Origin of the sequence: Streptomyces sp. BBFR2, from assembly GCF_044497305.1 — a bacterium.
Taxonomy (GTDB): domain Bacteria; phylum Actinomycetota; class Actinomycetes; order Streptomycetales; family Streptomycetaceae; genus Streptomyces.
Map to the genome: position 1 here is coordinate 6,952,746 of NZ_CP172415.1, position 208,546 is coordinate 7,161,291.

Below are 208,546 nucleotides of genomic sequence, written 5' to 3' on the forward strand. Positions count from 1 at the left end.
CCCGCCCTGCTGATCGTCGCGCTGACCATGGGCAGCAACCTGCTCTTCGACGCGGCACTCCACAAGCCCGGCCGGCGCCGGGGAGAGAGGAAACCACGGCCGTGACCGACCGGAACGAGACGACTGCGCCGACGGGCGCCGGCACCGGCACCGAGCCGGCCTGCGCCGCGGAGATCCGGGACCTGCGCGTGGAGATCGACGGCCGGGTGATCGTGGACGGCGTGCGGCTGCGGGCGCTGCCCGGCAAGGTGACGGCGCTCGTCGGGGCCTCCGGCAGCGGTAAGACCACCACGGGCCTCGCCCTGCTCGGCGCGTACCCGCCGGGTGCCCGGGTCTCCGGCGACGTCCGCGTGGCCGGCGGCGGCCCGGTCGGCCACGTGCCCCAGCATCCGGCGTCCGTCCTCAACCCCGCCCGCCGGATCTCGGCGCTGCTGAACGACATCGCCCGCACCCAGGTGCGCGACCTGCCCCGCGACCGGCGCCGGGCGGCGGCGCGCGCACGCGTCCTGCGGGCGCTGTCGGATGCCCAGCTTCCGGACGCCGAGGCCCTGTTGGCGCGCTATCCGCACCAGTTGTCCGGCGGCCAGCAGCAGCGCGTCGTCCTCGCGCAGGCGCTGCTGCTCGGCGCCCGCGTCGTCGTCGCCGACGAGCCCACCACCGGCCAGGACGCGCTGACCAGGAACCGCATCGTCGAGGAGCTGGCGGCGCTGGCGGCACGCGGTATCGCGGTCGTGCTGCTCAGCCATGATCTCGACGTGGTGCACGCACTCGCCGACGAGGTCCTCGTCCTGCGGGCGGGCCGGGTCGTGGAATCGGGCCCGGTCCGGCGCCTGTGGCACACACCGCGCCACGAAGGGACCCGGCACCTGCTCGATGCCCGGTCGTCACCCACCGGCCACCGGCCTTTGCCCGGCACCGGGCGGGCCGTGCTGGAGGTACGCGATCTCACCGCGCGCCACCGCGACGGTGCCACCGTGGCGCTACGCGTTCCCGAACTCGCCCTGCGCCCCGGGGAGTCACTGGCGGTCGTCGGCCGCTCGGGCTCGGGGAAGACCACTCTCGCCCGCTGCCTGGCCGGGCTCCACCGTGACCACGACGGCCAGGTCCGTCTCGGCGGAGCCCCGCTGCCGCGCAGCGTACGGCACCGCGGCCGCGCGGAGCTGGCGGCCGTGCAGTACGTCTTCCAGGACGCGCGGGCCGCCTTCGACGAGCACCGCCCCGTCCTCGACCAGGTCGCCCGCACCGCGGTACGCCTGCGCGGCGCCGATCGTCCGGCGGCCGTCCGGGAAGCGCTGACCACGCTGATCAGCTTCGGCCTCCGGCCCGCAACGGCCCACCGCCTCCCCGCGGAACTCTCCGGCGGCGAACTCCAGCGGGCGGCCCTGGCCCGCGCCCTGCTGGCCCGGCCCCGGGTCCTGATCTGCGACGAGATCACCTCCGGCCTCGATGCGGTCACGCGCCGCGGCATCCTCGACGCCCTCACGGATCTGCTCCGCGAGCGTCCGGAGATGTGCCTGATGCTGATCACCCACGACCTGGAGACCGCACGCCTGGCCCACCGCATCGCCGTACTCGACGCGGGCGAACTGCTCGAACAGGGCCCGGCCGACCGGATACTGACCGAGCCGCGGCACCCGTTCACCGTCTCACTCATGGAGACGACGGCACGCCTGGCGGCGGAGCCGGCCTCACCGGGAGCCCGCTGAAGCCACCGCCGGGCACCGCGCACCGAAATCGTCGGCCGTCATGCCGGGCGCCGCTTCCCTTCCGGCATCGGCCGGGGGCCCGGGGCACGCGGCCCAGGCCATGCGCCGGGCCCGGGCCGCGCGTGTGCTGCGGAACGGGAGACCGAGAGGGCGGACGCGTCACTGCGGAGCGGGGTGACGCCGCCGCAGGACGATCCGGCCGGCCCCGCCGGCGCCCCAGGGGAAGCGCACGGACTCCGGAGAAGCTGCCCCGGGGCGGGCCGTCACCCGCCCGCCCTGCGTACCGCCGCTCCGTTCCACCCGTGGAACCACTCCGCGAGATCCTCGGCACGCCGCGTGACCTGCTCCTCGTCCTTGCCCGTCAGGACGGCGCGGACGGCGGTGAACGCGACCGGCCGGCCGGTGCGCGCGCCTCGGGTGCGGCGGGCGCGCTCCGCGCTCACCACCCCTTCCCGGGCGAGGATGTCGTCCGTGGCCGGTGCCTCGTCGACGATGCCGGGCGGCGCGGAGAGCAGGACGTAGCCGAACGCCTCGGAACGGGCGGCCGGCGCGGCCGCGGGGCCCGGGAGACCGAGGAGTGCCGCCGCCCACTGCGCGTGCAGGTCCACGCCCAGCTTGCGGTGGACGGCCTCGTCGATCCGGCCGCCCGCGACCCGTCCCGCGCACTCGCCGAAGACCAGCTCACCGTCGGGCCGGCGGAACGCCTCCAGGTGGAAGACGCCCTCGCGGTGCCCGAGGGCGGTCACCGCCCGCGCGGCCAGCGCCCGGCCGTCGCGGTACAGCGCCGGGTCGCGGCCGGGGTCGGCGACCACCGAGCCCATGGGCGCGCCGTCGCGCGTGTCGAGCACGTTCCGCAGATAGCGGGAGACGGCGAGCGCCGTCACCTCCCCGGCGCGCACCACGCCGTCGAGATGGACCTCGGACCCGGACACGAACTCCTCGACCTGCCACGGGCCGTCGCACGCCGCCCGGTACGTCCAGGTGCGGGCGTGCGCGGCCGAGCGCAGCAGATCCGCCCCCGTACCGGCGTCGCCGTTCAGCGGCTTGACGACGACCGGGAAGCGCAGCTCCGTCAGCGGGACCTCGGCGGACGCGGCGACGACGGCGGAGCGCGCCGTCGCCACGCCCGCCGCGCGGACCAGACGCTTCTGGACGTCCTTGTCCCGCAGCGCGAGCGCCGTCTCCACCGGCAGCGACGCGGCGCCGCCCAACTGTGCCAGGACGGCGGCGGTGACCACCGCCGACTCGTGCGCGGCGGCCACGGCGGCGAAGCCGCGCGGCCGGCGGCCGGACCGGGCGAGACCGGCGAGGACGGCCTCCGCGTCCGCCGGATCCGCGACCACCACCGTCTCCCCGGCGGCCCTCGCGGACGGCGCCTCGGACGGTGCCACCGCGCACACCACCCGGGAGCCGGCCGCCGCGAGCGCCGCCGCGGCACGCCCGCCGTTCCAGCCCAGCAGCAGCACCGGGCTGCCCGCGAGGCCGTCAGGCGGCGCCATGCCGGGCCTCCACCGCCGCCTCGTACGCCCGCAGCAGCTCCTCGCTGACGAAGTCCCGTACGTGGTAGTGGAACGGGTCGCCGATGCGTACCCCGTCGATCCGCAGGCGCAGACCGTCGTCGAAGGCGTGGTGGACGTAGGGGCGCCACTCGCGGGCCGACTCCGGTACCCCGACCCAGCCCTGGACGCACGCCTTCATGTGGACGAAGCGCGGTGTGCCGGGACGGGGGCCGGCCGCCGCGGACTCCAGACCGTTGTCCCGCAGGGCCAGCAGCAGCGCGGAGTCGGACGAGAAGGGCACGTCGGGCCGGCCGAAGTGCCGCTCGCAGGTGCCCTCCCAGTCCTTCAGATAGCCCGACATGGTGGCGAAGAGCCGCTCGGCGACCGGCCCGCGGCGGAAGTAGAAGAACCCGTTGTGCAGGTCGGGCAGGCCGACCCGGTACAGCTCCTTGCGCAGCGGATTGTTCACGACCACGTCGCCCCGGTACGTGACGGCGGTGCCGCCGACGACGTCCGCCTGCGCCATCACGTCCCACCAGGACGAGACGTCGTCGAAGAAGAGGGTGTCCGCGTCCACCGTGACGCTCTCCTCGTACGGGCTCAGGTCGTACATCCGCACGTAGTTGTCGACCCGCCACGACCGGTCGACGAACGCGGGCCGTTCGTCCGGGATGGCGATGACGTGGTCGAAGGCGTCCCGGTAGCGCGCCGGGAAGGGCTGCGACTCGGGCACGATGACGCTCAGCCCGCGCACGGCGGACTGCGTCAGCCGCAGCGACAGCGCCAGGCAGTACGCCATCCGCAGATAGTCGGCGCCGTCATGGTTGAAGGCGTGGGTGAGGTAGCCGCGGCGGGGGCGGGGTGAGGTCATGTCAACTCCTTGCGGGAGGGGAGGGGGTGGCCGGTGCCGAGAACGACGGCGCGGGCCCGGCGCGCGGTCTCCGGACGCAGCCCGTGGCCGTGCAGCAACCGGCCGACGGAGCCGTACTCGCGCTCCAGACCGGACAGGAGCGCCCAGATGACGGACGCGGGGGCCGCGGTGCGGGCGGCCAGTTCGCGCCCGCCGAGGCCGCGCGCCCACGGCAGTGCCCGCACCGTGTCCGGGTCCCGGCGGAACAGCCGGCCGGTCAGCGCGTGATCACGGGCCAGATCCGCCCGGCGCACCCCCAGCGCGCGCAGTGTCAGCGCGCACACCACGGAGGTGCGGTCCTTCCCGGCGGAGCAGCACACCATGAGCGGCAGACGCTCCGGCGCGGCGAGGACGCCGACCAGCTCCGCGGCGACGGGTGCGGCCAGCCGCGCCACCTGCCGGTAGTACGCCAGGTACTGGGAGGGCTGCGGCGCGCCGCCGGTCCTGAGCACCGCACGGTCGGCGACCAGCGGCCGGGACAGCACGGTCACCCCGGGGTACGGGGCCGCCGCGTCCACCTCGCCGTGGTCGCGCAGATCGACGACGAGCCGCAGACCGGTGCGGTCGGCCAGCGGACCGACGGCGGGACCGGCCCCCCGGTACAGCAGACCGGGCCGGACGCGGCGCCCGGTGCCGTCGCGCAGGCCCGCCAGGTCCCGGGCGTTGGGCGCGCCGGGCACCACGCGGGTGCCCGGCGCGGCGGAGCGGGTGCCGGTCACGCTCACCCCTCCGTGATGTCGGCGCCCAGCCCCACGAGCTGGGCGGTCAGGTCGGCGTAGCCCCGCGCCAGGTGGCCCATGCCTTCCAGGCGGGTGGTGCCCGGCACGTGCAGCGCGGCCAGCAGCAGGACGGCCGCCGCCCGCAGGTCCCCGGCGACCAGGCGGCGGCCGGGCACCGCCGCGGTCCAGGGGCCGTGGACGGACACCGTGGCGTCGCGGATGTCCAGCTTCACGCCCAGCTCGGTGAGCTGTTCCGCGTAGCCGAACCGGCTGGTCCACACCGTGTCCTGGATGCGGGACGTCCCTTCGGCGAGTGAGGCCAGCAGGGCGAGGAAGGGCTGACTGTCGCTGAACACCCCGCCGGCGGTGACCAGGACGTCCACCGGCGCCGGCGGTGTGGTGACCGGCCCCGCGGTCAGCGTGTCCGGGCCGGTCTCCAGCGGTACGCCCAGCTCGCGCAGGACCGCCAGCTCCGGCGCGAGGGCGCGGGCCGCCCGGTCCATCCCGGCGCCGGTGACCGTCAGGCCCTCCGGGCACAGCACGGACGCGCAGCACCAGGTGACCACCTCGATGAGGTCCGGGGGAAGGACGGTCCGGGACGCACCCGCCGGCCGGTCGGGCACACCGTGCACCACGAGCCGTCCCGGCGCCGGGGTCTCGATGTCCACGCCCGCCTGGCGCAGCAGCGGCACCATGTCGAGGACGTCGGGCTTGGCGTAGACGTGGTCGAGGACGCTGGTGCCGCGCGCCACGGCCGCGGCCAGCAGCGCCACCTTGGTCGCCCCGGAGTGGTACGGGCCGCTGCCCCGCGACGTCCAGTAGTCGGCGAGGTCGAGGGCGCAGGCGCGTAATCCGTCGGCCCGGACGGTGAAACCGCCGTCGTCGTACGTCCGGCCTCGGGCGCCGAACCTTTCGAGCACATCGACGTAGTGGGAGACCGGGCGCCTGCCCTGGGCCTCGCCGCCGATACGGCAGCCGCCGGTACCGGGCATGGTGACGGAACCGAAGCGGGCCAGCAGCATGGGCGCGAGGTAGACCGAGCCGTGGATGGACGCGCTCAGCTCCGGGTCCGGCGCCGCGGTGTCGATGCCGGACGGGTCCAGCGTCAGCTCCGTGCCGGACAGGCGGGCCTCGCCGCCGAGCTGCTCCACCAGCGCGGCGAGGGTGCCGGTCTCGGCTATCGCCGGGCAGTTGGCGATCCGCGCGGTGCCCTGCCCCAGGCACGCCGCGGCCACGGTGGTGACCAGGGAGTGCTTGAAACCGGACGTGGTCACCGTCCCGTGCAGGGGGTTTCCGCCGCGCACCGTCAGCCGGTCGGGGGCCGGGGGCCGGGGCACGGTGGGCCGGTCGTGGGTGTTCTTCATCGGTGCTCCGTCTCGTGCAGGGCCCGGACCAGGTCTTCGACATCGGGCTCGTTGATGGTGAGGTCGACGATGCGGGCCTGTTTCGTGATCTCCACGATCAGTTGGTCCGGCGGCAGGGAGCGGCTGGTGAAGGCCAGCCACTGGCGGGGGCCTTCGACCTTGCTGACCCGGGCGCCGGGGACCCGCAGTGGGGGTTGCTCGTCGGCGAGGTCGACCACGAGGGTGCGCTCCAGGCCGTGTGCCACGAACAGTCGGGTGATGGAGTCGTCGCAGATCAGCCTGCCTTGGGAGAGCAGCAGCAGCCGCGAGCACATGCGTTCCAGGTCCGCCATGTCGTGGGTGGTGAGCAGGACGGTGACGCCCTGCTCGCGGTTGAGGGTGATGAGGAAGTCGCGGATGCGCTGTTTGGCGATGACGTCCAGGCCGATCGTGGGCTCGTCGAGGAAGAGCACGTCGGGGGAGTGGAGCACGGAGGCGGCCAGCTCGCCCCGGATCCGCTGGCCGAGGCTGAGCTGCCGCACCGGGACGGGAAGCAGCGCGGTGAGGTCCAGCACGTCGACGAGTTCGTCGAGCCGCTGCCGGTACGCGGCCGGGCCGACCCGGTAGATGTACCGCAGTTGCTCGAAGGAGTCCCGCAGCGGCAGGTCCCACCAGAGCTGGATCCGCTGGGCGGACATGGTCCCGATGCGGTGGGCGGTCCGCGACCGCTGCCCGAACGGATCGTGTCCCAGCACCCTGACCTGCCCGCCGGTCGGCGCCAGCACACCGGTCAGCAGCTTGATCGAGGTGGACTTGCCCGCGCCGTTGGCCCCCAGGTAGCCGACGAACTCCCCGGCGGGGACGGTGAAGCTGAGGTCGTCGACGGCGGTCACCTCCGTCCGCGTCCGGCGGAACCGGCCGGCCTTGCGGCGCGCGGTGAACGTACGGGTGACGTGACGCATCGCGATGGCGTCGCTCACTCAGCCTCCTGTGCTTCGGTAGCGCCGGACGGACATCCGCCACACGGCGGCCGCGGCGCCCGCGGCCAGCAGCGCGACCACGGGCGAGGCCAGCCGGACGGCGACGGGCAGCCCCGCCGCCTCCGGCTTGCCGAGCACCCAGCCCACGGGCAGGTACGAGACGAACCCGATCGGGACGACGAACAGGACGAAGGACCGCAGCCACGCCGCGTAGATGTCCAGCGGGTACTGGATGAGGAAGCTCGCGCCCGCGGTGAAGACGCCGAGGAGGTCGTCGGCGCCGGTCACCCAGAACGACGCGGAGGCGGCCGCGGTCCACAGCGCCCCCATGATCACCGCCCCGCAGATCACCGCCGACACCAGGACCACCAGCCGCTCCGCCGTCCACAGCGAGCCGGGGAAGCGGGTCATCACCACCACGAGCACCAGCGCGGCCTGGAGCAGCCGACCCGCGCGGCGCAGCAGGAAATCCGAGGTCAGCAGGTGCACGAAGGTCGGTCCCGGCCGGATGATCAGCGTGTCGAACGAGCCGTCGCGGACCATCACCGGCAGCCGGTCCAGGCTGCCCAGCGCGAGGTCGCACAGGGCGTAGGACAGCGACGAGACGGCGTACAGCAGCAGCACCTCGGGGGCCGTCCAGCCGCCCAGCCGGGAGATGTTGCCGAAGAGGATGACGATCGTGGCGCAATCCAGCGCGGTGAAGGCGAAATTGCCCGCCAGGGACAGCGCGAAGCTGGTCCGGTACTGCATCTGCGCGCGCACCTGTACGCGCGTCAGCCGGAGGAGGAGCCCGAGAGTGAACACCGGTCAGCCGCCCTGGACGACGACGCGGCGGCGGGCGACCGTGAGCAGCCACCGGCCGGCCACCCAGAGCAGCAGCGCCCACAGCGCCTGCACGGCGAGTGCGGAGGCGGCCCGCGCCCCCGCCGCACGGCCGGTGAAGATGTCCACGGGCACCTGCACGATCGAGGGGAACGGGGTCGCCGCGGCCACCGTCTGCAGCCACGGGGGGAAGAAGCCGGTCGGCATGACGAAGCCCGACAGCAGGTTGACCAGGATCACCGCGATCAGTGCCACTCCCCGGTAGTCCAGCAGCCAGAACGCGGACAGGCTGTAGAGGAAGCGGAAGAGCGTGCTCACCACGGCCGCCAGCACCACACTGACGGCGAACGCCAGCCACGCCGGCGCGTCGCCCGGACCGGTCAGCCCGAAGAACACCCAGCCGACGGCGAGCGGCGGGATCCCGCGGTACAGCAGGTGGTACCAGGCCCGGCCGAGATCCGCGGCCAGGTACGCCGACTGGAGGTTCACCGGCCGGACCAGGTCCGCGACGATCTGCCCGGTGCGCACCCGCGTGGCCAGATCGGCGTCGCCGTAGATCCGTACGACGGCCATCAGCCCCTGCACCAGCCATACGTAGGTGAGGGCCTGGGCCAGGTGGTAGCCGCCGACCACCCGGGGGCCGGTGTAGACGCCCTCCATGATCGCCGAACGCAGGACGCCGAACAGCACGGTGGTGCCGAGGCCCACCAGCGACGCCTTGGCGTAGACGGCGTAGCGCCGGTAGCCGTAGCGGGCCAGGACGGCGTGCGCGCGCAGCCGCGCGGCGGGGTCAGCCGTATATGCGCTCATAGGCCCTGACGGTGGCTCGGCGGAAATACTGATGGATCTCGTTGCGCGTGGCGCGGCCCGCGACGATCGCCTCGACGCTCTCGCCCGCGGTCCGCCGCGCGCCGCACGGCCCCAGCTCCTCGGCCGGGTCGAAGAGCCGCCCCGCGTGGGCGGCGAACTCCGTGTTGCCGCGCAGCCAGCGTTCGAGCGGCTTGTGCTCGTTGGTCGTCGGGACGGGGGTGCGGGCGGGGGCGAGCAGCGGCTGCTTGCGCTCCAGGAGGGTGTCGTAGAAGCGGTTGCCGACCCGCCAGGCGTTGGGCAGGTCCAGCGCGGACTCGAAGACGTCGAGGTCCTCGAAGACCGAGTGGTGGGGGACGCGGCCGTAGGTGTGGAACAGCCCGCACTGCTTCACGGACATGCTCATGCTGGAGAAGTTGAAGCCGCGCCGCCGCTGCACACCGCAGCCGCCCAGGCCGGACAGCTCCTCGGTGATGTCCGCGACGACCGCTTCGGCGGCCGCCTCCGGCGCCGCCTCCTTGGCGAGTTCGGCGAAGAGGGATTCCGCGATCTCACGGTCGCCCTGCGGCCCGTCCTCGGGCTGATGCCCCTTGTCGCTGAAGAGATGGTCACCGAGCCGCCCCGACAGCAGCGCCCCGGCACCCGCGACGAGCGGGCCGCGGCCCGGCAGGTACTTGCACCACTCCAGATCGGCCAGCGGCCTCCGGTGCGCCGACTCCTCGAAGTACCGCGGCAGTTCGCGGGCGGGGCCGGTGAAGCCGAGCGGTACGCCGAGGATCCGCGCGACCTCACCGGCGGCGCGCGCCGCGCTGCTGTCCCGCTCCCCGAAGAAGTAGCCGGTCAGCTCCATCCCGGCGGCGGCGCACGCGGCGCCCGTGACACGGGAGTCGTGGCCCCCGCTGACACCGAGCAGCGCGGGCGCCCCCGGAGCCGTGGATGCCGCGATCCGCCGCCCCGCCCGCCCGATCAGCTCCCAGCACCTCTCCACCGCCTCGTCCATGTCCCGGGCCCGCGGCGAGAAGCGGTAGCGCCAGCTACGGCCCCGGCGCACCGCGCCGTCACCGAACGCCAGCAGCGCGCCGGGCGGCGCCCGCCGGACGCCGCGGGCGAAGGTCCGGCCGTTCACCGTTGCCCCGAGCGCCCGGAACGCGTCCGCCGTCCGGGTGTCCAACCGCCGTGCCCGCTGCGGCAGATGGCCCAGCAGCGCGGCGAAGTCGTTGCCGACGGCGAAGCCGCGCACCGCGTGATCCGGGCCGTCGATCCAGGTGTAGAGGTCGCTCACGCCCAGGTGGTCGTTGAACGCCAGCAGCCGCGTCCCGCCGGGTCCGGCGCTCAGGTAGGCACCGGCGAAGCTTCCCCTGACCCGGGACCAGTCACCGTCCGGACCCGCGCCGCCGGGGCGCCGCAGCCGGTGCAGCAGCTCCTCCGGCGTGCTCCCGCCGTCCGCGTGCAGCACCCCGTCGAGGACGAGGAGATCGTGGCCGTGGCGGCCGAGCACGCGCACCCCGCCGTCCGTCACCAGCCGCAGGCCCCGCAGGCCCCGCGTCTCGGCCGTCCCGTCACCGACCACCAGGAACATCGCACCCCCCGACCCCGCCCGGCCGCGCCGCCCCGTGCTCGGGCAGCGCCGCCACGAACGCCGCCACCTGGGCCGGGGTGCGCAGCCGCACCACCGTCCCGCCGAAGCGGCTCAGCATCCGCCGCTCCTGCTCCCGGCGGACCCGGAAGTCGAGCAGCACCTTCACCACCGGGTGGCGGCGGCTCAGCAGGCCCCGCCACGTCTCGCGGTTGCCCGCCCACAGCGTCCGGCGCGCCAGCAGCCGGTGTGCGGTACGCCGCACCACCCGCCCGAGCACCACGGGACGGCTGAGCTCCAGCCAGATCGCGGTGTCCGCGCGCTCCCACAGCCCCGGCAGCACCTCCGGGTACGCCGTCGAGTCGGTCACCCACCCGTCCGCCGCGGTGAGCGCGGCGACATCGGCGGCGAAGGCCGGCCGCACGCTCCACCGGGGGCCGTGCCGTACCGCGTCCAGTTCGACGTGGCGCAGGCCCAGGCGCCGGGCGACGGCCCCGGCCAGCGTCGACTTGCCCGCCCCGCAGATCCCCACGATCAGGAGGTTGCGCATCTCAGCGCCGCCCCGCTTCCGCCGCGGCGGGGTGCGCGAAGTGCACCAGCAGCGTCTTCCTGGCGTGCCGGCCGGACCCGGTGACCGGCGGCACCGCGTGCCACGCCCGGTCCGTCCGGACCATCAGCACCGAGTTCCCGGCGTACGGGAACACCTCGTCGCTCCAGTCGTCCATATCGGCCGACCGCAGCACCCGCAGCGCGCCGGACCACTCCGGCCGCCAGGTCTCGTTGAGGTAGAAGAGCTGGGTGACGACCTTGTCGGGGCGGTCGACGTGCGGTTCGATCCAGCAGTTCTCCGCGTACCGCACCAGCCGGATGTCCAGTGCGGTGCCCGTGAGATCGGCGCCCGATCCGGCGGCGACCGCCGCCCGGTAGGCGGGCCCCGTCAGCTCGTCGAGCAACCGCCGCCAGCGCGGGGTCAGCCGCGCCACGTTCGCCGCGTCCGGCACCCCGTCCTTGACGAGCTGGTAGTTGTACGTCCGGTAGCGCTTGCGGTCCGGTCCGCCGTTCTCCCGCACGTCGTACCGGAACCCCTCGGCGGGGAACTCCGCCACCAGCGCGTCCTGCTCCCCGCCGAAGACGTCGCGCAGCACGGCGTACGGATACGGGTGCGCGGCCAGCGGGGCGGAGCCGATCGCCGCCAGGTCGATCAGGGACATCTCAACTCCTCGTCCGCGCGGGAAGACCGGCCAGGACGTCCGTGACCCGGGCCACGGCGGACCGGCTCGGGGTGGCGACGCGCAGCCCGCCGGAGAACCCGGGCTCGCCGTTGAGCAGCCGGGTACGGATCCCGGCGTCGAGCAGCGCGGTGTACACCCGCCCGGCCTCCTCGGGCTCCGCGTCGAAGGCCACGAAATTCGCCGCGGTGGGCCGCGCCGACCAGCCCGGCAGCGTCCGCTCCACGGCCGCGGCCAGCTCGGCCCGCGCGGTCCGTACCTCCGCCCGCGCCGCGCGGAACACCGCGGGCTCGGCGAGCGCGCGCTCCAGCAGCGCCAGGCCGACGTGCGACAGCGGGCCGTCGGGCGACCAGCGGGCCAGGTAGTCGATCATCGACTCCTCGCCCAGCACCGCACCGAGCCGCGCACCGGCGAGGCCGTGGCTCTTGGAGAAGCTGTTGATCCGCAGCGCGTTGTCCCACTCCGGCAGCGCCCGGACGGTGGCCTCCCCGCCCTCGGCGTAGGCGAGGTAGCAGGTGTCGACGACCACGACGCTGCCGTGCCCGTGGGCCGCCGCCACGGCCCGCTCCAGCTCACCGGCCGTGTACAGGTGACCGGTGATGCTGTCGGGCTGGGTGAGCACCAGCACCCCCGGGGCCCCGGCCAGCAGCCGTTCGACCAGCGGCGCCACGCCCTGCGGCGCCCGGTGCGGCAGATCGACGCCGTCGAGACGGAAGCCGAACCGCGTGGCGCAGGTGGTCCAGCCGTCGAAGTGCGGCCGGGCCACGACGAGGCGTCCGGACGGCGCGGCCAGCGCCTCCGCGACCAACTGGACGGCGTGATCGGAGCCCGGTGTCAGCAGCACCCGCCCCGGATCCTGGCCGAAGTGCGCGGCGACGGCGTCGGTGGCCGGCCCGGCCAGCGGGTACTCGACGACGGCGCCGGGACGGAGCCGGCCCAGCGCGTCGGCGTGCCACCGCTCCACGTCCGGATGGAGCAACTCACAGCTCTTCAGGTTGAGTTGACCCGGCACATGGCGGCGGCGGCGCGGCTGGAGCTGCCACATGGCGTCCGCCGTCGGGAACCACTCCCGCACCCGGCGCGGCGGCGCGCCCGTCACGACCGGGCCCCCGTCGCCGTCCCGTCCCGCTGCGGTACGGCCTCGCCCACGCGGGTGGTGCGCCGCTCGTGGCCGAAGACGATGTCGTAGGCGCGCCGCCGCTCCTCGGCGCCGGGCAGCGCGCCCTCGGGCAGGATCTGCCGGTTGTGCAGCGAGATGGCGTCCGGCGTCATGTCCGGGTGCAGCAGCTCGTGCGGGCTGTACATCGTCGGCCGCACCCGGCCGCCCAGCGCCCGCACCCGGGCGATGGCCGCCTCCGCGTCCTCGGCCGTGGTCCCCGGGAGCCCGACGATCACGAAGCAGTTCAGCTCCACACCGGAGCTCTCGCACCACCGCGCGAGCTGTTCGAGGGTGTCCTCGCCCTTGCGCTTGAGCCGGGGCAGCGCCGCGTGCCCGGACTCCGCGAGCGTCTCCACACCCACGCTGACCCGCACACATCCGCTGCGGCCCATCAGCGTCAGCAGCTCCTCGTCCAGGTGGTGCACGGTGGTCGCGCACTTCCACGGATACCGCGCGCCGCGTGCGATCAGCTCCTCGCACAGTTGGACCGTCCAGGCGCGGTTGAGGGTGAACGTCGGCGCGTAGAAGGCGACGTACTCGAAGGGGAGCGCCGCGAAGGACTCCTCGATGTAGCGCACCACCCGCGCCACGGACGCGCGCCGGTCCGGTTTGCCGAAGACGACGGGGACCTCGCAGTACGCGCAGCCGACCGGGCAGCCCCGCGCGGCCGGTACGACCAGCTCCCGGCGGCCGGGGATGCCGCAGAACTTGTTCTGGTCGTCCCGGTACAGCCAGTCGTAGGCGTGGTACGGGATCTCCGAGACGTCGGGCATGACCCAGTCCGCGTCGGACAGCACCTCCCCGCGCGTGGCGGGCTCGTGCCACTCCCCGTCCGTACGCAGCCAGACCCCGGGCACACCGCCGGGCTCCACCCGGCCCGCGTGCACGGCGCGGGCGTACGCGCCGATCGCCGGTTCGTAGTCGCCAGGGCCGACGATCGCGTCCACGTCGAAGCGGGTGAACAGCTCCGGCCGCATCCCGCTGAGCCGGCCGAACGTCACCACCCGCGCCGACGGCGCCAGATGGCGGGCGTAGGAGAGGAAGCGGGTCAGCCCGTCCACCCCGTCGAGGTCGTTGGCGACCGCCACGAGGTCGTAGCCGCCCTGGTGCAGCCGGTCGCCGACCTCCTTCCACGTCAGGGACTCGACGGAGGCGTCGAGGGTGTCGACCTGGGCGATCTGCGGCAGGCGGCGCAGATAACCGGCCACGCTGTACAGCAGGTTGTGGTGGCCGGCGTTGAAGTAGCTGAGGATCTGGGGCGGCCAGATCACGAGGACGCGCAGGGGAGTCATGGCCGTCAGTCCCTTGAGGTCGCGGTCGGTCGGGGGTGCGGTGCGGCGGCGTGGCCGCCGAGGGTGCGCAGCGCGGTGTGTACGGCCCGCGCCACCGCGGACAGTTCTTCGTCGGTGATGCCGGGGAACAGCGGCAGGGACAGGCACTGCCCCGCCAGCTCCTCGCTGACGGGCAGCCCGTCCGGCGCGGCCGGGAAGCCGCGGAACGGCTCCATGGTGTGTACCGCCCGCGGGTAGTGGATCCGCGCGTCGACGCCGTGGCGGGCGAGTTCGGCGCGGAGGGCGTCGCGTTCCGGATGGCGCACCACGTACAGGTGGTGGGCGTGCCCGGCGTCCGGGGCGGGCAGCGTGAGGCCGGTGCCGTCGAGGAGACGCCGGTAGGTGTCCGCGGCCCGACGCCGCTGCGCGGCCCACACGTCGGCGTGGCCCAGCTTCGCGTCGAGCACCGCGGCCTGGAGGGTGTCCAGCCGCCAGTTGTGGCCGACCGCGACGACCTCGTCGCCCTCCCGGCCGTGGTCGCACAGGGCCCTCGCCCGCCGGGCGAGGGCCGCGTCGTCGGTGACCAGCGCACCCGCGTCCCCGAAGGCACCGAGGTTCTTCGACGGGTAGAAGCTGAAACAGCTCACGGTCGCGTACGCGGCGACCGGGCGGCCGCCGTGGGTCGCGCCGTGCGCGTGGGCGGCGTCGGCGACGACCGGGATGCCGTGCTCGGCGCCGATCGCCGCCAGCTCGCGCGGCGCGGCGGGGCGGCCGTACAGGTGCACCGGGACGATCGCCCGGGTCCGCGGCGTCAGCGCCGCCCGCACCTGGTCCGGGCGGGCGGTGAGGGTCACCGGGTCGATGTCCACGAACACCGGACGCGCACCGGTGTGCACGATTGCCGCGGCGGTGGCGACGAAGGTGGACGAGACCGTCACGACCTCGTCCCCCGGGCCGCAGCCGACGGCGGTCAGCGCGCACTGCAGCGCGCTGGCGCCGGAGGACGTACCGACGCAGTGTGCGGCGCCGCTGTACGCGGCGAACCGCCGCTCGAAGGCGCTCAGCGCGCTTCCGTGGATGAAGGCCCCCTCGGCGATGACGCCGTCGAGGGCGGCGCGGATCGCCCCCGCGGGGGTGCTGCGTGCCAAGTCGTTGAAGGGGACCCTGCCGCCGGCCGGCGTCCTGGTCGTCGTCACGTGCTGCTCCTCCGCTCGCCGCCGCTCCGGCGGCTCAGGGGTAGATGTACGGGTCGGACCGGTCGGACCGCCGGATCAGCGAGCGGGTCCGCCGGGACCGCACGAATCTCCCGATGCGCTCGGCCCCCTTGCGGTCGTGGCGGCGCAGCGCCCGGGTGCCCCCGGCCACCGGCAGACCGGCCGCCGTGAGCGCCGGATGGCCGGTGCTCTCCAGGCCCGTGAGGTCGAGGTGGCCGGCCAGGGACTCCGCCCAGAGCCGGTGCCCGGTCTCGTTGGGGTGCTGGACGCTCAGCGCGTGGGGTCTGCGGCGCAGGAACTCCGCCATCGTCGGCTCGGCCGGACCGGGGCGGAAGAAGAGCGCGCCGGAGACCGCCTCGCGTACACAGGTGTCCGCCAGATGCGCGGGCAGACCGGGCACGGAGATGCCGTCGAAGAAGACGTGCCGGACGCCGTGCTGCTCCAGGAAGGCGTGCAGGGAGGCCACCTGTGTGGCGTAGCGCTGCTCCGCCTCGTCCTGGGAGACCGCCGTCCTCCGGTACGCCGTCACCAGCCGGTCCAGCGGCCGGATGTCGTACGCGTGGTGCGGGACGATCTGCCGGTACTCACCCGCGACGTGGAACTCGCGGCGGGCGGGGTGGCTCCACCCCACGGCGACGAGCAGCGCCTGCGGCGGCAGGCCCTGCCGCAGCCAGCGCGCGACGAAGGCGATCGTGGTGCGCAGGACGCGGTCGTTGGAGCCGCTGGGCATCGCGTCGTTGTACACGCCGTCCGCGTCGAGCAGGGCGTGGAGCCTTCCGGGCCAGCTATACCGCCACCGGTACTCGTGGTCGGTGCAGACACCCGTGGCGGGGTCGTCGGCCAGCTCCGACCCGTAGGTCATGGAGCAGCCGTTGGCGTAGACGTACACTCCTCCACCGCCTTTCCGCGGGCGTCAGAAAACCGGAACCTGGTACTTCCTGGCGAAGTCCTGGGCGTCCTGCCAGGTGTTGACCAGGGGTTGGCCCCTGATGTTGAGGCTGGTGTTGAGGAGCATCGGGCAGCCGGTGCGCTCGTGGAAGCGCGAGATGACCTCGTGCAGCAGGGGGTTCTGCTCGCGGCGCAGCGTCTGCACGCGGCTGGTGCCGTCCACATGGCAGACGGCCGGATAGGCGTCCGGCTCCCGGCAGGCCACCACGTACTGCATGTACGGGGCCTCCCGTACGGGCATGTCGAAGAGCTTGTCGGCGTACTCGGCCAGGACGACCGGCGCGAACGGCCGGTAGCGCTGGCGCTTCTTGATGGCGTTGACCCGGTCCTTGGTGCCGGGATCCCGCGGATCGGCGAGCAGGCTGCGGTTGCCCAGCGCCCTCGGGCCGTACTCCGCCCGGCCGTTGGCCAGCCCGGCGACGGAGTTGTCGAGCAGTGTGTCCACGAGGGCGGCGGGGTCGGTCCGGCGCCGGATGTCGTGGCCGAGGTAGGGGCCCTCCCAGGGGAGGAACCGGCGGGTGTGGGCGGCCAGGGCGCCGAGCGCCGAGCCGGCGTCACCGGGGTTGGGCGGGATCCAGATGCCGTCGAAGAGATCCGCCCCGGCGAGCTTGCCGTTGAAGAGGCAGTTCAGAGCGACGCCGCCGGTGTAGACGAGGTTCTTGGACGGCACCGTGCGGGCGACCCAGGTGAAGAGCCGGGTCAAGAACGCCTCCAGCACCGCCTGGGCGCTGCTCGCCAGGTCGGGCCCCTCGGTGATCTCCGGATGCCACCGCGGGCCGAGTCCCCGGTGCAGGCTGCGCCGCAGGGCGAAGTCGGGGGCCTCCCGGTCGGCGAGCAGTTCCCGCTCCAGGAGCGCGCGGTGGCGGGGCGAGCCGTAGCCCGCCATGCCCATGAGAATGTATTCCTCTTCGTTCGGCTTGAGACCGACGCGCTGGGTGACGGCGGAATAGAAGAGGCCGAGACTGTGCGGATAACGCACGGAGTGCACTTTGCGCAGCCGCCGCCCGCGGGCGTGCCAGACGGTTAAGGTGTCCCACTCGCCGATGGCGTCGACCACGACCACCGCGGCCTCACGGAAGGGCGAGGTGAAATACGCGCCCGCGGCGTGCGATTGATGGTGGGATACGAAGTGGATGGGCTTGCCGCGGAGTGCGGGAAAACGCTGAAGATAACGTCTGGGTCCGGTGCGCGCGGCAGCGGAGAGATTCCCCGCCCGTAACTGGCGCATTCTTTTGAGAAGCGGGTGTTCGTAGTAGACGATTCCCTCGACCTCGTCGACGTCCCGTAAGGCGTCGTCGATCAGCGCGCCGTTGAGGTGAGGGTCGTTCTTCTTCCTGCTGTACCTCTCGCTGTGCGAGGCGAAAACGATCCGGCCGTTGCTCAGAACGGCCAGCCCCGCATCGTGCGCAAGACAACTGACACCGACAAGAGCCACCCCGCACCTCCCCTTCGCCGGACGGTGTCTCCCCTCCCTCTGCGTCCCGGCCGTCTACGCGGTCATGGACAGGTCGGCGGAGCGCGACATCAGTCAGCCTACGTACCGAAGGGTGAGCCGCACAGATCATTTTTGGACGCCGGAAGTGAGCGGTCCACCTGGTACGAACGTACCGGACGAACCGCTCCTGTCGTAGAAGAAACAGCAGGTCACACGCGGTGAGGGCGTCTACCGGGACGTACTCGGGCCGTTGCCGAGGGCTTCAGCGAGGATGGCCGCGATGAAAGCGGACTTGCCGGCGCCGTAGGCGGACCGGTCGCCGCGGTACCGCTCCGCGAGGTCGCGCTTGAGGGCGTCGTAGCGCCGTGCCGACTCCGGGTCGGCGCGCAGGAAGTCGCGGAAGGCGAGGTGCCGGGCGAGTTCCGCGCCGTCCGCGGCGCAGACGTAGAGATGGTGCGCGGGCGCCCCCCGCGGAGTGGTGAAGGCTTCCCGCCCGGGGATACCGCAATCGCCCTCGTGCGTATATCCCAAAGGCCGTAGCGCCGCGATGACCGCCGGCAGGTCCGCCCGGTCCCCGATGACGACGTCCAGGTCCACGATCGGCTTCGCCGAGAGGCCGGGAACCGCCGTGCTGCCGACGTGTTCGACCCGCAGTGCCAGTGCCCCGAGTTCCCGTCGGATCGTCTCGGAAAGCCGCGCGAAAATCAGCGGCCATTGCGGGTCGTACGCCACGATCTGTACCGGCTCGGACATGCGGTGCTCTCCTCGGCGATTCCACCCCGCTTTCGACGGGGATTTTCTGTTGGCTGGTATGGGACTTGTGCCGCTTCGGAGGCGGGAGTTTACACTCGTCCATCGAAATCGTCCGAATGAGGGCCGTCCGCCGGATAACGCGGAACGGCCCTTGGCACGGGGAAGTGAACGCCCCCTTCTCGTGCGGACGCCACGGGAAGACGGCGCGACGTGCTTTCGGCGGACCGCCCCGGACGGGGCCGGGCGCCGCCCCGCCGCGGAGACCGCTTCACGAGTGATTCGAAAGGAGCACCGTGCAGCAAGACCGCGTCGCGGTGGTCGGCGGAGGCATATTCGGCGCGACGGCGGCGGTGGAGCTCGCCCGGCGGGGCCACTCCGTCGTGCTCTTCGAACGCAGCGACACGCTGCTGTCGTCGGCGAGCCGCGCCAACCAGCGCCGTCTGCACCGCGGTTACCACTATCCGCGCGGTATGGACACCGTCGAGGCGGTGTTACGGGCCTTCGGTGCCTTCCAGGCCGAGTACGGCGCGGCCCTCCACCACGGCTCCGCGCACTACGTGGCCCTCTCCCGCCGCGACAGTCTGGTGACGGCGGAGCGCTACCTCGCCTTCTGCGACAGCGTCGGCCTGCCGTACCGCGAGGAGTACCCGCCGTTCCTGCGCAAGTCCTCGGTCGAGGTGTCGCTGCGCATCGCGGAGGCCCATATCGACATCGCCGGACTGCGCCGGCTGTGCGCCGCCAAGCTCGCCGCCGAGGGCGTCGAGGTGCGGCTGCGGACCCGGGCGGACCGCGGCCTCCTGCGCGGCTTCGACCACGTCGTGCTCGCCACCTACTCCTCCCTCAACGACCTCCACCCCGGACCGCTCTCGACCGCGCCGCGGTACCAGTTCGAGGTCTGCGAGAAGCCGCTGGTCGCGCTCCCCGACATGTACCTCGGCCACAGCCTCGTCGTCATGGACGGCCCCTTCATGTGCCTGGACCAGGTCGCCGGTGCCCGCCACTTCCTCCTCGGCAACGTCGACCACGCCATCCACGCCACCACCGTCGGCCGCCACCCGCTCATCCCGGCGCCGCTCATGCGGTACGTCGACGCCGGGCTGATCCGCCGGCCCCGGGTGACCCGCTTCCCCGCCTTCCAGCACTTCGCCCACGAATTCGTGACCGGCTTCGACGAGGCCCGCCACCTCGGCTCCTACTTCACCGTGCGCGCCGTACTGCCGCACGTCGAGACCACCGACGACCGCCCGACACTGGTGCGCCGCCTGGACGACCGCACGGTCGCCCTCTTCGGCGGCAAGATCGCCACCTGCGTGGACTCGGCCCACCAGGTCGCCGCCCTGCTGAGCCAGGACCCGGCCCCGCCCCTGCCGCCCGAGCGCGAACAGCCCGCCGCTCCGGCCCCGCTGGCGTTCCCGCGCCCCTGAGCCCGGCCCCGGGGCGGCGGCGCCGACGGGCCGCGCCGCTCCCGCCCCGGGCCCCGGAGGCCACGGGTCCGCCGCCTGACCGCCGGACGCGCCGGAACCGGCTACTTGGTGAAGTCGAAGCGAAGGTGGTCGTCATCCAGGTACTTGATGCCGACCACACAGCCCCGCTGCACCTTCGACGAGTAGAAGGCGGGAATGGTCTCCTTGCCTTCCACCTGCCTGGTCGCGCCGTTCTCCTGCCAGGAGAGCCGGAACCGGATGGTGGAGGACCCGCCGTCGTTCGAGCTGAGATACCGGACCTCCTCCACCAGGGCCTGGATCTCCCGCCCCTGCGCCTCGATCCTCCGGTCGTGGATGAAGAGACGGACGATATGGGCGATGGCGCCCACGGTGATGACAACGGAAAGAGCGACGACGAACGTGATCATGGAAGTGCCCCTCGCGCGGGTATGGCCGAGCTGATCGCCGACGCAACGCCGGACGGCCTCACCCTCACACGCCCGATACGGAAAGACCGCACGTCAGAGCAGTTTTACGTAGTCGAATCCGTAGTTCCACGGATGTGCGGAGCCGCCCGGACCGGCAGGCTCCGCTGTCATGGGTCTGTTCAGTTCTCTCCGTGACATGTTCTCCGGCGCCACCACGTACAACGTCCTGGAAGGCGCCCCCGCGCTCACCCCCGGGCAGGACCGCGGCCTGGCCCTCGGCGCCATGTACGCGGTCGAGGGACATCTGCCGGTCAACGCCCTCACCATGGAGGCCGACGCGCGCACCGCGGCGAGGCTGGCGAAGGGATCGTGGGACACCGTCGACGCGGAGTCGGCGCGCGCCACCTACCGCTACCTCCTCGGCGGCGGGCACGACGTCGCGTACCGGATACTGCTGCCCTACCTGGAGGCGTACCTGGCGGTGGCCCCCACCCGCAAGCGCGCGGTGCTCAAGGAGCCGCACGAGCGCGCCCTGCGCGAACTGCCCGAACTCGCCCTGCGCCACGACCTCGACCCGGCGCGGCTGCGCAACCAGTTCATCAACGGCGCCTACTACTACGGCAACCTCGTCACCTACGGCAGCCCCGACCCGCTGCCGCGCAGCATCGTCGCGTGGGACGCCGCCCGCGTCGCTCACGTCAGCCGGATCTTCTCGGACGCGGGGTTCGTCGAGCCGGACGAGGCGTGGGCGGCGATGGAACAGGCGGTGGACCTCGCCCGGTCCGCGTACCACTCCTGGGAGGAGTACGAGTCGGCGTTCCGCACCGGGCGGCTGTTCTGGCAGTTGGGCGACAAGCGCTTCGACCAGACCAAGGCCGCGGACGACGTGGAGAAGTTCGAACGGGCGGGCAGGGAGCTGCTGACCGACGACGGCAGCCCCTGGAAGCGACTGGCCTGGTAGCCCTGGCCCCTCTGTCCCCTCTGCCGAAAGATCCCGCACGCTGTCATGTTCCGGCTCCACACCTTCCCCCTCGATCCGTGCGGACCCGTCGATCCGCGCGGACCCGTCGGTCTGCTCGCACGTCACCCGGTACCCCGGCGCCAAGGCCCGCCCGCGCGGGCTGCCGCGGAGCGCCGTCGGCACCGTCACCGACCGGGCCCTTCGCCCGTCCGGCAGCGACCCGGCACCGGCCGGGCGCCGGCCCGCGCCCGGCTCACCGAGCTGCTGCGCGACACCCCCGGCCCGGTGCAGACGCTCGCGGGGCTCGCCGAGGAGCGCGCCGCGGCGGCCGGGGCCGCCCGGCAGGCCCTGAGTGAGGAGTCCGACCGGTGAGCGCCAACGGCCTGCGTGTGATCGACGACCGATTCGAGTTGGTGCAACGGCTCGGGGGCGGCGGCATGGGCACCGTGTGGCGCGCCCGCGACCTGGCGCTCCACCGCGACGTCGCCCTCAAGGAGGTCCGCCCGCAGGGCGCCGACGAGGACGCGGAGAGCGTACGCACCCTGCGCGCCCGCGTCCTGCGCGAGGCCCGCGCCCTGGCCCGCGTCGACCACCCGAACGTGGTCACCATCCATCACATCGTCGACGGCGGGTCCGGCACCTACCCGTGGCTGGTGATGGAACTGGTCACCGGCGGCTCCCTCCAGGACCGCCTCGACCGCGGCCCGATGACGCCCACGGACGCGGCCCGCCTCGGCCGCGATCTGCTCGCCGCCCTCGTCGCCGCGCACGCGCACGGCGTCGAGCACCGCGACGTGAAACCCGCGAACGTCCTCCTGCGCCCCGACGGCCGCCCCGTCCTCACCGACTTCGGCATCGCCGCCCTCCAGGAGTCCACACGCCTGACGGCCACCGGCTCGATCATCGGGTCGCCGGACTACATGTCGCCCGAGCGGGTCCGCGGCGAGGACGGCGGACCGCCCGCCGACCTGTGGTCACTCGGCATGCTCCTGTACGTCGCCGTGGAGGGCCACCACCCGCTGCGCCGGGGGAGCACCCTCGCCACGCTCGCCGCCGTGCTCCACGACGAGGTGCCCGAACCCCGGCGCGCGGGGCCGCTGGCCGGCATCCTCATGTCGCTGCTCGTGCACGATCCGGCGGCGCGACCCGACGCGGCGGCCCTGGACCGGCGGCTCGCCCACGCGGCGGGGGAGCCGATCGGCCCCGGCAGCCCGTCGGCGGCTCCCGCACCGGGCCTCGCGGACCGCGTTCCCCCCGCCGCGCCGGCCGACGCCACGTCCTTCCGGATCGCCCCGCCCGAGCCCGTGGACGAACCCGGGGCGGCGCGGGTGCGGATCCGCGTCGGCACGCCGTACCAGCCCTCCCGCGGGCGGGCGGTCGCCGCCGCCATCGGCGTCGTCAGCGTCCTCCTCTCCATCGGCGCGCCCCTCTTCTTCCTGGTGCGCTCGGCGCTCCACGACGCGCAGGGCGACACGGCGGAGCGGACCCCGGCCACCGCCGCACCCACGCCGGGCGCCGACGCCACCGGCGCCCCGGAGCACAAGAACCTGTTGACGCCGGACGGCATCCGCACGGCCATCGCCGAACTGAAACCGGTGATGGGCACGTCGAAGGCCACCAGCTTCGTCGTGTACCCGGATTCGGTCTCCGCGCAGGCCCTCGTCAAGGGCAGCACCAAGCGCTACGACCGGTACGCCTACCGGGGCGGCGACGCCGCCGTACGCGACGGTGCGGGCGGCACCGTCATGACGGGGACCGTCGCCACCGACCTCGAAAGCATCGACTGGGACGCCGTGCCGAAGCTCCTGAAGCGGGCCGAGGCCGAACTCGGCGTCGCCGAACCCACCAACCGCTACCTCGTACTGAACCCGCGGTCGACCCTCCTCCACACCGGCCCCGGCATCAGCGTGTACCTGTCCGACGACTACGGCTCCGCCTACCTGAAGGCGGACGCGGACGGGAAGGTCATCGAGGTCAGCCCTCAGGAGCACTGATCCGCGCCATGAGCGCGACGAGCGCCGCCCGGGACCCGATCCCGGTCTTGCGGTAGACGCGGGCCACATGGCTCTCGACGGTCCGCGTACTGAGATGCAGCTTCTCGGCGACGGCCTGGTTGCTCAGCCCCGCCGCGACCAGGCCGGCGACCTCGCGCTCCCGACGGGACAACTCGCCCAGCACGTCCGGGACGCCGGGCTCGGCCGGGCGCAGCCGGTCGGCGAGGGCGAGCAGCAGCACCGCCCCGCCGTCGGCGGCGATCCGGTGCCCGCGCCGCCACAGAGCCGCCGCCCCCGCGTCGTCCCCGGCCGCCTTCGCGTACGGAACGGCCAGCAGCGCACTGTGCGCCTCGCGCAGCCCGGCGCCGGAGCGGGCGCTCTCCTCGGCCGCCCCGATGAACGCCCGGGCGGCGGCGGCCGGCCGGCCCCGCCGGGCCTCGACCATGCCGAGGGCCCGCAACGCGGCCCCGGTCTGCGTCGGCACGCCGAGCCGCCGCGCCTCGGCGGACGCCAGGCCCGCCCAGTACTCGGCGTCGGCGACATCACCCGTCTCCAGCGCCGAACCGGCCAGCAGCTCAAGGAAGTTGGGCCGTACCGAGGGCTGTACCCGCGGCAGGTCCCGCCCGCCGCCCGCGCTCAGCAGCACATCCCGCACCCGGTGCGGATCGCCCGCGCCCTGAACGGCGTACGCGACCAGGCAGCGCGCCAGCGTCGCCCACCAGCCCTCGACCGCGCCCACCGCGGCGACCGCCTCCTCGGCCTCGGCGAGCACCTCCGGGTCACCCGGCGGCCGTGCCTGCAGCAGGACCGTGGCGCGCATCGCGAGGCTGAAGCCGAGCCGTTCACCGCCGCCCAGGGTGCGGGCCACGGCGACGGACTCGTCGGCGAGCCGCAGCGCCTCGGTCACCCGCCCCTGCTGGCAATGGGCGTACGCGGCACACAGATTGAGCTGGGACAGGGTGAAGGGCCGCCCGCTGCGCCGCGCGATCTCGGTGCCCCGCTCGGTGTGCCGCAACGCGTCCGCGTACCGGTCGAGGAACACCTCGCTCCACGCCAGCCGGACCATCGGCTCGCCGAGTCCGACCAGATGGGCGTCCGGGAGCACGTCGGTCAGAGCCGCCCCCGCGTCGGCGTACCGCCGCGCCGCGTCCGTCTCCCCCTCGTACGCCTCGCCCAGCGCGGCGAGCGTCAGCGCTTCGGCCTCACCGAGTTCGTCGCCGCGCACCCGGGTCGCGGCGAGGGTACGCGCCAACTCCTCGCGCACGAGGGGGAACCGGGTGGCGAACAGGGAGTGGTTGCCCCATTCGACGACCAGGGCGTCGCGCTGCGGGGGAGGGGGCCCCGGGCGGCGGTCGAGTTCACGGCGCAGCAGCGCGTCGGCCTCCGGGTAGCGGTACAGGTGCCGTTCCATGAACGCGCACAACAGCACGGCGGCGGTGCGCAGTTCGTCGTCGCCACCGGAGCCCGGCGGCCGGAGGGCGATCAGCTCGTGCAGCAGATCACGGCTCTCCTTCACGGCTCCGGCGGCGCCGAGGGCCCGGGCTCGCAGCAGCATCAACTCGCGGCGCGTATCGAGGTGGTGGGGCAGATGCCCGGGCAGCAGCCGCAACGCGGTGGCGAGCCGCCGGGCCGTGGCCGCGGGATCGGTGACGGCGCTCTGCACGGCGGCCTCCACCAGGACGGCACCCGCCTCCGGCTCCCACCGGGTCAGCGTCCGCTCGATGTGATCGGCGCGCACCGAGGCCGGGGCGCCGGCCTCGGCCAGCGCTTCGGCGGCGCGCCGGTGCAGCTCGCGGCGCCGCCACGGGTCGAGCCCATCGAGGACGAGCCGGGCGAAGACCGGATGGCGGGCCGCGAGGCCGTGCCCGTCCGCGCCCGGCCGCACCAGATCACGCGCCACGACCGCACGCAGCGCCGCGACGAGACCGGGCCCGTCGGTCTCGGTGAGCGTCGCGGCGAGTTCGGTGGTGGCCTGCGCGCCGAGCACACAGACGGCCTCGACGACCTGCCGTTCCAGGGGCGTGAGCGGCGCCAGCTCGTCCAGCACCACGGACAGGGCCGAGAGGGCGGCGCCGTCACCGGGCCCCGCCCCGGCCAGCGCCCGCAGGTACAGCGGATTGCCGCCGCTGTCCGCGTACGCCGCTTCGGTGCCGGGCGGGAACTCCTCCGGCCCCGGAGGGCCCACGTCGAGCCGGACCACGGCGCCCATGTCGGCGCCCCGGGCGAGAGCGGCGGACAGCCCCGGCGGTGACTGGCGGACCCGCCGCGCGGCGACGATCAGTACGGGCGCCGCCACGGGGTGCGCCACCAGATGGTCGAGGAGGCGCACCGTCGGGGCGTCGGCCCAGTGCAGATCGTCCAGGGCGAGCACGAGCCCGGGCGGCGGTGTCCGCGCGAGAGCCCGCGCGACGTCCCGGGGGGAGTGACCTGCGGTGAACGCGGCCAGTGCCGGGAGCGCCCTCGCCTCTTCCTCGCCGAGGTCGGTGAGCGCGTCGGTGAACGGCTGGAGCGGGCTGCTCCGCTCGGCCTCCGTGGCGCGGCCGCGCAGTACGACGTGGCCGCGTCGCCGTGCCCGTTGCGCGAACCGGCCCAGCAGGCGGCTCTTGCCGATGCCCGGCTCGCCGGTCAGATCAACGACCGTCAGCCCGGGCTCGCCGTCGAGCAGCGCGTCGAGCGTCGCCAACTCCGGTGCCCGGCCGACGAAGGGGGCGAGATCCGCGCGCTCCACCGGAGCCTCCCAGTCTCTTCCGTACCGATGACGAGCCCGGTACCGGAGAGCGGAAGTCCTGTGCTGCGGAGTCTCATCAGATGCTGTGGATCCGGATCAGGCTACATGTCATGCCCCTGCTGCCGTTGCGGGCACCGGCCCCTCGCCACCGCTCCCCGTCGCGCGGTCGGCGAGGGCCTCACCGGCCGGTCGGCCGACCGGCTCGCCGACCGGTCGTCGGACCGGTGACCGTCCGCTGCTCACGCCCACCGGTCGGGAGACATGGGCGACGGGTTCCCGCCCGCGTCCGGAACGCCGCCTGCCGCGGCCCGTCGTCCGGTGGGCGCGGAACCGAGCGGTGTCACTTGGTCGCGCCCTGCGCGAAGCCGTTGTAGATGTAGCGCTGAAGAAAGAGGAACACGAGGAGGGTCGGGACGATCACCAGGATGGTGCCGGCCGAGATGCTCTCCCAGTGCGCCCCGAAGGGCCCCTTGAAGCGGAACAGCGCGGTGGAGATCGTGCCCAGGTCCTTCGACGGCATGTAGAGGAAGGGGATGTAGAAGTCGTTGTAGACGGTGATGCCTTTGATGATGACGACCGTGGCGACGGCAGGCTTCAGCAGCGGCAGGATGATCTTCCGGTAGATGGTGAACGCGTTCGCTCCGTCCAGGCGCGCGGCCTCGTCGAGGGAGACGGGGATCCCGCGGATGAACTGGAGGAAGATGTAGATCGAGACGATATCCGTCCCCATGTAGAGCAGGACCGGCGCCCAGAGGCTGTTGAACAGGCCGAAGCTGTTGACCACTTGGAAGGTGGCGACCTGGGTGGTCACCCCGGGGACCAGGGTGGCGATCAGGAACAGCGCCATGACCGGCTTCTTCGCCGGGAAGTCGAAGCGGTCGATGGCGTACGCGGTCATGGAACCGATGACGACCGTGCCGGTGATGGAGAACAGCAGGATGATGCCGGTGTTGATGAAGGCGGACAGCATCTCGCCGTCGGTGAACGCCGTGACGTAGTTGCCGAAGTTGAGCCAGTTGCCCGGCGGCGACAGGGCCCCGCCGCCGGCCACCTCGCCGGACGTCTTCAGCGAGGTGAGGAAGACGACGACGAGCGGGATCAGGACGACCAGCGACGCGAGCACCAAGGAGAGGTACGTCAGCGCGGGAGCGAGCCGGCGGCGGTGTGCGGGCGGAGGCGTGGTCATACGAGGTCCACCTTCTCGTCGGGCACCAGGCGGCGCTGGATCCAGGTGATCAGCAGAATGATCAGCAGCAGGATGACCGCGCCGGCCGATGCCAGACCTGTCTTGTTGAACTGGAAGGCGAGCTTGACCGTCTGGATGACGAAGGTCGTCGTGCCGGTCGCACCGCCGGTCATGATGTACGGGATCTCGAACACCGACAGGGAGCCGGAGATCGCCAGGATGACGCTCAGACCGACCACCGGCCGGATGCTCGGGGCGATGATGTGCCGGAACTGCTGCAGGCGCGTGGCCCCGTCCAACTGGGCCGCCTCGTACAGCTCGGCCGGGATCGACTGGATCGCGCCGAGGAAGAGCACGAAGTTGAGGCCGGTGAAGCGCCAGACGGAGACACCGGCCAGCGAGGTGTTCGCCGAAGCGGGATCGCCCAGCCAGGCGTGGCCGGAGCCGGCGCCGAACCACGACAGCACCGAGTCGAGCGTGCCGCCGTCCTGGAAGAAGTACAGGAAGACGAAGCCGATCGCCACGCCGTTGATCAAGTAGGGGAAGAACAGGATCCCCTTGAACAGATTGCGGAAGCGCAGGTCGAAGCTGAGCACGGTCGCGAAGTACAGGGCCACCACGATCTGCACGGCGGAGGCGGCGAGGTAGAAGAAGCTGACGAAGAACACCCGGAACAGCTCGGGGCGGGTGAAGAACTGCCGGTAGTTGTCGAAGCCGGTGAAGTTCCGGTCGGGGCTGACGCCGTCCCAGTCGGTGAAGCTGTAGTAGATGATGTTCCCCACCGGCACGTAGGTGAACGTGACCAGCAGGATCAGGGGGACGGCGAGGAAGAGCCACGGCGTGATGCGGCGGAGCACACTGCCGTGCGGCGCGGGGCGACGCGCCTTCCCCGGGGGCCGGGCGGCGGTGCGCGGCACCTTCGTGGGTGCCGTCCGGGTCGTCTCAGACATGTCGGGCCTTTCGGTGTCCGCCGGTCCGCGACCGGCGGTCGGTCCCGTCCGCCGGTCCGGGCGGGGCCGGTGACGGTGGGGGCGGGGTCAGGAACCGACGGTGGCGGCTGCCTCGTTCCACCGCTTGTCGAGGTCGGCGAAGAAGTCCGCGCTGCTGCCCCGCTGCACGCCGCGCGCGGTGTCGATGAGCTTCTGGCGGTAGTCCGGCTTGTTGAGGCCGATCTCGGCCGCGTTGTCGATGGTGTTCACCACGCCGGTCCGGGCCTCGGAGCGCTCCACGAACGTGACATCGTTGTCAACGAAGCTCTTGAGGGTGTCGGGCATGGGGGAGGAACGCAGTGCGGAGACCGTGCCCTCCTTCGCCGCGAAGCCGGACTTCTCGGTGAACCAGTCGATCCAGGCCCGCGCTGCGGCCTTGTGGCCGGAGTGGATGTTGACCGCCTGCTGGTAGTCGGAGGTGAGGACGGCGCAGTGCTTGCCGTTCTTACGCGCCGGGAAGGGCATGAAGCCGATGTCGTCGGGGTCGGCGCCGGCCTTGGTCGCCGCGGCCCGCATCTGGGTGATGGCCCATGAGCCCGACTGCATGGTGGCCACCTTGCCCTGGGCGAACATGTCCTTGGACGTCTCCCAGTTCGTGGTGTTGGGGTCCTTCTCGGACAGGCCGCCCGCGACGATGTCGTACAGGAGCGAGTCGACCGTGCGGAGATCGCTGCCCGGCCTCCACGGGGACACGGGCCCGGCGAGCTTGTCGTTGGCCTTGGCGTCGCAGGTGGGCGAGCCGATGTTGTTGCTCCACCCGGTCAGCGGCCAGCCGTCCTTGAAATTCGTGTAGTACGGCATCGAGTCCGTCTTGGCCTTGATCGCCTTCAGGTCGCCGACGAACTCCTGCGGCGAGGTGGGCCAGTCGGTGATACCGGCGCTCTTCCAGACCGCCTTGTTGTAGAGGAAGCCATAGGTCGTACCGAAGGTGCTGATGCCGTAGACCTTGCCGCTGACCTCGGCCTTGTCGCTGAAGCGGTACTTGCCGCCCAGCTCCCCGGCGCTGCCCAGGGGGGCGAAGAACTTCGGGTAGTCGTTCTTGGCGACGGAGGTCGGGATCATCAGGACGTCGCCGTAGTCCTCGGTGTTCATCCGGATCTTGACCTCTTGCTCGTAGCCGGTGAGGGCCTCGAACGTCACCTTCACCTTGGGGTAGATCTTGCGGAACTCGGCGGCGTACTTGTCCATCGTCCCGTCCTGGACGAGGTCGGTGCGTTGGGTCAGGACCTTGATGGTGCCCGAGGCGTCTGCGGGGTCGGCCGGTGCCTTCGCCGTCTCGCCGGACACCGCGCCCTGGCCGCTGCACCCCGCGACGGCCATGATCGCGGCGGACAGCAGCACCCCCGTGAGCATCCTCTTCTTCCTCATGTGCCCAGCTCCTTCAGGATCGCGGCTCAACTCTGCAGGTGGAACGGCACTATGTCAGGCTCGTGTTAACCGGTAAAGCTGAGGTTTCGAGCGCGATACCCAATTGTTACCTGGACGCAGGCGAGATGGGCTTTACGTGCGAAGGCCGGGAGAGATCGGTTCTTTCTCAGAACTAGACCGGTTTATGGACACGGGTTCTTCAGCAGGCTAGGTTGACCGCCGTTGTCCGTCCACCTGCCTGAACCAGGCGATTTGGAGCCGCACGATGAAGGACGTCACCCCGCTGACCGAGGGCTGGAGCCTGAGCCACGGAGACGACATGCTGGAGGCCACGGTGCCCGGCTGCGTCCACACCGATCTGCTGGCCGCCGGAGTCATCCCCGATCCCTTCCTGAACCAGAACGAGGCCGACGTCGCCTGGGTCGGCCGCCGCGCCTGGACCTACGTCCGCGACCTCGGACACGAAAGCAGGCACGAGCGCACCGACCTGGTTTTCGACGGCCTGGACACGGCCGCGTACATCACTCTGGGGGGCCGCCCGGTCGGGACCACCCGCAACATGCACCGCGGCTACCGGTTCGACGTCACGGGCCGGACCGGGCAGTTGGAGGTCCGCTTCGCCTCCGCCTACGACGAGGCCGCGGCCGTCCGCGCCGTCACGGGGGACCGGCCCAACGTCTATCCCGAACCCTCGCAGTACATCCGCAAGATGGCCTGCAACTTCGGCTGGGACTGGGGGCCGACGCTGGTGACCGCGGGCATCTGGCGGCCGGTACGGCTGGAGCACTGGTCCACCGCCCGCATCGCCCACGTCCGCCCGCTGGTCACCGTGGACGAGGGCACCGGCCGGGTCGAGGTGCGGCTGGAGATCGAACGCACCGCTCAGGGGCGGGGGCGCACGCTGCGCGCCGAGGCCCGGGTGGCCGGCGCCCGCGCCGAAGCCGTCCTGACCGGCGACGAGGCGGTGCTGCGTCTGGAGGTGGCACAGCCGCGCCTGTGGTGGCCCCGCGGTTACGGCGACCAGCCCCTCCACGACCTTCAGGTCACCCTGCACGACGACAGCGGCCTGCTCGACACCTGGCACCGGCGGATCGGCTTCCGGACCGTGACGCTGGACCGCTCGGCCGACGAGCACGGCACCGGCTTCACCCTCGTGGTCAACGGCGAGCGGATCTTCGCCCGCGGCGTGAACTGGATCCCCGACGACGCCTTCCTCCCCCGGATCACACCCGAGCGCTACCGCACCCGCCTCACCCAGGCGGCCGACGCGGGCATCGACCTCGTCCGGGTATGGGGCGGCGGCATCTACGAGGACCACGCCTTCTACGACGCCTGCGACGAACTCGGCCTGATGGTGTGGCAGGACTTCCTCTTCGCCTGCGCCGCCTACCCGGAGGAACAGCCGCTGCGCGGCGAGATCGAGGCCGAGGCCCGCGACAACGTCGTCCGGCTGATGCCGCACCCCTCCCTGGTGCTGTGGAACGGCAACAACGAGAACCTGTGGGGCTTCAGGGACTGGGACTGGGAGGCCCCGCTCGCCGGGGACTCCTGGGGCGAGGGCTACTACCTCGGCCTGCTGCCCCGCGTCGTCGCCGAACTCGACCCGACCCGCCCCTACACCGCGGGCAGCCCCTGGTCCGGGTCCTGGGAGCACCACCCCAACGATCCGGCCCACGGCACCCATCACTCCTGGGAGGTGTGGAACCGGCAGGACTACGCCGAGTACCGGGCGAGCGTGCCCCGGTTCGTCTCCGAGTTCGGCTGGCAGGCGCCGCCCGCCCTCGCCACCCTGCGCCGCGCGCTGCCCGGCGAGGCGCTCGCTCCGGACTCCCCGGGCATGCTGCACCACCAGAAGGCCGAGGACGGCAACGGCAAGCTGAACCGCGGCGTCGCCCGCCACTTCGACCCGCCCGCCGGCGACTTCGACCGCTGGCACTACCTGACCCAGTTGGTGCAGGCCCGGGCGATCGCGGCGGGCATCGAGCACTGGCGGTCGCACTGGCCGGTGTGCGCGGGCACCATCGTCTGGCAGCTCAACGACTGCTGGCCCGTCACGTCCTGGTCCGCCGTCGACGGTGACGGCCGCCTCAAGCCCCTCTACCACGAGCTGCGCCGGGTGTACGCCGACCGGCTCCTCACCCTGCAGCCCGGCGACGGCGGTCTCGTGCTCGCCGCGGTCAACCAGTCCGCGGAGCCCTGGCGGACGCCGGTGACGCTGCGGCGGATGCGGGCGGACGGGACCACCGTCGGTAAGACCGTTGCCGAGATCATCGCGGAGCCCCGTGCCGTCACCCGGATCGCGGTGCCCGGCAACCTCGTACCGGACACCCGGTCCGTGACGGACTTCCTGGTGGCCGACGCCGCCGCACAAGGGGAGGGCGAGGACCTGCGCGCCCTGCACTTCCCCGTCCCCGACAAGGACTTCGCCTACCCGCGGCCTCGCTACGACGTCAGCCTGGAACCGGAGTCCGGCCAGGGAGATAGAGTCGACGTCGTGGTGAGTGCCCATACTCTCGTGCGAGACCTCCTGCTCCAGCCCGACCGGCTCGGCCCGGCCGCCGTCTGCGACAGCGGACCGCGGACCCTGCTGCCCGGCGAACGGGTACGCATCCGTGTGCGGGGCTGCGGCGCCGTCACCGCGGCCGATGTCACGGCCGCGCTGTTCTGTGTGGAACCGGTGTGAGCGCTTCCACGGAGCGCGTCACCATCAAGGACGTCGCGGCGCGGGCCGGGGTGTCCAAGGGGGCGGTGTCGCTCGCCTTCAACCACAAGCCGGGCGTCTCCGAGGCCACCCGGGAACGCATCTTCGCGGCCGCCCGTGAGCTGGGCTGGGCTCCGAGCGCCACCGCCCGGAGCCTGTCCAGTCAGCGGGTCGACATCATCGGGCTGGCCCTGTGCCGGCCCGCCCGGTTGCTCGGCCTGGAGCCGTTCTACATGGACTTCATCTCCGGCATCGAGAGCGTCCTCGTCGAGCGGTCCTGCTCGCTGCTGCTGCGCCTGGTACGCGATCTCGACGAGGAGACCGCGGTCCACAAGGAGTGGTGGCGCGGCCGGATGGTCGCCGGAGCGATCCTGGTGGACTTCCGAGAGGACGACCCCCGGGTTTCCTCCCTGCCGCCTCTCGGCATGCCCGCGGTCGCCGTGGGCCATCCCTCCCTGACCGGGCCGTTCCCCGCCGTGTGGACGGACGACGCGTCCGCGGCCGCCGAGGCCGTCCGCTACCTGGCGGCGCTCGGCCACCGGCGCATCGCCCGCGTGGGCGGCCCGGCCGACCTCGGACACAGCGCCATCCGGGCCCGTGCCTTCGCCGCCACGACCCGGGAGTTGGGCCTGGAGGAGGCGCGTCAGATCGCGACCGGCTTCGACGAGAAGGAGGGCGCCCGTGCCACCCGCAGCCTCCTGCTCACCGCCGACCGGCCCACTGCGATCGTCTACGACAACGACATCATGGCGGTCGCCGGGGCGGGCGTCGCGGCGGAGATGGGGTTCACCGTCCCCGACGACCTGTCGCTGCTGGCCTGGGACGACTCCCAGTTGTGCCAGATCACGCACCCGGCCATGTCGGCGATGAGCCACGACGTGCACCATTTCGGTGCCGAGGTGGCACGTGTGCTCTTCGATGTGATCAACGGTTCGTCCACCGCCGGTCATCAGGCGCCGACGCCGTCGCTGATCCCGCGCGGTTCCACCGCTCCGGCACCGGGAACCCGGTCCCCGTGAACCGCGAAGGGCCGCGTCCGGTGCGGACGCGGCCCTCCGGTATCCCGCCGGGCACTGCGGACGGCGTCGCCCGTGCCGGGTCGGGGTGCCCGGTCACTGATGCGGTAGCTGACCGCCCACCTTCCGGAGGCCGGAGCCGAAGACGCCCGCTTCCTCGGCCGTCCGCTGGATGCCGTCGGGGCCGGAGAAGATGCGCCGGCCCCATGCGGTGAGCTGTGCGGCGTTGAAGCCGGTGGCCATGTCCAGGTACTCGACACCGCCGCCGTTGCCGCTCCACGACCAGCCGAGGTACCCGACCCCGAGCTTCTGGGCGGTGGCCATGATGGCGTCCTCGTCCGGATTACCGTCCGAGTGCATGTCGCCGAATTCCCCGACGGTGATGGGGAGATGCTGGGAAGTGAACCGGTTCAGGTAGTTCTTCACCTTGTCGGCCGTGTTGAACACGCCGTACATGTGGACGGAGAACATCGTGTTCTTCGCGGGATCCGAGTCGAATACCTCCGCGGCGTGGTCTCGCATGGTGAAAGACCAGTCCTGTCCCCAGTTGGGGGCGTCGACCATGAGTGTGTGGTCGAACCCGGCCGCTCGCATACGGCCGATCGCCTTCTCGGTGTCGGCGGTCCACGGCGTGGCTCCGGAAGCACCGTTGCCGTACGGCTCGTTGCCGATGTTCAGGATGACGTACTTCTCCTGACCCCGCACCGCGTCCGCGACGCTGATCCAGTAGTCGACGGCGCGGGAGAGGGGGACGGCTCCTTCCTGTTCGCCGTAGCCGGTGGTGTCGTGCGCCTCCAGGACGCAGATGAGCCGGTTCTGCTTGCACTGCGTGACGACGGCCGCGACGTCGGCGGTGTCGTTCTTGGTCCAGCGGTCGCCCGTGCCGAGCACCACGCGCACCGAGTTGGCGCCCAGCTTCTTGATGTCCTTCAGGGCTTGCGTGGTCCTGGTGGGGTGCCAGGCGTGGGCGTGATTGACGCCGCGCAGGACGAAGTCCGAACCGTTCGCGTCCAGAAGCCGTCCGTCGGCGATGTGGAAGCCCGGTGTGGCCCGTGCCTCCGTCCGCGCCCCGGCCTGGGCGGGTGTCCCGGCCTGGGCGGTCGACGGTGCTGCCAGGACCGCGGAGGCGAGGACCGTGGAGGCCAGGGCCAGCAACGTTCCCGCCGCGGTGGTCAGTTTCTTCCTCATACTGCTCCCGAGGTGGTGGCTCGTGCGGCCGGATTCCGGGCGAAGGCCCGGGCGGCACGGCACGGCCGGTCATTGTGGGGGGTTGTGCCCGGCTCGCCCGGTCCGGGTGTGAACCGGAAAGGGCGGAGTTCCGGGCCGGTGCGGCATCCGTCGCCCGGAATTTCGAGGCGGCTCACGCCGGGCGACAGGACACCGGGTCGCCGATGAAGGAGGCTGCTTGACGCCCTCGCATCGAGAAAGAGGGTGAAGAAGCGCCCTTCGGCCGGCGGCTGACAGAGAGGCTAGGACCGGACTTCCGTAGGGACAACAGTTTGCACGAAACCGGTTAAGTTTAGTTGTGGTTCAGTTGTCCTCCCGGTGCGGTGGTGGCCCGGAAAAGCGTCCCCGTGCCCACGACGGTGACCTCCTCCCCGGCCGGTACGTAGACGGACCCGCCCGCCGTGAGCACGACCTCGTCCGGGGTGGCGGTGAGGCGGACCGTGCCCTCGGTGCACAGCAGGATCTGCGGCCGCGGCCCGGACAGGACACGGACGCCGTCCCCCGCCCGCCTCACGAGACGGGACAGCCGGAAGTCGTCGACGGGTGCCGGGTACACCTCTTCGCCGTCCGCCGTGCGCACCGGACGCACCACCGGCGTCGGGGAGGCGGCGAAGCGGACGGTGCGCAGCAGTTCGGGCACGTCCACATGCTTGTCGGTCAGGCCGCAGCGCAGGACGTTGTCCGAGGCGGCCATGATCTCCACCCCCAGCCCCCGTACGTAGGCGTGTGGTACGCCCGCCCCGAGGTACAGGGCCTCACCGGGAGTCAGCCGGACGTACCGCACCAGCAGGGTGGCCGGGACGCCGGGATCGCCGGGCCAGGCCCGGGCGACCTTGTCGTACCGGGCGAACTCCTCCCGCAGCGGGCCGTTCCGCCCGGCGGCGGCCGACAACGCCTCCCCGAACTCGGCGAGCCGGCCCGGGGAGAAGGAGAGGAACGCGGAGAACGCCTCCCGCAGCGCCGGTTCCGCCCGGGCCGAGCGAAGCGTGCGGATGTACGGGTCCAGCCAGTCCAGGTCCAGGGCGGCCAGCAGACCGGCGCTCTCGTGCGGGGGCCGGAAACCGCACAGGCCCTCGAACGAGGTGAGGGCGACGATCATCTCCGGCTTGTGCTGAGGGTCCCGGTAGGTACGGTGCGGGGCATCGAGGGGGATTCCTCGGGCGTTCTCCCGCGCGTATCCGGCGGCCGCCCCGGCCGGGTCCGGGTGCACCTGGAGGGAGAGCGGGGCGTCGGCCGCCAGCAGCTTGACGAGGAAGGGCAGCCGCGGCCCGAAGCGCCGCACGACCGCGTCACCCAGCTCGCCGTGCGGATCCTCCTCGATGATCCGGTCCAGCCCTCGCAGACGCCCGCCGCGCTCCACCCGGGAGGGGGCGCCGGGATGCGCGCCCATCCACAGCTCCGCCTGCGGAGAGCCGTCCGGGGCGGTGCCCAGCAGAGCGGGCAGCGCGGTGGGCGAGCCCCAGGGGTAGGCGCGAACGGTGTTGACGAGACGGTCCATACGAACCTGTTCCTTTCGGACTGCCGACCCGGTGCCGGGCCGGGCGGCGGGCTGCGGTAGCACCGCCCGGCAGCCGGAGGCCGCGCGGCGGGGAAGGGGAGGGGAGAGCTGCACCGGCACCGCGCGGGCGCGGCCGGTCGCTCACCTGGGGGCGATGCCCTCGTGCAGAAGGACGTGCGTCCCGGTGCCGGCCGCCGCGCCGCCGGAGGAGGCCCGCGGCACGGCCGGTGCGGTATCGGCGGCCATGTCCGCCGTCTCCTCCGGTCCCGCCGCGGCCGAAGCCGAGGCGGCGACGGCCGCGGCGCCGATCAGCCCGGCATCCAGGGCCAGGGCGGCCGGTACGACCGGGATGCCGCGCGTGAAGTCGAGTGCCGCGTAGTCGGCCAGATGGCGGCGCAAGGGGGCGAACAGGGTGTCTCCGGCCTGGGCCACCCCTCCGCCGATGACGACGAGGTCGAGTTCGACCAGAGCGGCCGTCGCGGCGATCGCAGCCGCCAGGGCCTGCGCGGCGCGGTCGTACACGGACCGGGCGATCGGGTCGCCCGCCCGCGCCGTGGCGGCGACGCCCGCGGCGGTCGCGGCGACACCCGGTGGCGGGGCCCAGCCCGCCGCCAGGGCGTGCGCGGCGATCGCCGTCCCGCTCGCCATCCCCTCCAGGCAGCCCCGCGCACCGCACGGGCACGCGGGCCCGTCCAGATGGACGGAGATGTGCCCGATGTGGCCCGCGTTCCCTGAGCGCCCGGTGTGCAGGCGCCCACCGAGGACCAGACCGGCGCCGATACCCGTGGAGACCACCATGCACAGCGCGTTGTGCGCGCCCCGGGCGGCTCCCAGCCAGTGCTCGGCCGCTGCCATGGCGACGGCGTCCCCGACCAGCACGGGGTCCGCGTGGGCGGGCACCCGCGGGTGCGAGCGGACCCGCTCGATCAGCGGGAAGCCGCGCCAGCCCGGGATGTTGACGGGGCTCACCGTCCCGGCGGACCTGTCCACCGGACCCGCGCTCGCGACGCCCAGGCGCGCCAGGTCCTGCCAGGCGGAGTGGCCGGAGAGCGCGTCCAGTACGGCCGTCGCGGCGCCCATCAGCACTTCGGCGGGTTCGCGGGCGGGGGTGGGCCGCTCCGCCCGTACGAGCACCCGCCCCCGCGGATCCACGAGTGCTCCGGCGATCTTCGTGCCACCGATGTCGAGTGCTCCGTACACGGCCATCAGGTCGGTCCTTCCCTGCGAACGGCGGACTGCGGGACTCGGCAGCCCTCGGGGACGGAACTCTGCAGAGTTGATGACAACGTTGTCCAGTCGCCCCGGCCTGTTTAGCCCAGGTTTAGTAAAATCATCGCCCCAGCCCCGCGCTGCTCCGCCGAGTTACTGTACATAACCGGTTTAGTTCTCGACCATTCTGGCTGTACCGTCAGCGACAGGACACGGATATCTCGTGAGCGATTTTCCTTCCTTCCCGCCCGATTTCGTCCTCGGTGCGGCTACTTCCGCTTTCCAGATCGAGGGCGCGGTCTACGAGGACGGCCGCGGCCCTTCCGTCTGGGACACGTTCGCACGCCGCCCCGGGGCGGTCCTCGGGGGCGCCACCGGTGACGTGGCGTGCGATCACTACCACCGATTCCGCGAGGACACCGCCCTGCTGAAGGGGCTCGGGGTGCGGTCCTACCGCTTCTCCATCAGTTGGCCTCGGGTGCAGCCCACGGGTTCCGGCCCGGTCAACGTGGCGGGGCTCGACTTCTACGAGCGCCTGGTCGACGGCCTGCTGGAAGCCGGCATCGAACCCGCGGTGACGCTCTACCACTGGGATCTGCCGCAAGCGCTGGAGGAGCGGGGCGGCTGGCGCAACCGCGACACCGCCCACCGGTTCGCCGACTACGCGCGGTTGGTGGCCGATGTGCTGGCCGACCGGGTGCCCCGGTGGATCACCCTCAACGAGCCGTGGTGCAGCGCCTTCCTGGGATACGCCGAGGGTCAGCACGCTCCGGGCGCCCGCGAAGGCACACCGGCCCTCGCCGCCGCTCATCATCTTCTCGTCGGCCACGGACTGTCCGTGCCGGTGCTGCGGGAGGCGGGCGCCCGCGAGGTCGGGATCACGCTCAACCTCGACCACGTCACCCCTGCCACGGACAGCCCCGAAGACGCGGCCGCGGCGCTGCGGGCCGAGACCCAGCGCAACCTGATGTGGACCGAGCCGCTGCTCAAGGCGCGCTACGCGGCGGGCGAGGACGACACCTGGGAAGACCTGATACGGCACCAGTCGTTCCGCGGCCCGGGGGACCTCGACGTCATCGCCGCGCCGCTGGACTTCCTCGGCATCAACTTCTACACGCCGTCGGTCGTCCGGAACGCGCCGTACCGGGACCCGGACCCGCTCTCGCGCACCGCGGACGACAACCGCTTCACGGGAGTCGGCATCCCGGAAGTCAGGCACACGGCCATGGGCTGGCCGGTCGTCCCGCACACCCTGCGCGACCTGCTCGTCGGTCTGCGCGAGCGCTACGGGGACGCCCTGCCGCCGGTGTACATCACGGAGAACGGCTCCGCCGAGGACGACGTACCGGCCCCCGGCGGAGCCGTCCATGACGGCGGCAGGATCTCCTATCTGGACGGCCATCTCCGGTCCCTCGCGGCCGCGATCGCCGATGGGGTCGACGTGCGTGGCTACTACGTCTGGTCGCTCCTGGACAACTTCGAGTGGGCCTACGGGTACAGCAAGCGGTTCGGTCTCGTGTACGTGGACTACGCCACCCAGCGTCGTACCCCGAAGGACAGCTACCACTGGTACCGGGCCTTGATCGCTGGGCAGGGGCAGGGGCAGGGGGAGCCGCGCGGCGGCGGCCGGACATGACCTCCTGTGCGAGACCGGCGCGGTGTGCCTCCGCGGCGTAGAACTCCTCGCCGGTCAGGCCGCCTCTGTGGATGGCGTGCCCCGCCTGCCTGCCGCGGGAGGCGGACGGGGCGGGGCCGGCGCCGGGCCCCGGACGGCGGGTGGGACAGACCATGGCGGACACCGGATCGCGCCGATCCTGACGGTCCGTCACCAGCGGGGCGCGTGGCCTCCCCTTCGGCTTGCTCGATGAGGTCGCCGCGATCGGGGCGGGGCCGGGCGAGGCGAACGCGGGCAGGGAGCCGATGGCCCGCCCTCCGGAGTGCGTGGCGCTCCTGAAGGAGACAGGAAGGGGCCTTGACCTGCGGTTTTCATGCAAGCTGAGGTGTGACGGAAGGCCCTAGAGCTTGGCTCCGGCCGCGCGTACTTCGGCGAGCGCTTGCCGCGCCAGCGGGCCGAAGTCCTCGCTGTTGCCGGTGTCGATCCACCGGTCGTAGGCGATCTCCCAGACGAGCGTGCCCAGTTTCACCGCCACGCGCGCGGTCAGGCCCGGGACTCCGCGGCGGTCGAGGGCCTCGATCATCGAGGCGGTGAGGTCGATCCTCTTCAGAGCTTCGCGTTCACGCAGTTCCGCGTGGGCGTTCAGCACGGCCTGGCGCCGGCGGCTGAACTCGCGGCGTTCGGCGGTGAAGAACGTCCGGCCGAGCGCGTCGAGGGCGTCCGCCACCGCGTCGAGCGGCCCGGCCGACGGCGGCGCCGAGGCGATCCCTTCGGCGAGCAGGCCGGTCACCGCGCCCCTGCCGAAGAGCACCTCGCGCTTGTCCGGGAAGTACCGGAAGAACGTGCTCTTGGTGAGCCCCGCGCGCTCCGCGATCTCGATCACGGTCGTGTTCTCGTAGCCGTGCTCCTCGAAGAGGTCGAGGGCGGCGGCGGCGAGCCGTCCTGGTGCATCGGGTTGCCAGCGAGCCATGGGAGCAGTGTACGGGACTTGGTCCCATTACTGGTGTACGGTCGATGAGACCAAGTCCCATCACTGGCCAGGAGAGGTCACCGATGAGTAAAGCTGTCCGCTACCGGCGATTCGGCGGTCCCGAAGTACTTGAACTGCAGGAGATACCCGAGCCGCACGCCGCACCGGACGAGGTTCGCGTCCGGGTCACGGCCGCCGGGCTGAACCCGATGGATTGGCAGATCACCACACGGCCCGACATGGCGGCGCGGTTCGGCATCACCCTGCCGGCCGGGTTCGGCAGCGACTTCGCCGGAGTGGTGGACGAAGTGGGCGCCGAAGCCCGGGGGTTCGCGGCCGGTGACCGGGTGTACGGGGCGGCGATCGGCCGGTCCGTCGCCGAATTCGTACTGGTTAAGACACCCACGGCACACCTGTGGCCCACCCCGGCAGGCGTCGGCGACGAGGTGGCGGCCACCCTTCCGGTGGCCGGTCTGACGGCCTCCGCCGCGCTCGCCGCGATCGGGCTCCGCGCCGGGGACACCGTCCTGATCGGCGGAGCGGCGGGTGGTGTGGGCGTCTTCGCCGTGCAGTTGGCGAAGCTCGCGGGTGCCCGGGTGCTCGGCACCGCCTCCGCGCGCACGTCCCAATTCCTGCGCGGGCTCGGCGCCGAACCCGTGGCGTACGGCCCTGGCCTGGCGGACCGGGTACGGGCCCTGGTGCCCGAGGGGATCACCGCCGCGACCGATCTGTTCGGAAGGGAGGCGGCCGAGACCGCGCTTGAGCTCGGCGTGGCACCCGAGCGGGTCTCCGTCGTGGCCGACGGCCCCGCCCCGCCACCCGGTGTGCGCAGGGCGGGCGCCCTCGACGCGGGTCCGGGCACCCTGGAACGGATCGCCGACGCGATCCATTCCGGCGAGATCACGGTGCCGATCGCGGCGACCTTCCCGGTCGAGCGGATTCGCGAGGCCGTGACGGTGCAGGCCGAGAGGCATGTTCACGGAAAGATCGTGGTCGCACTGTGAACCGGCACAAGAGGGACTCGACCTGACCGGCGCGGACATGCCGAACCGCTACCGTGCCGGTGCGTCAGCCAGAGCCGATGCGCCATGATCCGCTCCAGCCACCGCCAGGCGGTGCAGCAAGGGCTGGGCTTCATGAAGGTCATGCCATTTCGCGACCGGAATGAGCCCGCCTACCCCCAGCGTATTCAATGCCGCCGAACGGATATGTTCCACTGGAGTCCACCCACGGTTACGCAATCGTGAGCTCGCGGCCCCGAGCAGATAAGCCACATTCCAAAGCTCACGTACCGCGGAAAGGTCGATGAGCCTCTGGAGACGCTGGAGCGTGGGGTCGCACGCGGACCACTCGTGCCAACCGGCGTCGACCTGGGCGGCGTCCACACCGAATACGCCTTCCGCGTCCCGCCAATGCCGTCGTCGCCAAACTGGGCGGTCGGCAGATTCGGTGTCAAGTAAAAGGGCGTAGGCTGTTCCTTCTCGATAGTAGGGAACGGCGTCGAATCCGGTGAGGACTCCGGAACCCGGGCGGTCAGAGTTGCTGTGCCTACACGCGGACCGCCATCTCTCGGAAGAGTTTCCGGCGATACTTTCTCTTCCCTCATGCTCGATCAAGTTGGGGATTGCCAAGAGGACGGGGACGTGATGCCGTTGCAGGTAATCCAGCATCACCGCATCATCCTCGCGACGCGTGGAAACGAGAGGACTTGCCTCTTCGGAGAATCGGGCTGCGTGCTCCACAGGCAACATCAGAGCAAGAGTTGGCGTATAGATTTCATCTATTGCTGACACCCACCCGGCGCCGGCCAGCGCCCCCATACGGACGGCCGCGCCGTCGGGCGCGTCCCAATTCGTATAGAACGCCACGGCCGATCGAGGAAATCTCACGGCTGCCGAGCGCGCGACGGACAGCAGGTCGGTCGATGGCGCGATGTCATCCTGGAGTACCAGGTGATGAGTTGCGCCTTCTTCATACGCCGCCCATGCTTCGACGCTGGTACGCAGAGGGCTGGGCGCCCCACCGGGCTCCGGATCCATCACCACCTTGATGTCGCCGTCAAGGAGGCCAACGAGATTGCTCGCCATCGCAGAACGGGCCGGGTGAGTCATGATGGCTACGCTCAGGAGAACCTTTGTCACTGTTCAGCCTCGACAATCGAGAGGAGTGCGGTCATCGGGCAGAGTTCCAGAGTTCATCTATGAGAACGCGGAATCCGATCGGACAACGTGACGATGGGCCCCTCTCGTCAGTCTTCATGAGTGAAGCCACAGTGGAGACCGGAAAAGCAGAGACCGGCGCCGAGTAATCGTCAATCCTGTTGATCAGTGGAGTGATTGAGCCTCGGTTGTTCATGATCCGCCGTCAGTTGGTAGACGGAGGCTCATGGACGATCGAGGCATACATGACGCGAACCTAGAGCAGCACGCGCCAAGCGACCTCGTACCCCAGTATCTGGCCCCACCGTTCCGTATCCACCGGCCTCAGGCCGAGCGCGGGGAGCTGACTCCTGTACGAGAGGACCGCACTTCGCTTACGCTCTTGGCTTTCCCTGTCCAAGGGGAAAACTTTCCGCTCGGCGCAGATCTCGTCAATCCCCTGAGAGGTCAGTTCAGCGTTGAGCCAAGAGTCGACGTCGAGGTATTCAGAACAAGGCTCTCCCGTTACCCAACTGGGCCATCCGTACGCCAGGGTGTACGGAATATCGGCATAGAAGTACAGCTCGGGAGCCCGGTCTCCCGCAGCGCGGCACGCCGCGAGCGTAGCTTCCCGGAGCGCGATGTGATCGGTGTGTCCGCCGATGGCCGCCGGAGCCCATACCTCCGACGCGTTACCCACCCAAGGCGAGACGAGAGCCTCAAGGCGGCCGAGGTCCACTTCGGAGGCCGACCGGTATTGCTCCTCCAGCTCGTCCAGATACCGAATGGAACAGCCGAGGCCGTTCATCGCCTCCGAATCCTCGGCCACCCTTTCCTCATGACGTGACGCGGCCGATTTGGCACGTGTCAACGCATCCCAGAAAGTCTCCCCTTGGCCATCGGAAGGTGCCCCGCTGAAGACGGTCACCACCGTGCTGCCCGGACGGATCGCCTGCAGTGCGGCAGATAAAGCAGCATCATCGAAGTGGGGCGATAGTATGAGTTGAGCTCCTTCTCTCACCACTGCCGATTCCATTCTTTTGCTCCGAGAACACGCCTTGCCTTCATTCATGGCAACGATCGTGAATGCATCACTCATGCACGTCAAGAGCCCCAAGAGGCCTTGGCAGCAGCTTTCGATGAAAATAACCCCTTGGTGTCCCCCTTGACATCCCTTGGGTCGTGTCCTATGCGGCGAGGTTCTGTTGGCCTCATCATGGGCGGGGTACGTGGAGTCGAATTGTTCCGGACGGATTGCGGGAGATCGCGAAACCGCTGATCCCGCCGTCCGGAACGCGGCCGCAGGGCGGCGGTACGCCTGCCCGCCGACACGGTGCACGACGTCCCTCACCTGCGCAGATGGTCACGCGGCAGCGCAGCGGCGTCCGCGTCGCACACAAGGGCATCCACTCCAGCGAACGGCTCGGCCACCGGAGATGGGGCACCGAACGCACCAAGCCCTGACTGACCGGATACCGTCGGCTCAACCACCGCTACGAACGCCACCCCTCAACTGCCTGACCTTTTTCGGCCTCGCCGCAGCCCTGTGCCGGTGCAAGCGGTTCGCCCGCCTCACCGCATAGGACACGGTCCAAACCTTCTCGCCCTGCCGTCCGCAGCGGATTGTGCATACCTGGCCTGCCGTCCCCGGCGCGGATACGCTCCCGCAGACCGCCGTGCAGCCTATGGAGAAAGCATGCAGATGAAGGTGAGTGTCGTCATCCCGTCGTGCAGCGGGAGGAAAAACCTGTGGGCCTGCTTACCGCCCCTGAATCACCAGATCCTGGACAGCAGCCATGAAGCCGAGAACGTCACCGACGAGAGGCCCGACGACGAGAAGCAATCGGCGGCGCAGGAATTCGCCCTGACTTATCCGCCCACTTCACGTACCCATGTTTCCGGTCGGGCGTCCGCGCGGATCGCCGCCGTTTCGGCGGCCGTCCCTGGCTTTCCGAGGCATGCGGCGTCCGCGGGCCTGCCCGTCATCGACCGGACGGGCGCCACCGCTCCCGCCGCCGCAGCCCGCCGCACGGAGCCGGACGGCGAACCAGTGTCTTTTCCCAGCCCGTTGGCAGCCGAGTCCGGCCGGGCCCCGGCCGCTTGTTCGCTCACTCCTGGATTCAGTGATGCCGCATGCCGACACTGATCAGAGCGGAGGGGCTGACTAAGTACTACCGCCGCCCGCGCCGCCACGACGGCGCGCTCGGCGGTCTGCGGACCCTGATCACCCGGCAGTACGACGAGGTCCGTGCCGTCGACGGCATCGACTTCAGCGTGTCGGACGGCGAGCTTGTCGGATATCTGGGTCCCAACGGCGCGGGGAAGAGCACGACCATCAAGATGATGACCGGGGTGCTCGTCCCCACCAGCGGCCTGCTGGAGGTCGACGGCACCGCCCCTTGGCGGGACCGGGAGAGGAACGCGATGCGCATCGGGGTCGTGTTCGGCCAGCGCAGCCAGCTCTGGTGGGACCTGCCGTTGGTGGACTCCTTCACCCTGCTGGGAAAGATGTACCGCATGTCCGCGGCGGCCTACCGCCGCAGACTGGACGGGTTCATCGAACTGCTCGACCTGGGCCCGTTCCTCGACCGGCCGGTCCGCCAGCTCAGCCTGGGCCAGCGCATGCGCGGCGACCTGGCCGCCGCCATGCTGCACGAACCGCCCCTCCTCTACCTGGACGAACCGACCATCGGGCTGGACGCCGTGGCACGGGACCGGATGCGCGACTTCATCGCCGAGATGAACCGGGAGACCGGCACCACCATCGTCCTCACCACACACGACCTCGTGGATGTGGAGGCCCTGTGCACCCGCGTCGTCTTCATCGATCAGGGACGGATCCTCTACGACGGCGGCGTCGTGGAGCTGAAGGCCGCGTACGCGCCATACCGCACCCTGGTCGTGCAGCTCGCCCCGGGCGTTTCAGCGGCCCGGGGCGCCGAATTGCTCGGGCCCGAATTCCCCGGCGACGTGATCGCGGACGAGGGGCCGACGCTGAGAATACGTTTCGAAGCGCACCGGATCTCGGCCCAGGAGATCATCGCGGCGGTGACCGGCCGCTGCCCCGTGACCGACCTCTCGATCGTGGAACCCGAGCTCGAGGACGTCATGCGCACCCTGTACGGCAACCGCACGGCCGCCGTATGAACGCCGTCCAGGCCACGCGCTGTGCCGGCCCGTTGCGCAACATGCCCGCCTACCTGCAGATCGTCCGCGGCCGGCTGCGCATAGCGGTGACCTACCGTCAGAACGCGCTCTTCATGCTGGCCGTCGTCATCGTCCAGATCTTCATCCTCCGCAAGGTGTGGACCGCCTTGTACGGCGAGGCGGGAGTGGTCAACGGGGTCGCGCTGGCGGACGTCCTGGTGTACCTGACGATCGCCAACCTCCAGAACTGGGCGATGCAGGACTTCGCCGTCGGTTCCCACCTGTATGCGCTGGTCAGGGAAGGGCGGATCGTCTTCGACATTCTGCGGCCCGCCGGCTTCGTGCCGCAGATGCTGGCCCACCTGGTGGGGGGAGCCCTGGCCATGGTGCTGTTCGCCGTAGCGGCGCTTCCCCTCGTCGCGCTCGTCGGGACGCTCGGGCCGCCCGCCTCGCCGGCGGCCTTCGGCTACTGGCTGATCAGTCTCCTGTGCGCGTTCGGCATCTCGATGCTGCTCAACCTGATCGTCAGCCTCAGCGCCTTCTGGACGACCGAGATCGGTGCCTTCAGCATGCTCGTCACCCTCATCAGCCAGTTCCTGGCCGGTGCGCTCATCCCGCTGTACTTCTTCCCGGACGCGCTGCGGACGGTCGCCGAACTCCTGCCCTTCCAGGCGACCACGTTCACCCCCGTCGCCCTCTACGGAGGGCAGTTGGCGGGCGGCGAAGCGGTCCAGGCGATCGGGGTCCAGCTTCTGTGGATCGTCCTGCTGGCGGGCGCCGCCCGGCTGATCTGGTCGCGGGCGCTCCACCGCATCGTGGTCCAGGGAGGATGACGGCTGTGGGAAGTATGCGCGTCACCTTCTCGCTCTACCGGGCCGCGGTGCGGGGCGAGATGCAGTACCGGCTGAACTTCGTCATGCTGTGCGCGCTGGGCCTGGTGTACCAGGGCAGCGGCATCGCTTTCGTGTGGGTCGTGCTGCGGACCTTCGACACCATCGCCGGCTGGAACTTCGGAGAGCTGGCCTTTCTCTACTCGCTGCGTCTGATGGCGCACGCCGCATGGGTCGTCCCCTTCCACCAGCTCGAATTCATGGACACCACGATCCGCGAAGGCCGGTTCGACCGTTATCTGGTGCGGCCGCTGAACCCGTTCCTCCAGATCATCACCAGCCGGTTCCAGATGAATGTGATCGGTGACGTGATGGCCGCGGTCATCCTGTTCACGATCGCCGTGAACCTGGTCGACATCGACTTCTCGCCGCTCAGCGTCGGGTACCTGGTGCTCGCGGTCATCGGGGGCGCGCTCGCCGAAGGCGCGGCCGCGGTCGTGGTCTCGTCCCTGAGCTTCCGTTTCGTGCAGACGTGGGCGGCCGGCCAACTCATCGACAACATCTACCTGATGTTCGGCTCCTACCCGACGCGCGTCTTCGGCGGTGTGCTGACGTGGGGCCTCACCTGGGTGCTGCCCGTGGCCGTCGTCGCCTACATCCCGTCTAGCGTCCTCCTGGGCAAGACCGGCTCACTTCACATCCCGGCCCCCTTGGCTGTCGCCGCGCCGCTCATCGGTGTGCTGTGGTTCGCTGCCGCGTACAAGTGGTGGCGTCGGCAGATGCGCGGCTACCAGAGCGTCGGCGCCTGAACCGGGAGACTGCGGGGGCGGGCCCGTCACACATGGCGTTGCTGCCGGGCTCCGCCCCTGTGGTGAATCTGCCGGGGAGATCCGCGCCGGACCAGGGCATGGCGTCCGGCGCGGGCCGGAGAAAGGACACCCTCCAGCACCTACGTGCGGCCTGTTGTCAGACCTAAGGTGTCAGTCCTCCGCGTTATCAAGCCGGTCGGCGAGCTGTTGCCATGCGGCCGCGCATTCCCGTGCCGCGTCGGCCACCCCCTTGACGCAGTGCCGGGGGATGGCCTCAATTATCTTGTCCCACGTATCAGCGTTGATCGCGTTCAGGCTCAGGCTGCGGAGCAGAAACCTTCCTACCTCTGTCGATCGTATGGAGGGGTCGCTTTTGAGCTGCACCCAGGTCGTGCCTCCGCCGACAACCGGAATCGATGAAATGGTCTTCGAGAGGGGCCTGGAGAACCTTCCCCTGATCCCGGCCATGCCGAGCGAATCGGCGCCGGTGGGAACTGCCTCCAGAAGAGGGCTCTGTCCCTTCTGCAGGCTGTTGCGGACCTTCCGCGCGGTGTTGGGGGAGATGCCTGCGGCTTTCGCGATTTCGCGCAGTGAAGCGTCCGGGTGGGCGGTTATGGTCTGACTCGCCCGTAGTCGCCCGTCGTTAAGGTTCACCGGGCGACACTTCCCGTCCTTGCCTATCCGATGTTTTCGCTTTTCGGACTCGCTTGATGTTTGGCTGCGCAGCTTGGCGACCGTCTTGTCGGACAGGCTGGCGACCTCTGCGATGGCCCGGTTCGACCACTCCGGATGCATTTTGATTATTTGTGATGCGGCGAGGCGTCGGTCTGCCAACTGCAGAGGTAATCCATGCGCGGTGTTCATCTTTATTGCCAGTAAGTACGCTTCGTCGTGACTGCCCTCGAAAAGCCGGGCCTGGATTCTTTGCATCCCTTTGAGGATGGCCACCTGTACTCGGTGCATCCCGTCGATCACGCGCATGGAAGAATGGTGCACCAGGATCGGGGGGAGCGTGGCGTCCGTTTCTTTGAGGATATGGACATGGGATGAAGAGATGCCTTTTGAGCGAGGAGATTCGGCGAGGACCAATTCGGCGACCGGAAGCTCCACCACGGGCGCATCCCCATCGGCCGAAAATCGCCGCAACATGATTTCGGTATCTTGCCCGTTTGGTCCGATTTCACGCATATCCATGACGTAACTCCCTCTAGGGCGTCCGCCGGTGACCATCACCGCAAATCCGTGTGCTTTTCTTTCGGTGTATCATGCACGCGAGTTGGATCTATGGGAAGGTGTCGTCCGGACACCCGGTCAGCCCCCTTCCGCTTGCCATATTTTTGCGGTCCAGCGGTCGGCGTGTATACCCCGGAACGCGTATCTCCCTGGTGGATGGCACGCTGTTCGCGGCCCGAGCCAGGACTCGGGCCGCGGCGCTGCGCGAGACGGGGCGAACCGCGCGGGCCGTCCTGCCGCTGCCGGGCGGTCACCGGTCCTCGTGTAACGCTCGCCGGCCGATGCGGAGGGGCTTGCGAGGAGCTGGGGCGAGGGAGCACTCGATGCGGTGCCCAAGGTGCGCACAACGGGCAATTTCGCTATAAGCCCTGTTGGTGCTGTTCAAAGATGCCATGGGGGCCGGTCGTGCAATCGCGGAAAATCCGCAGATGCACATGCCACGCTGGTATGTCGGCACGCCGTCCCACGGCCCACCGTGATCTTCCCGCTTCCTTGCCGGCCGGCCGGCAGGCCGCGGCCACCCGTCCGTAAAGGATCTTGCGCGGGCCCTCTTGGGACGAGGCGAGTCGCAGCCCGACGAGATGAAGGCGCGATGGGTTTCGGTTCGGCGTTCCGGGCCGAAGCTGAAGCCGAAGCGGAGCAGGACGAGGGTCTGCTCTGGACGGCCCCGCAGCTCATCCGCGATGATCCACGGCAACGCCCCTGTACCGACCGTCGCGACAATCTCGGCAACCAGTGCCGGTCCCCTTTCGCATTAAGGAAAGCGGCCGGACCTTGTCATCGCCGGTGACGTTCCGCAGGGTCTGTACGGTGAGAATGCGCAGGAAATGCATCGCCGCCACTGCTCGTTTTCCGGGATGGGGAAGCTCTGGCCGGTGATATGGCGATGACGTGACGTCGGTGTCTTCGATCCGGGTCACATCCCGGACGTGTTCACCGGGGCGTGACATCGCCTTCCTTTTATGAGTGCCATGTATCTACGCTTGAGGGCCAAACGCTGAAAAGAGAGGGGAACGGAGTGGAATCCACTAAGAAACCGTCTACATCGGCGATCAAGATACAGCCGCACGAAGCCGAAGAGCTATGGGCGGCGATCGGCAAGATGGTGGGCAACAGGGATCTTGAAACATTGACCCCGGACGAATTCGTCGATCTGGCGCTTGCCGCGAACTCGCTCCTGCCGGCCTATCTGCGCCGCCACGTCATCGAATACCGGCGTTACGCGCCGGAGGGGGACGTGATCCTCCTGCGCGGACTTCTGCCGGACAGCGCGGAGCTTCCCGCGACGGCGCCGGCCCCGTACGCGCCGCCGCCCCCCGGCCCCGCACAGCGCGCCTCGCTGCTGCTCGCCTCCGTGACGGTCATGCTCGGGGAGCCCTTCAACTACGCGAGCCTCTACCACGGCCGCATCGTCCAGAACATGGTGCCGGTGCGGAAGATGGAGTTCACCCAGACCAGCCAGAGCAGCACCGGCATGCTCGACTGGCACTGCGAGGACAGCTTCCGCGAGGACCGCTGCGACTACGCCGGCCTGCTGTGCCTGCGGGGCGATCCCTCCGGAGCGTCCAAGTACTCGCAGGCGAAGGACGTCGATCTCCCGCCCGACCGGATCGCGGTTCTCCGCCAGCCGCGCTATCACGTCCGGCCGGACCCCGCGCACGTGCTGCCGGACGATGTGCCGATGCGCCCCCTCGCGATCCTGTCGGGATCGGAGTCCTCGCCGGAGATCGCCTACGACACGCACCACCTGGAACCCCTCGACAAGGCCGACACCGAGGCGGCGGACGCGTTGCGCGAACTCGGTGTGGCGCTGGACAAGGCCGCCATCTCCCACGTGATGGAGAAGGGCGATCTGCTGATCTTCGACAACAAGCGGGTCGTCCACGCCCGCACGCCGTTCGCCGCGCGCTTCGACGGAACGGACCGCTGGCTGATGCGGACGATGATCTGCGGATCCGCCCTGACGTTCCGCCGCTGGGGCACGCGCGTACCGGAGTAGCCGAGAAAGCCAGAACAGCCGACGAGGGCACAGGAGGACACACACATGGCAGCGCTGCCCGGCACACAGTCGACAGCAGACCTCAGCATCAACCACGCGACGGCACAGGAGCACCGCTCGACGGCGGTGAACTCCTGGGACGAATTCAGTCCGCTCCGGGAGATCGTCGTCGGTGACGCCACGCGCGCGGGAGTTCCGGCGCAGACCGATCTCTCGGCCTGGCTCAACGACTATCCCGAGCTGTCACCTGCCGAACGGGAGCAGGTCGGTGGGCAGTTCCCGAAGCGGGTGATCGAGGAGACGAACGAGGACCTGGCCGATCTCGTCACGACACTGCGCGAGATGGGCGTGGTGGTGCACCAGCCGCCCGCCTCCGATCACGAGCAGGAGTTCGGCGGCCCCGGCTGGCGTACTCGTGGCCGTCACTCGTACTGCCCGCGAGACCTCGCCCTGGTCGTCGGATCGACGATCATCGAGACGCCGAGCCCGTCGCGCGGCCGGTACTTCGAGCTGTCGAACCTGCGGGAGCTGTTCCAGGACTACCTGGTGCGCGGTGCGCACTGGCTGGGCGCGCCGCGGCCGCAGCTCCGGGACGAGCTGTTCCTCACCGACAAGGAGGGCAACCCGACGCTGGGGGAGGCGGAGCCGGCGTTCGAGGCGGCGAACGTCCTGCGCCTCGGCCGTGACGTCTTCTACCAGGTCTCCCGCAGCGGCAACGAGATCGGCCTGCGCTGGTTGCAGTCGACGCTGGGGCTGCTGGGCGACATCCGGGTCCATCCGCTCCGCGACCTGTACCAGGGCACGCACATCGACAGCACGATCTGCTTCCTGCGGCCGGGGCTGGTGCTGCTCAACCCCTCGCGGGTGACGCCGGACACCATTCCGGAGCCGCTGCGGGGATGGGACGTGATCTGGTGCCCGCCGATCAACGAGCCCGTGGCGCCGCTGCTCCCGCGCACGCTGAGCACCCCCTGGGTGGGGATGAACCTGCTGATGGTCAGTCCGGAGATGGCCATCGTCGATGGCAATCAGCCGGAGCTGATCCGGTTGCTGGAGTCCAAGGGCATCACGGTCGTGCCGCGCCGGCTGCGCCATTCACGGGTGCTCGGCGGCGGATTCCACTGCGTCACGTTGGACACGGTGCGCGAGGGCGGGCCCGAACGGTATCTGGACTGACCCGAGGAGTAGGTGATTTCAGTGACTGCTGGACCTTCGAACCGCCGGCCGCTGCTCAGCCTGGCGGACCTCGGCGCGGAAGACATCACGGACCTCGGCGACATCGCGTTCCGCTACGGACGGACGCCCGACGCCTTCGCGGGCCGACTGGCCGGGACGAGGGTGGGCCTGGTGTTCACCGCGCCGTCCACCAGGACCCGGACGTCGTTCTGGAGCGCGGCGCGGACCCTGGGCTGCGACGTGCTGCACATGGGCGCGGCCGATCTGCAGATCTCCACGGGTGAGACGTGGGGCGACACCGGCGCGATGCTGGCGAACTACCTCGATGCCGTGGTCGCCCGGACCAACGGCCCGCAGCGCGACCTGGCCGAGCTGGCGGTGCACGTACCGGCGACGATCGACGCCCTGACCCACGAGGAACACCCCACCCAGGCGATCGCCGACCTCTGCGCGATGCGTGAGCACTTCGGCGACGTGGAGAATCTGCGCCTGGCCTATCTCGGCGAGGTGAACAACACGGCCCGGTCCCTGGCCATGCTCGTCTGCAAGCTGCCGTTCCGCGGCCTCGACGTCTACAGCCCGCACGGCTCGGGCTTCTCGGCGAAGGAGATCGAGTCGCTGAACGCCCTCCGTGGCGAGGACGTCGTCCGGCAACACCACGACATGCCTGCCGCACCGGACCCGGTCGACGCGGTCTACACCACGCGGTGGCAGTCGATGAGCGCGGCCCGTCACGATGCGGACTGGCTCTCCCGTTTCGCGGACTTCGTCGTCACGAAGGACCTGATGAGGCGCTTCAGCGGACCGGCTGAGGCGGTGTTCATGCACGACCTGCCCGCGGTCCGGGACCAGGAGGTGATGTCCGACGTCCTGGACGGCAACAGCGTGACGTCGCTCGTGCAGCGGCAGGCCCACCACAAGGCGTCCGCCGCCGCGGCGGCGTTGCTGTGGACGGCGGGCTTCTCGTCATGAGCACCGCGGAGCGGCTCGACTCCGAGGTGCGCAGTTACAGCCGGCGGTGGCCGGTGGTGTTCGGCCGGGCGGCGGGAAGCCGGCTCCACGGGGCGGACGGCACGCCCTACCTGGATTTCTTCGCCGGGGCCGGAGCCCTCAACTACGGACACAACAACCCCGTTCTCAAGCGGGCACTCGTCGACTACCTGGAACGCGACGGGGTCACGCACGCCCTGGACATGTGGACGGTGGCGCGCGGGGAGCTGCTGGAGACGCTGGAGGAGAAGATCCTCGCCCCGCGCGGGCTGGACTACAAGGTCGTCTTTCCCGGCCCCGCCGGGACGAACGCGGTGGAAGCGGCGCTGAAGCTGGCGCGGAAGGCCACCGGACGGAAGTGGGTGGCCCACTTCGGCAACGCGTTCCACGGCATGACCCTGGGAGCCCTCTCGGTGAACGGCAATCCGGCGACCCGCCGCAGCGCCGGGACCGCGCTTCCGGACCGCGCGGAACTTCCCTACGACGACCACCACACCGGCGTCGCGGACATCGAGAGTCAACTGGCGGCCTCCGCCGGCGGCCTCACCGGGACCGCCGCCGTCATCGTGGAGACCGTGCAGGGCGAAGGCGGGATCAACGTCGCCCGCGCCGAGTGGCTGCGGAATCTCGCCGCCGTGTGCCGGAGCCACGGCGTACTCCTCGTCGTCGACGACATCCAGATGGGCTGCGGTCGCGTCGGTTCCTTCTTCAGCTTCGAGGACGCCGGGATCGAGCCGGACATCGTCTGCCTGTCGAAGAGCATCAGCGGCTACGGGCTGCCGATGGCGCTCACCTTGATCCGGCCCGCGCTGGATGTGTGGGGGCCGGGGGAACACAACGGCACCTACCGCGGGTTCAGCCTGGCGTTCGTCACCGCCGCCGAGGCGATGCGCGTCTACTGGAGCGATGACCGGTTGGAGAAGTCCACCAGGGTCAAGGGAGAACGCGTCGCCGCAGGGCTGGCGCAGATCGTGGCCTCCTACCCCGGGGAGGGGCTGACGGCCCGCGGGCGTGGCCTCGCCCTGGGCCTGCGGACCGCCGCCGGAGAGATGGCCGACCGGATCAGCGCGGCGGCGTTCGACCGCGGTCTGCTGGTGGAGACCTGCGGCCCGTCCGGTGAGGTCGTGAAACTCCTGCCGCCGCTCACCGTCTCCACCGGCGACATCGACCACGCCCTGGAAATCCTCGACGCATCCGTGAAGTCGGCTCTCGCCACACTCGTCTGAGCGGATGGCACCGGCACCGGCACCGGAAAAGGGGAGAGAAAGAGCCGGACGACGAAGACATTCCTGGTGCCGATACCCGTGAAAGGGGCGGGTCGCGGGACACACAGGAAATCTTTCCTCCCCCCACGAGCATCTCCGGAAGGGCGGGACACGCCGCTGATCTCCCGCTTCCACGGCGGCCACCCCACCGAAGGACTTCCCGCTTATGACGAATTCCCGGGCGTCCTGACCGGGAGGGATATGAAGGAATCGATATCTCAAGGTCACATACGCGCGTCACACCGTGCCGGAGGTGGCGCAACGGCCCACGCGTGAAGCGCGGGACCGCGATGCCGTAGACATCTCGAATTCAAGGAGAGAAGGGCCATGGCGCAACACGAGGGACGTGTAGTGGTCACGGGCGGCGGCGGCTTCTTGGGCTCGCACCTGTGCGAGCGGCTCCTACGCGAGGGCTCTGCGGTGGTGTGCGTCGACGACTTCAGCACCGGCGCCGTACGCAATGTCGAACCGCTGGCCCGCCACCGTGACTTCCAACTGCTGGAGGCCGATGTGTCGGCCGGGCTGGAGATCGGGGGCGAGGTGGACGCGGTGCTCCACCTCGCTTCCCCCGCGTCCCCTGCCGCCTATCTGCGACGTCCGCTGGAGACGATGCGTGCCGGGTCCCTCGGGACCCAACACGCCCTGGAGCTGGCCTGCCGCAAGGACGCCCGCTTCCTGCTCGCGTCCACCAGTGAGGTCTACGGCGACCCCCGGGTCCACCCCCAGCCGGAAAGCTACTGGGGCCATGTGAATCCGGTGGGCCCGCGCGCCGTCTACGACGAGGCCAAGCGCTTCAGCGAGGCGCTGACCGTCGCCTACCGGGACGCACGGGGAGTGGACGCCCGTATCGCCCGGATCTTCAACACGTTCGGGCCGCACATGCGCGCCGACGACGGCCGGATGATCCCCAACTTCATCCGCCAGGCCATCGCCGGCGAGCCCTTGACGGTGACCGGGGACGGAAGCCAGACCCGCTCCCTGTGCTATGTGAGCGACACCGTGGAAGGGCTTCTCCGGCTCCTGCGGGCGCGCGACGAGAAGGGGCCGGTGAATATCGGCGGGACGGACGAGATGACGGTGCTCGCCATCGCCGAGATGATCCGCGGGCTCGTCGGCTCCTCCTCGGCCGTCGAATTCGTGGCCCGTCCCCAGGACGACCCGGCCGTACGGAAACCGGACATCAGCAAGGCCGAACGGGCCCTCGGCTGGCGGGCGGTGGTTAGCTTGGAAGCCGGGATCAAGAAGACCATCGACTGGTTCCTGAAGGACAGCCTCCTGAGCCCGCTCGGCCGTTGACCCCTCCCCGCGCCCCCGATGGAGTGAGTACACCGTGACTTCGCAACCAGTCGGCACCGACGCCGAGTTCACAGTCGGCACCGACGCCGAGTTCGCAGTCGGGACAGGCGTCTCCCGCCGCGGCCACCGGGCCGGCGCGACGCGGCTCCAGGCATCCCCGGCCCGCTCCTCACCGGACGCGCGGCCACGGACCGGCCGCGAAACGCCCGTCGTGGCCGCCCCGCCCGGCGGCACGGTCACCGTTGAGGCGTGCGCGCGGCAGGGAGCCCGATACGTCCGAGGGCCGCTGGTCGGGTGACGGCACAGCTCCGGCTCTTGATGGATGTCCGGCCGTTGGGGGAGTCGCCCGCGTTCCGCCGGTTCTGGCTGGGCAGCGGCCTGTCGGCGATCGGCGCGCAGATGACGGTGTTCGCGGTCGCGTTGCAGGTCTACACGATCACCCGGTCGTCGCTGGCGGTCGGCGGTGTGGGCCTGGCCGCCGGAGTCTCGACGGTCGTGTCCGGGCTGCTGGGCGGCCCGCTCGTGGACGCGGTCGACCGGCGCAGGCTCGTGCTGCTGACCACCGGACTGCTCGCCGTGGTGTCGGCGGCCCTGGCGGCGCAGGCGTTCACCGGGCTCCGTCAGGTGGGACTGCTGTACGCGCTGGTCGTGATCCAGTCCGTGATCGCGTCGGTGGACGGCACGGCCCGCCGGACGTTCGTGCCCCGGCTGCTGCCGCCGGAGTCGCTGCCCGCGGGGGCCGCGCTCACCATGCTGACGTTCCACGGCAGTTTGATCATCGGCCCGTCCGTGGCGGGACTGGTCACCGCCGGGTGGGGGCTGCGCGGCTGTTACCTGGTGGATCTGGTGGGCTTCGGCGCGGCCCTCTACGGCGTCCATCGGCTGCCGCCGATGCGTCCGGAGGGCACGCCGGCCCGTCCCGGACTGCGGTCGCTGGTGGCGGGACTGCGATTCGTCAAAGGCGACCGTGTGATCGGTGGGGCGTTCCTCGCGGATATGAACGTGATGGTGCTCGGCATGCCTGCCGCGCTGTTCCCGGCGATCAACGCGATGCACTTCGGCGGCGACCCCAAAACGCTCGGCCTGCTCAACGCGGCGCCGGCCGTCGGTGGTGTGGTCGGGTCGGTGCTGTCCGGCCCGGTCCGGCGCGTGACCCGGCAGGGCCTGGCGCTGCTCGTCGCCGGCGCGGGGTGGGGGCTCGGCCTGGTCGGGTTCGGGCTGGCCGGGAACTTGGCGGCGGCCCTGGGGGCTCTGGCGTTCGCCGGCGCGGCCGATGCGATCGGTGTGGTGTTCCGTAGCGCGATGGTGCAGGCCACGACGCCGGACGAGTTCCGGGGCCGGGTCGCCTCGGTCGAGATGACGATCGGCGCGGGCGGCGGGCAACTGGGGAACTTCCGGGCCGGTGCCGTCGGGTCACTGATCAGCCCGTCGGCGAGCGTGCTCATCGGCGGGGCGAGTGTGATCGGCTGCGCCGTCCTCATCGGACTCGCCGTCCCCGCGCTGACCCGCTTCCGGGCCGGGAGATGAACCGGACGGCGAAGCCGCGGGTCCGTGCCCGGGGGAGTGGGCGGTCATCGTGTCCCCGTCGTGTTCGACGGCGGGGACACGATGAGTGACGAGGCCGGGGCCGTACTCCGGACCGCGGTGACTCAGCCCAGCGCGTTCATCAGGCCGGTCACGTAGGTGTCCAGCCGCCGTTCCAGGATGCTCGTCGTGAGGTCCGTCCTCCCCGCCTCCTGCCACGCCTTCGCCCACAGCGCCACTTCTTCGGAGCACGCCATCGCATCCCGCACCAGCCAGTACAGCCGCTCGTTCCGCGCCGCGGCCAGCGACCCGCCCGCCTTCTCGTACGTCTGCGCGAACCACAGGCCCCACGACGGGTCGTGCAGCAGCGCGAGGTTGGTGCAGCAGTGGGCGACATCGAGGTCCGCGGGGCCCCACGAGGGCTGTGCCCAGTCGACGACGCCGGTGATCCGGGTGCGTGCCGGGTCCGAGGGCGCCACGTCGAACAGCACATTGCCGGGCTGGAAGTCCCGGTGCAGGAACCGCCCTTCGTAGGACGGTGCGGGCTCGCGGATCACATCGATCGCCCCGGCCCACGCCGTCGCGTCGCCGCCCTCCGGAATCACGACGGACTCGGCCGTCGTCAACGTCCGGAATTCCTGCGGGCGTTCGGCGGGACGCAGCGCGTGGATGGCCACGAGCTGACGGGCCAGCAGCGGAACACGCGCCTCGGCTCCCTCGTCGTCGAGGACCGACCGGCCCGCCAGATGCGTCATCAGCAGTGAGGGGTACTCGCACTGCGCGGCGGTCGGGTCGACCGCGACCAGCCCGGGGGCGAGCACATCGGTCTCCGTGAGCAGCGTCAGGGCGCCGGCCTCCCTGTTCAGCCAGTCCTTGGCATTCTCCAGGTAGTACGGGTCGACGAAACTCCGCAGCACCAGATGACGGGTGACTCCGTCCCGTGTGCCGATGGTGAGCTTCCGCATTTCGGCGGTCATACCGCCGTGCAATGTCTCGACTCCGACGACCCGTTCGCCGACATCCAGGTACTGGTTCACCCAGGCCAGGGTCATCGGTCGGACAGTCGTCTCCTCATCACAGTTAGTCACCGCACCATGTGATCACGTGCACGGGGGCAGGGGCAAACATCGTCCTGGCGACCAACTCCCCTTCCCGTAGGCGGTGTTCAAGTGGGTGCCGAGAGCGGAAATGGCCAACCGTCACCCGCTCGGACAACGGATGGCCGGTATCACCCTCAACGCCCCGGCCTCTGCCCCGAGTGCCACCGGCTACCTGAACTCGCCTTCCTCGCAAGCCATTTGAAAACTCCTCTGCTACGGTGCCGTGGAGAACCTCGGACCGACCCGTAGAAATGCAACTCGAAGCACGAAAACGTGGACGGAGGCCATCATGGCGCGTTGGGGGAATATCTTTATCGCGGCGACGGCTGTGGATTTGCCGCCCGCCACCTCGGTTTCAGAGGCTGTAGCGGACGGAATTTACCCGTCGAAACTCGCGGAACGCACAGAACAGCGCACCGTCACAGTCGCCCCGGAGGACGAACCTCCGGGCGCGTTCGCCGCCCGCGCGGCGCGATCGGCCCTCGCCGACGCGGGATACGGTTTCGACGATGTCGGGCTATTCGTTCACACATCCGTCCTGGATCCGTCCCCTCGTATGTCGAACCCCGCGTTGTGGCTCGAACGGGAACTCGGTGAGGGGTCCTTCCGGGACGTGGCACAACTGATGAACGGGTGCGATGGAGTGGTGAACGGCATTCGCTGGGCTGCTGCTCACCTCACCTGCGATGCCGACCAGCCGGCCGCGCTGATCACTGCCGCCGAAAGCTGGCAGCCGAAGGAGGTCATCGATCGGTGGACCGTCGACCCGGACGTGCCTTTCGGGGATGGCGGAGCGGCGCTGGTGATATCCAGGGAGCGCGGATTCGCGCGTCTGCTCGCGGCGGTGACGTACACGCAGCCGAAGCTCGAAGGGGTTCACCGCGGGCCCCGTGTGTTCGGGCACGGGGTCAGTCTTCCGGTAAGCCTTTCGGAGCGCTCCCGTGCCTTTTATTCGACGTCCGGCATACCCCGTGAAGAAGCCTGGAAAATGCGCGGGAACGGAACGGGTATCGTCATTGACCGAGTGTTGGCCGAAGCCGGCATCGAACGTGAACAAGTGGCTCGCATCGTACTGCCCTTCAAGGGGCGCCAGGCGATGGAGGAAGAATATCTTCCGTACATCGGGAACATTGAGCGCGCGCGATCCAGCGAGGCCCGAGGACGCGAGATCGGCCATCTGGGCGGGGCGGACCCGATAGCGTCCCTTCATTTCGCGATCGAATCCGGTGAGCTTTCCGCGGGCGATATCGCCATCGTCTACAGCGAGGGTGTGGGGATCGTCCAGTCCGCCGTACTCATAGAGGTGGTCTGACGTGGCCATGACCGGCGCAGGCGGGAACGTGCGCATAGGGAAGGCCACGAGGGAAGGCACCATCGTCCCCAGTGGGGACGCGGTCGCCGTCCATGTACAGAAGGACGGCACCACCGCCGCGGCCTTGGTCGACGGCACCGGGCACAGCCGCCGTGTCGTGTCCGTCGCGCAACTGCTCGCCACGGTCATCGCCCGTACCGCCGCTCGCCGGGGAGCGCTCGCCGGTCTTCTCACCGGCACCGAATTGGTGGCCGATCCGGGCTCGGGCGAAGAGCCTGAGCCGGACGCCGTCGCGGTGATCGCGACGGCGCGAGCCGAGACGGACCAGATCCGCATCGCGTGGGTCGGCGACTGCCGTGCCTACGCCCTGGAGGACGGGCAACTCCGGCCTCTGACCGCCGATCACAATCTCGCGGAGCAGTTGGCCGCGTGCGGGTACGAGGGCGAGATACCGGGCCTGGCCGCCAAGTGGGTACGCACGACGGTGAGAACCGCCGCCGTCGCCACGGTCGCGGAGGCGTGGACCGATTGCCCTCTGGTGGTGCTCACGTCGGACGGAGTCCACGACCAGGTGCCGCATGGCGCGATGGAGGCGCTGGCCCTCACGTACGAGGGCGAGCCGCAGGCTCTCGCGGAGGCCCTGGTGGCCGCCGCTGGAATCGGGGCCGATGGTGCCAGGGACGACGCCACCGCCATCGTGATCCGCCGCACCTGACGCAGACGCCTCCCGAAGCCGTCGGAGACGGCAGCAGGTTGATGATGCGCCGTGCCGCCGACTCGATCGGCACACCCCCGCACCGGGGCAGTCCCCGCACGAAACGTTCTCCGCACCCGCGCCCTCGACGCGACGTGCCTGCCGTCCGTCAGATGCGCCGCCCAGGGCACGGTCGGGCCTCGTGCGTGCGGATCCCCTGGTGGCTCGTCCTCGTTCGTTCGTTTCAAGGAGTGTGTATGGCCCCCACGATCGCCCATGAGGAAGACCGGAACCTGTGGTGCTCGGTGTACACCACTGCCGACGGCTGGAGTGAGCGCGGGAGGTTCGCCGACCACCGGAGCGCGGCCACACCGGCTCTCGCCCTGGACGGCGACACCCTGGTCTGTATCCACCGCGGGGCTCGCCGCGGGGTGCGGGAGGGCACCCCGCTTCGCTGGACGTCCTACACCCCGGTGGACGTCAAGGGGCTGCTGGCCAAGGTCGACGAGGTGAAGGGCCGCTACCGCGAGGACTTGGCGGACGCGGACCGGGCAGCCCTCGACGCCGACCTGGCCGAAGCCACCGCCGCGGTCGACGAGGCCACCCGGTGGACTCCCGACTCCTACCTCGGCAACGGCAACCTCGCCTTCCACACACCAACCATCGCCGCGTACGAGGGCACCGTCCACTCGGTGTACTACCGCTTCTGGGACGGTGGCCGGGAAGGGCTCGGCGCGACGTACCGACCGGCGGGCGGCACATGGACAGAGGCGAGGGAGTGCGGCGGCGCCCCGGGGATCCGGCCGGGCCGCTGGCCGGGCCTGGCCGTCTACAGAAACCGGCTCCACCTGGTCTACGCCGGCGACAGGACCGGCGAGGAACCCGAGGGCTGGGAAGGCGGGGCCGTTCAGCACGCGATGCTCTCCGAGGACCACGAGTGGGTCCCCGTCCGGCAAGGGCCCGGCGGTGAGCAGCTTCAGGTGGTGAACACCGAGCAGCAGGAGGCCGCGAGGGCAGCCAATGTGCGGTCCCCGGGTAACTATGCCCTGACCGAGCACGACGGCCTTCTCCACCTGCTCTACTGCAGGGAGTACGACCTGCGCCTGTGGCACGCCACCTACGACGGCAACACGTGGAGCAAAGCCACAGCTCTGGACGGCCTCACCAGTCGCCGCGGCGCGTCCATCGCCTCCTACGACGGCAAGCTGCACGCCGTCTACCCCTCCCCGGACAGCGACCTGCTGCACCACGCCGTCTACCAGGACGGCAAGTGGAGCAAGAGCGAGGCCATCGCCGGCCACGAGAGCCGGCACACCCCCGCGCTGCTCACGTACACCGAGGCCGACGGCAGCCGGAATCTGATCCTGCTCCACCGCGGCGTCGACACCGACGTGCCCCCGCCGCCGAAGCCCTACGCCCCGCCGAAAGCCGGCCTCACCCTCCACGAGAGCGTGTCCAGCCCGAGGGCCGGGGACTACTCCCCGGCGGGCCTCACCTGGGCCGGCCACCGCATCACCCTGTACCGGGCCACGTCCGAGGCCGACGGCGGCCAGGGCATCGTCGCCCGCTGGACGGCCGACGCGCAGTACAAGCGGGGCCCCTTCTGGTACCACGACGGCGGCGCCATCACCGGTGAACTCCGGCTCCGCGACATCGGCGACACGGGAACCGGCATCCGGGGCACCCACAGCGTCCAGGGCGACTTCACCGGCGGCCGGTACGAGTCCACCGGCCTGTTCGAGAACCTTGCCCCCGGCACCTACGAGGTCGCTCTGGTCAACGCCCGCAGGACCGGCGGCTACTGGTCCGGCGCCGGCCCGGACGGAGCGGCCGGCCACACCGCCGCGATCGACCTCCACCCCGTCCGCGCGACCCTCACCATCCCCGCCTGAGCCGGTGGACAACGGCGCACCCGCCGCGGCCTCGGAATTTCTCGACGGAGCAGGAACTGTCCACTACGGTCACCACAATCCCTCTCCACTACGGTCACAACAATCCCGTTCTCAAGCGGACGTTCGCCGATCTCCCGAATCGCAACGGCGTGGTCGGCGAGATCAGTGCGACGGCATTCGAGCAACTCGCGACCGCAAAGCCAACATCGGACCTGAGGGGAACACGTGTCGAATGACGATGGCATCATAGTGCTGACCACCAGGGAAAAAGACTGGTGGTTGAGCCTGCAGGAAGTCGTCCCCGCCATTGAGCGCATCTGGGACGGCATCGGGCGGTCTGGGCAAAAGACCGTCAGCACGCTGTGCGTGCCCTTGCCGCCGGAGGTCGAGCAGCGCCTTCATGCGCGCGCTTCGCGGTTCGAGCGCATCGTCCTGACCACGGTGACGCCCGGAACCGTGAAGGCCGCACTCCTTCTGAGGTCGAAGATGGAGGTGCCCGCGCCGATGACGCTTTATATATTCGGCGACGGCACCGATGGCTTCGAAGCCTTTGGTGCCTTCGCCGACGTGCTCACCGAGAGAGACACCTTCGTCGTGACGTGCGAAGCGGAAGCGATCACGGTCCGTTCCTGCTTCCCGAAAGCCCAGATCGAACTGATCCCGTTTCCGCTCGTCGACCATTTCAAGGTGAACAGCGGAAAACAGCGTACGAAGACCGAGACCACGCGGTTGGCCTACGTCGGGCGCATCTCGGAGCAGAAGAACTTACACACCCTGCTGTTCGCCCTGTGGATGCTGCGCGCTTCGTACGCCGGGGCGCCGGCGGTCACATTGGATGTGTACGGCGGCGAAGACAATCTCGGCAGCCCCAACATGGGTCTCAATTATCCGGACTACGGCACATACCTACGAGGGCTCGCCGAGTCGTTGGGCTTGGCGGATGTGGTGACGTGGCACGGACTCAAACCTCGGGATTGGCTCTTCTACGACGTGCATCAAGAGCCTCATGTCCTCGTGTCGCCGACGGTGCACTCCGATGAGAACTTCGGCTCATCCGTGCTGGCGTCGCTGGTCAACGGCCGTCAGGTGGTGACGACAGCCTGGGGCGGTCACCACGCGTTCCAGGAGTGGTTCCCCCAGCAGTTGACGCTGGTACCCGTCCGCCGGTCCACCATGGGGCCGGTCGTGGACCCCGGCACGCTGGTGAAGGCCATCCTGGCGGGGACGGACAAGGCCTTGAGCGTGGTGGAGGAAGCCGCCCTCGACCGTGGACGGGCGGCGTTCTCGGAGGCCGCTGTGACCGCACGCACTGTGGAAATGCTCAGCCGGCCCGACCGCGCCCCCGAGCCGCTGAAGAAGTCGCCGGTCCAGCGGCAAATCGATGAGAACAGGGCCCGGTTCGGTGGCGCGCGCCAGATTTACGCGGACTACGAAGACCCCACCGCGCAGATCTTCTTCGAGGCTTACGGAATGGAGAAACCTCTCACCTTCGATGAGCGGTCCCGGTACGTCCTCCCGCCGTGGGTGAGCTGCTCCGGTCACCTCTTGCACATCGTCGACCCGCATCGCGGGAATCAGAGTTTCCACGTCGACGAGGGAATCTCCGAACTGCTGGATGTCGCGATGTGCCCTTCCATGAAAACGTGCCGGCTGCCGGAAAGTCTTGTCAGGAAACTGGTGGCTCAAGGGTATGCGTTTCCCCTTCCGCCGGAGGACTGAGCCGGCGGTAGGCGGTACGCCTTGCCGGTATGCGGGCACTGGGTTGTGACGTACCGGACGTGGTGGTGGCCGTGTCTCCTTCGGGGACCGGCCACCACCTGCTTCAGCCCCTCGTACGCGGGGACGTCGGCGGCCGGTACACCGATAAGAAAGCGGTGCGAAGTAAACATGGCGGACCGATAATAAATTCGGAACATGTTTGCTACGATCCAACAATGGTCGCTAAGAATCAGCGGGTTGAGGCGCAAGGATCCGAGTCCCCTCTGACAATCCAATACATCGAAGGTACTGGCTGGCGAACCGGAGTGCTGGTGGATGCGTCCCCCGGCACGGAAGTGGCACCGGCATTGATGCCGACCCACGGCGAGTACCCGATCTATGACACTGCACTGTACGACGCGATGATGGCCGACGCGGAACGCAATTGGAGATTCCGCGAAGCGCTGGAGAAGCACGCGCGCGACCGTATCGTCCTCGACATCGGTACGGGCCCGGAGCTTTTCTGGGCGAGAGAGGGCCTGCGGTCCGGTGCCCGTCAGGTATTCGCCATGGAGGCGATGGAGAGCTCGTTCCGAACCGCGTCGCAGACCTTGGCGGGCCTCGCCGACGGGCACCGGGCCACGTTGCTGCACGGCGAGTCGACCGCGCTCGAAATCGAGCCCAAGGCGGAAGTGTGCGTGGCGGAGATCCTCGGCTCCCTCCCCGGTGCCGAGGGCGCGGCAGCCGTTTTCGCCGATGCGAAGCGACGCCTTCTGACGCCGGACGCGGTCATCGTTCCGGACCTGTGCCTGACGCAGGCAGCGGCAGTCAACTTCACCGACCTGTTCGCAGGCCGCGCACCGGCTTTCTCGGACGCGGCGCTACCGCAGCTCCAGCGGCTCTTCGAGTGGAACGGTGGGCCGTTCGACGTCCGGCTGCGAGTCGTGAACCCGGCGCGGCAGGCCGTCATCTCGGACAGCGCGCCGGTGGAGCGGCTCGAATTCAACGGTGACCTCCAGGTGGAGCAGGACGCCGACGTTCGCCTCACCATGACGCGGCCGGGCACGGTGGACGGTGTGCTCACCTGGCTGGTGATGCGCTGCCTCCCCGATCAGGAGCCGCTCGACGCGATGCGGGGCAAGACCAACTGGGCGTCGATCTACCTGCCGTTGTTCGACAACGGCATTCCGGTCGAAGCGGGTGACGTCATGAACCTGACCTTCCGCACCGTCTTGAGCGAAGACGGCATCCACCCGGAATACGACCTCACAGGAGAGCTGCACACCGCTACCGGGGTCCATCGCGCACGCCACTTCTCCCCGTACCGGAGCAACGCCGCGCACCGTCATCCGGTCTACCGGTCGCTGTTCCCCGAGTAGATCCGGCGTCCGCGCACCAGCAGCAGGCCGGCCCCGCCCTCGGAGCGGGGCCGGCCCGCTGGTGTACCGGTCGCACCATGGCGGGTGCACCGCGCCCGCCTCCCGTGGCGCCGCATCAAGGGCGGATTCCGCGCACCGCCTGCGACAGCGCGTCAACGGTCACGCCCACGATGGCCCGGAGCTGCGCCGGGCTCGCTCCGGCCCTGCTCATGACGGCGAGCGACTGGTTCACGGCCGCCGTGTGGACGGCGAAGGTCTCGGCGTCCCGGTCGGTCAGCCGGCCGGCCTTCAGCGCGGTGCGCAGGCGCCGGAGCTGGAAGCCGAGCGCCTGCTCGGTGTGTGCTGCGACGCTCGGCTTCAGCACGGGAAGGGCGATGGCCGACTGGGCGATCAGGCATCCATCCGGTAGTCCGGGATCGGCGATGCGGTCGAGGGTGACGTCGAAGAACGCGCGGATCGCGGCAACGGGTTCCGAGGCCGCGCACGCCAGGGCGGCGTCGTACTTCTCGCCGTAGCGCGCGGCGTAGCGATCCAGGCAGCGCAGGAAGAGCTTGTCCTTGTTGCCGAAGGAGGAGTAGAGGGAGCTGCGGTTCAGGCCGGTCGCCCGGGACAGATCGTCCAGTGAGGTGTCGGCGTAGCCGTCGCGCCAGAACTGGAGCATCGCGGCGTCGAGCGCCGTGTCCATGTCGAACTGCTTCTTGCCTGCCACGCGGCACTTCCTTGTCGATGCGTCGATGGTCCGGACTGCGTCGCACGCCATTCTATCTTGAACCGATCGGTTCAAGATGTGTTAGCTTTCCGGCGTGGCCCTGGTCAGGCGTGCCGCGTACTCCGCGACCGTGCGAGAAACACACCGCGTGGTTTCGGCCACCGCCGTCGGCCGGTCCGCCCGCCCCACCGCACGCCCGACACCGACGGAGGACCCCCGTGACCGGCCCGGCAACCACCGCACCGCATGGCTTCGACAGCAACCCCATCCGCGACCTGCCCCTCCAGCACCTGGCCGGATTCACGCACCGCTGGGTCGACGCGGACGGTGTCCGCCTTCACGCCGTCGAAGGCGGACGACCGAACGGCCCCACCGTCGTCCTGCTCGCCGGATTCCCGCAGACCTGGTGGGCCTGGCGCAAGGTGATGCCCGGCCTCACCCACCGGTTCCGCGTCATCGCGATCGACCTGCCGGGCCAAGGTCACTCGGAGCGTCCGGAGCGCAGCTACGACACGCACACGGTCGCCACGCACGTGCACGCCGCCGTGCGGGCTCTCGGCGTGCCGGCCTACTCCCTGGTCGCCCACGACATCGGCGCCTGGGTCGCCTTCTCCCTCGCCCTCCATTTCGGAGACCACCTGCGCGGGGTCGCTCTGCTCGACGCCGGAATTCCCGGTATCACTCTCCCGGAGTCGATCCCCACCGACCCGGAACGCGCATGGAAAACCTGGCATTTCGCGTTCCACACCGTGCCCGACCTGCCCGAGACCCTGCTCGCCGGCCGCGAACGCGCGTACGTCGGCTGGTTCCTGAAGGCGAAGGCGCTGTCTCCCGGCACGTTCGACGACGCCGAACTCGACCACTACGCGGCGGCCGTCGCCGCCGACGGCGGTCTGCGTGCTTGCCTGGCGTACTACCGGGACGCCGCGGAGTCGGCGCGCAAGAACCGCGAGGCGCTCGCGCGGCGGCACCTGACCGTGCCCGTCCTCGGAATCTCCGGCAGCCACGGCTCCGTTCCGGACATGGCCGCCGCCATCGGCCCGTGGGCCGACAACACCACCGGAATCGTCGTGTCCGACGCCGGACACTTCATCCCCGACGAACAGCCCGGAGCGGTCGCCGCGGCGATCACCGACTTCATCACCGACGGCGCATGACACCCGTCGAACCCGGCCGACCGCGCCGCCCGAGTCACGCGGAATTCGGGCCGCGCGTCAGGCGGTCGCGCGGGCGTAGTGGCGCGAGAAGGCCGCCAGCGGTTCGTCCTCCGCGTTCCACGGCCAGGGCGTCGCCACGCCGCCGGTGGCGCGCAACGCGGTCGCGGCATCGCTCGGTCGCGTGGCCTTGATCAGCGCGTAGGCCAGCAGATTCAGATCGGCGAGCGCCTGCGCGTGGCGGAGGAATCCGGGGCTCGGCCAGTAGTGGGCCGCGCGGTCGAGCATGGCGACGGCGTCATGGCGGCGCCAGAACTCTCCGGCGCCGAGGGCGTTCACCCCGCCGGAAGCCATGGCGCGCTGGTGGCTGCGGACGAGCGCGGTGAGCTCCAGGCCGGCCGCGGGGCCGTTCGCCGGCATGGCGCGGACGCTGTCGAGCAGGTCGAGCACCTGGCCGCTGGAGCCGCACTCGTCGGGCGAGAGGTACCCCAGCGCCTGGAGGTGGGCCTCCCGGTTCCACGGGTCACGCACCTTGATCTCGCGCCAGACCGCCGACAGTTCGGTGGACGGGCGGCGCTCCAGGCGCAGTGTCGCCAGGTACACCGTCCAGGGCGTGGGGTCGGCGGGCAGCAGTTCGGCGGCGAGCAGGCAGGACTTCCGGGTCGCGCCGAGGTCGACCGTGGAACCCTCCTGCCCGGCCTGGAGCAGATCCGACCAGGCGTGCAGCAGTACGGCGGACTGGCTGTCCGGATTGCGTTCCCGCCAGATGCCGGGCAGCGCCCGCCCCGCGGATCCCGCGAGCACCCTCAGGCGGTGCGCCTTGCGGTCCCAGTCCGCACCCGCGTCGTCCAGGATGTCCGCCATCAAGGCCATGACCGGCGTGTCCAGGGAACCGCGGTCCCAGCACGACTCGACGCGCCGCCGGACCTGCCCCAGGGCGGCGTCGTCGAGTTCGGGTAGCAGGCGGGCGTGACTGCCTTTGCGGCGTTTGAATACGGGCATTTCCGCGATGGCCTTCCCGAGGAGATACGGGCGGGACGAAGTTCCGGCATCGTACGGGCGCGGGTGCGCTGCGCAATGGGGAGCCCGTAATCCGAGACGTGTTCGGTGCCCAGGTACGTGCGGGAGTCGCGGAATTAACCTTGAACGGCATGTTATTTGGGCTTTCATGCCTTTAATTAAGGCTTGCCGGTATTGCTCGGGATCGCACCGTCCAGAGCATCGCGCGGTCAAGGAAGGCGCTTCCCAAGCCGCCGGACCGTGGCAGCGCACGCGCACACGAAGCATGCGTACACGAACGCGTTCTGCCGAATCGTGGCCCCGGGACAGTCGTTGCACCGCGGCGTACGGCTCGTGGCCGCGCTTTCGGGCCCCGGGCAGCGGGGGCGAGCAGGCCGTGAGCGGGGCGAGCGGGCAGTGTGGCACGGAGGTCTTCCCCGCTCGTCGTCCCTTGCCCTGGGTGATCGGGCTGTTGCCGGCCGGGGCTCGGCCGGCCCGGCATTCAGCCGGGCCGACCCGCAGCCCCTCGACGCTCAGTTTGATCGCGTGCCGCTCGCGGGAGAACCGCCACGCGCCCCCGCTCTCACGCGGGCAAGGCCCGCGGGAAACGCCCGTGGGCGAGTCCTTCGGCCCCCGCTGTATTTCCGGCCGCACGCAGAGGGCTGAAGCCGAAGTCGCGCTGGAGCTGCTCCAGTTGTCTTTCCGCGGTGGCCTTCACCTTCCCCGGGACATCCCCGAGTTCTTCGATCAGGCCCTCGTATATCGGAGTGTTGCTCCCGCTCACGTGTCCCTCGCATCTGGCGTTGCGCGTGCAATTGTTCATCTACGACGATCCGCAGAACTCAGGAGTGTACGGGGTGCCGGCTGCCGGGGCTGTTCCCGGCAGGCGCTACGCATGCCGGGACGGCCGCCGCGAAGGGACGGCGCACGGCGCGCCGCCGAGGCGCCAGGGTGCCCGATTCCTCGTGTGGCCTGCTGGGTTCCCCGGTCCCCGGCGACGTGCGCTCATGAAAGCCGACGATGCGGAAGCAGGCAGGAGAAGGACGCGACCCGACGCCGGACGACGTGTGCGGACAGCTCGACGCGAACACCGCAGGGGGCGCCGATCGGCCCTTCCCAGCGCGGGGAGCCCGGCCGTCGGCGCACTGGCAAACGCCACCGGCGGACGCCGGGCGAGCGGCTCGGCGTCCACGGACCTCCCGCCCCGTTGACGGCGCCCGTCATCGCCGGCCGTGCCCCGCGCCGTGTGACCGTTCAGGCGCCGCGGCCCGTGAGCAGGTCGCGGGCGCGGTCGACGAGGCCGAGGCCGGGGGCGAGGAGCTTGTTGGCGGGCGGGGTGCTGGGGGCGCCGGGATGCGGCCGGGTGGGGGCGGTGCGCTTCGCCTCGCGGACCTTCTCGCCCAGGAGTTCGCGGATGTATGGGTGGGTGGCGTCCCGGAGCTGTACGAAGAGGTTGTCCTCCTCGTCGCGGACGTGGCCGGCGACCTCTGTCCGCAGGGTGGCGACGAGGCGGTCGAAGCCGTCGTCATCGGGTGCCTTGCCCTCCAGTGTCTTCAGCAGTTCCTCGACCCGGGCGTGGTCGGAGAGCTCCTTGTCCGCCAGCGCGTCGCCGCCGTCGACGTGTTCGCGTACCGCGGGGTAGAGGTACTCCTCCTCGGCCACGGAGTGGCGCACCAGCTCGATGGTGAGGGTGTCGACGAGTTGCCGACGGCGTTCGCTGCCGCTCGGTGCCGCGGTGAACCGGTCGAAGAGTTCGTCCACCTCGCGGTGGTCGACCGTCAGTTCCTCGATGACGTCTCCGCCGTGGGACACGGTCACCACTCCTTCGCTGCAGAGCGCGGTCGTATGCGCAGGCGCCGCGCGGGGCCGAAGCGGCGCGGTGCGATGCGATACGCGCGCGGTACGCGCCGGCGGTGCGTGCGGCGGCGCCCGGGTGAGCCCCGGCGCTCGCGTGCGGCTCCCGTGCGGGCGCGGGCCCCTCCTCCACTGTGCGGCATCCGGCGAGCAGCCGCGACGGGGACGGGAGCGGCCCGGCGTGCAGGGCGGAGGCACGAGATCAGCCCTCGGGCCGTGCCGGGCACCCGCCCCTCGCCCGCCGGCCCCCGCACCGCCCGAGGGAGCGGAGAGGCACGCCGCGGCACCGCGGGCCGGGCGGCCGCTCAGGGGCCGGACGCCGGGGTGAGGGCGCGGAGCCGGGCGTCCAGCTCCCGCTGGTAGAAGTCGATGAACCCCTCGGGGTCGGGGCCGGCGTTCTGCATGACCAGGTGGTCGAAGCCGGCGTCGACGAACGGCTGCGCGACCTCGGTGTACCGCTCCGGGGCGGTCCCGCACGCGAACACGGAACGGATGTCCTCCTGGCGGACGGTGGCCGTCGCGGCCTCGAAGTTGGCGGGGTTGGGCAGTTCGCTCATCACCTTCCAACCGGTCACCGCCCACCGTGACGTCTCCCACGCCGCCCGCGCGGCGGTGTCCTCATCCGCGGCCCACGCCACGGGCACCTCGCCGTAGCGCGGGCCGTCGCCCCCGGCGGCGCGGAAGGCGTCGACGATCTTCCCCTCGGGCTCCGTCGCGAACAGGCCGTCGCCCAGCTCGGCCGCGATACGGGCCGAGAGCGGGCCGCCCGCGGCCACCGCGACCGGCGGCGGCTCGGGCGGCAGGTCGAAGACCCGGGCGTCGTCCAGCCGGAGGTACCGGCCGTCGTACGAGCGGTATCCGCCGCGCCACAGCAGCCGGATGATCTCCAGCGCCTCCCGGAGCCGCGCGTGCCGCTCCGGTACGGAGTTGGGGAAGCCCTCGCCGGTGACATGTTCGTTGAGCCGCTCACCGGAGCCCACGCCGAGGGTGAAACGGCCGCCCGAGAGCAGCGCGAGCGTCGCGGCGGCCTGGGCGATGACCGCCGGGTGGTAGCGGACCGACGGGCAGGTCACACCGGTGGCCAGCCGGATCCGCCCGGTCTTCGCCGCGATCGTGCCCAGTACCGTCCAGACGAACGGCGAATGCCCCTGGACGTCCAGCCACGGGTGGTAGTGGTCGCTCATCTCCACGAAGTCGAACCCGGCCCGCTCCGCGAGCACCGCCTGCCGTACCAGCTCATCCGGCCCGTACGCCTCGGCGGCCAGTTTGTAGCCGATCCGCACCGTCCTCATCTCCCTTCCGTGCCGTCACGCCCGGGCCACACCGGTGTGGCCCGGCTGTTCGCCGCACCCGCGCGCCGTGACACCGGCCCGGCGTGCGGCCCCTCGCCCATGGATCTCAGGACCGTCCCGTACGGCCGCCCCGGCGGGCGAGGGCGTGCCCGGTCCGGCTCATCACCGCGGACGGTGACCAGGCGCGCAGCGCCGCGCGGGCGGCGTTGGCACCGGGCGCGCCGTGCACCCCGCCGCCCGGATGGGCACCGGCCGACGCCGGATACAGCCCCTTGACGGGCGTCTCCGGCCGTCCCGTGCCGGGCACCGGACGGAAGACGAGCTGCTGGTGCAGGGAGGCCGTACCACCGTTGATCGCCCCGCCGCGCAGATTCTCGTCCAGCGCCTCCAGGGCGGGCGGGGCCAGCACCCGGCGCGCGCGGACGCGGGCGCGGAATCCGGGGGCGTACCGCTCCACCTGGCGCTCCACCCGGTCCGCCATGATCTCCTGCTCCGCCCGGTCCCACGACCCCGTCAGTCCGTCGCCGCCCGCGTCGCCGCGCACCCGCTGGGGTACGTGGGTGTACGCCCAGGCGGATTCCGTACCCGCGGGGGAGCGGGTGACGTCGGCGGTGGTCATCTGCCCGAACAGGCGCCGCGGTCGCTGCGGACCGCGCCGCCCGGCTCCGGCTGTGCCTCCACTACCTCGACCGCCCACCCGTCGTCCGCCAGCAGATTCGCGGCCACCAGACCGTTGGGACCCGCGCCGATGACCACCGCGTCGGGCATCGCTGCTCCCTCCTCCGCACCCGGAGGCCGGCTCATCGCCCGTCGCCGTACCCGGCGGGCACCGCCATGCCTCCCGCCGCCGTCCCCCGATGACCGGTGGCGCCGGTCGCCGGCCGTCGTTCCAGCGTAGGGCGGACGGCCGGACACGGCCGCCCGGGACGGCGAAGGCCCCGCGCTCCCGCCGTGCACAGGAACTTCCGGCCCCTGGGCCGTACGTGGGATCCAGGGCGCCCCGCTCCCGCGCGGCCACCGGTCGCGCCACGCGGAGAGGCACGGCCGCGTGCCGTGTTTGTCGCCGCCCGGGCCGACGTTGCCTTCGGTGCCGGCCTTCGCCGCCGCGGCGTCCTGCACCGTTGCTCCCTTCTCGCCGCGGCGCATTTCGGGCTGCTGCGGATTCTTCGGCACGTGTGTCACCTCATCCAGGGGGGCGGGGCCGTGCGCGGGCGTGCCCGGCGCACGGCGGCATTTCGCGGTTCGGTCCTGTCCATGTGCGAGCGTCCTTCGGCGTTCTTGCGCCCGGCCTCTTCGTAGCTGGTCGCGGGCGGGGCCCTGCGGCCCTCGCGGGAGCGTGCGCCGCCGCGTTGCACGGCCGATTTCCGGTCGCGGGGGGAGGCTCTGCCCGCGGTCTTCGCCTCATCGGAGCGGGCCCGTTCCTTGTTGGCGTCCGCGCGGCACGACGTCCCCGGACCCACCGCCGTGAGGGACCAGGGGCGATCAGCTCCACGCGGGGGTACCGCCTGACGCCGCACGGTGCGGCGGGGGACGCCGGGCCCTGCGGCTCGCCTTGCCCGCCCGCGCCGCTCGGCCCCCGGGAGGACGCCCGGCATCGGCAGCGGCACGGACCGCACCCCGACGGAGTACCCCGCGGCGCGCTGACCGGGCCCGCGAGGTCCCGCGTGTGAGCCTGGGGCCGGGTTCCCGGGCGGTGAGAGGTGGTACGCGGTGGCCCGATGGCTGTGGGCAGGGGGCGAACTCCTCTGCTGGTGGGCGGCGTTGACGCTGGTGTGGAGCGTGCTGGTCGGGACCCTGGACACCCTGGAGTGGCTGGTCGGCGCCGGGGCCGGCGCGGTGGCGGCGGTCGCCGCCCGCGGAGCGCGGCGTGTGGCCGGTGGCCGGTGAACGGCTGGACCGGCGCGGCCACCGCACTGCTGCTCTGCGGCGTGGCACCGGCCGCGTGGGGAGCGACCACCGGCCGGGTCCGCCGCCGGGTCCCCGCGCAGAATCTGACCTGTACGTCGCTGTGTCTGGTCTTCCTCCTGCTCGCCCAGGGGTTCCGCCGCCCGGCCTACACCGATACGGCGCTGGTCCTCTCGGTACTGGGACCGGCCGGCACCCTGCTCTATGTCCGGCTGCTCGCCGACGAGTTGGCGGCCCACCCACCGCGCGCCCGGGCATTGCGTCCGGTGACGGCGGTGAGCTACCTGGCGGTGCCGGTGGCGCTGCTGCCCTTGTGCTTCGCCGCCGGACCCGGCCGGGCCATGGTCAAACTCCTGCTCATCGGCGCCTTGTTGCTGCTCGGTAGCTGGAGTGCGACCCGCGCGGTGTCCGCCCCCGGCACCACCGGCCACGCGCTCGGCGGCCCGGAAGAAGTCAGGGGCGGCGATGTCTGACGAAACCAGGGGCGACGATGTCTGACGAGTTCCCCCTGCTGCTCGGAGTGGTGCTGGTGACCGTGGCGGGAACCTGCACCGTCCTGGTCCGCGACCCGGTGCGGCAGTCCTTCACGATGTCGGTGTTCGGCCTGGCCCTCGCCACCTTGTTCCTGCTGCTCCAGGCACCGGACGTCGCCCTCTCCCAGCTCGCGGTCGGCTCCGCGCTGACACCGCTGATGGTGCTGCTGTCCGTGCGCAAGGTGCGCCGCCGGGGCCGCGGCGACCGCCGGGAGGAACGCCGGTGACCATGCGGATGCGCCTGTGGGTGCTGACCGTCGGCGGCCTGGGCACCGCCGTGCTGTACCTGCTGGCCTGCCGCGACCTGCCCGCCTTCGGCGGGGCGTGGCACCCCTACGGCGACCGGGCGGTGCGCGCCGCGCTCGCCCGCCACACCGCCAACACCGTCTCCGCCGTCAACTTCGACCAGCGGGCGCTGGACACCCTCGGCGAGGAATCCATCCTCTTCGGTTCCGTCCTGGGCACCGTCGTCCTGCTCCGGCAATCACGCGACGAGGACCGGCTGCCGCCGCAACCGGTCCGGGTGGCGCCACCGGTGCGCCGCTACGCCCTGCCGGCGCTGCCCGTCACCTTGCTGATCGGGCTGTACGTCATCGCGCACGGCCAGCTCAGCCCGGGCGGCGGCTTCCAGGGCGGTGTGGTGGTGGCGACCGCGCTCCACCTGCTCTACATCGCCGTGGACTACCGGGCGCTGGAGCGGATCCGCCCGATCGGGCTGTACGAGGTGGCGGACGCCGCGGGCGAGGCCGGCTACCTCCTGCTGGGTGCGGCCGGGCTGCTGACCGGCGCGGCGTTCCTGACGAACGTCCTGCCCTACGGGACCTTCACCACCCTCGCGTCCGGCGGCACCGTGCCGCTGCTCAACGCCGCCGTCGGCGTGGAGGTCGCGGCCGGTGTGGTGGTCCTGCTGGCCCGCTTCCTGGACCAGGCCGTGGAGATCGAGGACGAAGGCCCCGGCCCGGCCACGGAGGGCGGAGGATGAGCGTGCTGCCGTACGCGAGCGCGGGGTGGCTGTTCCTGGCCGGCTGTTACGGGCTGGCCACCAGCCGCAACCTCATCCACGCCGTGGGCTGTCTGTCGGTCTGCCAGGCATCGACGTACGTCCTGCTGCTCGCCCTCGGCTACCGCCGGGGCGGGACCGCCCCGGTCTTCGGCGACATCGCCCCCGGCTCGCGCCCGGTGGTCGACCCCGTGGTCCAGGCCCTCACCCTCACGGACATCGTCATCGGGGCGACGGTCACCGCACTGCTGCTCTCCCTGGTCGTGCAGATCGCCAAACGCCACGGGACGGTGGACCCCGACGAGCTGTCGGAGCTGCGGGGGTGACCGTCGCGCGGCTCCTGCCGCTGATCGTGGCAACTCCGCTGTTCGGCGCCGCGGTGCTGGCCGGAGCGACCCGCCGGTTGCCGAGGCCCGCCGCCGAACTGCTGGCCTGTCTGTTCGCGGCGGGAACCGCGACGCTCGCCCTGGGCGCGACGGCGGCCACCTCGCCGTCCGTCGAGCGGCCCGTCGAGTGGGTGGGGGGCTGGCGCCCGCACCACGGGCGGAGCGTCGGCATCGTCCTGGCCGGGGACCGCATCGGCCTCGGACTCGCCGCCCTGGTCTCGCTGCTGGTGCTGGCGTCCCTCGCCTACGCCTGGCGGTATTTCGACGAGCCGCCACGGAGCCGGGCGGGCTCCTTCCCGGCGCTGGTACTGCTCTTCCAGGCGGGTATGTGCGGCTTCGCCCTGACCGGCGACCTGTTCAACGCGTTCGTCTTCTTCGAGCTGATGAGCGTGGTCGCCTACGCGCTGACCGGCTACCGCGTCGAGGAGGCCCGCGCCGTCCACGGCGGCCTGGTGTTCGGCATCGTCAACTCCCTCGGCGCCTACGCCACGTTGTCGGGCATCGCCCTGCTCTACGCCCGCACCGGCGAACTGGGCCTCGCCCAGACCGGCCAGGCCCTCGCCGCCCGGGCCGGCGGGCGCCCGGACGCTCCGGTGATCGCCGCCTTCGTGCTCGTCGTCGCCGGACTGCTCGTCAAGGCCGCCGCGGTGCCGTTCCACTTCTGGCTCGCCGACGCGCACGCCGTGGCACCTACCCCCGTCTGCATACTGCTGTCCGGGGTGATGGTCGAGCTGGGCGTCTACGGAACGGCCCGGGTGTACTGGACGGTCTTCGCCGGCCCCGGCGGAATTCCGGCGCCCGACGCGCACCGCGTCCTGCTGACCCTGGGCGCGCTGACCGCCGTCGCGGGCTCGGTGATGTGCTGGCAGCAGCGGCACCTCAAGCGGCTGCTCGCCTACTCCACGGTCGCGCACACCGGACTGTTCCTGATCGGCCTGGCGCAGCTCGACGCGGCCGGCGTCGGGGGAGTGGCCCTGTACGTGTCGGCCCACGCCGGGGTCAAGGCGGCACTCTTCGCCTGCGTGGGCATCCTGCTGGACCGCTACGGCAGCGTCGACGAGCGGGAGCTGCACGGCCGCGGACGGGAACTGCCGGGCGTGGGGGCGATGTTCGGGCTCGGTGGCCTCGCCCTTGCCGGGCTGCCGCCGTTCGGTACCGCGCTGGGCAAGGCGGTCACCGAGGAGGCCGCGGGAGGCTGGGGGACCGCGCTGTCCCTGGTGGCGTCGGCGGTCACCGGCGGTGCGGTGCTCCGGGCCGGGGGCCGGGTGTTCCTCGGCCTCGGATCCCGCCCGCCGGACGCGCCGGAGGAGACGACCGGAGAGGCGGAGGAGCCGGAGACCCGGGGCGGCTTGCTGTCCCGCATCCCCGATTCGATGCTCGCGGTGCCCGCCCTCCTGCTGACCGACGCGCTGGCGGTCGGGCTGGTCCCCGGCCTGCGCACCGCGGTCGGGCACGCCGCCGACGCCTTCACCGACCACCCCGGCTACCTCGCCGCCGTCCTGTCCGGCCGGCAGCTACGGCCACCCGCCACCCCCGCGCCGCAGTGGACGGCGGCCGGCGTGCTGTGGGGTCTGCTGGGCGCCGCCCTGGCGCCGGCCCTCGCCGCGCTGGCCGTACGGCGCCCCGCCGCCGAACCGGCCCGCTGGTTCACCCCGCTGCGCCGACTGCACTCCGGCCACGTCGGCGACTACGTCGCCTGGTTCCTGGCGGGCGTCACCCTCCTGGGCGTGCTGGTGGCCGGGGCGTAGCGTCCGGGGCGCCGGCGGACAGGAGGGTGAGGCCGCCGGGAAGCGGGCCGGTGACGGTGACCGGCTGCGCCGTCCGGCTCGTACGGCGGGCGCACCGGCGCTCCGCGTTCGGGTCCTGATCGCGTCCGGTACCGCTGCCACTCCGCGTCGGCACCCTGCTGACCAGGTGATATACGCCGACGGGAGGAGGCCGTCCAAGATCGCCCGGTTGCGGCGCGCGCCCCCTGGGGCAACGCGGCACGTCCGTGTGTGAATACGGACCGTCAGGTATCGCCCGCTTCTCCTCACGGACCCGACGAAAGGGCAGAGGCATGCCTTCAGCCATGCGCAGGACAACTCCAGGGCTGCGGCGGCCGGCCGCCGCGGCCGTCGCGCTGGGGAGCTGTCTGGCGCTCGCCGTCCCGGCGGGGCCCGCCGTCGCGGCGCCCGCCGAGCCGGTGCCGACCGTCTTCTACGGCGACTCCTACACCGCCAACTTCGGCATCGCTCCCGTGGCTGACCTGGACAAACCCAGGGGCTGGTGCTTCCGGGCGACGGAGAACCATCCCGCCGTCGCCACCCGGCGTCTGGCGGACAAGGGCATCACGCTCGACGTCCGGTCGGACGTCTCCTGCGGAGGCGCGCTCATCGACAGCTTCTGGAAGGAGCAGCAACTGCCCTTCGGCGCCGGGACGGTCCCGGCGCAGCAGGACGCGCTCAAGGCCGACACCAGGCTGGTCGTCGGCGGCATGGGCGGCAACACGCTGGGCTTCACCGGCATCCTCAAGCAGTGCTCCGCCAAGCTCCGGGAGCCCTCTCTCCTGCCCGGAGAGCCGGTGGACCCGGACGAGCCGGCGGGCGAGTGCCGGAACTTCTTCGAATCGGGAGCCGGGAAGGCATGGCTGGACAACCGGTTCCAGAAGGTCGAGCGCGAACTGGACGAGATGCTCCGGCGCATGAGCCGTCTCTCCCCGGACGCCGAGCGCGTCCTGGTCGGCTACCCCAGGCTCGTGCCCCAGGACACCGCCAAGTGCCTGACCCCGGCCCCCGGCCAGACGGAACTGCCGCTCGCCGACACCCCCGAGGACGCGCTGCCGTTCCTGGACCAGGTCGAAAAGCGGCTGGACGGCATCATGAAGAAGGCCGCCGCGGACGACGGCGCCGACTTCGTGGACCTCTACGACCACACCGGGAACAACACGGCGTGCGACGGCGCCGACCGGGGCATCGGCGGCCTGCTGGAGAACTCCGAACTCGGCCTCCTCGGACAGCCGGTCCCGTGGTACGCCCACCCCAACGGAAGGGGTCGCGACATCCAGGCCGCGCGCGTGGCCGCCGAGATCGAGGCGGTCCTCAACCGCTGACGGACCGCACAGCCCCGCGCCCCGCGCGAACGAAGCCCCCGGATTCCCGTATGGACCCGGAATCCGTATGGACGAAGCCCCAGGGCCCGTCATCGACCCTGGGGCTTCGCGGCGCGGCGGACTCCGGGGCTCCTACCTCGACCAGGCCGTCACGTCGGCGGCCCCGCCGGGCCCCGCGGTGACGTCGCCGTGGTACGGGACGGTGTCCGGACCGCCAGTCATACGGGGCAGGTGTCCAGCATCTCGTCCAGCTTGTTCTTCTCCGCCTCGGTGATGTTGAGGGTGTAGACGTACTTCACGTGGGTCCAGGCCCGTGCGTAGGTGCACCAGTAGGAGTGCAGCGGCGGGGTCCACTGGTCGGGGGACTGATCGCCCTTCGACCGGTTGGACGATGCGGAGACGGCCACCAGTTGCGGGTCGACGAGGTCGTTGGCGAACTTCTTGCGCCGCGTGTTGTCCCACTCGTCCGCACCGGAGCGCCAGGCGTTGGCCAGGGGCACCATGTGGTCGATGTCGAGCTGGCGGGCGACGGTGACGTCCTTGCCGTCGTAGACACTGGTCCAGGCGCCGGAGACGGCGCGGCACCGGTCGTCCTGGACGACGTCGCGGCCGTCGCGCTGCAGCACGACTTCGCGGGTGTCGCAGGCGCCGTACTGGATGATCCAGTGCGGGAACTTCGCGCGCGAGTAGCCGTCCATCGAGTGCGGCGCGGCGACGTTCAGCTCGCCGAGTTCCTTCCGTACGACGTCGGCCGACGGCGGCTGAGGAAGGTCCCGGCGCGTGGGCGCGGCGCCGGGCGCGTGACGGGCGGCGTGCGAGGTGGCGGAAGCGGAGGCGGAAGCCGTGGTGACGGGAGCGAGCAGTACGGTCGCGGTGGCCGCGGCCAGGACAACCTTCACGTGGATCGGGCGCATGCGTTCATCCCTCTCGACCGGCAGTGATGCGGGCAGTCAAGAGAGATAGCGGTCGGCGCACACGTGTGGTGATGTCCCGGGGCGGCATCACCCGGATGGCGGTCGGAAGTTCACCGCAGAAACGACGCACCGCCGCCGCGGTCCGCGCGTTCGTACGAGCCCGGCCTCGCCGTGAAGCCTGCTCGGGGCGACACCCCGGGAGGCTTCACGCGACCGGCGCGGACGGGCCCCGGGCCGGCCGTGCCCGGAGGCGGGTAACCGCCCGCCGGCCGTTCGGAGTCGGCGCTGCCGCGTGCCCCGTCTCTTCTCCCGCCGAGGCGAAGGGGGCGCGGGAGGGAAATGCTCGGACGGTGACGTTCGTTCAGTGGCGTGCTGGTGGGGTTTTCGGGGCCGACGGCCTCCGCCGGGCGAGGTGGCAAGCGGCGAGGCCGGGCAGGAGGTGTGTCCTGCCCGGCCTCGCCGGTGTCCTGGGCCCCGCCGCTCCGGTGGGGGAGCGGCTGTCCCCGGGGTCCAGGCGGGCTGTGTGTTCCGCCGGGACGATCGGATGACCGGGTGGATCAGTAGGCGGAGTTGACGTTGTCCATCGAGCCGTAGCGGTCGGCGGCGTAGTTGGAGGCCGCGACGATGTTGGCGACGGGGTCGGTGAGCGAGTCCTTGGTGCCGTCGACGTGGTAGGTGTCGAAGGTCGGCTGGATCACCTGGAGCAGGCCCTTGGACGGGCTGCCGTTCTGGGCGTTGACGTCCCAGTTGTTCTGGGCCTGGGGGTTGCCGCCGGACTCGCGCATGATGTTCTTCTTGACGCCGTCGTAGGAGCCGGGGATGTTCTTGGCGTCCATGACGTCGAGCGCGGTGCGGATCCAGCCGTCGAGGTTGTCGCCGTGCTCCTTCTTGCCCTGCTCGACCAGCTTGGCGACCTGCTGGGCGTCCCCGCCCTGCGCGTCCGCCTGGTGCGCCACGGTGGCGGCGGAGACGGCGGCGGGGGTGTGGGCGGGGGCCGGGGCGGCGTGCGCCGGGGTCGGGGCCAGGGTGGCGGCGGCCGCGGCGGCGCCGACGGTGGCGAGACCGGCGATCGTGTACTTGCGGAAGCGGGTGGCGGTGGTGGCAGTCATGGGGGTACCTCTCCATTCGGGGGACATCTCGTGGGGAGGCCGACAGAGGGTCGGCGGCACGCACGCGGCGGTGCGTGCTCGACGCGGCTGTCGCGTCGTGGGGCCGGGTCAGGCACGGGCGGATCTCTCGTCCGCCCGGTCCGGCGCTCGGCTCCCCGGTACGTCCACCACGTTGCGAGACGCCTGCTGCCCGGCGCAAACATGTGACCTACGACCGCGAGTAGCAGGAGGCGGCGGACGGGACCGCGTGGGGCGCTCGTGGTGCCGGTGTCGGCTACTACCGGGCTTCCGGTGTGACGGGGGTCCCGTGCCTGTCCTCACACCTTCATGGCAATTCGGGCGATATCGGACTACGCGGGGTGACCGGGAATCCGGTCCCGGTTACCGTCCGGCCGGGGTGTCCGGGAGGTGGTGGGTGTCGCCCGGTCGCTTCGTCCGGCCGGTGGTGCCGGGGCAGGCGCCCATCATGATCCTCGCGCCGGGGGAGCCGGTAGCGGGACGGCGGCAGGCAGGTCTTGGGACTGCCGGTGGTGCCGGAGGTGCGCCGGAGTCGTCCCGACGGAGACTCCCATCGATACATGCCTGTCCGGATGGTCGCCCGGACTCCGGTCGGGCCGCGGGCGCGCCGCCGTGGCCGGGCGCCGGGCCGGACCGTGGCCAGGGCGGGAAAGGCCCCCTGGGGTGGCGGTGACCGGTGTGCCAGGGTGGGGCGTATGACGTGGAACGGTGACGAATACCAGGCCCGGTTCGATCGGATGGCTGCCGCGGGGGAGGACGTGCACGGTGAGGCCGTGTTCGTCCGGGCCTTCGCGCCGGCGAGCGTGCTCGACGCGGGGTGTGGCACGGGGCGGGTGGCGGTGGAGTTGGCCCGGCACGGGATCGAGGTGACGGGGGTGGACGCCGACGCCTCGATGCTCGACACCGCCCGGCGCCGGGCGGCGGAGGTCCACTGGCACCGCCAGGACCTGGTCGGTCTCGATCTGGGGCGGACCTTCGACGTCGTGGTGATGGCGGGCAACGTCCCGCTGTTCACCCCGCCCGGGACGGAGGCCGACCTGGTGGCCGGGGCGGCCCGGCACGTCCGGCCCGGCGGCCACCTCGTCGCCGGGTTCTCCCTGGACCGCGGTTACGGCCTCGGCGACTACGACGCGCACTGCCGCGCGGCGGGGCTCGCCCTGGAAGCCAGGTACGCGACGTGGTCGCGCGAGCCCTACGCCGACGGGCCGTACGCGGTTTCCGTGCACCGCAGGGCCTGACCGCCCGCGGCGCCGGCGGTCAGGGCAGCGCCCGCCGGAGGGCGTCGGCCAGTTGTTCCGGGCAGTCGCGCAGCAGGTTGTGTCCGGCGGCGAGCGCCGCGGTCATGTGCCCGCCCGTCGTCAGAGCCGACCACGCCGCGAGGTCCGCCGCCGTGACGGTGTGGTCCTCCGTACCCCGGGCGGTGAGGATCGGCGCCGCCAACGGCGTCCAGCGGGCCGCCCCGGTGAGGTACTCGTGCGTCGCCCGGTAGTCGGCGCGCAGCGCCGGGGCCACCATCTCCAGGACGTCGGGGGCTTCGAGCAGCTCGGCGGGCAGGTAGCCGTCGGCGACGACCTGGGCGAAGAACTCCTCGTCGGGCAGGTCCCAGCAGCCGGCGGCCGTGCGGACGGCCGTCCCCGGCGCCTGCTGTGCCGAGACCGCGAGCAGCGCGGGGCCCGTGGGCTCCAGGGCACGGGCCGTCTCGTACGCGAGGACCGAGCCCGACGAGTGGCCGTAGAGGATGATCTCGGCGCTGTCCGCGTGGGCACGGATGGCGGTGGCCAGCCGGGCGGCCAGCGCCGGGAGGTCGTCGAGCGGCGCCTCGTCGAGCAGCGCCTCCCGGCCGGGCAGGCGGACCGCCACCGGATGCGGGTCCGGTCCCAGGGCGCGGCCCAGCGCCAGCACCGCGGCGACGCCCGCGCCCGCGTGCGGGAAGAGGTACACCACCCGCCGCGGCCGCCCGGCGGGCACGAGGTCCACCAGCCACTCTCCGCTCATCGCGCCGCCTCCCGCGCCACCCGGTCCAGGGCCCCGGCGAGGTCCCGGAGGTGGTCGCAGGCGGCATCCAGCAGGCGCTCCGCCCGGTCCGTGTCGTCCGCGTGTGCCAGCCGCAGTCGCAACTCGTCTCCTTCCGTGTGGGCGCTGAACTCCCAGTGGAACGGCCGGGGGTTGTCCGGCCCCCGATCGCCCCGGTCCGGCAACGCCGCCTCCGTCAGACCCACGCCGCCCGCCGCGCCCGCGAAGAGCGAACCGAGGGCACCCAGGTAGTTGACGCTCAGCCACGGCCGGTCCGCGCCTGTGGGAGGGGCGGCACCGTGGCCGTCCCCGGCGGCGTCCACGCGGGCCGCCCGGGCGGCGTCGAGCACCGTACGCGGATCGGCGTCCGGCGCCGCGGCGATCCGCACGGGCGCCAGCGCCGTGAACCAGCCCACGGTCCGCGACAGGTCCGCGCCACCGGCCTTCTCCTCGTCCCGGCCGTGCAGTTCGGTCACGGCGCGGACCGTGCGGCAGCCCAGTTCGGCGGCGACCGCGGTGGCCGCGGCGGCCAGGACGGCGTCGGCCGGGTGCGCGCCGCGTGCCCGTACACCGCCGAGCAGCCGCCCGGTCACCGACGGGCCGAGCGCGCGCTCGGTGACGCGGGTGGCGCCCTCGTACGTCGTGGGCGGCTCCCCGGGCTCCTCGGACTCCTCGGGCTCCCCGGGTGGAGTGCCGGGGGAGCCGGCCTCCTCGGCCTCCTCGCCGCCGTGGCCTCGGAGGGACCGGGCCCACCGGTCGTAGGTGACGGGCACCGGGGGCAGCCGGACGGGTTCGCCCGCCGTGCCGTGGGCGCAGGCCGTGCGCAGGTCGTCCAGCAGCACGCCCCACGACAGCACGTCCACCACCAGGTGATGTGCCGTCAGGACCAGTAGCCGCCGCTCCGACCCGGCGCGGATCAGCGTGGCGCGCAGCAGCGGGCCCGCGGCGATGTCGAAGCCCCGCCGGGCCTGGCCGATCGCGGCTCGGACGGCCGCGTCGCCGTCGCCGTCGGCGTCCTCGACGGCCACGGTCTGCGCGGTCGGATCGATGACCTGCTCCCAGCTCGTCCCGCGGTGGCGGAAGCGGTGGCGCAGGACGGGATGGTGGTCGGCCACCGCCCGTACGGCGTCCGTCAGCACCTTCGCGGACAGCGCCGGCGGTACGGTCACCGCGACCGACTGGTTCCAGTGGCCCGCGTCCGGCAACGCCAGTGCGAAGAACCAGCGTTGCACCGGGGCGAGCGGGAGGGACCGGCGCCGGGCGAAACTGGCCCGGACCGTGGTCGCGGCGGCGGCCGAGGTGGTGACCGCGGCCAGCGACCGGACGGTCGGGTGGGTGAACAGGTGGCGTCGGGTGACCTGGAGGCCCGCCTCCGCGGCCTTGGTGGCGATGCGTACCGCCTGCACCGAGTCGCCGCCCAGCGCGTAGTAGTCGTCGTCCAAACCGACGTGCGCGACGCCCAGCACCTCGCGCCACACGCGCGCCAGCGCCGCCTCGACCTCGGTCAGCTCCTCGGCGGGCGCGAACGCCCGCGGGCCGGTCTCCGGCTCCGCCGGCGACGTCCGCCGGGCCTTGCCGTCCGGTGTACGGGGCAACGACACACCGCACAGCAGCCGTTCGGGCAGCAGATGCGCGGGCATCGCACCGAGCAGCAGCTCCCGCAGCGCGCTCTCGGACACGCTCCCGTCCGTCTCCACCACGGCGACGGGCCCCTCCGCCCCGTCCGTGACCACGGCCGCCCGTACGGCGGGGTGGTGCCGCAGTGCGCACTCGACCCGCGCCGGGGCCCGGTGGTAGCCGTCCTCGGAGCGGATCTGCGCGAGCCGGCCGAGGACGACCAGTCCGCCGTCCGGGAGGAGGAGACCGGCGTCCCCCGTGCGCCGCACGCGGACGCCGGGGTCCGACGGGTGCGGGAGCGCCGCGTCCGGCCCCGGGGGACCGAGCGGCGCCGCGCGCTCCCCGGTGGCGGCGCAGATCTCCCCGGGCACGCCCGCCGGGCAGGCGCGGCCCCACGGGTCCACCACGCACAGGGCCGTCCCGGGCGCGGGCCCGCCCACCGGCACGATGCCGTCGGCCGGCTCCGCGTCCCCGTCGCCCACCACCTCCTCCTCGGCCAGCACGAGCCCCCACTCGGCGCCGCCGTACGTGTGCACGAGGCGGCCGCCCGGGGCGTGGGACCGCCACCGCCGTACGAGGTCCGTGCCGAGAGGTTCGCCGCCGACCACCAGCTTCCGCACCGCGGGGGCGGTGGAGCCGTCGAGGCGGGAGACGAGGAGGGCCAGTTCGGTGGGGGTGAGCGTGGCCACGGCGGCCTCCCGGCCGCGCGCCAGCTCCGTCAGCCGGACGTCGGGCGCGAGGGGCACCGCGGCATGGCCCGCCGCGAGGGTGGTGAGAAGTTCGCACGCGAGCCGGTCGGCCGCCCCCTGGGTCAGGAGGACCTCGCCCCGTTCGTCGTCGCGCACCGCGCCGGCCAGCGCCCGGTGCCCGAGCACCACGGGGCGGCGGGGCCCGGTCGTGCCGCTGGTGCGGACCACCAGCGCGGGATCCGGCAGGCCGCCGTGGCGCCCGGCCGGTGGCGCGGACAGGACCTCGACGGACACCGCCGTGGCGTCCGGGGCGTCCGCGCACCCCGCCGCGTCCATCAGCAACGCGGCCCCCACCTCGGACAGTTCGGCGGGCTCGGCGCCGTCCTCGCCCGTGAGGGGCGCACAGACCAGCCCCGCGCGCAGCACGCCCAGGCACGCGGCGGCCAGATCGGCGGCCCGTCCGGTCCGTACGGCCACCACGGCGGGCGGCGCCGTCCCGGCGTGCGCGGCGAGCGTGGCCGCCACCCGGTCCGCGGCCCGGTCGAGCGCGCCGTAGGTCACCGTGCCGGTCCCGTCGACGACCGCCGGTGCCTCGGGCTCCGTCGCGGCCCATCGGCGCACCCGGTCGGCGACCGGCTCGCCCAAAGGCGCCGCGGCGGGCCCGGGCAGGGCGGGGGACGGGGGCGCGACGGTGCCCAACGCGGCGTCCGGCGCGGCGAGCAGGGTGTCCACGAGGTCCGTGAAGCGGTCCGCGAGACCGGCCACCGTGGCCCGGGTGAAGAGGTCCGTGTCGTACTCCCAGGAGACCGCGAGCGCGTCGCCGTTCTCGGTCACCACCCCGGCCAGGTCGTAGACGGCCCCGGTGCGGGGCAGCGCGACCGCCTCCAGGGTCAGCGGCCCCAGGGGCACGCGGGCGCCGTCGCGGTCGGCGGTCAGCAGCGCGCCGAGGGGGCCCAGCGCGGGGTCGTGCGCGGTGTTCTGCCCGAACCCGACCTCCACCAGCGGCGCACGGCCCCGGTCGCGCTCCACGCCCAGCGGGCCCAGGAGCTGGTCGACGGTGACGTCGCTGTGGTCGAGAGCCGCCAGCAGCCGCTCGCCGACCGAGCCGACCAGGGCGGCGAACGACTGGCGCGGGGAGAGCCGCACCCGGTGCACCACGGTGTTGGTGAAACACCCCGGCACGTCGGCGAATTCGGGCCGGTCGCGGTTGGCGGTGTTCACCGCGACGGCGCTGTCGGCGCGCCCCGTGCGCTCGTGCAGCAGCACATGAAAGACCGCGAGCAGCACGGCGTAGGGCGTCGTGCCCGCGCTCCGGGCATGCGCGCGCACGGCGGCGGCCCGCGCCCGGCTCAGGTCCGTGCGCAGCGTCGCCCCGCGCTGCCCGCGCACCGCGGGCCGGGGCCGGTCGGTGGGCAGGTCCGCGGGCGGGGGCGGTGGCGTCAGCTCCCGCTGCCAGTGGTCGAGGCCGGCCGCGCCGCGCGGGGAGCGGGCCCGCGCCAGGGACCATGCCGCGAAGTCGGCGTAGCCGTGCGCGGGCGCCGGCAGATACGCCTCGTCGCCGGTGGCTTCCGCCGCGTAGAGCACCGCCAGCTCCCGCAGCAGCAGGACCGTGGACCAGTGGTCGGTGATCAGGTGGTGCTGGGAGACCACCAGCACCGGGCCGTCGGGATCCCCGGTGTGGAGCCGGACGCGCAGCGGCGGCCCGGCGGTCAGGTCGAACGGTGCGAACGCCGAACGGGTCAGCTCCTCGCGGGGCGTGCGGCCCCCACCGGGCGCCCCCGGCACGACCGCGAAGTCCACCCGCGCCTCGGCGGCCACCCGCTGCACCGGCGCCCCGTCGCGCAGGGGGAAGGAGGTGCGCAGCACCGGGTGCCGCTGGGCCAGCGCCGTCCACGCGCGCCGCAGTGCCGCCACGTCGCAGCCGCCGGCCAGCCGCGCGGCGACGGCCACCACGTAGGCCGATCCGCCCAGATGGAGCTGGTCGGCGTGCCACAGCGAGAGCTGGTTCGGGGCGAGCGGGAAGTGACCGTCGGCCGGTCCGCGCGGCACCGGGTCGGCGTCGTCGCCCGGCCCGTCGAGCCGCCGGGCCAGCTCGTCGGCCACCTCCCGCAGCGGGCGGGGGCCCAGCAGGACGGGCAGCGGCAGCCGTACGCCCAGCTCCGCGTGGACGGCCGTGCGCAGCCGCAGCGCGGCCAGCGAGTCCACACCGGTGGACCGGGCCGGGGCGTCCGGGGCCACCGCCTCGGGCGCCGTCCCGGCCACCTCGGCCACCGCGCGGCGCAGATGGGCGAGGGCCGCGGCGCGCCGCCGCTCCGGCGCCAGCGCCGCCAGCCGCTCGCGCGCCCCGGAGTCCGGGCCGTCCCCGCCGTCCGCGAGCAGCGCGGCCAGCTCCGTGCGGCGGACCTTGCCCAGTCGGGTGCGCGGAATACCGGCCACCACGCGCACCCGTTGGGGCACCGCGCGCGCGGGCAGATGGCGCGCGCAGTGGGCGAGCAGCGCGGCGGGGTCGGCCCGGGCGCCGTCGCGCGGGCGGACCGCGGCCACCAGCAGCGCGCCCCGGCCGGGCAGCGGCACCCCGGCCACGCCCGCGTCGGCGACCGACGGGTGGGCGGTCAGGACGCGTTCGACCTCGACCGGATTGACCTTGTGCCCCCCGGTGTCGATCAGGACGCGGGAGCGCCCGACGACGGTCAGCCGGCCGTCGGCGTCCAGGCTGCCCAGGTCGCCCGTGCGGTGGTGGCCGCTGCCGGGATCGGTGACGACGGCGGGTCCGGACACCACGATCTCGCCGGTGACACCCGGCGGCAGCGGAGCGCCGCTCTCGCCGACCACCTCGACCCGTACACCGTCCAGCGGGGTGCCGACCGTGCCGGGGGAGGGGGCGGCGCCGACGTCCCAGCAGACGCTGCCCGCCTCCGTGGACCCGTAGGTCTGGCGTACGGGGAGGCCGAAGCGGGCCGTGAAGCGGCGCGCCACGGCGGGGTCGAGGAAGTTGCTCCCGGACAGGCACAGGCGGACCGTGTCCAGCTCCACCGGCACGTCCGCGGGCAGGTCGGCCAGGGCGTCGAAGAGCTGGGGCACGGCGATCAGCAGCGTGACGCGGCGCCGGGCCAGCGCCGCCACCACGGCGTCCACGGCGGAGGCGCCCCCGCCCCGGTCCGTGAGCACCAGCGTGGCGCCGGACCGCACCGCCGCCAGCAGACAGCAGAACTGCCCGAGCGCGTGGAACAGCGGCACCGGGCAGAGCAGAACGTCCCCGGCGGTGATCCGTGCCGTCGCGGTGATGTTGCCCGCCTCGGCGACCTGGTGGGCCTGCTCGCGTACGACGCGCTTGGGCTCGCCGGTGCTGCCGGAGGAGAGCGCGGTCACCCACGGGCCGCCCGCCCGCGCGGGCCGGGGCGCGCCCGCCGGGGGCCGGGGGAGCGGCTCGTCCACGCACAGGACCGGGCGGTCGGTGAGCGTGGCCACCGGGTGGCCGGACGCGGTGACGACGACGGCCGGGCGGCTGTCGGCCAGCCGCCGCCGCAGTACCTCCGGTGGCTGGTCCGGATCGATGGCCTCCACCGTGCAGCCGGCCGCCGCCGTGGCGAAGTAGGCGACCGCGAACTCGGGCCGGTTGTCCAACGCCAGCAGCACATGCGTCCCCGGGGAAGCGCCCCGGGCGGCCAGCGCCGCGGCGAACCGGGACACGTCCGCCGTGAGCTGACGGTAGGTCAGGAACCGCTCGCCCTGGACGACGGCCGTCGCGCCGGGGTGGGCGGCCGCGGTGGCCTCGATCATGTCGAGCACGGGGCTTGCGCTCACCGGATCTCCTCCGTCAGTCGCCGGGCGAGCCGGGCAGGGGTGGGATGAATGAACACGTCGCGCGCGGTGACCCGCAGTCCGAGCCGCAGGCCGATCTCGGTCACCGCGGTCACCGCGCGCGCGGAGTCACCGCCGTGCAGGAAGAAGTCCGCGTCGGCGGTGAGGCCGCTGACCCCCAGCACCCGCTCCCACACCCCCACCAGCGCCTCCGGCGTCGGCGCCGGGTGGGCGGTGCCGGGCCGGGCGGCGAGCAGGGCCCGCCGGTCGACCTTGCCCGACGGGGTCGTGGGCAGCCGGTCGACGGTGTGCACCTCGGACGGCACCATGTGGGCGGGGAGCGTCCGGCGCAGATGGGCCAGGAGCCCGTCGGTGTCGCCGCCGCCGTGGCCCGGGAGCCATTCCACGAAGCACACCAGCCGCTCCGCGCGCCCCGCGGCGTCCGTCGGGGCCGCCACCGCCGCCCGCCGGACCGCGGGATGGGCGCCCGCGGCGGTCTCCGCCTCGCCCAACTCCACGCGCTTTCCCAGCAGTTGCACCTGATCGTCGAGGCGGCGCAGGAACTCCAGGTCGCCGGAGGGCAGTTCGCGGACCAGGTCACCGGTGCGGAAGCAGCGCTCCCCGTCCACCTCGACGAACTTGCGCGCGGTCCGCTCGTCGTCGCCGAGATAACCGATGCCGACGGTCGGGCCGCCCAGGTACAGCTCGCCCGGCGTCCCCGGGGCGACCGGCCGCCCCGCCTCGTCGCGGACGCGGGCCCTGATGTGCGGCAGCGGCCTGCCGATCGGCGGCAGTACGCCGTGGTCGGGCCAGGCGGACACCTCGCAGAACACCGCCCCGGCCACCGTCTCCGTCGGCCCGTACTCGTTCAGGACGCGGCTGGGGAACCCCGGCGGCGGGTAGGCGGCGAGGCGCTCACCGCCGGTGCGGATGAGCCGTACGTCGCCCAGCTCCGCGCCGTCCAGGGCGAAGACCGACTCCAGCAGCAGCGGCGGGATGTAGGTCTGGGTGATCCGGTGCGCGCGCAGCCAGTCCACGAGCGCGCGGGGCGAGGCGCGGTCGGCGTCGGACGCGATGTGCACCGACGCGCCGGTGGTCAGAAACGGCCACAGCTCGTCGATGGTGACGTCGAAGCCCGGTGAGCCGAGTTGCGCCCCGCGCTCCCGCGGCGAGGCACCGACCAGCCGCGCGTACGCCGCCACGTAGACGTCCAGCGCGGCGCGGCTGATCAAGGTGCCCACCGGCGTCCCCGTCGAGCCCGAGGTGAACAGGCAGTAGGCGGGGTCCTCCGGGCGGGCGGCCCGCGGGCGGGGGGCGGCGGTGTCCGCGGGCGGCAGCGCGCCGGGCCGCACCGCGCGGACACCGGCGTCCCGTGCCAGCTCCGCGTCGTCGGTGAGCAGCACGGCCACCGCGGCGCGGTCCAGCAGCAGACGCAGCCGGTCCGGCGGCTGGGCGGTGTCCAACGGGGTGAAGCAGGCGCCGGCGAGCAGCACGGCGAGTTCGAGCACGAACAGCTCCGCGGTGCGGGGCAGCACCAGCCCCACCCGGTCCCCGGGCCGCACGCCGAGCGCGGTCAGCGAATCCGCCGCCGCACGGGCACGGGCCCGAAGTCCGGCGTAGGTCAGGCGGGTTCCGCGGTGATCGGTCAGCGCCACGGCGTCCGGGGTCCGGCGCGCCTGGCGGGCCACGGCGTCCAGCAGATCCATCGCTACCTCTCTCTACGGGACCGGGCGCCGCCCTCGCGGTGTGTCCCGGCGGCCGGGCGGCGTGCTCCGGTGGTCAGGTACGGGTGCTCGCGGGCATCCGGCGTCCGACGTCCCACTCGTCGAACCACAGCTCGGTCTCGGACGGCCGGTAGGTGCCGTCCGGCGCCACCGTGTACTGCCGGTAGCGGTGGATCGCGGTGAGGTAGACGTGGACGGTGGCCGACCAGTGATCCTGTTCGTTGACCATCAGGTGCAGTTGCTTGTCGCGTTCGGGCAGTATCGGGCTGACCCGGCCGGGGACCAGGGCGAACTCGCTCGCGACGGTGAGCCCGACGCGCCCCTCACCCCGCGGCGTGAGGGCGTACTTGATCTCCCTCGTCTCGCCGGTGAGCGCGCTGACCACGCCGGTCGTGTCGTCGTGGTCGTGGACGGGGCTGCCCTGTCCCGGCCCCCAGAACACGAGGACGACCTGGTAGGCGTCGCGTGGGGAGTTCAGCAGCAGCCGCGTGTAGTTGCCGCTCGGCCGGTACTCCTCGGCGAAGCGCTGGTTCGCCGAGGAGGTGGTGAACGCGGCGAGCGCACGGGAGAGCCGGTCGGTGATCTCCTGCTGGGAGAGCTGGTCGGCTCGGCTCCTGGTCCGCGAGACCGCATCGATGAATGCGGTGACGTCCATGGGTCACCTCCGCTGGGGGTGGTCGGATGGCGAGGTGCGGGAATGCACGGGGTGCGCACCGGACATGGCGGCGCACACCGGCCGGCGCCGGACGCCGGAAGGGCCCGGCCGGTCCGCGCCGCGGGGGCGAGGGGGCCGGTGCGCGGGCGCACGCGGATGACGCGTGCCTGTGGCGTCAGGGTCCGGTGAAGAGGGTCCGCGAGGCCGTCGCGGAGCCGGTGGTGCCCGGTCGGGCCCCGGTGGGCCGGGGACGGGAACCGGTGTCCGGTGCCGCGGGACGCACGCGGCCGGATGGCGGTCCGGACACGGCGCCCCGCGGCGGGACGAAACGAAGGGCCGAGCGGCCCGTGACACGGACGGGCCCTCGCTGGACGGTCTCCCGGACACGCGGGACACGCGCGGGAGTTACGGAATCCCTCAGGCGCCTGGCGGGCGGCGCGGGCATCGCTCCTTCCACGGCCGTACCGGAGGCCGGCGGAAGCCACCGGTGGGAGGCGGGTGGTCTCACCCCTGGACGGGCTCGTCCGCGGTGTCGTGGCTCGGCAGTTCGCCGGAGGCGGCCACCGCGTCGCGCAGCGGTGCGCACAGCGCGATCAGCCGCTCGGCGCGCTCCGCGCCCAGCGCGCGGTACGGGGCGGCCGCGGCGGCGTCGGTCGCGGCCTCGATCCGCGACCGCAGGCGCTTGCCCTCCTCCGACAGGTGCCCGGTGGTGTCCAGGACACCCGCCTCGGTGAGCGCGGCGGTCTCCGCCTCCCAGGCGGCGGTGGACCAGTCGCGGTGCAGGCGGACCTGCTCCGCGGTGAACAGGCTCTGCCCGGTGGCGGTGTCGGTGATCAGCGCGGCGATGGCGCCGACACCGTGGCCGACCAACGCGGCGATGTGGCCGTCGCCGCGGTACTCACGCAGGAGCGTGAGGGCGTGCCACAACACCAGATGCGGCTCGCGGGGCCAGTCCAGCTCCGCGTGGGCCGCGTACAGGGGCCGGCCCTCCGGGGCGCACGCCTCGGCGGCCGTCCGCGCGAGCCGGGCCGCCTCGGCGACCTCCGGACCGCGCACCGTCTCCTCGCCGAGGACCCGGCGCAACGCCCGGTCCACGGCGGTCAGACGGGCCTGGGTCACCCGCTCGGGCGGGGCCAGATCCCACGCCCGGGGCAGGTGCCGGGCGATGAGCGCGGGGTTGAAGTTGAAGAACGCGGCTGCCACCGCGGCGGAGGAGGCGCGTCCGAGAGGGGCGGCGCGGCCGGCGAAGTACCCCATGTGACCCGGCTCCAGCCCGGCCGAGGTGAACTCCTCATCGACCTCGGGGGCGAAATAGCAGAGGAGATGTACCGGGTCCCCCACCTCATGGCAGCGCGATGCAATTAACGGGATCGAATCGCTGAACATGAAGGGGATGCTAGGTCTGCCCGCAGAGCGATGTCAACGTTCCTGAAAAGAACCGGCAAGGTGGGCTTAATGCAGGGCCCGGCGGGCAGAAAAAGCGCACGGCGTCCCGTTTTACTGACGCAATTCGGCCAGGCGATAAAGCCGCCCAACAGTCCGAAAGTCACTCGTCGCACCACGCGTCGGATGCCATACTCGACGCGACCTCCCCGTGCCCCGTATCGGCCTGCCACCTGGGCAAACGCCGAGTTCAAGGGTGCATTTCCCGCAGAGAGGCGGATGTGTTTCGGTGAATGCTGAAATAGATACGGCAAGCGGATTGTGTGACGTCGTCATCGTGGGTGCGCGGTGTGCGGGCGCACCACTGGGAATGCTGTTGGCCGCGCAGGGGTATGCCGTCGAAATCGTCGACCGAAACCCCGTGGGAGCCGACACGCTATCCACCCACTGGATAAGGTGGCCAGGCGTGAGGCAACTGCACGAATGGGGTCTCATTCCGGCACTGGAGAAATCCGGATGCCCGCCCGTCCGCAGCGTCTCGCTCGATTTCGAGGGCCAGGTGCTGGCGGGCGTACCGAAAGCGGGCCGGACGGAGGCGGTGACCTACGCGCCCCGGCGGACCGAACTGGACGCGCTGCTGGTGGCCGCCGCCCGCGCCCGGGGCGCACGGCTACGGGAATGCTTCTCGGTCACTGATCTCCTCGTCGAGAACGGCCGGGTCACGGGGGTGCGGGGGACGGGCCCGGACGGACCCGCCACCCTGCGCGCCCGGCTCGTCGTCGGCGCCGACGGCCGCAATTCCACCGTCGCGCGCCTGGCGGGCGCCCCCGTCACGGAGGACCGCGGCACCCTCGCCCGCAGTCTCTACGGCTACTGGTCGGGCGTCACCGAACCAGGGGTGAGAGTGGTGTTCCGCGGCAGGCGCGGCATCTCGCTGTGGCCCACGCACGGCGGCCTCACCGTGGTGTCGCTGATCTTCCCGCCCGAGGAGGCGCCCGGCCCCGGCCGCGCGGCGGAGTTCTACACCGACGCGCTGCGGGCGGTCCCCGAGGCCCAACAAGCCCTCAAGAGCGGGGCGTTGGTGACCGGGCCCCGGGCCGCCGCCGTCCGCAACGCCCGGCGGCGCGCCCACGGCCCGGGGTGGGTCCTGGCCGGGGACGCCGGCCACCACAAGGACCCGGTCTCGGCGCAGGGCATCTCCGACGCCTTCGCCGACGCCGCCGTCCTCGCCGACGCCCTCGGCCCCTCTCTCCCCGACGCCACCGCGCTCGACGAGGCGCTGGCCGGTTACGCCGCGACCCGCGACGCCCAGCGGCTGGCGGCCTTCGCCTACACCTGCGAACAGGCCGAACTGCGGCCCTTCGGCGCCGACTTCCTGGCCGATCTGGCCCGTACCGCCGCCGACGCGCAGGCCACCGAGGCGTTCGTGAACACCTTCGTCGGCTGCGACGCGCCGTCGGACGCGGGCTGGCTGGGCGAGTCCCACTAGTCCCACCAGGGCGTGTCCGCGGAGTCCCGCCTGCCTCGCGACGCCCGGCACGCACCCTCGCGGCGTTGCCGGGGTCACCCCGGTACACCCGGTACCGGGGTGACCCTCCGCCTTGCCAGGGCACGCACCGGGCGCCGCGGGGCCCGTCCTCCGGGCGAACGACGGGACGTCACGGACATGCCCCGGCGCCTCCTTCACCTCGCCGGGCGCGGTCACTGCGTCAGACCCGGGGGCAGCCCCAGGAACAGGCCCCCGCTGCTCTCGATGAGCTGGCCGGTGACCCACCTCGCGTCGTCCGAGGCGAGGAACGCCACGACATCGGCGACATCGGCGGGGGTGCCGATCCGGCCGAGCGCGGTCATGTCGATCACGACCTGCCTCGCCTCCGGCTGCTCCCGCCGATCCGCCGCGGTCAGATCGGTGTCCACGGCACCCGGGGCCACCGTGTTGACCGTGATGCCGCGCTCGCCCAGCAGATGCGCCAGCGTCCGGCCCATCGCCACCACCGCCGCCTTGGCCATCGTGTAGGCCACGTCCGAGACCGCGACCCGGACCGCCGCGGAGGAGACCGACACCACCCTGCCGCCGTCGGCGAGCAACGGCAGGGCGCGCTGGACCAGGAAGAACGGCGCCCGGGCGTTCACCGCGAACAGCGCGTCGAAGCTCTCGGGCGTGGTGGCCTCGAAGAACGTCCTGCTGAACCCCGCGTTGTTGACCAGCACATCGAGCCGGCCTCGGCCTCCCTCGGAGAACCGGGCGGCCGCCTCGGTCAGCAGCTCCTCCACCCCGGCGACCGTCGACAGATCGGCGCCCACGGCGAACGCCGCGCCACCGCGGTCGCGGATGCCCGCCACCGTGTCGTGCGCCGCCTGTGCGTCGTGTCCGTAATGGACCGCCACGCGCGCGCCGTCCGCCGCCAGCCGTTCGGCGATGCCGCGGCCGATGCCGCGCGAGGAACCGGTGACGAGTGCGGTGCGGCCTTGCAGATCGGGCATGGTGCTCCTCAGCTTGTCGGCCGGCCCACCGGGGCCGGGAAGGGCTGGTGCGCCGCGGCGCGCGCGGGCGTGATCAGGCCAGGGAGACCAGATCGGCGTAGGCGTCGCTCCACAGGTCCTCGTCCCCGTCGGGGAGGAGGAGGACGCGGTCGGGGCGCAGCGCCTCCACCGCGCCGCGGTCGTGGGTGACCATCACGACGGCGCCCGGATAATCGCCCACGGCGGCCAGGACCTCGTCGCGCGAGAGCGGGTCCAGGTTGTTCGTGGGCTCGTCGAGCAGCAGGACGTTCGCGCCGGAGTGGACCAGACAGGCCAGTGCCAGCCGGGTCTTCTCGCCGCCGGAGAGCACACCGGTGGGCTTGTCGGCGTCGTCACCGCGGAACAGGAACGCGCCGAGCACCTGCCGCACCTCGCCGTCGGTCAGCTCCGGCGCCGCGGACGCCAGCGACCGGAACACCGTCGCCGCGGGGTCGAGGGTCTCGTGCTCCTGCGCGAAGTACCCCAGACGCAGGGCGTGCCCGGGCACCACCCGGCCCCGGTCGGGTTGTTGCTCACCCGCCAGGAGGCGCAGCAGCGTGGTCTTCCCGGCGCCGTTGAGCCCGAGGACGACCAGCCGGCTGCCCCGGTCGACGGCGAGGTCGATCCCGTCGAAGACCGTGTGGTCGCCGTAGGACTTGGAGAGCCCGACGGCGGCCAGCGGGATGCGCCCGGACGGCTGCGGGGAGGGCAGCCGCACCCGCGCCACGCGTGCGGCCCGGTGGACCGGCTCCAGCTCCCGCAACAGGGTGTCGGCGCGGCGGGCCATGTTCTTCGCGGCCACCGCGGTCGCCACGTGCGAGCGCATCTTGTCCGCCTGGGTGCGCAGCGCCGCCGCCTTGCGTTCGGCGTTCGCCCGCTCCCTGGTGCGCCGGCGCTCGGCCGCGTCACGGTCGGCCAGATACCGCCGCCAGCCGGTGTTGTAGACGTCGATCGTGAGCCGCTCGGCGTCGAGGTGGAAGACGCGGTTCGCCACCGCCTCGACCAGTTCGTTGTCGTGGCTGATCATCAGCACTCCGCCGGGGAACCCGGCCAGGAACTCCCGCAGCCAGGCGATGGAGTCGGCGTCGAGATGGTTGGTGGGCTCGTCGAGCAGCAGGGTGTCCTGCTCGGCGAAGAGGATGCGCGCCAGTTCCACGCGGCGGCGCTGCCCGCCGGACAGCTCGCCCAGCCGCTGCGTCAGGACCCGGTCGGGCAGCCCCACACCGGCGGTCACCCGCCCGGACAGCGCTTCGGCCGCGTAGCCGCCGCGGACTTCGAACTCGTCCTGAGCCCGGGTGTAGGCACGCATGGCGCGATCCCGCTCCGCGTCGGTCCGCGCCTCGGCCATGGCGGTTTCGGCGGCGCGCAGCGCGGCGTTGGCGCGGTCCAGCCCGCGGGCGGCCAGGACCCGGTCGATGACCGTCTGGTCCTGATCGGCGCCGCGCGGGTCCTGGGCGAGGTAGCCGAGCGGTCCCGTCGTGGTGATGGTCCCGGCGGCGGGACGCAGGTCGCCCCCCATGGTGCGCATCAGCGTCGTCTTGCCCGCGCCGTTGCGCCCGATCAGGGCGACGCGATCGCCGGGGGCGATGTGGAAGTTGACGTCCGACAGCAGCAGACGTGCGCCGACACGCACATCGACGTTACGTACAGTGATCAATTTGTGCTCTCCGTGAGTTCCTGACGACAGACCTGTCCCCTGAAGCGGGAGGCGGTCGCTAGGAAACGCGCGGAGTGGACATGCGGGTCATGCTAGCGACCGGCGAACCGGGAGTGCCACGTAATTTCGGCGCGGGTGCGGGCAGGGCGCTCACGCCGCCACGGCCCGCCCCCGCACCGGAGTTGTCCGCGCGGCACCGGCCGCCGCCGCGGCGCAGACGGCCGCGGCCAGCAGGCCCAGCGACGCCATCCCGGCGCCGAAACCCGGACCCGCCGCGGTGGCGCCCACGAGCACCCCCGCCGCGCCCGTGCCCAGACCGGCCGCCGTGACATCGCTGATCTGGAGCGCCGAGGCGTTGCCGCCCGTCTCGTCCGCGGCGGACTGGTCCAGGACGAGCACGCCGGTGGTCGGCACGCACACCCCCATGCCCAGGCCGCCCGCGATCCACAGCGGGTACACCGGCCACGCCGGTACGCCCGGCAGGCAGGTGACCGCCACGCCCGCGAAGCAGCACGCCAGGGCGGCCAGCCCGCACCGCAGCAGTGCCGCCCGGCCCGGCGCGGTGAGCCGGCCCTGCGCCTGGGCCCCGGCCCACCAGCCGAGGGCCCCGGCCAGCAGCGGCAGGCCGGAGGCCACGGTCCCGAGCCCGTGCAGCGTGACCAGGGTGAGGGGAACGACCGACTCCACGGCGTAGAAGGCGCCCGCCAGCAGGCCGCGCAGCGCGACCACGGCGGGGACGCCGCGCCGCAGCCGCGCCGTACCCGGCGGCAGCAGCGCGCGCAGCCCCGCCCACAGCGCCGCCAGCCCCGCGGCCGACAGGAGCACGGCGGGGGCGGTCCGCCCGGCGGCCACGGCGCCGCCGCCCGACTGGAGTGCGACGACCCCGGCACCGGCGAGCAGCGCGAAGAGCGGTGTGCGGGAGCGGCCGACCGTCTCCCGGCCCGGGGGCCGCACGGTCCGCAGCGCGGGCCGCAGCGTCAGTCCGCCGCCCAGCACCAGCGGCACCAGGCCGAGGAAGACCCAACGCCACCCGGCGTGCGTGGTGACCGTGCCCGCGACGACCGGTCCGACCAGCGCCGGGAGCACATAGGCCGCGGAGATGATGGCCAGCGCCCGGGGCCGCAGCTCGGCCGGGTAGGCGAGGGCCACGAGCTGGAAGACCGCGATCGAGGCGAGGCCGACACCGAGCCCCTGCGCGCCCCGGCCCGCCACGAACACCGCCATGTGCCCCGCGGTCCCCGCCAGCAGCAGCCCGGCGGTGAACACGGCGATGCCGGTGAGCAGCGGGCGGCGCGGCCCGGCGCGGTCGCACCACTGGCCGGCCACGCCGAGGCCCACCAGGTTCATGACCAGAAAGGTGCTGAACGGCCAGCCGAAGAAGGCCAGTCCGTGCAGAGCGCGTACGGCGGCGGGCATGGCGGTGGCGACCGCGATGCCCTCGAAGGCGAACAGGCTGATGGCGGCGGCGATACCGATGCTGGTGAGCCGCCACCGCGGTGCGAAGACCCCGGGAGATCGTGTCACCGTCTCCCCCTCTCGATGCCGGGTGGCCGGCCGGGCGGGGCGCGAACCCGGCCCGCCCGGCCGGCCACTGCGGATGTCCGTACGGAATTGCCGTGCGGCGGGCCGCTACAGGCGGTGGGTGACCTGCTTGATGCGGGTGTAGGCCTCGAATCCGTACCGGGACAGGTCGTTGCTGTGGCCGGAGTTGCGGAAGCCGCCGTGCGGCAGTTCCGAGGGGAACTGCAGATGCGTGTTGACCCACACGGTGCCGTAGTCCAGCTCCGCCGTGAGCCGCATCGCCCGCCGGTGATCGGCGGTCCACACCGCCGAGGCGAGGCCGTACGACGAGGAGTTGGCCCGCCGCAGCGCCTCCTCCTCGTCGGCGCACCGCTCGACGGTGAGGACCGGCCCGAAGACCTCGGCGCCGGTGATGGCGTCGTCCGCCCGCACTCCGGCGACGACGGTCGGAGCGTAGAAGAAGCCCCGGTCCCCGGCCCGGTGGCCGCCGGTGACCACCTGGGCGTGCGGCGGCAGCGTGTCGATGTGCCGCTGGACCCGGGCCAGTTGCTCGGGGTTGTTCAGCGGCCCGTACGCGCTTTCGGGGTCCGACGGGGGGCCGGGGCGCCGGGCCGCCGCCTCGGCCGCGAGCGCCTCGACCAGCCGGTCGTGGACGGCGTCGACGGCCAGGACCCGGGTGGCGGCGGTGCAGTCCTGCCCCGCGTTGGCGACCGCGCCGGTGACGATGGTCCGCGCGGCCTCCGCGAGATCGGCGTCGGCGCAGACCAGCACCGGCGTCTTGCCGCCCAGTTCGAGATGGGTGCGCTTGAGCGTGGCGGCGGCCCGGGTGGCGACGTCCACCCCCGCCGCGACCGACCCGGTCAGCGAGACCGCGGCCGGCACCGGGTGCTCGACCATCAGCCGCCCGGTCGCGGGGCCGCCGCAGACGACGTTGAGCACGCCGGGCGGCAGCACCCGCGCGGCGGTGTCCGCGAGCAGCAGCGCCGACGAGGGGGTGGTCAGCGCGGGTTTGAGCACCACGCTGTTCCCCGCGGCGATGGCCGGGGCCGACTTCAGGACCGCCATCAGCAGCGGGAAGTTCCACGGGGCGAGCTGCGCGCAGACGCCCACCGGCTCCCGCCGGGTGTAGGAGGTGTGGTCCGGCGCGTACTCGCCGCCCGCCACGCCGTCGAGCAGCCGCGCGGCACCCGCGAAGAAGCGGATCTCGTCCACGACCCCGCCGATCTCCTCCGCGGCGTCCCGGCTCCCGGTGTCGCCGAGTTCGGCGTCGCGGAACTCGGCGGCCCGGCCGAGGACGGCGTCGGCCAGCTCCAGCAACGCGGCCTGGCGCTCGCCCGGCGTGGTCCGCGACCACGCGCCGAACGCCGCCGCAGCCGACCGCATCGCGCGGTCGACGTCGGCGGCTCCGGTACACGGCACCCGCAGGCGGGGGTCGCCGGTACAGGGATCGAGGATTTCGGCGTGCTCGGTATCGGCCGCGGGTGCGGTCCGTTCGCCGTCGATGACGTTGTGCGCGAGAGGTGTGGTCACGGGTGTTCTCCTGCCGCTCGGCCGGTCCGGTGCCGGGATGTCATGGATGCGCGGTCGTCGCCGGGTGCTCACTCGCCGCCGGTGACGTGCAGCGACGTGAAGCCGTGGAAGCCGAGGTTGTTGTTCCAGTTGGGCTCCTGGGGCGGGACGCGCAGCGCCGGCCACCTGCGGTACAGGGAGGTGAGCGCGATCCGCGTCGTCTGGCGCACCAGCGGGTCCCCGAAGCACAGGTGCCTGCCGATGCCGAACGTCAGATGCGGGTTGGGCAGCGGCCGGTCCAGGACCAGCTCGTCGGCGCGGTCGAAGACGTCCGCGTCGCGGTTGGCGGAGGCGACGTACAGCAGCAGGGGCTGCCCCTTGCGCAGCGGTATGACGGTGCCGTCGGAGGCGGTGTACTCGAAGTCCTCGGCGGCGATGCGCCCGACGAACGAGACCGGCGTGCACACCCGCAGCAGCTCCTCGACGGCCGGCCCGACCGTCTCCGGGCGCTGGAGCAGGTCCCGTTCGGCGCGGGGGACCGAGGCCAGGGCGTGCACGCTGTTGCCGATGAGGTAGCGGATGGACGCCACGCCCGCGAACAGCAGCAGCGCCGCCTGCGCGACCACGTCGCGCTCGGTGAAGCGGTGCCCGCGGACCTCGATCTCCCGCAGTTGGTGCAGCAGCCCGCCGGCGTCGCGGGAGCGGCGCGCGTTCTCCTCGGACGCCAGGAAGGCGGCGAGCTGCCGGGTGCTCTCCCGGGTCCGGCGCAGGTGGTCGACGGAGACCGAGGTGGAGCCGAAGAGGTGCGCGATGTCGTCGGTCCAGCGGTTGAGGTCGGCGTGCGCCTCGACCGGGACGCCGAGGACGTCGGCGATCACCATCGCCGGCAGGGGGAAGGCGAACTCCGAGATGAGGTCGAACCCGGCGGGGTCGACCCGGTCGAGCAGCCGGTCGACCAGCCCCTGGATGCGCGGTTCGAGGAACTCGTCGGTGAACGGCACATAGCCGCGGTTGGCCTGGCGGCGGTTGCGGGTGTGCTCGGCGCCGTCGTGGAACGCCAGCCAGCGGCGGTAGATGTCGAGCATGTCCGCGAACTCCTCGCGCTGCTCGTCCGGCAGGAAGCGCAAGGGGACCGCGGAGCGCGCGTTGGACAGCCGCTCGTCCTTCATCAGACGCGCGCAGTCGGCGTACCGGAACATCAGCCAGGTGCCGCCGAAGATCTTCCCGGACAGGTGGGCCGGTCTCCGCTCGCGCATCAGCGCGTAGAAGGAGAACGGGTCCTCGATGTATTCGACGTGGTTGTGGGAGAAGTCTTCGATGGATACGAGATCGATTGACACGGATGCAGCTCCCGAAAAGTCGGTGGGAGATAGGAGAGGCGCGGCCGCTATGGGCGCAGGGAGAATCAATGGCTCTCTCGGCGTCACCGTAAGGCACTTTTCTCCGGCGGATCAAGGCGCCTGTCGAAGCGTTCTTCCGAGAGGTCGGGATCCGGAATTCTCGGGCCGATGCGGCCATTTTTTCGGCCAGTTGCGGGGGCGCCGGATGGTGTTTGCGCGGCCTGCCGAGGACGGGACGGAATGCGACGGAGACGCCGATAGGGCCGCGCCGCGCCGCATCGGGAAAGTTTCTCCGGGCGCGCCGATCACGGGGCGCGGGGACCGGATATTGCCACCGGGCCGCCCGGTTTTCTGTCCGGATGACGGGGCGTCACTTTCCGGCCGCATCACCAAGGCGCCGTTGTTTCCGCGCGGGCGGCGGGGCAGTGTTCGGGGCGGTACGCGAGGTCGTCCGCCGCCGCCGGCACGGGGCGGCGCGGGTGTCCTGCGCGCTGCCGGTACGCCTTGCGGCGCGGCGGCAGAGGGCCTTGCGTGCCGGGATCGCCACGCCTAGCGTGGAAGCGTCACCGGCCCGCGGGAAGCGGTGCGCGCCCCAGAGCGCGGCGCCCTTCGGGGCCGGACGGCCGCCGCACGGCATTTCCGGGTCTGGCGGGACCCGGTCGCCGGTCCGGCCGCATTTTCCGACGTTGTCGCCCGGCAGGTCCGCGGGCGCGCGCCGTCCGCACGACACGGTCGTGCTCCGCGTTTTTCCGGTACGGCCGGTCCTGGTGTACATGGTGCGGTCAGGTCTGTCCTCGCATTCTCCGGCGGAAAGGGACGTGTGTTGTCACCAGTAGCTGATTCAGTAACCTCGGTCGGGCGTCGCGCATTTATCGACAGTGACGTTCTCGATATCGAGTGGGAGCGCGTATTCAAGCCGTCCTGGCAACTTCTCGGATTCGCCGGAGAGGTGCGCGAGCCGGGCGACTACATCGTGCGCACACTCGGCCGGGACGAAGTCGTCGTCATCCGCGGGGAAGACGGCACGGTCCGCGCGCTGCACAATTCCTGCACCCATCGCGGCACCCGGTTGTGCCGCGCGAGCCTGGGCAACACCGCGCATCTGCGGTGCAGTTATCACGGGTGGACCTTCGCCAATGACGGCCGCCTGGCAGGAGTTCCCGCGCTCCGGTCGGCCTATCCACCGGGCTTCGACCGCGCCGCCCACGACCTGCCCGCCGCACGCGTGGTCTCCCGGCGCGGCTTCCTCTTCGCCACCTGGGACGCGCGCGCCCCCGAACTGGAGGAGTACCTCGGCGAGATCGCCTGGTACCTCGACGCCCTCCTCGACTGCGGGGCGGGGGAGTGGGAGGTGTGCGGCCCGCCGCAGCGGGTGCGCACCCGGGGCAACTGGAAGATCCCCACGGACAACTTCGCCGGCGACGGCTACCACATGCGCACCACCCACCGGATAGCGCTCGACCAGGGCATCTACGGAGACACCCTCGCCGACGGCACGCGCGGGCGGGCCGGCACCGACCTCGTCGCCGTCAACATCGCCACCGCGGGCGGCCACAGCGTGCGCGCCGGCTACGTCGTCGAGGACGGGCGCTCCCTCGACGACCGCGATCCGGCCGCCCCGCAGTTCCCCGGCTACCCGCCGGAACGCTGGGCGGAACTGGCCGCCGCGCAAACCCCGGAGCAGGTGCGGTTCACCTCGCACTGCGAGGTCGCACACGGCGTGGTGTTCCCCAACACCGTCTTCCTCAGCGTCGCCCACGACCGCGCCGTCGGCGCCGACGACGACCCGCTCACCCGCTACCTCGTGGTCCGCTCCCATGTGCCGGTCAGCGCCCGCGAGACCGAATGCCTGTACTGGACGCTGGTGCCCACCGCCATGGACGCGGCATGGCGCCGCCGCTCCTACCGCTTCCAGGCCCGTACCCAGTCCGCGGGCGGCATCCTCTTCGAGATGGACGACTTCGAGAACTTCGCCCGTATCGACGCCGCCCTCGCCCGCTCGGCACCGGACCGCGCGGGCCCCGTGGACCTGACCCTGGGCACCGGCCGCACCATCCGCACGCCCGGCTTCCCCGGACCGGGCCGGGCCGAGACCGGCACCCTCAGCGAACACAACCAGCGTGCCTTCTACCGGCGTTGGTCAAAGCTGATGGGGGAGCTGCCGTGACCGGACCGCGGCACCCGCGCCGCCCGGAGCGGCCCGCCCCGCGCCCGGAGGACCTCGCGGACGGCCCGTTCCCCGACCGCGGCCCCCGCCTCGCCGCCCTCGACGCGGAGATCACCGCCCTCCTCACCGAGGAGTGCGCCGCGCTGGACGAGGGCGAGCACCGGCGCTGGCTGGACCTGCTCGACCCCGCCTTCCGCTACGAGATCCCCGTACCGCTGCTACGGGAGGACCCCGAGCTGCCCCGGCACAGCGGCTCGGCCGTGCTGTTCGAGGCCACCAAACGGGTGCTGGAGCTGAAGCTCGGGCGGACCGGGCTCCTCCAGGCGTGGTCGGACCGGCCCGCCGTCACCACCCGGCACTTCCTCGGCCCGGTACGGGTGTTCGGCACGCCCGTACCCGAAGTCGTCCGGGCCGACGCCAATCTGCTGGTCACCGGCGCCCGGGGCGTCGAGCACCCGGTACTCGTCACCGCCGCGCGCCAGGACCTCCTCCGGGAGAGCCGCGGGCGCCGGACGCTGCTGCGCAGGCGCGTCCTGATCGACGTGGAGGTCGCCACCCATGAACAGCTCTCCGTCATCTTCTGATCCCGGCCGCCGCGAGGACGCGCTGCTGTGCCGGGTGTCCGGCGAGTCGGCGTCGGTCGCCGTCCTGCTGCACCCGACCGGCAACGGACGGCGGCTGCGGCTGGTGTCCGAACGCACCGGCCTGAGCACCCTGCTCGACGCCACCGTCCTGGACGCGCTGTGCGCCCTGACGCCGTCGGCCGCCACCGCGCTGGTGCGCGCCGCCGTGCAGCGGGAGGTGCGCGGATGACGGCCGTCGCCTTCGAGCACATCGCACCGGCCACCCTCGGTGGCGCCCTGCGCGCGCTGGCCGCCCCCGGCCGGACGGCGACACCGCTGGCGGGCGGGCAGAGCCTCGTCCCGCTGCTCATGGAACGTCAGATCCGCCCCGACGTCGTCGTGGACCTGACCGGGGTGCCCGGCCTCGCCCGGATCACCGTCGGCCCCGACCGCGTCAGGATCGGCGCGATGACCACCCTGCGCACCCTGGAGCGGCACGCGGAACTGGCCGCGGCGCTGCCCGTACTGGGCCGGGCCGCCGCCGCGGTGGCCCATCCGCACATCCGCCGCCGCGCCACGCTGGGCGGTTCCCTGTGCCACGCGGCGCCGGCCGCGGAACTGCCCGCCGTCGCCGTCGCGCTCGGCGCCGAGGTGGTGCTGCGATCGCCGCGCGGCACCCGGTCGGTCCCCGCCGACCGCTTCGCCACCGGCGCCCACACCACGGTCCGCGCCCCGGACGAGGTGGCGACCGAGATCACCTTCCCCCGCGCCACGGGGCTCACCCACGAGTTCCACGAGCTGTGCGCGCGCGGCGACACCGGCTATCCGGTCGCCGGTGTGTGCCTGGGGCTGCGGAGCGGCGACGGGCGCGTGCGGGCCGCACGCGTGGTGGTCACCGGATGCGGCCACGTCCCCGTCCGGCTGCCCGGCGTCGAGGCCCGCCTGACGGGCCGTCCCGTCGCCGGACCGCACCCGGGCCTGATCGCCTCCCTCGTCGCGGAGGCGACCGGGCACCCGGGCCCCCCGGACGGCGCGTACCGCGCGGAGGTGGCCGGCGTCCTGCTGCTGCGGGCCCTCACGGCCCACACGGAAGGGGCGGCCCGGTGAACGTCCGGAGGATCACGATGCGCGTCAACGGCACCGTCCGCACCGCGGACGCCCCGCACCACACCACACTGGCCGACCATCTGCGCACCGCACTGCGGCTGACCGGCACCCATGTCGGCTGCGGCACCGGCGACTGCGGAGCCTGCGTCGTCCTGCTCGACGGCGAGCCGGTCTGCTCCTGTCTGGTGCTCGCGGTGCAGGCCGACGGCCGGGAGGTCGACACCGTCGAGGGCGTCGCGGACGGCGACCGCCCGGCCCGTGCCCAGCGCGCCCTCGTCGAGGAACACGGCCTGCAATGCGGTTTCTGCACCCCCGGACTGCTGGTGCGGATGGCCCACGCCGCCCGCCACGGCGGCGGCGAACGCGACGTCCTCGCCGGGCACCTGTGCCGCTGCACCGGCTACGAGGGCATCCGCACGGCCTGGCGCAAGGCCGCCGCCGAACCGGAGGGTGACCGGTGACCGTCGCCCACCGCCACATCGGCGAGCCCGTGCCGCCCCGCCACCACGACCGGCTCGTCCGCGGCCACGGCCGCTTCCTCGCCGACCTGCGCGCCGACGGCATGCTGCACGCCGCACTCGTCCGCAGCCCGCTCGCGCACGCCGAGATCACCGGCTTCGACGCCACCGCCGCCCGCCGCGACCCGCGCTGCGCCCTGATCCTCGGCCCCGACGACCTCGCGACCCGCACCGCTGCGATCCCCACGGCCTGGCGGCTGCCCGGCCGGCCCGAGGACACCATCCCCGTCGCCGTCCGCACCGCCCGCTACGCCGGGCAGCCGCTGGGCGTCGTCGTCGCGGACACCCCGACCGCGGCAGCGGACCTGGCCGAGGCCGTACGGCTCGGTCTCCGGCCGCTGCCGCCGGTCGCCACCGTCACCGACGCGCTCGCCGAAGGCGCCGCGCCCGTCGTACCCGGCACGACGGGCAACGAGGCCGGGCGCATCCGCTTCGGCTCCCCGCCCGAGGAACTGGCCGCCGCGTTCTCCCGGGCGGCGGTGGTCGTGGAACGCGCGTTCACCCTGCCGCGGCTCCACCACACCCCGCTGGAGCCGCGCGGTGTGCTCGCCGCGTACGACGTGGGCACCGGACTGCTCACCGTCCACGCCTCCACCCAGTCCCCGCACGCGATGCGGCAGGACCTCTGCGCCGTGCTGGGGCTGCGCGCGGACCGGGTGCGCGTCATCGCGCCCGACGTGGGCGGTTCGTTCGGCGGCAAGGTCCTGCTCCACCCGGACGAGGCCATGGTCTGCGCGGCGGCTCTCGCCCTGGGCGCCCCGGTGCGCTGGACGGAGTCACGCGCGGAGAACTTCACCGCCGCCTACCAGGGACGCGGCCAGCAGGCCACCGCCCGTCTCGCCGTCGCCGCGGACGGCCGGTTTCTCGCCTTCGACGCCGATGTCCTCGCCGACCTCGGCGCGTACGCCACCCAGGCGGGCAGCGGCCCGGCGCAGGTGACCGGCCTGACGCTCCAGGGCCCGTACCGTGCGGACGCCGCCGCGGCCACCGTCACCGGCGTCCACACCACCCGCGTCCCGACCGGCGCCTTCCGCGGGTACGGCATGCAGGAGGCGGCCTTCCTCCGCGAACGCCTCATCGACGAAGCGGCCCGCGAACTCGGCCTGCCCGCAACGGAGTTGCGCCTGCGTAACCTGCTCCGCCCCGAGGAGCTGCCGTACACCACCCACACCGGACTCACCTACGACAGCGGCGACTACGCCGCCGCCCTGCGCCGCGCCGCCGCCCTCGCCGACCGGCCGCGCCCACCGGACGAGCCATGGGTGCGCCGGGGCACCGCCGTCGTCGCCGCGGTGGAGATCGGCGCCTTCGCGCCCACCGCCCTGCTGGAGGCGTTCGGCATCGCGTGGAGCGGCTGGGAGGGGGTACGGCTGCGGATCAACCACGACGGGACCGTCACCGTGTACGCGGGCGTGATCGCCGTCGGCCAGGGCATCGAGACGAGCCTGGCGCAGATCGCCGCGGAGGGGCTGGGCATCCCGCTGGACTGGGTACGCGTCGAACTCGGCGACACCGACACCGCCCCGCACTCCGACCTGTCCGCCCAGGCGAGCCGGGCGCTGACACTCGCGGGCGGCGCGCTGATCACCGCCGCGCGACGACTCGCCGACCGGATGCGACGGCTCGCCGCCGCCTTCCTGGACACCGAACCCGAACGGGTCCGCACACGGATCGCGGCCACCGCCGCCCCGTCCTCACCCGACGCCGTCTTCCACACCCCCGAAGGCGCCCGCATCGCCTGGCGCGAGGTCGCCCACCGCGGCTACCGGGGCTGGGGGCGGCGCCGGCCCACCGACCCGATCCGGCTGGAGGAGTCGGTGGACTTCGACCCGCCGCAGCTCACCTTCGCCCACGGCGCGCATGCCGCCGAGGTCGCGGTCGACCTCGGCACCGGCCGCACCACCGTCACCGGCTACTGGGCCGTGCACGACAGCGGCGTCCTGGTCAACCCGCTGATCGCACACGGACAGATCGCCGGCGGCATCGCCCAGGGGCTGGGCCAGGCGCTCACCGAAGAGGCCACCGTGGACGCCGACGGCCTCCCCACCACCCGGTCGCTGCGCGAGTACACCCTGCCCGCGGCCCCGGACATCCCGGAGGAGTTCGTCATCGAACACACCTCGACCCCCAGCACGGTGATCCCCGGTGGCTTCAAGGGACTCGGCGAGGGCGGCACCCTCCTGCCGCCCGCGGCGGTCGCCTGCGCGCTCGCCGCCGCGGTCCCCGAGATCGCCCACACCCTCACCTCGCTCCCGCTCACCCCGCCGCGCGTACGTGCGGCGCTGCGGGCGGCGGGCCTCACCGCGGAAGGCGGTATCCGATGAACGGCACACACGGGACGACGGTGCGGCAGGCGGTCTTCGACCTGCTGCGCGCCGAGGGCATGACCACCGTCTTCGGCAACCCCGGGTCGCTGGAGTTGCCCATGCTCCGCGACTTCCCCGCCGACTTCCGCTACGTCCTCGGACTCCAGGAGTCGGTGGTGGTGGCGATGGCCGACGGATACGCCCAGGCCACCCACCGCCCCGCGCTGGTCAACCTGCACTCGGCGGCCGGGGTCGGGCACGCGATGGGCGCACTGTTCACCGCCCGCCGCAACCGGACGCCGCTGGTGGTCGTCGCCGGCCAGCAGGCCCGCTCGCTCCTGGAGGGCCACCCCTACCTGCTGTCGGAGGACGCGGTCACCCTGCCCCGCCCGTACGTCAAGCTCAGCCGCGAGCCCGCCCGCGCCGAGGACGTCCCGGCGGCCCTCGCCCGCGCCCGGTACCTCGCCACCGCCCCGCCGGCCGGACCGGTGCTCGTCTCCGTCCCCACCGACGACTGGGACCGCCCCGCCGAACCCGTCACGCCACGGCGGGTCAGCACCACCGTGGCCGCGGACCCCGCACTGCTCGCCACCGTCGGCGAGACCTTGGCGCGGGCCCAGTCGCCCGTGCTGATCGCGGGCGCCGGGGTCGACCGCGAGGGGGCCGTGCCCGATCTCGTGGCGCTGGCCGAGGCGCACCGTGCGCCGGTCTGGGCGGAGCCGATGTCCCACCGCTGCGCCTTCCCCGAGGAGCACCCGCTGTTCGCCGGCTTCCTGCCACCGGTGCGCGAGGAGATCGTGCGCACCCTGGCGGGCCACGACCTGGTCCTGTCGGTGGGCGCGCCGGTCTTCACCTACCACGTCGCCGGCAGCGGCCCGCACCTCCCGCCCGGCGCGGAACTCTGCCTTCTCACCGACGACCCCGAGCAGGCGGCCTGGTGCCCCGGCGGCACGGCCGTCCTCACCGGACTGGCCCCGGCGCTGCGCACCCTCGGCGGCCACCCGCCCCGGACACCGCGCACCCCGCCGCCCGCCCGCCGCCGCGCCGCGCCGCCCACGCCCTCCGCGACCGGCATCACCCAGGCCCACCTGGTGCACGCCCTCGCCGGGGAGCGCCCCGACGGCTGCGTCCTGGTGGAGGAGGCCCCCGGGACACGTCCGCTGATGTGCGCGCACCTGCCCAACCCGGGCCCGGAGAGCTTCTACACGACAGCCAGCGGCGCGCTCGGCCACGGTCTCCCCGCGGCGGTCGGCCAGGCGCTGGGCCGTCCCGGCACCCGCGTGCTCGCCGTGATCGGTGACGGCTCCGCCATGTACGCCGTTCAGGCCCTCTGGTCGGCCGCCCGGCTGCGCCTGCCCCTCACCGTCGTCGTGGTGAACAACCGCCGCTACGCCACGGTGGACGCCTTCGCCGAGCGGTTCGGCATGGCGAGGCCGGTCGGCACGGACCTCGGCGGGCTGGACTTCGTCGCCCTCGCCACCGGCCAGGGGTGCGCCGCCGCGCGGGTCGAGGCCCCCGGCGACCTCGTCCCCGCGCTGCGCACCGCCCTGACCGCCACCGGCCCCTACCTGCTCGACGTGGTGGTCGAGGAGTGAGCGGTGGCCCGGGGGGTGTCCGGGAAGTCCCGCCGTCCGCCCGGAGGACGAGGCGGGCGGGACTTCCCGGACACGCCCTACCGCACGGCCAGTCCGCCGTCGGGCCGCAGCACCTCGCCGGTCATCCCCGCCGCCTCGGAGGAAGCCAGGAAGCGGTAGAGCGGCGCGATCCGCTCGGCACTCAACATCACGCCCAGCGGGTTGAACTCCCGTACCTTGGCGCCGATGTCACCGGCGTCGGCGAAGACGGGGCGGCCGTCCACGGTCCGCAGCCCGGTCACGACGCCGCCCGGGGCCACCGCGTTGACCCGCACCGCGGGCGCGAGGTCGGCGGCCAGGTGGCGCACCACCCCGAGCGCCGCGTGCTTGGCGGCGGCGTACGCCAGGCCCGCGCCGTTGCCACGGACGAGGAAGGACGCGTCGGAGAGGGTGAAGACCATCGCGCCCCCGCTGTCGGTGAGCGGTCCGGCGGCGGCCCGCGCGCCGAGCAGATAGCCGACCACGTTGACGTCCAGGACGTGCCCGGCGAGCGCGGAGAGCGCGGCGCCGTCGAGGTCGCGCACCCCGGCCCCGCCGTCGTGCACCCCGGCGTTGCCGACGAAGAGGTCCAGCCGCCCGAAGCGGGACAGGGCGACCTTCACCACCGAGTCGTTCGCCTCGGGGTCGCGTACGTCACCGGCCACCCACCGCACCCGGTCACCGGCCGGTTCCTCGGGGGCGCCGCGGTCGAGCACCACGACGCGGTAGCCGTGCGCCGCCAGATCGGCCACCACGGCGCGCCCGATGCCGGACGCGCCGCCCGTCACCACGGCGACGGGCCCCCCTTCCGCCCCCGGGCCGCCGTGCCGCTCCGTCCGTCCGTCTTCACCCGTTGCCAATTCGCCCTCTCCCTCCGCTCGTCGCGTACACCGTTCGGCCGCTCCCCGCCCGGTCACACCGGCGGCGGCTGCCACAGACCGGTGTCCGGGCAGCCGCGCAGGCTCGCCGAGACCGCGTCGTCACGGGGCGACGCCACGCCCCAGGTGTCGCTGGTCTGGGCGTTGGCGGGGTAGACGCGGGGCGTCCATGTGTGGTCCGGGTCGATCCGCTGCATTCCCGTCGTGTATTCGGCCACGAACCGGGAACTGGGCTCCTGGAAATAGGTGAAGGTGTTCATCCCGACTCCGTGCCGTCCAGGACCCCACAGCGGCGCATAGCCCTTTTTCGTCATGGTGCCGGTCGCCCGCATGAATTCATCGATGCCGCGCAATTCGAAGGCGACGTGGTTCAGCGACACATGCGGGGCGCGGGTGAAAGCGAGAATATGGTGGGCCGGGCCGGAGCGGAGGAATACCATGATGTCCTCCACCCAGTCGGTGACCTGGAGGCCGAAAACGGAGCGGTAGAACGCCAGGGCGGCCGGCATATCGGCCGAATTGAGCACCACATGGCTGATGCCGGTCGGCCTGCCCTCGCCCGCCTCGACGGGCCGGAACGCCCGCACCGCCGCCCCGCAGGCCACCTCGACGGTACGGCCCTCGCAGTCGAGGCACCGGAAACGGTAGCCGCCACCCGCGTCGTCGCAGGTGGCGGGCGTGGTGAGGAGACGGCCTCGCGGGTGGGCGGCCACCCGCTCGGCGATCTCGTCCACGGCGCGCTCGTCGGTCGCGGCCAGACACAGCAGATCCACCCGCGGCGCGGCGGTGGCCCGCAGCCGCAGGACGTGGTCGTCCTGGCAACCAGCTCCGAGGAATACCCGGTCCGCATCGGTGCCGACGAGATCCAACTGCCAGTGTTTCTCAAAGAATTCCCGGGCGGCGCCCAGGTCGGGTACGCCGAGTGCCACACTCCGGACATGGGTGATCATCGCAAATGCGCCCCCAGACTTGTCTCGGGTGGTTTCGATATGAGAGTACCGGCGCCCCGGGGGAAAGGAACATCTGATTCGGCCCTTCTGTGTGCGGCCCCGCCTTTTGGAAACAGGGCGCGCGGGCCTCCTTTCGGCACCGTAATTACTGGTACCGGCACTTCGCCGGGGCACGCACGGGGGCCGGCGCATCGTGGCCGGGACCGGGGCGCCGGAAAACGCGGGAGGCGGTGGCCGCGGCCACCGCCTCCCTGTCGTCCGGACCGGGGGTCAGCTCTCCGCCGACCGGCTCCGGGACGGGAGCAGGTAGCTCAGCGCGAAGGTGACGGCGAGCAGCGCGACGCTGATCCACATGGTGGTGGCGAACGCCGGTCCCGCGTCCCGGGCGAGTTGGTGGGTGCGGTCGGGCTGCGGGTGGAAGTAGAGGGTCCCGAAGAGGGCGACGCCGAGGGAGGCGGCGACCTGGATGACCGTGTTGAACAGCCCGGACCCGCTGCCCACATGCCGCTCGGGGACGTCCTGAAGGGTGAGCTGGGCCAGCGGCGCCACGGCCAGACCCGCGCCGGAACCGGCGACGAACACACCGGGTACGAACGCCGCCCACGGGGTGTCAGGGGTGGCCGCGTGCGCGGTGACGCCGAGGACGCCCAGCCCCGCGGCCATGACGACGAGGCCGGTCTGTACGGTCCCGCGGCCGATGCGCGGCATGAGGACGGTGGCACCGAGAGTGGCGAAGCCCGCGTTGGCGATCGGCCAGGCCAGCATCAGCACACCGACCGTCAGCGGGGTGAACCCCAGCCCGGCCTGCAGGAGTTGGAGCAGGGTGAAGAAGAATCCCATCATCGGCAGGAAGATCAGGAACTCGACCAGCAGTCCGCCGCCGACCGAAGGGATACGCAGCAGCGAGACCTCCACCAGCGGCGACCGGTCCGCGGCAGAGAGCGTGCGCTGAGTGCGGTGGAAGAGGGCCAGGACGAGCACGCCGGCGGCGAACGCCGCGTAGCTCCACGCGGGCCAGGTGCCGCGGTCGCTGGCGAGCGTCAGCGGGTAGAGCACGAGCAGCAGCCCGATCCCGGAGAGCGCGACACCCGGCAGGTCGAGGCGGGGCCGCGTGGTGGCGCGGGCCTCGGGCAGGACGCGCCAGGCGGCGAACACCGCCACGACGCCGACCGGGACATTGATCAGGAAGACCGCGCGCCAGCCGAGTCCCGGCCAACCCGACTCCAGCAACAGGGCGCCCAGGATGGGGCCGAGGGCGGCGGCGAGGCTGGAGAGGGACGAGAACGCGGCCATGGCCCGACCGCGTTCGTGCGGCGCGTACAGCAGTTGGATCTGGGAGAGGACCTGCGGGATCATCGCCGCCCCGAACAGTCCCTGGAGCACGCGGGCGGCGACCAGCAGCCCGGCCGTGGGGGCGGCGCCGCACAGCGCGGAGGCGGCCGTGAACCCGGCCATGCCGATGAGGAAGACGCGCTTGTAGCCGTAGAGGTCGCCCAGCCGGGCACCGGTGATGACCCCCAGGGCGAAGGCCAGCGTGTATCCGGCGAGCACCCATTCGATCTGGGCGGCGGAGGCGTGCAGTTCGGTGCGGATGGTCGGCAGCGCGATATTGGCGATCGTCGCGTCCAGCAGGTCCATGAAAGCGGCCAGCAGCACGATGATCAGCGTGATGGTGCGCCGGCGCCCGGCCGGAGCCGACCGGGGCGGGGCGGATGTGGTGACGGACAACGTCGTGCCCTTCGGAATGTCGCAGAGATCGGTGGAATGACGGCACGTCCGCGGTGCGCGGTCGTGCCGCAGGGGCGGGGCGGCCCGCAGGCCCCCGCCGGTGGAGGACGGAACCGTCGAACGGGTTCGGCCGGAGGACGCCGGTGGTCAGCTACGGACGACCGGCCGCCCGCGCGGCGCCGCAACGGCGTCCGGGCAACAGGAAGAGGGGGGCTTCGGCCGGCACATGGCCGCGCGTGGCCCGACGTGAAGAGTCATCACGAGGAAACGCTCCGAGAGGCGAAACAGACACACTTGTGGCGTGAAAGCGGGTCCGCAGCTAGGAAACTCGGGGCGTAGACACGCCTCTACGGTAGCCGACCGCGGGCCGAAGCGGCCCGTTGCCACCCTCGCGGCCACCGCCGGTGCTCCTCGCGCCACTCAGGCCGACACCTGACATGTACGACTCCGCGTCGCACTTCGAAGCGGTTGACGCCCCGCTCGACGGCATTGCGTCGCTCGTGGGTCTCACGGCCGAAAGCCTGCGACCTGCCGCCCTGGTGCCACGACGCGGCGGTGCCACGTGGGTCGGCCGGAGCAGTGGTTCTCGACGGGTTCCGGGGTCAGTTGGTGCTCATCCGGCCCACGGGCGGCAACCAGAAAAAGGGCGTCGCCGAGAGGCGGCGGGAAAAGGGCGGGCGCGCGCCGACGGGGCGTTGGCAGGATGTGCGCGCTCCGAACCCGAGGGGACGGACCCGACAACCGTGGCTCGTGCCATCACTCTGATCCGTTCCGCCGCCCTGTCCGACGTCGCCGAGTACGCCTACGCGGCCACGGCGCCCGCCGGCTTCCACCCCCTCGCGCAACCATCTCCTGCCCGAAGCGTCCGCCCCGCCCGCGGCCACGTCGATGGAGCTGGGTGCCACGCTCCTGATCCGGAGCTCTGAAAACAAGGCCAGCGCCGATGGGCGCCTGGGAGCGCTCATCGGCATGGCGAGGTGCAGCGCCCATGACGGTGTCAGTTCGTCCTCGACGCTGCGGTTCGGCTACTCGACATTCACGCCGAGAGGGAACTTGCCGTCTTTTGTATGCCGCGTTCTGGGGCCGACCTTCAACACTTCCACCTCTGCGCCGGCTCTCTCCGGGGCCTTCAGCGGGGATTGCTTACTGTCCACCACTACGCTCACGCCCTGCCCACCGCTGAATACGCCGGAAGCCTGAGCCACGACGCCCGACGAGTTCACGTAGTAGCCGGCCGTATCGATGATGCTGTTGTTCACGCAGTCCGAAAAAACCCATTCAATGGGCACGAACCATAGCCAATGGTTATTCCCGTCGTGCCCGAGGCTCACCTTATTTTTGAACCAGATGGCGACATAATTTTCCAGTTGCGCGGACGCGGTGTAACTCACGTCGTAGCTTGCCGTGTTGATGGTCATCCATGTATGCACTTGCGACTGTTTAGGGACGACGACTGGGACGTCTACGCTCCAGGTCTGCTCTTCGGTTTTCGTGGTGGTCTCGGATTTGGTGAGTTCGAGATTCATGGTGAATTTTGCGCCGACCTTGGCAACTCCAGGGATTTCCACCTCGGTAGAGAGCTCCACACCCGTTTTGAGGGTTTTGGAAGTTGTCATCGAGAAGGCTTTCGCGGTTTTTGAGGTGTAGTTGTACCTGACCGTCTGGGCTGCGTCCGTCTGGTTCCTGTAGGTGATGTCGTTGGTGTGGAGCTCCCCTGGCGCCGGCTTCGCGTCGGGATCGTATTCGATTTCCAGGAATTTCTGCGTCACCTGGTATTGATGGTAAGCGCTGAGGCTCGACTGGGAGTCGTAGTTGGTGCTTGCCGTGTAGTCATAGCCTCCGGATTCCGGGTACTTTTCGGTGGCCATCCAGTTCCCCCACGCATTTGTGATCTCCTGGAGCGAGTAAACCATTACGGTGATCCTTTCTTCTCGATCATCAGCCGGGCCGGCGACACGCATCGGGCGCCCGTCCTTCAGGAGCTGTTCCGTTCACCGGAAGAAGTGAGCTTCGCCGACATGGCGCCTGAGCGTGAAGTGACGTGCGGAGGGCAGCATGGGCTCGTAAAGCCGGCGCCCGGGAGTATCCCTGCACGCTGGTGCGGCTGCCGTACCCCTTGCCGTGAAGAATTCACCCGATCGAATCGAAGGGAAGTATTTTCACGCCCATGGTGGGGGAGCAGGTTTTCTCGGTCGTCGGCTTGATTCCTCGATGCGGAATGCTTTGGTCAGGGCTTGAGTTCCGACAGGACGCAGCCCCGGCCGTGAGATCTGCGTGACCGTCGCCGTGGACGGCACGGTGAGGCGCAGTTACGGGATCGCTCAGGCGAGGGGAGACGGTCATGCAGACCCCGAAGGCCGGGCGCCCCGTTGCGGGGTTCGTGGAAGGTGAGGGGCACGACGGCGCTGTTCATCCGCCTGGGCGCATGCGGAGCGCGGCGCGGGACCCGTCGTGCCGAGACCACTCCGCAGCCTGATGCGCACCAAACATGCACACCGGCCTGACAAACTACGCGGGACTTCGCCGTATCGGCGGACAACTCATCACATAGCAAGGGTTTGACACATGCGCAAGGCACGTATCGCACTGACGGCCGCTCTGGTCACCACACTCGGCCTCGGACTCACGGCGTGCGACGGCGACAGCAAGGCGACGGAGAAGGCGTCGCCGGCGACGACGGCGCCCGGGCCGGAGAAGGAGAGCCCGAGCGCCGACAGCGGCAGGAGCGAGGGCGGCGACAGCCGGCCCGCGGGCGATGTCACCGCGCCGGGCGCCCGGCTCAAGGTCGGCGACAAGGCGGTCCTGCCCTTCGAGTACGCCAAGAAGAAGGGCACCCTCGCCGTCACCGTCACGGCGATCGACAAGGGCACCGGGGCCGACATGTCTCGGTTCGGCGAGCGAGCGAAGGGCCTGACGCCGTACTTCATCAAGATGAAGGTGGAGAACGTGGGCGACACCGACCTCTCGCGTGCCTACGTGAAGCTGAGGGGCCTTCTCAGCAGTGGCCGGAGCACGGGCGTCTCGCTGATCGGTGACATCCCGGGCAAGTGCGGGAAGGAATCCGCGCCCGCCGAGTTCGGCAAGGGAGTGTCGTTCGAGACCTGCTCGCTCGCCGCGTCGCACAACGGCGACGTCACGGGCGCCGAATTCGACGAGGGCGACGCGTACAGCGACAAGCCGGTCGTCTGGACCACCGGCTGACCCCTCACCGGCATCCCGCGCCGGACGCGGCTGGGAGACCGGCCCGTTCGGCCCGCGGGGAGTTGGGGAGGCAGCTCTCACCAAGAAGCGCTTCTCCGGCTTCCGGCCAGTGCCACGCCCTGGCTGACGAGGAAGAACGCCGAGCCGTGAGCCGTGAGCCCATGCGTCCGGCCTCATCCGCGATGCCCTGCCGGGGCCCGTCCGTGACGGGCCCCGGCTCCATTTTCGGGCTCGGGGAAGAGACGGCGTCGAGGTGGCGCCCGAGGACGCGGACCTGTGGGCGGTCATCCGCGGCGGAGGCGGGCAGTAGCGGCCGCGCGTACCGTCCCACCGCCCGGAGCCGGTCGTGCGGCGCTGCTCCGAACGCGACGGCAGGCACCGCCTCGACACCTCGCTGTGACGATCCGGCCCTCCCCGCGGAGCGCGCTCAGTGTGCGCCGGCCGCGGTGGACAGGGTGAAGCCGCGGTAGCCGTCCCGGGCGGCGGCGTCGCACTCGGCCCGGTACCGGTCGGCGCCGCCGGTGTAGGCGAGGAACACCCGTGATTTGCCCGGTACGTTCGCCCCCGTGTACCAGGAGGCGACGGCCGGATAGAGGGTCCCGGAGGCGAGGTCGGCGACGTGGGCGCACCAGTCGTCCTCGGCGCGCGGGGTGGCGTCGATCTCGGTGACGCCGTTCCGCCGCAGGTGGGCGATGCACTCGGTGATCCACTCCACATGCTGTTCGATGGAGAACACCGCGTTGCTGAGCACCGAAGGGCTGAGCGGGCCGAGGACGGTGAAGAGGTTGGGGAACCCGGCGGAGAGCAGACCGAGGTGGTTCCGGGGGCCTTCGGCCCACTTCTCCTTCAAGGTGATGCCGCCCTTGCCGACGATGTCCACGGCGACCTGGGAGCCGGTGAGGGCGTCGAAGCCGGTGGCGAAGACCAGGACATCGACGGGGTGTTCCCGCTCCGTGGTCCGGATGCCGTCCGGTGTGATCTCCACGATCGGGGTCCTGGTGAGGTCCACGACCCCGACATGCGGCTTGTTGTAGGCGGCGTAGTAGCCGGTGTCCAGGCAGGGACGCTTGGTGCCGAACGGGAAGGTGCGCGGGGAGAGCGTCTCGGCCGTCTCCGGGTCGGTGACGATCGACCGGATCTTGGCCCGGACGAACTCGGCGACGGTCTGGTTGGCGGCCCGGTCGGCGAGGATGTCGGTATAGGTGCGCAGCAGGCCGCTGAGCAAGCCGGAGTCCCAGCCCGCTTCGTACGCGGCGGTGCGCTCCGCTTCGTCCGCCTCCAGGGCCGACCGGGTCGGCGGCTCGAAGACGGTGCCTCCGCGCGACGCCCGCTGAGCGGCGCGGAACTCCGGGTAGCGGGCCTTGAGTTCGGCTTGCTCCGCGGCGGACAGCGGGCGGTTCCTGGCGGGCAGTGCGTAGACCGGAGTGCGCTGGAAGACGGTGAGCGCGGCGGCCTGCTCGGCGAGGAGCGGGATCGCCTGGACACCGGAGCATCCGGTCCCGATCACCGCGACCCGGCTGCTGGTGAGGTCGACGCCCTCGTGCGGCCAGTCCGCGGTGTGCAGGGCCCGGCCCGCGAACGTGCCGGCACCGGGTATGTCCGGTTCCTTGACGGCGGACGTACAGCCCGTGGCCAGTACGACGAACCGGCTGGTGACCGTCTCCCCGGTGTCGGTGACGACCTGCCAGGTGTGCGCGTCCTCGTCGTACACCGCCCGGGTCACGCGGGTGCGCAGGGTGACGTCCTTGCGCAGGTCGAAGCGGTCGGCGACGTGATGGAGGTAGCGGAGGATCTCCGGCTGCGTCGCGTACCGCTCGCTCCACTCCCACTCCTGGTCCAGTTCGGGCGAGAAGGAGAACGAGTAGGCGGTGCTCTCGACGTCGCAGCGGGCACCGGGGTACCGGTTCCGGTACCACGTACCGCCGATGTCGTCACACGCCTCGAAGACCCGTGTGCGCAGGCCCAGTTCGCGCAGCCGGTGCAGTTGGTAGAGACCGGCGAAGCCGGCCCCGACGACGACGGCGTCGAGTTGCGGGGTGGCGTGGGCGGACGGGGAGGGGTGCCGCGGGGCGGTGTGCATCCGTTCTCCTGACAGGAGTTACGCGCGGGGTGGTACGGGCGGACGGGCAAGGGCATCTTGATCCACACCTCGGTCTTCTGGGAAGAGCGTTCGCACGTGGTGCGGTGCCAGATCACCGGGACACCGTCGTCACCTGTTCCCGGAGCCCTCCTTGCGGAGGAAGCGGCGCAGGCGGGGGAGGGGCCAGGTGTTGATGATGTCGTCCGCGGTCAGCCAGCCGCGTTGGGCGACGCCGATGCCGTAGCGCAGGTGGTCCAGGTGGAGCGGGGCGTGGGCGTCGGTGTTGACGGCGAATTTCACACCGTGGCGCTTGGCGCGCAGGACGTGTTCGTCGGACAGGTCCAGGCGGTCGGGGTGGGCGTTGATCTCCAGCGCCGTCCCGGTGCGGGCGCAGGCGGCGAACACCGCGTCGTGGTCGATGTCGAGGCCGGGGCGTTTGCCGAGCTTCCGGGTGGTGGGGTGGCCGATGATGTTGACCTGCGGGTTCTCGCAGGCGGTGAGGAGCCGTCGGGTGGCGGCGTCGCGGCCCTGGTGGAAGTGCGAATGCACGGAGGCCACACAGAGGTCGAAACCGCGCAGGAACTCCTGCGGCCAGTCCACCTCTCCGTCGGGGCCGATGTTGAGTTCCGTGCCGTGCAGCAGGCGCATCTTGCGGTGCTTGCCGTCGAGTTCGCGTATCCGTTCACGCTGGGCGAGGATCTTCTCGTCGGTCATCCGCTGCATGAAGAGGTTCGGGGCGTGGTCGGTGACCGCGTAGTAGCGCAGGCCGTGCCGGGCGGCCGCGGCCACCATCTCCTCCAGCGGGGCGATGCCGTCGGTGAGGTCGGTGTGGGTGTGCAGATCGCCCCTGATGTCGGCCGCGGTGACCAGCTCCGGCAGTTCGCCGCGCAGTCCGGCGTCGACCTCACCGCGGTCCTCGCGCAGGGGCGGCGGGATCCAGGGCAGCCCGAGGCGTGCGTAGACCTCCTCCTCGGTCTCCGAGACGATCTTCTTGCCGCTCTTGGCGTGGAACAGTCCGTATTCGGACAGCTTCAGCTTGTGGTGCACGGCCCTCTCACGGGTGCGGATGTTGTGCGCCTTGGAGCCGGTGAAGTACTGGAGCCCGGCGCCCCAGGAGTCGGGCGGTACCACCCGCAGGTCGATCCGCAGGCCCTTCGTGGTGCGGACGGAGGTCTTCTTCGGGCCGCGGGCGATGACCTCCGCGGTGCCCGGCAGCCGGGTGAAGGCGTCCATGAACGGCTCGGAGACCGCGGCGGCGACGAGGATGTCCACGTCCCCGATGGTCTCCCGCATCCGCCGCAGTGAACCGGCGTACGCGCAGTGCTCGCAGCCGGGCAGGGCGGACAGCTCGCCGACGATCTCCTCGGCGACGTCCATGGCGACGTTGACCGGCACCCGGTCGCCCGCGGCCTGCAGCAGTCCGATGCCGTGCAGGATGTTCTCCTCGGTCTTGGGGCCGAAACCCTTGCGGTCGCGCAGCCTTTCCTCGTGGATGGCGTCGAGGAGTTCGGGGACCGAGGAGATGTGCAGCTCCTCGTAGAGCGTCATCGCCTTCTTCGGGCCCAAGGTGGGGATCGCCGTCAGCCGGCGCACGCCGGGGGGCACCTTCGCTCTGGCGTCCTCCACGGCGGGCATCCGGCCGGTGCGCAGGTATTCCAGCACCTTGTCGGCGATGGACCTGCCCACGTTCGGGATCTCGCGGAGGCCCTTGCCGTCGAGAGCCGAGACATCGGCGTGGTAGCCGCCGATGGCGCGTGCGGCCTTTTCGTAGGCGCGGGCCTTGAACGCGTCTCCGCCGGTGATCAGGACGAGGTCGGCGTACTCCTGGAGCAGGGCGGCGACCTCTTCGTTACGCCGGGCCACACGGCCATTTTAGTGGGGGCGGCCGGGGGTGTCCCGGGGCGCGGTGGGGGCCGGTGGGGCGAGGGCGTCGAGGGGGCAGGTAGGTGACGGGCAGCTCTTCGGGGGCGGTCGGCCCGGTGCGACGAGGCTTCGGGTGCGGGAGCCCTCGTGCGCGGCGGCGGTGAGGCGGCGCCCCCGGCAGGACCGGCTCGCACTGCCGCGCACACCGGTCGTGGCCCGCGCCGCCGTACGTGCGCGCGGGCCGCGCTCGTGCGGAGAGGCTCCGAGCGGAAGGGGCCTCACCTGCCCGTGCCGCGTCCGCCCGGACTGCGGGCGTGTCGGCCGGACAGCCCTCGCCGCCCGCGCGTACGTCCGCGAGGCGGTCGATTGCCGGAACGAGGAGGTGAACGCGTGGGTGGGAGGCGGGACGCGGCTCGTCCGGCATGGGGCGGGCGGCGCCTGGAGGCGCGGCTCCGGACGGAGGGGGCATGGTGAGTGCCCGGGGCCTGATCCGCCCGGGTGGTGCGCCTCGGCGCACTTGGTTGTTTCATGGGAAACGCGTGCAACCACTGGTGACGGCTTCGACGGCGTCGGCGGGACGAGGGGGGACGAGCAGGGAATCCTTGCTGGCAGGAATGGTGACAAGTCCACCGGTGTGCCGTGTCCGGGGCGCCGGGGGAGCGGCGCCGTCGATTCTTCCGGACGCGTCGGCGTTGCCACGAGGGCCTGGGAGGCAGCGGTGAAGGATTTCCAGCAGAAGGCAGAAGCGGAGATGCGGCAGCACTCCGACCGGATGGCCGCGGAACTGGCGCGAAAGCGCCGCGAGCGGCAAGCGGCGACCGGGAGCGGCACCGACGGCGAGCCCGCCCGGGAGGACGGGACGGGTGAGGACGGGGCGGCGGACGCGGACGGCGAGGAGTAGTTCGCCCGTGGCCTTGAGGGGATCAGCGGCGGGGGTCTGCACTTCCAGCCGACGTCACCCACCGCGCGCTGCCCGGACAACGATCCGCCGTGGCAGGAGAGGGCTGAGGCCGAAGGCCGGGCAGCGCGACGAGGCTGTCAGTACATCCGGCGGACCGATGGGTAGCCGCGAGCGCGCACGGCGGACGGCCTCAACGACGGTGACGCAGGGGCTTCTCGGCGGCCTTTCCCGTCTCGGCCGCCTCCCGGACGAGCACACTCGCCGCCGCGGCGCGGTGAAGACTCCCTGCCCAGGAGCCCCTTGCGGTACAGGTCGCTCATGACCGCTCCCGGCTCCGGCGGCGGCCGAAGACAAGAGGCACCGGTTCGGCGCCGGGCACGACGGTGTTGGACACGCTGCCAAGGCCTTCCACCGTGAGCGTGACGGTGTCGCCGGGCTTGAGGGGCGGCGGGGATTGTTCGCCGCGCACGCCCCGGAGTTCGGCGAGGCAGCCGCCGTTGCCGCAGGTGCCGGAGCCGTCGGAGAGGTTCGGCCCGGGCGGTACGCCGAGGGCGGCAGCGCCGGCGGCGAGCAGCCCGGGCAGGCCGCCGGCCTCGGCGATCAGGGCGCTGAGCGAGGTGACGCCGGGCAGCGGGCGGAGAGTGCCGTCCTCTTCGACGACGGCGACGCGGGTGCGGTGCTGATGTACGTAAGTGGCGAAACGCATCGTGCGGCTCCTGGCGGGCCGGGCCCGGGGGCGCGGCGTGGTGGCAGTCAGGGCATGGACAGGTCACCGCGCCCCCGGGAGCCGGGGCGGGATCAGACCGGCGGGGCGACGAACACGCCGCGGTCGGGGTCGTTGAAGGACTCCTTGGCGACGATCTCGTTCATCGGGTTGGCGGTGCCCCACTGGTCGGTGACTTCGGGCTGCGAGAAGTCGTAGACGTGCGGGTGCCAGGTGTCCTCGTCGAGCAGTTCCAGCTCGGTCGTGTACTCGACGGTGTTGCCGTGCGGGTCGAGGAAGTACGTGAAGGTGTTGTCGCCCGCCATGTGCCGGCCGGGGCCCCAGACCTTCTTGAACCCGGCCCGCATGACACGTCCCGATCCGCGCATGTACTCGTCGATGCCACGCATCTCGAAGGAGACGTGGTGCAGCGCGGTGTGCGGACCCTGGGCGATCGCCATCGAGTGGTGCTGGTTGGAGATCCGCATGAAGTGCATGACCTCGCCCATGCGGGGTGAGGACAGCGTGTCGGAGAGGGCGAAGCCGAGGTGGCGCTCGTACCACTCCCGGGTCTTGTTCAGGTCGGGGGAGTTGAGGACGACGTGGGAGAGCTTGACCGGAATGGACTCCTTCTCCTCGATCTTGCGGTGGCGGCGGACCTCGACGTCGGCGGAGACCTCGATGGTGCGGCCGTCGACGTCGAAGAAGCGGAAGCCGTACCCGCCGCCCGGGGTCTCGACCCGCCTCGGGCGGGATATCAGCTCGACGCCGCCGGCGAGGAGCCGTTCGGCGAGGGTGTCGACGTCCTGGGGGGAGGCGGCCCCGTAGGAGACGAGGTCGAGGCGCTTCTCGTCGGCCTTGCGCAGCCGGATCACGTAGTTCTCCGGACTGCCCTCGGCGGCGAGGAAGGAGATCCCGGAGTCCTCGGCAACCTTGGTCAGACCCCAGACGCCGGAGTAGAAGTCGAGCTGCTTGTCGTAGTCGGGCACGGCCAGGTCGACGTGGCGCAGGTGGGTGAGCAGACGGTCGCTCATCAGGGGTCAGTCCTTCCGGAGGAGGGCGGTCGCGTTGCCGCCCCGGATGGCGTGGAAGTCGGCGTCGGACAGGGAGGCGGCGCGCAGCGCGCCGACCGGATCCTCGGAGCCCATGTCGAAGGGGAAGTCGGAGCCGAGCAGCACCTGCTCCGCACCGGTGACCCGTATCAACTCCCGCAGGACGACGGGATCGTGGACCAGCGAGTCGAAGTGGATCCGCTTGAGGTAGCTGCTCGGCGGATGGGCGCAGCCCGCCCTGGCGTCGGCGCGGGCCGTCCATGCGTGGTCGGCGCGGCCGATGTGGGTGGGCAGGTAGCCGCCGCCGTGCGCGGCGATGATCCGCAGGCCCGGGTGGCGGTCCAGGACCCCGGAGAAGATCAGGTGCGAGAGGGCGACCGCGTTCTCGGTGGGCTGGCCGACCGTGTTGGACAGGTACCACCGGTCCAGGCGCTCATCGAGCGTGCAGCCGAAGGGGTGCAGGAAGAGCAGCGCGCCGGTCTCCTCGGCCCGGTCCCAGAAGGGCTCGTACTCGGGGTCGGACAGTTCGCGCCCCGGGGCGTGGCTGGAGATCTCGACGCCGACCAGGCCCTGCGCGCATGCGTGGTCGAGCGCGCGCACCGCCTGGCCGGGGTGCTGCAAGGGCACGAGGCCGAGGCCGCGCAGCCGGTCCGGAGCGGCCGAACAGTGCGCCGCTGTCGCCTCGTTGGCGAGCCGGTACACCTTCCCGGCCGTCTCCTCGCCGGCCCAGTAGTGGTAGTGCGAGGGGGAGGGGCTGACCAGTTGGACGTCCACGCCCTGGGCGTCCATCGCGGCGAGACGGACGGACGGATCGGTGAGGCGAGGGATGCGTTCCCCGATCATCGGGCCGTTGACGCGCAGCGCGTCGGGGCCATTGCGGCGGGCCTCCAGGGCGCGCGCCTGGGCATGGCCGGGCAGCCCGTCCACCAGTGCCTCGATCTCGGGCAGCAGGACGTGGGCGTGGACGTCGACGGTGGGCGGTGCGGTCGTCATGGCAGCTCCCGGAGCAGGGTCATGGTGCGGCCCATCAGGCCGGGTACGTCGGCGTCGCGGACGCCGTCGAGCTGCCACCGGCCGATCTGGACGGAGGCTTCGACCACCGGGCGGACCCGCGCGACGCGCCGCTCGTGGTACGCCTGGAGGAGCGCGTCGTCCCAGGTGTCGGTAGTGGCCAGCATCTGGGTAAGCACCCAGGCGTCCTCCAATGACAGGGCCGCGCCCTGGGCCAGCGTGGGCGGGCAGCAGTGCGCGGCGTCGCCGACGAGCACGACCCGGCCGCGGTGCCAGGAGCCCTCGACCAGCATCCGGTCGCACCAGGTGTAGTTGACCTGCGCCGGATCGGTGATGTGCGTGGTGATCTCGGGCCAGTGGCCGCCGTAGTGCCGTGCCAGGGACCGCATCTCGTCCGCGTAGGTCTCTACCGGTATGGAGCCGCGGTCGCGGTGGGCCTCGACCACGTACGCGTAGAGGGTCGTGTCGCCGGTCGGGCAGTATCCGGCGATGTAGGCAGGGCCGCCGTAGGCGAGGTCGGTGCGGATGACACCGGCCGGGCGGGGTGCGGCGACGCGCCAGATGGCCATGCCGGTGGGCTCCGGCTTGTCCGTGATGCCGATGGCCGCGCGGGTGGTGGAGCCCAGGCCATCGGCGGCGATCACCAGGTCGTACCGGCCCCGGCCGCCGTCGCTGAAGAGGACGGTGACGCCGTCGTCGTCCTGCTCCAGGGCCGTGGCACGGACGCCCAGGCGGACGGCGGCGCCGCCGGCGCGGACCGCGTCGATCAGAACGCTCTGCAGTTGGGGGCGCCGCGTGCCGACGGTGGCGGGCAGGTCGTCGCCGCCCGTGCGCAGGTCCTCGGCGACGTGCAGGACGGTGCCGTCGGGGGCGGTGATGCCGACCGCGCCGAAGCCGAACCCGGACTTCTCCACCTGGTCCCACACTCCGAGTTCGCGCAGTACGCGCAGGGCGTTGCCCTGGAGGGTGATGCCGGATCCGGCCGTGGCGTTCCAGTCGTCCTTCGCCTCGATCAGGTCGACCGCGATCCCGGCGCGGCGCAGCAGGATCGTCGCCGCGCTGCCGGCCGCGCCGCCACCGATGACGAGGACCTTTCGGGGTGTGCTCAAAGGGAACTCCCTTGCTCCGTACGGTGGTTGAGGCCGATTTGGTGGCGTGGGGCTACTTGACGGCGATCGGGCTGACGGGCGAGCCGACGGCGCCGGTGATCGGCAGGGGAGCGGCGGTGAGCCAGAAGTCGTGGACGCCGTCGTCCGCGCAGTCCGCGGCGAGCGCGTCCAGGTCCCACATCTCGCCGATCAGCAGGCCCATGTTGGGGATCGCGACCTGGTGCAGGGGTGGGAAGGCGTGCTCGAACTCGTTCGGGCGGACCTCGAAGCCCCAGGTGTCGGTGGCGATCGCGGCGATCTCGCACCCGCGGGATTGCGGCGGTCCGGAGATTGTCCGCTCATGAGGGCACCTCCGCCACGCAGCGGGTGCGCTGGGCGCCGAGCCCGGAGATGGAACCGTCCATCACGTCGCCGTCGCGAAGAAGCCGGCCCCAGCGCATGCCGTTGCCCGCCGGTGATCCGGTCAACACCAGGTCGCCGGGCAAGAGTTGGGCGGTCTGCGAGGCGTACGACACCATGCGGGCCACGTTGAAGATCATGTCCTTGGTGGACTCGTCCTGCATGGTCTCGCCGTTCAGCTTGAGTGTGATGCGCAGGTCGTCGGAGTTCGCGATCGACTCGGTCGGGATGATCCACGGCCCGAGCGGGGTGAATCCGGGCGCGTTCTTGCTGCGCAGCCAGTCGGTGCCGATCTGCGGCATGTCCCGGCGGAAAACGGTGGCCCGGTCGGTGAGGTCGTTGGCGATCGTGTAGCCCGCCACGTACTCCAGGGCCTCCTCGACGGAGACCCGGTGCGCCAGACGGCCGATGACGGCCGCCAACTCCAGCTCCCAGTCCGGCTTTTCGGCCCACGCGGGCAGCGCGACATCGTCGTACGGGCCGGTGATCGCGCTCGGCAGACCGATGAACACGTACGGCAGGTCCCTCTCGGCCCGCCGGTCCATGAGCTCCGCCGCCTCCGCGCGCCGCTCGTCCTCCGGGCGGTCGTCCCCCGGAGCCTTGTGCGCGACGTGCAGATCGATCACGTGCTGCCGGTAGTTGGCGCCCGACTGGAACACCTGGCGCGGCTCGACCGGCGCTCGCACCTGGAACTCCGCCAAGGGCCTGAGCTCCGCGCCGCCGCCGGCCAGGGACCGCAGCCGCGGCAGCACACCCGGCCAGTCCTCAAGGAGGCGGCGGACGGTCAACCGCTCGTCGCCGAGGGCGACGCGCAGATCGACGACGCGCTCCTCGGGCGTGACCAGCGCCGGGAACGCCGGGCCGTCCGGCGCCGAGAGCGTCGCGAGGGCGAAGGGGCCGGCGAAGGGTGCGGATGCGGGAGCGAGTTTCACGGACATGTCCTCCTGTATTGGTGGGACTAATCTGGCCCCGCTACCGGAGATCAGGGAAATCGATTATGTGGATGGTTGTCATCCATCAGGCAGATTTCTGCTGGTCAGCACCGTCCTGACGCCGTACAGCAAGGGAAAGTCCGTGAATCTGGCCCGCCTGGACCTCAACCTCGTCGTCGCGCTGCGCGCCTTGCTGGAGGAGCGCAACGTCACCCGCGCCGGGCAGCGCGTGGGGCTGAGCCAGCCCGCCATGAGCGCCGCGCTGTCCCGGCTGCGCCGCCACTTCGACGACGATCTGCTCTCCCGTGTCGGTGGCCACTACGAGCTGACCGCCCTCGGCCAGGTGCTGCTCGACCGCACGTCCACCGCCTACGACGTCCTGGAGCGCCTGTTCTCCAGCCAGGCCGAGTTCGACCCGGCCGTGGAGAGCCGCGAGTTCAAGCTGGTGGCCTCCGACTACGCCGTCTCCGTGTTCGGCGCCGAACTCGCCCGCGTCGTCCACGAGGAGGCCCCCGGGATCCGGTTGCGTTTCGCACAGACCCCGCCCACCGTGGTCGACGGCACGGCCACTCTGCTCAGCGCCGCTGACGGGCTGCTCATGCCGCACGGCGTCATCAGCGGCTTCCCCGCCACCGACCTCTACGACGACCGGTGGGTCTTCGTGGTCGCCGACGACCACCCGTCCGTCACGGACCAGCTCACCCTGCAGGACCTGGCGGACCTGCCGTGGGTCACTTACCAGCGGACGTACGACGCGCCGGCCGTGCGCCAGCTCGGGATGCTCGGAGTGGAGCCGCGCGTGGAGGTGTCCGTCGACAGCTTCCAACTGCTGCCGCTCCTTGTGGCCGGCACCCGCCGCATCGCGATGGTCCAGGCCCGGCTCGCCCGCCTGCTCGCGCCGGTCGCCGCGGTACGGGTCGTGGAACCGCCGTACGAGGCGGTTCCATTGCAGGAGGCCCTGTGGTGGCATCCGGTGCACACGCACGACGCCGCCCACATCTGGCTGCGGGAGACGGCGGCGCGGGTCGGGTCGAGGCTGTCCCCACCGCACGGCGGATGATCCCAGAACCTCGTCGGTGAACAGGGCGGACGGCCTCCTGCCCCGTCCGGGAACGGATCGCCCACGGGTTCTTGAGCCGCGACATCGTCCATCGCTACGCCCAGGCCACCGGCACCGCCGGGCGGATCGAGAACTCCCAGGTCACCGTCTACCTCGTATACGCCGGCGCCCGGGGATACGCGGCGGTGGTCCGGGAGCTGTACATTCCGCGCTCCTGGACGTGCGGCCCGGACCGCTGCCGGGCCGCACACCGCACCACACCGGACGATCTGACCCCGCTGGCCTGCAACGAGAATCGCCGTAAAGCCGGATGGCCGCTACCTGGGGGACATGACCTCGAAGAGGTTTCCGGCGTCATCGGTGAAGTACAGGCCGCGAGGGCACAAGGGGTGGTCGATCCGGCCGTTGTCGGGCTCGCGGGGATCGTTGCCATAAGGCACCCCGGCGGAGATGAGCCGGGCGAGGATCTCGTCGAAGGATGACGGGGTCACGTCGAAGGCCAGGTGGTGGCCGACCGGATTCTCGACGGACATGAAGTCCAGCGTCAGGGAATCGTTGACCTGTACCGGCGCGAAATGCCGGTCTGCGCCTCGGTAGTCCAGCCCCATGACGGAGGCGAAGAAGCGTGCTGCTGCCTCGTTGTCGATGGCTGGAACGATGGTGTGGTTCAGCGTGATGGACATGCTCTGTCTCTCAGATCTCGACGGGTTGGGACAGGACGCCGTGCAGGAAGACGTCGACGAGGTCGCGCACTCGCAATTGCCGCGCCGGATCTGTCGGCTCGCCTCCGGTTGGCGGCCTGCCGACCCCGACGAACAGGAGGCCCAGGAACATCATTGCTGCCTGCTCGGGAGGCAACCGCAGCGACTTCCGCTCAGGCTCGAAGAGCTCGGCCAGCGCCTCTCGCGCGGGCAGGGTGCCGGCCGCACGATCGGGCGGGGCCTCTGAGCTGCCGGGCCAGCCACTTCGTCTCCGCCCGCCCGTCGCATGAAGCGCCCCGATCACCGCGCCGACACGGTCCAGGTGGGCGTGCAGCGCCGAGGCGGCCTCGGTCAGCCGGTCGGCGAGCGGCTGATCCATGGAGACCAGAGCGAGTTCGTCCAGGGCGTGGGTCGGACTGAGTGCCTCGGTCATGCACGCGTCCAGGAGTTCCTCCTTGTCCGCGAAGACGCGGAAGATGGTGCCTTCCCCGATGCCTGCGGCCCGGGCGACCTGGCGTGTTGTCACCGCGCTGCCGTGCTCGATCACGAGGGGAAGCGCGGCACGAACGATCATCTCCCGGCGGCTGTCGGGATCCATCGCCGGTGCTCTTCGTCGACTGGGTGCGGTCTCCATAGGGGCAAGTATCGGAGTGAGTGCTCACTCCGGTCAAGGGGTCGCTGACACGGAGCGTCAACTCCGCTTGGGTGCCGGGGCGCCCGTGTCGGCGCGGGGGCCCTGCGCGGCACGGAGGCCGTCGCCTGCTCGGTCGGCGAAGGACGCCGGAGCCGCGGCCCGGGGAAGGGGATCGGCCGCGGTGACGGAGCCGCTCGCGGGCTCGGCCGCGAGGTGCAACTCGTCGGGGCGCGGGCCTGGGGCGCGGGCGGTCACGCTGAGGGTGCCGGGTGTCCGGCCGGCGCGGACGATGCTCCAGCCGTGCGGGAACTGCGCCTTGCGCCGGCGGCCGTCGTCGGGCGGGGGCGCGGGGGCGTCGGTGCCGTCGGTGTTGAGGAGCGCGAAGCGCCATCCGTCACGCAGGTCGACGGTGGGCCGTCGGCCGCAGGTGAGCGCGGCGGCGGGTGCGGCGGGTGCGGTGCCGCCTGCGTGGACGGGGCGGGGGACAGGGCGGTGGCTTCGCCGGAGGGGCGCCGCGGCCGGGAGGGCAGGGGCGCCCCGGGCCGCTACCGGCTGGAGACGGAGAAGTCGTTGGTGACGAAGTCCAGGCCGCCGGGCGAGGAGGTGATCTCGTAGCCGAACTGGACGTCACCGATGGTCTCGTCGCCCCACCAGCCCTTGTCCTTGATCCAGGTGAGGACGGGCAGGATGTCGACGGTGCCGGCGGAGGAGTCGCCCTCGCGCAGGAACGAGTAGACCTGGTTGCCGCCGTTGTCTCCCTTGTAGACGGTCCAGGTGGCGCCGCCGAGGGTGACGGTGCCCTGCGCGCTGCCGATCGGGCCGACCGCTCCGGTGTGGTTGACCCAGAGCATCACCTCGTGGTCGTAGTCGCTGTCCCAGATGTCGTACGAGGTGTTGTACGCGCCGGAGTCCGGCACGGTCACGTCGTAGTTGCTGGTCAGCGAGGAGAGTTCGCTGAGCGGCCGGTCGATCACCTTCTTCGCGTTCGGGTAGGACTTGATGCCGGAGGTGGCCGGGTGGTCGGCCGTCACGTCCCAGTGGGCGGAGGAGTCGGCGCTGATGGTCTGCGAACCGGCGCCCGCTCCCCAGATGTTGTTGTAGAGCGTGTAGCCGTCGCTGGTCCTGTGCTCGCCGAACGGCTCCGACGAGGACCACTCGGCGGCCTGGGACGGTGCCGCGGAGAACCCGATCGCGACGGCCGCCGCGGTCGCGATCAGCGGGATGCGGATGCCGATGTGCCGTGTTCGCTGTGCCATGGTCGTGCGTTCCTTTCGGTGGGGGGCATTTCTGTGGCGGGGCGCCGCACCTGTCCTGCGGCCGCCCCGCGCCGCCGCGCCCGGGCGGGGCCGGCGGGCGGTACGGGGGCCGGATGGTCAGATGGTCAGCTCCGCGCGCAGTCCGGTCGCGCCCGGGCCGGCGGTGAGCAGGGTGCCGTCCGGGGTGTGCCGCGCGGTCGTCCCCGGACCGCCGGTGGCTCTCGTGCCGGGGAGCAGTACGTGCCAGGGGCCGGTGGCGTCCGTGGCCTCGACGGTGAGCCGCCGGCCCGTGCGGCGGGTGCGGAGGACGGTGTCCGCCCCGCCTCCCCGGCCGGCGGCCGGGACACGGGTGATGATGTCCGCGCCGTCGGCCGGGCCGTGCACCCGCAGGGTCACGCCGTCCGCCCAGTCGTACACCGCCGTGTCCTCGCGGGCCCCGAGGGGGATCGCCGAGCCGGGGCGGGCCAGCAGCGGCAGGCTGTCGAAGCCGTGCCGCTCGCGCCGCCAGCCGGGGCCGTGCAGCCGCTCGCCGGTGCGCAGATGGGTCCACTCTCCCGCCGGCAGGTAGTACTCGACGCTGCCGTCGGCGGTGAAGACCGGGGCGACCAGTAGATCGTCGCCGAGCATGTACTGGCGGTCGAGGGCCTGGCAGGCCGGGTCGTCGGGGAAGTCGAGGAGCATGGCCCGCATCATCGGCGTGCCGTGCTCGGCGGCCTGCTGGGCCGCACGGTAGAGGTACGGCATCAGCCGGTGCTTGAGCCGGGTGAAGTCCCGGGTGACGGCGACGGCTTCGGCGTCGAACTCCCACGGGACGCGGTACGAGCCGCTGCCGTGCAACCGGCTGTGCGAGGACAGCAGGCCGAACGGGACCCAGCGTTTGAACACCTCCGGGGCGGGGGTGCCCTCGAAGCCGCCGATGTCGTGGCTCCAGAAACCGAAGCCGGACAGGCCGAGCGAGAGCCCGCCGCGCAGCGACTCGGCCATGGCACCGAAGGTGGACTCGCAGTCCCCGCCCCAGTGCACGGGGAACTGCTGGCCGCCGGCGGTCGCGGAGCGGGCGAAGAGGACGGCCTCGCCCGCTCCGCGCTCCTCGGTCAGCGTCTCGAAGACGGTGCGGTTGTACAGGTGGGTGTAGTAGTTGTGCATCCGCTCCGGGGCGGAGCCGTCGTGCCAGACGACGTCGGTGGGGATACGCTCGCCGAAGTCGGTCTTGAAGCAGTCCACCCCCTGACCGAGCAGCCCGCGCAGTCGGTCCGCGTACCACGCGCGGGCGGCGGGGCTCGTGAAGTCGACCAGGCCCATGCCCGCCTGCCACATGTCCCACTGCCACACGCTGCCGTCCGGGCGGCGCACCAGGTGGCCGAGCCGGGCGGCCTCGGCGAACAGCGGGGACTTCTGGGCGATGTACGGGTTGATCCACACGCAGATCTTCAGCCCGTGCTCCTCCTTGAGCCGCCGGAGCATGCCCTCGGGGTCGGGGAAGACTTCCGGGTCCCAGGTGAAGTCGCACCACTGGTAGGCGCGCATCCAGAAGCAGTCGAAGTGGAAGACGCCGAGCGGGATGTCGTGTTCGGCCATGCCGCGTACGAAGCGGCCGACGGTCTCCTCGTCGTAGGAGGTGGTGAAGGACGTGGACAGCCACAGTCCGAACGACCAGGGCGGGGGCAGCGCCGGGCGGCCGGTCAGCGCGGTGTAGCGGTCCAGGACCTCTTTCGGGGTGGGCCCGTGCACGACGTAGTACTCGACACTCTGGTCGGCGACGCTGAACTGCAGTTGGCCGACGGCCTCGGAGCCGATCTCGTAGGAGACCTGGCCCGGGTGGTTGACGAAGACTCCGTAGCCGCGGCTGCTGAGGTGGAACGGGACGTTCTTGTACGCCTGTTCGCTGGCCGTGCCGCCGTCGGCCTGCCAGATGTCGACGCTCTGGCCGTTCCGGATGAAGGGGGTGAAGCGTTCACCGAGCCCGTAGATCTGCTCGCCGACTCCGAGGGAGAGCTGGGCGAGGGAGTGGTGGGTGCCGTCGGGGGTGGTCGCGAAGCCGGTGCCGCGCGTGCCGACGGAGGTGAGCGGGCGCCCCTCGGCCGTGAAGTCCAGCCGGTACGGGGCCGCGGTGTCGACCCGCAACGCGAGCTGTCCGGCGGCGAGTTCGAGCACGCTGCCCTCGCGTCCGGTCCTGCCCGCCGAGGCGTCGGGGGCTCCGCCGGGGTGCAGGGCGAAGTGCGGGCCGCGGTCGACGGTGCCCGCGTGGTGGGTGACGCGGACGCCGATCACACCCTCGGCGGGCGCGAAGCAGTCGACGGTGAGCAGCGGGGCGTTGAGGGAGTCGCCGCGGTGCCGGAGCCGGCGGACCGGGGCGTACAGCGTGAATCGGTCGTCCTCGACGCGGGTGTCGGCGATCTCGGCGGCGAAGGAGGCGTCGACGCCCTCGCGCATCAGCCAGTAGCCGTCGGTGAACTTCATCGTGTGGCCTCGTCTCCGCTCGCGGTGCCGGTGCCCTCTCTCCCGCCCCGGTGGGCGGCGATCAGCCCGCGGTACCAGTGGTAGCTGTCCTTGGGAATGCGCTGCTGGGTGGCGTAGTCGACGCGGACGATGCCGAAGCGCTGCCGGTAGCCGCGCGCCCATTCGAAGTTGTCGAGCAGTGACCACACGTAGTAGCCGCGCACGTCGACGCCGGCGCGGACGGCTTCGGCCACGGCGGCGAGGTGGTCGCGGAGGTAGTCGATGCGGTCGGTGTCGTGGACGCGGCCCTCGGGGGTGACGGTGTCGGACTCCGCCGAACCGTTCTCGGTGATCAGCAGCGGGGGCATGGCCGGGTACCGGCGGGTGAGGTCGACCAGCAGGTCGGTGAGGGTGTGCGGGGCGACCGGCCAGCCCATGGTGGTGTGCCGCACGTCGTCGCGGGGGCGCTCGGCGGCCCGGATGTCGACGGCGGTACGGGTGGCCGGGTCGGGGTCCGTGTACGGCGCGTCGGCGATGGTGAGGGGGCGGTAGTAGTTGACGCCGACGAAGTCCAGAGGGGCGCCGATGAGGTCGAGGTCACCGTCTCGGCGGAAGGAGCCGTCCGCCATCGGGCCCCAGGTCTCGGCCTCGTGCGCCGGGTAGCGTCCGGCGAACAGCGGCTCGAACCACACCTCGTTGTGGAGTGTCTCGGCGCGTTGTACGGCCGCGTGGTCGGCCGGGTCGTCGGTGGCGGGCAGCAGCCGGTCGGGGTTGAGGGTGATGCCGATCTCGCGGGCGCCGGCGGCGCGCAGCGCCGAGGCGGCGAGCCCGTGCCCGACGAGCAGGTGGTGGGCCGCGGCCAGGGCGCCGCGCCCCTCGCGGGTGCCGGGCGCGTGCACCGCGGCGGCGTGCCCGAGGAAGGCGCTGCAGAAGGGCTCGTTGAGGGTGATCCAGCGGTCGACGCGGTCGCCGAGCCGGCCGGCCACGAGGGCGGTGTACTCGGCGAAGCGCTCGGCGGTCTCCCGTACCCGCCAGCCGCCCCGGTCCTCCAGGGCCTGCGGCAGGTCCCAGTGGTAGAGGGTGACGGCGGGGCTGATCCCGGCGGTGAGCAGGGCGTCGGTGAGCCGGTCGTAGAAGTCCAGGCCGCGTCGCTCGACGGGGCCGCTGCCGGTGGGCCGGATACGGGGCCAGGCGACGGAGAAGCGGTAGCTGTCCACGCCCAGGTCGCGCAGGAGGGCGACGTCCTCGCGGTAGCGGTGGTAGTGGTCGCAGGCGGTGTCGCCGCTGGCGCCGTCGGCGACCAGGCCGGGGCGGCGGCAGTACGTGTCCCAGATGGAAGGGCCTCTGCCGTCCTCGTCGTGCGCGCCCTCGATCTGGTAGCTGGCGGTGGCGGCGCCGAGGAGGAATCCGGGGGGCAGGCCGGGGTACGCGCGGGCGGCGTCGGTGATCGGGTGCTGCATCGGGTGCGGGCCTCACTCACTGCGGTGGCTGATCGCCCAGGGGCACGGTTGCCGAAGGGGGCCGGGTGCCGACGGGATCGGTTGCCGAACGGGCAGGGGTACGGGGCTATTTGACGGAGCCGCCGGTGATACCGGCGGCGATGTACTTCTGCGCGGCGACCAGCAGGACCGCCGCGGGCACGGCCGACAGTACGGCCGTGGCCATGACCGCGCCCCAGTCGCTGACGTGGGCGCCGACGAACTGGTAGATGCCGAGGGTGACCGGCCTGACGTCGTCGGTGGTGTTGAGGGTGAGCGCGAACATGAAGTCCGACCAGGCGAAGAGGAAGGTGAACAGCCCGGCCGTGATCAGTGCGTTGCGGCACATCGGGAGGACGACGCGGACGAAGGCGGTGAACCGGCCGGCGCCGTCGACCAGCGCCGCCTCCACCACCTCGCCGGGGATGGAGACCATGAACGCGCGCAGCAGTACCACCGAGAACGGCAGACCCAGCGAGGCGTCGGCGAGGATCAGCCCCAGATAGGAGTTGACCAGGCCGAGTTCGGCGTACGCGCTGTAGAGGGCGTTGGCGATGACGATGCCCGGCACCATCTGGGTGATGAGCGTGCCGAAGACGACGGCGCGCCCGCCCTTCAAGCCCGGCTGGGCCAGCCCGTACGCGGCCGGGGCGGCGAGGGCGAGGCAGACCACGACCGCGCCGAGGGCGACGACGAGGCTGGTCAGCAGCGAACGGCCCTGGCTCTCCAGCGCCGAGCGGAAGCTGTCGAGACCCGGCGCGGTCGGGAGGACGTCGACGGCGATGCCTGCCGCGGGCTGGAGGGCGGTGTTCACCATCCAGTACACGGGGAAGAGCAGCACCGCCAGGATCAGCAGGGCGGCGGCGGTGTTCCCGCCACTGCGCAGGCGGCGGGCGGTCGTCGGGGTCATGCGGCTCATGCGGATCACTTCCCGTGGCCGAAGTCGGTGCGATTGGCGCGCAGGTAGAGCACGGCGAAGACCGCGCTGATCAGGATGAGGACGTTGCCGACGACGGCACCCTGGCCGAAGTCCAGGCGCAGGAAGGACATCTGGTACGTGACGGTGCCCAGGGTCTGGGTGGCGTCGGCGGGCCCGCCGGAGGTGAGCGCGAGGATCAGGTCGAGGATCTTCACCGTCGACATGAAGCCGAGGACCAGCACCACGGTGATCACCGGCCGGAGCATCGGCAGGGTGACGTCGCGGAAGGTCCGCCACCGGCCCGCGCCGTCCAGCGAGGCGGCCTCGTACAGCTCACGGGGGATCTCCTGGAGCCCGCCGTAGAGGATGACCATGTTGAACGGGATGCCGATCCAGATGTTCACCAGCACCGCGGAGAGCAGCGCCACGCTCGGGCTGCTCAGCCACGGCACCCCGCCGTCGGTCGGCCCGAGCGTCTGGAGCAGACCGTTGAGCACACCGTGCTCCTGGTCGAGGATGCGCCGCCACACGACCGCGGCCACCACCATCGGCACCAGCCAGGGCAGCAGCAGGACCGCCCGGACGAAGCCGGAGAGGCGGAAGCGGCGGGAGAAGAACACGGCGAGCGCCAGTCCGAGGGTGAACTGGCCGAGCAGCGATCCCGCGGTGAAGACGGCGGTGTGCCAGAGCGCGTCGGTGAAGAGCGGGTCGGTGAGGACGGCCCGCCAGTTGTCGAGGCCGGTGAAGGGGGCCTCGCCGGTGAAGTAGGTGGTGGGGGTGTACCGCTGGAAGCTCATCAGCGCGTTCCGCACCAGCGGGTAGCCGAAGAAGGCGGCCATGTAGACCAGGGCGGGGGCGACGAACAGCCAGCGCAGCAGCGCGGTGCGGCGGCCGCCGCCGCGGGCGGGCGGGCCGGGGCGCGGGGCGGGCACCGGCGCGGCGGCGGGTGCCGGGGTGAGTGCGGTGCTCATATCGGGCTCCTCACTCCCCGCTCGTGGCCTGCCGCTGGGCGCGGCGCAGGGCGGCTTCCGGACTGTCCTGGCCGGTGAGGACGGACTGGAAGGCGCCCGCGAGCGCGTCGCTGACCGCGGGCCAGCCGGTGCCGACGCGTGCGGTGCGGGAGCGGGCGGTGCTCACCAGCTCGGCGAAGGGCGCCAGCTCCGGGTTCTTGTCGGCGTAGGCGCGGGCGGCGGAGGTGCGGGTGGGAACGTTGTTGACGGCCTCGCCCCAAGCCAGTTGGTTCGCGGGCGTGTTGAGGCAGCGCAGGATGCGGGCGGCGTTCTTCTCCCGGGCCGGGTCGTCGCTGCGGGGTACGGTCATCACGGTGCCCCCGATCGGGGAGACGGCCTTGCCGCCGGCTTCGGGGACGGGGATCTTCGCGACGGCCCAGTCGACCTTCTGCTGTGCCTCCAGCACCGGCACCTGCCACGGGCCGTTGATCATCATGGCGGCGCGGCCGGCGATGAACTGGTCGTTGACGTCCTGCTGGTTCCAGTTGACGACGGCCCTGGAGACGGACCTGTCGGCCACCAACTGCTTCCACAGCCGCAGTGCCGCGGCGCCCCCGGAGCCGTCCAGCCGGGCCTCGTCGCCGCCGGCCGACCAGAAGAACGGCAGGAACTGGTACACGCCGTCGGCGTCCGGGCCGGCGCTGAAGGCCAGTCCGTACCGGCCGTCACCGGTGAGTTCGCGGGCGGCCTCCCGTAGCTGAGCCCAGGTACGCGGCGGTTCGACACCGGCCTGGCGCAGCAGGTCCGGGTTGTAGTAGAGGGCGAGGGAGTTGGCGGAGCGGGCTATGCCGTATCGGGTGCCCTCGTACGAGCCGAGGGAGACGGCGCCGCGGGAGAAGCCGGTGGTGGGCACGGCGAGGTCGGAGAGCGGGCGCAGGCCGCCGGTCTCGGCGAACTGCGGCAGCTCGGAGCCGTCGAGTTCCAGGATGTCGGGCAGCGAGTTCGAGGACGCCATCCGCAGAGCCTTGGACGAGACCTGGTCGGCGGGGACGCTGTTCTGCTCCACACGCAGCCCGTACTTGCGGGCGCAGCGGTCGAAGAACCGCTGGTTCTCGGTGTGTTCGGCCGTGTCGGTGGCGGAGTTGAGCACCGTGAGGGTGCCGGGATCCGGGGCGGCGGCGCATCCGGTGAGACCGAACGCGGCCGCCGCCCCCGCCGTGGCCGCGGCGATCACCGGGCGGGCGAGACGGAAGGGCATGGGCGGGTTCTCCGTTCGAGTGCGTCGGGGCGGCGGGACGGCGAGCAGTGGGACGGCCGGCCGTCAGCGGAGGGTGAAATCGGCGAGGCGCATCTCCCCGGCGAGGACGAGATAGACGTCGCGGCGGCCGTGGGCGCCGCGCAGCCGCGCCGAGACGGCCTTGTACGCGTACCGGTCGCCGGTGCTGCGCACCTCGGCGGTGCCGGCGAGGGGCCCGCGCGGCGCGTCGAGCCGGATCTGGAGCATGCCGCTGCCCCGGCTCTCCCGGGCGGCCCGGGCAGTGAACCTCGTGGCACCGTCGCCGAGCCGGGCGTCCCGGAAGAGGAGCCAGGCGCCGTCCTCCGGACTGCCGGCGGCCTCGCCGCGTGTCCGGCTCTCGTCGACCAGCCGGACGTCCTGGTGGTCGTCGAAGTCGACGGCGCGGGTGAGGACGGACAGGTCGCGGGGCGGGATGGCCTCGCCGTGCACCCGCAGGGCGGCGCGGCCGCGGATGTCCTGGCTGGAGGCGCCCACCAGCACGTCGTGCACGCCGCTCTCCAGCACCTCGCGGCCCCGGGTGACGTCCCAGTGGACGAGGTCGGCGGCGGACAGCCGCAGCCGGACGGTGACGCTGCGCCCGGCCGCGACCCGGACCCGCTCGAAGGCGCGCAGTTGCCTCAGCGGCTGCGGGTCCCGGGAGCCGCGGTGGCGGGTGTAGAGCTGGACGACCTCGTCGCCGTCCCGCTCGCCGGTGTTGCCGACCCGGACGGAGACGGTGACGCTCCCGCCCTCGCGGAGCGTGGCGGCGGAGAGCCGGGGCGTGCCGTAGCGGAACGCGGTGTAGGACAGGCCGTGTCCGAACGGGTGGAGCGGGTCGCCGCGGTAGTAGAGGTAGGTGCGCTCGGCGGCGATGATGTCGTAGTCGAGCCGGTCGGGCAGCTCGTCGTCGGAGCGGTACCAGGTCTGGGTGAGCCGGCCTGCGGGGTTGACGTCGCCGAACAGCACCCGGGCGAGGGCGTTCCCGGTCTCCTGGCCGGCGTGCGTGGTCCACAGCAGGGCCGGTATCCGCTCCTGTTCCCGGGTGACGGTGTCCGGATAGCTGGTCTGAAGGACCACGACCGTGCGCGGGTTGGCCCGGTGCACGGCCTCGATCAGCGCGGACTGGGTCGGGGCGAGGGAGGTACCGGGACGGTCGTGGTTCTCCCGGCCGTTGATCGCGGGCATGCTGCCGACCACGACGACCGCCACGTCCGCGGCGCCCGCCGCCGCTACGGCCTCGGCCCTGCCGTCGCGCACCGTCCGCACCAGGTACCGGCCGGCGTCCTGCTCGGCGGCGAGGCCCACCGTGCCGTCGGCGCGGGCCGCGAGGTACCGCTCGGGGCCGAAGCCGTCCTCCAGGGTGTCGTAGCCGGCGTAGCGGATCAGGCTGGTGCCGTCGTCCTGCTCCTCCAGCGTGAACTGCTGCTGCACGTACCAGCCGTCCGGCTGTTCCCGGTCGTTGCGGAAGCCGTCGCCGTCACGGCCGAGGTAGCGGGAGTTGGCGGCGCTGCGCAGGGTGACGATGCCCTGGCCCCAGTCGAGGACGTCGAACTCCTCGGTGCGGCCCGGGCCGCCCTCGCGTTCCCGCAGCACCCCGCCGTCCGGGCCGCTGCCCGCGCTGAGGTGGGCGCCGGTGGCGGCGCTGCGCAGTGTGATCCGGTCGACGCCCTCACCGCCGGTGACCTCGACGGCGTCGCCCAGCCGCGCGGCGATGCCGGCCCGCGGGGTGACCCGGTACGGCATGGTGCCCGAGTACCAGTCGGTGTAGAGGGTGTCGGCGAGCGGGCCGACGACGGCGACCTTCGTCAGCTTCTCCGGGTCCAGCGGCAGCAGCGACCGCTCGTTCTTGAGCAGCACGACGGCCTGCTCCGCGGCCGTGCGGGCCAGGGCGCGGTGCTCCGGGCTGTCCACCGCCGACCGGCCGATCTTCGCGTACGGGCCGCCGTCCGGGTCGAACTCGCCCAGCCGGAAGCGGATGCCGAGCACGTGCCGTACGGCGGTGTCCAGGTCGGATTCCTCGATCAGGCCCTTGTCCAGCGCGGTGGTCAGGGCCCGGACGGTCTTGGCCGGGTCCTCGCTGTCGGCGGTGAAGCTGTCGATACCCGCCTTGAGCGCCGCGGCGTCCGCCTCGGCGCGGGTCGGGTAGTACGCCTGGGCGCCGGTGAGGTTGTTGGGCGCGTCCGCGTCGGTCACGTTCAGCAGCGGCCGGTCCGCCCAGACGCGCACGGCGTCGTTCAGGTCCGGATTCACCGTCGCCGGACGGCCGTTGACCAGGTTGTACGAGGACATCACGCCGGTGACCGCGTCCGCCCGGAGCGCGGCCCGGAACGGCGCCTCGTAGTACTCGTGCCGCAGCCGCGGGCGGAGCACCGAGTCGGAGGTGATGCGGTCCTGCTCGGTGTTGTTGGCGAGGTAGTGCTTGATGGTCGGGGCGGTCTTCAGCCGGTGCGGGTCGTCGCCCTGCAGTCCGCGCCCGTACGCGATCGCCAGGACCCCGCTGAGGTACGGGTCCTCGGAGTAGCCCTCCTCGTTCCGGCCCCAGCGGGGGTCGCGCAGCAGATTCACCACCGGCGCCCACAGGTTGAGGCTCCAGCCCGCCGGCCGCTCGTGCTGGAAGCCGCGGGCCTCGTCGCCGACGGCCGCCCCGATCCGCCGCAGCAGCCCCGGGTTCCAGGTGCTGGCCAGCCCGACCGCCTGCGGGAACACGGTGGCCTCGCCGAGCCGGGCGACGCCGTGCAGCGCCTCGCCGCCGGTGCGGAAGGAGCGCAGCCCGAGACGGGGCACGGCCGGCTGGTACTGGTGCAGCAGGGAGATCTTCTCGTCCCGGGTGAGCCGTCCGAGCAGGTCGTCGAGCCGTTGCTCCAGGGTCAACTCCGGTTTGTGGAAGGGGGGTTGGGCGTCTGCTGCGGGGTGGCCGGCGGCGACGGCCTCGCCCGTCCCGGCCAGGGCCGCGCCCAGCGGGGCGGCGAGGCCGAGCGCGAGGAGCTGACGTCTGGGGGTGCCCGGTGTCTGCACGGGGCTCTCCTTCGGGTCGAAGCGGTCGCGGAACCTGGTGGCAGCGCCGCTGCCACGGCGCCGTCGAAGCGTTTCGACGCATGCCGTGGAGCGCCGGGCCCGCGCGGTGCGGAACGCGGTACGCGGTGGTGCGCCGGTGCGGCTCGTGCGCCGGTACGGACGGACGGTGCGAAGCGGTGCGGCTCGTGCGGGTCGTGCGTCGTACGGCGGGCGCGTCGTGGAGAGCGCGCCCGGGGTCACGCCGTGGCGCCGCGCGGGGCGGTACTGGCGCGTCGGGTCAACTGCGGGGGCAGCAGCGTGGCGTCGGGAACCTCGCCGCCGTTCAGCTTGGTCATCAGCAGCTCCACCGCCCGTTCGCCCACCTCGGCGGCGGGCAGCGGTACGGACGAGACGGGCACGGGCGCGTTCTCGGCCAGCTCGTCCGGGCAGATCGCGACGGCCGAGAGGTCCTCCGGGATGCGGAGCCCGGCCTCCTTGAACGCCTCAAGGACCGGGCCGAGCGCCGGCTCGTTGTGCACCACCACCCCGGTCAGGTCCGGCAGTTCGCGCAGCAGCCGGTCGACGGTCTCCTTGGCGGCGAGGCGGCCCGGCTCGCAGGGCACCACGGTCGAGGTCATCCCGTAGCGGTGCGCCGCGGCGGTGAAGCCGGCCGCGGTGCGCCGTGCGAAGCCGGTGCCCCGGGCGTACACCTCGGGCGGCGAGCCGAGGAGCGCCACGCAGCGGTGGCCGAACTGCGCGAGATGCTGGACGCAGGCCTCGCCGGTCGCCGTGAAATCGAGGTCGATGCAGGTCAGGCCCTCCGCGTCGGCGGGGAACCCGATGAGCACGGACGGCAGACCGAGCGTGCGGAGCAGCGGGATGCGCGCGTCACGCAACTGCACGTCCATCACGATCAGCCCGTCGACGAGCGCCGTGCCGGCCACCCGCCGCAGCCCGTCCTCGCCCTCCTCCTGGGTCAGCAGCAGCACGTCGTGATCGTGTGCCCGCGCCCTGGTCACCACCGATTCGGCGAACTGCATCTGCACCGGCATGTGGATGCCGCTGCGCAGCGGCATCGTCAGCGCCACCACGTTGGACCGGCTGCTCGCCAGCGCCCGGGCACCGGCGTGCGGCCGGTAGCCGAGCGCCCGGATGCTCGCCTCGATGCGCTGCTTGGTCTCCTGCGAGACGCTGCGCTTCCCGCTCAGCGCGTACGAGACGGTGCTCGGTGAGACGCCCGCGTGCCGCGCCACATCTGTGATCTTGACCAACGGAAACTCCGATGCCTGCCATGCCGTCCCTGTTGCCCGGACCGTTGCCGGCCCGGTCGGCGCGTTCGAATCGAATCGTTTCGACAGCAGTTGCCGAAGCGATTCGCACGGACCGTAAGGGCGGGGCGCACCCGAGTCAATGCTTCCGGCAGGACTGAACCCGTGACGCGGCCGAGGCGGCGGGCTCCGGGCCGGTCAGCGGCGCTGCGACGCCGTCGGCGAACCCGCGCCCGGCTGCCTGCGCGACACCTTCTCGGTGGCACAACGGGCCTCTTTGCCGAACTCCGTCCGCGCTTTCATCGCCCTCCCGCCGCCGTGGCGCCGCCGGTGGCGCGTCGGCCCCAACCGCTGTCGTCCGGAACGCCCGCCTCGGTGCGCGTCGACGCCGGTGGCGCGCTCTCGCACCCGCGGAGACCTTCGTGCGCGATGCCGCCCAGGGCGACGACCGCGGTGACAAGGACGGGGAGGGGGTTCATGCGGCCGCCGGTGACGCCTGTGACGGGGCGTTGGACGTATTCGACGATGTCGATGAGGTCTTCGAGGTCGCGTGGTGGGCGGACGAGCCGGTCCCGCGCCTGCGCCCATGGATACTGATCACCATGCGCGTTGACTTCGACCCCGCCGAAATGCCCCGCAACGACTTCTACCGGCTGCTGACCGCCACGGTCGTCCCCCGCCCCATCGCCTGGGTGTCGACGGTCACCGAGGACGGCACGCCGAACCTGGCACCGCACTCGTTCTTCACCATCGCCGCCGTCGCCCCGCCGGTCGTGCAGTTCACCTCTGTGGGGCGCAAGGATTCGCTCCGTAATGTCGAGGCCACCGGCGAGTTCGTGGTCAACTTCGCTCCTGAGGGGCTCTTTTCGCAGGTCAACGACACCGCGACGGACTTCCCGCGTGGCGTCAGCGAGTTCGAGGCCGCCGGCGTCGCCGCCGAGCCGGGGCTGCGGGTCAAGCCGCCGCGGGTCGCCGATTCGCCGGTGGCGCTCGAATGCGTGCTGCACAGCACGTTGCGGATCGGGGACTCCACCGTCGTGTTCGGGCGCGTGGTGCACGCCGCGGTCTCCGAGGAGGTCCTGGCCGACGGGCACCCGGAGATCGCCCGGCTGCGGCCGCTGAGCCGCCTGGGCAAGGACGAGTGGGGCACCCTCGGCGAGATCCACGAGCGCTCCCGCATCCGCCACACGGACTGGCAGGGCCCGGCCGGCACCAGCGCCTGACCAGCACGGACGGGCCGGCCCGCCGGTCCCGTCCGGCCGTCCCCCGTCACCAGACAGCGGACGCCTGTCCGGGACACCGGGCACCGAATGCCATGCCCGCACCCGAGACCGGACGCGGGCACCGGCCCCCGGGCGAGGACCACCCGGGGGCGTCCGCACCCGCCCCGGGCGCCCCTGCAACGCCCCGCACCCGCCCCCGGACGCACCCGCCCCGCCGCCCGCGCCCGTCCGACGTCCCTACGGTGCCCCGTCCCCGACGGCCGACCGGCCGCCCCGGACCTGGAGCCCCCCGAGCAGGTCCCGGGTGGCGGCCGTCACGGCGTCCACCGCCTCGTCGAACACCTCGCGGTTGTGGGCGGCGGGGGCGCGGAACCCGGAGACCTTACGGACGTACTGCAGGGCCGCCGCCCTGATGTCGTCCTCGGTGACCTCGGGCGTCATGGGCGGGCGGAGCGTCTTGATGCTTCGGCACATGCATCCAGTCTCCCTCCGCCCGGCCCCGCCCGGCAGGCGGACGGGCGAGCGCGCCGCCGCGGCCGGACCGTACCGGCGGCGGCCGCGCGGTCAGCCGAGTCCGGTGACCCGCATCGTGATGTTGAGCCGTCCGCCGCGCAGTCCGCACGCGGGATCGCCGGTTCCCGGATACACCTTCGGGACCCCGTGGTAGGCGAACCGGGACGGGCCGCCGAACACGAAGAGATCCCCGGAACGCAGCTCCACATCGGTGTACGGTCTGCCGCGGTTCTCGGTGTTGCCGAACCGGAAGACGCAGGTGTCGCCGATGCTCAGCGACACGACCGGCGCGCCGGACCGTTCCTCCTTGTCCTGGTGCATCCCGAGCCGCGCCGCCTCGTCGTAGAAGTTGATCAGCGCCGTGTCCGGGGTGTAGGCGCCGCCCGCCGCCGTGTCCCCGTACGCCTCGGTGACCGCCCGCCGCCCCAGCGCCACCATCCAGTCGGGGAAGGGCGCCACCCGCGCGCCGTTCACGTCGTCGGCGGTGCGGGTGTACGCGTACGGCTGCCAGTGCCAGCCGACGCAGACCGTCCGCACCGACATCACACCGCCCCGGGGGAGCTTGGTGTGCCGGATCGGCACCGGGCCGCGCGCCCACTCCCGGCAGGCCGTGACCAGCTCCCGCTGCGCCGCCGGATCCAGCCAGTCCGGTACGTGCACCGCGCCGGGCGCGAGCTGCCGTCGGGTACGCGGCGCACCGTCCACCGGGCCGCCGAGCCCCTCGAACCCGGGCAGAGGAGTCGCCATCGGTATCCCTTCACTCCGGGCGGGCCCCGGCCCGCCCCTTCCAGGCTGCCACCCCGCCCGGCTCCGCCCGGGAACGCGTGGTCGTCGCGGCGCCCCGCCACCGGGCCCCGGCCCGCCCGGTGCCCGCCTCTGCCTGGGAGGTCATCCCCCGGGGCTGCGCCGCACCCCGGCCGGGAACCGGCGGAAATCCGCCGTGGTCTCCGCCGCCCGACGGCCCGTCACCCCGTCGCGCCGCGGCCACCGCCCGGCCCTGGACACCGCCCGCCCGTGCGCCGTATCGTCCCCCGGACGTACGCGTGGTGGCCACCGCGGATGACGTACCCGGTCTACGCGACGGAGCCGGTTCGCGAGTGGACACTCCGGGCGGCGGACCGGCTCCGGGCCCGGCCTCGCGCCCTGCGTGGACCTGCGGTTTCGCGGGCGCCGCCGCTGCGCGAAGGCGCCGGGCGGCCGAGGGGTCCATACTGCCGTCCAGGGACGGCGCGGCCGACGGGCGACCGGACGCGCCGCGCCGTCGTTAGTGAGGCGTTAGCGCCCCGTTAGCCGCCTGGCAGCGCCCCGGGGCAGGCTGGCCGGGCAGCCGATTCGACCGTGGGTACCCACGCAAGGCGGGTACCCACCCACCACCCGAGGGGGAGCCGCATGTCGCTCACCAGCAAGGCTCTCGGCCGCGGCCGCCGTCTGGCAGCCGGGTCCCTGATCGCCGTCGCCGCGCTCGCACTGACCGCCTGCCAGGACAGCTCCGGCTCCGGCTCGCACGCCGCTCCGGCCTCGTCGCCCGCCGGGCAGAGCACGGACCGTCCGTCCGGCAGCCCCGCTCCGCCCTCCGGCGACGGGCCGGACACCGGAGCGAAGGAATCCGCCGCGCCCACCGGCGCTCCCGGCGCGGGGAAGACGGAGTCCGCGAGCCCCGGGCACGGCCCCGGGAAGGCCACCCCGGGCGCCAAGGGCGACTCCCCGTCCGCGCTCACCGCGTCGGATCGCTGCACCGCCGACCAGATGTCGCTGAGCCTGGGTGCCCCCGACGCCGGCGCCGGGAACTTCCGCTACCCGCTGACCTTCACCAACAAGGGCAAGAAGGCGTGCACCCTGCGCGGCTACCCCGGTGTCTCGCTGATCGCCCGCGACGGCTCCCGCATCGGTACGCCCGCCACCCGCGAGGGCGGCGCCGGCGGCACCGTCCGGCTCGCCCCCGGTGCGAGCGCCCACGCCCTGCTCCACACCGTCAACGACGGCGTCTCCGACACCCCGTGCTGGAAGCGCGGCGCCTACGTGTACGTCTACGCGCCGGGCTCGAAGGAGTCCATGACGACGAGCAGCGGCAACCTCCGGGTCTGCGGCGGCGAGTTCACCGTCACCGCGGTCGAGCCCGGCACCTTCGGCTGACCCGGTCCGCCGCGAGCCGACCCGTGCGTACGGCGCGGTCACCCCACCCGGTGGCCGCGCCGTACGCATGTGGTGGGGGAGGGGAGAGCACGCCGTCGGCCCGCGCTCATACCACCACGCCGACCGGGAATTCCCGGAATGCGCCGGACGCGTAATTTCCAGACCGTACGGTCTGGAAATTACGGCGCTCGGGAGGGTGAGGAGGTACTCGAATACGACCTTCCGGGTCTCCTTTCATGGTCATCGCCGAGGAAACCAGACCGCAGCGTACAATTCTCCGGGAATTCGCCCGAAATGGGCGTGGCACAATCCGGCCGTGACTACCGAACACGGCCTTCTCGCCGGAAAAGTCGTTCTGATCACGGGGGCCAGCAGCGGCATCGGGGCCGCCGCGGCGCGGGTGTTCGCCGCCGAACAGGCCACCCTCGTGCTCGCCGCCCGGCGCGCCGACCGGCTCACCGACATCGCCGCCGAGCTGCGGGAGAAGGGTACGCGGGTGGTGTACGCGCCGACGGACGTCACCCGCCCCGACGAGGTGCGCCGGGTCGTGGATCTCGCGCTCGACACCTTCGGCCGCCTGGATTCGGCGTTCAACAACGCCGGGATCGGCGGCGATCAGGACGCCATGCATCTCATGGACGACACGGTCTACGAACAGATCATGGAAACGAACGTCCGGGGCACCTGGAATTGCCTGCGGCATGAAATACGGGCGATGCTGGAGAATCCCAACGGCGGCTCCATCGTGAACAACAGCAGTGTCGGCGGTCTGCAGTCCATTCCGGCGGCCGCGCCGTACGTCGCGTCGAAACACGCCGTCGCCGGTCTGACCAAAGCCGCCGCGGCCGAATACGCGAACCGTTCCATCCGCGTCAACAGCGTCGCCCCGGGCACCACCCGCAGCGAGATCATCGCCGACTGGTTCTCCCGCAACCCGGAACTGGAACCCCGGCTGCACGCCGCCACCCCGCAGGCGCGCACCGCCCGCGCCGAGGAGATCGCCGAGGCCGCCGCCTGGTTGTGCAGCGACCGCTCGTCGTTCGTCACGGGAGTGGTGGTGCCGGTCGACGGCGGCTTCACGATGGTCTGACACCGGCGGCGCCGTCCGCCCGGGGGAGCGGCCCCGGGGCACGGCGCGCCGGGTACGGCCGGAGCGCGGGCCACCGGCGGCCGCCGGCCGCGGTGCCGTTACGCCAAGGCGCTGTGGAAGACCTGCCGATCGTGCTGGTAGCCGCGGACCACGGCCCGGAAGTCGTCCCCGCGGCCGGAGGTCTCCGCCTCGATCCAGCACGGTGCGTCGAACTCGACGTACTGGTCGAACGCCGTGCTGACCGTCCGCGGCACGAACGAGGCGGGCGCCGTCAACCGCACCGCCTGATGGGCGGCTTCGATGAGGACCAGCCCCGGGGCGTGGTCGACCGGGTGGTCGTACAGCAGCCGGTTGGAGAAGTCGCACCGCAACTGCCAGCGTCCGGGGCGCTCGGTCGGCGACAGGGCCACCTCCGCCGGGCGGCTGCGCCCCACCCGCTCGGGCGGCACCGGGGCGGGCAGCGGCGGCTGGTCCTCGACGGCCCTGCCGTGCGCACCGCGCAACCGGCTGTAGACGTCCGGGGCGATCCACTTGAAGTCCGTGGCGCCGGTGCCGATCCGGGTGCCCTCCGGGGTGGTCAGCTCCATCTCCAGACGCAGCGCCGTCAGGCAGCGCCCACGCCGCCCCCGCGCCGTGCCGGACGCCGTCAGGGCGAGATCGACCGGTACGCCCTCCGGAGGCTGGAACGCCGGGTCCAGGCAGAAGTCGAAGCTCCGCAGCAGCATCGCGTGATCCAGCGGCGCCCCGAACTCCCGGTGGGCGATCAGCAGTCCGGCCTGCCGGATGGTCTGCGCCACGACCAGCGATTCGTGCCGCACCTCGCCGCTCTCCCCGGCGCCGGTGAAGCCGGGCCAGCGTGCGGTGAGGGCGAAGTCCCACTCCCCGCGCCGCTCGCACCCCGTGAGGAAGACGGAGTCGTCGAAGCTGAGGTGGAGGAACTCCTTGCGCACCGCGGAGGTCGCCCGCTCCGGGGCGGCGGGCCGCCGTGCGCAGTGCGGCAGTTCAGGCCGGTCGGAGTGGCTCGGTATGAGCAGCATTGGGCACTCGACTCCCCTGGTGCGGCGGTCTGGTACTGAACCGGCGGTTCCGGCAAATGCTAAGATACGTACTGCCCGGTTTTCTTTGCAATGCGTCGCTGAAGATAATGACAATCCGGTGCCCGGGCCCACCGGAACCCGGCATGTACCGATGCCGAGGACACCGGCGGCGACAGATGAGTGAGGTCTCCTGATGGCGCGGCAGGCACGGGCACTCCAGACCCGTCGCACGATCCTGGAGGCGGCCGGCGAGGTCTTCGACGAGCGCGGCTACGACGCGGCGACCATCGCGGAAATCCTCTCCCGGGCAGGCGTGACCAAGGGCGCGCTGTACTTCCACTTCAGCTCGAAGGAAGACCTCGCCCGGGGCGTGCTCGACGAGGCGCTGACCACCGAGGGCGTGCAGCCGCAGGACTCCAAACTCCAGGAATGGGTCGACGTCGGCATGGTGCTGGCCCACCGGCTGCCCCTGGAACCGCTGCTGAGCGCCTGCATCACACTCTCCGCCGACCAGCACGCCCGCGCGCTGCTGGGCACCTCCTGGCCCGGCTGGATCGACTACCTCGCCGACATGCTGCGCCAGGCGAAGGCGCAGGGCGAACTGCTGCCGCACGCCGACCCGGACGAGATCGCCGAGCTGTTCGTCGGCGCCTGGACCGGTGTCGAGGTGGTGAACTCCGCCATCGCCGGCGGCCGCCTGGAAAAGAAGATCGCGGCGCTCTACGACCTCATGCTGCCGGGCATGGCCGTCCCCGGCGTACTCGGCCGCTTGGACACCGCCGCCGACCGCGGCGCCCGGATGTGGCGGGCCCACCAGCGGTCCGCGGACACCCCCGGCGGCGACGACTGAACGGACCCGCCGCGGTGGGCGTTTCACCCACCCGGTGACCGGACCGCCATCACTGTCCGCTGCCGCACCCGTCCTGTCGTACGCGTACCGGACGGCTCCGGGGTCTGCGGTGCGCCGGGGCCCGCCAGCATCGGAAGGAGCGTGCGCCACAGGCCCGTCACCGCGGCCGGGGTGAGCCAGCCGGCGTCCTCGCGCGCGAGCACCTCGAACCCGGTCGTCGCCCCCACGAGCGCCGCCGCCGAATCCTCGGCCGCCAGGCCCGGAACAAGGAGTTCCTGCTCCTCGGCCCGATCGAGGAGTTCGCATACGCACACATGCCAGTGGGTGCGCAGATCGGGTCCTGAGCGGTACGCGGCCTGGCAGTTGAGGCGGTATCCGGCGCGTGCGACGACGTCGGTGGCAAGCTGCCGTGCCAGGACGTGCGTGGTGTCGATCAGGGCCTGGAGCGGGTCCGGGGTGAGGTGCCGCACGGTGCGGGCGGACTCGTGCAGCGTGCGCGCCGCCTCGTCCTCGACGGCCGCGGCGACCGCCGCCTTGGTGTCGAAGTGGAAGTGCAGGGCGCCGGTGCTCACCCCGGCGCCCGCGCTGATCGCGCTGAGCTTCGCCCGCGGATATCCGTGCTCGTCGAAGGTCTGGGCGGCGGACCGGATCAACGCCCGCCGGGTCTGCGCGGACCGTGGCTGCCGGCTCATCGGCCACAACCTCCCAGGGCTCGGGCGCACCGGGCCGGGCCGGGCGCCGCGCCCGGGGAGCGCCGTGCGGGAGTGGGGGGAAGAGGGGGGTGAAGGTGGATCATGACCCCATAAAACCAACTGACTGGTTTGATTTCCACCGCTCGGAAGAGTGGCATCAGGGCCGGAAACCGTCCAGGGAAAGGGAGTTGGGCCGGGCGGTGCGCCCGCGGCCCACCGCGATTCCGCCGCGTCCCGGCGGGCCCGCGGCGTCGTCCCGGGCGGGCCGTACGGCGGCCGCGGCCAGGGCGGAGGTGCGGCAACGCGTGGGGCCCGGCCGGAGTCTCCTCCCGGCCGGGCCCCACGCGTTGCCGTACCTGTCGGTTTCAGCCGTTCACCTGGGCGGAGAACGGGCACACCCAGTCCGCCGGCTTCGGGCGGCCCGAGTACCGCCGGGCCTCCGACAGCTTCTCGTACTCCAGCAGGTTCGGGTTGATGTCGCCCTGAAGGTCGATGTCCTGCTTGCGGATCTTCTCCTGGAGCCGGTCCCAGAGCCCGGCGGCCTTTATCCGGTCGAACTGCGCGTGGGAGTTGAAGGCCAGCATCGGGAACGGAGGCCGGCGGCCGACGCGTACATGCGTCTCGTGCAGCCCGATCACGAAGAACGGGTGCCCGGCGACGCTGAAGGCGAAGCCGCCCGACTGCGGATCGTGGTCGTACCCCTCGGCCCAGCCGTGTGTACGGCTGTCGTGGTCGTGGACGCCTTGGAGCTGCTGCCACATCAGCCGCTCGAACTCGGTCTCCGGCACCTCCAGCGGCCCGGAGAACGTCGCGACGAAGCTGGTGAAGGGCTTGGCCGTCCAGTCCACGGCCGCCACGTACGCCTCAAGGTCCTCCGCCAGTTGCCGCGCCGCCCCGTCGTCACCGAGCCAGGTGTAATGACGATGGGTGATCCCGCCCTGCCGCCAGGCCGAACGACCGGCCAGGCAGGCGAACGAGTCACCGAGCAGGAACTGCCCGACCACTTCGGTGGCGGAAGGGGCGTCAGCCAGCATGTTCACGACCTTCGATGAGAGGTGCCCCGTGGCGGGGATGACCGTGGCAGTCAAGAACGATCACGGCCCTTACGTCAAGAAAGCGCCGGAAGCGCCTGGTCAGCCATCGTGCACGACGGTGCCCGGGCCCCGCAGCCCGTTCCCATCACGCCCAGCCCCTACTTCTCGGGCGCCGCGCTGCTGCGGGCCCGCCCGGGCGAGCGGAACGCCGCGCCCGGGCCCCGCACACCACGGCCCCGGACGGCGGAGGCCGGCCGGGGCCGTGACGGGAGGGGGCCCGCTACCTGAGGGCGCCCTCCTCGGTGGTCTGCCAGTAGGTGACCCGGGTGCTCGGGTTGATCTGCAGACCGGCCGGGCCGGGGGAGGAGACCGCGGTGTGGCCGTCCGTGCCGGAGTTGGCCTTGGTGGCGAGCGTGACGTTCACCGTCCTGGTGCGGTGGTTCTGCGTCGACTCCCGCTGCGCCAGCGTGATCGCGGCGTAGGCGGTCCTGCCGGGCGCCAGCACCACCACGGCCTGCGGTTGGCTGTCCTCGTCGACCGCGAGGTTGTGACCGGCCACGGGGTCCGAGACGAACGGCGCGTTGTAGAGCGAGCACGGAGCGGAACCGTTGTTGGTGGCCGTCAGCAGCACCGCCGACGGCATTCCGCCGGCCTCCTTCATGGCGATCTTCGTCGTGCCCAGCACGCAGTCGTCATCGCCGGCGGCACCGCCCGGCTGCCGGCTCCGGGCCGGGGCGGCGGACGACGGGGCCTGCCCCTTCTCGGCTTTCTGTCCGGGCTGGGCGGGGGAGCTGTCGACGGGCTCATCGGTGGCGGCATCGGCCTGCGCGGAGGAGGCGGCGCCCGACGGATCGGCCTTCGTCCCGTCCGCACCTCCGTCACAGGCGGTCAAGGAGAGGGACAGCACCGCGACGGACGCGAGTCCGAGGGCGGCGCGGGCGCGAAGCGTGGAGCGCATGATGGGGGTACCTCATGAGGAAGGGTCCGCTGGATCTTGCCCCTTACGGAATGCGATCTGTTCCCGGCGTACCACTAACAGATGGTAAATAATTCCCCAACGGTTTCTTGTGGCGGACCATCCGGATCCCGTACTCCGAGGGCGCGGGGACTGCGCCCGGAGAGCGGCCGGACCGCCGCGCGGAGAGCCTCCGACCTGCCGGAATGCCCACGCACGCTGCGGAGTTGCTCCTTCCCCGGCCATGGCGGGCCCCCTTCGGAGCAGTGCGGATTCCGCCGTCCCGCAGGAATTTCCGTGAACTTCCGGGGCGCGCGCCCGCCTACTGTCCGTGAAGGGCGAGGTGCCCTGACGCGCGGGTTGTCCGTCCGTCCGGCGGCCGGTACACCCGGAGGGCGTGGTGTGTACGGACGGTGAGACCCCTCGTCAGGGCAGCAGGCGCAGCCGCCGGGGCGGCGGGGTCCCGTCCTCGGGCCGCTCGTGTGCCGGAGGCTCGGGTGCGCGCCGCTCCCCGGCGCCGGAATCGGTTTCGGGGGCCACCGGATGTCCTTGCAGAGCCGCCATCGCGGCTTCCAGGGTTTCCTTCGTCACCTGCATCCGGATCCGGGCCAGCCGTTCCAATTCGCTACTCGACACGGTGTCAGAGTAGTGGTCCCACCGGCACCTGTCCGTCATCGGGCCCTTCCCGAGCGCCCGGGCTGCCACCGGACCAACTTCTCCCCTTCACCGCACTGTTGACGTCCCATCGGCTGCCGCCTGCCGGACGGAGCCGGCAACGGGGTGCGCCCCGAGGAGACACAGCCGGTACGGGTGCCCTCCCCGCACGGCCGCGACCGGGCTCCGCCCGTGGCAGCATCGGCGTATGCAGTACCGCTATGCCACCGAGACCGACGCGCCCGCCATGGCCGCGCTCTTCGCCGCCAACCACCACGACGCCCTCACCCCGGAGCAACGCGCCGATCAGGGATTCGTCCAAGGAAGCCTGAACGAGGGCGGGTTGCGGGCCATGGCCGCGCACGGGGGACTCCTCCTCGCCGACGACGGCGGACACGTCGCCGGACTTCTCGCGCTCTCCGCCCCCGACAGCCTGCCCGCCCCGCCGCCCCCGGTCCGGGCGCTGCTCGCCGCCCAGGACACCCTCCGCTGGCAGGGCCGCCCGCTGAGCGCGGTCCGCTGGCTGCTGTACGGACCCCTGGTCGTCGACGCGGTGTACCGGGGGCAGGGCATCGCCCGGCGCCTGTTCACCATGGCGCGTACCGCCGCCGAGGGCCGCGCGGACGCCCTCGTCGCCTTCATCGAAGCCGCCAACCGCCCGTCCTGGCGCGTCCACGTCGACGGATTCGGAATGACGCCCCTGGGCGACGTCGCCGTGGGCCCACGCGTCTACCACGTGGTCGCGGCGGCACCGGGGACGGCGGAATCCGGCTGACGGCTGACGGAGGACGACGAACGGCTGACGGAGGGCGGTGGACGACGAACGGCTGACGGAGGGCGCGCCGGGTACCGCCGGACGCCACCACGCGGAAAGGCCCGGCCCGGGGGGCGACCCCCGGACCGGGCCCCGGAAAACGGCCGGAACCCGGGCCTGGAAAAGTCCGGATACCGGCCGGTGGCCGGTGGCCTCAGAGCGCGGACAGCTCCGCGAGCAGATCGTCCAGGCCCAGCGAACCCTGCGACAGGGCGGCCATGTGCCACGCCTTGAGGTCGAAGGCGTCGCCGTGGCGGGCGCGGGCGGCCTCGCGGCCCTGGAGCCAGACGCGTTCGCCCAGCTTGTAGCCGATCGCCTGGCCGGGAATACCCTGGTAGCGGACGATCTCGCTCTCCACGAAATCGGCGGGCCGGCTGCAGTGCGCCGCCAGGAACGCGTGCGCCAACCGCGGCGTCCACCGCTCACCGGGGTGGAACGGCGAATCCGCCGGGATCTCCAGTTCCAGATGCATACCGATGTCGATGATCACGCGGACGGCCCGCATCATCTGCGCGTCGAGGTACCCCAGCCGCCGCTCCGGATCAGTGAGGAAACCCAGCTCGTCCATCAGCCGCTCCGCGTACAGGGCCCAGCCCTCCGCGTTGGCACTGACCATGCCGACGGTGGTCTGGTAACGGGAGAGCCGGTCCGCGACGTACACCCACTGCGCGAGCTGGAGATGATGGCCCGGCACACCCTCGTGGTACCAGGTGGTGACCATGTCGTACACCGGGAAGCGCGTCTCGCCCATCGTCGGCAGCCAGGTCCGGCCCGGACGGCTGAAGTCCAGCGACGGCTGGGTGTAGTACGGCGCCGCGGCGCTGCCCGGCGGCGCGATCCGCGACTCGACCCGCCGCACCGGCTCCGACAGCGCGAAATGCGTACCGTCCAGCTCCGCGACGGTGTCGTCCATCAGCTCCTGGAGCCAGCGCCGGGTCTCCTCGACACCCTCGATGTGCGTGCCGTTCCCGTCCAGCCAGGCCAGCGCCTCCCACGGGGTGGCCGCACCGGGCAGCACCTTCTCCGCCTCGGTGCGCATCTCCGCCAGCAGCCGGTGGAACTCCGCCCAGCCGTACGCGTACGCCTCGTCGAGATCGAGATCCATACCGGTGTAGTACCGGGCCAACCGGGCGTAACGCTCACGGCCCGCCACATCCGGAGCGCCGGCGACGGCCGGGGCGTAGTGCGTGTGCAGCCACTGGCGCAGCTCCGCCAGCGCCCCCGTCGCCACGGCCGCCGCCTCCTCCAGCTCGGTCCGCAGCGCCCGCGGCCCCGGCGCGACGAACTCCGCGAACCAGCTCCGCCCGCCCCCGCCGATCCACTCGTCCAACTGCCCCACGACCGTGGCGACCTGGAGCGGGCCGCCGGGCAGCTCACGGCGCAGCCCCGCGTCGAGGGCGGCGCGGTACCCCTCCAGGGCGTCCGGCACGGCACGCAGCCGCTGTGCGATGGCCGCCCAGTCCTCCTCGGTCTCGGCGGGCGTGAGGGTGAAGACCTCACGGACGCTGTGCAGCGGCGAGCCCAGATTGCTCACCGCCCGCAGGCCCTCGCCCGCCTCGTGCACCGCCAGCTCCGCCTCCAGCCGCTCCCGCAGCAGCCGCGCACACCGCTGCTCGACCGCGTTCGCCGCCCCCGGCAACGCCTCGGCGACCGCCAGCCGCTCCAGCGTCGTGCGGGCGAGCTGCGCCAGCGCCTCCTGCCCGGTGGGTGACAGGTCGGGCAGCCGCCCGGAGGAGGCGGCGTCGCCGAGATAGGTACCGGTGACCGGGTCCAGCGCGATGAGGGCGTCGACGTAGGCGTCGGCGACCTGGCGGGGCAGCGACTCGTCGGGTGTGTGGGTGTACGACATGCCGCCATCCTCGTACGCCCCGACCGCCCACGTCACGGATTTTCGGCCGGGGCGAACAGACGTCACACCGGCGGACGGAGCGCCGTGACCACCACGGAAGCCCTGTCGCCCGCGAGTACACCGGGGAGGCACCGGGCGCGGCGGGGCGCGATACCGGGTCGCCCGGGGACGGGACGGCGCGCCGCCCAAACGGGGACATTCCTTGTGGAGGAACCCGGAGGAAGGGAAAGCGGAGGGGAAAGGGGCCTCGTTCCGTGGTGTGCGGTACAGCGGAATTTCCTTCTCCGGCCGACGTATTCCCATCGTCGTTTCCCGCCCACCCACGCATTTCGGCTTCCGCATTCCGATCGGCCGGAATGCGCGGGCCCCGCACGGCATGACGGCGCGGCCCCGGGTCGTACCCGCCCCCGCAGGCCGGGGCGGCAGAGGCGGAAGGGGCGCCCGCCGTCCGGTGGCCGGTTCCTGGGCCGTCCGCGGGTCAACTCGGCCCGGAATCCGGTACGGTGCCTCCGACAAGGCCGGTCGGTGGCACTGCACGGGGGTACGGATGGAAGCCGACACACACTGGATGCGCCAATGCGCCGAGGACATCGACGCCACGGGAAGCGCGGTAGGAAAACTCCTCGGAAACGCCGACGGCGCCGTGAACGCCCTCAAGAGCGCGGCGCCGGGATGGACGTTCACCGGCAGCGTCGACGAACTGTCGGAACGCTGGGAGAAGCTCAACGAACTCGTCCGCGAAGAGCTGTCCGACGCGGCGGAGAACATCCGCTTCAACGCCAGCGATATCGACGGCAACGAGAATTTCATCACCGAGACCCTGCACAACATCTTCGGATAGGCGGCCGGCCGATGGTGGACATGACCGGGTTGATCAACCTGGATCTCGGAAAGATGCGGAGCGCCGCTTCCGACTGGGGCTGGATCGCCTCCCGCCTGCGGCAGGCCGGCGAAGGGTACACCGACGCCGTCACCGCGCCGCTGAAAGCGGGGACGCACTGGAGCGGCGAGGACGCCACCGAGGCGACCCGCACCTGCGGGGGCATCGGCCTCGACATCGACGCGGTCGCCAAGGAGGCCCAGGGCGTCAAGGACTTCCTCGACGACATCGTCGACGGCACCGGCGACGGCTTCCGTAGTCTCGCCGAGCTGCAGCGCCAGGCCGCCGAGCTGCAACAACAGGCGATCGGCGAGGGATTCAGCGTCAACGGCGACGGCGAGGTCGCCTGGGTGGTGATGCGGGCGCCGGGCCCGCTCTCCCCCGAGGAGCAGCGCACCGAGCAGGAACGCAACGGCCGGGCACAGCAACTCGGCAACCAGCTCAAGGACGTGCTCCGCCTCGCGACGGAGGTCGACGGGAGCCTGGAGCGCGGCCTGAAAGTGCTCTTCGGCACGGAGGACACCTTCCGTACCGAGAACCGCGACCGCGTCGACCGCGACGACGCCGACATGAGCGACAGTTGGAACGAGGCCCAGCTCGGCCTCGTCCGCGGCTACCTCTACACCCAGGGCTGGGGCGACGCCGGTGACCTCCTCGGCCACTTCCTCGAAGGCTCCGGAGAGCCGGTCGAGGTCGACGCGGACCGCATGCTCTCCGACATGCCGGCCTTCCGCCACGACGTGGACACCACCCTCGCCGAGGTGAAGAAACAGCCCGACGGCACCTTCACCAGCTCCTGGCAGAGCAGCGCCCCCGACATCACCCAGGGCGACAAGAGTCTGAACTGGTACTACGCCCTCAACCACTTCCAGTACCGACTCGTCGGCCACAAGGAGGGCGATCACGTCACGTACCAGGTCGAGGTGGAGAAGCGGTACGACTGGGGCATCCCCAGCGAGCACCGGCGCGACCTCGACAAGGGGCCGCTCCACTTCGAGCAGGCGGATCTCGCCCGGTTGAACATGGTCGGGATGGCCAAGGACTTCGACGTCAAGGGGCGCAGCACGACGCAGACCGCCGGCTAGAGCCGGCCGCGCGCCGCGACCGGACGCGGCGCGCGGGCGACCCGGCGGTCCGCGTACGGCGGCCCGGATCAGGAATCGATGTGGCGCAACGGAAAACGGTCCTCTCGTGCGCGGTGCTCGCCGCCCTCGGGCTGCTGGCGGCCGGCCTGTTCAGTTGGTGGATGATCAGCGCCCTGCGCTCTCCCGTGGAGGGCTGGCAGGACGGCCCGCCGCCCGCCCGGCCGAGCGCACCGGTCTCGTTCAGCGTCAGCCCGGACCCGCGGGGACGGTAGCGGTGCGCCGGGCCCGCGACCGGGCACACCGGCCCCCTGCCTGTACATGTCGCCGCGTGGCCGGGCGGCCCGGGACCGGCGCACCGCGGTGCCGGGCTCCCCGACGGGCGCTCAGCGGCGCCGCGCCTTCTCCGCGGCTTCCTGCGCCTGCTGGAGACGGCGGGCGAGGGTGGTGGCGCTGACGGTGGCCGCGTCCGCGCACTGCACCGCCTTCTCGGCGTGGTCCGGATCGCGGGTCGTCTCCTCCAGGGCCGCGGAGGCGTGCTGGAGGATGACCGGCATGCGTTCGGCCATCTCGCGCAGGTACTGATAGATGGCGACCGCGCTCTTCGGCTCACTGAAGACGCCGCGGCCGCTGGCCAGCTCCTTCTCGAGACGGGAGATCTTCTCCGCCGCCTCCTTGGCGAGACCGCTGGGGTTGTACGTCATCGCTGCCCTTCACTTTCACGTAGCGCTGTCACTCTCCGGTGAACTCCCCACCTGGACACCGGAGTTCCTCCTCGCGGAAACTGGCCGGACCTCGCCCGTCCGACGCCACATCGGAGCGCGGCCTTCTCTCCCCCCTGGCATCGCGCGCTTCACGCCGGACCGCCCCGGACGCGGCTCCTGCCACGGCATGCTCGGACTTCCGCGCCGCCGCCGCGCGATCCGGTACGGCACCCCCTAGGGGGCCGGCCCGCCGCCCACCCCCTAACTTTTCCCTCCCGCTCCGTCATCGCCCGCACCACTGAGTACATTCGGACCGTCCCAAGTCCATTGGAAAGGTCTGTTCATGACTCGAACCCTGATGCGACGAGCGCTGGTCGCGTTCACCGCGGCGGGTGCGCTGTGTGCCTCGTCCACAGTCGCCGCCCCGGCAGCTCAGGCCGCCGCCCTCCCCGTCGGCATCAACGCGCCCTACCTGTACCTCGGTTGGGGGCACCCGCAGAACCCCGTCGGTGTCATGAAGGCCACGGGTATCAAGCAGTTCACCCTGTCGTTCATCACCTCCGGCGGCACGTGCAACCCGAAGTGGGACGGCTCCCGCCCCCTGCGGGGAGGAGCGGAGGAGAAGACCATCAAGAACATCCGCGCGGCGGGCGGCGATGTCGTCGCCTCCTTCGGCGGGTGGAGCGGCAACAAGCTCGGTATCTCCTGCACCAACCCCACCGCGCTGGCCAACGCCTACCAGAAGGTGATCAGCGCCTACCGGCTCAAGGCGATCGACGTCAACATCGAGCACACGGAGGACGACAACCCCGTCGTCCGCCAGCGCATCGTCGACGCGCTGAAGAAGGTCAAGGCGGCCAACCCCTCCCTGAAGGTCTACGTCACCTTCAGCGGCCGGGCCGACGGCCCCGTCCACACCATCCGCGACCTCATCAAGCGGGCCGGGAAGGCACACCTCGTGGTGACCGGGTGGAACATCATGGCGTTCAACTTCGACACCCCGAACACCATGGGCACCACCACCATGAAGTCGGCCGACGGTCTGAAGAACGCCGTCGCCGCCGCGTACGGAGTGAAGTCCGCCACCGCCTACCGGCACATCGGCATCTCCACGATGAACGGCAAGACGGACATGAAGGGGCAGCGCATCAGCGTCCGCAACTTCCGTACGATGCTCCGCTACGCCCAGCGGCACCACATCGCCCGCTTCACCTTCTGGTCGCTCAACCGCGACCGCTCCTGCACCCGCGGTCTCGACGCGGACTCCTGCAGCGGGGTCAAGCAGGCGCAGTACGACTACACCAAGGTGGTCGCGCGCTACCACGGCTGACCCGCTGAGGTCCGCCCGGCCCTTCCCGGGGCCGGCGAGGCGACGCGCTCCGCGCCGCCTCGCCGGCCTCCCGGGACCTCGTCACGCTCCCGGCTTCCATGGTCGAGCGGGAGCGGGGCAGGCTGATGAACCGTCATCATGTGCGGCACGGTGACGAGTCACGGGAGGACTGCCCGTACAACCCGGGCCGCGCTCGCCACCACGGGCGCCGTCCGCTCCCGGGCCGCGACCCGGCGTCGTACACTCACCCGCGCCCCGCCGCCCGGTCGTGAACGGTGGACCGACCGGTCAGCGTGCGGAGGCGGCAGCCGGAGCACGCCAGACATCGATCACCACCTGATGCCCCTTCTTCCGCGCCGCCGCCACTCCGGCGCCCGCGTAGTTCTGGTCGACCTGTGCCGCCTCGGCCTCGTTCGGCTTGTCGTTGGTGCACGAAGGGCCGGGGCCGTGGCCGGACATGATCTCCGAGCAGGGGCCCTCGTAGTCGTCGGGCAGTCCGAGGATGTGCCCGGTCTCGTGTGTCGCGACCCGCGCCAGGTCGTACCCCTCGTTCACCGCCTCCTGGCCAAGCTGCACCTCACCGCCGCCGCTGCCGGGAAGGATCGGCCCGAGCGTCGACTGCGGCCAGCCGTTCGTCGCCTTGTAGACATAGTCCGCCGCACCGGGCGAACTCGCCGGCTTGAGCTGCACGTTGTGCACCGCGGCGTTCCAGTTCTGCGCCGCCTTCTCGACCGCGTCCGCCCACTGCTGGCCCGCCCCGCTGGCGTCGTAGGTCAGCGTGACGGCGGCCGTCGTCTTCGGCGCGGGGGAGTGCGCCGGAACACCTCCGGCGGTGGTGCCCAGCATGACCGGTACCAGCGCCGCCACAGCAACAATGCGATTGATCATGAGCCTCGTACGCCTCCTTGGGTATCAGTTGTCCCGCAAGCGGTAGGGCACCACGCGGCAACGACGCCCACAAGACGGCAACCAGCCGCTCTCACGCCGCCAACCACCCGGGAAAATACGGCTATGTGACGTCCGCGGCGGCCCCGTCGGCGCCCCTGGAGAGGCGCCGGACACCGGCCCGTCACCGCGCGGCGGACGGACGCGACGAGATACCCGGGAGGAAGGAAGCGGGTGCGCAGCTCCATCGTCTTCCCGCAGGTCGCCGCCAGTGCGTGCACGGCGGACGCGCCGTACGCCTTGCGGAGACCGACGACAGCGCCCTCTCCGCGTCCATCCGGACTTCTCGGCGAACTGCGGATCCGCTACGAGATATGCGCCGGCCCCCATCTCTTCCCCCGCCAACTCATCCGCAGAATCATCTGCTGGAGAAGACTCCGCACCTCATTCCGGAATGATCGGCTATCGCGGGCACATCCACGGGTGTACGGATCGATGAGCCCTCGCATCTGCCGACGCACAACCGGCTTTCACAACGACACGCCGTCCACCGTCCTGGCGTACTACCGATGCCGATACCGCCTTTCCGAGGTCGAGATCAGGCCGAGGGCAACTGTTCCGCTATCGGTGACCTTCTGAGCGCCCTAGCGTCCCGATATCGAGGGGATACGCCGGACCCTCATTGAATGCGGTCCATGAGCCGATCGGCGCTGTCTCCGCTGCAGGGCGCGGTGGTCCGCGGCAAGGCGGGGCCGAGGCGGGGATATCTGTGCCGGCGGCTGTGACGCGGGAGGAAGATCATGCACGAGCACGGCAGGGCAAGGAGCAACGAGGCGGAGAACGGCCGGACGCCGCACGCCAGGCGTACCGGACCACGGCCGACCGCGCTTCCCGGGCTCCTGGCCCTCCAGAGCAGCGCCGGCAACGCGGCAGTGGTCCAGATGCTTCGCCAAGGCGGACACCCCTGGACCCCGCAGGAGCACCAGCACCACGCGGACTGCGGTGGACATCAGCAGGCCGAGCGACCCGTCCAGCGGTCCACCGTCCACGACGTCCTGCGTGCCCCCGGGCAGCCGATGGACGGCGCCACCCGCTCCGACATGGAAGCGCGGCTCGGTGCCGACTTCTCGGACGTCCGCATCCACAACGACCCGGCCGCCAAGGCATCCGCCGCCGAAGTCGGCGCCCGTGCCTATACCTCCGGCAACCACATCGTCATCGGTGACAGCGGTGGCGACCCGCACACCCTCGCCCACGAACTGACGCACGTCATCCAGCAGCGTCAGGGCCCGGTCGCCGGCACGGACACCGGCGACGGCCTCAAGGTCAGCGACCCGTCCGACCGTTTCGAGCGGGAAGCGGAGGCCAATGCCGTACGCGCCATGTCGGCGGCTCCCGTACCGGGCAGGCAGGAAGCCACGGCTCTCCAGCGCTTTTCCGGCGACAACGCCATCAGCCGGCAGCAGGACGACCGTCGTAGCCGGTCACCGCTCACATCGCCGGAGAAGTTCACTCACGTACAGCGGACGGCCGAAACCCGGGGATCCGGTGAGATGCTCCCTACTCCGCTGTCTGCCCGCGGCGGCACCACCCTCACCGGAATCCCGTTCATCGACAGTCACGTCCTGCCGGAGCGCGCCAAGCGGATCGGCGTATCGAACCCATGGATCGCGAACTTCGCCGTCCTGATGTACCGCGATAAATCCGCTCCAGGGCAGGAGACGAAGGTCATCTCCTCTTTCAACACCGGTAACTTCGGCCCGCATTCAGAAGAAGCTCTCATCGGCCACCTGAACAGTCAGAGGACGGACTTCGAGCCCCTGGCGTTGTTTACGGATCGCATTCCTTGTAATGACTGTAGAGGGAGGGTTGTTGGTCCCACCATCACCGGTCGTGGGAGTCGGGGGGTTCCTGTGCCGGTGTATTACATCACTGCTGATCGTGATCAGGGTGACATCAAATCCTGGTGGGAGTGATTGCTGCGGTAAGTGACGTCTGAGAGCCCGCGCCGTATGGCGGGTCGGCGGGCCTGTTTTCTTTGTTGGTTTGCGTGTTGGGGTTGGTCGGTTGGTTTGTTTGGGGTTTGGGGGTGGGGGGCCGGGTGGTGGGTTATTGGGTGTTTTTGTTTGTTGGGTTTGTGTTGTTTTGTGGGGTGGGGGTGGTGAGGTGGGTGTGGAGGAGGTTGAGGCCCATGGGGGGGAGTTGGAGGGCGTGGTGGTGGAAGGTGGTGAGGTTGTAATGGGTGGTGTGGCGGGCTTGGAGCCAGGTTTTTTCGCCGAGTTTGTAGGCGAGGGCTTGGGCGGGGCGGCCGAGGTAGCGGTCGATTTCCCAGGTGAGGAAGTCGGGTGGGCCGAGTTGGCAGTGTTGGGTGAGGAAGGTGTGGGCGAGGTGGGGGGTCCAGTGTTGGCCTTCGTGGAAGCCGGTGCCGGGGGGGATGGGGAGTTGGAGGTGGAGGCCGATGTCGAGGATGACGCGTGCGGCGCGGAGTTGTTGGCCGCCGGTGAGCATGCCGAGGCGGTGGGCGGGGTTTTGGAAGTAGCCGAGTTCGTCCATGAGGCGTTCGGCGTAGAGGGCCCAGCCTTCGACGTGGCCGGGGTGGAGTTCGCTGGTGAGGCGTTGGAAGCGGTTGAGGTGGGGGTTGAGGGTGGTGATGCCGAGTTGGAGGTGGTGGCCGGGGACGCCTTCGTGGAACATGGTGCTGGGGACGCGCCAGGTGGGGATGGGGGTGTCGGGGGGTAGGTGGGGCCACCAGACGGTGCCGGGGCGGGTGTGGTCTTCGCTGGGGGCGAGGTAGAAGGCGACGCCTTGGTTGGGGGCGATGCGGCAGTCGATGTGGCGGAGGGGTGGGGGGATGGTGAAGTGGGTGCCGTCGAGGTCGTTGATGGCGTTTTCGGCGAGTTGTTGGATCCAGTCGCGGAAGGCGGCGGGGCTGGTGGCTTGGTGGCGGGGGTCGTTGTCGAGGGCGGCGAGGACGGCGGGGAGGGGTTCGTCGGGGGCGATGCGGGCGGCGGCTTGGGTGGTTTCTTGTTGGATGCGGGTGAGTTCGTCCCAGCCCCAGGTGTAGACGTCGTGGAGGTCGAGTCGGGTGCCGAGGAATTCTTGGACGCCGAGGTGGTAGCGGTCTTCGCCGACGGCGTCGTGTTCGGGGGCGTGGGGGGCGAGTTCGTCGGTGAGGTAGGACGCGAGGCGGGTGAGGGCGGTGTTGGCCGCGGTGGTGGCTTCGTCGAGGGCGTGGCGTAGGGGGCCGTGGCCGTGGCCGGGGGGCAGGGTGGTGAGGTAGGCGCGCATGTCGAGGCATTCGCGGGCGTTGCGGGTGACTTGGCGCAGGGGGGCGACGCGTTTGCGGTGCCGGGCGGTTTCGAGGCTTTCGTGGAGTCCGGTGAGGGTGGCGGGGATGGCGCTCAGGCGGGCGAGCAGGGCTTCCCATACGGTGGCGTTGCCTTGGTCGAGGAGGCCGATGGCTTGCCGGATGCGTTGGACGGGGCCGTCGAGGGTGTCGAGGAGGGTGCCGTAGGCGTCGGCGTCGGCGAGGGCGACTTCGGTGGTGAGGCGTTCGCGCAGGACGGCCGCGGCGATGTGTCCGGCTTCCCCGGTGACGGGGGTGCTGTTGAGTGCGGTGAGGGTGCGGCGGGCGAGGTTTTGGCGTTCCCAGGTGGCGCGGGGGCTGAAGTCGGTGAGGTGTTCTTCCTGGCCGGCGATGCCCATGGCGGAGGCCAGGCAGGGGTCGAGGGCGGCGAGTTCGTCGATGTACCGGTCGGAGAGTGCGTCCAGGGCGTTTGTGGTGGGTTTGTGGTTGGTGGGGTTTGTGGGGGTGTTCATCGTTGGCTCGCACTGTGAATCGGGGTGTTGTTGTTGCCGTCGTCGGATGTGTCATCGCTGCCGGTTTCGGCTTTGGCCTCGTCGCGGGTTTCGGTTTCGGTTGGGGTTTCGTTCGCGGCTGCGGCTGCGGCTTCGTTGTTGGTGGGGGTTTCGGTGGGGGTGGGGGTGGGGGGTGTGGTTGTGGTGGGGTGTTTGCTGTAGAGGCCGATGATGAGGCCGGTGATGATGAGGGTGCCGGCGAGGAGTTTGAGGGGTGGGAGGGGTTCGTTGAAGAGGAGGATGGAGCCTAGGACGCCGAAGATGGGGACGAGGAGGGAGAGGGGGGCGACGGTGGAGACGGGGTATTCGCGGAGCAGCCAGTTCCATATGGCGTAGCCGAGGACGGTGTTGGGGTAGGCCTGGAAGAGGAGGGAGAGGACTGCGGTCCAGCCGATTTGGTGGGGGAGTGCGGTGTAGCCGGTGGTGCCGTTGACGGCGAGGTCGAGGGCGAAGAGGGGGAGGGGGGAGAAGAGGGAGGACCACACGAGGAAGGCGAGGGTTTCCTTGGGTGCGGCTTTCTTCATGAGGATGTTGGCCACGCTCCATGCCACCGCGCCGAGGAGGACCAGGGCGATGCCGGTGAGGGTGACGGTGCCGTCGGTGATGAAGGTGACCGAGAACAGTCCGGTCAGGGCGACGGCGATGCCGGCGTACTGGAACCGGGAGAGTTTTTCGCGGAAGACGACGGCGCCGAGGAGGATGGTCAGGAAGGCGCTGAACTGCAGGACGAGGGAGGCGATTCCGGAGGACAGGCCGGCTTTGATGCCGAGGTTGACCACGCCCCACAGGCCGACGCCGAAGACGAGTCCGTAGCCGGTGATGTAGCGCCAGGGGACTTGGGGGCGTTTGAGGAAGAACACGGCGGGCAGTGCGCAGAGCGCGAATCTGATGCCGGCGAGGATGAGTGGGTCGACGCTCTCGAGTCCGATTTTGATGATGGAGAAGTTCAGACCCCAGATCGCGGTGACTGCCACGGCGAGCAGGATGTGCTGTTTCTTCATGCGAGGACCTGTTCCGCTGGTGTGGGGGCGGCCGGGCGGGTGCGGACCGTCAGGGAGTTGAACAGGTCGACGATCCAATCCCGGGTTTCTTCGGGGGTGTTGCTCGCGACGATGCCCGCGAGAACCGTTTCTCCGGCCTGGTAGGTGATGTGATCGGGTAGCCGCGCGCCGGACTGTAGCTCGTTCCAGGCGACGACGCGGGCACTGGCCCGAAATGCCCCTGTGCCGTCCAGACCGTGGAACTCCTGTCCGGCGAGGTGGTGGCCGGGGTGGACGAACCAGCCGTACCGGCGTGCGCCGGCGGGGGTGCGGGCAGGCGGTCGGCGACGGGTTCGCCGAGCAGGATGCGCAGTTCGTAGGAGGGCAGGTGTACGCCGGTGGCGAGTTCGACGGTGGCGACGACGTCGGCGCCGCCGACGCGGTTGCCGACTTCGAGGAAGACCAGTTCCTGTTCTTCGGAGACGATGGCTTCGAGGTGGAAGCTGCCGTCCTTGATGCCGACGGCGGCCAGTGCCCGGGTGACCCAGGTGCGGGTGGGGGCGTCGCAGGTGATCTGGTACGAGCCCATGGGCTGTCCTTGGGCGTAGCGCAGGCAGGTGCCCACGTACTGGCTGGCGGTCAGCAGGAGGAGTGTGCCGTCTTGGATCAGGCCGTCGAAGTGCCGGATGGGGCCGGAGATGAATTCCTCGGCCTGGAAGTCGGCGCGGCCGGTGCCGGTGTCGAGTGCGGCGACGCCGGTGCGGCCTTCGGTGACCGCGGTGAGGGCCTGGTGGGGGGTGTCGTAGACCAGGACGTTTTCGCTGGAGGCGCCGCGGTGCGGTTTGAGGACGGTGCGGCCCTGCCACGGTGCCCGCGCGTGCGGGTGCAGCAGGTCCGGCAGTGCCGAGAAGCGCGGTACCCGGATTCCGGCGTCCTGGGCGGCTTGTTTCATCAGGACCTTGTCGCGGGTGAGGGTGACCTGTTCGACGCGCGGGCCGGTCACGCCGAGGTGTTCGCGCAGGCGGGCGGCGTCGAGCAGTTCGTATTCCGATACGGAGATGACGCGGTCGAAGGTGCGGGGGTGGGTGGTCAGCCACTGGCGGGCTTCGTCGTAGGCGGAGCGGGTGCCGGGCCGGCTGACGCGTTCGCACCGCAGGCCGTCCGGCAGGGTGGCCAGGGCCTGGTCGGTGCCGAAGTAGGTGACCTCGTGGCGGTCGTGGGGGATCCCCCGCGCGTATTCGATCTTGAAGTAGGGCACGCGGTGCAGGATGAGGATCTTCATGAGGCCTTCCTGACGGCAGGGGTGAGGGCGCGGTCGAGCGCGGCCGGCCAGGCCGTGCGCAGGGTGTGGACGACGGTGCGGATGTCGGCGCGGTTCCCGCGCAGGACGACGCAGCCCTGGGCCGCGAAGTCCGCGTTGTCCCGGGCGACGGCGTGCAGGGTGCGGCGTTCGGTCGACAGCCAGGTGAAGGCTGTGACGCTCAGTTCCCCGTCGGCCAGGGACAGTTGGGCGGCGGTGGCCCGCACGGCCTCGGCGAAGGGCTCCGCGCCGTCGGCGACGTCGGCGGGGGCGAAGGAGCGGTCGCTGCCGACGCCCAGCAGCACCGTCGCCGCCGAGCAGCCCGCCACCAGCCGCCCCGCACCCGCGCCGGTTCCGGCACCCGCGCCGGTTCCGGCACCCGCGCCGGTTCCGGCACCCGCGCCGGTTCCGGTTCCGGTAGCGGTGGTGGCAGTGGTGCCGGCTCCGGTTCCGGTTCCGGCGGCGGCAGTGCTGCCGGGAGCGGTACCGGCGGTGGTGCCGGTGGTGGCAGCGGCTCCGGCAGTGGTGCCGGGGGCTCCGGCGGCGGTGGTGGCGGCACCGGCAGCGGTACCGGCGGTGGCGCCGGGGGCTCCGGCGGCGGCAGCGGTGGCGGCGGTGCCGGGGGCGGCAGTGGTGCCGGTGGCGAAGACCGTGTCGATCCAGTGATGGTGCAGATCGATGCCGTACACCCACCGGGCCAGTGACCAGATTTTCATTCCGCCTGGACGGCGGTTGGGTTCCACCACCGCGGCCCGCAGTCCGTCGTCGCTCAGTTTGATCTCGTTGTGGAACGGCCCGTCGCACTGGCCGACCAGGGCGTTCGCCCACCGTCCGGCCCGCTCCAGTGTGGCGCGTTCGTGGGCGTCGACGACGGCGGGCAGTACCTGCGCGACCTCGACGGGGTACCGGCCCGGCGCGCTGATCTTCTCGGTCAGGAACGCCAGCGGTCCCACTCCGTCGTAGGAGTACTCCCGCCGGTAGGGGATGAACTCCTCACAGATCACCCCGCCCTCCAGGTAGGGCAGGACCTCGGCGAACGCGGCTGTCAGGTCATCTCCGGGCCGCACCACGACGACGCCGCGGTTGTTGCCCTCGGCCGAGGGTTTGACGACGAAACCCCCGGGGTGCTCCCGCGCGAATGCCCGGAGCTGATCGAGTGAGGCGATCTCGGCGAAGGCGGGCACCATGATCCGCTGCGCCGCCAGCAGCCGTGCGACCCGTGCCTCTTCCAGCCGGTAGCGGAACTTCGAGAACGCCCCCTGCGCGAGCTGCGGCGCGTCGACGGCGACGCCCAGCCGGTCGAGCAGTTCCGCGCCGCTGTGTACGGCGTTGTCGGAGAAGACCACGCCCGCCACGATCCGCTCGCGCCGGTCCCCGAGCAGTTTCAGGCCCATCTCGGCGAAGTCGTCGCGCAGCGGGTCGAGGTCGATCACCTCATCGGCCAGCGCGCGGTCCGCCGCGGTGGGAGCGGCCCGGATCAGCACCACCCGCGCACCGTGGCGCTCGCGCGCGTGGTCGCTCAGGTGACGGACCTCGTCGATCCGGCTCAGGTTGTAGTCGACGATGAGGAACAGCGGTGCGCTCATGCCTGTCCTCCCTCGTAGGCGACCTCGATCGCCCGCTCGGAGGCGGGCATCAGCTCCGCCAGGACCGCCTCGCGGCCGGCCAGGTCCATCCGCCACAGCACCTGGCCGAGGAACACCTCCCGCGAGGACGGCTCGACCGTGTCACCGGCCTTGAGCAGGATCTGCGAGAGCAGCGGCCGCGGCCGCAGCGCCGGGTTCAGCTCGACCCGGGCCAGCGTGCCGGGGTCGGCGAAGAAGACACGGAAGAACGTCGCCCGCCCGCCCGGCGCCGCGCCGCCGGCCGTGTACGACAGTTTCTCCAGCGTGGTGCGCAGGGCGGCGGGCCGGTGGGCGCCGAGCAGGGAGTCCAGCCACAGGTCGAGCAGGCCGGGGCCGCCGGTCAGTGCCGCCACGCTGGGGGAGATCAGGCTGCCGCCGACGCGCGGGTTGATCTCGATCAGGTCCCAGCCCGAGGCGCTGTGCCGTGCCTCGATGTGGAAGCAGCCCCAGTTCAGCTCCAGCAGCTCCAGTACCGTGCCGACCCACGTCAGGCCCGCGGCGATCTGGTCCTGCGTCAGGCTGGTGGGAGGGCTGACGCAGGCGTTCTCCAGGACGGTGCCCGCGGCTTCGGTCACCTCGCACTTCTCGTGCACGGCCACCACCTGCGGCCCGCCGTCGACGACGATCACCTCGAAGCTGAACTCCTGCCCGGGTATGTAGTCCTCGACGAGGAACCGCACCGGGACCTCCGCGTCCCGGCCCGCACTCCCGCCCGCCTCCCGGCCTGTGTCCCGGCCCGCACTCCCGCCCGCGTCCCGGCCCGCGTCCCGGTGCGGGTCCCGGCCCGCGTCTTGGCCCGTGGCCCGGCCTGCATCCCGGCCCGCGTCCCGGCCCGCGTCCCGGTGCGGGTCCCGGCCCGCGTCTTGGCCCGTGGCCCGGCCTGCATCCCGGTGCGGGTCCCAGCTCGTGTCCCGACCCGCGTCTTGGCCCGTGGCCCGGCCTGCACCCCGGCCCGGGTCCCGGCCCGGGTCCCGGCCCGTGTCCCGGCCCGTTTCCTGTCCCGCGCCTTGGTCCGCGGGTCCGGTGGCGCCGCGCCCGGCGGCCCCCGCCTGCGCCACCGCTCCCGCCGCTTCCGCCGCCGTACGTGCGGCCGTCCCGCCCGCACCGCCCGCACCGCCCGTCCCGGCCGTCCGCGTGGCCGTCCGTGTGGCTGTCCCGCTTGTTCCGTCCGCCTGTGCGGCCGTTGGGTCTGCTGTGCCCGTGTCGTCCTCGTCGGCGGGGCCGGTGGTGAAGGCGCTGGCGTAGACGGTGTCCGAGCGTGCCTGGTCGGCGATGCGTTGCAGATCGGCCCAGGTGGTGCTGTCGGTGAGGGGGAACGTCCCGAACGAGGCGATCCCGCTGACCGGTTTGACGAAGTAGCGGCCGCCCGCCCGACGGCGCGCGGCGAGCGTTGCGGGGGTGAGCACCGCCGCCCGGCCCCGGCTCAGACCCGCGTCGGCCAGACGGTTGCGCACCGTCAGCTTGTCGCGCAACTGCAGGGCCTGCTTCTCCTGGAGGTCCGCGACCCCCAGCCGGGCGTTGGCCAGCGCCATCAGGTGCCGGTAGCCCTCCCAGACGGTCAGGCAGCACCGCACCGGGGCACCCGCGGCCTGAAGCTCGTCGAGGAAGCCGTCGACCTCACGCGGGCCCAGCACATGCCCGGCGGTGACCTTGACCTCGTCGGCGAGGTCCGCCAGCACCCCCGGCCGCACACCCTGATGCTCCGGCTCCGGCAGCGAACTGATCACGTAGACCTTCAGCCCGCGTGCCCGCACCGCGCCGGCGAGGTCTTCGACGAACGAGAACCCGACATGGCTGAGCAGCAGCACTCCCGGGGCGTCTTCCATGCTCATCCGGCCTCCTCACCGGTGGGCGGGGGCGCGCCGCGACCGCGCCGCGCCCCCGCCGAGGACGAAAAATCAGGCGGCCTGCTTCTCCGCCTTGGCGATGGTGTCCAGGTACAGCTCCTCGAAGTACTGCGCCAGAACCGTCTGGTGCTCACGCAGGTACCGCTTGAACGCGTCGATGTCGTCCTGGCCGCGCAGCAGGTGACGCACCGCCGCCCACACCTCGCCGGGGTGGTCGTCGTTGATGTCGGTGTGCGAGTGGTTGATCTGACCGCCGATGTTGTCCTCGCCGACCGACCCCTTGAGCGCCTGAAGCTTCCTCGGCTCCAGCTTCACGTTCACGTACTCCACGAGGTAGGAGTACGCCACGACACCGAGGGGACCCTCGTGGTCGAGGAGGTAGGAGAAGTAGCCGGCCAGCAGCTTCGTCGACAGGTACGGCTCGGTGGCCAGGAACTGCTCACGCGAGACCCCCGCCTTCTCCAGGTCGCTGATGAACAGCTCGTCGTGGAGCATCTCCTCCTGCTCGTAGTTGGCCCACACCTGCGCCGCCTCCGGGCTGCGCTTGGCGACCTCCACCAGGGCCTTGGCCTCGGCCACCCGCAGCAGCCGGATACGCCAGGCGGTCTCGATCAGGTTCCGCTTGTAGTACGCGGAGTCGACGTTCTTGCCCTCCAGGTGCGCGGCCTCGGGCACGTTGGCGTACCACTCCAGGACCTGCTGGTCGAGCTGCTCGTCGATCTCGGCGCGCAGCTTCACGGAGGCGGACGCGGTCAGGAACGGGGTGCGGTCCCCGTAGCCGGCGTTGATCACGCGGTTCGGCATGATGGCCTTTCTCGTGGTTGTCCGGATGTGCGGTGTCAGTGGTTCAGGTGTCGTCGGCGACGCGAACGGTCGCGTCGCCGCCCAGCCGGCACCGGCAGGCCAAGCGGTGGCCTCCGCCGGTCCGGCCGAGGTCTTCGAGAAAGTCGAGTTCGTCGTCGTCGGGCTCACCCAGGGCGCTGAAACCTTCCAGCACCTCGATGACGCACGCGCCGCACGCCCCGGAGCGGCAGCCGAACGGGATGAGCTGCTGCGGACACTCGTACTCGACTTCGGTCAGAGGGGATCCGCCGGGCAACCAGACCTCGGTCCCGGCCGGAAGAACCGTCAATTTCTTCAGGGTCATGACAACAACGCTTCGCGGTCGGTGGAATGCTCCGGCGCCAGACGGGAGCCCGGACGCAACGCGACCGCCAGATGATTCGCCGCCGTCGCCGCCTCCCCGAAACCCACCGAGATCAGCGGCACCCGCCCCTCATACGTACAGATGTCGCCCACGGCATAAACCCCCGGCAGATTCGTCCGCATCGCCCCGTCCACCACCACACGGCGACTCTCCATCCGAAGCCCCCACCCGGCCAGCGGACCCGAAGAAGTGATAAAACCCAGCGCCGAAACAACAGCCTGCGCGGGCAACGTCAATTCCCCGCCGCTCCCGCCCTGGCGCAGCCGCACCCTTTCCAGATGCTCCCGCCCCTCACCACCGGTCACCTGCGCCTCGGTCAGCACCCGGATATCACCCGCGTACATCTGCTTGACACTGTGCTCGTGGGCACGGAAGACCGCCCGACGGTGCACCACGGTCACCGACCGCGCCACCGGCGCCAGCGCCAGCGCCCAGTCGACCGCACTGTCACCACCGCCCACGATCACCACATCACGCCCCCGGTGCGCCTCCAGACGCGGCACGTGGTGCGCCACCCCGCGCCCCTCCCAGGGCTGCAGACAGGCCAGCGTGCGCGGCACCGCACGCCCCAGACCGGCCGCGATCACGACCGCCCCGGCACGCACCCGCCCGCCGTCCTCCAGACCGACCACCCAGCCCCGGCCCGCCCCCTCGCCCCTGCCCTCGTCCGGGGTCAGCGAGACGGCGGTCCGCCCGGGAAGATGCCGCGGCCGGAACGGCGCGACCTGGGCCAGCAACTGATCGATCAGGTCCCGGCCGCGTACGGCCACATGGCCGGCGACGTCGTAGATCTTCTTCTCCGGATACAGGGAAGTGAGCTGACCACCCGGCTGCGGCAACGCGTCGATTATCGCGCTGGAAAGCCCGCGGAATCCCGCGCAGTAGGCGGCGTACAGACCGGCCGGACCCGCTCCGACGACGGCCACATCCGTGCTCGTCTCCACTGGTCGAGTTCCCGCTTGATTCATCCTGAACTCCAGGCCCCTTCGGCGGTCGAAAACGGATCGGCCCTCTCGGCCTCACGGCCGGCCGGACACATTTCCCTCACGCCGTACGGCATTTCGCACCGATCCGGCGGACACCACGGCGCGGCCCGTGAGAGGAAGGACCGTGAAGCGCGGGGTGCGATTTCATCATTCAAGGGCCCGGCGCCGGCGTCAACAAAAGGGTCCGGAATTCCGGCTCCCCGCGGAAAGCACAGGGAATGAAGAGCCCTTTACCTCAAAAAGTACGGACCAAAAAGAGAGGGTGTGTGCCGGTGCCGGCCGGTCATGACCGGCGGCCGGCAGCCCGGCCCCGCCCGGCACGCCGGACCCCGCCCGGCCCCGCCGTTCTACGCCCCGTCCCCGTCGGCGGCGGCCTGGTCCAGGGCGCTGGCGAACCGCTGCCATTCCCGGGCGTAGGAGTTGGCCAGGTTCGCGACCGCGACGGCACAGTGCGGCGGCACCGAGGACATCAACTGCCGCCCCGCCTCAAGATCGGGTGCCCGCGCGTTCAGCCAGCGCAGCAGCGCGCGCCCGGACTCGGTGAACCGCAGCGAGGGATCCTTCGCCAGACTCTCGATGCGCCGCCCCTGCCCCTGCTGCCGGCCGGCCGGCGCCCCGCCTCCGCCTTCGCCCCGGGGCCCGTCGTCGTCCCCGGCCCGGGGTCCGTCCGCGGCCCGGGGTCCGTCCGCGGCCCGGGGTCCGTCCGCGGCCGGGGGGCGCGGTGGCGCGGGGGGCCGCTCGCCGCGCAGCAGGCGCTGGCGGATGTCGCACGCGGTACTGATCGACACCCCCGCGCTGGCGGCGATCTCGTGGAGCTTGGCGCCGGGGTGTTCGGCGAGGAACGCGCGGGCCGCCTCCCGGCGCTCGGCCGCATCCAGCGGGCGGCTGCGGCCGTCCGCCCCCACCCGGACCTTCGACCGGGGAATTTCCTCGGTCGAAGTACGGCGGACGGCGCCGACGGTCTTGGGCGAGAGCCCGGTGATGCGCGCGATCGCACGGTCCGACAGATCCGGGTGCGAGGCCAGGATGCGGACCGCCGCGGCCTTGCGGTCCTGCAGCGTCAGCGGCAGACCGTGGCGGACGTTGGCCGCCACGGACCGCAGGAAGATCTCACTGGCCGGCCCGTCCAGATACCGGACCGGGATCAGCCGCTCCCCCCGGAGCCGGACGGCCTGGAGACGGTGCATCCCGTCGACCACCCGCCGGGTGTCCCGGTGGACGAGGATCGGCTCGATATTTGCCTGTGCGAGTATCTCGACATGTTCCCGGCTCACCCCGCCCAGCCGGGGCGAATCGGCGGCGACCAGGGAGTCGACCGGCACCAGACGGACCCCGGGGCACCCGCCCTCCGCCCTGGCCTCGAGATCCCGAGCCGCAGTTCTTAAAAAGTCTCCGGTCCCTAATAAGTCTCTCAATGTCAGCACCCACCGCTCCCCATATTTTCACATTACGGGTAGATGGTGGCCAGTTAACGATCACCGCCGTGATCCGTCAAGACCTGTGATCCCTTCACCGGTGGCCCGGAGTATCGACCAGCGGCCCCCGCCCGGACCGTTCATGAGGGCGCAACATTTCATTAAGTTGCGGCAGGCCGTGGTTTACGGACCCCGCTTCACGGTTTAGTAAAACCTCCCCGATGGTCGGTTTCGGATAACGTTTCTTGACCCCCCGCAGCCGGTCCTGCTAATCAGTGAACCTTGCCCCAAAACACCGGACACGCCGTCGCAAAACTTCACCCGAAGATAAGCGACCACCCCGACCCCTGGAGGAGTAATCGTGTCTCTTTCGCGCCGCAAAATTCTGCTCGGCTCCGGCGCCGCGGCTTCCGCACTGACCCTGGGAGCCGCAGGGAAAGCCGCCGCGCAAGAGGCTGCAACCCAGCCGTTCAACCCCCACGACTGGAAATCCGTCCGCGCACAATTCCTCCTCAGGCCCGACCTCGCACACCTCTCGAACTTCTTTTTCGCCTCCAACCCCACCCCCGTACGTGAAGCCATCGCCAAATACCGCAAGGCATTCGACGAAAACCCCTACAGCTACCTCGACGACAACATGTTCCAACGCGACGAGGACATGATCTGGCGCAAGGTGTGCGCCGCCGCCGCCGAATACGTCGGCGGAAAGCCCCACGAGATCGCCCTCACCGGCAGCACCACCATGGGACTCGCCCTCATCTACAGCGGCCTGCGCCTGAAGCCGGACCAGGAAATCCTGACCACCACCCACGAGTTCTACCCGCACCACGAATCCATACGACTGGCCGTCAACAGGTGGGGCGCCAGCACACGCAAAATCTCCCTCTACGAATCATCACTGCACTTCTCCGAGGACGAAGCCGTAGCCCGCATACGCGCCGCCGTACGCCCCAACACCCGGGTCGTCGGCGTCACCTGGGTCCACTCCGGCACCGGCGTCCGCCTGCCCATCGCGAAAATCGCCGACGCCCTCGCAGAACTGAACCGCAACCGCGACGAAGCGGACCGCATCCTGCTCGTGGTCGACGGCGTCCACGGATTCGGCATCGTCGACGAAGACGTCGCGAAAATGGGCTGCGACTTCTTCTCCGCCGGCACCCACAAATGGATCCTCGGCCCCCACGGAACCGGCATCGTCTGGGCCAAGGCGGAGAACTGGGCACTCCTGCAGCCCACCATCCCCAGCATCATGACCAAAGAACCCCAGGACGCCTGGCGCGAAGACCGCCCGCCGGTCGGCCCCACCGAAGCCTCATGGATCAGCCCGGGCGGATTCTTCGCCTACGAACACCAGTGGGCCACCATCGAAGCCTTCCGCTTCCACCGGCAGATCGGCCGCACCCGCGTCCAGGACCGCATCCTCGACCTGAACGGCCAGATCAAGGAGGGCCTGGCCGGCATGGACCACGTCACCCTCCACACCCCCCGCGCCCCCGAACACTCCGCCGGCTTCGTCTGCTTCGACGTCCGCGGCTACAAGCCCACGGACGTCGTACAGATCCTCCGCGACAACCGCGTCATCGCCAGCGGAACACCGTACGCGGTCCCGCACGTCCGCTTCTCGGCCGGCATCGTCAATTTCCCCAAGGACGTCCACCGGGCCCTCGAAGTCATCCGCTCACTGGCCTGACACCGCGAACCCGCCACCCGCCCGCGGCCTTCCCGACCACTCCGCCTTCCGGCCGCTCAGCTCAAGACGCGGCGGAAAACACGTCGGCGCGTAAAGACACAGCCCGGCCCGGCCACCCGCCACCACCGCCCCTTCACCGCAACCGCCACCACGACCGTCACCGTCGTGGCCGGGTGGCCGGACCCGCCCTTCCGAGCACATCACCACGGAAGGGCGGGAGGCCCGCAAGAGCAAGAAGAGAAAGAGGGAAAGGGAAGAGGAAAGAGGAAAAGAGGAAAAGAGGAAAAGGGGAAAGGGGGAGGGGCGGAAGGTCAAGGGGCGCGGAGACCGTACGGGCCGTGCCGTAAGGCCGCGAGAATGAGGAATTTCAGGGACGCGGGGAACCAAGAACGGGTTGGGTGCGGGTTGCGAGGGCCGCAGAGGTGCGGAGAAACGGCGCCCGCCTCCCTTTCCTCTCTTCCGCCGCTTCCCGCATACACGAAACGGTACGCCGCGGCCCCGGGAATGAGCGGCCCGCCAACGCGCGGAGATGCGACCGCCGTTGCGTTCGCCGGCGTGGTGGCGAACGCGTCCGGTGAAGCAGCCGAGGCGCCGATGCAGAAGAGGACCCCATGGATGTCATCACCGCTGTACTGACCCGCCGCAGCGAACACCATCTCGTCGAACCCGCCCCCAGCGACCAGGAATTCGCCTATCTGCTGAGCGCGGCAGCCACGGCCCCCGATCACGGCAGACTCCGGCCCTGGCGATGGATTCTGGTACGGGATGAAGGACGCGCCGCTTTGGGGCGCTGTTTCGCCGACGACTGCGCGGGCCCCGATTCCCGGCGAGGGCAGGTGGAGACCAAGCCGCAAAGAGCACCGCTTCTCGCCACCTTGGTGTTCTCACCGGTGCCGAACGGAAACGGCCGCGGCGGCTCGATCCCCGAATGGGAACAACTCGCCGCCACCAGCGCCATGACCACTTCCCTGATACTCCTGCTGCACGCCCGGGACTTCGGAAGCGTCTGGCGCACCGGCAGGTTCACCGAGTCCGAACGGGTCCGCAGCGCCCTGGGCCTGCGAAAAGCCGAACGCCTGCTGGGATGGCTCTACATCGGCACCCCCCAGCGGCTCCTCCCGCCGAAGCGCCGGGCGACCGAGGACGTCACCGACCGGATCTCCGTCTTCACCCCCCGCTGACGCGCTTCGCACCCGCACCGTCCCCCACACCGGCACCGTCCCTGGCACCGGCCAGGACCGGACGGACACCCCGCCCCCCCCCGCCCCACCCCCGCCGCCCGCAGTGGCCGGTCCATGCCCCGCGTCTCCTCTGTGCCCTACATACGCCATGTGCACATGTGCCCACGTGCTCCGTGCAGGTCACGGGGCTGCGCTCAGCGTCCCCGGCCGCCCTCTCCGCCGGCGGCGGGCGTCCGGAACCGGCACCGGCCCCGGTACCGGGAGTGGCTGCGGGGAGGGGACTCGGGGGGCGGCCGGGCCGGGGCCGGGGGAGCGGGGCAGAGCACCTCGGCTGCGGCGTAACCGCTCCCGCACAGCAGCAGGTCACAGGCCGTTCGACGTCCGCTCCGCCGACAGCGCGACGGCTGCCCACCGGCACCCGCCCACCGGCTCCCGTCTCCCGCCCACCGTCTCCCGTCTCCCGGCACCGGGCACCATGCCGGCCCCGCGCCGCTCGGCTGCCGCCCGGCACCGGCGCCGCGAAGCACCTCGGACGCGGGCTCACGCCCTGAGCGGACCGCAGGCCGCTCGGCCCCAACTCACCCCAACTCGCCTTCACCTGCCCCGGCATACGCGACGAGACTCGGCCGCCCGCCGCCCGCCGCCCGCCGCCCGCCGCCCGCCGCCCGCCGCCCGCCGCCCGCCGCCCGCCGCCCGCCGCCCGCCGCCCGCCGCCCGCCGCCCGCCGCCCGCCGCCCGCCGCCCGCCGCCCGCCGCCCGCCGCCCGCCGCCCGCCGCCCGCCGCCCGCCGTTGCCCGTTGTGTGTCCCGCGGCTCACCGCCGCCCTGCCGTGCCGTGCCGGAGGCGGCGGGACACCGTGCTGTGCCGCGCGCGATCCGGACCGGCCGGTGGTACCGCCGCCCGGCGCCGCGAGGCCGTGACCGGTATGAACCTCCGTCTCCGGCCACGTCCTGCCCGCATCCGGCCCCTCGCCCGGCCCCGCCTGGCCTCACGGTTTCGAAAACGCGCAGGTCACCGCCGTCACAGGTGATCGGTGACCGCCGGGGCGTTCTCGCTCCCGGGCGGGAGTGGCCCAGGACGGCCCCTTCGCGGCGCCGCTGCCGGTACCGTACGGACAGTGCGCTGCCGGAAACGCTGTGGCACCGGGTGACGTGACCGCCTGCCGCCGCGCTCGCCACCGCCGCGGACGTCACCGTACGAAGGCCCGGGCCGGGAAGCCGCCCGGCCCGCCCGCGGCACGGACACCGAAGACCGGTCCGGACCCGGACACCGAAGACCCAGGCCCGTGGCACGGACTCCGAGGTCACCGGCCCGTGGCGCGGGTGGGCACCGCGGTCACCGGCCCGTGGCACGGGCGCCGAGGACATCGGTCCGTGGCGCGGGCGCGGGGGCGCCGGCCGTGGTGCACACGGCGAAGACCGGACCGTGGCGCGGACATCGAAGACAACGACCCGAGGAGAGCACCGTGAGCGATCAGACTGCCGACGAAACGCCGTCCGGCGACCGGGAGATCATCGCCGGCGCCGCCGTCACCAGCAGCCGCGCCGCCCTGCTCCGCGACCTCGCCGCCGTCCTGGGCCGCACCCCCGAAGCCCTCGCCGCCGAATGGGCCGCAGGCACTCTGCCCGTGCCCACCACGCCCGTCGGCGACCAGGTGCCTCCCGCGCGGTGGGGCCTCTTCGACGGCCCCGCCGACCTGTCCGCCCGCACCGGCGAGTACCTCCGCGAGGACTTCGCCCGGTGACCGCCGCGCCCCCGCCGGTGCTCGCCGTCGCCGACACCTCCGTCCTGCTCGCCGCCTTCAACCGCAAGGACGACGACCACGAACGCGCCGTGAAGGCCCTGACCCGCGCCCGTATCCTCGTCGTCTCGCCCCTGGTCCTGGCCGAGCTCGATCACCTGCTCACCACCCGTGCGGGGAAGGCCGTGGCCGCCGCGGCGGTCACCCGCCTCGGAGCGCTCGCCCGCACCGGCGCCCTCCAGATCGCCACCGTCGACGGTGACCTCCTCGCCGACCCCGGCACCCTCAACGCGTCCCTGGCCTGGCGCCTGGAGAGACCGGTCCTTCTCTCCACCGTCCAGCCCCCGCACCCCCGCGACGCCCAGCCGCCGCTCGAAGTCATCCCCGGCCCCGCCACCCGGTGACGCACCGGGCCCGCCACCAGGCCGCCGCCGCCCGATCACCTGCCTCGAAGCGCCGGCCCGGCCCGGAAGGCGTCCCGGGGGAGGGGGGTACGAACGCGGCGGTGCGTGAACGCCCGCGGCGCACGACTCGCACCTGACGCCGGGCATGGCGGTGCGGGCGGGAACCCCCCTCGGGTTCCCGCCCGCACCGCTTCCCGTGCCTGGGCACGGCCGTGGTCACCGGCGGAAGCCGGCCGCCGGTGACCAGGTCTCAGAGGTCTGAGTGGTCCGAGTGGTCTCAGAAGTCGTAGGGCTTCTCGGTGTTCCAGTTCAGGACGTCGGCCTCGTTGTACGTGAACTGGGGCTTGTCGCCCTTGACGTCGACGGAGTAGGCGGGCTTGTCGTTGCCGTCGTTGTCGCGCAGGGCGACGGAGAGGCCGGTGCCGGTGTGGTTGTCCTTGCCGTAGTCGAAGATGTTGACGGCGCTGTAGACCTTGTCCTCGGGCTGGAGGGTGATCGGCTGGTCGCCGCCGTCGGCCTTCTTGGAGAGCGGCAGGGCGGCGCCCTCACCGTTGATCTTGACGGTGGGGTAGGAGGTGATCACGCAGGGCTTGTCGCCCTTGTTGACGGCGGTGAGCAGCAGATGGTCGCCCTGCTGGTCGGCGAGTTCGTGCTCGGCGGTCACCAGCAGCTCGTCACCGACGCACAGGTCGGCACCCGCCTCGGCGCCCGCGGTGCCGCCCGTCGCGGAGGCCGACTCCGTCTGTCCCTTGGTGTCCGTGGCGCTGTTCGCCTGCGCGGAGCCGCCCTTGGCGTCCTGCCCGGCGGTGGCGGACCGGCTCTGGCCGGAGGCGTCGTCGCTCTTCGCGGCGTCGTCGGCGCCGCCGCAGGCGGTCAGGCTCAACGCCAGCGTGGCGGTGGCGGCGGCCAGAACGGTGGCACGGATACGGGAAGTACGCATGATCGGTCCCTGCGGCTCGTGCGGGACTTCTCCAGGTCGTTCCCGCGGCGTGCACACCACCCTCCCCGGCCCCGCTGACGTCCTGGAAACGCTTCACTCACATTCCACCGGCACCATGCGTACGCGGTGGACCGAGGACCGGACCGGACCGACCCGGGTGCCAGGCCGCCCCGGTGACCGGACCGAGCCAAGGCGAGCCGAGGCGGGCCGATCCGGGGCCGGGGCCGGGGCCGGGGCCGATCCGGGGCCGGTCCGGGGCCGGGGGAGGGGGAGGGGCGTCAGCCGCGGAGGGTGTCGGTGAAGGCGAACGGCGACTGCGCGACGCCGCTGCACACCGGCGAGGCCGCCACCGTCCCGGCCCGTGCGGCGTCCCCGCCGTGCCGGGCCGCCGTCTTCGCGGCCGAGTCGCACGCCTGGTCGCGGCTGACGGACCAGTAGGACATCCGGCCGACGCCGTTGCTCTTCGCCCAGCTCGCCACCGAGGCGGCGTCGGCCAGGGTGAAGGTGGAGCCGTCGTCGTTCACGCCGATCATCGGGGTGAGGCCGAGGTCGGCGTAGGTGTAGCCGGGGTCGACGGACCGCATCTGCGCCAGGGTGGCCTTGCCCGCGCTGATCGCCGCCGCGCCCATGTCGGTGCCGGTGCCCTGGCCGTAGTCCATCGTCATGATGTTGACGTTGTCCAGCTTCACGCCGGCGGCCTTGGCGGCCTTCAGGACGTTGACGCCGTCGGCGGTCAGCCCGGTGGGCAGCACCGGCAGGGTCACCGAGGCGGTCAGCCCGGGGTTGGCCGCCTTGAGGTTCTTGATCGAGGTCATCTGCCGGGCCACGCCCGCGGTGTCGGCGACGGCCGCGCCCTCGATGTCGAAGTCCAGGGAGGTGGTGCCGTAGGCGGTGATCTCCTTCTGGTACCCCGCGTCGATCTTGCTCTGATCGGTGCAGGTGAAGGCCAGCGGCTCCCCGGCGGCCCCGCCGGAGGAGATGATCACGTCGGCGCCCTCGGCCTTCGCCTTGGCGATCTCCGGATCGGTGTACGGGTCGTTGCCGACGGGGAGCGTGTCGCCCCAGATGTTGTCGCAGCCGGCGCCGATGGTGAAGGCGGCGGTGTAGGTCTTCACGCCATGGCCGGTGATGGCGGTGTGGAGCAGGTTCGCGGCGGAGTTGCTCATGTCCACGTACGGGGCGAACTGCCCCGCCGCGCCGGAGCGGGCGGGGCGGTGCGCGCTGCCGGCGCCGGCGACACCGGCTCCGGCGGCGGACAGGGCCACCGCCGCCGCCGTGACCAGGGCTGTACGGATCGACTTCCTCATCAGGTGTCCGGTCCTTCCGGGACGGAAGAGGGAGGAGCATGACCGTTCATCCACGAAAAAATGGACTAGACCAAAGCCCCCGTCAAGAGCCCGCAACCCCAACTACCCATTCTTTGACCCCACTTGAGACATTCCTGAAGCACGAACCGGCCTCCCGGCCGGGATCGGCCACCCTCCCCGGACCCGCCGCACCCCTCCTCCGGGCCGGCCGGGCCCCGCGCCCGCCGCCCGCCCCGGCACCGGCGGCCCCCGTCCGCCCGACGCGCCCGTGCGCGACGCCCCGGCACACCCTCCAGCCGCACCCCTCGCCACCGACCACCGCCCGCCGACCCCCCGCCGCCCGCCGGCCACCGGTCGTCCGCCGACCCCCCGCCGCCCGCCGGCTGTCCGCCGCCCCGCCCGCCCGGACCTGCCCACCGCGCAGTGCGACGCACCCGCCGCATACCGCACCCGCCACATACCGCGAACCGGCACCCCCGCCCTCGGCGCCCCCCCCGGCCCGCGCTCGCCACCCGAACCGCCGCTCGAACAATCGTGCGAATGTTGGGTTAGGCTGGCTCCACAGCACAAGAGGCACAGACGCCACAAAAAAAAGGGGGAACGCGAAGAAACAGGAGGCGCGCATGTCGTTCACGCATCTCCGCGTGGCGAGCGGCTACTCACTGCGCTACGGCGCCAGCCACCCCCACACACTCGCCGAACGCGCCGCCGAACGAGGACTCGACGCCCTCGCACTCACCGACCGCGACTCCCTCGCCGGCGCCGTACGCTTCGCCAAAGCCTGCGCACAGGCCGGCATCCGCCCCCTCTTCGGCACCGACCTCGCCGTCCCCACCGCCACCCCCGCGCCCCGCCCCGCCGCACGCCGCCGCACCCCCGCCAAAGGCGGCACCTTCGTCCCCCAGGCCCCCGCCCGCGCGCTCTTCCTCGCCCGCAGCGCACCCGGCTGGGCCGAACTGTGCCGCCTCGTCACCACGGCAGCGGCCTCGGACGACGGCCTCACCTGGGACGACCTGACCGCCCCCGACGACCGGATCTTCGTCCTCCTCGGACCCGACTCCGAGGTGGGACAAGCCCTCGCCGCAGGCCGCCCCGACCGGGCCGCCACCCTGCTCGCCCCCTGGCGCGAACGCTTCGGCACCGCACTACGCCTCGAAATGTCCTGGCACGGACGCACCGGCACAGGACCCGGCTCCCTCCGCCTCGCCGCCCGCACCGCGGGCTTCGCCGCCGAACACCACCTCACCGCCGTCCTGAGCAACGCCGTACGCTACGCCGACCCCGGCCAGGGCGAAATCGCCGACATCCTCGACTCCGCCCGCCACCTCGTCCCCCTCGACACCCGCGACGCCTCCCGCCTGGACAGCGGAGAACGCTGGCTGAAGGACGCCGGACAGATGGAACGCATCGCCACCCGCATCACCGAAGCGGCCGGCGGCCGCCACACCGACGCACGACGCCTCCTGACCGCCACCGAGGAAACCGCCGCCGCCTGCACCACCGACCCCGGCGAAGCCTTCGGCCTGGGACGGCTCAACCTCCCCGAACCCGACCGGCTCGGCACCACCACCGAAACCGCCGGCCGCACCCTCGCCGACCGCTGCGCCGCCGCCATGCTCCACCACGGCTACCACCGCGAAACACACCGATGGGACCGCCTGGAGAACGAACTCGACATCATCACCGGCCACGGCTTCGCCGGATACTTCCTGACCGTCGCCGAAGTCGCCCGGCAAGCCCGCCACCTCGGCATCCGCGTCGCCGCCCGCGGCTCGGGCGTCGGCTCCCTCGTCACCCACCTCCTGGGCATCAGCCCCATCGACCCCGTCACCCACGGCCTGCTGATGGAACGCTTCCTCTCCCCCCGCCGCGCCGCCCTCCCCGACATCGACCTCGACGTCGAATCGGCCCGCCGCCTGGAGATCTACCAAGCGGTACGCACCCGCTTCGGCGCCGACCGCGTCGCCACCCTCGCCGTCTACAAGACCTACCGCGCCCGCGGCGCGATCGAAGACGTCGCCCGCGCCCGCGGCATGCCCCCCGCCCAGGCCGCCCGCCTGGCCAAAGCGTTCCCCCACATCCGCGCCAAAGACGTACGAACCGCCCTGGCCGAACTCCCGGAACTCCGCACCGTCGCCACCGAGGACCACGGCCGCCTGTGGGAACAGGTCGAAGCACTCGACGGCCTCCCGCACGAAGCGGCCATGCACCCCTGCGGCCTGCTCGTCTCCGACGCCGGACTACTGCAGCGCACCCCGGTGGCGCCGACCACGGTGGAGAACATCGCCATGTCCCAGTTCGACAAGGAGGACATCGAGGACACCGGCCACCCGAAGATCGACATCATCGGCGTCCGCATGCAGTCGGCCCTCGCCCACGCAGTGGCCGAGATCGAACGGGTCACCGGCGAACACCTCGACCTCGACAACCCCGCACACGTCCCCCCGGACGACCCCGCCACCTACCACCTGATCACCTCAGGCGACACCCTCGGCACCTTCCAACTCGAAAGCCCCGGCCAACGCGAACTCGTCCAAAACCTCCGCCCCCGCACCTTCGCCGACCTCACCCTCGACATCAGCCTCTTCCGCCCCGGACCCGTCGCCGCCAACATGGTCACCCCCCTCATCGAAGCCCGCGACCACCGCAAACCCGCCCACTACCCCCACCCCGACCTCGAACCCGTCCTGAAGGAAACCGAAGGACACGTCGTCTACCACGAACAAGTCATCGCCATCATCGCCACCATGACCGGCTGCGACCGGGGCACCGCCGACGAAGCCCGCCGCGCCCTGTCCGTCCCCGAACGCCAAGGCCGCGTCCGCGCCTGGTTCGCCGACCACGCCCGCCGGCGCGGCTACCCCCTCCACACCGTCCGCGACATCTGGAACACCCTCGAAGGCTTCGGCAGCTTCGGCTTCGCCAAAGCCCACGCCGCCGCCTTCGCCCACCCCGCCTACCAAACAAGCTGGCTCAAAGCCCACCGCATGGCAGCCCTCCTCGCCGGACTCCTCACCCACGACCCCGGCATGTACCACAAACGCGTCCTCGCCGCCGACGCCCGCCGCCACGGAATACCCCTCCTCCTCCCCGACATCAACGCATCCCGCGCCGCACACACACTCGAACTGGTGTCCGGAAAATGGGGGGTGCGCATCGGCCTCTCGCAAATCCGCGGCATCACCGAAACGGAAAGCGACCGCATCACCTCCGGACAGCCCTACACCACCGTGGAGGACTTCTGGCAACGCGCCCAACCCAGCCGCCCCCTCGCCGAACGCCTCGCCCACGTCGGAGCCATGGACACCTTCGGCCCACGCCGCGAACTCCTGCTGAAGATCACCGAACTCCACCGCTCCAGCCACGCCCACCACACCACCGCAGGCCAACTCCCCCTCGACAACCACGACCCCCACCCCACCCCGGACCACACACCAGCCCCACCCACCGGCCTGGCAGCCATGAACAGCTCCGAACAACTCGCCGCCGAACTGGACATCCTCGGCATGGACATCTCCCGCCACATCCTCGACGAACACCGACCCCTCCTCGCCCACATCGGCGCCACCCCCGCCGCCGACCTCCCCCACCTGCGCCACGGCACCACCGTCCTCATCGCCGGCGTCAAAGTCGCCACCCAAACCCCACCCAACCGCACCGGCAAACGCATCATCTTCACCACCCTCGACGACCCCACCGGCCTCACCGACCTCGCCTTCTTCGAAAACAGCCACCCCCGCTGCGCCCACACCCTCTTCCACAGCAACCTCCTCCTCGTACGCGGCACCCTCACCCGCCGCCCCCCGCACGCCCTCAGCATCACCGGCACCGAAGCCTGGAACCTGGCCGAACTCATCGACCTCCACCACCACAGCGGCCCCACCGCCGTCACCGACCGCCTCACCCGCACCACACCCACCCCCCGCCAAACCACCCCCCACCGCACCCTCACCCAACCCACCGGCACCCCCCTCCACCCCTGGGCCGACCTGAAACCCCCCGGCACCCCAGCCGCCCTCACCGCCCTCACCGCGAAGACCTTCCACCACGCCAGCCCCGGCAGCGCGGGGTGACCGACGATGATCCTCTACCTCCACTTCAGCGACCCCCGCACCACCAACACCCCACCCGACGCCACATACCGGCAACTCATCGCCCTCCTCGGCGACTTCACCCCCCTCGTCCAGGCCCTGCCACCCGACGCGGCACTCGCCGACATCTCCGGCAGCCTGCGCTACTTCGACCGCGACCCCACCGGCATCGCGGCCCTCATCCGCACCCGCACCGCCACCCTCGACACCGGCACAACGATCGGCATCGCCCCCAACCCCCTACTGGCCCACCTCACCGCCCACCGCGCGACCCCCGGCACCACCCGCACCCTCCCCGACAACCCCCACGCCATCACCGCATTCCTCACCACCCTCCCCGCCACCGCCCTACCAGGAGTCGGCCCGGCCACCGCACGCACCCTCGCCTCCTACGGCCTCACCACCGCCGGCAAGATCGCCGCCACCCCCCTGCTCACCCTCCAGCGCATCCTCGGCACGGCACCCGCACGACAACTCCACCAACGCGCAGCCGGCATCGACCCCACCCCCCTCACACCCGGCGCCCCACCCCCCACCGTCAGCGCCGAACACCACTTCACCCGCGACGAACTCGACCCCGACCGGCAACGCGACGCCCTGACCCACCTCGCCGAACACCTCGGCACCCAACTCCGCGACGAACACCGAACCTGCCGCTCCCTGACCCTGACCCTCCACTACGCCGACCACTCCACCACCACCCGCACCCGCACCCTCCCCGAACCCACCGCCCACACCCCCCACCTGCGCACCGCCGCCCACGCCATCCACCGCGGCCTCGCCCTCCAACGCGCCCGCGTACGCCACCTCGCCCTGCGAGCCGACAACCTCCACGACACCGACGCCACCCCCCGGCAACTGACCCTCGACCCCACCGACGACAAAGCCCGCCGCATCGAAACCGCCACCGACCGAGCCCGCACCCGCTACGGCCCCACCGCCGTACGCCCCGCCAGCACCGCCGGAATACCCTGACAACCCCCCGGCTCCCACCGGCCGGCCACGTGACCGCAACTGCGGCGAAGCACGGGATCCCGGGAGACACGCCTCTGACCTGGCGCTTCGTGGCCCTGATGGGGACATGAGGGCGGAGGGAGGCGGAGCACGTCTCCCTGGTGTGAGGGCGTTCGGCCGGCCGCCCGGGCAGCCGCCGGGCCCTGCCGGTACGCGCGAGTGATCGCGGCTCGCGCGATCGGGCGGCACGCCGAGAGGCAGCCGAGAGACACCTGTCCGATGGCCGGCCAGGACGTGTCCGGGTGAGGCGCAGGTACGGAGCGGTCGTGCGCGGTGGGGAGAGCCGGGCGAGGCCGAGCTTGCCGGCGATCACGCCGAGGGCACCAGGGGCACGGGACGTTGGCGGGGAGAGCGGGCGACCAGCCCGGCAGGGCGACGGTTCGGGCGTCACCAGGCCACGGGCCGGAAGCACGGCGGAAGCGTTCCCGCGCGGTGCGACTGCGCTCCTCCCACCGCGAGTTGATACGACGGCGACGCCACCGGCCGTCCGACGGCGCCAAGCCGTGACGCTCACCGTCCTGAGGACACCTGACCTGAGCACCATGACGGTGAGGGAAGCTCACGCCCATAACCGGCCAGTCCCGCGAAGCACCCCCGCCCGGTGACGCGGAGCGACCTACGATCACCGCCGTAGCCACCAGGCCCACGGAAAGGAGACCGCGGTGTCCCCGAGACGGCCCGCACACAAGTCCCGCCTCTGCCGGAACACCTCCCCGGCCCTGGCAACGCCTTCCCGGAACCATGCCTGCCGCATACCGGGAGCCGCCGGAGGGCCGGAACTCCCGGCGACACCATGAAAGGGCACCGCTACCAGGTCCTGTGCCCTGCCGGCCCGACAACCGGCGGACAGCCCACCACGACGCGCTGGAGGCGACTGCGCCGCCGATGCCAGGGCGTCATGGACGGACTGCCGCTGCCCGTACCCTTTTCCGCCGCCGAACTGTGCGCCCGGCTCGCCGCCCGACGGGAACGCCCCCTTCACCTGCGGCCGTTACCCACCCCGACCGTCCCGGACATGCCGTCCGGACTCTGGCTGGCGACCGACCACGAGGACTACGTCCTCTACGACGCCCGGACCAGCCCCCTGCACCAGGAACACATCATCCTCCACGAGATCGGACACCTGGTGAGCGACCACCGCTCCCCGGGCGAGGAACAGCACCTGTACCGGCGCATCGACCTCGCGGATCCGGCCTCCATCCGGCAAGCCCTGCCCCGCGCACGCTATTCGGACATGCAGGAGCAGGAAGCGGAGATGATCGCCAGCCTGATCCTGGAGGGCGCCGCTCGCCTGCCTGCCCCGACCCTGCTCTCCGGAATACTGGGCGGACTGGAATCCGGAATGGGGCTACGCGGAATCCGCCACCGGGGGACACCGTGCTCACCGAAGTAGAGAACGCCGGAATCCTCGCCCTGTGGGCGGTGGCCCTCCTCCGCGCCCCGCAAGGCATCCGCCGCCGGGAACAGCGCCCGCTGTGGTGCGCCATCGTCATGATCGCGCTGGCCATGTCGATGCACCTCGAACCCGTGACCGCGGTGTTGGCCCAGGTGGCCCCCGACGCCCACTGGATCGACCTGACCACCCACCTGTTCAGCATCGTCGACGCCGCCGCCGTCCTGTGGTACATCCTCCAGGCCGCGCAGCGCCGGCGGCGCACGGCCGCGGTGTTCGGCTGCGCCGTCGCGGTCATGACCGTGCTGGTGCTGCTGGACGTCACGGCGCTCCCGCACGCCCGCAACCAGATCGCCCCCTCACCGGACATCCCGAGCGTCCCCGACACCTACTGGTGGCTCTTCTTCGCCTTCCACCTGACCGCGGACACCACATGCGGACTGGTGTGCTGGCGCCACAGCCACCGCGCCGGCACCCCCCGCGCCCTGCGCTACGCGTTGCGGCTGTTCGGCACCGGCATCCTCCTGGCCTCCCTGCTGTGGGTGCTCAAGCTCCTCTACCTCGGCACCCGCTCACCCGCCCTCGCCCCGCTGTTCTCACCCGTCACCGGCGCCGAGGCGCTGTTCATCGCAGCCGGCGTGGCACTGCCGTCCCTCATACGGATACGGACCCTGCTCCGCCACCACACCTCGCACCGCGGACTGGCCCCGCTCTGGCGCGACCTGGTCGCCGCCACCCCCGACGTGGTCCTCACCCCGGGAAGCCGCCTGCGCACCGCGGCGCTCCCGATCCAGCTCCGCCTCTACCGGCGGGTGATCGAGATCAGGGACGCCATGACCGTGCTGCGCGGCTACGTCACGCAGGACACCGTCGAGCAGGCGCGCCGCCACGTCACCGGCCACGCCGTCCCCGCCCCCGCGGCCGACGCGCACCTCACCGCCTGCTGGCTCACCGCGGCCCTGCACCACCGCCACACCGGCCGGCCCCCCGGCGCCCAGACGCTGAACCTCACCGGCGGCGGCGCACACGACCTCACCGAAGAAATCAGCTACCTGCTCGGGATCGCCGCCGCCTACCGGTCACCGACGGTCCGCAGCTACCGCGCCTCGCTTGCCGAAGACCTCCACTAGAGGGGAACCCGTACTGTGCTCGTTGCCTTCGCTTTGACTCCCATGGGTGTGAAGGAATCTGTTGCGGAATACGTCGCCGAAGCAGTGAAAATCGTTCGCGAATCCGGCCTCCCCAACCGCTCGGATTCGATGTACACGATGATCGAAGGCGAATGGGACGAGGTCATGAGCGTCATCCGGCGTGCCACGGAAGCGGTCGCGCTCAAGGCCCCCCGCGTCCAGGTGAGCATCAAAGTCGACGTGTGGCCGGCCATGCCCGCTCCCCTCGACAACAAAATCGCTCTCCTTGAGCAGCACGTCGCAGCCACCGAGGGCGGCTGACCAAAGCCAGAAGTGACCTTCTGGCATGCACGAGACATCCTGCTGATCGACAACCACCGGGCTGTACACGGCAGGCTGCCCTTCCGGGCCCGCTACGACGGCACCGAGCGACGGCTCAAACGCATCTGCGCTACCAGCGATCTGCGGCGAGGAGCATGGGGCCTGGGCCGCTCGCGCGGGCGGTAGAAATTCACTATGACAAGCGCGGTTGCGTTTTTCCCGTCACCGTCGTGGCCCTCGTCTGTTGGCTCCGCATGTGATCGCCCGGGCAGGCCCTGGAATGTTGCGAACTCCGTTCCCAGGAACGGGCGTTGGCGCGGTGCACCGCGGCGGGGCGACCGACGTGGCCGCCCCGCCGGAAACCTCCGTTACTCCTGAGCGAGCAGGTCGCGCAGCGAGGTGTTGGCTCGTCGCGGATTGGCGACGAGCAGGGCCAGCACGACGCAGACGACCACCAGCGGCAGGCTCAGCCCGCTCAGCAGCGTGGGGACCGTGACCGAAGGCAGCAACCCGCTCTGCAGTGATTGAGCGTCGAGCATCGGATTGATGGACAGAACTCCGACCGGCATGGCGATGACCCAGGCGGTGACTGCGATCGCCAGTGACTCGAAGAGGATCTGCCGGTTGACGGCCTTGCTGGTCGAGCCGGTCAGCCGGGTGAGAGCCAGCGACCGCTGCCGTTCCACCAGGCCCGAGGCAAGGGTGGCGGCGCCGACCAGCACAGCCAGCACGAACATCACCCATGCGAACGCCTCGAATGCGCTCACCAGCCGCGCGGTGATGGAGGCGAAGACGTCGCGGATCTCCTGCTGGGTGAGGACCACGGCGCGCGGGTAGCGGTCGCCGAATGCGGCCTCGATGTTCTTCTGCACCGTGGCGGGGTTCGCGCCAGGGGAGACGCCGACGTAGTACGCATACGAGCCGGGGCTGTCCGTGACCTCGTGGTAGAGGCGCGCCCCTGCGATGATCATGCCGCCGTCCGATGCGGTGTCATCGAGCACCGCCCGCACCGTGACCGTGCGGTGTCCGGTGGGCAGCGGGAGCTGCAGGGTGTCGCCGGCAGAGATGTCCCGAGTTCTGGCGAAGCTCGACGAAACGGCGATGTCGTTCTTCCCCATGCTGGTCAGAAAGTCCGGCGCGCCCTCGGACACCCGCAGTTTGGTGAGGGTCTGGCAGTCCTTCGTCGCGCCCCAGCTCCACATCTGGACGCGCCGGTCACCGAGACCGACGTTGGAGTAGGAGAAGGTACAGGCCGCGTCCACGTCCTTGACCGAACGCAGATCCTTCTCGAAAGGGGCGGCGAATACGTCGTTCTGGAGGTTCTGACCGGCCCGCGCCGCCTGGACGTAGAGCTGGCCCTGGGTCCAGCGCTCCACCGAGGTGGAGACCGAGTCCTTGATGCTGCTGGCCACGCCCGCCATGGTCAGCGCCATCATGATGGCCACGGCGAAGGTGACGCCCAGCGCAGCGTTGCGCCGCCAGCCGATCTGGAGCTGCCGTCCGGAGAACAGTCGCACCGGCCGCGGCGAGCCCCGGCGCAACAGCCCGCCGAGGGCGACCGGGAGCACCACGCTGACCAGCGCGGCTCCGCCCAGCAGCGGCAGCAGGGCGACCATCCGCAGGCCGTCGGGTGCGAGGAACACCGTCACCGCGCCCAGCGCCACGGCTGCCGCCCCCACGGCCAGAGGGAGAACGGCACCGCCCGGCCGCGGCACGGTCTGGTCCCGCCCGCTCACCGCCTCGACCGGCGTGATCTTCATGAATCTGCGCAGGCCGGAGAGCCAGGCCGCGCCGAACATCACCACGGCCGCCGCAAAGGCCCCGAGCACCGGCATCTGCCAGGGCACCCCGGGAGTCACTGCTTGCTGGGTGAGCTCGGTGATCTGCTTGGTGAACGAACTCATGCGTGCGCCGACGAGGACGCCCAGGGCCGCGCCGACCACGTAGCTGCCCAGCAGGACCGGCACCATGACGACGGCCGACCCCAGCATCAGGTCCCTGGTGCGCACACCGAACAGCCGCATACGCGCAAGCATGGGGCGAGCGTCGTTCAGGGCCAGCCGCCAGGCGAGGAACAGCACGACGGCCGAGGTGAGCACCGCGATCACGGCGAACATCGCCAGAATCGTCTGCGAGGTCTGGAACTGCTTCTGGTAGCCGGAGAACAGCTCGGCCGGGCGCATCACCCCCGCTGCCCCGTCCACTGCTTCCCGGGCGGAGGCCGAAACGGCCTCGGTGCCGCGGTCCCCGGGGGACAGCAGCAGTACGTCGGTGCGGGTGCCGCGCCCGAAGACCGAGGCGACGGTCTGCTTCGGCGCGATCACCACGGCGCCGTGGTTGGCGATCTCGCCGTCCAGCAGCGCCGCGACCTTCAGTGTGCGCGTTCCGGAGGGGGCGCTGACCCGGATCGAGTCGCCGGCCTGCAGCCCGTGGTCCGCGGCCCAGGTGCGCGTGAGGTAGACCTGGTCGGGCCGGGTCAACGGCCGGTCCTCGATCTGGTCGCGCAGGACCTTGCCGACGAAGTCGCCCAGCCGCTGATCGACACCGTAGACGATCGCGGGAGTCATCTTGCCCTCGGTGGCGCCGACGCTGGTGTTGATCACCAGGGCGCGGGAGGCGGGCGTTTTGGCCCCTTCCTCGACGCGCCGCGTGAGGCTGTCGGTCATCCCGCCGGGGGTCTTGGCCTCCACGGCGACCGCGTCGGAACGGATTCCGGAAATCGAGGCGCTCTTGATCGCGTCCAGCACCGCGGCAGAGATCAGCAGCATGGCCGTCGTCAGCAGCACGCCGCCGATCCCGGCTGCCACTGCGGCCACCATGCGTGCCGGCTGCTTACGCCAGCTTCTCGACAGCGAGCGGGCGACCAGTCGTGCGGAGTCGACCGCCATCACGCCCCCTTGACCACGCGGCCGGAGGTCTCTCCGTCAGAAATGGTGATGACCACGTCCGCTTCGTCGGCGAGGTCCATGTCATGAGTGATGATGACCCCGGCCGCGCCCTGTTCTGCCACCAACTGCCGGAAGATCTCCCGGACTCGCTTTCCGTTCTCCTCGTCGAGCGCACCGGTGGGTTCGTCCGCAAACACGATGGCCGGCGATCCGACGCAGGCGCGGGCCACGGCCGCGCGTTGTGCCTCGCCGCCGGACACCTCGCTCGGCCACCGGTCCGCACGGTGCCCGAGTCCCACCTGGCCGAGAATCTCCCGCGCGCGCTCGAGGGCGCTGCTCAGTTTCTCTCCGCCCATCACCAGCGGCGCTGCCACATTTTCGGAAATGGTCAGCGAGGGAATCAGGTTGTCCTTCTGGAGAACAAACCCGATGTGCCGGGCCCGCAGCTCGGCCATCTCCTTCTCGCTCAATGCGGAAAGGTCTCTTCCGAGTAGCGTCACCGTCCCTGAGGTCGGCACATCCAGCCCGGAGAGCAGGTTCACTAATGTGGATTTTCCGCTTCCGCTCTTTCCCACGATGGCGACGAACTCATTGGCTGAGATCTCAACATCGCAGTTCTTCACCGCGGTCACCGTGGTATCGCCGCTGATGAACTCGCGTGAGAGGTTCTCGCCTCGCAACACCAATTTTGAAGTCAAAGTTAACCGCCATTTCCCATGTGGTAAATCACTGTCCTGCTCCCCGGCATCCGGCTAACGGAAGCACCGCCATCAGCGGGCCTCAAGGCGGTTCTCGGCCCATCTTGCACGCGCTCTGACGGCCCGTTGGGATGCCAGGCGCCGCCGGAAGGAACGGGTTTTCGCGGTGGCGCACATTCCTCTCCCGGGATTCGCCTGACTGATCATTACGGAATGAGCTTGGCTTGGAGGGTATCTGATCTAGGTAATTGGTATTTTGGGATGTTCTTGTGACTGGAAGCCTCGGTGACCGTTGCCCGAGGCGTGAGTACTCGGCGTGCGTATCGAAGCGATGTCTCTGATGCCCGCTGGGCGTTGACCGAGCCGGTGTTCGTCGCGTGGCGGCCGCCCGATCAGGGACCGGGACGGCAGCGCGAGCGCACGATCTGAGAGAGATCGTGAACGCGATCCTCTACGTCAACCGCACCGGGATCCCTTGGGAGTATCTGCCGCACGACTTCCCGCCGTTCAAGACCGTCTACGACGACTACGCCAAGTGGGAGGCGGACGGAACCACCGAGCAGATCCACGATCTGCTGCGCAGGACGGGACCCGCCGGGCGAAGGCCCGAAACGAGGAGCCGTCCCCGGCCGTGGTGGACGCACAGAGCGTGGAGACTTCGGGCAATGTCGCCGAAGCCGGCCAGGGCATTGACGCCGGCAAAAGATCAAAGGACGCAAGCGCCACCTGATCACCGACACCCTCGGATTCGCCCTGACCGTCCTGGCCACCGCCGCCTCCGTCCACGACCCGGCGGCAAGCAGGCCCCGGCCGAACTGGCAGTAGCCCATGCGAGCGTGACCAAGGCCAGGGCCGACGGCGGATACCAGACCAGCGTCCTTCAGCACGGCGCCCGCCTCGGGATCGACGTGGAGGTGGTGCAGCGACCGAAAGAGAAGGGCTTCCGACCGTTGCCCGAGCGGTCCGAACCGAAGCGCGCAGCCACAGGGGTGGCCGGGCACCGTCTGGCCCTCCTCGACCTCGGCGGTCCGGGACGCCCTCTGCCGGCCCTGCACGGACACTTCGGACAAGGCCGCGCCTTCACGCCCCTGGCCCGGGGGCTGGGCGGCTCCTGGCGGGTCATCGTCCTCGACCGGCGTGGACACGGCCGCTCCGAGCGCCCCGCCGACTTCTCCCGTAGCGGCTACGTCGAGGACGCTGCGGCAGTGCTGGAGCATCTCAGGATCGACGCGCCGTCGTACTCGGCCACTCCCTCGGAGGCGTCAACGCCTGCCAGCTCGCAGCCTGGTGTCCGGGCCTGGTGGACGCATTGATCGTCGAGGACATCGGTGCCGAGGCCGACGGCGGTCTCTCCTCCAGCCTGTTCTGGCCGCACCGGGCACCGGGCACAGGCCCGGGCCAAGCTGCTGGACGAGTTCGGCTCGTCGGCGAACTACCTCACGGACGCCGTCCGCGCGTACTCCGACGGAGGGGGCTGTCCTTCGACCTGGAGGACATGAACGCCGCCTCACAGCAGCACCTCACCGGGGATCACCCGGAACGACTGGCGCGCCGGGACTTGCCCGGCCTTGCTCATCCGGGGCAGCCGCAGCACGGTGCTCAGCGCCGACGGTCCCGGCAACCTCCGGTGGTCGCCGCGGCCGTCCCGCGGCCGGCCGTGGCGTGGTCTGCCGGTACGAAGGCCGGCGCGGTCGGCCTCGTGCTGCGCGTGCCGCGAGGGTATGGCCGGGTGGGTGCGGCGTTGTGCGTTCCGCCGCTGTGGCCGGGGCGGGGGAGACCGGAGTGCCGGGCGGGCCGGGTCCCGTACGGCTGGTCGGTACGGCATGGTCAGCGGAAGTCGTCGGCGTGGTCGGCGGCCCACTGGGCGTAGGTGTGTGCCGGAGTGCCGGTGATCTTTTCGGTGATGACGGAGGTCGTGGCCACGATGCCGTCGGTGGCGGCCCACTGGCTCACGATCGTCTCGGCCACGACCGGATGCATCGTTCCGGCGACTTCCGCGCGAGCCTGTTCGTCGGAGAGGTGTTCAACCCGGATACGGCGGCCGATGGCCTCGCCGATGTGTTCGACCTGGCGTTGCAGGGTCAGGGATTCGGGCCCGTAGAGGGTGTAGGCCTGGTGCGAGTGGCCCGGTTCGGTCAGGGCGGTCACCGCCAGTGCCGCGATGTCCTTCTCGTGCACCGGTGCCGACTGTGCGAGCGGGTAGGGAAGGCGGACGACGTTGCCGGTGCGGATCGATCCGGACCACCAGGTGCGGGTGTTGGCCGCGAATGTCCCCGGCCTGAGGAAGGTCCAGTCCATGCCGGAGCGTTGGACGGCCTGTTCGATGGTGCGGTTGTGGCGGGTGACGGGGTGGCCGGCGTCGGGGTCCAGGACGACCGACACCGACGAGAGCAGAACCACCTGCCCGATCCCCGCGGCTGCGGCCGCCGCGGTGACCTTCTCGATGTCGTAGGGCTTGCGGGGGTCGAGCATGCCGTACAGGAACACCTTGTCGGCACCGTCGAGCGCTGCGGGCAGTGTTTCGGGGCGCTGCAGGTCGGCGACGACCGTTTCGCACTCCGGCGGCGAGCCTGCGGCTGGGGTCCTGCTGACTGCTCTGACCTGTTCACCGGCGGCCAGCAGGCCGTCGGCCACATGACGGCCGACGTTACCGCGGGCTCCGAAGACGACTGTCGCCATGAGGGGCCTCCTGTGTGTTGTGGACGTGCATCGCCGCATCGGTGCGGGTGGGCGAGAGGTGTCGCTGCCGTGCGGGTGGGGGACCGGCGCCGGCGGGCCTGGTCGCCGGCAAGGGCGCGGGGAACACGCCGGGAGCCGGGGTGCGTTGACCGCGGGATGTGCGGGTGCGGGATGCCGCCGCGGCGAGACGGCCGGTCGCCGGTGACGCGGTCGGCCGCCGGTGACGTGGGCGGGGGTTTTCCGCTGTCGGTGTGAGCGGCGGCAGCGGGTCCGCCCTGCTCGCCGGTCAGGGCCGGATGTTCTCCAGGTCCCGCAGAAGGCCGGGGTGCTCGGGTTCCCAGCCGAGCGCCTGCCGGGTGCGGGTGCTGGACGAGGGCTGGTCGGTCGTGAAGATTGGGCCGAGCGGGCCGTAGGTCTCTTCCGGTACCGATTCGACCGGCAGGCCCAGCCGCCGGCCGATGGCGGCCGCGATGTCCCGGACCTGGTCCCCCTCGTCGGCCACGGCGTGCCAGGCGGTACCGGCCTCCGCCTGCTCCAGGGCGAGGCGGAAGAGGACGGCCGCGTCGAGCGCGTGGACGGCGGGCCAGCGCTGCGTGCCGTCGCCGGGGTAGCCGGAGATGCCGCTTCGGCGTGCGAGGTCGGTCAGCAGGCCGGCGAATCCGCCCGTGCCCTGGTGGTGAACCGTGCGCGGCAGGCGTACGGCCGTGCTCCGGACCCCGCGCGAGGCCAGGTCCAGGATCGCCGTGACCGTGCGGCCGCGGCCGCCGACCGGCCCGTCGGTGGGCACCGGGTCGGCCTCGGTGGAGGCGCGGCCCGGCACCCAGGGCGTACCGGAGACGGTGACCAGGGGGCGGTCGCTGCCGACGAGTTCCTCGCCGAGGGCGGTGAGGGCGGCGGTCTCCTCGGCGACGTTGCGGGCGAGGGCCTCGGGGCTGCTGAAGTCGTTGCCGAAGGCCAGGTGGATCACCCCGTCGGCCCGGGCGGCGCCGGAGCGCAGGACGTCCAGGTCGGCGAGGCTTCCCCGCAGCGGCTCGGCGCCGGCCGCCTCGGCGGCCTGCGCGGAGACGTCGGAGCGGGCGAGTGCGAGGACGGTGTGGCCGTTGCCGAGGAGTTCGGCGACGACGGCGGAACCGATCAGACCGGTGCCGCCGGTGACGAAGACGCGCATGAAGACCTCCCGAAAGTGATGGGACTCTTGTCCCATCACTCTAGCAAGGTGACGGGACAAGAGTCCCATCACTTATGATGAACCCATGGGCCGATGGGAACCAGGTGCGCGTGAACGCCTCGTCGTGGCCGCGGTCGACCTGTTCACGGAGCAGGGATACGACGCCACGACGGTCACGCAGATCGCCGAGCGTGCCGGAGTCACCAAGAGCACCTTCTTCCGGCACTTCCCCGACAAACGCGAACTGCTGGTCGCCGGGCAGGAGACGCTGAGCCGGCTGCTGAGCGAGGGCATCGCCGACGCGCCCGGTGACGCCGGCCCGCTCGAGGCGGTCGCCGCCGGCCTCCGGCGCGCCTCGACCGCGATGGGCCCCATGAGCCGCGAACTCGCCCCCCGCCTGAAAGCGGCCGTCGCCGCCAGCACCGAGCTTCAGGAGCGTGACGCCCTCAAGACCGTCAGCCTCGCGGCCGCGATGACAGCCGCGCTCCTCGCCCGCGGCGTACCCGATCCGACCGCGGCTCTCGCGGGCGAGCTGGGCGTCCTCGCTTTCAAACGGGGATACGCCGAATGGGCCGAGGACGACCGCGGCGCCGAGGGCGAACTCGCCGGCTACACCCTGGCGGCCCTGGACGAACTGCGTGCGGCGACCGCATCACTGGGCTGACCGGACGCGCATCGCCCAGCGCCGGTGCGGCGGACGGGAAAACAGACCTCACCGCCCTTCGGACCGCTACCGCCCTCTTCGCCACGGGCGAGACCTTCAACCCGCGCGGCTCAAGCCGACACGAAGACGAGGGAGAGCCCGAGCGCCACGAGGATGGCGCCGATCGTCCGGTTCAGGCCCTTTTGACGGCGCAGCATACGGGTGCGCAGCGCGGGGACGGAGAACAGGCCGGCGGCGAGACCGAACCAGAGCAGATGGGCGGCGGACATGAACAGGCCGTAGCCGATCTGCTGGGCGAGGGGGGTGCCGCGGTGGACGACCTGGGTGTAGGTCCCGACGACGAACAGCATGGTCTTCGGATTGAGGGCATTGGTCAAAAACCCGGTGCGCAGGGACTGAAGGCGCGGAACCCGGGGGCCCGCACCGGTGGCGTCCGCCGCGATGTCGATCTCGGTTCGGGCGGAGAAGGTCTTGTAGCCGACCCACACCAGGTAGCAAGCGCCGGTGATCTTGACGATCGTGAAAAGGGCCGGAGTCCTGGACAGCAGCAGGCCCACTCCGAGCATGGTGTAGGTGACGTGGACGAGGACACCCAGGCTGATGCCCGCGGCGGCGAACAGCCCGGCGGTCCGGCCGTGGAGAACGCTGTTGCGGACGACCATGGCGAAGTCGGCCCCAGGGCTGATGATGGCCAGGACCGTGATGACGGCGACGGCGATGATTTCGGCCACGGGACCGACTCCTTAAGTGTGGCGCGGCGGCGGTGGAGGTCCGGCCTGGTGACGGTAGGGGACGACCAGGACGTCCCGGTGAGATGCTGCCGCATGCCGCTCAAGCCACCGCCGCCGGGCGGCCTGCGAACAACGCCGGGCCGGACAACGGCAGTTCCGCCTCACCGTGCCCTGGGCGCCGCGCTGTCCTGTCCGGGCTCTCCACCACGCGGTGAGTCACGGATGGAACCGCCACCGGCCTTCAAAAACGACATCCACCTCGCCGTCCCTGACGCGCACGGCCGTCTCGTCGTCGATGAAGTAGACCGGGAAGTCCGCGCGCGCGGCGATGCGATCGGCCCAGGCGTCGTCCCGCTCGGGGAAAACCGGCGAGTACAGGTGGGGCTTGAGATACCAGTCGAAAAGGCCGAACGGCGGCTCCACGGTCGTCGCGCCGAGCACGTGGAGGTCCGCGGCGTCCCCGATGACGTCGGCGGAGTGGCCGGTGAGATGACGGCTGAAGATCATTGACCCGGCACTGACCCCCACATAGCCCCGGCTCGCCAGCGCCTCCAGGAAGCCGTCGGCCAGGCCGTTGCCGGTGATGCTGCGCGCGAGGTGGTAGTGGCTGCCGCCCTCGACGTAGATGACGTCGGCGTGGAACAGCCGGTCGAGCACCATCTGCCGGGGCAGACCGTTCAGCTCCAGGACGTCGAACTCCCGCCGGCCGAGGCCGTACAGCCGGTTCATGTCCGCGACGACCCACCCGTGGTCCCCGGGCTCGGCGACCGACGCCGTGGGAACGAACACGATGTTCGCCTCACCGAACGGCTTCCCCAGCATGTCCCGCAGCGCATCCCGCAGCGTGTCGTTGCGCAGACCACTCGCCGTCAGCAGAAAGTTCATCGGGCGAGCCGAACACACTGCTGACGGGCGCGCCCACGCGGGTCCGTCAGCGCGCGTTCGGCACCTTCACCTGCTGCCAGGGGCCCGCAGGGAGCAACCGCGGGCCCGGCCGCTCCAGGTGAGCTCCCGGCCCGACCTGCCGCAACGGCCCGGCGCCTCCACGATCACGCCGGGCGCCCGCCCGCCGACCGGCGTCCGGCGCACGGCAGGCAGGCGGGCGAGGACGGCAGCACGACGACGGCACGACGACGGCACCCCTACAGGACGCCCGGCGGGTCAGCGCATCGCCTGCGCCCCTATGACCGACAGCAGCCGCAGCCGCTCGTAGCTCTCGCTGCCCGGCACGGCCGTGTACACGAGCAGGCTGTGCGACCGGCCGGGATCCAGCAGCCGCTGGCAGTTCAGCTCCAGCACGCCGGCCTCGAACTCCACCGGCGCGGCGAAGCCGGAGGCTGGGGCATCACGAGCAACCTGTCCCACCCGGGCATCGCGCCGACGAGCCTGCTCGCCGCCCGCCCCGAGGTCGGCCGCACCAAGGACACCCTGGGCGTACGCGTCATCCGTCTCCTGTCCGCCCGCGGCATCATCGTCGGCACCGTACAGAGCGCGAAGCTTCCCGCCCTGTACGCCGCCGCCTCGCCCGACTCCCGGAGCGGCGCCTTCTACGGTCCCGGCGGGCCGGGAAACATGGGCGGCGCCCCCGCGGAGCAGCCCCTGTACAGCCGCCTGCGCGACACCGGCGAAGCCCGGCGGATGTGGCGGATCTCCGAAGAACTCACCGGCGTCCGCTTCCCGGGCTGAGAGGCGGCACCGGGCCGCCCCGGACCGCGCGCGTCCCGGCCGCGTGCGGCTCCGTCGCCCAACCGTCGGGCACCACACGATGTGGTGCCCGACGGCCGGTGGAGCCGGCCGCGTGCCCGGTCAGCCCTTCTCGTACTGAGCCAGCGCGAGCCCCAGACCGAAGAAGGTGGGGGCCCACTCACCGACGAAGATCCCCCACCTGTCGGCACGGTCCGTACCGGCCGGCTCCCCCTTGACCGACGCCGCCCATGACAGGAACGACAGGCCGATCGAGGCAACGGCAGCCGTGTACGCGTGGTCACTGCGCAATCCCGATTCGTGCAGCTTTTTGATGATCATCGAGACTCCTCCACGAAGACTGCGGACCCTGCCACCATCACCCCCTCCCGGCTCATGCGCACCCGGACGCCCCGGGCCCCGCGCCGACGGCAGGCCCCCGCGCCTTCGCGGACCTCAGTCGTACGAGATATCAGCGGGCGCGTACCGGCAGTGGGTGCTGTCCGGGCCACTGCCCGTCTCGACCGGCTCGTCGCCGGAGTCGTTACCCGTGTAACGCACACAGGGCTTGATCTTCCTGCCGCCCTCGCCGTGCACACGGATGCCGCGAAGCGTCGCGGTGTCGCCGTAGTTGGTGTTGATACCGATCAGCGATTTACCGGGGCCGGTCACGTCCACGTCACTGACGCTGACGGTACGCCGGTACTGCTTCGAGCAGTTGCCGCAACTACGCACCAGTTTGCCGAAGTCGGAGACCTGGAAGCCGCTGACGGCCAGCCGGCCGGCGCCGTTGAACTGGAAGACCTTGTCGGAAGCCTTCCGCGCACCCCCGCCGGACACCGTGTAAGTCGCCTGCGGCGACGTGCCCTTGAAGGTGGCGGCGTCCTCACCGACATCCTCCCACCACACATTCTCCAACGTGCAGCTTCCCTGGCAGTGGACGCCGTCAGCGGCCGGCGCGCCCAGGACGACATTCTTCAGCACCGCACCGTCCTTCAACTCGAACAGCGCGTCCTGCCCCTCGCCCTGCCCACCGCCCCCGAGATCACCACTGCCGTAGAAGCGCTGAAGCCCGCCGTCGTACGTACCGGAGACCTCGATCGTCCGGTCGACCGGACGGCTGCCGGCGGGCGTGGGCCACGCGGAAGAGGCACCGGCGGTGGACATCAGCGCGCCCCCGGCGAGCGTGAGTCCGGCCAGACCCGCGAGACCGCCGAGAACGGCACGGCGGCGGAGGAACGATCTGCGATGGCGGCCGTCGGGCCGCTGAGAAGTCGACATCATGGTCCGTTTCCTGTGGGGAACCCTTGCGCCCACTGGTCGCCGCGGAGCCGGGAAAGGTTGCCGCCCGGAGACGATTTCCGTCAGCCCGGACGCACGGCGAAGTCACCGCGCACCGCGAACCGTTCACCACCGGACCGGGCACGCACCGTGTAGCCGTCCGCCCCGGCGTCCCGGCCACCCCGCGCGTGACCGTACTGGCCTGCGAAGACATGCCTGCCCGCAGGAACGGTGCGGCCCGGCTTCAGATCCCAGCGGAAGACGAGGAAACCCCCCTCGGCCTCCGTGGTGACACGGAAGTCCCCCGCGGGCAGGGTGCGCCAGGAACCGGTCGGTCTCACCTCGGCGGTCCGCGCGATACGCAGCTCCACGGTGAGCGCGGTCAGCGCCCGCGCCGTCTTGAGGGTCACATCGCTCTGCGCCCAGAACGGGTTGCCGTGCGGATCGACCGAACCATCGCTCCACAGCGGCCCGTCCTCGGTCCGGGGGAGCGGCGACGGGACGCCGCTGCCGGCCGGCGGGAGCACCCGGGCCGGCCGGACGCCGGGATCATGACCGGGAAGGGCAGCGTTGACCGCCAGGCAACCGGCCGCCAGCACACCCGCCACCGCGGCCGTCGCACCCGCTATCCGCAGCCACGGCGCCGCCCTGCGGCCCCGGACAGCCGCCGGCCCGGCCGCAGCCACCGCCCCACCACGCTCCACCCGCGCCCACATACGCTCCCGGTCGGGCCGGTGCGCCGCCGCGGTCTCCTCCAGCCGTCGCCGCAACTCCTCCATCAGGCCCTCCCGCCCATCAGATCCGAGGCGGCACGGGCCCCCAGCAACCGTGCCAGCTCCGCCATCCCTTTCGACGTCTGGCTCTTGACCGTACCGACCGATATATCCAGAGCTTGCGCCGTCTCCCGCTCCGAGAGACCGACAGCGTGCCGCAGCACGACACACGCCCGCTTACGGAACGGCAGGCACCGCAACGCCTGCTGCACATCGACAACCGCCGGCACATCGGGACCCTCCACCTGCTCCGGACCCCGGGACCAGAACAAAGCGACACGGCGCCGCTCACGGACCGCGCTGCGGATGCGGCTGCGGGCCAGATTCGCCACGACGCCGCGCGCGTAAGCCGCCGGATGGTCGGCCGCACACACCCGCTCCCAGCGCTCCCAGAGCGCGACGAGCGCATCCGCCGCCAGATCATCCGCGCCTTCCCGATCACCTGTCAGCAGCCACGCCAGCCGGGACAGCTCCTCGTAATGACGCTCGAAAAACACCCGGAACCCGGCGGCCGCATCGGCGCACCCGGCCGCATCTTCGTCCACGAGAACGCTCCCTCCCCGAGCCCCGCACACGCCGTACCTGACAGTAACTATCACAGGGGCAACGCCCGTACGACCCGAACGAACAGCCGCCCGGACAGGCCCTGCTCCACCCGCGTTCCACCCGCGCGCGGGCCGCGCCACCCGTGGCACCGCGCAGGGCCGGCACCGCGCCCGCGCCCGTCGGTGCCGCCACCCGGCCGCCGCCCGGCCGCCGCGCGCGGGCTTCGCCACCGACCCTCCCCGCACCCCGCACCCGGCGCCCTCGGCCCGCCGCCCGGCCGCAGGCTCCGCGGGCGGCATCCCGCTCGCCCCACGGCACACCGGCGGACACCGAACCGCCGCCGCCTGGTGGCTGTTCCGCACCGACCAGGGACCACCCTCCGCACGGGGCGTCTGTACCAGTGGATGTATCGCGCAGGAGTATGTTTCGCTCCATGGTTGAACATCGCATGGTCGACGTGAACGGCATCCGGCTGCACCTCGCGGAGGAGGGCGAGGGACCGCTCGTCGTGCTGCTGCACGGCTTTCCCGAGTCCTGGCACTCCTGGCGCCACCAGTTCGGCCCGCTGGCCGCCGCCGGATTCCGGGTCGTCGCCCCTGACCAGCGCGGATACGGCCGCAGCGAGCACCCGGAAGCCGTGGAGGCGTACAGCATCCTGCACCTGGCCGGGGACGTGATCGCACTGATCCACGCCCTGGGGGAGAAGGAGGCGTTCGTCGTCGGGCACGACTGGGGCGCGCCCGTCGCCTGGCACACCGCGCTGCTGCGGCCCGACGTCGTACGCGGGGTGGCGGGGCTGAGCGTCCCGCCGCCGTTCCGCGGGGAACGCCCCCCGCTCGAAGCCATGCGGGAGCGATTCGCGGGGCGGTTCTACTGGAACTACTTCAACCGGCCCGGCATCGCCGACGCCGAGTTCGCCGAGGACACCCGCACCACCCTGCGCAAGCTGCTCTACTCCGCCTCCGGCGACGCCCCTGACGCCGGCCGCCCCGACCAGGCACTGGTGACCGACCCGTCGCGGGGCTGGCTCGCCGACATGACCGACCCCGAAGCGCTCCCGGACTGGCTCACCGAACAGGATCTGGACGAACTCACCGCGAGCTACGCCCAGGGTTTCACCGGCGCCCTGAACTGGTACCGCAACCTGGACCGCAACTGGGAGCTGACCGCCGCCTGGCACGGTGCGGTCGTCAGCCCGCCCGCGCTGTACCTCTACGGCGACCGCGACCTCGTCCCGGCCTTCCCCGGCACGCCCGAACTCATCGCCAAGCTCCCGGAACTCATGCCCAACCTGCGCCGGGAGCCGATCGTGCTTCCGGGCTGCGGCCACTGGACCCAGCAGGAGCGGCCCGACGAAGTGAACACCGCACTGATCGAGTTCCTGACGGAACTGCGGGGCTGACCCCACCCCCCGGGGACAGACGATCCTTACGAACAACCAGTTCAGACCACATCGGACAGGCAGGGCACACTCCCATGACCATCTCCCCCTCCGCCGCCTCCCGCGCGGCCGAAATCCTCTCCCGGCCCCTCGCGCTGAACGGCCTGACCGTTGCGAACCGCATCGCGATGGCACCGATGACGCGCATGTTCTCCCCGGGCGGCATCCCCGGCGAGGACGTCCGGTCGTACTACGCCCGGCGCGCCGCCGCAGGCGTCGGCCTGATCATCACCGAGGGCACCTACGTCGGCCACGAGTCCGCCGGGCAGAGCGACCGCGTGCCCCGCTTCCACGGCGCGGAGCAACTGGCGGGATGGGCGAAGGTCGTCGAGGACGTACACGCGGCGGGCGGCACGATCATGCCGCAGTTGTGGCACATAGGCATGGTGCGCAAGCCGGGCGACGCGCCCTACGCCGACGCCCCCGTCGTCGGCCCCTCCGGAATCCGCGTCGACGGGACCGAGAACGCCGGCAAGGCGATGACCCAGCGCGATCTGGACGACGTCATCGGCGCCTTCGCCGAGGCAGCCGCGGCGGCCGAACGCATCGGCTTCGACGGCGTCGAACTGCACGGCGCCCACGGCTACCTCCTCGACCAGTTCCTGTGGGCGGGGACGAACCGCCGTACCGACGCCTACGGCGGCGACCTCGTGGCCCGTACGAAGTTCGCGGCCGAGATCGTGGCCGCCGTGCGCGAGGTGGTCTCGCCCGCATTCCCGGTGATCTTCCGCTACTCGCAGTGGAAGCAGGAGGCGTACGAGGCGCGGCTCGCCGAAACACCGGAGGAGCTCGAGGCGATCCTGGCCCCGCTCGCCACGGCCGGCGTCGACGCCTTCCACGCCTCCACCCGCCGCTACTGGCTCCCGGAGTTCGAGGGCGCGGACCTGAACCTGGCCGGCTGGACCAAGAAGCTCACCGGCCGGCCCGCCATCACCGTCGGCTCGGTCGGCCTCAACGGCGACTTCATCCGCGCGTTCGCCGGCGAAGGCGCCGAGGTCGGCAGCATCGACAACCTCCTCGACCGCATGGAGCGCGACGAGTTCGACCTCGTCGCCGTCGGCCGCGCCCTGCTCCAGGACCCGCAGTGGGCCGCGAAGGTCCTGGGCAACCGCTTCGATGAGCTGAAGCCGTACGACGCGGCGGCACTGAAGACGCTGAGCTGAGCGGCCCGGCCGGGGGACCGGAGCCGCACGGCTTCCGTCCCCCGGCGAAGCCGCGGCGGCAGCGCAGCGGTCCCGCATGACGAAGGGCACCGGCCTTCCCACCGGTCCCCTCCTGCCGTGTGCGTCCAGCACGGGACGGGCGAGGGAACGCGGGAAGTCACCCCGCGCCGATGCTGCCGACGGCAGCGCCCTCGCCGCCGAAGGCGCGGAGGAAGCCGAGCCGTCGAACTCCGGGAGCCGGCAGCGGCGGGGGAGGCGCGGAAGGCGCCGACACCGCAGTGGTGACAGGGATGAGTACCGACCGACCCGGCGGTCAGGACACTCCGTCCGGCGAGCCGCCCCGCGCTCTGCGCCCGGGCCCGGCCGTCAGGCGGCAACGGCAGGGAAGACCTGCCCGAGCAGGCGCTGGAAGGAGCGCCGGTCCTCCTCGCCGAGGCTCTCCAGCCCGGTGAGGCCGAGCATCAGGTCGGCGCGGATCCGCCGCACCGTCTCCTCGCCCTCCTCGGTCAGGGCCACCCTCTTGATCCGCCGGTCGGCGGGGTTGGCCTCGCGACGCACCAGGCCCCGCGCCTCCAGGCGGTCGACGATGCCGGTGACGTTCGAGGCGTCGCAGGCCAGGAGGTCGGCGAGGGTCCGCATCGGCATCGGCCGCCGCAGCAGGCCGAGCACCTTGCCCTGCATCAGGGTGAGGTCACGCTCCGCCGCGACGGCGGCGAAGTTCCGGTAGTAGAGGGCCGCGGCCTGCGCGAGCTGGTCCATCAGCTCCACGGGCGTGGGCGCGGACGCGGGGGATGCCGACGGTGGGGCCGAGGGCGACGTGGACGGCTTCCTGCGGGTCATGGCCGCATTCTAGGCGAGGTTACTTGACCTCCTCAACCATTGAGGTCTACCTTCATGCTATTGCTTGAAGACCTCAACCATGCACGGCTTCAACCTCCCCGCTGTGAGTCTCCCGGCCACACCCGCCACACATCACTCAGGAGCAGCGCCACATGCCCTCCGCCCTCTTCGTCGTCACCGCCGCCACCCACTGGACGCTCACCGACGGCACCCCACACCCGACCGGCTACTGGGCCGAAGAGCTGGCCGAACCCCACCGGATATTCCGCGAAGCCGGCTACGACATCACCCTCGCCACCCCCGGCGGCGCCCCCGCACCCGTCGACCAAGGAAGCCTGAGCGCGGCAGCCAACGGCGGCGCGGAGCGAGCCGCCGCCATCGGCACCTACCTCGACACGATCCACGACACACTCAACGCTCCCGCCACGCTCGAGAACATCGACCCCGACGCCTACGACCTGGTCTTCTACCCCGGCGGCCACGGCCCGATGGAAGACCTCGCACTCAACGAGGCATCCGGCCGGATCCTGACCCGCACACTCGACTCGGGCAAGCCCCTGGGCATGCTCTGCCACGCCCCCGCCGCACTCCTCGCCGCCCACCGCGAGGACGGCAGCCGCCCCTTCGCCGGCTACCGGATGACCTCCTTCACCAACGCGGAAGAAGCCGCCGCCGGACTCGCCACCAAAGCCCCGTGGCTGGTCCAGGACCGCCTGACCGCACTCGGCGCCGACTTCACCGAAGCCACCCCCTTCACCCCGCACACCGTGACCGACCGCAACCTGTTCACCGGCCAGAACCCGGCCTCCTCCGCACCCCTCGCCCAGGCGATCGTCGACGCACTCTCCACCGACCCCGCAACACTCACAGCCCGGCTGCGCACCACCTTCGACACCGGCCGCACCAAGCCGCTCGCCTGGCGCCTCGACCGGCTCACCACCCTCCGCACACTCCTCACCGAGCACACCGACGTCTTCCTCGACGCACTCCACACCGACCTCGGCAAAGGCCGCACCGAGGCCTACCGCACCGAAATCGGCTTCACCCTCCACGAAATCGACCACACCGTGGAACACCTGGAGGAGTGGCTGCGGCCAAGGCCGGCCGCGGTTCCCGAAGCCCTACGCCCCGCCGAAGCCCGCGTGGTCCGCGAACCGCTCGGCGTCACGCTGATCATCGCCCCGTGGAACTACCCGCTCCAACTGGCCCTCGCCCCGCTGGTGGGAGCCCTCGCGGCCGGCAACACCGCCGTCGTCAAACCCAGCGAACTGGCCCCCGCCACCTCGGCCGCACTCGCCCGCCTGCTGCCCCACTACCTCGGCCGGGACACCGTGGCCGTCGTCGAAGGCGCCATCCCCGAAACCACCGCACTGCTGCAACAGCGCTTCGACCACATCTTCTACACAGGCAACGGCACGGTCGGACGAATCGTCATGACAGCCGCGGCCAAGCACCTCACACCCGTCACACTCGAACTCGGCGGCAAAAGCCCGGTCGTGATCGAGCCGGGCGCCGACCTGACAACCACCGCACAGCGGATCGTCCGCGGCAAGTTCCAAAACGCCGGCCAGACCTGCGTCGCCCCCGACTACATCCTCGCCATCGGCGACACCACGACGGAACTCGAAACGGAACTGACCCGCGCGATCCGCACAACGTACGGCGACGACCCGACGACCGAACCCGAATACGGACGCATCGTCAACGAACGCCACTTCGACCGGCTCATCACCCTGCTCGACTCCGGACGCCTCGTCACAGGCGGCGACCACGACCGCGCACACCGCTACCTCGCACCCACCGTGCTCGCGGACGTCACCCCCGACGCCCCCGTGATGCGGGAAGAAATCTTCGGCCCGATCCTGCCGATCATCACCGTGCCCGACCTCGACGCCGCGATCACCTTCATCAACCAACGCGACAAACCGCTCGCCCTGTACGCCTTCACCACCTCGGAACACACCAAGCAACGGCTCACCCAGGAAACCTCCTCCGGCGGCCTCGCCTTCGGCCTGCCCGTCTCCCACCTCGGCGTACCCGAGCTACCGTTCGGAGGCGTCGGAGAGAGCGGCATGGGCCGCTACCACGGCGAGTACTCCATCGAAACGTTCAGCCACACGAAGGCGATCTTCGACAAACCACTGGTCTAGGCCCTCCCGACCGACCCTTCCGCCCCCCCGGCCCAGCGACCTGTCCGCCGGGCCGGGGCACAAGGGCCGGTCGTGGCCCTGCCCCGCCAAGCAGGCCTGACCACCCACCGCCCACCACCCGGACCCCACCCAGCAGACAGATCCGAACCGCCCACCACCCACCCCGCCCACAGGAACCACACCATGCCCCTCCACCACCCCATCGACCACCGCGCGGCCGTGGCAACCGAGACCACCGCGTTCACCACCGTGCTCACCGGCGCCGACCTGACCACCCCGGTACCCACCTGCCCCGGCTGGACCCTGGCCGACCTGACCAGGCACACCGGCGGCGTGCAGCGCTGGTTCGCGACCCTCCTGCACGCACGCGTCCAAGAACCCCCACGCAGCCGCGACGTGGACCTGCGACTGCCGACCAGGCCGGACGGCTACCCCGACTGGCTGGCCCAGAGCGCGACGGTGGCCGCCACCGCGTTCGCGGCCACCGACCCGGACCTGCCGATGTGGGCATGGGGCGCCGACCAACACGCCCGCTTCTGGACACGCCGGATGCTCTTCGAGACGGTGGTACACCGGACCGACGCCGAACTGGCCCTCGGCACCCGACCCACGATCGACCCCGCGCTCGCAACCGACGGGATCGACGAATTCCTCGTCAACCTCCCCTTCGCCACCCCCTTCGCCCCCAAGGTGGCCAACCTGCGCGGCACCGGAGAGACCATCCGCTTCCGCACCACCGACACCAACGCCACCTGGTCCATCCGCCTGCGCCCCGACGGCTTCGGCACCCTCCCGGCCGACGCCTCGGCCCACACCACCGCGGACGCGACCGTCCACGCCACCGCGCCCGACCTCCTACTGGCGCTCTACGGCCGCCGCCGGCACACCGCCGAAGCCGTCGCATACGAGGGAAACCAAGACCTGCTGGCCCACTGGTTCACCAACTCCGCATTCTGACGAGAGAGCATCGGCAGTTGCTGGAACGAGCCGGCGAATGCGCTCTTCGGCCCTGTGCTGTGCGGGCGAGGAGCTTTCCCGGGCCCTGATCGGACCGGCGGATCAGCGCAGTCCGGCGAAGAGATCGTTCTCGGGTACGGCCGCACCGGTGGCGTCCTGGACACGTACGAACGTCTCCACGCCCATCAACTCGCCGAACCTCGCCTTGCCCATCTTGAGAAAGAATATGTTCTCGCCCTGACTGGCATGCGCGGCCAGCGCGTCGAACTTCTGACCGCTGAATGCGGTGGTGTCCACCCATGTGGTGATCTCATCGTCGGGGAGGCCGATCTCGGCCATCGCGGCGGCCTCGGCAGGATCCGGCTCCGGGACGTCCTCACCGAACTCGCGCATGGCCTCCCCGAACCGCTGCATCACTGAGCGGGGCATCGTCGTCCAATACACCTTCGATGTCAGCCCCGTACTCTCCAACGCCGCCATCGTGATGCGGTGGGCCTGAATGTGGTCGGGGTGGCCGTAGAAGCCGTTCTCGTCATAGGTGACGACCACATCGGGTCGGTAGTGCCGCAGGAGTTTCGCCAGCCGGGCGGCGCCTTCCTCCACAGGGGTCTGCCAGAAGGATCCAGGGGCGTCGTTGCTCGGCCAGCCCACCATCCCGGAGTCGCCATAGTCCAGCATTTCCAGATCACTGATCTTCAAGGCTTCACAGCTCGCCTCCAGCTCGTGACGACGCATCAACGCGACGGCCGCCGGATCGTGCCCGGGGTCACCCGGCTTGACACCCCCCGGCCCATCACCGCAACCGCCGTCGGTACACGTCACGAGAACCGTGCGAATACCCTCCGCCGCATACCGCGCGAGAACCCCTCCGGTACTGGTCGCCTCGTCATCGGGGTGGGCGTGCACTGCCATGAGCGTCAAGGGCCGATCAGCCATGAGTAAGTCCTCCCGTAGTAATACGAATTGGCCCGAGTGCGCGGTGGACCTACCACGATCCTGGGCCCGGATTCCGGCAGGCGGACGACCTTGTGGTGTCCGTGTTCCCCGCCGGCGCGTCGTTGGCTGCAACAGTGCCGGCCGGGCCGACTGTTCCCGGCACGGCCGACCGGCCTTTGGGCGTCGGAATTTCGACGTGAACGAGGACACCCCGCCGTCCGAGAACGCCGCATTCCTCTGGCCGCCGGCACCGACCTGTCGGACGCCATCGGCCACGAATCGCTGAGGGCGTACGAGTCACACGTTGATGCCGCAGCGCTAGCGCTGGGCCGGCTCGGGGCGGACGGCCGACGGCGAGAACTTCACCCGGGGTGCACGAAAGGCGCGACACGGATGTGCAACCACATCAAACTCACCCAAGCCAGCACCACCACAGCGACGCAAACCGCCACCACCGGCACCACGGCCCGCGTGACCCACCCAGCCCGGCAGCTCAGAAGAGACCTGGACAACCGCCAGGTCACCAGCGTGACCGCAGGGAAACCGAACAGCATGACCGGCAACTCCACATAAAGCAGACTCCAGTCCCGCTCGCCCTCAAAGCCACCACGCAAACCAGGCTGAGCCCCGTACCGCCACAAAACCAACCCAACCACCACGGCGGCGACCGCCACCCCAAAACCGACGGCGCCGGTCGACTCAACACGTTTGCGCATGCCCCTACAGACGCACCCCCTGACCACACGAGTTCCCCACCACCCATGACACCCCGCAGAACAAACACGCAGCAGGAGGCCACCCCGGCTGGACTGCCCGTGACCGCTGAACCGGCAGCGCCCTCCTAGCTCCTCGCCGACCTGATCGGCGCCGACGGCGTCCGAACTCCCGGAGACCTGGTGGACGCCGGGCCGCTCACCTCACCGATGCCCGGACGCAAACGGCTGCCTGTCCTCGCGTAGCTCTACGCCAGGACAGGCAGGGGACGAACGAGTGAAAGCGGGCTCTTTCTCCCCGGACACAGGAAGGCGGCATCGCAACAGACCGCGGGTAACAGCCGGCTCGGGACGCACAAGCAGCAACCCGCAAGACAAACGCGTCACTTTGCTTCGGCCCTCCGCTCCCGCTTCTCTCCGGCCTGACTCTCAACTCATTGGATTTCCCTCTTTTCCCTGCTTGTTGACGTAGTATGAGGTAGCGATAGCGAGTCCTGGAAGGGGTATCTGGTGCCGGATAGGAGTATTGAGTTCGGTAAGTTCGGCGCCCAAGGAATCAAGGGACATGAGGCAGTCGCGCGGCAACTGGATACGCTGGCCGGATTCATTGCCACGCCAATTACCGCACGTCGTGGTTTGTTGGCCCGCCTGCATTACCTGACTCGCTCTGATCATGCTCGTGCTGCTGCGCGGGAAGCGGGGTTGACGGTGACGGACCGTACGTTGAAGGCGTGGCTGGGCGGCAAGCGTGCTCCCAGTCGGTGCAACCTCGCCCGGATCGAAGACGCCTACCGGACCGTGCGCCGGAAGAATGTCGCGCGGTATCTGCTCGGTCGGCTCAACCGCGCGGGACGCGGGACGCGGGTGGAGTTCCACCCGCTCGACCAGTCGCAGGTCAGTCGGCCTCAACAACGAGTAGTCGGATACCGGACACTGAATGTACGTCACTGGGACGCCGTGGTCCGGGCATGGGCGGACCACGATGATGGCGCGCTCGACCGTGCCTGGTTCGACGACATCACCATCGAGCTGGGCAGCGACTACGGCGCGTACGAGTACGTGACCAACATCGGGTTCGCCGCTTGAGGCCCCGGAGGGGCCTTTGACGGCTCATCCGAAAATTTTCTAGAGCCGGAAAAATGACCCTGAGATTCAATACCCGGAAAATGCATGAGGATTTGCGCGGAGAACTGAAGCCCACTCATGATACTAACCCGGCGAAGAATGACAGACAAACAAACCAGAAATTTATTCGGGTTTTGACGGCAGGTCAAACCTTCCGAGAGCTCCTCGCGGATCTGCCCCACCCTGTTGCCAGCCGAGGAATTCGCGGAGCGAATTCCTTTCCTGCCTGAATCGCGGAGCGAATTCAGGCCCCAGCCAACGGAGTTGGCTGGGAATTCCGGCGGAGCCGGAATTTGGAAATGCGGAGCATTTCCTTTCCGCCGCGTAGCGGCGGCGCGTCGTGTCTGCGGAGCAGAC

At 71.7% G+C, this 208,546-nt stretch carries 171 protein-coding genes and 10 pseudogenes (1 of these 181 running past the window's edge); 77 read left to right on the forward strand and 104 right to left on the reverse strand.

Going from position 1 to position 208,546, the window contains the following annotated elements:
• Both ACGH2B_RS28845 and ACGH2B_RS28850 read left to right on the forward strand, forming a co-directional pair.
• Nucleotides 1–105, forward strand: the end of a protein-coding gene (locus tag ACGH2B_RS28845) for an ABC transporter permease (protein ID WP_399096209.1). Its footprint begins 753 nt before the window's first position; the window shows 105 of its 858 coding nt (coding positions 754–858); its start codon lies off the left edge, out of view; the stop codon is at nucleotides 103–105.
• A complete protein-coding gene (locus tag ACGH2B_RS28850) occupies nucleotides 102–1,706 on the forward strand; it encodes an ABC transporter ATP-binding protein (RefSeq protein WP_399096211.1) in 1,605 nt (534 codons plus the stop codon). Before ACGH2B_RS28845 ends, ACGH2B_RS28850 begins: the two co-directional genes overlap by 4 nt.
• A 263-nt stretch (nucleotides 1,707–1,969) precedes the next feature.
• On the opposite strand, the gene ACGH2B_RS28855 is transcribed toward ACGH2B_RS28850, so the two are convergent.
• The 16 genes from ACGH2B_RS28855 to ACGH2B_RS28930 form a co-directional block, all read right to left on the reverse strand.
• On the reverse strand, nucleotides 1,970–3,205 hold the full coding sequence (locus ACGH2B_RS28855; RefSeq protein WP_399096214.1) for an acetyl-CoA carboxylase biotin carboxylase subunit family protein: 1,236 nt from the start codon (nucleotides 3,203–3,205) through the stop codon (nucleotides 1,970–1,972).
• The gene (locus ACGH2B_RS28860) at nucleotides 3,192–4,076 is read right to left on the reverse strand and encodes a hypothetical protein (protein ID WP_399096217.1); all 885 of its coding nucleotides are present in this window, start codon (nucleotides 4,074–4,076) and stop codon (nucleotides 3,192–3,194) included. The genes ACGH2B_RS28855 and ACGH2B_RS28860 overlap by 14 nt, the downstream gene beginning before the upstream one ends.
• Nucleotides 4,073–4,834, reverse strand: coding sequence for a tyrosine-protein phosphatase (locus ACGH2B_RS28865; RefSeq protein WP_399096220.1), 762 nt, complete (start codon nucleotides 4,832–4,834; stop codon nucleotides 4,073–4,075). The genes ACGH2B_RS28860 and ACGH2B_RS28865 overlap by 4 nt, the downstream gene beginning before the upstream one ends.
• Nucleotides 4,835–4,836: 2 nt before the next feature.
• Nucleotides 4,837–6,198 carry a hypothetical protein gene (locus ACGH2B_RS28870; protein ID WP_399096223.1) on the reverse strand — a complete coding sequence of 454 codons (1,362 nt, stop codon included), beginning with the start codon at nucleotides 6,196–6,198 and terminating at the stop codon, nucleotides 4,837–4,839.
• On the reverse strand, nucleotides 6,195–7,157 hold the full coding sequence (locus ACGH2B_RS28875; RefSeq protein WP_399096226.1) for an ATP-binding cassette domain-containing protein: 963 nt from the start codon (nucleotides 7,155–7,157) through the stop codon (nucleotides 6,195–6,197). Before ACGH2B_RS28875 ends, ACGH2B_RS28870 begins: the two co-directional genes overlap by 4 nt.
• Nucleotides 7,158–7,907: an ABC transporter permease gene (locus tag ACGH2B_RS28880; RefSeq protein ID WP_399096229.1), complete on the reverse strand. Its 750-nt coding sequence runs from the start codon at nucleotides 7,905–7,907 to the stop codon at nucleotides 7,158–7,160.
• 57 nt (nucleotides 7,908–7,964) lie between these two features.
• A complete protein-coding gene (locus tag ACGH2B_RS28885) occupies nucleotides 7,965–8,789 on the reverse strand; it encodes an ABC transporter permease (protein WP_399096232.1) in 825 nt (274 codons plus the stop codon).
• The gene (locus ACGH2B_RS28890; protein ID WP_399096235.1) at nucleotides 8,770–10,365 is read right to left on the reverse strand and encodes a hypothetical protein; all 1,596 of its coding nucleotides are present in this window, start codon (nucleotides 10,363–10,365) and stop codon (nucleotides 8,770–8,772) included. The genes ACGH2B_RS28885 and ACGH2B_RS28890 overlap by 20 nt, the downstream gene beginning before the upstream one ends.
• Nucleotides 10,346–10,912: an adenylate kinase gene (locus ACGH2B_RS28895; RefSeq protein WP_399096238.1), complete on the reverse strand. Its 567-nt coding sequence runs from the start codon at nucleotides 10,910–10,912 to the stop codon at nucleotides 10,346–10,348. Before ACGH2B_RS28895 ends, ACGH2B_RS28890 begins: the two co-directional genes overlap by 20 nt.
• A gap of 1 nt (nucleotide 10,913) precedes the next feature.
• The gene (locus ACGH2B_RS28900; RefSeq protein ID WP_399096241.1) at nucleotides 10,914–11,573 is read right to left on the reverse strand and encodes a 2OG-Fe(II) oxygenase; all 660 of its coding nucleotides are present in this window, start codon (nucleotides 11,571–11,573) and stop codon (nucleotides 10,914–10,916) included.
• A 1-nt stretch (nucleotide 11,574) separates the two neighbouring features.
• The gene (locus ACGH2B_RS28905) at nucleotides 11,575–12,690 is read right to left on the reverse strand and encodes an aminotransferase class I/II-fold pyridoxal phosphate-dependent enzyme (RefSeq protein WP_399096244.1); all 1,116 of its coding nucleotides are present in this window, start codon (nucleotides 12,688–12,690) and stop codon (nucleotides 11,575–11,577) included.
• Complete coding sequence (locus ACGH2B_RS28910) at nucleotides 12,687–14,042, reverse strand: B12-binding domain-containing radical SAM protein (RefSeq protein WP_399096247.1); 1,356 nt, start codon at nucleotides 14,040–14,042, stop codon at nucleotides 12,687–12,689. Before ACGH2B_RS28910 ends, ACGH2B_RS28905 begins: the two co-directional genes overlap by 4 nt.
• A gap of 5 nt (nucleotides 14,043–14,047) precedes the next feature.
• The gene (locus tag ACGH2B_RS28915; protein ID WP_399096250.1) at nucleotides 14,048–15,217 is read right to left on the reverse strand and encodes a DegT/DnrJ/EryC1/StrS family aminotransferase; all 1,170 of its coding nucleotides are present in this window, start codon (nucleotides 15,215–15,217) and stop codon (nucleotides 14,048–14,050) included.
• A gap of 34 nt (nucleotides 15,218–15,251) precedes the next feature.
• Nucleotides 15,252–16,124, reverse strand: a complete 873-nt coding sequence (locus ACGH2B_RS28920; protein WP_399096253.1) for a DUF6071 family protein — start codon at nucleotides 16,122–16,124, stop codon at nucleotides 15,252–15,254.
• A gap of 24 nt (nucleotides 16,125–16,148) precedes the next feature.
• Nucleotides 16,149–17,618, reverse strand: coding sequence for a carbamoyltransferase (locus ACGH2B_RS28925; RefSeq protein ID WP_399096256.1), 1,470 nt, complete (start codon nucleotides 17,616–17,618; stop codon nucleotides 16,149–16,151).
• Between the two features lie 228 nt (nucleotides 17,619–17,846).
• Nucleotides 17,847–18,371: a GrpB family protein gene (locus ACGH2B_RS28930; protein WP_399096259.1), complete on the reverse strand. Its 525-nt coding sequence runs from the start codon at nucleotides 18,369–18,371 to the stop codon at nucleotides 17,847–17,849.
• A 293-nt stretch (nucleotides 18,372–18,664) separates the two neighbouring features.
• Here ACGH2B_RS28930 and ACGH2B_RS28935 point away from each other — a divergent pair, with 293 nt between their 5' ends.
• Nucleotides 18,665–19,795: an NAD(P)/FAD-dependent oxidoreductase gene (locus ACGH2B_RS28935; RefSeq protein ID WP_399096262.1), complete on the forward strand. Its 1,131-nt coding sequence runs from the start codon at nucleotides 18,665–18,667 to the stop codon at nucleotides 19,793–19,795.
• 101 nt (nucleotides 19,796–19,896) lie between these two features.
• On the opposite strand, the gene ACGH2B_RS28940 is transcribed toward ACGH2B_RS28935, so the two are convergent.
• Nucleotides 19,897–20,223 carry a hypothetical protein gene (locus tag ACGH2B_RS28940; RefSeq protein WP_399096265.1) on the reverse strand — a complete coding sequence of 109 codons (327 nt, stop codon included), beginning with the start codon at nucleotides 20,221–20,223 and terminating at the stop codon, nucleotides 19,897–19,899.
• A gap of 169 nt (nucleotides 20,224–20,392) precedes the next feature.
• On the opposite strand from ACGH2B_RS28940, the gene ACGH2B_RS28945 reads away from it, so the two are divergent.
• Genes ACGH2B_RS28945 through ACGH2B_RS28955 form a run of 3 tightly spaced genes read left to right on the forward strand, consistent with a single transcriptional unit; the run spans nucleotide 20,393 to nucleotide 23,178 of the window.
• Nucleotides 20,393–21,184, forward strand: a complete 792-nt coding sequence (locus tag ACGH2B_RS28945) for a DUF1266 domain-containing protein (protein ID WP_399096268.1) — start codon at nucleotides 20,393–20,395, stop codon at nucleotides 21,182–21,184.
• Nucleotides 21,185–21,229: 45 nt separating this feature from the next.
• Nucleotides 21,230–21,556 carry a hypothetical protein gene (locus ACGH2B_RS28950; RefSeq protein ID WP_399096271.1) on the forward strand — a complete coding sequence of 109 codons (327 nt, stop codon included), beginning with the start codon at nucleotides 21,230–21,232 and terminating at the stop codon, nucleotides 21,554–21,556.
• Nucleotides 21,553–23,178, forward strand: a complete 1,626-nt coding sequence (locus tag ACGH2B_RS28955) for a protein kinase (protein WP_399096273.1) — start codon at nucleotides 21,553–21,555, stop codon at nucleotides 23,176–23,178. Before ACGH2B_RS28950 ends, ACGH2B_RS28955 begins: the two co-directional genes overlap by 4 nt.
• Here the strand turns inward: ACGH2B_RS28955 and ACGH2B_RS28960 are convergent.
• The 4 genes from ACGH2B_RS28960 to ACGH2B_RS28975 all read right to left on the reverse strand — a co-directional run bounded on the left by ACGH2B_RS28960 (nucleotide 23,159) and on the right by ACGH2B_RS28975 (nucleotide 29,449).
• Nucleotides 23,159–25,906: an AAA family ATPase gene (locus ACGH2B_RS28960; RefSeq protein WP_399096276.1), complete on the reverse strand. Its 2,748-nt coding sequence runs from the start codon at nucleotides 25,904–25,906 to the stop codon at nucleotides 23,159–23,161. The genes ACGH2B_RS28955 and ACGH2B_RS28960 overlap by 20 nt on opposite strands.
• Nucleotides 25,907–26,246: 340 nt before the next feature.
• Entirely contained in the window at nucleotides 26,247–27,092 is an 846-nt protein-coding gene (locus ACGH2B_RS28965) for a carbohydrate ABC transporter permease (RefSeq protein WP_399096279.1), read from the reverse strand.
• Entirely contained in the window at nucleotides 27,089–28,042 is a 954-nt protein-coding gene (locus ACGH2B_RS28970) for a carbohydrate ABC transporter permease (RefSeq protein ID WP_399096282.1), read from the reverse strand. The genes ACGH2B_RS28965 and ACGH2B_RS28970 overlap by 4 nt, the downstream gene beginning before the upstream one ends.
• Nucleotides 28,043–28,129: 87 nt before the next feature.
• On the reverse strand, nucleotides 28,130–29,449 hold the full coding sequence (locus ACGH2B_RS28975) for an ABC transporter substrate-binding protein (RefSeq protein ID WP_399096285.1): 1,320 nt from the start codon (nucleotides 29,447–29,449) through the stop codon (nucleotides 28,130–28,132).
• A gap of 265 nt (nucleotides 29,450–29,714) precedes the next feature.
• Between ACGH2B_RS28975 and ACGH2B_RS28980 the strand changes: the two genes are divergently transcribed.
• Both ACGH2B_RS28980 and ACGH2B_RS28985 read left to right on the forward strand, forming a co-directional pair.
• Entirely contained in the window at nucleotides 29,715–32,132 is a 2,418-nt protein-coding gene (locus ACGH2B_RS28980; protein ID WP_399096288.1) for a glycoside hydrolase family 2 protein, read from the forward strand.
• On the forward strand, nucleotides 32,129–33,169 hold the full coding sequence (locus tag ACGH2B_RS28985) for a LacI family DNA-binding transcriptional regulator (RefSeq protein WP_399096291.1): 1,041 nt from the start codon (nucleotides 32,129–32,131) through the stop codon (nucleotides 33,167–33,169). The genes ACGH2B_RS28980 and ACGH2B_RS28985 overlap by 4 nt, the downstream gene beginning before the upstream one ends.
• 93 nt (nucleotides 33,170–33,262) lie before the next feature.
• On the opposite strand, the gene ACGH2B_RS28990 is transcribed toward ACGH2B_RS28985, so the two are convergent.
• From ACGH2B_RS28990 to ACGH2B_RS29000, 3 genes are all read right to left on the reverse strand, one after another.
• Nucleotides 33,263–34,354, reverse strand: a complete 1,092-nt coding sequence (locus ACGH2B_RS28990) for a glycoside hydrolase family 5 protein (RefSeq protein WP_399096294.1) — start codon at nucleotides 34,352–34,354, stop codon at nucleotides 33,263–33,265.
• Nucleotides 34,355–34,685: 331 nt separating this feature from the next.
• Entirely contained in the window at nucleotides 34,686–35,891 is a 1,206-nt protein-coding gene (gene manA, locus ACGH2B_RS28995) for a mannose-6-phosphate isomerase, class I (protein ID WP_399096297.1), read from the reverse strand.
• Between the two features lie 141 nt (nucleotides 35,892–36,032).
• Nucleotides 36,033–37,097 carry an ROK family protein gene (locus tag ACGH2B_RS29000; protein WP_399096300.1) on the reverse strand — a complete coding sequence of 355 codons (1,065 nt, stop codon included), beginning with the start codon at nucleotides 37,095–37,097 and terminating at the stop codon, nucleotides 36,033–36,035.
• 226 nt (nucleotides 37,098–37,323) lie between these two features.
• On the opposite strand from ACGH2B_RS29000, the gene ACGH2B_RS29005 reads away from it, so the two are divergent.
• Nucleotides 37,324–38,736 (forward strand): GH1 family beta-glucosidase, encoded by a 1,413-nt coding sequence (locus ACGH2B_RS29005; protein ID WP_399096303.1) that lies wholly within the window; start codon nucleotides 37,324–37,326, stop codon nucleotides 38,734–38,736.
• A gap of 379 nt (nucleotides 38,737–39,115) precedes the next feature.
• Here ACGH2B_RS29005 and ACGH2B_RS29010 read toward each other — a convergent pair whose 3' ends face one another.
• Nucleotides 39,116–39,685, reverse strand: a complete 570-nt coding sequence (locus tag ACGH2B_RS29010) for a TetR/AcrR family transcriptional regulator (RefSeq protein ID WP_399096306.1) — start codon at nucleotides 39,683–39,685, stop codon at nucleotides 39,116–39,118.
• An 83-nt stretch (nucleotides 39,686–39,768) separates the two neighbouring features.
• Between ACGH2B_RS29010 and ACGH2B_RS29015 the strand changes: the two genes are divergently transcribed.
• Complete coding sequence (locus ACGH2B_RS29015) at nucleotides 39,769–40,689, forward strand: NADP-dependent oxidoreductase (RefSeq protein ID WP_399096309.1); 921 nt, start codon at nucleotides 39,769–39,771, stop codon at nucleotides 40,687–40,689.
• 48 nt (nucleotides 40,690–40,737) lie between these two features.
• On the opposite strand, the gene ACGH2B_RS29020 is transcribed toward ACGH2B_RS29015, so the two are convergent.
• Nucleotides 40,738–41,772, reverse strand: a complete 1,035-nt coding sequence (locus ACGH2B_RS29020; protein ID WP_399096312.1) for a hypothetical protein — start codon at nucleotides 41,770–41,772, stop codon at nucleotides 40,738–40,740.
• A 328-nt stretch (nucleotides 41,773–42,100) separates the two neighbouring features.
• On the reverse strand, nucleotides 42,101–42,895 hold the full coding sequence (locus ACGH2B_RS29025; RefSeq protein ID WP_399096315.1) for a PIG-L deacetylase family protein: 795 nt from the start codon (nucleotides 42,893–42,895) through the stop codon (nucleotides 42,101–42,103).
• A gap of 216 nt (nucleotides 42,896–43,111) precedes the next feature.
• Here ACGH2B_RS29025 and ACGH2B_RS29030 point away from each other — a divergent pair.
• The 5 genes and pseudogenes from ACGH2B_RS29030 to ACGH2B_RS29050 all read left to right on the forward strand — a co-directional run.
• Nucleotides 43,112–43,406: pseudogene (locus ACGH2B_RS29030) on the forward strand (IS5/IS1182 family transposase); the annotation flags it as partial.
• Between the two features lie 113 nt (nucleotides 43,407–43,519).
• Nucleotides 43,520–43,969 (forward strand): hypothetical protein, encoded by a 450-nt coding sequence (locus ACGH2B_RS29035; RefSeq protein ID WP_399096318.1) that lies wholly within the window; start codon nucleotides 43,520–43,522, stop codon nucleotides 43,967–43,969.
• Nucleotides 43,957–44,970: an ATP-binding cassette domain-containing protein gene (locus tag ACGH2B_RS29040; protein WP_399096321.1), complete on the forward strand. Its 1,014-nt coding sequence runs from the start codon at nucleotides 43,957–43,959 to the stop codon at nucleotides 44,968–44,970. The genes ACGH2B_RS29035 and ACGH2B_RS29040 overlap by 13 nt, the downstream gene beginning before the upstream one ends.
• Nucleotides 44,967–45,803 (forward strand): ABC transporter permease, encoded by an 837-nt coding sequence (locus tag ACGH2B_RS29045; RefSeq protein ID WP_399096324.1) that lies wholly within the window; start codon nucleotides 44,967–44,969, stop codon nucleotides 45,801–45,803. The genes ACGH2B_RS29040 and ACGH2B_RS29045 overlap by 4 nt, the downstream gene beginning before the upstream one ends.
• Before the next feature lie 14 nt (nucleotides 45,804–45,817).
• On the forward strand, nucleotides 45,818–46,609 hold the full coding sequence (locus tag ACGH2B_RS29050) for an ABC transporter permease (protein WP_399097395.1): 792 nt from the start codon (nucleotides 45,818–45,820) through the stop codon (nucleotides 46,607–46,609).
• Nucleotides 46,610–46,780: 171 nt separating this feature from the next.
• Here the strand turns inward: ACGH2B_RS29050 and ACGH2B_RS29055 are convergent, their stop codons facing one another.
• A complete protein-coding gene (locus ACGH2B_RS29055) occupies nucleotides 46,781–47,803 on the reverse strand; it encodes a streptomycin biosynthesis protein (RefSeq protein ID WP_399096327.1) in 1,023 nt (340 codons plus the stop codon).
• Between the two features lie 1,057 nt (nucleotides 47,804–48,860).
• Between ACGH2B_RS29055 and ACGH2B_RS29060 the strand changes: the two genes are divergently transcribed.
• The 6 genes from ACGH2B_RS29060 (at nucleotide 48,861) to ACGH2B_RS29085 (ending at nucleotide 56,095) form a co-directional block, all read left to right on the forward strand.
• Nucleotides 48,861–49,841 (forward strand): TauD/TfdA family dioxygenase, encoded by a 981-nt coding sequence (locus tag ACGH2B_RS29060; protein WP_399096330.1) that lies wholly within the window; start codon nucleotides 48,861–48,863, stop codon nucleotides 49,839–49,841.
• 45 nt (nucleotides 49,842–49,886) lie between these two features.
• Complete coding sequence (locus tag ACGH2B_RS29065; RefSeq protein WP_399096333.1) at nucleotides 49,887–51,017, forward strand: inosamine-phosphate amidinotransferase 1; 1,131 nt, start codon at nucleotides 49,887–49,889, stop codon at nucleotides 51,015–51,017.
• A gap of 21 nt (nucleotides 51,018–51,038) precedes the next feature.
• The gene (locus tag ACGH2B_RS29070; RefSeq protein WP_399096335.1) at nucleotides 51,039–51,989 is read left to right on the forward strand and encodes an ornithine carbamoyltransferase; all 951 of its coding nucleotides are present in this window, start codon (nucleotides 51,039–51,041) and stop codon (nucleotides 51,987–51,989) included.
• On the forward strand, nucleotides 51,986–53,233 hold the full coding sequence (gene ectB, locus ACGH2B_RS29075) for a diaminobutyrate--2-oxoglutarate transaminase (protein WP_399096338.1): 1,248 nt from the start codon (nucleotides 51,986–51,988) through the stop codon (nucleotides 53,231–53,233). The genes ACGH2B_RS29070 and ectB overlap by 4 nt, the downstream gene beginning before the upstream one ends.
• A gap of 366 nt (nucleotides 53,234–53,599) precedes the next feature.
• Nucleotides 53,600–54,568 carry a UDP-glucuronic acid decarboxylase family protein gene (locus ACGH2B_RS29080; RefSeq protein WP_399096341.1) on the forward strand — a complete coding sequence of 323 codons (969 nt, stop codon included), beginning with the start codon at nucleotides 53,600–53,602 and terminating at the stop codon, nucleotides 54,566–54,568.
• A gap of 333 nt (nucleotides 54,569–54,901) precedes the next feature.
• Nucleotides 54,902–56,095, forward strand: a complete 1,194-nt coding sequence (locus tag ACGH2B_RS29085; RefSeq protein ID WP_399096343.1) for an MFS transporter — start codon at nucleotides 54,902–54,904, stop codon at nucleotides 56,093–56,095.
• A gap of 122 nt (nucleotides 56,096–56,217) precedes the next feature.
• Here ACGH2B_RS29085 and ACGH2B_RS29090 read toward each other — a convergent pair whose 3' ends face one another.
• Entirely contained in the window at nucleotides 56,218–57,144 is a 927-nt protein-coding gene (locus ACGH2B_RS29090) for a phosphotransferase family protein (RefSeq protein WP_399096346.1), read from the reverse strand.
• A gap of 337 nt (nucleotides 57,145–57,481) precedes the next feature.
• Between ACGH2B_RS29090 and ACGH2B_RS29095 the strand changes: the two genes are divergently transcribed.
• The 5 genes from ACGH2B_RS29095 (at nucleotide 57,482) to ACGH2B_RS29115 (ending at nucleotide 64,167) form a co-directional block, all read left to right on the forward strand.
• Entirely contained in the window at nucleotides 57,482–58,504 is a 1,023-nt protein-coding gene (locus ACGH2B_RS29095) for a hypothetical protein (RefSeq protein ID WP_399096349.1), read from the forward strand.
• A 7-nt stretch (nucleotides 58,505–58,511) separates the two neighbouring features.
• A complete protein-coding gene (locus tag ACGH2B_RS29100; protein ID WP_399096352.1) occupies nucleotides 58,512–59,219 on the forward strand; it encodes a SpoIIE family protein phosphatase in 708 nt (235 codons plus the stop codon).
• A 236-nt stretch (nucleotides 59,220–59,455) separates the two neighbouring features.
• A complete protein-coding gene (locus ACGH2B_RS29105; protein ID WP_399096355.1) occupies nucleotides 59,456–61,090 on the forward strand; it encodes a hypothetical protein in 1,635 nt (544 codons plus the stop codon).
• A 225-nt stretch (nucleotides 61,091–61,315) separates the two neighbouring features.
• Nucleotides 61,316–62,809 (forward strand): glycosyltransferase, encoded by a 1,494-nt coding sequence (locus tag ACGH2B_RS29110; protein WP_399096358.1) that lies wholly within the window; start codon nucleotides 61,316–61,318, stop codon nucleotides 62,807–62,809.
• Nucleotides 62,810–63,024: 215 nt separating this feature from the next.
• Nucleotides 63,025–64,167: a class I SAM-dependent methyltransferase gene (locus tag ACGH2B_RS29115; RefSeq protein WP_399096361.1), complete on the forward strand. Its 1,143-nt coding sequence runs from the start codon at nucleotides 63,025–63,027 to the stop codon at nucleotides 64,165–64,167.
• A gap of 115 nt (nucleotides 64,168–64,282) precedes the next feature.
• Here the strand turns inward: ACGH2B_RS29115 and ACGH2B_RS29120 are convergent, their stop codons facing one another.
• A complete protein-coding gene (locus tag ACGH2B_RS29120; RefSeq protein WP_399096364.1) occupies nucleotides 64,283–64,876 on the reverse strand; it encodes a TetR/AcrR family transcriptional regulator in 594 nt (197 codons plus the stop codon).
• 218 nt (nucleotides 64,877–65,094) lie between these two features.
• On the opposite strand from ACGH2B_RS29120, the gene ACGH2B_RS29125 reads away from it, so the two are divergent.
• Nucleotides 65,095–66,033, forward strand: coding sequence for an alpha/beta fold hydrolase (locus ACGH2B_RS29125; protein ID WP_399096367.1), 939 nt, complete (start codon nucleotides 65,095–65,097; stop codon nucleotides 66,031–66,033).
• A 57-nt stretch (nucleotides 66,034–66,090) separates the two neighbouring features.
• Here the strand turns inward: ACGH2B_RS29125 and ACGH2B_RS29130 are convergent, their stop codons facing one another.
• From ACGH2B_RS29130 to ACGH2B_RS29150, 5 genes and pseudogenes are all read right to left on the reverse strand, one after another.
• Nucleotides 66,091–67,032: a hypothetical protein gene (locus tag ACGH2B_RS29130; RefSeq protein ID WP_399096369.1), complete on the reverse strand. Its 942-nt coding sequence runs from the start codon at nucleotides 67,030–67,032 to the stop codon at nucleotides 66,091–66,093.
• Between the two features lie 1,251 nt (nucleotides 67,033–68,283).
• Nucleotides 68,284–68,841 carry a hemerythrin domain-containing protein gene (locus tag ACGH2B_RS29135; protein ID WP_399096372.1) on the reverse strand — a complete coding sequence of 186 codons (558 nt, stop codon included), beginning with the start codon at nucleotides 68,839–68,841 and terminating at the stop codon, nucleotides 68,284–68,286.
• Nucleotides 68,842–69,188: 347 nt separating this feature from the next.
• Nucleotides 69,189–70,166 carry a TIGR03557 family F420-dependent LLM class oxidoreductase gene (locus ACGH2B_RS29140; protein WP_399097398.1) on the reverse strand — a complete coding sequence of 326 codons (978 nt, stop codon included), beginning with the start codon at nucleotides 70,164–70,166 and terminating at the stop codon, nucleotides 69,189–69,191.
• Nucleotides 70,167–70,281: 115 nt separating this feature from the next.
• Nucleotides 70,282–70,830, reverse strand: a pseudogene (locus tag ACGH2B_RS29145) (phytoene desaturase family protein); the annotation flags it as partial.
• Nucleotides 70,791–71,321 carry an NAD(P)-binding protein gene (locus tag ACGH2B_RS29150; protein ID WP_399097400.1) on the reverse strand — a complete coding sequence of 177 codons (531 nt, stop codon included), beginning with the start codon at nucleotides 71,319–71,321 and terminating at the stop codon, nucleotides 70,791–70,793. The gene ACGH2B_RS29150 and the pseudogene ACGH2B_RS29145, both read right to left, overlap by 40 nt.
• A gap of 564 nt (nucleotides 71,322–71,885) precedes the next feature.
• Here ACGH2B_RS29150 and ACGH2B_RS29155 point away from each other — a divergent pair.
• The 7 genes from ACGH2B_RS29155 (at nucleotide 71,886) to ACGH2B_RS29185 (ending at nucleotide 77,090) form a co-directional block, all read left to right on the forward strand.
• The gene (locus ACGH2B_RS29155; RefSeq protein ID WP_399096375.1) at nucleotides 71,886–72,062 is read left to right on the forward strand and encodes a hypothetical protein; all 177 of its coding nucleotides are present in this window, start codon (nucleotides 71,886–71,888) and stop codon (nucleotides 72,060–72,062) included.
• Nucleotides 72,059–72,553, forward strand: a complete 495-nt coding sequence (locus ACGH2B_RS29160; protein ID WP_399096378.1) for a monovalent cation/H+ antiporter complex subunit F — start codon at nucleotides 72,059–72,061, stop codon at nucleotides 72,551–72,553. The genes ACGH2B_RS29155 and ACGH2B_RS29160 overlap by 4 nt, the downstream gene beginning before the upstream one ends.
• Nucleotides 72,554–72,570: 17 nt before the next feature.
• Complete coding sequence (locus tag ACGH2B_RS29165; protein ID WP_399096381.1) at nucleotides 72,571–72,840, forward strand: hydrogenase subunit MbhD domain-containing protein; 270 nt, start codon at nucleotides 72,571–72,573, stop codon at nucleotides 72,838–72,840.
• On the forward strand, nucleotides 72,837–73,595 hold the full coding sequence (locus ACGH2B_RS29170) for an MnhB domain-containing protein (RefSeq protein ID WP_399096384.1): 759 nt from the start codon (nucleotides 72,837–72,839) through the stop codon (nucleotides 73,593–73,595). Before ACGH2B_RS29165 ends, ACGH2B_RS29170 begins: the two co-directional genes overlap by 4 nt.
• Complete coding sequence (locus ACGH2B_RS29175) at nucleotides 73,592–73,939, forward strand: sodium:proton antiporter (RefSeq protein ID WP_399096387.1); 348 nt, start codon at nucleotides 73,592–73,594, stop codon at nucleotides 73,937–73,939. The genes ACGH2B_RS29170 and ACGH2B_RS29175 overlap by 4 nt, the downstream gene beginning before the upstream one ends.
• Nucleotides 73,936–75,747: a complex I subunit 5 family protein gene (locus ACGH2B_RS29180; RefSeq protein ID WP_399096390.1), complete on the forward strand. Its 1,812-nt coding sequence runs from the start codon at nucleotides 73,936–73,938 to the stop codon at nucleotides 75,745–75,747. Before ACGH2B_RS29175 ends, ACGH2B_RS29180 begins: the two co-directional genes overlap by 4 nt.
• A 311-nt stretch (nucleotides 75,748–76,058) precedes the next feature.
• Complete coding sequence (locus ACGH2B_RS29185) at nucleotides 76,059–77,090, forward strand: SGNH/GDSL hydrolase family protein (RefSeq protein ID WP_399096393.1); 1,032 nt, start codon at nucleotides 76,059–76,061, stop codon at nucleotides 77,088–77,090.
• 218 nt (nucleotides 77,091–77,308) lie between these two features.
• Here ACGH2B_RS29185 and ACGH2B_RS29190 read toward each other — a convergent pair whose 3' ends face one another.
• Complete coding sequence (locus ACGH2B_RS29190; protein WP_399096396.1) at nucleotides 77,309–78,004, reverse strand: HNH endonuclease family protein; 696 nt, start codon at nucleotides 78,002–78,004, stop codon at nucleotides 77,309–77,311.
• A 557-nt stretch (nucleotides 78,005–78,561) separates the two neighbouring features.
• Nucleotides 78,562–79,113 carry a transglycosylase SLT domain-containing protein gene (locus ACGH2B_RS29195; RefSeq protein ID WP_399096398.1) on the reverse strand — a complete coding sequence of 184 codons (552 nt, stop codon included), beginning with the start codon at nucleotides 79,111–79,113 and terminating at the stop codon, nucleotides 78,562–78,564.
• Between the two features lie 713 nt (nucleotides 79,114–79,826).
• Between ACGH2B_RS29195 and ACGH2B_RS29200 the strand changes: the two genes are divergently transcribed.
• Nucleotides 79,827–80,369, forward strand: coding sequence for a class I SAM-dependent DNA methyltransferase (locus ACGH2B_RS29200; RefSeq protein ID WP_399096401.1), 543 nt, complete (start codon nucleotides 79,827–79,829; stop codon nucleotides 80,367–80,369).
• A gap of 19 nt (nucleotides 80,370–80,388) precedes the next feature.
• Here the strand turns inward: ACGH2B_RS29200 and ACGH2B_RS29205 are convergent, their stop codons facing one another.
• The 5 genes from ACGH2B_RS29205 to ACGH2B_RS29225 form a co-directional block, all read right to left on the reverse strand.
• Nucleotides 80,389–81,126, reverse strand: a complete 738-nt coding sequence (locus ACGH2B_RS29205; RefSeq protein WP_399096404.1) for a thioesterase II family protein — start codon at nucleotides 81,124–81,126, stop codon at nucleotides 80,389–80,391.
• The gene (locus tag ACGH2B_RS29210) at nucleotides 81,123–87,254 is read right to left on the reverse strand and encodes a condensation domain-containing protein (RefSeq protein WP_399096406.1); all 6,132 of its coding nucleotides are present in this window, start codon (nucleotides 87,252–87,254) and stop codon (nucleotides 81,123–81,125) included. Before ACGH2B_RS29210 ends, ACGH2B_RS29205 begins: the two co-directional genes overlap by 4 nt.
• Nucleotides 87,251–88,957 (reverse strand): non-ribosomal peptide synthetase, encoded by a 1,707-nt coding sequence (locus ACGH2B_RS29215; RefSeq protein ID WP_399096409.1) that lies wholly within the window; start codon nucleotides 88,955–88,957, stop codon nucleotides 87,251–87,253. Before ACGH2B_RS29215 ends, ACGH2B_RS29210 begins: the two co-directional genes overlap by 4 nt.
• A 73-nt stretch (nucleotides 88,958–89,030) precedes the next feature.
• On the reverse strand, nucleotides 89,031–89,630 hold the full coding sequence (locus ACGH2B_RS29220) for a cysteine dioxygenase (RefSeq protein ID WP_399096412.1): 600 nt from the start codon (nucleotides 89,628–89,630) through the stop codon (nucleotides 89,031–89,033).
• Between the two features lie 504 nt (nucleotides 89,631–90,134).
• Nucleotides 90,135–91,016, reverse strand: a complete 882-nt coding sequence (locus ACGH2B_RS29225; RefSeq protein WP_399096415.1) for a hypothetical protein — start codon at nucleotides 91,014–91,016, stop codon at nucleotides 90,135–90,137.
• A gap of 286 nt (nucleotides 91,017–91,302) precedes the next feature.
• On the opposite strand from ACGH2B_RS29225, the gene ACGH2B_RS29230 reads away from it, so the two are divergent.
• Nucleotides 91,303–92,502, forward strand: coding sequence for an FAD-dependent monooxygenase (locus ACGH2B_RS29230; protein ID WP_399096418.1), 1,200 nt, complete (start codon nucleotides 91,303–91,305; stop codon nucleotides 92,500–92,502).
• A gap of 212 nt (nucleotides 92,503–92,714) precedes the next feature.
• On the opposite strand, the gene ACGH2B_RS29235 is transcribed toward ACGH2B_RS29230, so the two are convergent.
• From ACGH2B_RS29235 to ACGH2B_RS29255, 5 genes are all read right to left on the reverse strand, one after another.
• Entirely contained in the window at nucleotides 92,715–93,497 is a 783-nt protein-coding gene (locus tag ACGH2B_RS29235; RefSeq protein ID WP_399096421.1) for an SDR family NAD(P)-dependent oxidoreductase, read from the reverse strand.
• Between the two features lie 73 nt (nucleotides 93,498–93,570).
• Nucleotides 93,571–95,172 carry an ABC-F family ATP-binding cassette domain-containing protein gene (locus tag ACGH2B_RS29240; protein WP_399096424.1) on the reverse strand — a complete coding sequence of 534 codons (1,602 nt, stop codon included), beginning with the start codon at nucleotides 95,170–95,172 and terminating at the stop codon, nucleotides 93,571–93,573.
• A 150-nt stretch (nucleotides 95,173–95,322) separates the two neighbouring features.
• On the reverse strand, nucleotides 95,323–96,696 hold the full coding sequence (locus ACGH2B_RS29245) for an MFS transporter (protein WP_399096427.1): 1,374 nt from the start codon (nucleotides 96,694–96,696) through the stop codon (nucleotides 95,323–95,325).
• Between the two features lie 105 nt (nucleotides 96,697–96,801).
• A complete protein-coding gene (locus ACGH2B_RS29250; protein ID WP_399096430.1) occupies nucleotides 96,802–98,223 on the reverse strand; it encodes an aldehyde dehydrogenase family protein in 1,422 nt (473 codons plus the stop codon).
• A gap of 68 nt (nucleotides 98,224–98,291) precedes the next feature.
• Nucleotides 98,292–99,542, reverse strand: coding sequence for a cytochrome P450 (locus tag ACGH2B_RS29255; RefSeq protein WP_399096433.1), 1,251 nt, complete (start codon nucleotides 99,540–99,542; stop codon nucleotides 98,292–98,294).
• Between the two features lie 820 nt (nucleotides 99,543–100,362).
• Here ACGH2B_RS29255 and ACGH2B_RS29260 point away from each other — a divergent pair.
• The 7 genes from ACGH2B_RS29260 to mdlC are packed head-to-tail and all read left to right on the forward strand — an operon-like array spanning nucleotide 100,363 to nucleotide 107,798.
• Nucleotides 100,363–101,709 carry a Rieske 2Fe-2S domain-containing protein gene (locus ACGH2B_RS29260; protein WP_399096436.1) on the forward strand — a complete coding sequence of 449 codons (1,347 nt, stop codon included), beginning with the start codon at nucleotides 100,363–100,365 and terminating at the stop codon, nucleotides 101,707–101,709.
• On the forward strand, nucleotides 101,706–102,293 hold the full coding sequence (locus ACGH2B_RS29265; protein ID WP_399096439.1) for an aromatic-ring-hydroxylating dioxygenase subunit beta: 588 nt from the start codon (nucleotides 101,706–101,708) through the stop codon (nucleotides 102,291–102,293). Before ACGH2B_RS29260 ends, ACGH2B_RS29265 begins: the two co-directional genes overlap by 4 nt.
• A complete protein-coding gene (locus tag ACGH2B_RS29270; RefSeq protein WP_399096442.1) occupies nucleotides 102,268–102,522 on the forward strand; it encodes a hypothetical protein in 255 nt (84 codons plus the stop codon). The genes ACGH2B_RS29265 and ACGH2B_RS29270 overlap by 26 nt, the downstream gene beginning before the upstream one ends.
• Entirely contained in the window at nucleotides 102,519–103,379 is an 861-nt protein-coding gene (locus ACGH2B_RS29275) for an FAD binding domain-containing protein (RefSeq protein WP_399096445.1), read from the forward strand. Before ACGH2B_RS29270 ends, ACGH2B_RS29275 begins: the two co-directional genes overlap by 4 nt.
• On the forward strand, nucleotides 103,376–103,840 hold the full coding sequence (locus tag ACGH2B_RS29280) for a (2Fe-2S)-binding protein (RefSeq protein WP_399096448.1): 465 nt from the start codon (nucleotides 103,376–103,378) through the stop codon (nucleotides 103,838–103,840). Before ACGH2B_RS29275 ends, ACGH2B_RS29280 begins: the two co-directional genes overlap by 4 nt.
• Nucleotides 103,837–106,221 (forward strand): xanthine dehydrogenase family protein molybdopterin-binding subunit, encoded by a 2,385-nt coding sequence (locus ACGH2B_RS29285; protein WP_399096451.1) that lies wholly within the window; start codon nucleotides 103,837–103,839, stop codon nucleotides 106,219–106,221. Before ACGH2B_RS29280 ends, ACGH2B_RS29285 begins: the two co-directional genes overlap by 4 nt.
• The gene (gene mdlC / locus ACGH2B_RS29290; RefSeq protein ID WP_399096454.1) at nucleotides 106,218–107,798 is read left to right on the forward strand and encodes a benzoylformate decarboxylase; all 1,581 of its coding nucleotides are present in this window, start codon (nucleotides 106,218–106,220) and stop codon (nucleotides 107,796–107,798) included. The genes ACGH2B_RS29285 and mdlC overlap by 4 nt, the downstream gene beginning before the upstream one ends.
• Nucleotides 107,799–107,875: 77 nt before the next feature.
• On the opposite strand, the gene ACGH2B_RS29295 is transcribed toward mdlC, so the two are convergent.
• The 3 genes from ACGH2B_RS29295 to ACGH2B_RS29305 form a co-directional block, all read right to left on the reverse strand.
• The gene (locus ACGH2B_RS29295) at nucleotides 107,876–108,676 is read right to left on the reverse strand and encodes an SDR family oxidoreductase (protein WP_399096457.1); all 801 of its coding nucleotides are present in this window, start codon (nucleotides 108,674–108,676) and stop codon (nucleotides 107,876–107,878) included.
• 53 nt (nucleotides 108,677–108,729) lie between these two features.
• A complete protein-coding gene (locus tag ACGH2B_RS29300) occupies nucleotides 108,730–109,644 on the reverse strand; it encodes a VOC family protein (RefSeq protein ID WP_399096460.1) in 915 nt (304 codons plus the stop codon).
• Nucleotides 109,645–109,914: 270 nt separating this feature from the next.
• Nucleotides 109,915–111,372: a DHA2 family efflux MFS transporter permease subunit gene (locus ACGH2B_RS29305; protein ID WP_399096462.1), complete on the reverse strand. Its 1,458-nt coding sequence runs from the start codon at nucleotides 111,370–111,372 to the stop codon at nucleotides 109,915–109,917.
• A 743-nt stretch (nucleotides 111,373–112,115) separates the two neighbouring features.
• On the opposite strand from ACGH2B_RS29305, the pseudogene ACGH2B_RS29310 reads away from it, so the two are divergent.
• Nucleotides 112,116–112,196: pseudogene (locus tag ACGH2B_RS29310) on the forward strand (RidA family protein); the annotation flags it as partial.
• A gap of 201 nt (nucleotides 112,197–112,397) precedes the next feature.
• Here ACGH2B_RS29310 and ACGH2B_RS29315 read toward each other — a convergent pair.
• Complete coding sequence (locus ACGH2B_RS29315) at nucleotides 112,398–113,333, reverse strand: ETX/MTX2 family pore-forming toxin (RefSeq protein WP_399096465.1); 936 nt, start codon at nucleotides 113,331–113,333, stop codon at nucleotides 112,398–112,400.
• 604 nt (nucleotides 113,334–113,937) lie between these two features.
• On the opposite strand from ACGH2B_RS29315, the gene ACGH2B_RS29320 reads away from it, so the two are divergent.
• Nucleotides 113,938–114,573, forward strand: coding sequence for a hypothetical protein (locus ACGH2B_RS29320; RefSeq protein ID WP_399096468.1), 636 nt, complete (start codon nucleotides 113,938–113,940; stop codon nucleotides 114,571–114,573).
• A 427-nt stretch (nucleotides 114,574–115,000) separates the two neighbouring features.
• Here ACGH2B_RS29320 and ACGH2B_RS29325 read toward each other — a convergent pair whose 3' ends face one another.
• Complete coding sequence (locus ACGH2B_RS29325; RefSeq protein WP_399096471.1) at nucleotides 115,001–116,653, reverse strand: flavin-containing monooxygenase; 1,653 nt, start codon at nucleotides 116,651–116,653, stop codon at nucleotides 115,001–115,003.
• A gap of 129 nt (nucleotides 116,654–116,782) precedes the next feature.
• Nucleotides 116,783–118,516, reverse strand: coding sequence for a DNA polymerase/3'-5' exonuclease PolX (polX, locus tag ACGH2B_RS29330; protein ID WP_399096474.1), 1,734 nt, complete (start codon nucleotides 118,514–118,516; stop codon nucleotides 116,783–116,785).
• A gap of 718 nt (nucleotides 118,517–119,234) precedes the next feature.
• On the opposite strand from polX, the gene ACGH2B_RS29335 reads away from it, so the two are divergent.
• The gene (locus ACGH2B_RS29335) at nucleotides 119,235–119,417 is read left to right on the forward strand and encodes a hypothetical protein (protein ID WP_399096477.1); all 183 of its coding nucleotides are present in this window, start codon (nucleotides 119,235–119,237) and stop codon (nucleotides 119,415–119,417) included.
• Nucleotides 119,418–119,733: 316 nt separating this feature from the next.
• Here the strand turns inward: ACGH2B_RS29335 and ACGH2B_RS29340 are convergent.
• From ACGH2B_RS29340 to ACGH2B_RS29365, 6 genes and pseudogenes are all read right to left on the reverse strand, one after another.
• Nucleotides 119,734–119,961, reverse strand: a pseudogene (locus ACGH2B_RS29340) (hydroxylase); the annotation flags it as partial.
• 254 nt (nucleotides 119,962–120,215) lie between these two features.
• The gene (locus tag ACGH2B_RS29345; RefSeq protein ID WP_399096480.1) at nucleotides 120,216–121,154 is read right to left on the reverse strand and encodes a VOC family protein; all 939 of its coding nucleotides are present in this window, start codon (nucleotides 121,152–121,154) and stop codon (nucleotides 120,216–120,218) included.
• A 6-nt stretch (nucleotides 121,155–121,160) separates the two neighbouring features.
• Nucleotides 121,161–122,165 carry an amidohydrolase family protein gene (locus ACGH2B_RS29350; protein ID WP_399096483.1) on the reverse strand — a complete coding sequence of 335 codons (1,005 nt, stop codon included), beginning with the start codon at nucleotides 122,163–122,165 and terminating at the stop codon, nucleotides 121,161–121,163.
• Nucleotides 122,162–123,292 carry an FAD-dependent oxidoreductase gene (locus tag ACGH2B_RS29355; protein WP_399096486.1) on the reverse strand — a complete coding sequence of 377 codons (1,131 nt, stop codon included), beginning with the start codon at nucleotides 123,290–123,292 and terminating at the stop codon, nucleotides 122,162–122,164. Before ACGH2B_RS29355 ends, ACGH2B_RS29350 begins: the two co-directional genes overlap by 4 nt.
• 52 nt (nucleotides 123,293–123,344) lie before the next feature.
• Nucleotides 123,345–123,593 (reverse strand): annotated as a pseudogene (locus ACGH2B_RS29360) (cyclase family protein); the annotation flags it as partial.
• A gap of 37 nt (nucleotides 123,594–123,630) precedes the next feature.
• Complete coding sequence (locus tag ACGH2B_RS29365; RefSeq protein ID WP_399096489.1) at nucleotides 123,631–124,629, reverse strand: fumarylacetoacetate hydrolase family protein; 999 nt, start codon at nucleotides 124,627–124,629, stop codon at nucleotides 123,631–123,633.
• 136 nt (nucleotides 124,630–124,765) lie between these two features.
• Between ACGH2B_RS29365 and ACGH2B_RS29370 the strand changes: the two genes are divergently transcribed.
• Together ACGH2B_RS29370 and ACGH2B_RS29375 are read left to right on the forward strand one after the other, a co-directional pair.
• A complete protein-coding gene (locus ACGH2B_RS29370; protein WP_399096492.1) occupies nucleotides 124,766–125,683 on the forward strand; it encodes a LysR family transcriptional regulator in 918 nt (305 codons plus the stop codon).
• A 101-nt stretch (nucleotides 125,684–125,784) separates the two neighbouring features.
• A pseudogene (locus ACGH2B_RS29375) lies at nucleotides 125,785–125,931 on the forward strand (IS701 family transposase); the annotation flags it as partial.
• 69 nt (nucleotides 125,932–126,000) lie between these two features.
• On the opposite strand, the gene ACGH2B_RS29380 reads toward ACGH2B_RS29375, so the two are convergent.
• From ACGH2B_RS29380 to ACGH2B_RS29425, 10 genes are all read right to left on the reverse strand, one after another.
• Nucleotides 126,001–126,366, reverse strand: coding sequence for a VOC family protein (locus ACGH2B_RS29380; protein ID WP_399096495.1), 366 nt, complete (start codon nucleotides 126,364–126,366; stop codon nucleotides 126,001–126,003).
• A gap of 10 nt (nucleotides 126,367–126,376) precedes the next feature.
• Nucleotides 126,377–126,982: a TetR/AcrR family transcriptional regulator gene (locus ACGH2B_RS29385; protein WP_399096498.1), complete on the reverse strand. Its 606-nt coding sequence runs from the start codon at nucleotides 126,980–126,982 to the stop codon at nucleotides 126,377–126,379.
• A 581-nt stretch (nucleotides 126,983–127,563) separates the two neighbouring features.
• Nucleotides 127,564–128,274, reverse strand: a complete 711-nt coding sequence (locus tag ACGH2B_RS29390) for a hypothetical protein (protein WP_399096501.1) — start codon at nucleotides 128,272–128,274, stop codon at nucleotides 127,564–127,566.
• A 117-nt stretch (nucleotides 128,275–128,391) separates the two neighbouring features.
• On the reverse strand, nucleotides 128,392–130,734 hold the full coding sequence (gene yicI, locus ACGH2B_RS29395) for an alpha-xylosidase (protein WP_399096504.1): 2,343 nt from the start codon (nucleotides 130,732–130,734) through the stop codon (nucleotides 128,392–128,394).
• A complete protein-coding gene (locus ACGH2B_RS29400; protein WP_399096507.1) occupies nucleotides 130,731–132,173 on the reverse strand; it encodes a GH1 family beta-glucosidase in 1,443 nt (480 codons plus the stop codon). The genes yicI and ACGH2B_RS29400 overlap by 4 nt, the downstream gene beginning before the upstream one ends.
• Nucleotides 132,174–132,279: 106 nt before the next feature.
• Nucleotides 132,280–133,110 (reverse strand): carbohydrate ABC transporter permease, encoded by an 831-nt coding sequence (locus ACGH2B_RS29405; RefSeq protein WP_399096510.1) that lies wholly within the window; start codon nucleotides 133,108–133,110, stop codon nucleotides 132,280–132,282.
• A gap of 5 nt (nucleotides 133,111–133,115) precedes the next feature.
• Nucleotides 133,116–134,081 (reverse strand): carbohydrate ABC transporter permease, encoded by a 966-nt coding sequence (locus ACGH2B_RS29410; RefSeq protein WP_399096513.1) that lies wholly within the window; start codon nucleotides 134,079–134,081, stop codon nucleotides 133,116–133,118.
• 10 nt (nucleotides 134,082–134,091) lie between these two features.
• Nucleotides 134,092–135,318, reverse strand: coding sequence for an extracellular solute-binding protein (locus ACGH2B_RS29415; RefSeq protein ID WP_399096516.1), 1,227 nt, complete (start codon nucleotides 135,316–135,318; stop codon nucleotides 134,092–134,094).
• A gap of 63 nt (nucleotides 135,319–135,381) precedes the next feature.
• Nucleotides 135,382–138,351, reverse strand: coding sequence for a glycoside hydrolase family 3 C-terminal domain-containing protein (locus ACGH2B_RS29420; protein ID WP_399096519.1), 2,970 nt, complete (start codon nucleotides 138,349–138,351; stop codon nucleotides 135,382–135,384).
• 236 nt (nucleotides 138,352–138,587) lie between these two features.
• Entirely contained in the window at nucleotides 138,588–139,601 is a 1,014-nt protein-coding gene (locus ACGH2B_RS29425) for a LacI family DNA-binding transcriptional regulator (protein ID WP_399096522.1), read from the reverse strand.
• 599 nt (nucleotides 139,602–140,200) lie between these two features.
• On the opposite strand from ACGH2B_RS29425, the gene ACGH2B_RS29430 reads away from it, so the two are divergent.
• The gene (locus ACGH2B_RS29430; RefSeq protein WP_399097403.1) at nucleotides 140,201–140,821 is read left to right on the forward strand and encodes a flavin reductase family protein; all 621 of its coding nucleotides are present in this window, start codon (nucleotides 140,201–140,203) and stop codon (nucleotides 140,819–140,821) included.
• 237 nt (nucleotides 140,822–141,058) lie between these two features.
• Here the strand turns inward: ACGH2B_RS29430 and ACGH2B_RS29435 are convergent, their stop codons facing one another.
• Both ACGH2B_RS29435 and ACGH2B_RS29440 read right to left on the reverse strand, forming a co-directional pair.
• A complete protein-coding gene (locus tag ACGH2B_RS29435; RefSeq protein WP_399096525.1) occupies nucleotides 141,059–141,295 on the reverse strand; it encodes a DUF2277 domain-containing protein in 237 nt (78 codons plus the stop codon).
• 90 nt (nucleotides 141,296–141,385) lie between these two features.
• Nucleotides 141,386–142,081: an alpha-ketoglutarate-dependent dioxygenase AlkB family protein gene (locus tag ACGH2B_RS29440; protein WP_399096528.1), complete on the reverse strand. Its 696-nt coding sequence runs from the start codon at nucleotides 142,079–142,081 to the stop codon at nucleotides 141,386–141,388.
• Nucleotides 142,082–142,723: 642 nt separating this feature from the next.
• Between ACGH2B_RS29440 and ACGH2B_RS29445 the strand changes: the two genes are divergently transcribed.
• Together ACGH2B_RS29445 and ACGH2B_RS29450 are read left to right on the forward strand one after the other, a co-directional pair.
• Nucleotides 142,724–143,467 carry a DUF4232 domain-containing protein gene (locus tag ACGH2B_RS29445; protein WP_399096531.1) on the forward strand — a complete coding sequence of 248 codons (744 nt, stop codon included), beginning with the start codon at nucleotides 142,724–142,726 and terminating at the stop codon, nucleotides 143,465–143,467.
• Between the two features lie 316 nt (nucleotides 143,468–143,783).
• A complete protein-coding gene (locus ACGH2B_RS29450) occupies nucleotides 143,784–144,557 on the forward strand; it encodes an SDR family NAD(P)-dependent oxidoreductase (RefSeq protein WP_399096534.1) in 774 nt (257 codons plus the stop codon).
• A 98-nt stretch (nucleotides 144,558–144,655) separates the two neighbouring features.
• Here the strand turns inward: ACGH2B_RS29450 and ACGH2B_RS29455 are convergent, their stop codons facing one another.
• Entirely contained in the window at nucleotides 144,656–145,594 is a 939-nt protein-coding gene (locus ACGH2B_RS29455) for a ScbA/BarX family gamma-butyrolactone biosynthesis protein (RefSeq protein WP_399096537.1), read from the reverse strand.
• 193 nt (nucleotides 145,595–145,787) lie between these two features.
• Here ACGH2B_RS29455 and ACGH2B_RS29460 point away from each other — a divergent pair, with 193 nt between their 5' ends.
• Nucleotides 145,788–146,444, forward strand: a complete 657-nt coding sequence (locus ACGH2B_RS29460) for a ScbR family autoregulator-binding transcription factor (protein ID WP_399096540.1) — start codon at nucleotides 145,788–145,790, stop codon at nucleotides 146,442–146,444.
• Between the two features lie 23 nt (nucleotides 146,445–146,467).
• Here the strand turns inward: ACGH2B_RS29460 and ACGH2B_RS29465 are convergent, their stop codons facing one another.
• The 4 genes from ACGH2B_RS29465 to ACGH2B_RS29480 all read right to left on the reverse strand — a co-directional run bounded on the left by ACGH2B_RS29465 (nucleotide 146,468) and on the right by ACGH2B_RS29480 (nucleotide 149,761).
• Nucleotides 146,468–147,136, reverse strand: coding sequence for a ScbR family autoregulator-binding transcription factor (locus ACGH2B_RS29465; protein WP_399096543.1), 669 nt, complete (start codon nucleotides 147,134–147,136; stop codon nucleotides 146,468–146,470).
• A 365-nt stretch (nucleotides 147,137–147,501) separates the two neighbouring features.
• Entirely contained in the window at nucleotides 147,502–148,170 is a 669-nt protein-coding gene (gene gntA, locus ACGH2B_RS29470; RefSeq protein ID WP_399096546.1) for a guanitoxin biosynthesis heme-dependent pre-guanitoxin N-hydroxylase GntA, read from the reverse strand.
• Nucleotides 148,171–148,450: 280 nt separating this feature from the next.
• Nucleotides 148,451–149,128, reverse strand: a complete 678-nt coding sequence (locus tag ACGH2B_RS29475) for a DUF4232 domain-containing protein (protein WP_399096549.1) — start codon at nucleotides 149,126–149,128, stop codon at nucleotides 148,451–148,453.
• Nucleotides 149,129–149,551: 423 nt separating this feature from the next.
• Complete coding sequence (locus ACGH2B_RS29480) at nucleotides 149,552–149,761, reverse strand: hypothetical protein (RefSeq protein WP_399096552.1); 210 nt, start codon at nucleotides 149,759–149,761, stop codon at nucleotides 149,552–149,554.
• Between the two features lie 226 nt (nucleotides 149,762–149,987).
• Between ACGH2B_RS29480 and ACGH2B_RS29485 the strand changes: the two genes are divergently transcribed.
• Nucleotides 149,988–150,554 (forward strand): GNAT family N-acetyltransferase, encoded by a 567-nt coding sequence (locus ACGH2B_RS29485; RefSeq protein WP_399096555.1) that lies wholly within the window; start codon nucleotides 149,988–149,990, stop codon nucleotides 150,552–150,554.
• A gap of 193 nt (nucleotides 150,555–150,747) precedes the next feature.
• Here the strand turns inward: ACGH2B_RS29485 and ACGH2B_RS29490 are convergent, their stop codons facing one another.
• Entirely contained in the window at nucleotides 150,748–152,442 is a 1,695-nt protein-coding gene (locus tag ACGH2B_RS29490; RefSeq protein WP_399096559.1) for a DUF885 domain-containing protein, read from the reverse strand.
• Between the two features lie 547 nt (nucleotides 152,443–152,989).
• Between ACGH2B_RS29490 and ACGH2B_RS29495 the strand changes: the two genes are divergently transcribed.
• From ACGH2B_RS29495 to ACGH2B_RS29505, 3 genes are all read left to right on the forward strand, one after another.
• On the forward strand, nucleotides 152,990–153,283 hold the full coding sequence (locus ACGH2B_RS29495; RefSeq protein ID WP_399096562.1) for a hypothetical protein: 294 nt from the start codon (nucleotides 152,990–152,992) through the stop codon (nucleotides 153,281–153,283).
• 11 nt (nucleotides 153,284–153,294) lie between these two features.
• Entirely contained in the window at nucleotides 153,295–154,407 is a 1,113-nt protein-coding gene (locus ACGH2B_RS29500; RefSeq protein ID WP_399096565.1) for a hypothetical protein, read from the forward strand.
• An 80-nt stretch (nucleotides 154,408–154,487) separates the two neighbouring features.
• Nucleotides 154,488–154,679, forward strand: a complete 192-nt coding sequence (locus tag ACGH2B_RS29505; RefSeq protein WP_399096567.1) for a hypothetical protein — start codon at nucleotides 154,488–154,490, stop codon at nucleotides 154,677–154,679.
• A gap of 111 nt (nucleotides 154,680–154,790) precedes the next feature.
• Here the strand turns inward: ACGH2B_RS29505 and ACGH2B_RS29510 are convergent, their stop codons facing one another.
• Nucleotides 154,791–155,108, reverse strand: a complete 318-nt coding sequence (locus ACGH2B_RS29510) for a hypothetical protein (RefSeq protein WP_399096570.1) — start codon at nucleotides 155,106–155,108, stop codon at nucleotides 154,791–154,793.
• A gap of 343 nt (nucleotides 155,109–155,451) precedes the next feature.
• On the opposite strand from ACGH2B_RS29510, the gene ACGH2B_RS29515 reads away from it, so the two are divergent.
• Nucleotides 155,452–156,438, forward strand: coding sequence for a chitinase (locus ACGH2B_RS29515; RefSeq protein WP_399096573.1), 987 nt, complete (start codon nucleotides 155,452–155,454; stop codon nucleotides 156,436–156,438).
• A gap of 288 nt (nucleotides 156,439–156,726) precedes the next feature.
• Here ACGH2B_RS29515 and ACGH2B_RS29520 read toward each other — a convergent pair whose 3' ends face one another.
• Nucleotides 156,727–157,326: a snapalysin family zinc-dependent metalloprotease gene (locus tag ACGH2B_RS29520; protein WP_399096576.1), complete on the reverse strand. Its 600-nt coding sequence runs from the start codon at nucleotides 157,324–157,326 to the stop codon at nucleotides 156,727–156,729.
• Nucleotides 157,327–158,123: 797 nt separating this feature from the next.
• Here ACGH2B_RS29520 and ACGH2B_RS29525 point away from each other — a divergent pair.
• Nucleotides 158,124–158,720, forward strand: a pseudogene (locus tag ACGH2B_RS29525) (DUF4157 domain-containing protein); the annotation flags it as partial.
• Nucleotides 158,721–159,432: 712 nt separating this feature from the next.
• On the opposite strand, the gene ACGH2B_RS29530 reads toward ACGH2B_RS29525, so the two are convergent.
• The 9 genes from ACGH2B_RS29530 to ACGH2B_RS29570 all read right to left on the reverse strand — a co-directional run bounded on the left by ACGH2B_RS29530 (nucleotide 159,433) and on the right by ACGH2B_RS29570 (nucleotide 170,448).
• Complete coding sequence (locus ACGH2B_RS29530) at nucleotides 159,433–161,142, reverse strand: DUF885 domain-containing protein (RefSeq protein WP_399096579.1); 1,710 nt, start codon at nucleotides 161,140–161,142, stop codon at nucleotides 159,433–159,435.
• Nucleotides 161,139–162,182 (reverse strand): EamA family transporter, encoded by a 1,044-nt coding sequence (locus tag ACGH2B_RS29535; protein ID WP_399082058.1) that lies wholly within the window; start codon nucleotides 162,180–162,182, stop codon nucleotides 161,139–161,141. Before ACGH2B_RS29535 ends, ACGH2B_RS29530 begins: the two co-directional genes overlap by 4 nt.
• A 49-nt stretch (nucleotides 162,183–162,231) precedes the next feature.
• A complete protein-coding gene (locus ACGH2B_RS29540) occupies nucleotides 162,232–163,443 on the reverse strand; it encodes an acetyl-CoA carboxylase biotin carboxylase subunit family protein (protein WP_399096582.1) in 1,212 nt (403 codons plus the stop codon).
• Nucleotides 163,440–165,047 carry an acetyl-CoA carboxylase biotin carboxylase subunit family protein gene (locus tag ACGH2B_RS29545; RefSeq protein ID WP_399082052.1) on the reverse strand — a complete coding sequence of 536 codons (1,608 nt, stop codon included), beginning with the start codon at nucleotides 165,045–165,047 and terminating at the stop codon, nucleotides 163,440–163,442. Before ACGH2B_RS29545 ends, ACGH2B_RS29540 begins: the two co-directional genes overlap by 4 nt.
• Nucleotides 165,044–166,918 carry an ATP-grasp domain-containing protein gene (locus tag ACGH2B_RS29550; protein WP_399082049.1) on the reverse strand — a complete coding sequence of 625 codons (1,875 nt, stop codon included), beginning with the start codon at nucleotides 166,916–166,918 and terminating at the stop codon, nucleotides 165,044–165,046. The genes ACGH2B_RS29545 and ACGH2B_RS29550 overlap by 4 nt, the downstream gene beginning before the upstream one ends.
• A gap of 66 nt (nucleotides 166,919–166,984) precedes the next feature.
• Nucleotides 166,985–167,737, reverse strand: coding sequence for a hypothetical protein (locus tag ACGH2B_RS29555; RefSeq protein WP_399082046.1), 753 nt, complete (start codon nucleotides 167,735–167,737; stop codon nucleotides 166,985–166,987).
• Nucleotides 167,738–167,780: 43 nt separating this feature from the next.
• Nucleotides 167,781–168,080: a 2Fe-2S iron-sulfur cluster-binding protein gene (locus ACGH2B_RS29560; RefSeq protein ID WP_399082043.1), complete on the reverse strand. Its 300-nt coding sequence runs from the start codon at nucleotides 168,078–168,080 to the stop codon at nucleotides 167,781–167,783.
• On the reverse strand, nucleotides 168,077–169,084 hold the full coding sequence (locus ACGH2B_RS29565; protein WP_399082040.1) for an NAD(P)/FAD-dependent oxidoreductase: 1,008 nt from the start codon (nucleotides 169,082–169,084) through the stop codon (nucleotides 168,077–168,079). Before ACGH2B_RS29565 ends, ACGH2B_RS29560 begins: the two co-directional genes overlap by 4 nt.
• A 389-nt stretch (nucleotides 169,085–169,473) precedes the next feature.
• On the reverse strand, nucleotides 169,474–170,448 hold the full coding sequence (locus ACGH2B_RS29570) for a ParB/RepB/Spo0J family partition protein (protein WP_399082037.1): 975 nt from the start codon (nucleotides 170,446–170,448) through the stop codon (nucleotides 169,474–169,476).
• Between the two features lie 454 nt (nucleotides 170,449–170,902).
• On the opposite strand from ACGH2B_RS29570, the gene ACGH2B_RS29575 reads away from it, so the two are divergent.
• The 4 genes from ACGH2B_RS29575 to ACGH2B_RS29590 all read left to right on the forward strand — a co-directional run bounded on the left by ACGH2B_RS29575 (nucleotide 170,903) and on the right by ACGH2B_RS29590 (nucleotide 175,557).
• Nucleotides 170,903–172,231, forward strand: a complete 1,329-nt coding sequence (locus ACGH2B_RS29575) for an aminotransferase class V-fold PLP-dependent enzyme (protein WP_399082034.1) — start codon at nucleotides 170,903–170,905, stop codon at nucleotides 172,229–172,231.
• 611 nt (nucleotides 172,232–172,842) lie between these two features.
• Nucleotides 172,843–173,412 (forward strand): nitroreductase, encoded by a 570-nt coding sequence (locus ACGH2B_RS29580; protein ID WP_399082031.1) that lies wholly within the window; start codon nucleotides 172,843–172,845, stop codon nucleotides 173,410–173,412.
• A gap of 1,465 nt (nucleotides 173,413–174,877) precedes the next feature.
• A complete protein-coding gene (locus tag ACGH2B_RS29585; RefSeq protein ID WP_399082028.1) occupies nucleotides 174,878–175,156 on the forward strand; it encodes a hypothetical protein in 279 nt (92 codons plus the stop codon).
• Nucleotides 175,153–175,557, forward strand: a complete 405-nt coding sequence (locus tag ACGH2B_RS29590) for a PIN domain-containing protein (RefSeq protein ID WP_399082025.1) — start codon at nucleotides 175,153–175,155, stop codon at nucleotides 175,555–175,557. Before ACGH2B_RS29585 ends, ACGH2B_RS29590 begins: the two co-directional genes overlap by 4 nt.
• A 277-nt stretch (nucleotides 175,558–175,834) precedes the next feature.
• Here the strand turns inward: ACGH2B_RS29590 and ACGH2B_RS29595 are convergent, their stop codons facing one another.
• Together ACGH2B_RS29595 and ACGH2B_RS29600 are read right to left on the reverse strand one after the other, a co-directional pair.
• On the reverse strand, nucleotides 175,835–176,497 hold the full coding sequence (locus tag ACGH2B_RS29595; RefSeq protein WP_399082022.1) for a DUF4232 domain-containing protein: 663 nt from the start codon (nucleotides 176,495–176,497) through the stop codon (nucleotides 175,835–175,837).
• A 278-nt stretch (nucleotides 176,498–176,775) separates the two neighbouring features.
• Nucleotides 176,776–177,804, reverse strand: a complete 1,029-nt coding sequence (locus ACGH2B_RS29600) for a chitinase (protein WP_399082019.1) — start codon at nucleotides 177,802–177,804, stop codon at nucleotides 176,776–176,778.
• 623 nt (nucleotides 177,805–178,427) lie between these two features.
• On the opposite strand from ACGH2B_RS29600, the gene ACGH2B_RS29605 reads away from it, so the two are divergent.
• From ACGH2B_RS29605 to ACGH2B_RS29630, 6 genes are all read left to right on the forward strand, one after another.
• The gene (locus ACGH2B_RS29605; RefSeq protein ID WP_399082016.1) at nucleotides 178,428–181,877 is read left to right on the forward strand and encodes a DNA polymerase III subunit alpha; all 3,450 of its coding nucleotides are present in this window, start codon (nucleotides 178,428–178,430) and stop codon (nucleotides 181,875–181,877) included.
• Nucleotides 181,878–181,883: 6 nt separating this feature from the next.
• On the forward strand, nucleotides 181,884–182,870 hold the full coding sequence (locus tag ACGH2B_RS29610) for a DNA polymerase thumb domain-containing protein (protein WP_399082013.1): 987 nt from the start codon (nucleotides 181,884–181,886) through the stop codon (nucleotides 182,868–182,870).
• Between the two features lie 1,054 nt (nucleotides 182,871–183,924).
• Entirely contained in the window at nucleotides 183,925–184,302 is a 378-nt protein-coding gene (locus ACGH2B_RS29615) for a hypothetical protein (RefSeq protein ID WP_399082010.1), read from the forward strand.
• Nucleotides 184,287–185,432 carry an MAB_1171c family putative transporter gene (locus ACGH2B_RS29620; RefSeq protein WP_399082007.1) on the forward strand — a complete coding sequence of 382 codons (1,146 nt, stop codon included), beginning with the start codon at nucleotides 184,287–184,289 and terminating at the stop codon, nucleotides 185,430–185,432. The genes ACGH2B_RS29615 and ACGH2B_RS29620 overlap by 16 nt, the downstream gene beginning before the upstream one ends.
• 15 nt (nucleotides 185,433–185,447) lie before the next feature.
• Nucleotides 185,448–185,753 carry an MTH1187 family thiamine-binding protein gene (locus ACGH2B_RS29625; protein WP_399082004.1) on the forward strand — a complete coding sequence of 102 codons (306 nt, stop codon included), beginning with the start codon at nucleotides 185,448–185,450 and terminating at the stop codon, nucleotides 185,751–185,753.
• A gap of 12 nt (nucleotides 185,754–185,765) precedes the next feature.
• The gene (locus ACGH2B_RS29630) at nucleotides 185,766–185,939 is read left to right on the forward strand and encodes a hypothetical protein (RefSeq protein ID WP_399082001.1); all 174 of its coding nucleotides are present in this window, start codon (nucleotides 185,766–185,768) and stop codon (nucleotides 185,937–185,939) included.
• A 182-nt stretch (nucleotides 185,940–186,121) separates the two neighbouring features.
• Here ACGH2B_RS29630 and ACGH2B_RS29635 read toward each other — a convergent pair whose 3' ends face one another.
• Together ACGH2B_RS29635 and ACGH2B_RS29640 are read right to left on the reverse strand one after the other, a co-directional pair.
• Nucleotides 186,122–188,572 (reverse strand): ABC transporter permease, encoded by a 2,451-nt coding sequence (locus ACGH2B_RS29635; protein ID WP_399081998.1) that lies wholly within the window; start codon nucleotides 188,570–188,572, stop codon nucleotides 186,122–186,124.
• Between the two features lie 68 nt (nucleotides 188,573–188,640).
• The gene (locus ACGH2B_RS29640) at nucleotides 188,641–189,339 is read right to left on the reverse strand and encodes an ABC transporter ATP-binding protein (protein WP_399081995.1); all 699 of its coding nucleotides are present in this window, start codon (nucleotides 189,337–189,339) and stop codon (nucleotides 188,641–188,643) included.
• A 377-nt stretch (nucleotides 189,340–189,716) separates the two neighbouring features.
• Between ACGH2B_RS29640 and ACGH2B_RS29645 the strand changes: the two genes are divergently transcribed.
• Nucleotides 189,717–190,652, forward strand: a complete 936-nt coding sequence (locus ACGH2B_RS29645; protein WP_399081992.1) for an alpha/beta fold hydrolase — start codon at nucleotides 189,717–189,719, stop codon at nucleotides 190,650–190,652.
• A 514-nt stretch (nucleotides 190,653–191,166) separates the two neighbouring features.
• On the opposite strand, the gene ACGH2B_RS29650 is transcribed toward ACGH2B_RS29645, so the two are convergent.
• Nucleotides 191,167–192,018, reverse strand: coding sequence for an SDR family oxidoreductase (locus ACGH2B_RS29650; protein WP_399081989.1), 852 nt, complete (start codon nucleotides 192,016–192,018; stop codon nucleotides 191,167–191,169).
• Nucleotides 192,019–192,304: 286 nt separating this feature from the next.
• Nucleotides 192,305–193,186: an SDR family oxidoreductase gene (locus tag ACGH2B_RS29655; protein ID WP_399081987.1), complete on the reverse strand. Its 882-nt coding sequence runs from the start codon at nucleotides 193,184–193,186 to the stop codon at nucleotides 192,305–192,307.
• 85 nt (nucleotides 193,187–193,271) lie between these two features.
• On the opposite strand from ACGH2B_RS29655, the gene ACGH2B_RS29660 reads away from it, so the two are divergent.
• The gene (locus tag ACGH2B_RS29660) at nucleotides 193,272–193,850 is read left to right on the forward strand and encodes a TetR/AcrR family transcriptional regulator (protein WP_399081984.1); all 579 of its coding nucleotides are present in this window, start codon (nucleotides 193,272–193,274) and stop codon (nucleotides 193,848–193,850) included.
• 110 nt (nucleotides 193,851–193,960) lie between these two features.
• Here ACGH2B_RS29660 and ACGH2B_RS29665 read toward each other — a convergent pair whose 3' ends face one another.
• The 3 genes and pseudogenes from ACGH2B_RS29665 to ACGH2B_RS29675 all read right to left on the reverse strand — a co-directional run.
• Complete coding sequence (locus tag ACGH2B_RS29665; protein WP_399081981.1) at nucleotides 193,961–194,581, reverse strand: LysE family transporter; 621 nt, start codon at nucleotides 194,579–194,581, stop codon at nucleotides 193,961–193,963.
• Between the two features lie 216 nt (nucleotides 194,582–194,797).
• The gene (locus ACGH2B_RS29670; RefSeq protein ID WP_399081978.1) at nucleotides 194,798–195,466 is read right to left on the reverse strand and encodes a Type 1 glutamine amidotransferase-like domain-containing protein; all 669 of its coding nucleotides are present in this window, start codon (nucleotides 195,464–195,466) and stop codon (nucleotides 194,798–194,800) included.
• A 276-nt stretch (nucleotides 195,467–195,742) separates the two neighbouring features.
• Nucleotides 195,743–195,889: pseudogene (locus ACGH2B_RS29675) on the reverse strand (transcriptional regulator); the annotation flags it as partial.
• Between ACGH2B_RS29675 and ACGH2B_RS29680 the strand changes: the two are divergent.
• A pseudogene (locus ACGH2B_RS29680) lies at nucleotides 195,884–196,267 on the forward strand (short chain dehydrogenase); the annotation flags it as partial. The pseudogenes ACGH2B_RS29675 and ACGH2B_RS29680 overlap by 6 nt on opposite strands.
• 120 nt (nucleotides 196,268–196,387) lie before the next feature.
• Here the strand turns inward: ACGH2B_RS29680 and ACGH2B_RS29685 are convergent.
• The 4 genes from ACGH2B_RS29685 to ACGH2B_RS29700 form a co-directional block, all read right to left on the reverse strand.
• The gene (locus ACGH2B_RS29685) at nucleotides 196,388–196,606 is read right to left on the reverse strand and encodes a hypothetical protein (protein WP_399081975.1); all 219 of its coding nucleotides are present in this window, start codon (nucleotides 196,604–196,606) and stop codon (nucleotides 196,388–196,390) included.
• 114 nt (nucleotides 196,607–196,720) lie between these two features.
• Nucleotides 196,721–197,545 carry a pectate lyase gene (locus ACGH2B_RS29690; RefSeq protein ID WP_399096588.1) on the reverse strand — a complete coding sequence of 275 codons (825 nt, stop codon included), beginning with the start codon at nucleotides 197,543–197,545 and terminating at the stop codon, nucleotides 196,721–196,723.
• An 83-nt stretch (nucleotides 197,546–197,628) separates the two neighbouring features.
• Nucleotides 197,629–198,324, reverse strand: coding sequence for a hypothetical protein (locus tag ACGH2B_RS29695; RefSeq protein ID WP_399081972.1), 696 nt, complete (start codon nucleotides 198,322–198,324; stop codon nucleotides 197,629–197,631).
• Nucleotides 198,324–198,863 (reverse strand): SigE family RNA polymerase sigma factor, encoded by a 540-nt coding sequence (locus ACGH2B_RS29700; RefSeq protein ID WP_399081969.1) that lies wholly within the window; start codon nucleotides 198,861–198,863, stop codon nucleotides 198,324–198,326. The genes ACGH2B_RS29695 and ACGH2B_RS29700 overlap by 1 nt, the downstream gene beginning before the upstream one ends.
• Before the next feature lie 434 nt (nucleotides 198,864–199,297).
• On the opposite strand from ACGH2B_RS29700, the gene ACGH2B_RS29705 reads away from it, so the two are divergent.
• Nucleotides 199,298–200,266: an alpha/beta fold hydrolase gene (locus tag ACGH2B_RS29705; protein ID WP_399081966.1), complete on the forward strand. Its 969-nt coding sequence runs from the start codon at nucleotides 199,298–199,300 to the stop codon at nucleotides 200,264–200,266.
• A gap of 74 nt (nucleotides 200,267–200,340) precedes the next feature.
• Nucleotides 200,341–201,468 (forward strand): NADH:flavin oxidoreductase, encoded by a 1,128-nt coding sequence (locus ACGH2B_RS29710; RefSeq protein ID WP_399081963.1) that lies wholly within the window; start codon nucleotides 200,341–200,343, stop codon nucleotides 201,466–201,468.
• A gap of 366 nt (nucleotides 201,469–201,834) precedes the next feature.
• On the opposite strand, the gene ACGH2B_RS29715 is transcribed toward ACGH2B_RS29710, so the two are convergent.
• Nucleotides 201,835–202,308, reverse strand: coding sequence for a MarR family winged helix-turn-helix transcriptional regulator (locus tag ACGH2B_RS29715; protein WP_399081960.1), 474 nt, complete (start codon nucleotides 202,306–202,308; stop codon nucleotides 201,835–201,837).
• A gap of 152 nt (nucleotides 202,309–202,460) precedes the next feature.
• Here ACGH2B_RS29715 and ACGH2B_RS29720 point away from each other — a divergent pair.
• The 3 genes and pseudogenes from ACGH2B_RS29720 to ACGH2B_RS29730 all read left to right on the forward strand — a co-directional run.
• Nucleotides 202,461–203,153: pseudogene (locus ACGH2B_RS29720) on the forward strand (type 1 glutamine amidotransferase domain-containing protein); the annotation flags it as partial.
• Nucleotides 203,139–204,458, forward strand: a complete 1,320-nt coding sequence (locus tag ACGH2B_RS29725) for an aldehyde dehydrogenase family protein (RefSeq protein ID WP_399096585.1) — start codon at nucleotides 203,139–203,141, stop codon at nucleotides 204,456–204,458. The pseudogene ACGH2B_RS29720 and the gene ACGH2B_RS29725, both read left to right, overlap by 15 nt.
• Before the next feature lie 183 nt (nucleotides 204,459–204,641).
• Nucleotides 204,642–205,415: a maleylpyruvate isomerase family mycothiol-dependent enzyme gene (locus ACGH2B_RS29730; RefSeq protein ID WP_399081957.1), complete on the forward strand. Its 774-nt coding sequence runs from the start codon at nucleotides 204,642–204,644 to the stop codon at nucleotides 205,413–205,415.
• Nucleotides 205,416–205,517: 102 nt separating this feature from the next.
• On the opposite strand, the gene ACGH2B_RS29735 is transcribed toward ACGH2B_RS29730, so the two are convergent.
• Both ACGH2B_RS29735 and ACGH2B_RS29740 read right to left on the reverse strand, forming a co-directional pair.
• Nucleotides 205,518–206,351 carry a PIG-L family deacetylase gene (locus ACGH2B_RS29735; RefSeq protein WP_399081954.1) on the reverse strand — a complete coding sequence of 278 codons (834 nt, stop codon included), beginning with the start codon at nucleotides 206,349–206,351 and terminating at the stop codon, nucleotides 205,518–205,520.
• A gap of 362 nt (nucleotides 206,352–206,713) precedes the next feature.
• Nucleotides 206,714–207,067, reverse strand: a complete 354-nt coding sequence (locus ACGH2B_RS29740; protein WP_399081951.1) for a hypothetical protein — start codon at nucleotides 207,065–207,067, stop codon at nucleotides 206,714–206,716.
• Between the two features lie 507 nt (nucleotides 207,068–207,574).
• Between ACGH2B_RS29740 and ACGH2B_RS29745 the strand changes: the two genes are divergently transcribed.
• Entirely contained in the window at nucleotides 207,575–208,150 is a 576-nt protein-coding gene (locus tag ACGH2B_RS29745; protein ID WP_399081948.1) for a transcriptional regulator, read from the forward strand.
• Nucleotides 208,151–208,546: the final 396 nt, after the last annotated feature.

Bases quoted from the DNA above. Each gene is read 5' to 3' on its own strand.
- ACGH2B_RS28855 (WP_399096214.1), bottom strand. From the start codon at position 3,205: ATGGCGCCGCCTGACGGCCTCGCGGGCAGCCCGGTGCTGCTGCTGGGC.
- ACGH2B_RS28860 (WP_399096217.1), bottom strand. From the start codon at position 4,076: ATGACCTCACCCCGCCCCCGCCGCGGCTACCTCACCCACGCCTTCAAC.
- ACGH2B_RS28870 (WP_399096223.1), bottom strand. From the start codon at position 6,198: ATGAAGAACACCCACGACCGGCCCACCGTGCCCCGGCCCCCGGCCCCC.
- ACGH2B_RS28880 (WP_399096229.1), bottom strand. From the start codon at position 7,907: ATGCAGTACCGGACCAGCTTCGCGCTGTCCCTGGCGGGCAATTTCGCC.
- ACGH2B_RS28885 (WP_399096232.1), bottom strand. From the start codon at position 8,789: ATGAGCGCATATACGGCTGACCCCGCCGCGCGGCTGCGCGCGCACGCC.
- ACGH2B_RS28890 (WP_399096235.1), bottom strand. From the start codon at position 10,365: ATGTTCCTGGTGGTCGGTGACGGGACGGCCGAGACGCGGGGCCTGCGG.
- ACGH2B_RS28895 (WP_399096238.1), bottom strand. From the start codon at position 10,912: ATGCGCAACCTCCTGATCGTGGGGATCTGCGGGGCGGGCAAGTCGACG.
- ACGH2B_RS28900 (WP_399096241.1), bottom strand. From the start codon at position 11,573: ATGTCCCTGATCGACCTGGCGGCGATCGGCTCCGCCCCGCTGGCCGCG.
- ACGH2B_RS28910 (WP_399096247.1), bottom strand. From the start codon at position 14,042: ATGACTCCCCTGCGCGTCCTCGTGATCTGGCCGCCCCAGATCCTCAGC.
- ACGH2B_RS28930 (WP_399096259.1), bottom strand. From the start codon at position 18,371: ATGTCCGAGCCGGTACAGATCGTGGCGTACGACCCGCAATGGCCGCTG.
- ACGH2B_RS28940 (WP_399096265.1), bottom strand. From the start codon at position 20,223: ATGATCACGTTCGTCGTCGCTCTTTCCGTTGTCATCACCGTGGGCGCC.
- ACGH2B_RS28945 (WP_399096268.1), top strand. From the start codon at position 20,393: ATGGGTCTGTTCAGTTCTCTCCGTGACATGTTCTCCGGCGCCACCACG.
- ACGH2B_RS28950 (WP_399096271.1), top strand. From the start codon at position 21,230: ATGTTCCGGCTCCACACCTTCCCCCTCGATCCGTGCGGACCCGTCGAT.
- ACGH2B_RS28965 (WP_399096279.1), bottom strand. From the start codon at position 27,092: ATGACCACGCCTCCGCCCGCACACCGCCGCCGGCTCGCTCCCGCGCTG.
- ACGH2B_RS28970 (WP_399096282.1), bottom strand. From the start codon at position 28,042: ATGTCTGAGACGACCCGGACGGCACCCACGAAGGTGCCGCGCACCGCC.
- ACGH2B_RS28975 (WP_399096285.1), bottom strand. From the start codon at position 29,449: ATGAGGAAGAAGAGGATGCTCACGGGGGTGCTGCTGTCCGCCGCGATC.
- ACGH2B_RS28980 (WP_399096288.1), top strand. From the start codon at position 29,715: ATGAAGGACGTCACCCCGCTGACCGAGGGCTGGAGCCTGAGCCACGGA.
- ACGH2B_RS28990 (WP_399096294.1), bottom strand. From the start codon at position 34,354: ATGAGGAAGAAACTGACCACCGCGGCGGGAACGTTGCTGGCCCTGGCC.
- manA (WP_399096297.1), bottom strand. From the start codon at position 35,891: ATGGACCGTCTCGTCAACACCGTTCGCGCCTACCCCTGGGGCTCGCCC.
- ACGH2B_RS29000 (WP_399096300.1), bottom strand. From the start codon at position 37,097: ATGGCCGTGTACGGAGCACTCGACATCGGTGGCACGAAGATCGCCGGA.
- ACGH2B_RS29010 (WP_399096306.1), bottom strand. From the start codon at position 39,685: ATGGCTCGCTGGCAACCCGATGCACCAGGACGGCTCGCCGCCGCCGCC.
- ACGH2B_RS29015 (WP_399096309.1), top strand. From the start codon at position 39,769: ATGAGTAAAGCTGTCCGCTACCGGCGATTCGGCGGTCCCGAAGTACTT.
- ACGH2B_RS29020 (WP_399096312.1), bottom strand. From the start codon at position 41,772: ATGGCGAGCAATCTCGTTGGCCTCCTTGACGGCGACATCAAGGTGGTG.
- ACGH2B_RS29025 (WP_399096315.1), bottom strand. From the start codon at position 42,895: ATGAATGAAGGCAAGGCGTGTTCTCGGAGCAAAAGAATGGAATCGGCA.
- ACGH2B_RS29035 (WP_399096318.1), top strand. From the start codon at position 43,520: ATGCAGATGAAGGTGAGTGTCGTCATCCCGTCGTGCAGCGGGAGGAAA.
- ACGH2B_RS29040 (WP_399096321.1), top strand. From the start codon at position 43,957: ATGCCGACACTGATCAGAGCGGAGGGGCTGACTAAGTACTACCGCCGC.
- ACGH2B_RS29045 (WP_399096324.1), top strand. From the start codon at position 44,967: ATGAACGCCGTCCAGGCCACGCGCTGTGCCGGCCCGTTGCGCAACATG.
- ACGH2B_RS29050 (WP_399097395.1), top strand. From the start codon at position 45,818: ATGCGCGTCACCTTCTCGCTCTACCGGGCCGCGGTGCGGGGCGAGATG.
- ACGH2B_RS29055 (WP_399096327.1), bottom strand. From the start codon at position 47,803: ATGGATATGCGTGAAATCGGACCAAACGGGCAAGATACCGAAATCATG.
- ACGH2B_RS29065 (WP_399096333.1), top strand. From the start codon at position 49,887: ATGGCAGCGCTGCCCGGCACACAGTCGACAGCAGACCTCAGCATCAAC.
- ectB (WP_399096338.1), top strand. From the start codon at position 51,986: ATGAGCACCGCGGAGCGGCTCGACTCCGAGGTGCGCAGTTACAGCCGG.
- ACGH2B_RS29080 (WP_399096341.1), top strand. From the start codon at position 53,600: ATGGCGCAACACGAGGGACGTGTAGTGGTCACGGGCGGCGGCGGCTTC.
- ACGH2B_RS29090 (WP_399096346.1), bottom strand. From the start codon at position 57,144: ATGACCCTGGCCTGGGTGAACCAGTACCTGGATGTCGGCGAACGGGTC.
- ACGH2B_RS29095 (WP_399096349.1), top strand. From the start codon at position 57,482: ATGGCGCGTTGGGGGAATATCTTTATCGCGGCGACGGCTGTGGATTTG.
- ACGH2B_RS29100 (WP_399096352.1), top strand. From the start codon at position 58,512: ATGACCGGCGCAGGCGGGAACGTGCGCATAGGGAAGGCCACGAGGGAA.
- ACGH2B_RS29105 (WP_399096355.1), top strand. From the start codon at position 59,456: ATGGCCCCCACGATCGCCCATGAGGAAGACCGGAACCTGTGGTGCTCG.
- ACGH2B_RS29115 (WP_399096361.1), top strand. From the start codon at position 63,025: ATGGTCGCTAAGAATCAGCGGGTTGAGGCGCAAGGATCCGAGTCCCCT.
- ACGH2B_RS29130 (WP_399096369.1), bottom strand. From the start codon at position 67,032: ATGCCCGTATTCAAACGCCGCAAAGGCAGTCACGCCCGCCTGCTACCC.
- ACGH2B_RS29150 (WP_399097400.1), bottom strand. From the start codon at position 71,321: ATGCGCCGCGGCGAGAAGGGAGCAACGGTGCAGGACGCCGCGGCGGCG.
- ACGH2B_RS29165 (WP_399096381.1), top strand. From the start codon at position 72,571: ATGTCTGACGAGTTCCCCCTGCTGCTCGGAGTGGTGCTGGTGACCGTG.
- ACGH2B_RS29175 (WP_399096387.1), top strand. From the start codon at position 73,592: ATGAGCGTGCTGCCGTACGCGAGCGCGGGGTGGCTGTTCCTGGCCGGC.
- ACGH2B_RS29185 (WP_399096393.1), top strand. From the start codon at position 76,059: ATGCCTTCAGCCATGCGCAGGACAACTCCAGGGCTGCGGCGGCCGGCC.
- ACGH2B_RS29190 (WP_399096396.1), bottom strand. From the start codon at position 78,004: ATGCGCCCGATCCACGTGAAGGTTGTCCTGGCCGCGGCCACCGCGACC.
- ACGH2B_RS29195 (WP_399096398.1), bottom strand. From the start codon at position 79,113: ATGACTGCCACCACCGCCACCCGCTTCCGCAAGTACACGATCGCCGGT.
- ACGH2B_RS29200 (WP_399096401.1), top strand. From the start codon at position 79,827: ATGACGTGGAACGGTGACGAATACCAGGCCCGGTTCGATCGGATGGCT.
- ACGH2B_RS29205 (WP_399096404.1), bottom strand. From the start codon at position 81,126: ATGAGCGGAGAGTGGCTGGTGGACCTCGTGCCCGCCGGGCGGCCGCGG.
- ACGH2B_RS29215 (WP_399096409.1), bottom strand. From the start codon at position 88,957: ATGGATCTGCTGGACGCCGTGGCCCGCCAGGCGCGCCGGACCCCGGAC.
- ACGH2B_RS29220 (WP_399096412.1), bottom strand. From the start codon at position 89,630: ATGGACGTCACCGCATTCATCGATGCGGTCTCGCGGACCAGGAGCCGA.
- ACGH2B_RS29225 (WP_399096415.1), bottom strand. From the start codon at position 91,016: ATGTTCAGCGATTCGATCCCGTTAATTGCATCGCGCTGCCATGAGGTG.
- ACGH2B_RS29235 (WP_399096421.1), bottom strand. From the start codon at position 93,497: ATGCCCGATCTGCAAGGCCGCACCGCACTCGTCACCGGTTCCTCGCGC.
- ACGH2B_RS29270 (WP_399096442.1), top strand. From the start codon at position 102,268: ATGAACAGCTCTCCGTCATCTTCTGATCCCGGCCGCCGCGAGGACGCG.
- ACGH2B_RS29275 (WP_399096445.1), top strand. From the start codon at position 102,519: ATGACGGCCGTCGCCTTCGAGCACATCGCACCGGCCACCCTCGGTGGC.
- mdlC (WP_399096454.1), top strand. From the start codon at position 106,218: ATGAACGGCACACACGGGACGACGGTGCGGCAGGCGGTCTTCGACCTG.
- ACGH2B_RS29300 (WP_399096460.1), bottom strand. From the start codon at position 109,644: ATGATCACCCATGTCCGGAGTGTGGCACTCGGCGTACCCGACCTGGGC.
- ACGH2B_RS29315 (WP_399096465.1), bottom strand. From the start codon at position 113,333: ATGCGTGTCGCCGGCCCGGCTGATGATCGAGAAGAAAGGATCACCGTA.
- ACGH2B_RS29320 (WP_399096468.1), top strand. From the start codon at position 113,938: ATGCGCAAGGCACGTATCGCACTGACGGCCGCTCTGGTCACCACACTC.
- ACGH2B_RS29325 (WP_399096471.1), bottom strand. From the start codon at position 116,653: ATGCACACCGCCCCGCGGCACCCCTCCCCGTCCGCCCACGCCACCCCG.
- ACGH2B_RS29345 (WP_399096480.1), bottom strand. From the start codon at position 121,154: ATGAGCGACCGTCTGCTCACCCACCTGCGCCACGTCGACCTGGCCGTG.
- ACGH2B_RS29350 (WP_399096483.1), bottom strand. From the start codon at position 122,165: ATGACGACCGCACCGCCCACCGTCGACGTCCACGCCCACGTCCTGCTG.
- ACGH2B_RS29365 (WP_399096489.1), bottom strand. From the start codon at position 124,629: ATGTCCGTGAAACTCGCTCCCGCATCCGCACCCTTCGCCGGCCCCTTC.
- ACGH2B_RS29380 (WP_399096495.1), bottom strand. From the start codon at position 126,366: ATGTCCATCACGCTGAACCACACCATCGTTCCAGCCATCGACAACGAG.
- ACGH2B_RS29385 (WP_399096498.1), bottom strand. From the start codon at position 126,982: ATGGATCCCGACAGCCGCCGGGAGATGATCGTTCGTGCCGCGCTTCCC.
- ACGH2B_RS29390 (WP_399096501.1), bottom strand. From the start codon at position 128,274: ATGGCACAGCGAACACGGCACATCGGCATCCGCATCCCGCTGATCGCG.
- yicI (WP_399096504.1), bottom strand. From the start codon at position 130,734: ATGAAGTTCACCGACGGCTACTGGCTGATGCGCGAGGGCGTCGACGCC.
- ACGH2B_RS29400 (WP_399096507.1), bottom strand. From the start codon at position 132,173: ATGCAGCACCCGATCACCGACGCCGCCCGCGCGTACCCCGGCCTGCCC.
- ACGH2B_RS29405 (WP_399096510.1), bottom strand. From the start codon at position 133,110: ATGAGCCGCATGACCCCGACGACCGCCCGCCGCCTGCGCAGTGGCGGG.
- ACGH2B_RS29410 (WP_399096513.1), bottom strand. From the start codon at position 134,081: ATGAGCACCGCACTCACCCCGGCACCCGCCGCCGCGCCGGTGCCCGCC.
- ACGH2B_RS29415 (WP_399096516.1), bottom strand. From the start codon at position 135,318: ATGCCCTTCCGTCTCGCCCGCCCGGTGATCGCCGCGGCCACGGCGGGG.
- ACGH2B_RS29430 (WP_399097403.1), top strand. From the start codon at position 140,201: ATGCGCGTTGACTTCGACCCCGCCGAAATGCCCCGCAACGACTTCTAC.
- ACGH2B_RS29435 (WP_399096525.1), bottom strand. From the start codon at position 141,295: ATGTGCCGAAGCATCAAGACGCTCCGCCCGCCCATGACGCCCGAGGTC.
- ACGH2B_RS29440 (WP_399096528.1), bottom strand. From the start codon at position 142,081: ATGGCGACTCCTCTGCCCGGGTTCGAGGGGCTCGGCGGCCCGGTGGAC.
- ACGH2B_RS29445 (WP_399096531.1), top strand. From the start codon at position 142,724: ATGTCGCTCACCAGCAAGGCTCTCGGCCGCGGCCGCCGTCTGGCAGCC.
- ACGH2B_RS29455 (WP_399096537.1), bottom strand. From the start codon at position 145,594: ATGCTGCTCATACCGAGCCACTCCGACCGGCCTGAACTGCCGCACTGC.
- ACGH2B_RS29460 (WP_399096540.1), top strand. From the start codon at position 145,788: ATGGCGCGGCAGGCACGGGCACTCCAGACCCGTCGCACGATCCTGGAG.
- ACGH2B_RS29465 (WP_399096543.1), bottom strand. From the start codon at position 147,136: ATGAGCCGGCAGCCACGGTCCGCGCAGACCCGGCGGGCGTTGATCCGG.
- gntA (WP_399096546.1), bottom strand. From the start codon at position 148,170: ATGCTGGCTGACGCCCCTTCCGCCACCGAAGTGGTCGGGCAGTTCCTG.
- ACGH2B_RS29475 (WP_399096549.1), bottom strand. From the start codon at position 149,128: ATGCGCTCCACGCTTCGCGCCCGCGCCGCCCTCGGACTCGCGTCCGTC.
- ACGH2B_RS29485 (WP_399096555.1), top strand. From the start codon at position 149,988: ATGCAGTACCGCTATGCCACCGAGACCGACGCGCCCGCCATGGCCGCG.
- ACGH2B_RS29490 (WP_399096559.1), bottom strand. From the start codon at position 152,442: ATGTCGTACACCCACACACCCGACGAGTCGCTGCCCCGCCAGGTCGCC.
- ACGH2B_RS29495 (WP_399096562.1), top strand. From the start codon at position 152,990: ATGGAAGCCGACACACACTGGATGCGCCAATGCGCCGAGGACATCGAC.
- ACGH2B_RS29500 (WP_399096565.1), top strand. From the start codon at position 153,295: ATGGTGGACATGACCGGGTTGATCAACCTGGATCTCGGAAAGATGCGG.
- ACGH2B_RS29510 (WP_399096570.1), bottom strand. From the start codon at position 155,108: ATGACGTACAACCCCAGCGGTCTCGCCAAGGAGGCGGCGGAGAAGATC.
- ACGH2B_RS29515 (WP_399096573.1), top strand. From the start codon at position 155,452: ATGACTCGAACCCTGATGCGACGAGCGCTGGTCGCGTTCACCGCGGCG.
- ACGH2B_RS29520 (WP_399096576.1), bottom strand. From the start codon at position 157,326: ATGATCAATCGCATTGTTGCTGTGGCGGCGCTGGTACCGGTCATGCTG.
- ACGH2B_RS29530 (WP_399096579.1), bottom strand. From the start codon at position 161,142: ATGAACACCCCCACAAACCCCACCAACCACAAACCCACCACAAACGCC.
- ACGH2B_RS29535 (WP_399082058.1), bottom strand. From the start codon at position 162,182: ATGAAGAAACAGCACATCCTGCTCGCCGTGGCAGTCACCGCGATCTGG.
- ACGH2B_RS29540 (WP_399096582.1), bottom strand. From the start codon at position 163,443: ATGAAGATCCTCATCCTGCACCGCGTGCCCTACTTCAAGATCGAATAC.
- ACGH2B_RS29545 (WP_399082052.1), bottom strand. From the start codon at position 165,047: ATGAGCGCACCGCTGTTCCTCATCGTCGACTACAACCTGAGCCGGATC.
- ACGH2B_RS29550 (WP_399082049.1), bottom strand. From the start codon at position 166,918: ATGAGCATGGAAGACGCCCCGGGAGTGCTGCTGCTCAGCCATGTCGGG.
- ACGH2B_RS29555 (WP_399082046.1), bottom strand. From the start codon at position 167,737: ATGCCGAACCGCGTGATCAACGCCGGCTACGGGGACCGCACCCCGTTC.
- ACGH2B_RS29560 (WP_399082043.1), bottom strand. From the start codon at position 168,080: ATGACCCTGAAGAAATTGACGGTTCTTCCGGCCGGGACCGAGGTCTGG.
- ACGH2B_RS29580 (WP_399082031.1), top strand. From the start codon at position 172,843: ATGGATGTCATCACCGCTGTACTGACCCGCCGCAGCGAACACCATCTC.
- ACGH2B_RS29595 (WP_399082022.1), bottom strand. From the start codon at position 176,497: ATGCGTACTTCCCGTATCCGTGCCACCGTTCTGGCCGCCGCCACCGCC.
- ACGH2B_RS29600 (WP_399082019.1), bottom strand. From the start codon at position 177,804: ATGAGGAAGTCGATCCGTACAGCCCTGGTCACGGCGGCGGCGGTGGCC.
- ACGH2B_RS29605 (WP_399082016.1), top strand. From the start codon at position 178,428: ATGTCGTTCACGCATCTCCGCGTGGCGAGCGGCTACTCACTGCGCTAC.
- ACGH2B_RS29610 (WP_399082013.1), top strand. From the start codon at position 181,884: ATGATCCTCTACCTCCACTTCAGCGACCCCCGCACCACCAACACCCCA.
- ACGH2B_RS29615 (WP_399082010.1), top strand. From the start codon at position 183,925: ATGCCGTCCGGACTCTGGCTGGCGACCGACCACGAGGACTACGTCCTC.
- ACGH2B_RS29635 (WP_399081998.1), bottom strand. From the start codon at position 188,572: ATGGTGGCCGCAGTGGCAGCCGGGATCGGCGGCGTGCTGCTGACGACG.
- ACGH2B_RS29650 (WP_399081989.1), bottom strand. From the start codon at position 192,018: ATGGCGACAGTCGTCTTCGGAGCCCGCGGTAACGTCGGCCGTCATGTG.
- ACGH2B_RS29655 (WP_399081987.1), bottom strand. From the start codon at position 193,186: ATGCGCGTCTTCGTCACCGGCGGCACCGGTCTGATCGGTTCCGCCGTC.
- ACGH2B_RS29660 (WP_399081984.1), top strand. From the start codon at position 193,272: ATGGGCCGATGGGAACCAGGTGCGCGTGAACGCCTCGTCGTGGCCGCG.
- ACGH2B_RS29670 (WP_399081978.1), bottom strand. From the start codon at position 195,466: ATGAACTTTCTGCTGACGGCGAGTGGTCTGCGCAACGACACGCTGCGG.
- ACGH2B_RS29685 (WP_399081975.1), bottom strand. From the start codon at position 196,606: ATGATCATCAAAAAGCTGCACGAATCGGGATTGCGCAGTGACCACGCG.
- ACGH2B_RS29690 (WP_399096588.1), bottom strand. From the start codon at position 197,545: ATGTCGACTTCTCAGCGGCCCGACGGCCGCCATCGCAGATCGTTCCTC.
- ACGH2B_RS29695 (WP_399081972.1), bottom strand. From the start codon at position 198,324: ATGGAGGAGTTGCGGCGACGGCTGGAGGAGACCGCGGCGGCGCACCGG.
- ACGH2B_RS29705 (WP_399081966.1), top strand. From the start codon at position 199,298: ATGGTTGAACATCGCATGGTCGACGTGAACGGCATCCGGCTGCACCTC.
- ACGH2B_RS29710 (WP_399081963.1), top strand. From the start codon at position 200,341: ATGACCATCTCCCCCTCCGCCGCCTCCCGCGCGGCCGAAATCCTCTCC.
- ACGH2B_RS29715 (WP_399081960.1), bottom strand. From the start codon at position 202,308: ATGACCCGCAGGAAGCCGTCCACGTCGCCCTCGGCCCCACCGTCGGCA.
- ACGH2B_RS29730 (WP_399081957.1), top strand. From the start codon at position 204,642: ATGCCCCTCCACCACCCCATCGACCACCGCGCGGCCGTGGCAACCGAG.
- ACGH2B_RS29735 (WP_399081954.1), bottom strand. From the start codon at position 206,351: ATGGCTGATCGGCCCTTGACGCTCATGGCAGTGCACGCCCACCCCGAT.
- ACGH2B_RS29740 (WP_399081951.1), bottom strand. From the start codon at position 207,067: ATGCGCAAACGTGTTGAGTCGACCGGCGCCGTCGGTTTTGGGGTGGCG.